Origin of the sequence: Pseudomonas fluorescens (assembly GCF_000730425.1) — a bacterium.
In the GTDB taxonomy this organism is placed as follows: domain Bacteria; phylum Pseudomonadota; class Gammaproteobacteria; order Pseudomonadales; family Pseudomonadaceae; genus Aquipseudomonas; species Aquipseudomonas fluorescens_X.
On record NZ_CP008896.1, the window covers coordinates 3,035,685 to 3,266,370 of the forward strand.

Annotated in this window: 210 protein-coding genes, 7 tRNA genes, 3 rRNA genes and 9 pseudogenes (1 of these 229 running past the window's edge); 89 read left to right on the forward strand and 140 right to left on the reverse strand. The window is 56.8% G+C overall.

What is annotated here, in order from left to right; translation table 11 throughout:
- Positions 1–123 precede the first annotated feature (123 nt).
- Together HZ99_RS27790 and HZ99_RS13420 are read right to left on the reverse strand one after the other, a co-directional pair.
- Complete coding sequence (locus tag HZ99_RS27790; RefSeq protein WP_327154186.1) at positions 124–594, reverse strand: helix-turn-helix domain-containing protein; 471 nt, start codon at positions 592–594, stop codon at positions 124–126.
- A 22-nt stretch (positions 595–616) separates the two neighbouring features.
- Positions 617–1,309, reverse strand: coding sequence for a YagK/YfjJ domain-containing protein (locus HZ99_RS13420; protein WP_038443614.1), 693 nt, complete (start codon positions 1,307–1,309; stop codon positions 617–619).
- Positions 1,310–2,012: 703 nt separating this feature from the next.
- Between HZ99_RS13420 and HZ99_RS13425 the strand changes: the two genes are divergently transcribed.
- Together HZ99_RS13425 and HZ99_RS13430 are read left to right on the forward strand one after the other, a co-directional pair.
- Entirely contained in the window at positions 2,013–2,342 is a 330-nt protein-coding gene (locus HZ99_RS13425) for a hypothetical protein (RefSeq protein WP_038443616.1), read from the forward strand.
- A 71-nt stretch (positions 2,343–2,413) separates the two neighbouring features.
- Positions 2,414–3,381 (forward strand): annotated as a pseudogene (locus HZ99_RS13430) (DUF932 domain-containing protein).
- A 29-nt stretch (positions 3,382–3,410) separates the two neighbouring features.
- Here HZ99_RS13430 and HZ99_RS13435 read toward each other — a convergent pair.
- Positions 3,411–3,677 (reverse strand): helix-turn-helix domain-containing protein, encoded by a 267-nt coding sequence (locus tag HZ99_RS13435; protein ID WP_032902013.1) that lies wholly within the window; start codon positions 3,675–3,677, stop codon positions 3,411–3,413.
- Positions 3,678–3,980: 303 nt separating this feature from the next.
- Here HZ99_RS13435 and HZ99_RS28565 point away from each other — a divergent pair, with 303 nt between their 5' ends.
- Positions 3,981–4,640, forward strand: coding sequence for a hypothetical protein (locus HZ99_RS28565; protein ID WP_127882195.1), 660 nt, complete (start codon positions 3,981–3,983; stop codon positions 4,638–4,640).
- Between the two features lie 187 nt (positions 4,641–4,827).
- Here the strand turns inward: HZ99_RS28565 and HZ99_RS27795 are convergent.
- Positions 4,828–5,010, reverse strand: a pseudogene (locus HZ99_RS27795) (transposase); the annotation flags it as partial.
- Between the two features lie 94 nt (positions 5,011–5,104).
- On the opposite strand from HZ99_RS27795, the gene HZ99_RS13440 reads away from it, so the two are divergent.
- From HZ99_RS13440 to HZ99_RS13495, 12 genes are all read left to right on the forward strand, one after another.
- Positions 5,105–5,401, forward strand: coding sequence for an ArsR/SmtB family transcription factor (locus HZ99_RS13440; protein WP_038443618.1), 297 nt, complete (start codon positions 5,105–5,107; stop codon positions 5,399–5,401).
- Between the two features lie 55 nt (positions 5,402–5,456).
- Complete coding sequence (locus tag HZ99_RS13445) at positions 5,457–6,467, forward strand: zinc-dependent alcohol dehydrogenase family protein (protein ID WP_038443620.1); 1,011 nt, start codon at positions 5,457–5,459, stop codon at positions 6,465–6,467.
- Positions 6,468–7,262: 795 nt separating this feature from the next.
- Complete coding sequence (locus HZ99_RS13450) at positions 7,263–7,868, forward strand: TetR/AcrR family transcriptional regulator (RefSeq protein WP_032902016.1); 606 nt, start codon at positions 7,263–7,265, stop codon at positions 7,866–7,868.
- Between the two features lie 65 nt (positions 7,869–7,933).
- Entirely contained in the window at positions 7,934–9,091 is a 1,158-nt protein-coding gene (locus HZ99_RS13455; protein WP_038443623.1) for an iron-containing alcohol dehydrogenase, read from the forward strand.
- 81 nt (positions 9,092–9,172) lie between these two features.
- Entirely contained in the window at positions 9,173–9,850 is a 678-nt protein-coding gene (locus HZ99_RS13460; RefSeq protein ID WP_038443625.1) for a type 1 glutamine amidotransferase domain-containing protein, read from the forward strand.
- A gap of 10 nt (positions 9,851–9,860) precedes the next feature.
- On the forward strand, positions 9,861–10,154 hold the full coding sequence (locus HZ99_RS13465) for a DUF1330 domain-containing protein (RefSeq protein ID WP_010562395.1): 294 nt from the start codon (positions 9,861–9,863) through the stop codon (positions 10,152–10,154).
- A 93-nt stretch (positions 10,155–10,247) separates the two neighbouring features.
- Positions 10,248–11,639 (forward strand): NAD-dependent succinate-semialdehyde dehydrogenase, encoded by a 1,392-nt coding sequence (locus HZ99_RS13470; protein WP_038443626.1) that lies wholly within the window; start codon positions 10,248–10,250, stop codon positions 11,637–11,639.
- Between the two features lie 263 nt (positions 11,640–11,902).
- Complete coding sequence (locus tag HZ99_RS13475; RefSeq protein ID WP_010562393.1) at positions 11,903–13,402, forward strand: aldehyde dehydrogenase family protein; 1,500 nt, start codon at positions 11,903–11,905, stop codon at positions 13,400–13,402.
- Positions 13,403–13,465: 63 nt separating this feature from the next.
- Positions 13,466–14,590, forward strand: coding sequence for an alkene reductase (locus tag HZ99_RS13480; protein ID WP_038448068.1), 1,125 nt, complete (start codon positions 13,466–13,468; stop codon positions 14,588–14,590).
- Positions 14,591–14,656: 66 nt separating this feature from the next.
- Positions 14,657–15,640, forward strand: a complete 984-nt coding sequence (locus HZ99_RS13485; protein ID WP_038443629.1) for an LLM class oxidoreductase — start codon at positions 14,657–14,659, stop codon at positions 15,638–15,640.
- A gap of 138 nt (positions 15,641–15,778) precedes the next feature.
- On the forward strand, positions 15,779–16,084 hold the full coding sequence (locus HZ99_RS13490; RefSeq protein ID WP_010562390.1) for an ArsR/SmtB family transcription factor: 306 nt from the start codon (positions 15,779–15,781) through the stop codon (positions 16,082–16,084).
- Between the two features lie 412 nt (positions 16,085–16,496).
- Complete coding sequence (locus HZ99_RS13495; protein ID WP_038443632.1) at positions 16,497–17,096, forward strand: nucleotidyltransferase family protein; 600 nt, start codon at positions 16,497–16,499, stop codon at positions 17,094–17,096.
- On the opposite strand, the pseudogene HZ99_RS27800 reads toward HZ99_RS13495, so the two are convergent.
- Positions 17,074–17,319 (reverse strand): annotated as a pseudogene (locus tag HZ99_RS27800) (radical SAM protein); the annotation flags it as partial. The gene HZ99_RS13495 and the pseudogene HZ99_RS27800 sit on opposite strands and share 23 nt — an antisense overlap.
- A 57-nt stretch (positions 17,320–17,376) precedes the next feature.
- On the opposite strand from HZ99_RS27800, the gene HZ99_RS13500 reads away from it, so the two are divergent.
- The gene (locus tag HZ99_RS13500; protein WP_033902000.1) at positions 17,377–18,354 is read left to right on the forward strand and encodes an IS5 family transposase; all 978 of its coding nucleotides are present in this window, start codon (positions 17,377–17,379) and stop codon (positions 18,352–18,354) included.
- Positions 18,355–18,488: 134 nt separating this feature from the next.
- Here the strand turns inward: HZ99_RS13500 and HZ99_RS13505 are convergent.
- The 8 genes and pseudogenes from HZ99_RS13505 to HZ99_RS13540 all read right to left on the reverse strand — a co-directional run.
- A pseudogene (locus HZ99_RS13505) lies at positions 18,489–19,238 on the reverse strand (radical SAM protein); the annotation flags it as partial.
- Positions 19,235–19,573, reverse strand: a complete 339-nt coding sequence (locus tag HZ99_RS13510; protein ID WP_038443633.1) for a putative quinol monooxygenase — start codon at positions 19,571–19,573, stop codon at positions 19,235–19,237. The gene HZ99_RS13510 and the pseudogene HZ99_RS13505, both read right to left, overlap by 4 nt.
- Before the next feature lie 28 nt (positions 19,574–19,601).
- On the reverse strand, positions 19,602–20,807 hold the full coding sequence (locus HZ99_RS13515; protein ID WP_038443635.1) for an XdhC family protein: 1,206 nt from the start codon (positions 20,805–20,807) through the stop codon (positions 19,602–19,604).
- Between the two features lie 13 nt (positions 20,808–20,820).
- Positions 20,821–22,041, reverse strand: coding sequence for a cytochrome c (locus HZ99_RS13520; RefSeq protein ID WP_038443637.1), 1,221 nt, complete (start codon positions 22,039–22,041; stop codon positions 20,821–20,823).
- A 10-nt stretch (positions 22,042–22,051) separates the two neighbouring features.
- Positions 22,052–24,244, reverse strand: coding sequence for a xanthine dehydrogenase family protein molybdopterin-binding subunit (locus HZ99_RS13525; protein WP_010562383.1), 2,193 nt, complete (start codon positions 24,242–24,244; stop codon positions 22,052–22,054).
- Between the two features lies 1 nt (position 24,245).
- Positions 24,246–24,707: a (2Fe-2S)-binding protein gene (locus HZ99_RS13530; protein ID WP_010562382.1), complete on the reverse strand. Its 462-nt coding sequence runs from the start codon at positions 24,705–24,707 to the stop codon at positions 24,246–24,248.
- Between the two features lie 462 nt (positions 24,708–25,169).
- A complete protein-coding gene (locus HZ99_RS13535; RefSeq protein ID WP_010562380.1) occupies positions 25,170–26,204 on the reverse strand; it encodes an NADP-dependent oxidoreductase in 1,035 nt (344 codons plus the stop codon).
- A 119-nt stretch (positions 26,205–26,323) separates the two neighbouring features.
- Entirely contained in the window at positions 26,324–26,917 is a 594-nt protein-coding gene (locus HZ99_RS13540) for a TetR/AcrR family transcriptional regulator (protein ID WP_038443639.1), read from the reverse strand.
- A gap of 403 nt (positions 26,918–27,320) precedes the next feature.
- Here HZ99_RS13540 and HZ99_RS13545 point away from each other — a divergent pair, with 403 nt between their 5' ends.
- The 3 genes and pseudogenes from HZ99_RS13545 to HZ99_RS29230 form a co-directional block, all read left to right on the forward strand.
- A complete protein-coding gene (locus HZ99_RS13545; RefSeq protein WP_235205524.1) occupies positions 27,321–27,902 on the forward strand; it encodes a glutathione S-transferase family protein in 582 nt (193 codons plus the stop codon).
- A gap of 48 nt (positions 27,903–27,950) precedes the next feature.
- Positions 27,951–29,101 (forward strand): IS3 family transposase gene (locus tag HZ99_RS13555; protein WP_088500423.1). Its coding sequence is split into 2 segments (ribosomal slippage): positions 27,951–28,185 and positions 28,185–29,101, totalling 1,152 coding nucleotides; the frame shifts between segments, so codons are not numbered across the junction.
- Positions 29,102–29,617: 516 nt separating this feature from the next.
- Positions 29,618–29,773, forward strand: a pseudogene (locus tag HZ99_RS29230) (IS5/IS1182 family transposase); the annotation flags it as partial.
- A gap of 222 nt (positions 29,774–29,995) precedes the next feature.
- On the opposite strand, the gene HZ99_RS13560 reads toward HZ99_RS29230, so the two are convergent.
- Complete coding sequence (locus HZ99_RS13560) at positions 29,996–30,403, reverse strand: carboxymuconolactone decarboxylase family protein (protein ID WP_010562376.1); 408 nt, start codon at positions 30,401–30,403, stop codon at positions 29,996–29,998.
- A gap of 50 nt (positions 30,404–30,453) precedes the next feature.
- Here HZ99_RS13560 and HZ99_RS13565 point away from each other — a divergent pair, with 50 nt between their 5' ends.
- Positions 30,454–31,317, forward strand: coding sequence for a TetR/AcrR family transcriptional regulator (locus HZ99_RS13565; RefSeq protein WP_233098363.1), 864 nt, complete (start codon positions 30,454–30,456; stop codon positions 31,315–31,317).
- 415 nt (positions 31,318–31,732) lie between these two features.
- Here the strand turns inward: HZ99_RS13565 and HZ99_RS13575 are convergent, their stop codons facing one another.
- Complete coding sequence (locus HZ99_RS13575) at positions 31,733–33,373, reverse strand: MFS transporter (protein ID WP_144243178.1); 1,641 nt, start codon at positions 33,371–33,373, stop codon at positions 31,733–31,735.
- Positions 33,370–34,422 carry an HlyD family secretion protein gene (locus tag HZ99_RS13580; RefSeq protein WP_051903157.1) on the reverse strand — a complete coding sequence of 351 codons (1,053 nt, stop codon included), beginning with the start codon at positions 34,420–34,422 and terminating at the stop codon, positions 33,370–33,372. The genes HZ99_RS13575 and HZ99_RS13580 overlap by 4 nt, the downstream gene beginning before the upstream one ends.
- Positions 34,423–34,777: 355 nt before the next feature.
- Between HZ99_RS13580 and HZ99_RS13585 the strand changes: the two genes are divergently transcribed.
- The 5 genes from HZ99_RS13585 to radC all read left to right on the forward strand — a co-directional run bounded on the left by HZ99_RS13585 (position 34,778) and on the right by radC (position 38,780).
- Positions 34,778–35,107 carry a hypothetical protein gene (locus tag HZ99_RS13585; RefSeq protein WP_038443644.1) on the forward strand — a complete coding sequence of 110 codons (330 nt, stop codon included), beginning with the start codon at positions 34,778–34,780 and terminating at the stop codon, positions 35,105–35,107.
- A gap of 71 nt (positions 35,108–35,178) precedes the next feature.
- Positions 35,179–36,147 carry a DUF932 domain-containing protein gene (locus HZ99_RS13590; protein ID WP_032902033.1) on the forward strand — a complete coding sequence of 323 codons (969 nt, stop codon included), beginning with the start codon at positions 35,179–35,181 and terminating at the stop codon, positions 36,145–36,147.
- A gap of 81 nt (positions 36,148–36,228) precedes the next feature.
- Positions 36,229–37,233: a YqaJ viral recombinase family protein gene (locus tag HZ99_RS13595; RefSeq protein ID WP_032902034.1), complete on the forward strand. Its 1,005-nt coding sequence runs from the start codon at positions 36,229–36,231 to the stop codon at positions 37,231–37,233.
- Positions 37,234–37,310: 77 nt separating this feature from the next.
- Positions 37,311–38,231 (forward strand): hydrolase or metal-binding protein, encoded by a 921-nt coding sequence (locus HZ99_RS13600; RefSeq protein ID WP_038443645.1) that lies wholly within the window; start codon positions 37,311–37,313, stop codon positions 38,229–38,231.
- Positions 38,232–38,282: 51 nt separating this feature from the next.
- Positions 38,283–38,780: a RadC family protein gene (gene radC, locus HZ99_RS13605; protein ID WP_038443646.1), complete on the forward strand. Its 498-nt coding sequence runs from the start codon at positions 38,283–38,285 to the stop codon at positions 38,778–38,780.
- A gap of 103 nt (positions 38,781–38,883) precedes the next feature.
- Here the strand turns inward: radC and HZ99_RS29615 are convergent, their stop codons facing one another.
- From HZ99_RS29615 to HZ99_RS28570, 5 genes and pseudogenes are all read right to left on the reverse strand, one after another.
- Entirely contained in the window at positions 38,884–39,003 is a 120-nt protein-coding gene (locus HZ99_RS29615; RefSeq protein WP_328803765.1) for a YagK/YfjJ domain-containing protein, read from the reverse strand.
- An 18-nt stretch (positions 39,004–39,021) separates the two neighbouring features.
- Positions 39,022–39,257 (reverse strand): annotated as a pseudogene (locus HZ99_RS29620) (type I restriction enzyme subunit R domain-containing protein); the annotation flags it as partial.
- Positions 39,258–39,408: 151 nt separating this feature from the next.
- A complete protein-coding gene (locus HZ99_RS13615) occupies positions 39,409–40,071 on the reverse strand; it encodes a hypothetical protein (RefSeq protein WP_038443648.1) in 663 nt (220 codons plus the stop codon).
- A 33-nt stretch (positions 40,072–40,104) separates the two neighbouring features.
- Positions 40,105–41,613 (reverse strand): Hsp70 family protein, encoded by a 1,509-nt coding sequence (locus HZ99_RS13620; protein ID WP_038443649.1) that lies wholly within the window; start codon positions 41,611–41,613, stop codon positions 40,105–40,107.
- Positions 41,614–42,148: 535 nt separating this feature from the next.
- Entirely contained in the window at positions 42,149–42,583 is a 435-nt protein-coding gene (locus HZ99_RS28570; RefSeq protein WP_144243179.1) for a hypothetical protein, read from the reverse strand.
- Positions 42,584–42,988: 405 nt separating this feature from the next.
- Between HZ99_RS28570 and HZ99_RS13625 the strand changes: the two genes are divergently transcribed.
- Entirely contained in the window at positions 42,989–43,615 is a 627-nt protein-coding gene (locus HZ99_RS13625; RefSeq protein ID WP_038443654.1) for an EcsC family protein, read from the forward strand.
- Positions 43,616–43,717: 102 nt separating this feature from the next.
- Positions 43,718–43,900, forward strand: coding sequence for a hypothetical protein (locus tag HZ99_RS13630; protein ID WP_038443656.1), 183 nt, complete (start codon positions 43,718–43,720; stop codon positions 43,898–43,900).
- A gap of 475 nt (positions 43,901–44,375) precedes the next feature.
- On the opposite strand, the gene HZ99_RS13640 is transcribed toward HZ99_RS13630, so the two are convergent.
- Positions 44,376–45,428 carry an ADP-ribosylglycohydrolase family protein gene (locus tag HZ99_RS13640; protein WP_038443659.1) on the reverse strand — a complete coding sequence of 351 codons (1,053 nt, stop codon included), beginning with the start codon at positions 45,426–45,428 and terminating at the stop codon, positions 44,376–44,378.
- Entirely contained in the window at positions 45,425–45,694 is a 270-nt protein-coding gene (locus HZ99_RS13645; protein WP_038443661.1) for a hypothetical protein, read from the reverse strand. The genes HZ99_RS13640 and HZ99_RS13645 overlap by 4 nt, the downstream gene beginning before the upstream one ends.
- Positions 45,695–45,812: 118 nt before the next feature.
- On the opposite strand from HZ99_RS13645, the gene HZ99_RS13650 reads away from it, so the two are divergent.
- Positions 45,813–46,688, forward strand: a complete 876-nt coding sequence (locus tag HZ99_RS13650) for a WYL domain-containing protein (RefSeq protein ID WP_038443663.1) — start codon at positions 45,813–45,815, stop codon at positions 46,686–46,688.
- A 323-nt stretch (positions 46,689–47,011) separates the two neighbouring features.
- On the opposite strand, the gene HZ99_RS29240 is transcribed toward HZ99_RS13650, so the two are convergent.
- Together HZ99_RS29240 and HZ99_RS13660 are read right to left on the reverse strand one after the other, a co-directional pair.
- Positions 47,012–47,467 (reverse strand): hypothetical protein, encoded by a 456-nt coding sequence (locus HZ99_RS29240; protein ID WP_235205525.1) that lies wholly within the window; start codon positions 47,465–47,467, stop codon positions 47,012–47,014.
- A 425-nt stretch (positions 47,468–47,892) separates the two neighbouring features.
- Positions 47,893–48,084: pseudogene (locus tag HZ99_RS13660) on the reverse strand (hypothetical protein); the annotation flags it as partial.
- A gap of 546 nt (positions 48,085–48,630) precedes the next feature.
- Between HZ99_RS13660 and HZ99_RS13665 the strand changes: the two are divergent.
- Genes HZ99_RS13665 through HZ99_RS13680 form a run of 4 tightly spaced genes read left to right on the forward strand, consistent with a single transcriptional unit; the run spans position 48,631 to position 53,371 of the window.
- Positions 48,631–49,527, forward strand: coding sequence for a hypothetical protein (locus HZ99_RS13665; RefSeq protein WP_038443667.1), 897 nt, complete (start codon positions 48,631–48,633; stop codon positions 49,525–49,527).
- The gene (locus HZ99_RS13670) at positions 49,514–51,385 is read left to right on the forward strand and encodes a hypothetical protein (protein ID WP_038443670.1); all 1,872 of its coding nucleotides are present in this window, start codon (positions 49,514–49,516) and stop codon (positions 51,383–51,385) included. Before HZ99_RS13665 ends, HZ99_RS13670 begins: the two co-directional genes overlap by 14 nt.
- Entirely contained in the window at positions 51,382–52,320 is a 939-nt protein-coding gene (locus HZ99_RS13675; RefSeq protein WP_051903158.1) for a hypothetical protein, read from the forward strand. Before HZ99_RS13670 ends, HZ99_RS13675 begins: the two co-directional genes overlap by 4 nt.
- On the forward strand, positions 52,310–53,371 hold the full coding sequence (locus HZ99_RS13680) for a methyltransferase (RefSeq protein WP_038443673.1): 1,062 nt from the start codon (positions 52,310–52,312) through the stop codon (positions 53,369–53,371). Before HZ99_RS13675 ends, HZ99_RS13680 begins: the two co-directional genes overlap by 11 nt.
- A 565-nt stretch (positions 53,372–53,936) precedes the next feature.
- On the opposite strand, the gene HZ99_RS13685 is transcribed toward HZ99_RS13680, so the two are convergent.
- The 11 genes from HZ99_RS13685 to HZ99_RS13740 all read right to left on the reverse strand — a co-directional run bounded on the left by HZ99_RS13685 (position 53,937) and on the right by HZ99_RS13740 (position 74,831).
- Positions 53,937–56,990 (reverse strand): type III restriction-modification system endonuclease, encoded by a 3,054-nt coding sequence (locus HZ99_RS13685; protein WP_038443675.1) that lies wholly within the window; start codon positions 56,988–56,990, stop codon positions 53,937–53,939.
- Between the two features lie 126 nt (positions 56,991–57,116).
- Entirely contained in the window at positions 57,117–58,775 is a 1,659-nt protein-coding gene (locus HZ99_RS13690; RefSeq protein ID WP_038443677.1) for an RNA-binding domain-containing protein, read from the reverse strand.
- Between the two features lie 9 nt (positions 58,776–58,784).
- Positions 58,785–60,680 carry a site-specific DNA-methyltransferase gene (locus tag HZ99_RS13695; RefSeq protein ID WP_038443679.1) on the reverse strand — a complete coding sequence of 632 codons (1,896 nt, stop codon included), beginning with the start codon at positions 60,678–60,680 and terminating at the stop codon, positions 58,785–58,787.
- 43 nt (positions 60,681–60,723) lie between these two features.
- Entirely contained in the window at positions 60,724–61,404 is a 681-nt protein-coding gene (locus HZ99_RS13700) for a DUF4391 domain-containing protein (RefSeq protein ID WP_038443681.1), read from the reverse strand.
- Positions 61,401–64,706: a helicase-related protein gene (locus HZ99_RS13705; protein ID WP_038443682.1), complete on the reverse strand. Its 3,306-nt coding sequence runs from the start codon at positions 64,704–64,706 to the stop codon at positions 61,401–61,403. Before HZ99_RS13705 ends, HZ99_RS13700 begins: the two co-directional genes overlap by 4 nt.
- 411 nt (positions 64,707–65,117) lie before the next feature.
- Complete coding sequence (locus HZ99_RS13715; protein ID WP_038443685.1) at positions 65,118–66,488, reverse strand: DUF1329 domain-containing protein; 1,371 nt, start codon at positions 66,486–66,488, stop codon at positions 65,118–65,120.
- 60 nt (positions 66,489–66,548) lie between these two features.
- Positions 66,549–68,453 carry a DUF1302 domain-containing protein gene (locus HZ99_RS13720; RefSeq protein WP_051903159.1) on the reverse strand — a complete coding sequence of 635 codons (1,905 nt, stop codon included), beginning with the start codon at positions 68,451–68,453 and terminating at the stop codon, positions 66,549–66,551.
- 138 nt (positions 68,454–68,591) lie between these two features.
- Positions 68,592–69,902, reverse strand: a complete 1,311-nt coding sequence (locus HZ99_RS13725) for a phospholipase (protein ID WP_038443687.1) — start codon at positions 69,900–69,902, stop codon at positions 68,592–68,594.
- Positions 69,903–70,041: 139 nt separating this feature from the next.
- A complete protein-coding gene (locus HZ99_RS13730) occupies positions 70,042–71,631 on the reverse strand; it encodes an FGGY-family carbohydrate kinase (RefSeq protein WP_051903160.1) in 1,590 nt (529 codons plus the stop codon).
- Between the two features lie 10 nt (positions 71,632–71,641).
- A complete protein-coding gene (locus HZ99_RS13735; RefSeq protein ID WP_038443689.1) occupies positions 71,642–73,231 on the reverse strand; it encodes a glycerol-3-phosphate dehydrogenase/oxidase in 1,590 nt (529 codons plus the stop codon).
- 4 nt (positions 73,232–73,235) lie between these two features.
- Positions 73,236–74,831 carry an FAD-binding oxidoreductase gene (locus tag HZ99_RS13740; RefSeq protein ID WP_038443691.1) on the reverse strand — a complete coding sequence of 532 codons (1,596 nt, stop codon included), beginning with the start codon at positions 74,829–74,831 and terminating at the stop codon, positions 73,236–73,238.
- A 228-nt stretch (positions 74,832–75,059) separates the two neighbouring features.
- Between HZ99_RS13740 and HZ99_RS13745 the strand changes: the two genes are divergently transcribed.
- The 5 genes from HZ99_RS13745 to HZ99_RS13765 all read left to right on the forward strand — a co-directional run bounded on the left by HZ99_RS13745 (position 75,060) and on the right by HZ99_RS13765 (position 81,656).
- Complete coding sequence (locus HZ99_RS13745; protein WP_038443694.1) at positions 75,060–76,085, forward strand: AraC family transcriptional regulator; 1,026 nt, start codon at positions 75,060–75,062, stop codon at positions 76,083–76,085.
- Positions 76,086–76,470: 385 nt separating this feature from the next.
- On the forward strand, positions 76,471–76,713 hold the full coding sequence (locus tag HZ99_RS13750; RefSeq protein ID WP_029299452.1) for an exodeoxyribonuclease VII small subunit: 243 nt from the start codon (positions 76,471–76,473) through the stop codon (positions 76,711–76,713).
- On the forward strand, positions 76,710–77,597 hold the full coding sequence (gene ispA / locus HZ99_RS13755; RefSeq protein ID WP_038443695.1) for a (2E,6E)-farnesyl diphosphate synthase: 888 nt from the start codon (positions 76,710–76,712) through the stop codon (positions 77,595–77,597). Before HZ99_RS13750 ends, ispA begins: the two co-directional genes overlap by 4 nt.
- 110 nt (positions 77,598–77,707) lie before the next feature.
- Positions 77,708–79,606 carry a 1-deoxy-D-xylulose-5-phosphate synthase gene (dxs, locus tag HZ99_RS13760; RefSeq protein WP_038443696.1) on the forward strand — a complete coding sequence of 633 codons (1,899 nt, stop codon included), beginning with the start codon at positions 77,708–77,710 and terminating at the stop codon, positions 79,604–79,606.
- 154 nt (positions 79,607–79,760) lie between these two features.
- Complete coding sequence (locus tag HZ99_RS13765) at positions 79,761–81,656, forward strand: TonB-dependent receptor domain-containing protein (protein WP_038443698.1); 1,896 nt, start codon at positions 79,761–79,763, stop codon at positions 81,654–81,656.
- A gap of 85 nt (positions 81,657–81,741) precedes the next feature.
- Here HZ99_RS13765 and HZ99_RS13770 read toward each other — a convergent pair whose 3' ends face one another.
- From HZ99_RS13770 to nrdR, 11 genes are all read right to left on the reverse strand, one after another.
- Positions 81,742–82,539 (reverse strand): cobalamin-binding protein, encoded by a 798-nt coding sequence (locus HZ99_RS13770; protein WP_038443699.1) that lies wholly within the window; start codon positions 82,537–82,539, stop codon positions 81,742–81,744.
- On the reverse strand, positions 82,539–82,958 hold the full coding sequence (locus HZ99_RS13775; RefSeq protein ID WP_038443700.1) for a nuclear FMR1 interacting 1 family protein: 420 nt from the start codon (positions 82,956–82,958) through the stop codon (positions 82,539–82,541). Before HZ99_RS13775 ends, HZ99_RS13770 begins: the two co-directional genes overlap by 1 nt.
- Positions 82,955–83,572, reverse strand: coding sequence for a GTP cyclohydrolase II (ribA, locus tag HZ99_RS13780; protein WP_038443702.1), 618 nt, complete (start codon positions 83,570–83,572; stop codon positions 82,955–82,957). The genes HZ99_RS13775 and ribA overlap by 4 nt, the downstream gene beginning before the upstream one ends.
- Before the next feature lie 152 nt (positions 83,573–83,724).
- Entirely contained in the window at positions 83,725–84,453 is a 729-nt protein-coding gene (locus tag HZ99_RS13785) for a substrate-binding periplasmic protein (RefSeq protein WP_038443704.1), read from the reverse strand.
- Between the two features lie 66 nt (positions 84,454–84,519).
- Positions 84,520–85,485: a thiamine-phosphate kinase gene (thiL, locus tag HZ99_RS13790; protein WP_038443706.1), complete on the reverse strand. Its 966-nt coding sequence runs from the start codon at positions 85,483–85,485 to the stop codon at positions 84,520–84,522.
- 18 nt (positions 85,486–85,503) lie between these two features.
- Positions 85,504–86,004 carry a transcription antitermination factor NusB gene (gene nusB / locus HZ99_RS13795; protein ID WP_038443707.1) on the reverse strand — a complete coding sequence of 167 codons (501 nt, stop codon included), beginning with the start codon at positions 86,002–86,004 and terminating at the stop codon, positions 85,504–85,506.
- Positions 86,001–86,477, reverse strand: coding sequence for a 6,7-dimethyl-8-ribityllumazine synthase (ribE, locus tag HZ99_RS13800; RefSeq protein ID WP_003176356.1), 477 nt, complete (start codon positions 86,475–86,477; stop codon positions 86,001–86,003). Before ribE ends, nusB begins: the two co-directional genes overlap by 4 nt.
- Before the next feature lie 90 nt (positions 86,478–86,567).
- Positions 86,568–87,659 (reverse strand): bifunctional 3,4-dihydroxy-2-butanone-4-phosphate synthase/GTP cyclohydrolase II, encoded by a 1,092-nt coding sequence (ribBA, locus tag HZ99_RS13805; protein WP_038443709.1) that lies wholly within the window; start codon positions 87,657–87,659, stop codon positions 86,568–86,570.
- 15 nt (positions 87,660–87,674) lie between these two features.
- Positions 87,675–88,337 (reverse strand): riboflavin synthase, encoded by a 663-nt coding sequence (locus HZ99_RS13810; RefSeq protein WP_038443711.1) that lies wholly within the window; start codon positions 88,335–88,337, stop codon positions 87,675–87,677.
- Positions 88,338–88,384: 47 nt separating this feature from the next.
- On the reverse strand, positions 88,385–89,521 hold the full coding sequence (ribD, locus tag HZ99_RS13815; RefSeq protein WP_038443713.1) for a bifunctional diaminohydroxyphosphoribosylaminopyrimidine deaminase/5-amino-6-(5-phosphoribosylamino)uracil reductase RibD: 1,137 nt from the start codon (positions 89,519–89,521) through the stop codon (positions 88,385–88,387).
- Positions 89,518–89,982 (reverse strand): transcriptional regulator NrdR, encoded by a 465-nt coding sequence (nrdR, locus tag HZ99_RS13820; protein ID WP_029299433.1) that lies wholly within the window; start codon positions 89,980–89,982, stop codon positions 89,518–89,520. The genes ribD and nrdR overlap by 4 nt, the downstream gene beginning before the upstream one ends.
- A gap of 139 nt (positions 89,983–90,121) precedes the next feature.
- Here nrdR and HZ99_RS13825 point away from each other — a divergent pair, with 139 nt between their 5' ends.
- The 3 genes from HZ99_RS13825 to trxA all read left to right on the forward strand — a co-directional run bounded on the left by HZ99_RS13825 (position 90,122) and on the right by trxA (position 92,214).
- On the forward strand, positions 90,122–90,577 hold the full coding sequence (locus HZ99_RS13825) for a YbaY family lipoprotein (RefSeq protein WP_038443715.1): 456 nt from the start codon (positions 90,122–90,124) through the stop codon (positions 90,575–90,577).
- Positions 90,574–91,230, forward strand: a complete 657-nt coding sequence (locus HZ99_RS13830; protein ID WP_038443717.1) for a class I SAM-dependent methyltransferase — start codon at positions 90,574–90,576, stop codon at positions 91,228–91,230. Before HZ99_RS13825 ends, HZ99_RS13830 begins: the two co-directional genes overlap by 4 nt.
- A gap of 111 nt (positions 91,231–91,341) precedes the next feature.
- The gene (gene trxA, locus HZ99_RS13835) at positions 91,342–92,214 is read left to right on the forward strand and encodes a thioredoxin (protein ID WP_038443718.1); all 873 of its coding nucleotides are present in this window, start codon (positions 91,342–91,344) and stop codon (positions 92,212–92,214) included.
- Here the strand turns inward: trxA and HZ99_RS13840 are convergent.
- The gene (locus HZ99_RS13840; RefSeq protein ID WP_038443720.1) at positions 92,211–92,561 is read right to left on the reverse strand and encodes a hypothetical protein; all 351 of its coding nucleotides are present in this window, start codon (positions 92,559–92,561) and stop codon (positions 92,211–92,213) included. The two genes, trxA and HZ99_RS13840, sit on opposite strands and share 4 nt — an antisense overlap.
- A gap of 136 nt (positions 92,562–92,697) precedes the next feature.
- On the opposite strand from HZ99_RS13840, the gene HZ99_RS13845 reads away from it, so the two are divergent.
- The 4 genes from HZ99_RS13845 (at position 92,698) to HZ99_RS13860 (ending at position 95,876) form a co-directional block, all read left to right on the forward strand.
- Entirely contained in the window at positions 92,698–93,291 is a 594-nt protein-coding gene (locus HZ99_RS13845) for a DUF2796 domain-containing protein (RefSeq protein WP_038443721.1), read from the forward strand.
- A gap of 77 nt (positions 93,292–93,368) precedes the next feature.
- The gene (locus tag HZ99_RS13850; RefSeq protein ID WP_038443722.1) at positions 93,369–94,079 is read left to right on the forward strand and encodes an ABC transporter ATP-binding protein; all 711 of its coding nucleotides are present in this window, start codon (positions 93,369–93,371) and stop codon (positions 94,077–94,079) included.
- 1 nt (position 94,080) lies between these two features.
- Positions 94,081–95,346 carry an ABC transporter permease gene (locus HZ99_RS13855; protein WP_038443724.1) on the forward strand — a complete coding sequence of 422 codons (1,266 nt, stop codon included), beginning with the start codon at positions 94,081–94,083 and terminating at the stop codon, positions 95,344–95,346.
- An 11-nt stretch (positions 95,347–95,357) separates the two neighbouring features.
- Positions 95,358–95,876: a DUF3299 domain-containing protein gene (locus HZ99_RS13860; RefSeq protein ID WP_038443725.1), complete on the forward strand. Its 519-nt coding sequence runs from the start codon at positions 95,358–95,360 to the stop codon at positions 95,874–95,876.
- A 67-nt stretch (positions 95,877–95,943) separates the two neighbouring features.
- Here HZ99_RS13860 and HZ99_RS13865 read toward each other — a convergent pair whose 3' ends face one another.
- Together HZ99_RS13865 and HZ99_RS13870 are read right to left on the reverse strand one after the other, a co-directional pair.
- Positions 95,944–96,333, reverse strand: coding sequence for a hypothetical protein (locus HZ99_RS13865; RefSeq protein WP_038443726.1), 390 nt, complete (start codon positions 96,331–96,333; stop codon positions 95,944–95,946).
- Complete coding sequence (locus HZ99_RS13870) at positions 96,330–97,730, reverse strand: PAAR domain-containing protein (RefSeq protein ID WP_038443727.1); 1,401 nt, start codon at positions 97,728–97,730, stop codon at positions 96,330–96,332. The genes HZ99_RS13865 and HZ99_RS13870 overlap by 4 nt, the downstream gene beginning before the upstream one ends.
- 324 nt (positions 97,731–98,054) lie before the next feature.
- Between HZ99_RS13870 and HZ99_RS13875 the strand changes: the two genes are divergently transcribed.
- A complete protein-coding gene (locus tag HZ99_RS13875; protein ID WP_038443728.1) occupies positions 98,055–98,753 on the forward strand; it encodes an OmpW/AlkL family protein in 699 nt (232 codons plus the stop codon).
- A gap of 139 nt (positions 98,754–98,892) precedes the next feature.
- Here the strand turns inward: HZ99_RS13875 and HZ99_RS13880 are convergent, their stop codons facing one another.
- From HZ99_RS13880 to HZ99_RS13890, 3 genes and pseudogenes are all read right to left on the reverse strand, one after another.
- Positions 98,893–99,777: a sugar nucleotide-binding protein gene (locus HZ99_RS13880; RefSeq protein WP_051903161.1), complete on the reverse strand. Its 885-nt coding sequence runs from the start codon at positions 99,775–99,777 to the stop codon at positions 98,893–98,895.
- A 165-nt stretch (positions 99,778–99,942) separates the two neighbouring features.
- Positions 99,943–100,233, reverse strand: a pseudogene (locus HZ99_RS13885) (alpha/beta hydrolase); the annotation flags it as partial.
- 162 nt (positions 100,234–100,395) lie between these two features.
- Positions 100,396–101,379: a GlxA family transcriptional regulator gene (locus HZ99_RS13890; protein WP_038443731.1), complete on the reverse strand. Its 984-nt coding sequence runs from the start codon at positions 101,377–101,379 to the stop codon at positions 100,396–100,398.
- A gap of 96 nt (positions 101,380–101,475) precedes the next feature.
- Between HZ99_RS13890 and HZ99_RS13895 the strand changes: the two genes are divergently transcribed.
- Positions 101,476–102,024 (forward strand): cysteine hydrolase family protein, encoded by a 549-nt coding sequence (locus HZ99_RS13895; RefSeq protein ID WP_038443732.1) that lies wholly within the window; start codon positions 101,476–101,478, stop codon positions 102,022–102,024.
- A 10-nt stretch (positions 102,025–102,034) separates the two neighbouring features.
- Here HZ99_RS13895 and tam read toward each other — a convergent pair whose 3' ends face one another.
- Positions 102,035–102,796, reverse strand: a complete 762-nt coding sequence (tam, locus tag HZ99_RS13900) for a trans-aconitate 2-methyltransferase (RefSeq protein ID WP_038443733.1) — start codon at positions 102,794–102,796, stop codon at positions 102,035–102,037.
- Between the two features lie 364 nt (positions 102,797–103,160).
- Between tam and HZ99_RS13905 the strand changes: the two are divergent.
- The 3 genes and pseudogenes from HZ99_RS13905 to HZ99_RS13920 all read left to right on the forward strand — a co-directional run bounded on the left by HZ99_RS13905 (position 103,161) and on the right by HZ99_RS13920 (position 106,442).
- A pseudogene (locus HZ99_RS13905) lies at positions 103,161–103,970 on the forward strand (alpha/beta fold hydrolase).
- A gap of 654 nt (positions 103,971–104,624) precedes the next feature.
- Positions 104,625–105,251 (forward strand): hypothetical protein, encoded by a 627-nt coding sequence (locus tag HZ99_RS13910; RefSeq protein ID WP_144243180.1) that lies wholly within the window; start codon positions 104,625–104,627, stop codon positions 105,249–105,251.
- 40 nt (positions 105,252–105,291) lie between these two features.
- Positions 105,292–106,442, forward strand: a protein-coding gene (locus HZ99_RS13920) for an IS3 family transposase (RefSeq protein WP_088500423.1) whose coding sequence is annotated in 2 segments (ribosomal slippage) — positions 105,292–105,526 and positions 105,526–106,442 — 1,152 coding nt in all. Because the reading frame shifts where the segments join, the coding sequence is not laid out codon by codon here.
- A gap of 15 nt (positions 106,443–106,457) precedes the next feature.
- Here HZ99_RS13920 and HZ99_RS13925 read toward each other — a convergent pair.
- From HZ99_RS13925 to HZ99_RS13940, 4 genes are all read right to left on the reverse strand, one after another.
- On the reverse strand, positions 106,458–107,216 hold the full coding sequence (locus tag HZ99_RS13925) for a hypothetical protein (RefSeq protein ID WP_038448078.1): 759 nt from the start codon (positions 107,214–107,216) through the stop codon (positions 106,458–106,460).
- 1 nt (position 107,217) lies between these two features.
- Positions 107,218–108,288 carry a site-specific integrase gene (locus tag HZ99_RS13930; RefSeq protein WP_235205526.1) on the reverse strand — a complete coding sequence of 357 codons (1,071 nt, stop codon included), beginning with the start codon at positions 108,286–108,288 and terminating at the stop codon, positions 107,218–107,220.
- 368 nt (positions 108,289–108,656) lie between these two features.
- On the reverse strand, positions 108,657–109,172 hold the full coding sequence (locus HZ99_RS13935) for a single-stranded DNA-binding protein (protein ID WP_017849542.1): 516 nt from the start codon (positions 109,170–109,172) through the stop codon (positions 108,657–108,659).
- Positions 109,173–109,181: 9 nt separating this feature from the next.
- Complete coding sequence (locus tag HZ99_RS13940) at positions 109,182–110,576, reverse strand: MFS transporter (RefSeq protein ID WP_038443736.1); 1,395 nt, start codon at positions 110,574–110,576, stop codon at positions 109,182–109,184.
- Between the two features lie 180 nt (positions 110,577–110,756).
- Here HZ99_RS13940 and uvrA point away from each other — a divergent pair, with 180 nt between their 5' ends.
- The gene (uvrA, locus tag HZ99_RS13945) at positions 110,757–113,591 is read left to right on the forward strand and encodes an excinuclease ABC subunit UvrA (RefSeq protein ID WP_038443737.1); all 2,835 of its coding nucleotides are present in this window, start codon (positions 110,757–110,759) and stop codon (positions 113,589–113,591) included.
- A 67-nt stretch (positions 113,592–113,658) separates the two neighbouring features.
- Here uvrA and bfr read toward each other — a convergent pair whose 3' ends face one another.
- The 55 genes from bfr to tyrS all read right to left on the reverse strand — a co-directional run bounded on the left by bfr (position 113,659) and on the right by tyrS (position 156,230).
- Positions 113,659–114,123 carry a bacterioferritin gene (gene bfr, locus HZ99_RS13950; protein ID WP_029299402.1) on the reverse strand — a complete coding sequence of 155 codons (465 nt, stop codon included), beginning with the start codon at positions 114,121–114,123 and terminating at the stop codon, positions 113,659–113,661.
- A 155-nt stretch (positions 114,124–114,278) separates the two neighbouring features.
- Complete coding sequence (locus tag HZ99_RS13955) at positions 114,279–115,727, reverse strand: catalase (protein WP_038443738.1); 1,449 nt, start codon at positions 115,725–115,727, stop codon at positions 114,279–114,281.
- Positions 115,728–115,957: 230 nt separating this feature from the next.
- The gene (rplQ, locus tag HZ99_RS13960; protein ID WP_007918448.1) at positions 115,958–116,344 is read right to left on the reverse strand and encodes a 50S ribosomal protein L17; all 387 of its coding nucleotides are present in this window, start codon (positions 116,342–116,344) and stop codon (positions 115,958–115,960) included.
- Positions 116,345–116,385: 41 nt separating this feature from the next.
- Complete coding sequence (locus HZ99_RS13965) at positions 116,386–117,387, reverse strand: DNA-directed RNA polymerase subunit alpha (protein ID WP_003176403.1); 1,002 nt, start codon at positions 117,385–117,387, stop codon at positions 116,386–116,388.
- Positions 117,388–117,409: 22 nt separating this feature from the next.
- The gene (gene rpsD / locus HZ99_RS13970; protein WP_003210056.1) at positions 117,410–118,030 is read right to left on the reverse strand and encodes a 30S ribosomal protein S4; all 621 of its coding nucleotides are present in this window, start codon (positions 118,028–118,030) and stop codon (positions 117,410–117,412) included.
- Positions 118,031–118,048: 18 nt separating this feature from the next.
- On the reverse strand, positions 118,049–118,438 hold the full coding sequence (gene rpsK / locus HZ99_RS13975; protein WP_002555466.1) for a 30S ribosomal protein S11: 390 nt from the start codon (positions 118,436–118,438) through the stop codon (positions 118,049–118,051).
- 30 nt (positions 118,439–118,468) lie between these two features.
- Entirely contained in the window at positions 118,469–118,825 is a 357-nt protein-coding gene (rpsM, locus tag HZ99_RS13980) for a 30S ribosomal protein S13 (protein ID WP_024077676.1), read from the reverse strand.
- A gap of 129 nt (positions 118,826–118,954) precedes the next feature.
- Positions 118,955–119,071: a 50S ribosomal protein L36 gene (gene rpmJ, locus HZ99_RS27815; RefSeq protein WP_002555468.1), complete on the reverse strand. Its 117-nt coding sequence runs from the start codon at positions 119,069–119,071 to the stop codon at positions 118,955–118,957.
- A 28-nt stretch (positions 119,072–119,099) separates the two neighbouring features.
- Positions 119,100–120,428 (reverse strand): preprotein translocase subunit SecY, encoded by a 1,329-nt coding sequence (gene secY / locus HZ99_RS13985; RefSeq protein ID WP_038443739.1) that lies wholly within the window; start codon positions 120,426–120,428, stop codon positions 119,100–119,102.
- Positions 120,429–120,866, reverse strand: a complete 438-nt coding sequence (gene rplO / locus HZ99_RS13990) for a 50S ribosomal protein L15 (RefSeq protein WP_003176407.1) — start codon at positions 120,864–120,866, stop codon at positions 120,429–120,431.
- A 3-nt stretch (positions 120,867–120,869) separates the two neighbouring features.
- Positions 120,870–121,046 carry a 50S ribosomal protein L30 gene (gene rpmD / locus HZ99_RS13995; protein ID WP_038443740.1) on the reverse strand — a complete coding sequence of 59 codons (177 nt, stop codon included), beginning with the start codon at positions 121,044–121,046 and terminating at the stop codon, positions 120,870–120,872.
- A gap of 2 nt (positions 121,047–121,048) precedes the next feature.
- Entirely contained in the window at positions 121,049–121,549 is a 501-nt protein-coding gene (gene rpsE / locus HZ99_RS14000) for a 30S ribosomal protein S5 (protein ID WP_003186035.1), read from the reverse strand.
- Positions 121,550–121,552: 3 nt separating this feature from the next.
- Complete coding sequence (rplR, locus tag HZ99_RS14005; protein WP_003186037.1) at positions 121,553–121,903, reverse strand: 50S ribosomal protein L18; 351 nt, start codon at positions 121,901–121,903, stop codon at positions 121,553–121,555.
- 10 nt (positions 121,904–121,913) lie between these two features.
- Positions 121,914–122,447 (reverse strand): 50S ribosomal protein L6, encoded by a 534-nt coding sequence (rplF, locus tag HZ99_RS14010; protein WP_003176412.1) that lies wholly within the window; start codon positions 122,445–122,447, stop codon positions 121,914–121,916.
- A gap of 12 nt (positions 122,448–122,459) precedes the next feature.
- Positions 122,460–122,852 (reverse strand): 30S ribosomal protein S8, encoded by a 393-nt coding sequence (gene rpsH, locus HZ99_RS14015; RefSeq protein WP_017848802.1) that lies wholly within the window; start codon positions 122,850–122,852, stop codon positions 122,460–122,462.
- A 208-nt stretch (positions 122,853–123,060) separates the two neighbouring features.
- Entirely contained in the window at positions 123,061–123,366 is a 306-nt protein-coding gene (rpsN, locus tag HZ99_RS14020; protein WP_003176414.1) for a 30S ribosomal protein S14, read from the reverse strand.
- A 13-nt stretch (positions 123,367–123,379) separates the two neighbouring features.
- Positions 123,380–123,919 carry a 50S ribosomal protein L5 gene (gene rplE / locus HZ99_RS14025; protein WP_003210069.1) on the reverse strand — a complete coding sequence of 180 codons (540 nt, stop codon included), beginning with the start codon at positions 123,917–123,919 and terminating at the stop codon, positions 123,380–123,382.
- 22 nt (positions 123,920–123,941) lie between these two features.
- Positions 123,942–124,256 carry a 50S ribosomal protein L24 gene (gene rplX, locus HZ99_RS14030; protein ID WP_029299388.1) on the reverse strand — a complete coding sequence of 105 codons (315 nt, stop codon included), beginning with the start codon at positions 124,254–124,256 and terminating at the stop codon, positions 123,942–123,944.
- An 11-nt stretch (positions 124,257–124,267) separates the two neighbouring features.
- A complete protein-coding gene (rplN, locus tag HZ99_RS14035) occupies positions 124,268–124,636 on the reverse strand; it encodes a 50S ribosomal protein L14 (RefSeq protein ID WP_002555479.1) in 369 nt (122 codons plus the stop codon).
- Positions 124,637–124,659: 23 nt separating this feature from the next.
- Complete coding sequence (rpsQ, locus tag HZ99_RS14040; protein WP_003176419.1) at positions 124,660–124,926, reverse strand: 30S ribosomal protein S17; 267 nt, start codon at positions 124,924–124,926, stop codon at positions 124,660–124,662.
- Between the two features lie 2 nt (positions 124,927–124,928).
- Positions 124,929–125,120, reverse strand: a complete 192-nt coding sequence (gene rpmC, locus HZ99_RS14045) for a 50S ribosomal protein L29 (RefSeq protein WP_002555481.1) — start codon at positions 125,118–125,120, stop codon at positions 124,929–124,931.
- Complete coding sequence (gene rplP, locus HZ99_RS14050; RefSeq protein WP_003232424.1) at positions 125,120–125,533, reverse strand: 50S ribosomal protein L16; 414 nt, start codon at positions 125,531–125,533, stop codon at positions 125,120–125,122. The genes rpmC and rplP overlap by 1 nt, the downstream gene beginning before the upstream one ends.
- A gap of 12 nt (positions 125,534–125,545) precedes the next feature.
- The gene (gene rpsC, locus HZ99_RS14055) at positions 125,546–126,232 is read right to left on the reverse strand and encodes a 30S ribosomal protein S3 (RefSeq protein ID WP_003176422.1); all 687 of its coding nucleotides are present in this window, start codon (positions 126,230–126,232) and stop codon (positions 125,546–125,548) included.
- 13 nt (positions 126,233–126,245) lie between these two features.
- A complete protein-coding gene (gene rplV / locus HZ99_RS14060) occupies positions 126,246–126,578 on the reverse strand; it encodes a 50S ribosomal protein L22 (RefSeq protein ID WP_003103908.1) in 333 nt (110 codons plus the stop codon).
- An 11-nt stretch (positions 126,579–126,589) separates the two neighbouring features.
- Positions 126,590–126,865 carry a 30S ribosomal protein S19 gene (gene rpsS / locus HZ99_RS14065; protein ID WP_002555486.1) on the reverse strand — a complete coding sequence of 92 codons (276 nt, stop codon included), beginning with the start codon at positions 126,863–126,865 and terminating at the stop codon, positions 126,590–126,592.
- Positions 126,866–126,881: 16 nt separating this feature from the next.
- Positions 126,882–127,706 carry a 50S ribosomal protein L2 gene (gene rplB, locus HZ99_RS14070; protein ID WP_003176423.1) on the reverse strand — a complete coding sequence of 275 codons (825 nt, stop codon included), beginning with the start codon at positions 127,704–127,706 and terminating at the stop codon, positions 126,882–126,884.
- Positions 127,707–127,720: 14 nt separating this feature from the next.
- Positions 127,721–128,020: a 50S ribosomal protein L23 gene (rplW, locus tag HZ99_RS14075; protein WP_002555488.1), complete on the reverse strand. Its 300-nt coding sequence runs from the start codon at positions 128,018–128,020 to the stop codon at positions 127,721–127,723.
- Positions 128,017–128,619, reverse strand: a complete 603-nt coding sequence (rplD, locus tag HZ99_RS14080; RefSeq protein ID WP_003176424.1) for a 50S ribosomal protein L4 — start codon at positions 128,617–128,619, stop codon at positions 128,017–128,019. The genes rplW and rplD overlap by 4 nt, the downstream gene beginning before the upstream one ends.
- Before the next feature lie 12 nt (positions 128,620–128,631).
- Positions 128,632–129,267, reverse strand: coding sequence for a 50S ribosomal protein L3 (gene rplC, locus HZ99_RS14085; protein WP_003194649.1), 636 nt, complete (start codon positions 129,265–129,267; stop codon positions 128,632–128,634).
- An 81-nt stretch (positions 129,268–129,348) separates the two neighbouring features.
- On the reverse strand, positions 129,349–129,660 hold the full coding sequence (gene rpsJ / locus HZ99_RS14090; RefSeq protein WP_003186070.1) for a 30S ribosomal protein S10: 312 nt from the start codon (positions 129,658–129,660) through the stop codon (positions 129,349–129,351).
- A 158-nt stretch (positions 129,661–129,818) separates the two neighbouring features.
- Positions 129,819–131,012 (reverse strand): elongation factor Tu, encoded by a 1,194-nt coding sequence (tuf, locus tag HZ99_RS14095; protein WP_003176426.1) that lies wholly within the window; start codon positions 131,010–131,012, stop codon positions 129,819–129,821.
- A gap of 30 nt (positions 131,013–131,042) precedes the next feature.
- The gene (gene fusA / locus HZ99_RS14100; RefSeq protein ID WP_038443741.1) at positions 131,043–133,148 is read right to left on the reverse strand and encodes an elongation factor G; all 2,106 of its coding nucleotides are present in this window, start codon (positions 133,146–133,148) and stop codon (positions 131,043–131,045) included.
- 30 nt (positions 133,149–133,178) lie between these two features.
- Complete coding sequence (gene rpsG, locus HZ99_RS14105) at positions 133,179–133,649, reverse strand: 30S ribosomal protein S7 (RefSeq protein WP_002555493.1); 471 nt, start codon at positions 133,647–133,649, stop codon at positions 133,179–133,181.
- Between the two features lie 118 nt (positions 133,650–133,767).
- The gene (gene rpsL / locus HZ99_RS14110; protein ID WP_002555494.1) at positions 133,768–134,139 is read right to left on the reverse strand and encodes a 30S ribosomal protein S12; all 372 of its coding nucleotides are present in this window, start codon (positions 134,137–134,139) and stop codon (positions 133,768–133,770) included.
- Positions 134,140–134,355: 216 nt separating this feature from the next.
- Positions 134,356–138,555, reverse strand: coding sequence for a DNA-directed RNA polymerase subunit beta' (rpoC, locus tag HZ99_RS14115; protein ID WP_038443742.1), 4,200 nt, complete (start codon positions 138,553–138,555; stop codon positions 134,356–134,358).
- 64 nt (positions 138,556–138,619) lie between these two features.
- On the reverse strand, positions 138,620–142,693 hold the full coding sequence (gene rpoB, locus HZ99_RS14120) for a DNA-directed RNA polymerase subunit beta (protein WP_038443744.1): 4,074 nt from the start codon (positions 142,691–142,693) through the stop codon (positions 138,620–138,622).
- Between the two features lie 219 nt (positions 142,694–142,912).
- Positions 142,913–143,278: a 50S ribosomal protein L7/L12 gene (rplL, locus tag HZ99_RS14125; RefSeq protein ID WP_003210093.1), complete on the reverse strand. Its 366-nt coding sequence runs from the start codon at positions 143,276–143,278 to the stop codon at positions 142,913–142,915.
- A gap of 78 nt (positions 143,279–143,356) precedes the next feature.
- Positions 143,357–143,857, reverse strand: coding sequence for a 50S ribosomal protein L10 (gene rplJ / locus HZ99_RS14130; protein WP_003176433.1), 501 nt, complete (start codon positions 143,855–143,857; stop codon positions 143,357–143,359).
- 199 nt (positions 143,858–144,056) lie between these two features.
- On the reverse strand, positions 144,057–144,752 hold the full coding sequence (rplA, locus tag HZ99_RS14135) for a 50S ribosomal protein L1 (RefSeq protein ID WP_028618134.1): 696 nt from the start codon (positions 144,750–144,752) through the stop codon (positions 144,057–144,059).
- Complete coding sequence (rplK, locus tag HZ99_RS14140; protein ID WP_003210097.1) at positions 144,752–145,183, reverse strand: 50S ribosomal protein L11; 432 nt, start codon at positions 145,181–145,183, stop codon at positions 144,752–144,754. Before rplK ends, rplA begins: the two co-directional genes overlap by 1 nt.
- Before the next feature lie 117 nt (positions 145,184–145,300).
- Positions 145,301–145,834: a transcription termination/antitermination protein NusG gene (nusG, locus tag HZ99_RS14145; RefSeq protein ID WP_003176436.1), complete on the reverse strand. Its 534-nt coding sequence runs from the start codon at positions 145,832–145,834 to the stop codon at positions 145,301–145,303.
- Positions 145,835–145,843: 9 nt separating this feature from the next.
- Entirely contained in the window at positions 145,844–146,212 is a 369-nt protein-coding gene (gene secE, locus HZ99_RS14150) for a preprotein translocase subunit SecE (RefSeq protein ID WP_038443745.1), read from the reverse strand.
- 45 nt (positions 146,213–146,257) lie between these two features.
- Positions 146,258–146,333, reverse strand: a tRNA-Trp gene (locus HZ99_RS14155).
- A 158-nt stretch (positions 146,334–146,491) separates the two neighbouring features.
- Positions 146,492–146,567, reverse strand: a tRNA-Thr gene (locus HZ99_RS14160).
- 26 nt (positions 146,568–146,593) lie between these two features.
- A tRNA-Gly gene (locus HZ99_RS14165) sits at positions 146,594–146,667 on the reverse strand.
- Between the two features lie 24 nt (positions 146,668–146,691).
- Positions 146,692–146,776 (reverse strand) — tRNA-Tyr (locus HZ99_RS14170).
- 142 nt (positions 146,777–146,918) lie between these two features.
- Positions 146,919–147,365 (reverse strand): hypothetical protein, encoded by a 447-nt coding sequence (locus tag HZ99_RS14175; protein WP_038443746.1) that lies wholly within the window; start codon positions 147,363–147,365, stop codon positions 146,919–146,921.
- A gap of 7 nt (positions 147,366–147,372) precedes the next feature.
- Positions 147,373–148,122 carry a pantothenate kinase gene (locus HZ99_RS14180; RefSeq protein WP_038443748.1) on the reverse strand — a complete coding sequence of 250 codons (750 nt, stop codon included), beginning with the start codon at positions 148,120–148,122 and terminating at the stop codon, positions 147,373–147,375.
- Positions 148,112–149,071 carry a bifunctional biotin--[acetyl-CoA-carboxylase] ligase/biotin operon repressor BirA gene (gene birA / locus HZ99_RS14185; RefSeq protein ID WP_038443749.1) on the reverse strand — a complete coding sequence of 320 codons (960 nt, stop codon included), beginning with the start codon at positions 149,069–149,071 and terminating at the stop codon, positions 148,112–148,114. Before birA ends, HZ99_RS14180 begins: the two co-directional genes overlap by 11 nt.
- Positions 149,072–149,250: 179 nt before the next feature.
- Positions 149,251–149,366, reverse strand: a 5S ribosomal RNA gene (gene rrf, locus HZ99_RS14190).
- 168 nt (positions 149,367–149,534) lie between these two features.
- Positions 149,535–152,428: ribosomal RNA gene (locus HZ99_RS14195) — 23S ribosomal RNA — on the reverse strand.
- Positions 152,429–152,675: 247 nt separating this feature from the next.
- Positions 152,676–152,751, reverse strand: a tRNA-Ala gene (locus tag HZ99_RS14200).
- A 30-nt stretch (positions 152,752–152,781) separates the two neighbouring features.
- Positions 152,782–152,858, reverse strand: a tRNA-Ile gene (locus HZ99_RS14205).
- An 82-nt stretch (positions 152,859–152,940) separates the two neighbouring features.
- Positions 152,941–154,477: ribosomal RNA gene (locus HZ99_RS14210) — 16S ribosomal RNA — on the reverse strand.
- Together the 16S, 23S and 5S rRNA genes with 2 tRNA genes alongside form the textbook arrangement of a ribosomal RNA operon.
- Before the next feature lie 553 nt (positions 154,478–155,030).
- The gene (gene tyrS / locus HZ99_RS14215) at positions 155,031–156,230 is read right to left on the reverse strand and encodes a tyrosine--tRNA ligase (RefSeq protein WP_038443750.1); all 1,200 of its coding nucleotides are present in this window, start codon (positions 156,228–156,230) and stop codon (positions 155,031–155,033) included.
- Between the two features lie 210 nt (positions 156,231–156,440).
- Here tyrS and HZ99_RS14220 point away from each other — a divergent pair, with 210 nt between their 5' ends.
- Together HZ99_RS14220 and HZ99_RS14225 are read left to right on the forward strand one after the other, a co-directional pair.
- Positions 156,441–157,853 carry a peptidoglycan DD-metalloendopeptidase family protein gene (locus HZ99_RS14220; RefSeq protein WP_038443751.1) on the forward strand — a complete coding sequence of 471 codons (1,413 nt, stop codon included), beginning with the start codon at positions 156,441–156,443 and terminating at the stop codon, positions 157,851–157,853.
- Between the two features lie 3 nt (positions 157,854–157,856).
- Positions 157,857–158,948 carry an anhydro-N-acetylmuramic acid kinase gene (locus HZ99_RS14225; protein WP_038443753.1) on the forward strand — a complete coding sequence of 364 codons (1,092 nt, stop codon included), beginning with the start codon at positions 157,857–157,859 and terminating at the stop codon, positions 158,946–158,948.
- Positions 158,949–159,016: 68 nt separating this feature from the next.
- Here HZ99_RS14225 and erpA read toward each other — a convergent pair whose 3' ends face one another.
- Positions 159,017–159,367, reverse strand: coding sequence for an iron-sulfur cluster insertion protein ErpA (erpA, locus tag HZ99_RS14230; protein WP_003176443.1), 351 nt, complete (start codon positions 159,365–159,367; stop codon positions 159,017–159,019).
- 163 nt (positions 159,368–159,530) lie between these two features.
- The gene (argC, locus tag HZ99_RS14235) at positions 159,531–160,565 is read right to left on the reverse strand and encodes an N-acetyl-gamma-glutamyl-phosphate reductase (protein ID WP_038443754.1); all 1,035 of its coding nucleotides are present in this window, start codon (positions 160,563–160,565) and stop codon (positions 159,531–159,533) included.
- Between the two features lie 136 nt (positions 160,566–160,701).
- Between argC and hemJ the strand changes: the two genes are divergently transcribed.
- The 6 genes from hemJ (at position 160,702) to coq7 (ending at position 165,192) form a co-directional block, all read left to right on the forward strand.
- Complete coding sequence (gene hemJ, locus HZ99_RS14240) at positions 160,702–161,130, forward strand: protoporphyrinogen oxidase HemJ (RefSeq protein WP_029296744.1); 429 nt, start codon at positions 160,702–160,704, stop codon at positions 161,128–161,130.
- A gap of 35 nt (positions 161,131–161,165) precedes the next feature.
- Positions 161,166–162,128, forward strand: a complete 963-nt coding sequence (locus HZ99_RS14245) for an NAD(P)H-dependent flavin oxidoreductase (RefSeq protein WP_038443757.1) — start codon at positions 161,166–161,168, stop codon at positions 162,126–162,128.
- 70 nt (positions 162,129–162,198) lie between these two features.
- Positions 162,199–163,161 carry a DUF805 domain-containing protein gene (locus tag HZ99_RS14250; RefSeq protein WP_038443759.1) on the forward strand — a complete coding sequence of 321 codons (963 nt, stop codon included), beginning with the start codon at positions 162,199–162,201 and terminating at the stop codon, positions 163,159–163,161.
- A 63-nt stretch (positions 163,162–163,224) separates the two neighbouring features.
- Positions 163,225–164,010 carry an SDR family NAD(P)-dependent oxidoreductase gene (locus HZ99_RS14255; RefSeq protein WP_038443760.1) on the forward strand — a complete coding sequence of 262 codons (786 nt, stop codon included), beginning with the start codon at positions 163,225–163,227 and terminating at the stop codon, positions 164,008–164,010.
- A gap of 46 nt (positions 164,011–164,056) precedes the next feature.
- On the forward strand, positions 164,057–164,395 hold the full coding sequence (locus HZ99_RS14260; protein WP_038443761.1) for a histidine triad nucleotide-binding protein: 339 nt from the start codon (positions 164,057–164,059) through the stop codon (positions 164,393–164,395).
- 149 nt (positions 164,396–164,544) lie between these two features.
- A complete protein-coding gene (gene coq7 / locus HZ99_RS14265; protein ID WP_038443763.1) occupies positions 164,545–165,192 on the forward strand; it encodes a 2-polyprenyl-3-methyl-6-methoxy-1,4-benzoquinone monooxygenase in 648 nt (215 codons plus the stop codon).
- A 57-nt stretch (positions 165,193–165,249) separates the two neighbouring features.
- Here the strand turns inward: coq7 and HZ99_RS14270 are convergent, their stop codons facing one another.
- Complete coding sequence (locus HZ99_RS14270) at positions 165,250–165,672, reverse strand: OsmC family protein (protein WP_038443765.1); 423 nt, start codon at positions 165,670–165,672, stop codon at positions 165,250–165,252.
- A gap of 234 nt (positions 165,673–165,906) precedes the next feature.
- On the opposite strand from HZ99_RS14270, the gene crp reads away from it, so the two are divergent.
- A complete protein-coding gene (gene crp / locus HZ99_RS14275) occupies positions 165,907–166,551 on the forward strand; it encodes a cAMP-activated global transcriptional regulator CRP (RefSeq protein ID WP_038443767.1) in 645 nt (214 codons plus the stop codon).
- Here the strand turns inward: crp and HZ99_RS14280 are convergent.
- The 4 genes from HZ99_RS14280 to HZ99_RS14295 all read right to left on the reverse strand — a co-directional run bounded on the left by HZ99_RS14280 (position 166,548) and on the right by HZ99_RS14295 (position 169,867).
- Positions 166,548–167,243 carry a lipoate--protein ligase family protein gene (locus tag HZ99_RS14280; RefSeq protein ID WP_038443768.1) on the reverse strand — a complete coding sequence of 232 codons (696 nt, stop codon included), beginning with the start codon at positions 167,241–167,243 and terminating at the stop codon, positions 166,548–166,550. The two genes, crp and HZ99_RS14280, sit on opposite strands and share 4 nt — an antisense overlap.
- 138 nt (positions 167,244–167,381) lie before the next feature.
- Positions 167,382–168,218, reverse strand: a complete 837-nt coding sequence (trpC, locus tag HZ99_RS14285; protein WP_038443770.1) for an indole-3-glycerol phosphate synthase TrpC — start codon at positions 168,216–168,218, stop codon at positions 167,382–167,384.
- Complete coding sequence (gene trpD, locus HZ99_RS14290; RefSeq protein WP_029296763.1) at positions 168,215–169,264, reverse strand: anthranilate phosphoribosyltransferase; 1,050 nt, start codon at positions 169,262–169,264, stop codon at positions 168,215–168,217. Before trpD ends, trpC begins: the two co-directional genes overlap by 4 nt.
- Before the next feature lie 9 nt (positions 169,265–169,273).
- Positions 169,274–169,867 (reverse strand): aminodeoxychorismate/anthranilate synthase component II, encoded by a 594-nt coding sequence (locus HZ99_RS14295; protein WP_038443772.1) that lies wholly within the window; start codon positions 169,865–169,867, stop codon positions 169,274–169,276.
- 419 nt (positions 169,868–170,286) lie between these two features.
- Between HZ99_RS14295 and estP the strand changes: the two genes are divergently transcribed.
- Complete coding sequence (gene estP, locus HZ99_RS14305; RefSeq protein ID WP_038443776.1) at positions 170,287–172,209, forward strand: esterase EstP; 1,923 nt, start codon at positions 170,287–170,289, stop codon at positions 172,207–172,209.
- Between the two features lie 151 nt (positions 172,210–172,360).
- Here the strand turns inward: estP and trpE are convergent, their stop codons facing one another.
- The 10 genes from trpE to HZ99_RS14355 form a co-directional block, all read right to left on the reverse strand.
- Positions 172,361–173,842 carry an anthranilate synthase component I gene (gene trpE / locus HZ99_RS14310; RefSeq protein ID WP_038443785.1) on the reverse strand — a complete coding sequence of 494 codons (1,482 nt, stop codon included), beginning with the start codon at positions 173,840–173,842 and terminating at the stop codon, positions 172,361–172,363.
- 68 nt (positions 173,843–173,910) lie between these two features.
- Positions 173,911–174,729, reverse strand: coding sequence for a phosphoglycolate phosphatase (locus HZ99_RS14315; RefSeq protein ID WP_038443787.1), 819 nt, complete (start codon positions 174,727–174,729; stop codon positions 173,911–173,913).
- Positions 174,726–175,400, reverse strand: a complete 675-nt coding sequence (gene rpe / locus HZ99_RS14320) for a ribulose-phosphate 3-epimerase (protein ID WP_038443789.1) — start codon at positions 175,398–175,400, stop codon at positions 174,726–174,728. The genes HZ99_RS14315 and rpe overlap by 4 nt, the downstream gene beginning before the upstream one ends.
- Before the next feature lie 84 nt (positions 175,401–175,484).
- Positions 175,485–176,633, reverse strand: a complete 1,149-nt coding sequence (locus HZ99_RS14325; protein WP_038443791.1) for an iron-containing alcohol dehydrogenase — start codon at positions 176,631–176,633, stop codon at positions 175,485–175,487.
- A gap of 214 nt (positions 176,634–176,847) precedes the next feature.
- A complete protein-coding gene (locus HZ99_RS14330; RefSeq protein WP_038443793.1) occupies positions 176,848–177,675 on the reverse strand; it encodes an ABC transporter permease in 828 nt (275 codons plus the stop codon).
- A gap of 12 nt (positions 177,676–177,687) precedes the next feature.
- A complete protein-coding gene (locus tag HZ99_RS14335) occupies positions 177,688–178,935 on the reverse strand; it encodes an ABC transporter permease (RefSeq protein ID WP_029296786.1) in 1,248 nt (415 codons plus the stop codon).
- Between the two features lie 141 nt (positions 178,936–179,076).
- Positions 179,077–180,117, reverse strand: a complete 1,041-nt coding sequence (locus tag HZ99_RS14340; protein ID WP_038443794.1) for an ABC transporter substrate-binding protein — start codon at positions 180,115–180,117, stop codon at positions 179,077–179,079.
- 46 nt (positions 180,118–180,163) lie between these two features.
- On the reverse strand, positions 180,164–181,276 hold the full coding sequence (locus HZ99_RS14345; RefSeq protein WP_038443796.1) for an ABC transporter ATP-binding protein: 1,113 nt from the start codon (positions 181,274–181,276) through the stop codon (positions 180,164–180,166).
- Positions 181,277–181,564: 288 nt separating this feature from the next.
- Entirely contained in the window at positions 181,565–182,194 is a 630-nt protein-coding gene (locus HZ99_RS14350) for a response regulator transcription factor (RefSeq protein ID WP_038443797.1), read from the reverse strand.
- A gap of 21 nt (positions 182,195–182,215) precedes the next feature.
- Positions 182,216–184,609, reverse strand: a complete 2,394-nt coding sequence (locus HZ99_RS14355; protein ID WP_038443799.1) for a PAS domain-containing sensor histidine kinase — start codon at positions 184,607–184,609, stop codon at positions 182,216–182,218.
- Positions 184,610–184,667: 58 nt separating this feature from the next.
- On the opposite strand from HZ99_RS14355, the gene HZ99_RS14360 reads away from it, so the two are divergent.
- A complete protein-coding gene (locus tag HZ99_RS14360; protein ID WP_038443801.1) occupies positions 184,668–185,645 on the forward strand; it encodes an alpha/beta hydrolase family protein in 978 nt (325 codons plus the stop codon).
- A 99-nt stretch (positions 185,646–185,744) separates the two neighbouring features.
- Here HZ99_RS14360 and HZ99_RS14365 read toward each other — a convergent pair whose 3' ends face one another.
- The 3 genes from HZ99_RS14365 to HZ99_RS14375 are packed head-to-tail and all read right to left on the reverse strand — an operon-like array spanning position 185,745 to position 188,210.
- On the reverse strand, positions 185,745–186,512 hold the full coding sequence (locus tag HZ99_RS14365) for a DnaJ domain-containing protein (RefSeq protein ID WP_038443804.1): 768 nt from the start codon (positions 186,510–186,512) through the stop codon (positions 185,745–185,747).
- 1 nt (position 186,513) lies between these two features.
- Positions 186,514–187,188: an N-acetylmuramate alpha-1-phosphate uridylyltransferase MurU gene (gene murU, locus HZ99_RS14370; RefSeq protein WP_038443805.1), complete on the reverse strand. Its 675-nt coding sequence runs from the start codon at positions 187,186–187,188 to the stop codon at positions 186,514–186,516.
- Positions 187,185–188,210 (reverse strand): aminoglycoside phosphotransferase family protein, encoded by a 1,026-nt coding sequence (locus HZ99_RS14375; RefSeq protein ID WP_038443806.1) that lies wholly within the window; start codon positions 188,208–188,210, stop codon positions 187,185–187,187. Before HZ99_RS14375 ends, murU begins: the two co-directional genes overlap by 4 nt.
- 130 nt (positions 188,211–188,340) lie before the next feature.
- Here HZ99_RS14375 and HZ99_RS14380 point away from each other — a divergent pair, with 130 nt between their 5' ends.
- From HZ99_RS14380 to HZ99_RS14430, 11 genes are all read left to right on the forward strand, one after another.
- Positions 188,341–191,139: an LPS-assembly protein LptD gene (locus HZ99_RS14380; protein WP_038443807.1), complete on the forward strand. Its 2,799-nt coding sequence runs from the start codon at positions 188,341–188,343 to the stop codon at positions 191,137–191,139.
- A complete protein-coding gene (locus tag HZ99_RS14385) occupies positions 191,114–192,454 on the forward strand; it encodes a peptidylprolyl isomerase (protein WP_038443808.1) in 1,341 nt (446 codons plus the stop codon). The genes HZ99_RS14380 and HZ99_RS14385 overlap by 26 nt, the downstream gene beginning before the upstream one ends.
- Positions 192,451–193,440, forward strand: coding sequence for a 4-hydroxythreonine-4-phosphate dehydrogenase PdxA (gene pdxA, locus HZ99_RS14390; protein ID WP_038443809.1), 990 nt, complete (start codon positions 192,451–192,453; stop codon positions 193,438–193,440). The genes HZ99_RS14385 and pdxA overlap by 4 nt, the downstream gene beginning before the upstream one ends.
- A complete protein-coding gene (gene rsmA / locus HZ99_RS14395; RefSeq protein ID WP_038443811.1) occupies positions 193,437–194,249 on the forward strand; it encodes a 16S rRNA (adenine(1518)-N(6)/adenine(1519)-N(6))-dimethyltransferase RsmA in 813 nt (270 codons plus the stop codon). Before pdxA ends, rsmA begins: the two co-directional genes overlap by 4 nt.
- 186 nt (positions 194,250–194,435) lie before the next feature.
- Positions 194,436–194,816 carry a Co2+/Mg2+ efflux protein ApaG gene (gene apaG / locus HZ99_RS14400; RefSeq protein WP_038443812.1) on the forward strand — a complete coding sequence of 127 codons (381 nt, stop codon included), beginning with the start codon at positions 194,436–194,438 and terminating at the stop codon, positions 194,814–194,816.
- Positions 194,816–195,667 carry a symmetrical bis(5'-nucleosyl)-tetraphosphatase gene (locus HZ99_RS14405; protein WP_038443814.1) on the forward strand — a complete coding sequence of 284 codons (852 nt, stop codon included), beginning with the start codon at positions 194,816–194,818 and terminating at the stop codon, positions 195,665–195,667. The genes apaG and HZ99_RS14405 overlap by 1 nt, the downstream gene beginning before the upstream one ends.
- A gap of 32 nt (positions 195,668–195,699) precedes the next feature.
- Positions 195,700–196,029, forward strand: coding sequence for a thiosulfate sulfurtransferase GlpE (gene glpE, locus HZ99_RS14410; RefSeq protein WP_038443815.1), 330 nt, complete (start codon positions 195,700–195,702; stop codon positions 196,027–196,029).
- 283 nt (positions 196,030–196,312) lie between these two features.
- Positions 196,313–198,235 (forward strand): PrkA family serine protein kinase, encoded by a 1,923-nt coding sequence (locus tag HZ99_RS14415; protein WP_017739508.1) that lies wholly within the window; start codon positions 196,313–196,315, stop codon positions 198,233–198,235.
- 112 nt (positions 198,236–198,347) lie between these two features.
- Positions 198,348–199,619, forward strand: a complete 1,272-nt coding sequence (locus HZ99_RS14420; protein WP_038443817.1) for a YeaH/YhbH family protein — start codon at positions 198,348–198,350, stop codon at positions 199,617–199,619.
- A complete protein-coding gene (locus HZ99_RS14425) occupies positions 199,616–201,178 on the forward strand; it encodes a SpoVR family protein (protein ID WP_038443818.1) in 1,563 nt (520 codons plus the stop codon). Before HZ99_RS14420 ends, HZ99_RS14425 begins: the two co-directional genes overlap by 4 nt.
- 63 nt (positions 201,179–201,241) lie before the next feature.
- Complete coding sequence (locus HZ99_RS14430; RefSeq protein WP_038443820.1) at positions 201,242–202,471, forward strand: multifunctional CCA addition/repair protein; 1,230 nt, start codon at positions 201,242–201,244, stop codon at positions 202,469–202,471.
- A 73-nt stretch (positions 202,472–202,544) separates the two neighbouring features.
- Here the strand turns inward: HZ99_RS14430 and folK are convergent, their stop codons facing one another.
- On the reverse strand, positions 202,545–203,057 hold the full coding sequence (gene folK / locus HZ99_RS14435; protein ID WP_038443821.1) for a 2-amino-4-hydroxy-6-hydroxymethyldihydropteridine diphosphokinase: 513 nt from the start codon (positions 203,055–203,057) through the stop codon (positions 202,545–202,547).
- The gene (gene folB / locus HZ99_RS14440) at positions 203,048–203,401 is read right to left on the reverse strand and encodes a dihydroneopterin aldolase (protein WP_038443822.1); all 354 of its coding nucleotides are present in this window, start codon (positions 203,399–203,401) and stop codon (positions 203,048–203,050) included. Before folB ends, folK begins: the two co-directional genes overlap by 10 nt.
- A gap of 74 nt (positions 203,402–203,475) precedes the next feature.
- Here folB and plsY point away from each other — a divergent pair, with 74 nt between their 5' ends.
- The gene (plsY, locus tag HZ99_RS14445; protein WP_038443824.1) at positions 203,476–204,045 is read left to right on the forward strand and encodes a glycerol-3-phosphate 1-O-acyltransferase PlsY; all 570 of its coding nucleotides are present in this window, start codon (positions 203,476–203,478) and stop codon (positions 204,043–204,045) included.
- 33 nt (positions 204,046–204,078) lie between these two features.
- Here the strand turns inward: plsY and tsaD are convergent, their stop codons facing one another.
- Positions 204,079–205,104 carry a tRNA (adenosine(37)-N6)-threonylcarbamoyltransferase complex transferase subunit TsaD gene (gene tsaD / locus HZ99_RS14450; protein ID WP_038443825.1) on the reverse strand — a complete coding sequence of 342 codons (1,026 nt, stop codon included), beginning with the start codon at positions 205,102–205,104 and terminating at the stop codon, positions 204,079–204,081.
- Between the two features lie 203 nt (positions 205,105–205,307).
- On the opposite strand from tsaD, the gene rpsU reads away from it, so the two are divergent.
- From rpsU to HZ99_RS14505, 11 genes are all read left to right on the forward strand, one after another.
- Positions 205,308–205,523 (forward strand): 30S ribosomal protein S21, encoded by a 216-nt coding sequence (gene rpsU / locus HZ99_RS27825; protein ID WP_002551877.1) that lies wholly within the window; start codon positions 205,308–205,310, stop codon positions 205,521–205,523.
- Positions 205,524–205,970: 447 nt separating this feature from the next.
- A complete protein-coding gene (gene dnaG / locus HZ99_RS14460; protein WP_038443827.1) occupies positions 205,971–207,938 on the forward strand; it encodes a DNA primase in 1,968 nt (655 codons plus the stop codon).
- A gap of 67 nt (positions 207,939–208,005) precedes the next feature.
- On the forward strand, positions 208,006–209,856 hold the full coding sequence (rpoD, locus tag HZ99_RS14465) for an RNA polymerase sigma factor RpoD (protein ID WP_038443828.1): 1,851 nt from the start codon (positions 208,006–208,008) through the stop codon (positions 209,854–209,856).
- 125 nt (positions 209,857–209,981) lie between these two features.
- Positions 209,982–213,725, forward strand: coding sequence for a bifunctional diguanylate cyclase/phosphodiesterase (locus HZ99_RS14470; protein ID WP_038443829.1), 3,744 nt, complete (start codon positions 209,982–209,984; stop codon positions 213,723–213,725).
- Between the two features lie 137 nt (positions 213,726–213,862).
- A tRNA-Ile gene (locus HZ99_RS14475) sits at positions 213,863–213,939 on the forward strand.
- 163 nt (positions 213,940–214,102) lie between these two features.
- The gene (locus HZ99_RS14480; protein ID WP_034139553.1) at positions 214,103–215,518 is read left to right on the forward strand and encodes a tyrosine-type recombinase/integrase; all 1,416 of its coding nucleotides are present in this window, start codon (positions 214,103–214,105) and stop codon (positions 215,516–215,518) included.
- Complete coding sequence (locus tag HZ99_RS14485) at positions 215,511–218,747, forward strand: hypothetical protein (RefSeq protein ID WP_038443832.1); 3,237 nt, start codon at positions 215,511–215,513, stop codon at positions 218,745–218,747. Before HZ99_RS14480 ends, HZ99_RS14485 begins: the two co-directional genes overlap by 8 nt.
- Positions 218,744–219,412 carry a hypothetical protein gene (locus HZ99_RS14490; RefSeq protein ID WP_034139555.1) on the forward strand — a complete coding sequence of 223 codons (669 nt, stop codon included), beginning with the start codon at positions 218,744–218,746 and terminating at the stop codon, positions 219,410–219,412. Before HZ99_RS14485 ends, HZ99_RS14490 begins: the two co-directional genes overlap by 4 nt.
- Positions 219,399–219,872 carry a hypothetical protein gene (locus tag HZ99_RS14495; RefSeq protein WP_034139556.1) on the forward strand — a complete coding sequence of 158 codons (474 nt, stop codon included), beginning with the start codon at positions 219,399–219,401 and terminating at the stop codon, positions 219,870–219,872. The genes HZ99_RS14490 and HZ99_RS14495 overlap by 14 nt, the downstream gene beginning before the upstream one ends.
- Positions 219,869–222,034 (forward strand): AAA family ATPase, encoded by a 2,166-nt coding sequence (locus tag HZ99_RS14500; RefSeq protein WP_038443833.1) that lies wholly within the window; start codon positions 219,869–219,871, stop codon positions 222,032–222,034. Before HZ99_RS14495 ends, HZ99_RS14500 begins: the two co-directional genes overlap by 4 nt.
- Positions 222,035–222,149: 115 nt before the next feature.
- Positions 222,150–222,701, forward strand: coding sequence for a hypothetical protein (locus tag HZ99_RS14505; RefSeq protein WP_044269470.1), 552 nt, complete (start codon positions 222,150–222,152; stop codon positions 222,699–222,701).
- Between the two features lie 336 nt (positions 222,702–223,037).
- Here the strand turns inward: HZ99_RS14505 and HZ99_RS14510 are convergent, their stop codons facing one another.
- From HZ99_RS14510 to HZ99_RS14525, 4 genes are all read right to left on the reverse strand, one after another.
- Complete coding sequence (locus tag HZ99_RS14510; protein WP_010203400.1) at positions 223,038–225,251, reverse strand: hypothetical protein; 2,214 nt, start codon at positions 225,249–225,251, stop codon at positions 223,038–223,040.
- Positions 225,252–225,345: 94 nt separating this feature from the next.
- Positions 225,346–225,513 (reverse strand): hypothetical protein, encoded by a 168-nt coding sequence (locus tag HZ99_RS29015; RefSeq protein ID WP_010203399.1) that lies wholly within the window; start codon positions 225,511–225,513, stop codon positions 225,346–225,348.
- 518 nt (positions 225,514–226,031) lie between these two features.
- A complete protein-coding gene (locus tag HZ99_RS29245) occupies positions 226,032–226,247 on the reverse strand; it encodes a hypothetical protein (protein WP_007246723.1) in 216 nt (71 codons plus the stop codon).
- Positions 226,248–226,265: 18 nt separating this feature from the next.
- Positions 226,266–226,673, reverse strand: coding sequence for a hypothetical protein (locus HZ99_RS14525; RefSeq protein WP_038448081.1), 408 nt, complete (start codon positions 226,671–226,673; stop codon positions 226,266–226,268).
- A 547-nt stretch (positions 226,674–227,220) separates the two neighbouring features.
- Here HZ99_RS14525 and HZ99_RS14530 point away from each other — a divergent pair.
- The 5 genes from HZ99_RS14530 to chrA form a co-directional block, all read left to right on the forward strand.
- Positions 227,221–227,901, forward strand: a complete 681-nt coding sequence (locus tag HZ99_RS14530; RefSeq protein WP_033898335.1) for a competence protein CoiA — start codon at positions 227,221–227,223, stop codon at positions 227,899–227,901.
- A 191-nt stretch (positions 227,902–228,092) separates the two neighbouring features.
- Positions 228,093–228,302: a hypothetical protein gene (locus tag HZ99_RS14535; RefSeq protein ID WP_033898334.1), complete on the forward strand. Its 210-nt coding sequence runs from the start codon at positions 228,093–228,095 to the stop codon at positions 228,300–228,302.
- Positions 228,299–228,775: a hypothetical protein gene (locus tag HZ99_RS14540; protein WP_032894812.1), complete on the forward strand. Its 477-nt coding sequence runs from the start codon at positions 228,299–228,301 to the stop codon at positions 228,773–228,775. The genes HZ99_RS14535 and HZ99_RS14540 overlap by 4 nt, the downstream gene beginning before the upstream one ends.
- A 132-nt stretch (positions 228,776–228,907) precedes the next feature.
- Positions 228,908–229,852 (forward strand): chromate resistance protein ChrB domain-containing protein, encoded by a 945-nt coding sequence (locus tag HZ99_RS14545; RefSeq protein ID WP_033898333.1) that lies wholly within the window; start codon positions 228,908–228,910, stop codon positions 229,850–229,852.
- Positions 229,845–230,686 carry the 5' portion of a chromate efflux transporter gene (chrA, locus tag HZ99_RS14550; protein ID WP_033898332.1) on the forward strand. Its footprint extends 517 nt past the window's final position, so the window shows 842 of its 1,359 coding nt (coding positions 1–842); it begins with the start codon at positions 229,845–229,847; its stop codon lies off the right edge, out of view. The genes HZ99_RS14545 and chrA overlap by 8 nt, the downstream gene beginning before the upstream one ends.

The window sequence follows — 230,686 nt, forward strand, 5'->3', positions numbered from 1 at the left end:
CCGTCGAATCTGCCAGGGTCTACTGCAGCTGCTATTTTTGCTATTAGTAGCAAAAATAGCAGCCACACTCCCCCCTACCTCCGCTCAAGACTCCCTTTCGGCTGCACCCTTCGCGTGAATCATTCAGCAGCCATGAGCCGCCTGCTGGTCAATCCATTGCAGTAGTAAGGCCCTACCAGGTCCGCTTGGCTGTCGTCGACCCTGCTCCCAGTCCTGCAGCGTGCGAGAGCTGATCCCCAACTGTTTGGCGAGCGCCTGCTGGGTTAGCTTCAGTCGTTGACGTAAACAACATACTTGCCTGAGGACGTCTGAAGATATCGAGCGGTCCTGTGTGGGATTATGTTGTCTCCTTGGCCCTTGCTGAGGAAGTTGCTTCAAGAATTCAGAGTTAGCCGTTGTAAAAGTAGATAAGGGAAATACGGAGCTTACAGGCGCAGGCGGCTGCACTGCCTCTTGCGAACGTACCTGTGACTGACTTTCATACTCAGGGTGCCGAGTGAGAAACTCACGACGCCAATGCTCGCTGTAGCTCATGCGAAAGACTCCTTTTCTAGTGATAAACAGTGCGGCAATGCCGCACCATAGAATAGGCATATTGAACACTCTCAGCCCGGACTCAGACCCGACTGGTGGTGAACACTGCAAAGCCCTGCCTCAGCTCCTGTGACTTGCTGTACTCCTTACATAAGTAGCTCATGGCGTAGACCACTTGTTTGAGTGAATCAGGAAAACGCTGCTCCAGACGTTGGTAAACCTGGCCACTGAGTTTGTCCTGGCAGGCATGCACCAACCCGGACATGTCGTGTGCAGCACAACCAATTGCCCAGGCCCAAGCACGCACGATGCGATGAAACAAGTTCTCTCTGCTGTAGGTGCCGTCTGTACTAGGCCCGTAGTTACCTAAGCCCCCAATGGCGTCGTAGTTGAGCAATAGCATGAGGTGATAATGGGGTGCCTCGCTGCTGTTACGCTCCCGGCACCAGATGTAGCGAATTTCGGTCGAGTATTTGGTATTTGCCCAGACCAACTCTTTACTTAGTTGGTAGAAGAAACGAGTCATTACTTCATTGCTGATGAGCGCATCCGACGGCATACGGCCGACGGGGTAACGCAAGTCGACCCGACAGACTAAGGTTCGAGCCTGTGCCGAGAGACAGTGCTGTAGAGTCTCAATCCCACGCTCCAGGTAGTTTTCGATCAACGGGCCATGTGCCAGTTGCTGCTGCACGGCGAAGCCACGGTATTCGTTACTGTAGTGCAGCTTGAGCTTAGTATTGAAGGGATGACGTTTAGGTTGATGATGGAACATGATCAGTTTCCTGTCGGCTGTATATGGAGTGTTCACCGGCAGGCACACCGAGTCAGGTGCATTCAGGCACCTTGCTTCGACTTATACGCTTCTTTCAAACTCTCAACGCGTTGACTTGCAGTCAAGACTTTACGTTACGACCGTTGTTTATGGCAGATCTGTTTCGTAGATTTCTATAAGTACGACACCCCTCTATTGGAGAGGGCTATCGATTACTCAGCAATCAATAATAACTATGGTCTCTATCAGTTACTATTAGAGCCTCTTTTAGATGCATACTACTTTAACCGTAACAACAACAATGCCGCACCTGCAAAAAACCACGAGAAATAGGCTCAGTGAAAAATTTAACCCCCAGAACTACAATAAGAAAATTCACTTATTCAACTCTAAAAAGATTCCATTTTTCATTCAGAATAAAACGTATGAGTCGACTGATGTGTGCCGCCAGCGCTTTTAGTCATATAGACATCCCATACCGCTGACCTGTAAAAACTTACTGCACTGCCGTATTCATGTCGTTGAGGGCTCCAAAAGGCTGGTTTTTCACGGCTTTGCCGTAGCGTAGTGAGCCGATACGAGTTCAATCAAAAAAATCTCAGACCTATATCACCTCTGTGAACGCCCACCGTATTAACTGCGGTAGGGATTTGGCGTGCCAGCTATATGGCTCATCACGCTCATCACTTGAGAGGATCTGTGTATGTATACCCCTTGCCCAAGCTGTAACTCTGGACGCGTCGTCACGAAAAATATTGGCAAACAAGCAGGTGGATTGGTTGGCGCTGCGGGCGGTGCGGCCAGTGGTGCTGCCGGAGCCCTGTCGGGAGCAGAAGCCGGCGCAGTGCTGGGTGTAATCGGCGGTCCGGTCGGGATCGCCATTGGCAGTATTGCTGGTGCACTTCTCGGGGGACTGTTTGGCGGCGTGGCTGGCGGGATAGCCGGGTCCACGCTGGGCGCACAAATGGATGACAAGGTGCTGAACAACTACCATTGCCTGCAGTGTGGTTACAGCTTCAGCGTCCACCGTTAAGCCGTTGTGAAGAGGTGTCGCTTGCTGATGAAACGACGCTCTTTTCCACTCATTCGCAAGGAATCATTCCCATGGCTCATCTCGTTGAACAAATGGCTTACGTTGGTGCCACGCCCAGGCATGGTCTGGGCAGTCGCCTTTCCCCGAAACAACCGCTTGAAATCTGGCAGCGCGAAGCAGGCATGGACTGGCGGATTCAGGACAGCCCGGTGCACTTCAAGTCCGACAGCATTGGTGCTCTGGGCTCAATTCACACCTTCTCCGAACAGAAGGTGCTATACCGATCCGATACCAAGGCCCCTCTGTCGGTGGTTTCTCAGCGCTACCAGGTGGTGCAGCCACGTGAAGTGCTGGAGTTCTACCGGGATCTGACTGAAGTCTCGGGCTACGAACTGGAAACCGCTGGAGTGCTCAAAGGCGGTCGCAAGTTCTGGGCGCTGGCCCGTACTGGGCAAGGCACGACGCTCCGTGGTAACGACCAGGTAAACGGCTACCTGCTGCTTGCCACCTACTGTGACGGCACCCTGGCCACCACAGCGACCCCGACCATGGTACAGGTGGTCTGCAATAACACGCTGACCATCGCCCTGGACGGCACCACCCGCGCGATCAAGGTGCCGCACAACACCCGCTTCGATCCGCAAGCAGTGAAAAAGCAGTTGGGTATTGCTGTCTCTCAATGGGACGAGTTCATGTACCAAATGAAAAATTTATCCGAGCGAAAGGTTCAGTAGCGTGAAGCAATGGGCTTCTTCACGAACGTACTGCGTGACACCAGCACTGATAGTCCGCTACCGCCAGTCCTTCCCAATGAACGGGCGCTACGCAAGGTGCAGAGCCTACATGAAGGTCAGGACGAGGATCGACATTAGAATCAGCTCAAGGTACCGCCTGGGGATTACTCAATGCTGTAACCAAGTATACGGATCACGAGCGACGGTCCAAGAGCAGTGAGTATCGGGTCGACTCCGCTTGGTTCGGCCAAGGAGCAGCGCTCAAGCAGAAAGCCCTCAAATCCGCACTTCTATTGGTGGGCTAAAGCGGCGGGCAACCGGCTGCACGCTTATCCTAACCTTCCAATTCCTGGGATATTTGTGACAGGAGCATTTCCTTGGACATTTCCGGATCCTGGAGCAACTGGCTTTTGATAAGCACAGTTGCGGGATGAACTCCAAGATGGGCAGAAAGCTCAATTAATTTTTCTACGGAAGGGCTTTTCAAGCCTCGTTCAACATCGCTGACGTAGCTCTGGCTCGGAGCAAGCTGCTCTTGGGCAATACCATGTCTGCTCCTCAGGATTTTCACTGCCATCCCGAAGGCTTGCTTTGAGTTCATTTCTGTTGCTCGCAAAAGCAACGATGAAGCCTTCGGAAGCGCAAAAGCACTATACTCGATTGAGCATATACAGCTAAAATTCGAAAAAACCCTTACACAATTTTTTGATTGGATCGAATGCAAGCAACTAACCACGTGATTGCCATCTCGCAGAGCTAGCTCGTCCCTCTCGTCACCAAGTGGCTCAACGAGTACACACCCTACGGATCGTCAACGGTGGTTACGGCTTTCCAGAAAAAGCAGGGATACATGCATCTTGCTTTTGTTTTTTCTATGCGCTTTTAAATCTGAAAAGGGAATCACATGAAAATCGTGTACAAAATATTTGCGCTTACTTTGATGACGTCCTCTGCATACGCTGTTGATCTATATAGCCAATATTCAACTCCCGACTCTATAAGTTGCACTGGCCCGAACAACAACGTATGCACCGACACTACCCGACCTGACGACATTGTCGTCCAATATAAAGATGCCTATGGCAAAGTCACCATGCAACAAGAGCCCTCTTTTGAAATCATTACTTGTATACGCATTTTAGACAAGTGCATTGATAACGATCGAAACTATCGAGGAAAATCGATAACGGGTCGCGATGTCAAATATGTGGCGTTCAAAGATTTTTATATTTATCCGGGCGGTGACGGCAAAGATTGGGCATACAAAAATGGTACGGGACCTCTATTCGGAGGCGCTCCAGCAGGCAACGTCGTAGGAGCACCTGCGACCTCCACAGTTAAAGCAACGGCTACAGCTACCGGCACCTATGACATATGGTGCGATCCGCAAGGCAATAGCTGCGATCTAACCATAGACGGTGGTAGTGACATGGTCAACCGTGATCGACTACCGGTTTACGTACCGATGGCTTCTGATACCAGTAACTGCTCCATGGAGTTTTGCTATAACTCAAAGCAGGACGTAATTGGTTTGAACCCAGGGTACGCACTCTGGAAAAAGTAACGCCTATTCCCGCTGGCTCGCCAAGAGCCTGAGTATCAAATGTACTCACTCTGGTTGGGCCATGGCGCTGTCATCAAACAACGCGCCCTGCAGCGCTGTGCTGGAACTCGCGGCCTAGCAACACTCATTTACTCAACTATTAAAGCGCCTGGCCAGCTTCTGTTGGCCGGGCTTTTTTTTTGGTTCTTTACGGATTACCGGGAAAGACGCTCTTGATCTTCATGAAAAAGAACTCGCTGTACCGGTAGCCATACGCCATGCGCTTGATGACTTTAATTCGATTGTTTATCCCTTCCAGTTGCCCTGTATGCATCGGCCACCTAACTCGGCTCACAATCCTTCGCCAATAGCGTTTCAGTCGTTTTGCAAACTGAACTGGATGCGTTTTTTTTGACTTCAAACCCTTGCGCCGGGCAATAGATTACTTATTGAACATTTTGTAAAAATCCGTAACATTGCCCGCCATGATACTCGAACAGCTCAAAGCCCTGGGGAATGACACTCGCATGCAAATGATGGAGTGGCTCAAAGACCCACTCAGTAATTTCCCACCTCAGGATCATGGCGATCCTGCCATAGGGGTGTGCGTAACCCATTTGCAGCACAAGGCAGGGCTTTCACCTTCTACCGCGTCTGCACACTTAGCTATCTTGCAACGTGCAGGCTTCGTGCTAACCACCCGCATCGGAAAATGGACTTACTATCGACGCAACGAGGTGGCGATTGATGACTTTGCGGCTAGGCTGACCATCGATTTGTAATTTTTAACCTTTCATTTCGTTATTTCGCGTAATTAGAAAACACAAGGAAACCCCGATGAGCAACAAAACAATCTTCGTCCAACCCGGTGGCGGCTATGAAAAGGTTGTGGTTGGCAGCAGCGAAGCCCGAGCCGCAGCCCACGGCGAAATCACCGTGCGCCTGCACGCCAACTCGCTTAACTACCACGACTTCGCGGTGGTCAGCGGTATGTGGGGCCCTAGCGAAAAACGCATCCCCATGGCCGATGGTGCAGGTGAAGTCATTGCTGTCGGCCCAGATGTCACTGAATTCAAGGTGGGTGACTCGGTCGTCAGTACCTTCTTCCCGGAGTGGATCAGCGGCGCGCCACTAGTTGAAGGCTTTGTTAGCGTGCCAGGTGATGGAATTGACGGCTACGCTCGTGAGCAAATGACTGCCCAAGCCACATCGTTCACCCTCGCGCCGACCGGATACAGCCACGCTGAAGCGTCGACGCTCACCACTGCCGGCCTTACTGCATGGCGCGCTCTGATGGCCGATGACTCACTCAAGCCGGGCGATACCGTGCTCGTTCAAGGCACTGGTGGCGTTTCAATTTTTGCCCTGCAGTTCGCTAAAATGGCCGGCGCTACCGTCATTGCTACCTCTTCAAGCGACGAAAAACTTGAACGTCTGAAAGCACTAGGCGCTGATCATGTGATCAATTATCGCAAAGATCTTAACTGGGGCGAAACTGCACGCGCTCTAACGGGGGGCCGCGGTGTTGATCACATCATAGAAGTCGGCGGCCCTGCGACGCTTGAGCAATCGATGATTGCAATTCGGGTTGCTGGTCACATCTCCGTCATCGGGATACTGAGTGGCGTAAGCGGTGCAATGAATTTTGTACCGGCATTGATCAAGCAAGTGCGCCTGCAGGGTGTGTTGGTAGGCAGCCGCAGCCAGCAGCAAGATATGGTCCGAGCCATCAACGTTAACGGTATGCGCCCGATTATTGATCGTCATTTCCCTATGAGCGAGATTGTCGAAGCGTTCAAGTATCAGGAAACCAACCAGCATTTCGGCAAAATTTGCCTGGATATCTAAGCGCGCATGAATGGCCATGATCCGTATGCCCACCTCAAAGTCGTGCCGAGGTGGCTGCCGACGCAGCGCGAGACGGATTTGCCCATTGCTGTCTGTCGCAACCGGCAGCAGTGGGTCGACTCACCCATGCTGTGCTCCGAGGCAATCAGCTAAGAAGCAGTCATTCTAAGTGCCATGAAAACGATTCGATTTAGCCCCTCTAGTCAAAGCAGAATCATTAGGGCTACAACGATTTTGTCATGCAGTTATTGGGTTGAAGAATAGACAATCGTAGGCATTCTCACAGAGCCATGGTCGCTCTCTGCTGGTCATGGTCACGCAACGTGATGGTGAAATCCGATGCAAATGCTTGGTCAGGTCGAATGCAAATGGCTGGGCAAGCCCGTGCAATTACCCACCGTTCTAGCCCACAGATCCGGATAATCCGCCCAGCAGCCGCTCCGGCTCAAGCCATAGTACGGGCAGCGCGATGTTTTTCGTCAAATTTGACGCGTACAGCTCGTTGTCCAAAACTCTGGCGGGCCGCTTGGTTTACGATGGATGTCAAAACTCGTTCCCAGCCTAAGCAATGCTGTAGCAAAATCAGCTCGACTCGAGAAGAGCTGCAATTTGCTCCCCTCCGGCGAGTATCGTAGATCTTTCTTCCTAACGCGGCGGCGATCATCGGACCGACATAATGCTGCGCATCAAATGAAGTGATGGCTGGCTCACGAACTGCGATTATCAAGATTTCGTCGGAGGGCTTGCTCAAAACCCAAAGTAGACGACTGGTCTAATTGTTGGTATGGTGCGTCCATGAATACGATGACCACCACCGATGTACGGCAACACATCCTCGACACGGCTCAAAACATCATTGCCGGGCGAGGATTCACAGCTGTTGGTTTGAGCGAAATCCTTAAATCTGCGAATGTGCCAAAAGGTTCGTTCTATCATTACTTCAATTCCAAGGAAGCATTTGGCGAGGCGCTCTTGGAGAGCTATTTCAGTGACTACATGGTGCAATTGGAAACGCTATTGAACCGTCCAAGTGTATCAGCAGCACAACGCTTGCTGGCCTACTGGGCTACCTGGATTGAAACCCAATCAGCCTGTTATCCCGCCGAGGGGAAATGCTTGGCAGTGAAGCTTGCAGCGGAAGTCAGTGATCTATCGGAGCCAATGCGTATGGTGCTCCAGGATGGCATGGAAGGAGTAATTACTCGTCTCGCCAATGTGGTGAGTGACGCTGTAAACGATGGTTCTCTGCCGGGCGATACTGACACCCGCGGCTTGGCGACCATGCTGTACCAACTTTGGCTCGGAGCCAGTCTAAGGACCAAGGTCACGCGTGATCAGATGCCTTTGCAGGCGGCCTTCGAGACTACTTCTCTGTTACTCAGTCAGGTATCCGACCGATGAAATTTTCAATGTAAAAAATTTACTCAAAAAATATACGACTGGTCTATTTAATCGGAGTTAAAGCAATGTTTAATTTTGACTTCTACAACCCTACGCGAATCGTCTTCGGCAACGAAACCATCAGCCGCCTGGATGAACTGGTTCCGGCTGCGGCCCGCATCCTGCTGCTCTATGGTGGCCAGAGCGCTCGTGCAAACGGTACGCTCCGCGAAGTCCGTGACGCATTAGGCTCTCGGGAAGTGCAAGAATTCGGGGGTATAGAACCAAACCCCAGCTATGAAACGCTAATCAAGGCTGTTGATCAGGTTCGCACCCATCGCTTGGATTTTCTCCTGGCTGTCGGTGGAGGTTCGGTCATCGATGGCACCAAGTTCGTTGCCGCTGCTGTTGGCTACGAGGGTGATGCTTGGGACATTCTGGAAACGCGGGGTGCAAGTATTCGACGAGCGCTGCCATTTGGCACCGTTCTGACCCTACCGGCAACTGGCTCGGAAATGAACAATGGAGGCGTGGTTACTCGCCGGGCGACACAAGACAAGCTGCCGTTTCGAAGCGCTTACATGTTTCCACAATTCTCGATTCTCGATCCCACCAAAACCCAAACCCTCCCCACCCGTCAACTCGCAAACGGCGTTGTCGATGCGTTCGTGCATGTCATTGAGCAGTACCTGACCTACCCAATCGATGCGCGCGTCCAAGATCGTTTTGCCGAAGGTCTTTTACAAACGCTGATCGAAATTGGCCCCCTTGTACTGAAAGAGTCCGCGGACTACAGCACGCGTGCCAACCTCATGTGGACGGCCACTTTGGCGCTCAATGGCCTGATCGGAGCGGGCGTACCACAGGACTGGTCCACCCACATGATCGGCCATGAGCTCACCGCGCTGTACGGCATCGATCACGCACGGACCCTGGCCATCGTACTTCCTGCGAACCTAGAGATTCGTCGTGAAGCCAAGCGCGCGAAGCTGCTGCAGTACGCCGAGCGGGTTTGGCAGATCAGCCAAGGGGACAAAGAACAACGGATTGACATGGCCATACAACAGACCCGGATGTTCTTCGAGAGCCTGGGCTTACCGACGCACTTATCCGCCTACAAGCTCGGCACTGACGCTATACATGCGCTAATAAACCAGCTCGACACACACCACCTCACCGCACTCGGCGAACACAACAACGTCAGTTTAGACGTCAGCCGCCGTGTGCTTGAAGCGAGCCTATAAGCCAACCTCCAGCACTGCTTATCCACACAGGCAGCGCATTACAAAACATCCACAAGCATGCACAAATGCAAGGTATACGACATGAAGATTCTCCTCGTTCTGACTTCCCACGACCAGCTTGGTGACACTGGCGAGAAGACCGGTTTCTGGCTCGAAGAGCTGGCCGCGCCTTACTACGCCTTCATCGACGCTGGCGTGCAAGTGACCCTAGCATCGCCGAAAGGCGGTCAACCACCCATCGACCCAAAGAGCAATGAGCCCGACTTCCAGACAGACGCCACCCGTCGCTTTCAGACCGATTCAGTCGCCACTCACGCGCTGGCCAACACCGAGAAACTGAGCGACGTGATCAGTTCCGAGTTTGATGCGGTGTTCTACCCTGGCGGCCATGGCCCACTGTGGGATCTTGCGGAGAACACCTTTTCTATCTCTCTGATCGAGCAATCAATCCAATCCGGCAAACCTGTCGGAGCGGTTTGTCACGCACCAGCGGTTTTGCGCCATGTCAAGTGTGTAGATGGCAAACCTCTGGTTGCAGGCAAGACAGTAACCGGTTTCAGCAATAGCGAGGAGGCTGCGGTGGGTCTAACTCAAATCGTGCCTTTCCTGGTAGAGGATATGCTCAAGGCAAATGGTGGGCGCTATACCAAGGGTGCTGACTGGAGCGTTCATGTCGAAGTCGATGGGTTGCTCGTAACTGGCCAGAACCCAGCTTCCTCTGAAGCTACGGCTCACTCGCTGCTCAAACTGTTGGCCTGAGACTACGTCAATGTCCGCCTACGTAGTCTTCACACGTGAACACACCACAGACGAGGCTGAGTTGAAACTCTATGCCCGTAAAGCACCGGCGGCACGCCAGGGTCGGAACCTCACACCATTGGCCTTCTACGGCCAACTGGAGGTGCTCGAAGGCGGACCGATTGAGGGCGCAGTCATTCTTCAATTTCCGGACATAGCAGCAGCTCGAGAGTGGTACTCCAGCCCCGCCTACCAAGAGGCACTGCAACATCGTCTTAAAGGTGCGGTTTACAGAGTATTCCTGATTGATGGCATCAATCATTAGTAAATGCACCAAAATATTCCCGCAGTTTAGGTCCTGTCTACTTACCAGCCTCATTAACAAATCAAATTTACTTAAAATTACTGGAGAAACAGCATGGCATACGCATCCGTTAATCCCTATACAGGTGAAGTTCTAAAAAGTTTTCCAGATGCAACAGATATTCAGATTGAACAGGCTCTTGAGGCGTCTCACAACGCATTTCTTGTCTGGAAGAATTGCTCAATCGCAGAGCGTGGGGCCGTCCTTCAGCGAGCTGCCGACCTGCTGCGCGCGCGAGCAAACGACTATGCCCGGTTGCTAACACTGGAAATGGGCAAGATCACTGCCGAAGCATTAGGTGAAGTAGAAATCTCAGCAAGTATCTTTGAGTATTACGTTAAACATGCAGAAGCTTTGTTAACTCCGCAGAAGCTGCCGGTAGCCGACCCAGCCGAGGGTGAAGCAATCTTGGTCCATGAGCCGTTGGGCACTATCCTGGCCATTGAACCATGGAACTTTCCTTACTATCAAATTGCTCGCATTCTCGCACCACAGTTGGCAGCGGGTAATACCGTGCTGCTCAAACATGCTTCAAACGTACCGCAATGTGCCGAAGCTTTCGAACAACTACTGCTTGATGCTGGTCTACCTGCTGGCGCATTCAGCAACATGTACGCAACTCGCCAGCAAATCGAGACAATCCTCAACGACTCTCGAGTACACGGGGTGGCACTGACCGGTTCCGAAGGCGCAGGTGCCATCATCGCCTCCCAGGCTGGCAAGGCACTGAAGAAATCTACATTGGAACTGGGGGGGGCAGATGCCTTCATAGTTCTGCGCGACGCTGAACTGAAAAAGACCGTGAAGTGGGCTGTTGTAGGCCGTCACTGGAATGCTGGACAGGTGTGCATATCATCCAAACGCATGATTGTAGTGGAAGAAGTCTACGATGAGTTCCTGCGCCTTTATGCCGAAGGTGTAGCACAACTGAAGGCCGGCGACCCGTTCGATCCGGAAACAAATCTAGCCCCCCTGTCATCTCAAACTGCCGCCGACGAAATCCGCGCGAAGATTCGTGAAGCAGTCAACTACGGTGCTACGGCCACCGAGGTTGGGCCCAAGGTACCAAGCAAGGGTGCATTTGTTCAACCGACCATTCTGACCAACCTGACGCCTGATAACCCTGCCTACTACTGGGAGTTCTTCGGTCCAGTCTCGATGATCTTACGAGCTAAAGACGAAGAAGACGCGATAGTTATCGCCAACGACTCTCCGTTCGGGCTCGGTGGTTCGGTATTCACCGCAGACACCCAGCATGGTGTTGAGGTTGCTAAGCGCATCGAGACAGGCATGGTGTTCGTCAATCACCCAACGTCATCGAAAGCCGACCTACCTTTCGGCGGAATCAAAAGATCTGGTTACGGTCGCGAGCTGATTGGTTTGGGAATCAAGGAATTCGTCAACCACAAGCTGATTAACGTCATGGATATCGACGCGCCGTTCTGACTTACATCTTCACCTCAATGCAAACAGGCCTCAGTGCTTTTATGCAGCAGCCCCCCCCTCTTTGATGAAGAGATCGGGGGGGGGGGCTGGACTACGTAGCCAAGCCTGGCGCGCAGCACAGCGCGCTCCCCGCCGATCCAGAAGCAGGCTGAAAAAGTGCGGCGATAGGAATGCCTGCGCGAATACACAACTACATATTGACATATATCAATATCTCAAATAATCTCAACCAAACCCATCGCACTTACCTCAGGAGGTAACCCATGCAAAATTCCAGTGATACCCATCCGAGCTACCTTCCCGACAACAGCTACGGCCTGTTTATCGACAACCAGTGGGTGGCGGCCGAAAACGGTGAAACCCTCGACATTATCAACCCCGCCAACGGAAAAATTCTCACCAACATCCCAAACGCCACAGCTGCCGACGTCGACCGCGCGGTGCAGGCCGCAAAACGCGCCTTCGTGACCTGGCGTACCACCTCGCCAGCGGAACGCGCCAATGCGTTGTTGAAGATCGCCGACCTGCTGGAAGCCGATGCCGATCGGTTCGCCGTTCTGGAAACCCTTGATGTAGGCAAACCCATTCGTGAAAGTCGCTCCGTCGACATCCCACTGGCGATTGATCATTTCCGCTACTTCGCCGGCGCAATCCGCAGCCAATCGGATGAGGCGGTCATGCTGGATGAGCAAACACTCAGCATCGCTCTCAGTGAACCCCTCGGCGTCGTGGGCCAAGTGATTCCGTGGAACTTCCCGCTTCTTATGGCCGCCTGGAAGATCGCTCCAGCCATCGCGGCGGGTAACACCGTAGTCATCAAACCTTCTGAGCTAACCCCGGTAACCATCCTTGAACTGGCGAAGATCTTCGCCAAGGTACTTCCGGCCGGCGTGGTCAACATCGTCACAGGCTTAGGCACCTCAGTTGGCCAGGCCCTACTGGATCATCCAGACCTGCGCAAGCTTGCCTTCACTGGCTCGACGCGTGTCGGCGAACTCGTCGCCAATGCGGCAGCGAAGAAAATCATTCCTGCCACCCTTGAACTGGGCGGCAAGTCAGCCAACATCGTTTTCCCCGATGCGAACTGGGACAAGGCCGTGGAAGGCGCAGTCCTCGCCATCCTGTGGAACCAAGGCCAAGTCTGCGAATCCGGCGCACGGCTGTTCGTTCACGAGTCCATCTACGAGCAATTCCTGGCTGAGCTCAAGCATAAGTTCGAAGCTGTGCGTGTGGGTGACCCATTGAACCCAGACACCATGATGGGCGCACAGGTCAGCAAGACCCAGATGGAACGGATCCTCGGCTACGTTGATATCGCCAAACAGGAAGGTGCCGAGGTACTGATCGGCGGCGGTCGCCTTACAGGTGCCGATTACGATGCCGGCTTCTTCATCCAGCCAACGATTCTGGTCGGTGTTCGCAACGATATGCGCGTCGCCTACGAGGAAATTTTCGGCCCTGTTCTGTGCGTCATTCCTTTCAAGGATGAAGCGGAGGTCATCGCCATGGCCAACGACTCCGAGTACGGCCTAGCGGGCGCAGTCTGGACCCAAGACATCAACCGGGCGTTACGTGTGGCACGCGCGGTGGAAACCGGACGTATGTGGGTAAATACCTACCATGAGATCCCTGCCCACGCCCCCTTTGGTGGCTATAAGAAATCTGGCCTAGGACGGGAAACTCACAAGTCAATGCTGGAAGCCTACAGCCAGAAGAAGAACATCTACGTCAGCCTCAACGAAGCACCGCTCGGGCTCTTCTGACCTCGCTGATCCATGTTTTTTTGACCTATAACATCGAATATTTTAGATATGCAGGTAAACGAAATGACACAATCAGAACTTTTTAAAACCACTCAGCTGGGCCCATACACCCTCAAGAACCGTATCGTTCTGCCGCCACTGACGCGTTCGCGCAGCTCCCAACCCGGCAATATTGCGAACGACCTAATGGCCACATATTACCGTCAGCGCAGCGGTGCTGGCTTCATGGTGACCGAGGGCACACAGATCGAACCCCGAGGACAGGGTTATGCCTGGACACCCGGCATTCATAGCCCAGAACAGATACAAGGCTGGCGTAAGGTCACCGACGCTGTTCACGCCGAAGGGGGGGTGATCTTTGCTCAACTTTGGCATGTAGGCCGCGTGTCGCACACATCGCTGCAACCCGGTGGTGAAGCGCCCGTCGCGCCATCAGCCATCCGCGCGGACAACGTCAAGGTGTTCATCGAAACTGGCCCCGGCACGGGTGCACTGGCCGACCCATCGCCCCCCCGAGCCCTGTCCACCAAGGAGGTAAAGGAACTGGTTGAGCTCTACGCCCAAGCAGCCCGAAATGCTTTGGACGCAGGTTTTGACGGGGTGGAGCTTCACTGCGCGAACGGGTACCTGGTAAACCAGTTCATTTCGGCCCATACCAACCAGCGTGATGATGAATATGGCGGTTCGCTGCAGAACCGTCTTCGCTTCCTGCGCGAAATCACCCTGGCCGTTGCTGGTGTCGTCGGCAAGGAGCGCATGGGAGTTCGCTTCGCCCCGCTGTTCGCGACCACAGACGAAGACCGCGTATACCTTGGCCTGGTCGAAGAAGATCCTCACCAAACCTACATCGAGGCAGTGAAGATCCTCGAGGAAGTGGGCATTGCCTACCTGTCGCTCGCCGAAGCCGATTGGGAAAACGCACCCGAGCTGCCTGAGACGTTCCGGGAAGATGTTCGTAAGACCTTCAGCGGCAAGATTCTCTATGCCGGCAAGTACACCGCTGAACGAGGAAATCGCGTGATAAAAGCTGGCTGGGGCGACCTGATCGCTTTTGGTCGCCCCTTCATTGCGAACCCCGACCTGCCCGCTCGTATCGCCAACAACTGGCCGCTTCACCCAGTTGATCCAAGCAGCATGTACGGCGGTACCGATAAGGGCTACACCGACTACCCGACTTACAAATCCTAAACGCTCAATGCCACGCCCCATAACTCAGGGGCGTGGCTCAGCGTTTGCTGACCGAGGAAGTTAAGCATGTACCAACCGAGCACGATCCCCTACCAAGAGCATAGGGGATTCAAACGAACCTTCAGGCAGGGTCATCTAAGCCTTGGGCTGTTCTTTCCCCTAGAGGCTTTCGAAGGTGATACACCGAGCATGCTAGATCAGGTCGCGCTGGCCAAACGTGCAGAGGCACTTGGTTTTTCGGCGCTCTGGTTTCGCGACGTCCCACTCAGGGACCCAAGCTTCGGCGATGTCGGCCAGGTTTTCGACCCTTGGGTGTATCTGGGCTACATGGCAGCCCATACAACAGAAATCGCACTAGGTACCGCCTCCATCGCCCTTACTTTGCGTAATCCCTTGCACACGGCAAAGGCCGCAGCGAGCATTGATCAGTTGAGCGGAGGCCGCTTGCTCCTGGGAGTAGCCTCTGGCGATCGTCCCGTGGAGTTTCCCGCATTCAGCATTGATCCAGAAAAGCGTGGCGAGACCTTTCAAGAAAACTTCAATGTGATACGCCAAGCCCATCGAACACACTTCGAGCCCATTCGCTGGAGTGGCGGCGAGTTAGTGGGGGCCGACCTCGTTCCCAAACCTACGACTCGGGAAATACCGCTATTCGTAACCGGACACAGCCGCCAGCCGCTCGATTGGATCGCACGTGAAAGCCATGGATGGATCAACTATCCACGTCCGCCAAAAATACAGCGACTGATCGTGGAGGATTGGCGACAGGAAATAGTTAAACAGTGTGACACTATCTACAAACCGTTCTTGCAATCGCTTTATATCGACCTGGACGAACACCCGTCCACGCCGCCCTCGCATATCCATCTAGGATTTCGACTAGGACGTAACCACCTTCGGGCCTTGCTGGATACACTTCAGGAAATCGGTGTAGATCACGTCATCCTGAACCTCAAGTATGGTAAACGCCCCGCAGCAGAGGTTATCGAGGAACTTGGCAAGCATATCGTCCCGCAATTCGGCGTCCAGGCTTCTGATAGTGCTGCCTGACAGAGCAACAATACTTCAGCCAGGAGCGGCCAGTCCTTGCAACAGACGGCGGGCGCAGAGGTCACGTCAATACCTTCCATTTTTCTGCGCAAACCCGGAAGATATCTAAATATCGCAAAAAACAGGTATCAACATTCCATGACCATTGACGTCAACGAAGCACTGAAAGCATTGGCAAACCCGATGCGCCTTGCCATCCTCAATTGGCTCAAGGATCCCAGGACAATCTTTCCAGAGCAGGAGGTCGACCCAGAAACGGTAGGCGTGTGCGTCAGTATCATCCAAGAGCGCACGGGCCTCTCGCAGTCCACCACATCGCTTTATCTCGCAGCTCTGCAGCGCGCGCAATTGGTGACATCGCAGCGGATCGGCCCCTGGACCTACTACAAACGCCACGACGAAAATATCGATGCCTTTTTCAAAGCGCTGCAAGAAAAAATCTAAGGCTGAAGAAACCTTGTATTTCTGGCTGATTTCAGTGCTTGCCGATTTCAAAAACAGCAATCTGACCAAGTAACGATCAACTAACCCGTTCATTTATGAGTTTTTAGCCGCAGCGAGCATTTGGTAGCGGGCATACTCTGCATTACGCCCCCATCTCGCCTGGGGTGATCAGCAAATACCGGCCAGCCAGGACATGTGCAGGTTCGACAGATCGAACAACTTGACCTGTGGCGCGGCGTTCTTCACTACCCAGTGGAAACGCACTTTGGTTTCGCCAAACTGTCACTTAATCACTCTGAAACCGGAGCGGTATACGCAAAATACTGCACATTCCAGAGAGAAGCGCGAAGCCTCCTAGTGGTCTTTTACGGCCGACCTTCTTCTTCAGGGGGCAGCATAGGATTTTTTCAACATGACAGAACCGCACCGCAAGCCTGAGTATGTCGGCCTAGTTCTCGCCGCCGGCTCCGGGCAACGCTTCGGCAGCGACAAACGCCTTGCCCAGCTGGCAGACGGCAACAGCCTTTTGCGCGCGACGTTGTTGCGCGCGAAAGAAGCCTTCAGCGATGTTCGAGTCGTATTAAAGGCTGAGGATGATGCAGAGGCCTTGGCTATTCCGCATGGCATTCATCTGGTACGTGCGGCCCACGCCAAACAGGGCATGGGCTCAAGCCTGGCCGCCGGCATCCAGAGCCTGGCAAATACGCAGGCCACTGCGGTGGCGGTGCTGCTCGGGGATATGCCGTGGATTACTCTCGCAACGCTGTTGCAGTTGCGCGCGCATGCGCACGCTGAACATATTGTTGTCGCTTACTGCGATGGCCAGCGCGGACACCCCGTGTTGTTCGGCCGGCGCTTTTGGCCGGAGCTGATGCAACTGCAAGGGGAGAATGGGGCCAAGGCTTTAATCGCCACCCATGCGCAACAGGTGATAGAAGTGACGCTTGCTGATAGGGGCATCCTGCTGGACGTCGACAAGCCGGCCGACCTTAGCCACCCACCGATTTCATAATCAGGGCACTGCCGGTAAAAGTGGCGTCTTGTTTGTCCTGCAGCGCACGACTGAGCAACCCTTTCAGTTGCGGCTGCGCCTGCTCAGTCGGCAGATCCAACAGCGCGCCCATAAAATGTCCGCGATTGGATGATAGGCATCCGTATAACCAGCCCGTAGACGACAACCGCAGACGACTGCAGCTCCGGCAAAAGGGCGCGCTTTCGTTGGGGAAACTCTGAAAAAGACTTCCAAATCTGGTGAGATACGGCTGTCCCACGAACTGAACGGTTGAGCCCCGATGAAGCAAATGTCTTTCGCTGATGCCGAGTACGCAGGCAAACGTAAGCAGACCCGCCGTGAGCGTTTCCTGATTGAGATGGATCAGGTCGTGCCCTGGAAAGGCCTGATTGCGTTGATCGAGCCGCATTATCCGAAGGGTGAAGGCGGTCGTCCGGCGTATCCGTTGATGGCCATGCTGCGGGTTCATCTGATGCAAAACTGGTTCGGCTACAGCGATCCGGCGATGGAAGAGTCCCTCTACGAAACCACGATTCTGCGCCAGTTTGCCGGGCTGCATTTGGATCGGATTCCGGATGAAACCACGATCCTCAACTTCCGCCGGCTGTTGGAAAAACATGAGCTGGCCGGTGGGATTTTGCAGGTCATCAACGGCTATTTGGGCGACCGAGGTTTGCTGCTGCGTCAGGGAACTGTGGTCGATGCGACGATCATTCATGCGCCCAGTTCGACCAAGAACAAGGACGGTAAACGCGACCCCGAAATGCACCAGACAAAGAAAGGAAATCAGTACTATTTCGGGATGAAATCGCACATCGGTGTCGATGTTGAATCCGGTCTGGTACATAGCGTGGTGGGCACGGCGGCGAATGTGGCGGACGTGACTCAGGTCGATCAGTTGCTGCATGGCGAGGAAACTTACGTCTCTGGCGATGCCGGTTACACCGGCGTGGAGAAGCGTGCGGAGCATCAACATCGCCAGATGATCTGGTCGATCGCAGCGCGCCCCAGCAGCTATAAGAAGCATGCAAAAAAGAGCCTGATCGGTCGCATGCGCCGCAAAATCGAATACGCGAAAGCTCAAGTCCGGGCCAAGGTTGAGCATCCATTCAGGGTGATCAAGCGCCAGTTTGGTTATACGAAAGTCCGCTTCCGAGGCTTGGTGAAAAACACCGCGCAGCAGACCACACTGTTTGCCTTATCGAACCTGTGGATGATGCGAAAACGACTGTTGAATGCAGGCGAGGTGCGCCTGTGATGTGGACAATGAGCCCTGAAAAGGTGCTATTCCGCAAAAAACAGTGAACTGACAGGAGGAAAGGTCTGATTTTCGATTAAGTCGGTGTTTTTTGAACCTCAGACAGCGAGGCCGTTAAAAACGGCTGCTTACTTCAGACCTTCCTTGGCAATAATACCGAACGCCCCGCGCTCGCCCACGCTATAACGCAGCGCAGTGGCATCTAGCGCTGCCTCGGTTTGTGTGAAGACATAACACTCGCCGATAAGCTCCAGCAGCTCGCGCTGGCCGACGAACTGGGTACGAAAAGCCTCTGCATGCTGGGCCAGATGGCCCATGCGCATCAGCTCGATAAAGCGCAATTCGTAGCCCTGCTCCAGGCAGAACGCCAACATGGGCATGACCTGGTCGAGGTTGCTGCCACGCATCGGCACCATATTGATTTTGATGCTCATACCAGATCGACGCGCCAGCTCAATGCCGTTAAGCACAGTCTGCAGATCGCCGCCCTTTGCGATCTTGCGGAAGGCGCGCGGGTCAAGTGTGTCGAGGGACACATTGACCCGCTGGATGCCCGCGCTGCGCAATACCGGCAACTTGCCGGCCAGCAATTGTCCATTAGTGGTCAGGCTGATGTCCTGCAACGCTAGCGCACCGATGCCCTGCAGAAAAGGCTCCAGCCGATCACTCAGCAGCGGCTCACCGCCGGTAATGCGCAGCGCGTCGATACCGGCGACATCCCTGAGCAGTTCGACGGCGCGCAGCATCGACGCGGCCGCCAGCTCATCACGCGCGGCCACCAAGCGGCGGCCATCGGCCACACAGTAGGTGCAGGCGTAATTGCAGGCAGCCGTGAGGCTCAGGCGAAGTTTGCGGAAACGCCGACCCTGTCGATCGACGATCACCCTGCCATGTCCGTGTCGAAGCCAGTGGCTGACTCGCCATCCTCAGCCAACGCCTCCAGCACATAAACCTGACGATCGCTCAGCAGCTCGCCAAGGGCATTAGCCATGGTCGTGTAATGGGGCATCTGCCGATGAAGCGCTATCGCCTCATGGCTTGCCCAGCGCTCGACGAAGACAAACCGTCCGACCTGTTCAATGCACCGACTCAGGACGTAAGACAGGCAACCGTCTTCGGCCCGCGAGGGCTGCACGCAAGCTCGCAGAATCTGCTCGACCTGCTGCTCTTTGCCGCCTTTGGCGGTCAGTATCGCTACAACGCGTATGGTTTGATTCACGCTGATAGGTTCCTCGGTTGATCAGTCGTCAAGGCTGCACGGCGAACCGCCGATAAGCCTCTGCAGCAAAAGCGATTTCGGTTTCGGTCTCGCTAGCGATCAGCACTGGGTCGCTATCATGGATACTCGCGGACCTGAAACGCAGGCTGCCACCATTGCGACCATTGAGCACCGCCTGAATTTCCGCCAGCATCGCCATAGCCACGCTTTCCGGAGTGTCGCCGCCCAGGTCCAGGCCAATCGGATAATGCAAACACGCCAGCCCTGGCAACTCGCCCTGCTGCTCGTGGATACCGGCCAGCAGGCGCTCGGTGCGCTCACGCGGGCCCAACTGCCCTACATAACAGGGCTCACTGTGCAACACTCCCTGCAGCCAGTGCGCGTCTTGCACCAAGCTGTGAGTCATCACCGCCACCGCTGCGCCGCGTACAAGTTCACGGTAGGCGAAAGGTTGCTCAACATCGCCAACCAGCACCTGGTCAGCGTCGGGAAAACGCTCTGCTCGGGCAAAGTGTGACCGCCCATCGATGATTGTCACATGCCAGCCCAAGAGCTTGGCCATGCGCACCAGCGGCTGGGCATCATGGCCCGCACCAAACACTACCAAACGCCGCACGGGCGGCAGGTACTCCATAAGCACTTCAATCTTGCCGGTGCCATTCGGGTAAAGATATCGGGATGACTTTCCACGCACCAAGGTCTGTTGGAGATCAATCCTGATCTGCTCAGCCAGCGCCGACTGCAGCAACTCGCCCTCGGCGCTTTGTCCTGACACTAATAACAGGCGATCACCTAACCGGTGTGAACCATCAGCCGAGCTGGCGATCACCGTGGCGATGGCCGCCGGTTGCTGGGTGTCGCGAACGCCAAGCAACGCAGTAATCAACGCGCAAGGACCACTGGCAGGCAGCCGCTCGAACAATACGTGAACCTTACCGTTGCAGCCCAGCCCGAAACTAAGCGCTTCCTCACTGCCCTCATCCGCCTCGGAGGTGCTGTAGCTACGCAGTGCAGGCCCAGCTTCAGTTAACCACCAGGCTTTTCTGGCGACTTCCGCCTCCAGGCAGCCACCACTGATGGTCCCCTCGGGCCTGCCGAAGCGCGAGACTAGCATCCGCGCTCCTGGTCGCCGATACGCAGAGCCGTCGACTTTTACCACGGTCGCAAGCACCGCTTCTCGGCCAGCATTGCGCTCCGCCAGGAGTACATCCAGCAGTGGAATCAGACAAGACATGAGGCACCTCGGCTCAATGAAGGGACTCGGTACGGCGCTTAGCCACAGCTTGCTCCGATACCTGCGCACCAGTCTCGCCAAAGCGCTTCAGTACGAAGCTGCTCAGCGCAGCCAATTCCTGGTCGGAGTAAATGGTCCCGAACGACGGCATGCGTCGATCTACCCGGGTGTCGGTCGAACCATGCCCATTTAGCAGGATGCCCAGCAAATTACTGGCGGCAGGATCGTTGACCGTCTTTAGACCCCGTAGCATGGCAGTCTGACTCTGGTTTCCGGTCCCGTCCCAGCGGTGACAACTAGAACAGGCTTCGGCGAACAGTTTATTGCCAAGGGCATTGTCGCCCCCCTGCGGTGCAAGCTTAGCCTGCTGCGGACGAGCCACACCTTCGCTGCGCGCCGGTGAGTCCTTGAGATAAACGGCGATCGCGTGACGATCGGCGTCGGTCAGATGGCTCAGACTGTGCTCCACCACCTCCGCCATCGGCCCGGTGGACAACCCGAATCCTGGCGCCGCGCCGTCCTTCAAGTAACGCGCCAGCACGTCCGTGGGCCAGGCACCGACGCCATGTATCGGGTCAGAGCTGATGTTGTAAGCGTTCCAACCCTGTATCAGGTTACCGGCAAGCGAACGGTCTTTGCTGACAGCTTGGAACAGGTTCCGAGGCGAATGGCACTCACCACAGTGGCCAGGACCTTCCACTAGGTATTTGCCTCGATTCCACTCGGTAGAGTGCTGGGCCTCGGTTTCAAATTGCTTGTCGTCCAGGAACAGCATATTCCAGAAAAACATCCCCCAACGCTGATTGAACGGGAAGTTCAGCTGGTTCTCTTGAGCCACCTGCTCGATTGGCTCCAGGCTATCGAGATAGCTTTTGATGGCCAGGATGTCGTCACGCGACATCTTGCTGTAGGACGTATAAGGGAATGCTGGATAGTAGTGTTTGCCATCGCGCCCCACGCCGGTTCGCAGCGCGCTAACGAACTCATCATCAGTCCAGGCTCCGATGCCAGTTTGCTTATCTGGAGTGATATTGGGCGAAAAAAGCGAGCCGAATGGCAGCTTAAATTCGACACCACCGGTGAAGGGTTTACCACCGGGCACGGTATGGCAAGCCACGCAATTTGCAGCGCGCGCAAGATACTCGCCCCTGGCAAGTAAGTCCTCCTGCGCATACGCAAACTGCGCCACCAGGAATCCGCTAGCGAGCAATAGCCAACTTGTTATCAAATTCATGAGTAACTCCTCAAACCGGATAGTAGCCAGCACGGCTAAGTGGTAACCGACGAATGCGCGTACCGGAAGCAGCGTAGAGAGCGTTAACCAAAGCTGGACCGATCAGCGCAGTACCGGCTTCCCCGACTCCGCCCGGTGCTTCCAGGCTAGGCAGCAGGTGCACCTCAACTGCTGGCGCCTCACTTATGCGCAGCTGCCGATAGTTGTGGAAGTTGGTCTGCTGAACCTGACCGTTCTCGATAAGAATTTCGTTGAACAACGAAGCAGACAGACCGAATAATGTCCCACCTTCAACCTGCGCCAAGACCGACGTCGGGTTAGTCGCGAAGCCGCAGTCCACAACACTGATCAAGCGTTTAATGCGCAAGCCAAATTCACCCTGCATCTCAAGCTCAACGAGAGTTGCTACATAGCTGCCAAACACCGAACTTACTGCCACACCCCGACCCTGCCCAGCAGGTAAAGACTGGTACCAGTCACTCTTCTCAGCAAGTAAGCGCAGCACCGCCTGGGCACGTGGCTGGTCCGCCAACAGCTCCAAACGGTAGACCACCGGGTCGGCCTTGGCATTGTGCGCCAGCTCATCAATAAAACACTCAAGGGCATAGGTCCCCCGCAGAGGGCCCACGCCTCGCCACCAGGACACGGGCACGACACTCGGCTCCTGGCGGATATAGCGAACCTGCAAATGCGGCAGGCGGTAGATGGGTTCCACCGCGACTTCAACGGCATCGGCATCCACGCCGCTGGGAGGCAAGCTGCCGGCATAGCGGGCGAGAATCGAGGCACCAGCGATACGGTGTTCCCAGCCCAGCGGACGCCCCTGCTTATCGAGGGCGGCTTGCATACGATCGGCATAGAGCGGCCGATAGAGGTCGTGGGTCATGTCCTCCTCACGGCTCCAGACCAGCTTGATCGGGTAATCGACCTGACGCGCGATGGCCACTGCTTGGGTGATGAAGTCGAACTCCAGACGCCGGCCAAATGCCCCACCGATCAATTGATTGTGCACCTGGATTTTTTCCAAGGGCAGCCCGGTGACTTGGGCGGCCGTCTGTTGGGCGAAGACCGGCACTTGGGTGCCCACCCATAGCTCGCACGCATCTTTACGCACATGGGCCACGCAGCTCATGGGCTCAAGCGGCGAATGCGACAACAGCGCTTGCTCGTAAACGGCCTCGAACTGGCTGGAAGATCCCTGTTTGGCTTGCTCAATATCGCCTGTGCGCTTAGCGACCACGCCATCACGGCTACTTGCGGCTAGCAGCTCCTGGTCCAGTTGCTTTGATCCGATAGTAGCGTTCGACCCAAGTTCCCACTCGATCTTTAACGCTTTGATGGCCTGCTGGCAGGCCCAAAAGTTACTTGCGGTAACGGCCACGGCATTGTCCAAACGCACGATGTCGCGCACCCCTAACACCCGTCGCGCCTCAGTTTCATCAACCGAACGCAGCCGTCCGCCATACACCGGACAGGTGATGCTGGAGGCCACCAGCATCCCAGGGATTTGCAGGTCAATGGTAAAGCGCGCCTTGCCGTTGACCTTCGCGGGCGTGTCCAGGCGTTGCGCGGGAGTGCCCAACAGCTTGAACTGCTCGGGGGTTTTCAGCGGCACCGCGTCGGGCAACGGCAGCGTCGCAGCGGCCTCGACCAAATCGCCGTAGTCAGCCTGCAGGCCTTTGGGGCCAAACACCTGGCCATTCTGCGCATGACACAGGCTCGGCGCGACGCGCCATTGCAGCGCTGCCGCCTGAATCAACAGAATGCGCGCTGTAGCGCCCGCCCGACGCAGCGGCTCCCAGGTGTAACGGGTAGAGGTCGAGCCACCAGTGGCCTGAAACTGAAGCAGGGTATCGGTATACAGTGCGGAGTTCGGTGGGGCCTCCTGGATTACTACCTTATCCAAATCGACCTCAAGCTCCTCCGCCACCATCATTGCAATACCAGTTTGCGCGCCCTGACCCATTTCAATCTTCGGCGAGATCACCGTGACCACGCCATCTGGGCCCACCCGCACAAAGGCCCCGAACCCCTCAGCGGAGCGATCACCCAGCCGGCCTAAGGCAGCAGCCTCGGAGGCAGCGCTTTTGGACACCAACGGCGGTAGCCAGGTACTCAACACCAAGCCGCCGACCGCGATACCGCTGCCTTGCAAGAGACGGCGACGGGACATATCAACATTCATTTCGATTGTCTTCTTCATCTCACGCCTCCTCTACACGGCCAACACTGTGGATGGCTGTGCGAATACGGGTGTAGGTGGCGCAGCGACAAAGATTGCCTGCCATTGCAGCATCAATCGCCTGATCGTCTGGCGCGGGCTGGCTCTGCAGCAGAGCAGTGGCCGCCATGATCTGCCCTGACTGACAGTAACCGCATTGCACCACCTCATGCGCCAGCCAAGCCTGTTGAACGGCTTGACCGACAGCAGTCTCACCGATGGCTTCAATGGTGGTGATTGAGCGGCCCGTCAAAGCAGCAACAGGGGTCACGCACGAACGTATCGGCTGACCATCAAGATGCACGGTGCAAACGCCACACTGAGCAATACCACAGCCGTATTTTGTCCCGGTGAGGCCAAGCACATCGCGTAAGACCCAAAGCAGAGGCATATCCTGCGGCACGTCGACTTGGTGCGACTGTCCATTGATGATTAGCGTTTGCATCTTCATTCCTCAGACTAGTATTTTTAATGCTGACAACCTTAGTTATCGCTTTAATCATGTGGGTGCGGTATGGGAAGCAGGCCAAAACAGCCTCATACGTTCACGAATTAATCCGCCTTAAACGGGCAACCAACCACCCGGCCAGCGGAAAGGAGACAAGCTGGGTGATTGGTACCAATACCAGCACCTCCACCAATACCATTACTGGGAAACTCAAATCACGGGTCAGCGGGGCTAATATACTCAGCACCAACAAAAGCGTTGGGTAAAGCCCCAAGCAGCCAACCAGTACACGCCAGAACGCGGCGTTTATTTGATGCGAGCGCTTACTGCGTGCGTGCATAATCCCCCCACAGGCATTACTTGTACTTAGTGGCCTGGATCTTTTTAAATAAAAAAGCCCTACCAGCAAGGAGCTTGAGCTGGCAGAGCAAAAAACACTGTCATTCCAACAACAGGCAATCAGTCTTCACTTACCCGAACCACTAGCTTGCCAAAATTACGCCCCTCTAGCAGGCCGATAAAGGCCTTAGGCGCCTCCTCTAGACCACTCACCAATTCTTCACGATACTTAATCCGGCCCTGCGCAAACCAGCTTGACATATCGTTAAAGAATTCGTCGTAGCGGTGCGCGTAATCATCAAAAATAATGAAGCCTTGGACTTTAATACGCTTACGCAGAATAGCCCCCATCAAGGCAGGCGAGCGATCTGGCCCGTCGGGTAAAGCGGTATCGTTGTAGTGCGCAATAATTCCGCAGACCGGCACTCGGGCCTTGGCATTGAGCAGCGGCAGCACAGCATCGAAGACTTTTCCACCGACATTCTCGAAGTAAATGTCGATACCCGACGGGCAGGCCTTGGCCAGTTGCTCGGCGAAGTCCGGCGCTCGATGATCGAGGCAGGCGTCGAAACCTAGCACCTCGACAGCATGCCGGCACTTTTCCGCCCCTCCGGCCACACCGACCACGTGACAGCCCTTGATCTTGCCGATTTGCCCGACAGTCGCACCGACCGGCCCGGTAGCAGCCGCCACCACCAGCGTTTCACCCGCCTGCGGCCGACCAATATCCAGTAAGCCCATGTATGCGGTGAAGCCTGGCATTCCAAATATGCCCAATGCATAAGACGGCTGCGCTGGCGAATCGCCCAAAGGGGTCAGGTCGCTGCCATCAGACAGCGCATAGTCCTGCCAACCACTAAAAGACAGCACCCAGTCATTCACTTTATAGGCATGATGCTTTGAGGCAACCACACGACATACAGTGCCCCCCACCATTACTCCGCCCACTTCGACAGGAGGGGCATAGGACGGCGCATCACTCATGCGACCACGCATGTAAGGGTCTAGCGATAGATAGATAGTACGCAGAAGTACCTGCCCCTCTGCGGGTTCAGGAATTGGACCTTGTTCAATAAGAAAATTCGCTTCGACAGGCGCACCATGTGGACGCGATGCCAGAACAACGCTTCGATTGATTTGCTTTGATTGAGACATCTTCACACTCCTTGGATGGCGGGGAAAAACAACCGCATCAACGGAAAAATTAGACCAGTCTGCTATTTTTCACATAAAAAAGCCACCCTACCGAGGCGGGAGGGTGGGCGATCTCGTAATCACGCCTCCTCAGGGACCAGCATCATCAGAGTAGTAGCCATGGCATTTTCTAGCGACCGACTGTTACGGTGCAGCTTGCTCAGCAGGCTTGCACCAAGCCAAAGCTGGTATAGCGCCAAGGCCGTTCGGTAAGCATCACCTTGCGGCAAAGAACCGTCTAGTTGACCCTGCTCAAGACAGCCAGAAATACGTTCAATTATCTGATCTGTTCCGTCACGGAGAGTGAGGCGCATAACCTCCGAAAGATCTGCAACCTCAGCGCTCAGTTTAACTACAAGACACTTTTGCTCATCGCAGGGCTTACAATAGCTTTCAAGCCATTTCTGCCAATATTCCATAAGCCGCTCACGGGCTGTATTGCCGGTAGCGGCAAATCGTTCATCCATGTTCGCCAGATAATTGCGAAAGTAATCCTCGAGCAAGCACTGCCCGTACTGCTCCTTGGATTTGAAGTAATGATAGAACGAACCTTTTGGCACACTTGCGGCTTGCAGAATCTCGTTAAGCCCAACACCCGTGAACCCCTTAACCACCATCATTCGGTGACCCGTATCGAGCAAATGTTGGCGCGTATCATCGTAACGTGGTTTCATCAGTGCAAGCTACCATAAAATAGACCAGTCGTCTATGTGAGATTTTTGCTTCAGAGATTGTAGCAATTGTTGATGGCCGCCGCAGGTCTAAACACCAACCCACGCTCGGCATCCTAATAGCGCCGCAGTACACGCAAAGAACCAATCCTAAGCCTCCCAAAGCTCCTTGGATTTCTGTGGGCGCACTCCTCTCTCGCTAGAAGACAAGCATCGAGATGCAGATCTCAAAGGACTCGGAGCGGACCGTAAGTGCTATCGGAGCATTCAGCCCACCAGAATAGTAGACTGGTCGCATATTGACAGATACAATTTCTTGCCTACTCGTTGCGAGTCCGCAAATTACCTATCGATAGCCTCAGACAATGCACATTTCCCTTACCGAGATCACTCAGAAGGCGTAAAAATGATGATAAAACTTCACCACCTCAATGACTCCAGGTCGTTTCGTATTCTGTGGCTGCTGGAAGAAATAGGCCAACCATATGAAATTATTCGGTATCAGCGTGATAAAAAAACACATCTAGCCCCCGAGACACTGAGGGGCATTCACCCCCTAGGCAAATCTCCAGTTATCGAGCTTGATGGAAAAATAATTGCGGAGTCAGGCGCGATCGCAGAAATCCTGATAAAAAAATTTGCACCTCATTTAGCACCAACAGAAAGCTCTGCAGAATACCTTGACTACTTACAATGGATCCATTTCTCAGAAAGCTCGGCAATGCTTCCGTTCTTACTGAAAATATTTAATGAGTTTGAAACACAATCTGGAACCGAACTAAAATTCCTTAACAACTACGCCGAAGCTGAATTCAATAAAGTTTTTTCCTATCTAAACAACCACTTGAATAACAAAAAGTTTTTAATCGAGGAGAGACTCACAGGAGCAGACTTCATGCTGGGATTTGTGGTGAAAGGCGCGCTCAACCTGCTCAAATCCAAGAGCGAATTTCCACATATTGAAACCTACATTATGAATCGCCCCTAGTTTCGTAGACACCTCCAAGCCTTAAAATGAGGCCCATTAGGAGGTGCCATGAGCAACCAGCGATATCCCGAAGAATTCAAAATCCAGGCGGTCAAACAAGTGACCGAAAAGAAGCTTCCTGTCTCGGAGGTGGCTGCACGATTGGGTGTGTCCGTGCACAGCCTCTATGCCTGGGTTAAGCGCTACACCAAGCCCCAGGAACAGCGCGTTGAGGAGGATGATCAGAGCGCTGAGGTTCGTCGTCTACGGGCCGAGCTGAAACGGGTGACGGAGGAGCGAGACATCTTAAAAAAGGCCGCCGCGTACTTTGCCAAGGAGTGCGGCTGAAGTACGCCTTTATTAAGCAGCAAGCGGGTCATTACGCGATTCGACGGCTTTGCCTGACGCTCAAGGTTCATCCCAGCGGCTACTACGCGTGGCTATCAGAACCAAAATCTGCGCGAGCCAAGGACGATCAGCGACTGCTTGGACTGATCAAACACTCCTGGTTGGAAAGCGGTGGTGTTTATGGCTATCGCAAGATCCATGATGACCTGCGAGAGGTTGGTGAGAGCTGTGGCCGTCACCGGGTAGCTAGGTTGATGCGCCTTGAAGGTTTACGTTCTCAGACTGGGTATCGACGGAGGCCGGGAAAATATGGCGGTAAACCAGCCGTTGCCTCACCGAACTTACTGAAGCGCCAATTCGATGTCAGAGAACCCAACAAAGTCTGGGTCACAGACATTACCTACATCCGAACATATGAAGGCTGGCTGTATTTGGCCGTGGTGCTCGATCTGTTTTCACGCCAGATCATTGGTTGGTCAATGAAGTCGCAGATGACCAGCGACGTAGCCATTGATGCACTGCTGATGGCGGTTTGGAGACGTAAGCCGAAGCAAGAGGTGATGATCCACTCGGATCAAGGCAGTCAGTACAGCAGCTCAGACTGGCGAAGCTTCTTGAAAGCTAACAACCTGGTAGCCAGCATGAGTCGTCGAGGTAACTGCCACGACAACGCTGTAGCGGAGAGCTTTTTCCAGCTGCTAAAGCGGGAGCGGATCAAGCGTAAAATCTACACTACACGCCAGGATGCTCGGGATGATGTGTTCGATTACATCGAGATGTTTTACAACCCAAAACGACGCCACAGTTTCAACAATCAGCTGTCACCGGTAGAGTTTGAAAAGCGTTACGCAGCGAGCCTGGAGAGTGTCTAGGAAACCCGGGGCGATTCATTAAAAACCTTGAAAACCAGAAAAGTTACAAGCTAGCGCTGGATATAGACGCGAAGTGAGTTTAGCTTTTTAACAAATAGCTGTGGCAGACTCTCAAACTGCCATGGCTCTCACCATCATGAAGCTAAGACCACCAAAGCTGACATCCTTCAAGTGACGGAACACTGGAGTGATGATCAACCTGCTTAAAAGCTTGTCAGTAACCAGGCTTAAAAATTTACTCAGCTAACGATGAATACGGCTGTTACGTCAGAGCCAGACCGGGCGTCGCTTCGCAGCTACACAATAGCAAGCACAGGCTTACATGTTGGAGCTTATTGAAAAATGACCCAAGAAAGATTTATGTTTTTGTGTCCCAGTGGCAGTGGATAAGCTTGGCAGTAGTATCCCGATTGAAGTCGCATCGACACCCACTGCAGGTAGGCATGCGATTCAGAGCGACGTATATAACGAGCCTACAGAAGCGAGCGGTAAAGTAATTTTGAATAAGTTCTAACACCCTTTCCAATGATCAATAGCCAGTTCAGTTTTGTGAAAACACGCTTCCCTAGCCTGGCAAAGGACACGGCACATCTGGCGACGCGATTTGCAATGTCGAATCTGTGGATGGCATTCCGACATTTAGCGAGCGATACAGGAGAGGTGTGCCTGTAATATAGGGAATAGCCACCGCGAGGTTCTCACGGCGGCTAATAAAGATAGGAATGAGTGAGTGATCTGAGCGTTTTGGATCAAATCGGCACTTTCAAAATTGAAGGCAGCCGAATTTTACAAAAAAATATGACTACCTCAGACCACCCCTAGCCGGGCCTTCCAAACATCGCAGAGCCTTGTTTTATTCTCGAGCTCCCTATTAAAAAAGCAACAGATAACACTTTAAGCATCGAGCACTGCAAATACTTCTCCAGCAGACTGAATCGCCGCTAGTGCAGCAGGAACTCCGGCAGCTATACCTATTTGGATAATTGTGTCAATAATTTCCTGACGCGAAACACCGGCACGCAAGGCTGAGCCAATTCGCAGTTTCAGAATGGGAGCAGCAGTTGCTCCTAGCGCAACACATCCAGCTACCATAATGAGTTCTCTGGTACGCAGATCTAACGAACTCTGCCCATAGACATCGGCAAATTCCCACTCCATAACAAATCGGCCTATAGCAGGAGCAAGGTCCTTTAGCCCGTCCAAGAATTCACTAGAACGCAGCCCAGTGATCTCCTCAAACGCCGCCTGGCCAGCAAGGAAACGCTGATCGTTGACTGATACAGTTTCGGGGGCTTTAGCCATTACAGAAATCCTCCTAATTGATTTGAAATGCGCTTCAGTTTGTCCGCAACGTGAATAATTACCGGATGGTAATTATAGGGCAAAAAATCAACCGATCAATAGTTATTTACCAATCAGTAATTAGCGAGCGTGGTGCGACATTTCACTGCAAAGCGTCCCACCTTGTTTACCAAGCGATTGTCTATCGTTATGCTGAAAGCATGATCAGATCACCACAATCGAAACGCAAATGTGCCCCCGCCGAGACGATCGACGACTCCTCGAGGCCAACGCCAAACAAACGCAAACGCATGCCCCCCCAAGAGCGTGAGAGGGAGATTATTGAAGAGGCGGTACGCTTTTTCGCCGAGGTCGGATTCGAAGGTACCCTACGCGAGTTAGCCGAACGCCTTGGAATCACACACCAGAACCTGTTTCGTTATTTCGCAACGAAAGAGGCGTTGATAGATAGAGTGTACCAAGAGGTCTACCTTAGCCGCTGGCAACCTGAATGGGAGGCAATGCTAAAGCAGCCTGGAAAGACCTTGGAAGCGCGATTAATCGACTTTTACAAGGCATATTTGCCTGCGATCTTTCGATATGACTGGGTTAGGATTTTTATTTTTGCAGGACTCAAGGGCGTCGGCATCAGTCAACGTTATCTTTCCCTAATCCAGACCAAAGTGATCGAACCAGTGGCGATGGAATTACGTGAGCTTTCCTGCGAAAAGCCACCCGGTGAGACCTTATCGTCGGCTGAGCTTGAAGTTGCATGGGGATTACACGGTGAATTATTTTATCTTGCCCAACGTCGCTGGGTATATGACATGACAGTTCCGGAAGATCTGGATCGTTTTATCGAAATATCTATCATTCGCTTCCTGCATGGAGCACCTGCTGCCATGCAGGCATTGACGCGCGACGGAGCTAACTAAAAGTTGCGACGCCAGCTCACACGATTAAATCGTCCCGCTCACGCGCACCGCCAATCACTCCGACGGCTCCTATAACAGTACCGTCGCGAAGCAACTGTATTCGCCAAGAATATATCGCAACTGCCCCCCCCTCCCCGTTCGAACTATTTATAGCGAAGAGTGGTCCGCCTGACTGAATATATCGAGCCAGATCTAAAGGGCTAATACCGAACTCACCAATCCGGATATGCGCGATTAAATCCTCTCCAGCGTCCTCCACCGCAATCCTCATCGGCTGATTGATTCGCTCAGTCTTAAATTGCGCCGCCGCAATAGACTAAAGGGCATTATTCAGACTCAACATCAATGAAGTCCTTTGAGTATCGATACCATTAAATATCATACACTCTGGCGAGAGTGCTAATAAGCACGGTACTCAAGCGTGGCGGACATTAGAACTGGGATGTCCCGATCCGTAGGGCATCATAAATGCCGCCAACACTGCACCTATTAATGTAACCACAGCGATCGCTGCCAAGGTATCGGCATGCGCCAAAATCTGAGATTGAAGCCGCACATTACTAGCTAGTAGATGCAATGCCTGTTCCGTCGCCTGATCACTGCCGCTGGACCGCATACTGACTGCCGAGATAAGGGCATCCAGCCTCGCTGAAACAGCGGCCGAGGATGTGCTCACATGATCCATAAGTACATTAGATCGGGTTTGCTCACGTACTCGATCCAAAGTGCTAACCCAAGCCAAACCCGCCGTACCGCAGATACTGCGCATAACATTGAATGCCATAGCAGCATGCAATCCCTCGCGCGGCAAAAGATCACCAACATACAAATACAGCAGTGGCAACAAGATCAGGGGCAGCCCTAAGCCCTGCAATATCTGCCCAATGCGCAACTCATCGCCCTCCCATGAGCCGTCGATGTTCAAGCTGTCATGCAGAGCACCCGTGGCGACCAATACGCCCCCCAATACAAGTAAACGACGGGGACCTCCCAACCATTTCCTATCCAAGCACACTACCGCGCCCGCAAAACTAATCAATTGCGGCCAGCCTGCATCCCACAGCACCGCTCCCAATTCGCGCGGATGATAGCTGTGTATCTGTATAAGGAATTGGGGAATCACATAGCTGCAACCTGTCACAGCGACACTGAAAGGCAAAATTCCCAAAATGCCCAGTACTATATTGCGTCTCGACAGCAGTTCTACATTAAGCAGGCGATCATGCCTCACTCTGACCACGTGATATATAAATCCGCATATGGCAACCGTACCGGCGAATAGCAACACTCTAATTGGGGTTGCCTGTAACCAATCAAGCCGATTACCCTGATCGAAAGCACAGGCGAGCATGCCAAGCCCGCCAACGAACAGGAGCATTCCAAACCGATCCATATGAAGCAAAGGCCGCAAACGCAGTCTTTCGCGCGGCAGACCATAGAAACCCGCGATCAATGCGAATATGCCAGGCAGAAGGTTTGCGAGAAACAGTGCGCGCCATCCCCAGTGGTCGAGCAGCCAGCCTGTGATTGCAGCGGCCAACTGCGGGGCCAGAGTCGAGGCGGAGGTATATAGTGCCAAAGCAAGAGCACGATGCCTAGCCGGTAGAGTTCGCAATAGCGCAACTATCGCCATCGGTAATAGGACCCCGCCGGCCATACCCTGTGCAAAGCGAACGATGACCTGAGCAGCATAAGGAGGGCTGAACGCCATTAATACCGAGGTAGCCATAAAGAGCAACGTTGCCCCTAACAACACCCGTCGAAGTGATAACGCAGTTGCCAACCAGCAGCCAATCACCACGCCGACTACATCTCCAGCGGCATAAGCTGAAGAAAGCAAAGTACCTTCGTCAACCCCCAGGCCTAAACCACCCCGTACATCGGCAAATCCCAGCACAACGTATCGGGCACCGAGCACGGTCATCCAGGCTGCAGCAATAGCGGCCACGCAGGCCGAAAAACGCCGACGATCCCATCGAATCAAAGATCCGGGAAAAAGTCGCGACTTCAGCCGACTATTCACTTCTGATACGGCAGGGCCTAAAGAGTCACTCACACCCGCCCTCGCAGCCAGCCGGTTAACCAATCAATAAAATTTCCTGAACTCAGTCCGGTTGATGTGTGAATGGTCGTAGTAACAGACATACCCGGGAGCAGAGAGGACTGCGAATCCTGACTCGGGTCAAGTGTGATCTTCACCGGAAAACGCTGAACTACCTTAGTGAAATTACCTGTCGCATTGTCGGCTGGAAGCAAAGCAAACTGCGCCCCGCTGGCAGGCTGAAGACTGTCAACCTTACCGTCGAATGCTTGACCAGGCAGACTGTCAACCAAAATAGTAACGCGCTGTCCTGGGCGTATATGCGTTATCTCGCTTTCCCTAAAATTTGCGACCACCCAAACATGTGGCAGCGGAACTACATCGGCGATCAGCGTTCCGGTGCGCACATACATACCAGGACGCACATGACGCTCGCCAATGACGCCATCAACCGGAGACGTGATACGTGTCCAGCCAAGATCTATATTGCGCAGATTCAGACTCGACTGTGCAGCCTGAAGATTGGCTCTCGCCTTGTTTATACTCGCATTGCTCATTTTCTCCCGCTGTTGCGCCGCCATCCACTCGGCGCGCCTCTGGGCAAGATTAGCGCTCAAACGCTTAACGTCTGCATCAATACCATCAACCTGCTGGCGAGACACCGATCCACTTGGCAGTAAAGCATGATAGCGACTGTGATCAGCAACTGCGCGATCCAACTCAGCGTGTAAAGCCCGTAAGGATGCCGCAGCCGCTTCTACTTGAATCTGTTGATATTGCTTTTGGCTGAGAGATTCGACCAGCGCGGCAGCGGCTAAATCAGACTTAGCCTGAGCTTCGGCGACCTTTTCTCGATAATCAGCATCCTGCACTAATGCCAACAAATCGCCAGAACGCACTCTCTGATTGTCGCGGATCGGCACATCCACGAGATATCCTTCAACGTGTGATACTAGCGGGGTCAGATCGGCCCGGACGTAGGCATCATCAGTAGTCACACTATCCCTGTACGGAATCGGGTACCAGACTGCCACCGCAGAAGCGAACAGCACGGACGATGCCATAGCGAAGCGCCTTGACATTCGCACTCTGGTTGTAACAAGCGGCCAACCCACTATTAACGCCCATCTACTTTTTATTCTGCGACGAGATCTGCACGTCGCATCCCCACTTTTTGCCGCAGATTGTCGGAGCATCTACAACCACCATTAATTACCATTTGGTAATTATAGGTCTTGAGATCGGCAAGTCAACCCGAGTTCAGTTACCGCAAGCACCAGCTGTTACCGATCGAAATCACATCCGAAAATATTTCAGATCTATATCACCTACGTGAACGCCCCACGGTATCGACTGCTGTCGGGGATTTGGCGTGCTCACTTTTGGCTCAGCACGCTCATCACTGGAGAGGATCTGCGTATGTATAACCCGTGCCCAAGCTGTAACTCTGGACGCGTCGTCACGAAAAATATCGGTAAACAAACGGGTGGATTAATTGGTGCGGCAGGCGGTGTGGCCAGCGGTGCCGCCGGCGCCCTTTCAGGCGCAGAAGCCGGCGCGGTGCTGGGAGTAGTCGGCGGGCCGGTGGGAATCGCTATCGGCAGCATCGCCGGGGCGATTTTGGGTGGTCTGTTCGGTGGGGTCGCAGGTGGCATTGCCGGGGCCACGCTGGGCGAGCAGATCGATGAAAAAATCCTTCACAACTATCAGTGCCTGGCGTGCGGTTACAGCTTCAGCGTCAACCGTTAAGTCGTTGTGAACAGGCGTCGTTGGTTAATGAAACGACGCGCTTTTCCCTTCATTCGCAAGGAATCATTCCCATGGCTCATCTCGTTGAACAAATGGCTTACGTTGGTGCCACGCCCTGGCATGGTCTGGGCAGTCGCCTCTCCCCCAAACAACCGCTCGAAGTCTGGCAGCGTGAAGCGGGTATGGACTGGCAGATTCAGGAAAGCCCGGTCCATTTTAAGTCTGACGCCATCGGGCACCTGGGCTCAATTCATACCTTCCCTGAGCAGAAGGTGCTGTATCGCTCCGACACCAAGGCCCCTCTGTCGGTGGTTTCTCAGCGCTACCAGGTCGTGCAGCCGCGTGAGGTCTTGGAGTTTTATCGCGATCTCACCGAAGTCTCGGGCTACGAGCTGGAAACCGCTGGAGTGCTCAAAGGCGGTCGCAAGTTCTGGGCGCTGGCCCGTACTGGGCAAGGCACGACGCTCCGTGGTAACGACCAGGTGAATGGCTACCTACTGCTGGCCACCTCCTGTGATGGCACTCTGGCCACCACAGCGACCCCGACCACCGTGCGCGTGGTCTGCAACAACACCCTGACCATCGCTCTGGATGGCACCACCCGCGCGATCAAGGTACCGCACAACACCCGCTTCGATCCGCAGGCGGTGAAAAAGCAGTTAGGCATCGCCGTTTCACAGTGGGACACCTTCATGCATCGAATGCGCACTCTGTCTGAACGCAAGGTGCAGTGGCATGAAGCGATGGGCTTTTTCATGAGCGTTGTGTGTGACGTCCCCCCCAATAGCAAACTGCCCGAAGTCCTGCCGAACGAGCGCGCATTGCGCAAGGTTCAAAGCCTATACGAAGGCGGAGGTCGCGGCGCCACGCTGGAATCGGCCCAAGGAACTGCGTGGGGCTTGCTCAATGCGGTGACCGAGTACGTTGATCACGAGCGACGTGCCCGAAGTACTGAATACCGCATGGACTCGGCTTGGTTTGGCCAAGGGGCTCTCATCAAACAACGCGCCCTGCAAGCCGCATTGCAACTCGCCGCCTAGCTCCACTCACTTAATCAACTATTAAAGCGCCTGGTCAGCTTCTGCTGGCTGGGCGTTTTTTATGCCGCACAGGAAAACATCATGCACACACAAACTCTGCAACACCCCAGTAACAAACCCCGTCCCGCCTTACGCCTGGTGGGGACCAAACAACTGCCGCGTGAGGACTGGTTGGCAGTTCGCAAACAAGGTATCGGCAGTTCGGATGCCGCAGCAGCCGTCGGACTTAACCCATATAAATCCCAGTTGGAGCTGTGGCTGGAGAAAACTGGGCGTGACACCTCACTGCCCAAACTCGATCCACAGGATGAAGACAGCCCAGCTTACTGGGGCAACATTTTGGAGCCTATCGTGGCGACGCATTACAGCCGGCGCAGCGGTCATCGGGTCCGCCGCATCAATGCGGTGCTGCAGCATCCTGATCCAAAACTGGCCTGGATGCTGGCCAACATCGACCGAGAGGTGATCGGCGCGCCAGAGGTGCAGATCCTCGAATGTAAAACGGCCGGTATCAACGGGGCTCGCCTCTGGAAAGAAGGTGTACCGGAGTATGTGCAGTTGCAGGTCATGCATCAGCTCGCCGTCACCGGCAAGCAGGCGGCGGATGTGGCGGTACTGCTCGGTGGCCAGCACCTGGAGGTCCATCGCATCGAACGGGACGAATCGATGATTGCTCGGCTGATCGACCTGGAGCGGTTGTTCTGGGATTACGTGGTCAGTGACACCCCACCACAGGCCGATGGCACGGCCTCAGCAGACGCGGCATTGCGCTGCCTCTACCCCGAGGATAACGGGCAGACCCTGGACTTCAGCCAACAAACGGAGTTGGCCAGCACCTACCTAGAGCTCAAGGCTGTTCGCCAGCGCATTGCTCAGCAAGAGACGCGTGAGGCGCAGCTCAAGCAGGTCCTGCAGCAGGCCATGGGTGAAGCCACCCGTGCAGAGTTTGCGGAAGGCTACATCAGCTGGAAGAAGTCCAAAGACAGCCTTGGTCTGGATGTCGAACAGATGCTCAAGGACAAACCCTACCTGCAGGCCCGCTACCCCAAGATCAAAACAGGCAGTCGCCGCTTCCTGATCGGCTGAATCATCCCACTCACCCACGCCACCCGGACCGTTTAGGTCCCGGTGGCTTTTTTATTTCCGGATTAAGGAGAACCGCCATGCTCAAAGGTTTAGCCATTACCCCTCCGGTACTCGGGCGCATTTCCATCGGCAAGGTCGTCGAGAAAAACGGCAAGCGTCTACCGGAAAAGGACGATCAATTCACCCTTACCTCCCAAGTACAGAGCCGCGACGGCTGGCTGCTGCATCCACTCAATGAGGAGCTGCGCAATGGCCAGGACGGCAAGCTACGCAGTATTCCGATCCGGCTGCTGTTCAACGAGCCTGACCTGAACTTTCGGGCGGACTACAGCCTATTTGACCGTAACAGCGGCCGGCCGCTGTGTGTAGGCAACGGCGAGACTTGCAAGCGTTTGACCAAGGACGGCATCCAGTCGTTGCCCTGTCCTTCACCGGATGGCTGTTCACTGGCTCAAGGCAATGCCTGCAAGCCTTACGGCCGGCTGAACGTGGTAATTGGCGATGACGATCCGCTGGGCAGTTTCGTCTTCCGTACCACTGGGTTCAACAGCATACGTACCCTGGCGGCACGCCTGCAGTACTTCAGCGCAATCTCCGGCAATCGCCTGGCCTGTCTGCCGCTGGAGCTGCGTCTGCGGGGTAAGTCCACTCGGCAGAGCCACGGCACACCGATCTTCTACGTCGATATCACGGTGCGCAGCGGCCTGAGCTTAGAAGACGCCTTACTGGAAGCCCAGCAGCTGGAGGAAACCCGACAAGCCGCGGGTTTTGACCAGAGCGCCTTGGATCACGCGGCCCGGCAGGGCTTTAACAATGGGGCCTTTGAAGACAGTGAGGAGGACACCGGGGCCATCGTCGAGGAGTTCTTCCCCAGCATTGAAGATCAGCCCAGCCCTTTAGAGCCAAAAGCCCAACCGGCAGCGCCTGCCAAACCCTCACTCGCCCAAAAATTGGAGTCGCAAGCCACGCGACACAACGGCAAGCCCACCGTCCAGTAACAGGGTTTCTCAGAACCCTTCGTTCTCACGCACTCGTATAGGAAGACCCAAATGAAATATCACAAACTCCAAGCCGGTGAAACGACCGGCACCTATGTCATGGACTCCCCTGTCACCGAAGCTGACATCCTACGTATGGCGCAACAACTGGCAATGAGTCGCCTGTCTAAAGGCCGGGCACTGACAGAGCCGAAGCAGGTCTTCAGCCACCTGCAAACACTGCTGCAGTACCACGAGCACGAAGTCTTTGCACTACTGCTGCTCGACAGCAAGCACCGGGTAATAGGCTTCAGAGAGCTGTTTAGAGGCACGCTGGATGGTGCGAGCGTGTACCCACGGGAAGTGGTCAAGATCGCGCTGGAGCACAACGCCGCGGCCGTAATTATGGTTCACAATCATCCCTCTGGCGACCCGGAGCCCAGCCAAGCCGATCGTACCCTGACCACAACGCTCAAGAACGCCCTGAACATGGTCGGCACCCGAATATTGGATCATGTCGTCGTGGGCCATGAAGGCTGCGTATCGTTGGCTGAACGAGGTTGCCTGTAACTCTTAGGCTCACACCGGCCGATGACCGCCCTTGGCTGATGCCGGGGTGGTCATCGGCACGGTACCCAATCACTTATTTTTTGTCGTGATCCTGCGGTTGTACTTAGCTTCGGCTGCAGCCAAAGCTATGGCTACCATTGCCAAAGATCTTGGTAGCCGACTTGCAGAGGTACCTGGCTCTATAAAAGAAATCAGCCTGTCGAGCCAGGTCGTCACGATGCAGGTGATAGTACGGATTGCTCTTGCTCGCGGTGTACTCCTTGAGCGCCGACTTCAGTTCATTGGATATACCGATGTAGCCCACCACCAGGCCGCCCTGCTTGTCCTTGAATACGCGGTTGACCCGGGGCAATGGCCTGTATCAGGTTGTGGCCTTCACCGGTTTGTCCACGTACAGGGTGTGCACGCAGGGCGCATCGAATCCTTTCTATCACGGACGATCACCCGCTTGAGCGGATCCAGCGTGCACGAGAAACGATGGCATCATTGCCTAAAGGGAACGTTTTTTTGAGACTGGACACTAGCGCAATCAGTACGTCAGCCCATGCACCTTCAAGCCCCCGCCCAGGCTTTGCCCCCTAAACTTCGACGCTGCCAACCTGTCGATCCCAACGCGTCCCATACCGCGTCACTCAGCCAACAAATTCAAACTCGGACACACCAGACGTACCATCTTGTCCGCCTTGCGCCGATAGTTATCGTTGTCGTCCGAGGTCCAGACATAGGCCTTCAGCCAGATCGTCATGTTCAGGTACTGAAATCTGATGCAACTTTCGCCGTCCAGTTTCTTCAGTGATCGCTTCACTTTCCGCTCACGCTCGAACACGGTGGCCACAAGGCCAACCCGGTAGTCCAGTGCCTTATCCTGCAAAGATTTAACCGAGCGGAAATCCCCTTCGGAGAATCGGTAAAGGTGACCTCGCTCAAGCTCGAGTTCGGTTTTGATTTCGTCATCTTCGTGGCTATATGGGTGACTGTGATAGTCACCCAGGTAGCAGACCTCAGGAAAAAAAGTGTCGATAAAGCCTTGTTTCAGCTCTTGCGCTTCATCGGTATAGGAGACTGAGCCCTGGTCTCTTTCAACGGCTGTGGATGTGTCTGCCCATACCACCCTGTGCATCATGTTTCTGCCAATGAGTGGCTGGCAGTACCCCCACAGGTGCCCGAACGTTTCTACGCCCGCCGCAGAGTCGCCGCAGGTTAAAACATGCTCCAGTTTGTAGGCCTCCAGTGCTGAAGTGACGATACTGAAAAACGCTTGTTCGGATATTGAAACAACTGAGTCAATCATGACGGTCCTTGGTCATTTAGAGTTAAGGGATGTTCAGGTGGGCTCGGGAACCCGAACATCCTGGGTCAATGATGCGTGCACCGACAGTCCATCGACGACTCCCAGTGAGGCTCCACTGGGTGCTATATCGCATTGCGGGAAGGCCTGCTTTACCGCTTCAATCACGTAGGGCGCTCGGGACATGCCGCCGGTCAAGAACAGCACCGGGGTATAGTCCTGGATCTCGCTGGCGACTTGCGCAAGAAGCGCTTGAAAGGTGCGCATGAAACTCTCGGCGGCCAATGCCAAGTGGCTATCGGTCGCTTGCGCCACTAGGCTCTGCTCAATGTAATCCAGCGAACGTTCGCTCTGTGCGGTTTCGCTGAGTTCGATCTTCAGCTTCTCCACGTCACGGTTCAGGCGCACGGGGATGCCCGGCTTCTGCAACTCCGCCAATCGGGACGCGTATGGAAGTGGGGTATGAGCAAAACGGCGATCCCGGAAGGACTTCTGACGATTAAGGTCACTCACAGACGCAGCATCCATAAATACGGGCGCCAACAACTCGGGGCACTCCCCCTTGCCGAACAACGGCATCACTGAGCGGAGCGAAAGACCGAGGTCAACATCAGTGCCGCCCTTGGGCTCACCCCAAGTGTTCAGAATATGAGGCTGCGTGTCCCCTGTGCCGACTTTAGCCAATGCGATGTCGGTGGTCCCACCACCGATATCGACGATCAACGCATGGTGAACAGTCGTTGAACTCCTGTGATAACCCACGGCAGCCGCGGAAGGCTCATGCAGAAAATCGACTTTATCGAAGCCAGCAGCAGCGGCAGCTTCGGTCAGTATGGCGATGGCCTGCAAACCTCCGTCCGGACCTATCGAACTGCGAAACTGCACCGGCCTACCCAAAGTCGCTTGCGTCACCTCTTGCTCAAGTTGCGAGCTGGCTTGTTCCCGGATGTGCTTTAGGATGCGTGTCACGATCCCGGTGATATAGCCACGCTGGGGCCCCTCCAGGCGAAAGCCTAGCATCGACTTTGGCGACTGGACCAGCCGACCGGACTCGTAGATGAACAGGGCATCTATGGCTTCCTCGCCAAAGATCGCGGTATCTAAGTGAATGTCAGCCTCTTTGGCCTTCGCGATCTCATCGCTCAGCCAGCGACGTTTGATTGCATTGATGGCCGACTCGCGAAGGTCCTGATCGCTGCTCAGAAAAGGCTTCGCTATCATGGCGCGGCGTTCTGCTTTTTCCTCCTCGGACATCGGTGCTTTGTTACGAGCTGCGGCTCGAGCGCGCATCTCTATCGCGGCGATATCCTTGTTGTACTCGGAACGTCGCTTGGCGAAAGACGCTTTGGCAGAGCGAATTCCCTCGCTGATTTCGTGCTCGTTAAGCGACGTGAGTTCAAACCCGGAAATATCGACGGCACGGTCTGGAAAGAATACCGACGTCCTGAATTGCGGCTGCCCATCGAACATGATGTGTTCGATGCGGCCGTTGCGGAAAGCTGCAGCGCTGGAGTAACTGGTGCCGAAATCAATACCGATTTTCATGCGCGGTTTCTGCCTTGGAGGTGCAATACGACAGGAATCTATAGAAGAATGAAGAAGTTGTCAGTGGAGTAGTGGCAAAATGTAGCCATTTTTCTGGCGTTCAATGGTAAGCAATGTGATGGACGCCCCAGCTCGCCATCTCGCACGACACGCCTACATAGACCTTGAGATCAAGATCGCTGCGTGCATAGGCCCAGAAGGCACAGCGTAAGGGAACAGTAAACCTGTCTGTTCACCCCCACCAATCCCCGCCCCTGGCGCTGATGCCAAGTACGCCGATAATCCTAGCCTTCCCAAGCGCCGCCCTGTCTGCGGGGATGGCTTTTGTGAATCAATCAAGGTCGACACGATGGCCGCAATACTTATCACTTAAGCCATAGGTACGCAGTTTTCAGCAACCAGCCATGGTGTGAGAGCCAGAAAAAACGCCGCTTTCCCGGTGAGGGATAAGCAGCGTTTTTCCTTAACTGAACAGCATTGCGACACGATAGCCGGGCTTTCTTATCACGCGCTTAACGAGTAAGGGGGAGGAATATTAGAAACTGTTCTTCGGACGCGTCTTCTCTTTTTTGCAGCGCACGCACCACAGAACAATAGTGTCCTCCGTCCTAGAGGCCTCATGCCAGCTGTGGTTTTCTTTCTCTACTTTTGTATGGCGGCAACGAGTGCACTCTTCTTTGACTCGGCAGTTATCATCCATGCCTGCATCGCGATAACCCTCGTGCTCGATTTTTTTCTTCACGTGATCGCAATACTCGCAAGCCCATGATTTCTCGCAAGAGCTGAACTCTGTATATACCCCGTTTCCATAGCGGTGTTCTTTCTTTGTTACGTGTTCATAGCAATCTGGGCACGTTTTTTCAAAGTGACAAGCTGGACCATTTGCAACCTTTACGAAATTGCCAGCATGAAATCCTGTAGCGCACTTGGCTTTCAAAGCCAACTCTTTAATCTTGTCAAAGAACCCCATACACATCCCTATTTGATGATCAATAACTCTCAAGCATATCGGCCGAAAACCAGGAAGCTTTAATAATTTTTAAGACCAACTCGATCAAAACACAAAAAAACGCTAGCCGGATTCGTTTATTGAGCAAGTTGCCATAGGCAAATCATCGCCCCCGATAGGATTCAGTGGCATGCGGTCGATGCGCCGGTTGATTTCCCTCTGTGTCGCGAGCTACCCTCTGAGCTTAGTGAACCACACGCAAAGCGACTTGCCGCCATGGATTATAATCGACCTACACCCGCCCCCCTTGGCACTCATGTCATTTAGGCCTGAGGCACTGACTCACCCAAAATACCATCTACCCAAGTTAATATTAACTTGGAATACCTATATCTAGTTAAGCTGAATCATGAATGGAGTCTACATATGGCAAATGAGTTGACGCACAATAAGATTATGCAAGCCCTTGACTGGGCCTACGACAAAGCAATTAACGGCGTGCCAGGTTTAGATTCGGCGGCTGAAATGGCAAGCAGTTACACGTCAGACAGTGGCACTCTAATCGACAATGCAAACTCTCTTATTCGCTGGCAAAATACAAAAGCAGGAACATCCGGCTTTTTAACCGGCCTAGGCGGAATAATTGCAATGCCTGTAACAATCCCCGCAAATATCGCATCCGTAATGTATGTTCAAATCAGGATGATTGCTGCAATAGCAAAGATGGGTGGTTACGACTTAAAGGATGACAAGGTAAAGACTCTTGTTTATGCCTGTCTCGCTGGCGACGCGGCGAAAGACATACTTAAAGATGTAGGAATTGTGGTTGGTACAAAAATAGCAACTAACGCAATTAAAAGCATCTCAGGAAAAACAATAACCGCCATCAACAAAAGCGTCGGATTCAAGCTTTTAACCAAGTTTGGTGAAAAGGGTGTTGTTAACCTTGGCAAAGCCGTTCCAATACTTGGAGGAATCATCGGTGGAACCGTAGATGCTGTAGCCACCAATGTGATTGGAAACATCGCACGCGACACTTTTATACCAGCCTGACAAACTATTTACGTCGTTCGCTTCGCTTGCAAGAGCGCTAGCGAATGGCTACTTTTTGGCGGCTTCTGCTCTTCAATACTTGGCCAACGAACTTTCCTATGAGTGATATCTGCCGACACCTATCAACTGCAAACAGTGGTCAGTAGGAATGAAAACCCGCAGGGCGGTAGTCATTTCTCCTACGAGATTGTTGACCTACTAGACGGCCGCGTTGAAGAGCGCATGTCAGCCATGGAGTCGCTGACCAAGACCATCATGGCTGCCTTCGACAAGGCCGGCCGCTAGCCCCTCAGTTTAGTTTACGATTTTTTCCGAATTCCGCGAGCCCCCCCCCTAGTACATCGATCGGCCTTACCTCCATACAGAAAGATGTAATACATCAACAAGCCCATGCACAACACAAAACCGATCTTGAGCGGCCGCGATATGCCTGAGAAGCCAATCAGAGCCACCAATATTGCGATAAAAATCAACGTTCGCATTTCTCCTTTGTAACCGACCCAGTGCGGGTCAGAATCTGCGTCTTCTGGCCATTAATTCCGCCAGCAGCCCGTCGAGAAATCCCGCCGCGAAAACTTTGATTGCGTTACTGGTGCAACGTGGACACTGGGTGAAATACTCACCCACCCCCAATGCATCGCTACGCGGCGCTACTGTTTTTTTCCATTGGCAATCGCGGCACACAAACGTAAGTGGTCTGGGCTTTATTGGCATTGCAGCTCTCCTGAAAACTTACCCATAGTCGACCCCATCAGCTCCCTCACCTGCCGGGATACATCTGCTCAATCTGCTGATCAAACTCTCCGCCATCCCCACAGTACTCACGCGGAATGCGTTCAATATCCTCGGCAATCTGCTCGATCACTTCGCGCAGCTCCAATTGCCCGTACCATCGAGCAGGAATCGCCGTAGCACCATACTGAACACCCAACAGGTGCCCGGCGATCAACCCGGTGCTGTCACTGTCGCCACCGTGATTCACCGCCGTGATCACGCCCTCCTCGAACGAGCGCGCGGCCAGGGCGCACCACAACCCAATAGCCAACGCCTCTTCGGCGACCCAACCGCCACCGAATTCGCCTATGCGTTGCGGGGTGGGTTGGTAGCCCTCGTAAAAGAAGAACAGCACGCGCTCGATGAGACTCCGTGTTTCTTCCATACCGGGCATTTGTCCGTAATTGGCCAAGCTTTGAGTGACTGCGTGCTCCAGGCTGTCTTGCCGATCGACAATGCGCTGGAGAATATCGGCGAACAGCCCAGCCGCCAGGTAGCCCGTAGGGTGCCCGTGGGTCAGGCGCCCTGACTGGGCAGCGTAGTCAAAGGCATTAGCAAAGAATGCACAGGGCGCAACGCGCATCAAGGCGCCACAACCTTTGCTGTTGTTCTCGGCAACAGCGCCCAGCCGCGAACTGGCCTTGAGTGCAGCTAGGCAGGTAGTACCAGGGGCGCGGCGAGACCAGAGTTCCGGTTGTTTGATCAGCCACCCGTCCCTGCTGACAGGCATCGCCATAGGGTAATCCTGGGTCATCAGCCAGCGCAGCAACGCATGATGGATAATGCTGGGAACGTGGCAAATCCCTCGCGAACTGCCGCGCACATAAGCCCGCAGCAAGCCTTCGGCCGTGAAGAGCATCATCTGCGTGTCGTCGGTGATGGCACCAGTGATACCGTAAGCCGGGGCAAAATAGATGATTCCCTGTGGACCGAACTTAGCTTCGATTGCAGGCCACTCGAGAAACTCCACCGGGGCGCCCAACGCATCGCCAACAGCACCGCCCAGCAGACAGCCTTTGATCCGTTCAAGTCTGTTCATGCCTGCTCCCCCGAGACTGCCGGAATCAGCAGCTGAAGCAGCTCCAACTTGCGCCGTAGCTGATCGACATGCGCTTTTTCCGCCCGCAGAGCCGAACGCAGTTCTTTATTTTCCAGATTGCCAATGTCCGTCCTGCGTGCCGCCCTATGGCCATCCAGCATCATTTGCCATATTTCACGCAACCTCAGGGTCTGTAGCACCAGCGTCAACAGGATGATGCCCAGCAACATCAATGCACCTGTAGAAACCATGTCCAACGCGTTCATGTCTGCTTCCTTGGTGAGTTCGGGAAATCCCGAAGACAGCGACACGATATGTAGTGTTAAACGACAGGTCTAGAATGTAGACTTATACAGGTAAAGTATTCACGCACATGGAGGGGACATGAAACGTACGCAATCCATTGAACAGGTTCGCTGGGACCTGGCACTTCGCTATCGTTTGATTGAAACCGTTGCCTGGTGGGAAGGCCGCCTGACCACGGGGCACTTGATCCAGAGCTTCGGCATCAGTCGTCAGCAGGCGTCCAAGGACATCAACACCTACATCAACGAACATGCGCCTAAAAACCTTACATATGACAAAAAAATAAAGGGCTACGTGCCCAGCAAGACGTTCAAGCCGCTATTCATTGACGACAGTGCCAGCGCGTACCTGCACCTGCTTTATCAGAATAATTCTCGGGCGCCGTATATCGAGGGTCTGGCCCTAGCCTATGCACACACCAGGGTATTGGAGGTGCCGGATCGCTCGATCAAAGCGGAGATACTTCGACCCTTGCTTAAGGCCTGCCGTGAACATCTGAGTCTGGACGTTGACTATGTGTCGCTAAACAGTCCGGCCCCGGAGGGCCGCATGATTGCGCCGCACACGCTGATCTATAGTGGTATGCGCTGGCACGTTCGGGCGTATTGCGAGAAGAACCGTAAGTACCGTGACTTTGTACTAAGCCGGTTACGGGGGATTCCGGATATTCAGGATGGTGAAACAGAAAACGGCATAGATGCCGATGAAGCCTGGAACACCCCGGTTACCGTAATCATCAAGCCAGATGAAGGCCTGACTCCGGCGCAGAAGTTGATCATCCAGATCGACTTCGGGATGATCGACGGGCAGCTGGAGATCCCGAGCTGCGGGGCGTTGGTGAAATATGTGTTGCAGCGATACCAGATCGATCCTAAACACTTGGATCCTAAGCCGGAGGCGCAGCAGATCGTGGTGGCGAACCTGAAAGAGCTGAAGCCTTGGTTATATGACTGAGGGAAGTATTCCATGCGGGATACTTTTGATCAGACCTGCTGGATCTTTGACCCCAGCAGAGGCTAAAACTTCAAGGGCGAGGGATACTCCCCCCAATCAGTCACCCTTCTACTTCAGAGTATGAGAGCACCTCGGAAATGAGGTGCTTGCTACTTCCGTACCCGCAGGTTCCTAGACACCTTGAAGCTTTTGCACGAAGGACAGAACAAGGCAAAGCGGCGATCCCAGATGTATTATCACTTCAGACGAAAAAGTAAAAGGCCGGTCTGAGTCCTGACGCTCTCATCGTTGCGCCTTGTTCATTTCGGGCTTCTCGGTATTCACTACTCATCCCACCGCTTACGCAACGTCTTGATCAATGCATTGCCTCGAAGTGGACTTCCGTCAGGCCCACACAGCGCAACCGAACCCGATGGCAGGCCGAACACCTCCTCGATAGTCGACCGAATGCTGCTGACTTTAGCGTCCGATCGTGCAGCACGAAACCGAGCAGCCTTCCTCCCCGTAGCGACGATATCTTCATCCGCGTCGTCATCCTCAAGCGCCTCATCGTCCGAGGCTATCAACGAAGGCCCGCCTTCCTCCTCGAACGGTTCAAGATCTCCGTCGTCGACATCAGCGCCATCGTCTTCTGCCAAACCATGGGTATACCAGGTAGCACCGTCCTCCTGTTCCCACACCAGGCCATCTTCGACATGAAAAGTACGCTTGCCTGACGAAGGCATTAAATAATCGCTGTTACGCGATCTCACGCCTGGCAATCGAAAGCCGTCGCTCATGGCCGTGAGAGCTCTTTTCGGCCCCGCCACAATTAGAAATTCTGACCAGCAAGGTTCATGAAAATTAACGCTTACCGAACCGTATAGGTAAACGGTTGTTCTAAGCGAGTGGTCTTCCCTGGCCAACCTGGACAGCACACCCATAACCGTAGAATGGAGACCGCGCCCTGACGCCTCGAGACTGTCCACGTTTACCTCAACGGTAGGCAGAGGCGTCTTACTGCTTACAAAAGCGAGGTCCGTTACCGATTTCTTGATCATGACTCTCATCCATTGAATAATTACAAAGCCCACCGCCGCGCATCGCTCATGTCAGCTACATCGGTGTCGAAAATCACCAACCAGCATGAAGCAGGCCCGCAGGCATATCAATGAGCCATTAGCCACGACCAGCAATCAGGGAAGCGTTGGGATCAATAAGGCGGGTAGGCGTTGTACTCCTCCTCAAAGATCTGAGCGTACTCGCCGGGCAATTCGCCGGTTGCGTCGTACTGGCGGTATTTAGCTACCTCATCGATGAAGAACAGCGACAGCACCTTGATGCCCTTGCTGAACAGCATCATCTCTTTCTGAAAATGTGCCTTCACCGCCTCGCGGATTTGGATGCGGCGCATGGCGGCTGTTGGCGCTGATTGAAAACTGACCCACCGGGTCAGTTTTCGGTCAGCGCCAACACCGCGACCCCATCGGTTGTTCAACCTTGGCCCGTACCTGCGCTTTGGCGTACTCATTTATGAAGTTGAAATTTACGATTCTCCGTAAAATTTCTTCGTCAAAGCTGAGCTTTTGGGGTCAAAACTTTACAAAAATGTTTTCCTGACCGTAACAAGAAACGGCTATGACCGTTCGTCGGTATTCGCCAGCTAATGGGTTGGGGCTGCACCTGGCTAACGCGCCCATGATTTGCTGTTGTTTAGCTTCGGATTCCCGAGCATGCGTTGATTGCAGCCTACCAGCCATAGGCGCCTGTAGACGGCTAGATAGCATTTTGCTAGCCTAAAATGTCCAGCGGCATTGGAAATGCGAGCGTTGTTCCAGCTAAGAATTTCCATACGCGCGCTGAATCCGCCAAGTGTTATTTCGTCGTTTCTGGACATGGATGCAGTCGTCAGAATTGGTAGCGGCGCACCTCGAACTGCAGCGAGGATAAATGGAGATCACCCTTGCGTGCAGATACCCAAGTCCAAGAGATTTTAGCTAAGTGCGATATCCTCAAGCGTGCAGGGCTATGGCCGTCGGAGCCTACGCTGCGCCCGCGCGCCTGGCTGATGAATTTCGATGAGCAAGATGCGCACGTGGCCGCATTTCTCTTGGATAAATTCACTTTCTATAACAGAACATTGACAGATGCTTTGTTAGTCGCCTCTTACAACTCGATTGGAGACGGCATGCCTAAGGGCCCTTCAGCACCAAGGGGAAACGATCTCGTAGCGGCCCTGGGCTCGGCAATCCTTACGCCCGTGAAGGGAGAGCATCCAAACCCTACCGATTCAGGCTATTTGCTTTGCCGTAAGGCACGTCAGCTGCTTCACTTGAATGACAGCTTCATCTTGGATACAGATGACGCACTTCAGCACGCCTACGATGGAAAGACTGTTGTTTTCATCGATGATTTCGTTGGCTCAGGCGATCAGTTTTTATCCACATGGAAGACTGTTGACAAATCAAGTAAGTCATTTGAAAAAGCAAACGCTATCAGTGGTTTCACGGCAATTTATGTGACATTGGTAACAACTGACTTCGGCTTGAAAAATATAAACAATCAAGCTCCAACAGTTGCAGTATATGCCACTCATGTGCTTGAGCAAAAATCAACCCTTCAGGGTGTTTTTGACTCTAACACGAGCATGAGATCGCCAATTCTAAGGTTTTTGTCTAAATACTGCACACGCTTAACGCCCGCTGAACATTATATAGCTACGAACCAGAACTATTTGATGTTCGGGTATAAACAGCGGGGACTGATGTTTGGTTTTGAACATTCGATACCCGACGCTACACTACCGATATTCTGGTCGCCGGGGTCGAACAACTGGGAGCCACTAATTGAGCGAGCTTAATCCAAATGCTGTCTTACGGCAGCTATTCGGCGACAACCGAGCTGAGTGGCCTTCTGCTAATTTCAAGGATTTGTTTGTAACACCGACCTATCTTGGCAAACTTGAAGTCATGCGTCCATGTTTTCTCGTTGGTGGTCGCGGAACAGGAAAAACCACTGCACTCCAGTCGCTGCGGTACGACTCAATGCTGGAAAGAATTGAAGGAGAAGGTCAGACCTTCGCTGATCAAGAATATCTTGGCGTTCTTGTTCGTATGAATAAGAATCGTGTCCGAGCGTTCACAGGAAGTGGTATCAACGAGGAGCGATGGTCAAAGCTTTTTGCCCACTATTTTAATCTCATCGTTTGCAGCGAACTCGTTACTCTCACCTCCTGGCTAGAAGTTAGACTGGGCTCAAAATTATCTGAAGAACATCTCAGCACAATATCTAATGAACTTGGCTTGGAGGACTGTGAAACACTGGTCCGACTCAAGAGCACAATAAAAAAATCCATATCGTCTCTCCAGTTGCAAGTGAACAACCCGCTCAAAGACATGGGGATAACGCTATCCATGGCAGAGGCCCCACTGCGAACCTTTGCGGAGGTATTAAGAGCAGAAGGTTTGCTAGGTGATAGAGTAATTTTTTGCTGTATCGACGAGTATGAAAATCTACTTGATTATCAACAGGCTATACTTAATACATATATAAAACATGCGGAGCCGCCCCTTTCCTACAAAATGGGCGTCCGGAAAAATGGACTACGAAATAGACAGACGCTTGATGGCCAAGATTTACTCAGAGTACCCGACGACTGTCTCGAGATTGAGATTGCGGATGAGGGCTTCGAGTTTTTCGCGAAGGCCGTTGCGGAATTAAGATTAAGGTACGCTCAAAGCGTCGGAGCTGTAGTCCCTAGCAACCTCCGCGAGTTCTTGCAAGAACTATCTCTATCTGAAGAGGCCGTAGTTCTAGGCGCTGACCGCGTGGCCGCAGCCATTCTGTCCGAGTTAGACGGTAGTAAAAACATAGAGTTCTTTCAACAAAAGTCGAAGGGCGAACTTTACTTTTTGAAATATTGGCAGGAAAGCGAGGGGGGGTCGTTAAAAGATCTCGCTCAAGACTGGTACAACAACGAGACTGAATGGAAGACCAGGCTTGGCAACCATGGTTATGCTAGCCTTTTCTGGTTGTCGAAAGGTCGTAAAGGAGCAAGAATCAGAAAGTACTACTGCGGAGAACGAACCCTTCTTTCGCTAGCAGCCGGAAATATTAGATATTTTCTGGAGCTGATCGATACAGCCATCAGTTATCAACTGGACGAAGAATCGTCGAAACAGTCGCCTTTAACAATATCCCCGAAATCTCAGACGCTCGCGGCAAGAGAGGTCGGAAAGAGACGACTCAATCAACTGGAGGGACTTGCAGACCACGGCGTCCAGCTGAAACGACTTGTTCTCGCAATTGGTAAAGTCTTTTTTGAACTAGCTCGAGCACCAAGTGGAAAGACCCCAGAAGTTACATCATTTGTGCTTTCTGGAAGCCCAGCGGAAGCTAGCAGAGTTCATGAGTTACTCCAAGAAGGCGTTGGCCACTTAGCTTTCGAGTCCGACCCTAGGACTAAGTCCACCAGCAGCTCAGAGCTTCGAGATGATGAATATCGTCTGCACCGGATCTTCAGCGCGTTTTTCGAGATATCCCATCGTAAGAAAAGGCGAATGACAATTGAGGCATCTACTCTCATAAGCGTGTTAGAAAATCGACCTTCTCGGGCCATCTCTACACTCCTAGATGATAGGCCGCAAACATCTGAGGAGGAGCTTCCCGAGCAGCTCGCACTATTCTCCGCGTTCTATGACGACGAGGAATTGAAATGATTACGATGCCTACGCCGTCGCTAAATACCAAGCGCTTCCAGAACATAACCATAGCAGATATAAATGCTGACGAAGTAATAATATCGGCTGCTGACTCAGCTGAGTACAGAGACAGACTTCCTTTGTGGGAACATATCCACACCTCCGATCCAAAGCGCATTATTTTTATCAAAAACATCGACAAAGAAAGCATCCTAGTTACTCATGACGGAACGGAAAAAACCGTATCCCTCAGGGACGAAGATGCGATCAATGATATCTTTATCGCGAAGCAGATATTGATAGACGTTACCGGGCTGTCGCACAACATCTGGGCTCCGCTTCTGAAGAGTGCATACTCGCAGAAGATTCGGACACGCATTTTATACGCCGAGCCCGAATCCTACACGCCTCACCCGAGCCCAGCCTCATCCGCCATTTTCGATTTAAGCGTTACATTTGAAGGGTTGTCGCCTTTGCCCGGTTTCGTGCAGTTAGCGGGGCCGGAAGACGAAGAAAAATGCTTGTTCATCGCGATGCTAGGCTTTGAGGGCAATCGACCCGAACATCTTGCATCCCAGTTGGATCCGACCCCAAAAGTGATCCCAATTGTGGGGGTCCCCGGCTTTCAGCTCGAATATCCGGCGTTCACGGTCGGCTGCAATCGAATGTTTCTGGACGAGTATCGAGCTCATTCGGAGGTCAGATACGCTCGTGCAAGCTGCCCTTTTGAGGCATTTAATGCATTGAACAAGATCCGTAGAGATTACCCTGACCACTATATATACTTGGCCCTCGTCGGCACCAAACCACACGCAATCGGCTCCATACTTTTCGCTATAAAATACGCTGAGACGACGGAAATCATGTTCGACTACCCGGTTAAGAAAAGCGGACGAACCTCCGGCGTGGGGATCGTCCATATTTATGATTTTGAGGACTTCCATGCCTATTGATATGGATAGGTACTACACCCCAGAGAACGTCGCGATGAGCGCTTTGGAGCGGGCGAATTTTCCCTTTTTACCCAAAACATGCGCGGACTCGACCTGTGGGTCAGGTCGGCTACTCGATGCCGCGAATGCCGTTTTCGGACCAGTCCAATCCTTCGGAATAGACCGAGACGTCGATGCTATATCCCAGCTGCGCTTAAGAAGGCCTGAATGGCATTTGTCGGTAGGCGACTTGCTCCATAATGACCCCGTTGATGTCCTATCGAAGCGAAATGCCGTCGACCTGCTAGTACTCAACCCTCCATTCAGCCACGGAAAAAAGAAGTCTGTCGACATCTGCTTCGCCGGCAAAGAGATGAAGGGAAGCATCGCCATGGCTCATTTGCTAAGAAGCTTTGAGCTGTTTCAGCCGAGTCTGGGCGCAATTGTGATAGCGCCGGAGTCTCTGCTCTATTCCGAAACAGACCATTTTGCTCGCCAGACATTGGAGGAGAATTATCAGTTTCAAAAAATTGCTGAGCTGAAGCGATGTACATTTCACGGCGCAAGGGTACAGGCTTCAGTCGTTCAAATTTCTCCAGGCCGTCATCGTTCTTCACTGCAAGAGATGAAGCCTAGCAGCGTCGTCGTCCCCGCGACGCTCTTACGCGGAAGTCTTCCAGTTCATTTGAACGTTAGTGATCCGGCTGGAGTACCCTTTCTACATTCCACAGATATACGAAAGGTAGTAATTGCTGGCTCAACGGTAGATATTTCTAAGACCTCGACTGTCGCTAAAGGCAGAACGAAAGGTTGGGTGATTTTGATTCCTAGAGTCGGGCTTCCCGACATGCAGTTCGTAAAAGCAATCAACCTCGAAACAACTGTCCAGCTTTCTGATTGTGTTATTGCTCTGGAGTTTCAAACTAAGGCGAATGCTATGAAAGCAGAGCGTCGAATCCACTCGCGGTGGATGGATTTCAGAAATATTTACCGAGGAACAGGCGCACGCTATGTGACCATCTCAAGATTAAGTATGTGGTTGCCCTCACTTGCTATAGCTGCAGCTACATAGACTAGCTCCGCTTACATGCAGTGCATTTCGTATCGATGCCCAGCCCAGGCGTGCCCTGTCTAGCGGGGTATGCCGAGATAAGGGGAAAATTCACTCATTTGGTCTGCCGCTGCATCTACTTATCGGAATTGAAAATTCCAGAGACCACGCGACAGGCGTGCAAGGAAAGGTCGAGGTTTGCGCCCATCCATCAGTGAAACCTAGAGTGGTTTACTATAAAACTTTTATAGATCATCCGCTTGCGACGCAAATGTCCTAATTCTACCTTATCTCGGCATCACCTCTAATTGTCCATTCCGCCTGAACCCGCAATACCAGCAGGCCGGGGCTTCCTCGGCCTGCTCTTTCGTCCAATCGCCGCATATTATCAATCGACTTTTCGCACACCCGATAGCCCCAGAGGTCACACACAGTGTGAGCCTTATGCCCCAACTTTTGGGGCATATAGGTAGTCGCCTTGGCGCTCTCGCGTTAGGGCACTAACGTCAAAATACTGCAGGATGTTGCCGGGCAGGCTGTGGCGATTTACGAAGGAACTTAAGCAGATTGGCTTCAGTTGCTTTCATTATTTCACCAACTCCATCAACTTCCCATACCCATCCACCACGTCGTACCTCACCTGCTCTGAGGTGATCTTGGCGAAAAACTTGCGTGCACAGGCGATTTTTGAAGCTTCGATAGCACGTAGGTCCAGCGTGGACATGGAGCCCTTGGTCTCGGCGATGAAGTAGATGTGCTTCACGTTGCCTTCCTGAAAGGCGATGGCCCAGTCGGGGTTGTAATTGCCGACCGGGGTCGGGATGAAGAAGCTCTTCGGCAGTTTGGCGTAGACCACCACCTCTGTGCTTGCGTCCAGCTCTTCGACGAATTTACGCTCGATGCTGGAGTCGGTGAACACATAGTCGTAGACGTGGTGCTTGGCTTCGAAAGCCTTGCTGAAATCATCCTTGGGCTTCTCGGCAGTAAAGATGTCCGAACTATGGGTTTCACCCACCGGATCGTAGGCAATGTGCTCGACGATGGCCGTGGCCTTCTGCTCGTTGATCAGCATAGCGGCCTTGGCGATGAAGTCTTCCGGGTTGGTTTTGTACTGGCTGAACACCGCCACGTTGATGTCTTTGAGAATGCTGGCAATGGTGCTGCGTGTTAGCTGGGTGTCCTCGGCCAGATTGCCGATCAGATCGTATTTCACCGCCGAATGAACGGAGTGGTTGTACTTTTCGGTCGAGCTTTCGGCGATCTTAAAGGCTGTGCCGCTCTTCATATCGTCGAAGCTGGCATTCTCCAGCTGGCTGCCGCGCTCGATGATGTACTGCATCGGTTTAACCCGCAGCTCAGTATCCAGGGCCGCCACGCACTTGCCCACCAGCTCATCGGTTTCAAAGTGAACCGTGTAAGCAGCCTTGCGATTGATCTTGTTCCACAGTGCCTGAAATTCCTTCTTCTCGAAGTTCGAGTTCAGGGGGTTGATCTTGGCCTTGCGGTCATCGCCAATCTCAGGCATTTGCGCCGCACTGAAGACGCTATCGATCAGCTGGAACACCTGGGCTGCATAGGGCTGCAGTTCGGCCGGTAGCTCTGCCAACTGCTCTTGTTTTTTGGCCTCGTGGTAGGTCAAGGTGATCTGATCGTTGTCGTCGGTGTAGTCGTTTTTCAGCAGGTATTTGTAAATCTGCTTGGCCAGTTGCGCAGAGACCTCAACGTCGCCAGTTAGAGTTTGTAAAACTTTACCTTTGAAATAATTCTCGTTGGCCTCACGTGGCCGGGCCGACAACGATTCGCTGATATCCCTCTGCAGTGCGCCAACGAAGTCCTTGTAGCTTTCGCTGGCCACCACCGTCAGCTCATTGATTTGGTGCACGGTGGCCGGGTCATCCATACGGTCACCCAGCTGGTTGACGGCCAGGCGCATGCCACGACCCACCTCTTGGCGCCGGGAAATGCTGTTATCGCTGTGCTTTAAGGTGCAAATAACGAAGACGTTGGGGTTATCCCAGCCTTCGCGCAAAGCCGAGTGGGAGAAGATAAATCGCACCGGCTCGTCGAGCGACAGCAGGCGTTCTTTGTCCTTGAGGATCAGGTCGTAGGCATCCACGTCGTCGGTCTCAGTAGCTTTTTTCCCCACTGAGGGATCGACTAGTCGCTTGCTTTTCTTGTCGATAGAGAAGTAGCCATTATGGGTCTGGCGAGCCTGAATACCCTTGAGGTAGCGGTTGTAGGGTGTGTCTTCCAGCGTCATCACGTCGGTGAGGTAGGCGTTGTACTCCTCCTCAAAGATCTGAGCGTACTCGCCGGGCAATTCGCCGGTTGCGTCGTACTGGCGGTATTTAGCTACCTCATCGATGAAGAACAGCGACAGCACCTTGATGCCCTTGCTGAACAGCATCATCTCTTTCTGAAAATGTGCCTTCACCGCCTCGCGGATTTGGATGCGGCGCATGGCGGCCTCATCCACGTTGCCCACGACCTCCCCGGCAACTAGCTCCACACCGTTGGTAAAGCTCAGCGTGTCGATACGGGCGTCGATATCGGCAACCACGTAATCTTTGTACTGATCCAGCCCACCGGACAGGTCGTACAGATTGTCGTTGCGGCCGAGTTTGCGCATCACGCGCTTGATACCACTGCTCTGCTTGATCTCGATCTCCACCCGCGCCACAGGCGATTTGGTCGAGACTTCGATGTCCTGCAGGAACAAATAAGCATTGGTCCCGGTCAGGCCTTTGACCGTAATACCGCGCACGCTGATCTTTTTAACCAGTTTCTGGTTGTAAGCATCCAGCGCGTCAAGGCGGTGGATTTTGTTGTACTCGGTTTTGTGCGTAGCCGAGTAGCGCACAATCATCAGCGGATTGAACTCGCTAAAGGACGCCAGCGTTTTGGCCCCTTCCATCTTCTGCGGCTCATCGAGAAGGAGAATTGGTCGGTTAGCCTTGATCACATCGATAGGACGGCGCGACTGAAAGTCATCCAGCTCCTCATAGATACGGCGCTGATCGGCACCACGGGCGGCGAACGCCTGCACGTTGATGACCATTACGTTGATGCCGGCATCCGAAGAAAAGCTCTCCAAGTTGTGCAATTGCTTGGAGTTGTAAATGAAGAAACGCGCCTTCTTACCGTAGCTCTCCAGAAAGTGCTCAGCAGTGATTTGCAGCGACTTGTACACACCCTCGCGGATGGCAATACTCGGCACCACGACGATAAACTTGCTCCAGCCAAAGCGTTTGTTCAGCTCGAACATGCTCTTGATGTAGCAATAGGTCTTACCAGTGCCCGTCTCCATCTCAACATCGAGGTTGATGGTGCAACCCGTATGTTTGTCGCTAGCCAGCGACGCCGATAACGGTAGGTTCTGCCGGCGTTGTACGCCTTGAATGTTTCCCAGCAACTGCGCCACGTTCAACGCTAGCTCTGCATTCTTGAAGCCAGCCTCAGTAGGCTCAATCGTCTTCGCACCGAGCAGGTCGATCTGTTGCGGTGCCGCCGGTGCGAAAGGCTTAGCTCCAGGGTCGACGCGATAACTCACGCCCGAGGATTTTGGCTGGCCGGCAAAGCAGTCGGCAAAGGCGTCTACCGCATGGGTCTGGTAGGGCTGGACTTTAAACTTCAGTTTCATGCGTAATTCCTGACTGACCCAAGGGTATTGCAAGTAAGAATCAAGGCGTCTAGCCCTTTAGGATCAGCTACTTACCGTTAATTTATTCTGCATTTATCCTGCAACTCAGGATGATTTATTCTGCATTTATTCTGCAAGCACCCAGACTGGCGCCTTGCGCGAGCCGTAATTTTTAATGCGCTCGGCACGTCGCAAGCTGGTGAGTAAACCACCGATCTTGGTTTCCTTCTGCGCATCATCTAGAGCATCGCTGAGCTTGTTGCTGAGCAACTGGTCGATATCCTTGCGGGTAGCAGAACCAAATTTGGTCAACAAATCGAGAATCATCTGCTTGTAGAAAGCGTCATCCTGTCCACGGGTACGGATGTAGTCGGCTTTACTGGCTGTTGCTTTGGCGACCGTAGCAGAAACGTACAGATTGGGCCGTTTGCCCTCGATAAGCCCAGCCTTGCGCAAGTGTTTCACCATCGCGGCATCCAGCGGCAGTCTTTTCTGCACACGGTCTAACGCCAGGATGTCGACAAGGGCAAGGTCGGTCTTCTGGATCAGCAGCCGACTGTAAGCGGGATCTACAACGCGGCCATGGATAGTCATCCTCACCGCCTGTGGCTCGGATAAGTCATAGTCCGGCATGGGGAAGAAACGCCGGGCCTGACCAAGGTGCATCTCATAAATGCCATAACCCATGGTGTCGATCATGTTCAGTTCGGCCATGGCTTGAGCTAAGAACGGGTTACGGTAACGTCTTGGGGTTTTGGTTCCGGCAATGTAGTCCGCTGGCTGTCCCTCAAAGAACGATCCGTCGTTTTCCAGCACCAGCCGATCAGGAAACTCCGTCACAATGATTCGGCCATTACGACTGTAGTCCTGGTGCGCAATGCAGTTGTGCAGCGCTTCCAGCACAATTTTCTGATCGTACTTGGCCAGTTCAATAGCCAGCAACTGGTCTTCCGGCAGGATGCGAATCTGGATGTTACGAATTTTCTGATACAGGCCGCTGCTATTGAGCAGAAACGGTAACCCGAAGTGCTCATAAGCACGCTCTGAGCCTTCCAGCTTCCAGGTCATCTGGGCGGGATGCGGCGACAACAAGTGCGCCGACTCCAATTTGCCAAGCAATAGAAGCGTTGTACGGGTGATCTGGCCGTCGCGGGTCAGTTTGGCGCGGTCGAGAAAAGTGGCAACTGACCAGTTCATGACGTCATCCGCCGCAAAGCGGTTGGCATACTTTTTCGCGAAAGACTCTCGCGCCCTAGACAGCGCGGCAACGTCTAGATGCGCCAAGGTAGCACCAGCGACTACTTGCGCCGACCAGTCGGCCGCGCCTACCTGGCGGCGAATCTCATCAAGCTTGTCTAAACCCAGATGGGTCAGGCTTTCACCAGCACGTGCGTAGTAATGCCCCTTCCACGCAATCGGCATCCCCAACGGAGCAGCCGGAATCTCGAACAGCAATACGCGCCCTTCGGTAAGTAGCAGTTCGTGAATATTACGCAGGGTGATGCTCGGCTCGGTGGCAGCAGAAATCTGCATTTTCAGGCTGTGCAGATTCTCCGCCTTAGGCCGGTAATCGCTGCCCACAGCCTTACGACTGTGGTTATCCACACCGAATACCAGCCAGGCACGTTCTTGATTACGCAAATTGGCTTCGTTGGCCAGGGCAGAGAAGTACTTGCCTATGGCGTCGGTCGAGTAATCGTTCCCGGCGCGCTTGAACTCCACTACCTCGTTTTCCCAACACTCAATCAAGGAGTCCAGTAGTGCCTGCATGGCTTGAGCATCCATATCAGCCCCTTAAAGCGTCTTAATTTCGGTAGCTGGCGAAAGCAGCTTGAACACCTGCTCGACGTTGATTTTCACGCTATCACTGGCGAAGCCGGCGTCGCGAAACACCACACGTAGCGGCTTATGTCCTGCGAGCTGTTTGACGAACTCTTCGTCGATACCTATATCGAAGCAGGCGGCCAGTGCATTACCGTCAACGAAGAACACGGTCTTGCCGGCGATAACTTGCTGGTTGATCGGCAGGGCCAGATCCACGCCCCAGTCTAGCAGCACCTGAAACAGCAAATCTTCGGAGGTGCGGTCTTCGCGGACATTGTCGATTTGATCGGAGAGCAGATCCTGGCTCACTGCATCCGGCGTGTAGTACACCTCTTTCATATTGGAGGTGTCGATTTTCAGCACCCGAAAGCCAATGTCGAGCTGCTCAATACCTTCCATGCCAGAGCACTCAACCTTGATCTTTTTGCCTGCTCGCCGAATTCTTTCCTTACTTATTTGAGCAATAGTTCCATAACCGGCTTTAAAGGCCTCGCTACCCGCATCGCACGCCTCAGGAATTTGAACTGAAATATGCCGTCTAGTGCCTTGATCCTCCGCATTTAACTCCATTACCGCGTGCGCTGTCGTAGAGGATCCAGAAAAGAAATCAAGGTAAACTTCATCTTTATTGGCCGATGAAATAGATATCATTCGCTTCAAAATAGATATTGGTTTTGGGCTATCAAAAAACGCTTTACCATCAAACAGCTTTTTCAAACTCTGCCTTGCTTCTTGGTTATGACTAACCTCTTCATGAAACCAAATTGTATTTGGGCGCAAACCCGCTTGAACCTCGGACAAAAAAGTCTTAAGCCGAGGCACCCCCTCCCCCCCTTTACCAAACCATATCCGATTATCCAGTACTAAATCATTGAATTTTTCTTTATTAACACTCCAATACCTACCATCTGGCGGACTACACTCACGACCGCTCGGCGTTTTAATTACATAATTGAGTTTGTCACTTCCCGACTTGGCCGACAACACAACGGAAGTCCATGGGCCACGCGGATCACTATCTGGATTCGTATAACCGTCATTATCGGCATCTGTTCTTGGCAGCAGGTTTAACCTCCAACCAGATAAGTCATTTGAAATTGAGTTCTTCGCATAACAGAGAATATTATCATGCATCGTAGAAAAGTAAGCCGCATCATTAGAGCGAGAAAATTTCTTCTGCCACACAATATGCGCTACGAAATTAGCCTCACCAAAAATCTCATCGCAAACCTTTCTAAGGTTAGCAATTTCACCATCATCTAAAGATATAAATATAACCCCATCATGTCGCAATAAATTTCTCGCTAGCTTTAGCCGAGAGTAAATCATACTCACCCAGGCAGAGTGAAATCGTCCATTGGACTCAGAGTTCGCAACTAACGGACTCCGTCTTTCGTCTTTCTGATTTGACTTCCTGAGATATGATTCCGCGTCCTCAGAAAAATCATCGTCATAAATGAAGTCATTTCCAGTATTGTAAGGAGGATCTATATAAATCATCTTGACTTTATTGAGATAAACCTCTTGGAGTAATTTTAGCGCATCGAGATTATCCCCCTCGACAAAGAGATTTTGCGTGGTATCAAAGTCAACGCTCTCTTCTCTACACGGGCGCAATGTCTTGGCAATCGGTGCATTCGCTGCCAGCAGCGCCTCACGCTTCCCCGGCCAATTCAGCTGATAGCGCTCCTGCGGTCCCTCAACAATGGAAGAAGACAGCTCCTGACGCAGCAGGTCGAAGTCGACGGCCTTCTTCAAATCGCCCTGGGCATCCAACGCTTCGGTGATGCAATTGGGGAACAGCTCAGCCAGCTTGTCGATATTGGCTTCGGTCAGGTTTTTAGAGTGCATCTTCAGCGTGTCCATGGGACGTCCTGTAATTCTTGAATTCTTGGGTACGAACTGGCGCTTACGCGCTCAACTGATCAATTTGGGCATTCAGCTCCCGCAATTGAGCGTTGAGCTCTACTTTGCGGTTGAACTGTATTTCTTTGTGCAAGCGGGCCTCCAGCTTGCGCTGCTCGCCATGCAGTCTGCGCAGCTGGGTCAATCGCTGCAGCTGTTCTGGCAGGCTTTCTCTGGGCCTCGCTGGATGCGGCAGCACGCTGCGCAGCAGTTGTTCGTAAAGGCCATACAGATCTAGCGCCACCGGCAAGGGCTGACGCTCGGCATCAGCCGCCAACCAAGCTCCGGCGAAGTAGCCATCGATGACCCGCTTGCTGGCATCGGCTTCGCTGGGACGTTTAAAGGTCGCCACCATGCGGGTGCGCTGCTTATGGTGCAACTGAAAGATGATCGGCAGTGGGATAGCGCGGTCGATGGCGCGCAGTACTTCTTCATCGAATTCGGCGGTTTTCAGTGCGATGTCGAAGATCTGAATTTCTACCACACCGCCCCGCGCCGGCAGATTGATGGTTTCCGGGGCCAGCTTGTACTGCCAGGTGATTTGCTCGACCTGGGCAACGAATTTATCGCGCAGTGTCGAGCTGACAAAACCACGCTCGTAGATTTTGCTCTTCGCCACCACGCGGCCAACCTTGGCCTGCGGCGGAAAACTAAACAGTGCAGGCGTAACTGAAGCCTGGCTCATACCGTGCCCTGAATAACGATGAAGGTAATCAGCTCGAAATCATCCAGCCCAGCGATGGTGTCGACCAGCGCGGTGGTCTTACCGCCGCTGAACAGACTGTCGATATCCTTCTCTTCCTTCACGTCGATCATCGAGCGAATCGCTTGGTCGAGCAGGTTGGAGTAGGCGTGCATATTACGACCGTCTTCAGTTGCCTGATTGAACAGTTGGTAGGCGTCACGAATCGGCTGATCGTGGCCCTTGCAGGCACTACGTGCCAGATCCAGCAAACGCTTGGCCTCGGTGTAGTCGTGAATAATGCGGCCATCGTTACCGATGTAGACCAAGTAATACGGATATAGACGGTTTTGCCGGTCGAGGCTAACGCCATGCGACTTGCCGTCCAAGGCGCGGTTACGCAGGGTGAATATGGCGCCGGGTAGTAAGCCCGCTGCAGGCTGCGCCGGGACCACCGCATGCATACCGCTAGGGACGCTGCTCAGCTCACCATTGGCCTTGATGTAATTGAGCAAATCCATGCGGAAATCGTTGAGACCAAGGTCGGTGATAGAAACGCCGGTCTTGATATCTTCCATCTCGATCACTTCATCCTGCAAACGTCGCAGTTGCTCTTTACGGTAGGCCACGTCGTTGGCCTGGGCGTTGAGCACGTTGTCGTCGCCGGTGGCCGTAACGTCAGCGATCATCATGCGGTTTTCAACTCGCTCTTTGAGGTTGATGTACTCGTCGAGGCTAATGTCTGGCCAGTAGTTGACCAATTGGATACTGGCATTCTGCGAGCCAATACGATCCACACGGCCGAAGCGCTGGATGATACGCACCGGGTTCCAGTGAATGTCGTAGTTGATCAGGTAGTCGCAGTCCTGCAGGTTCTGACCTTCGGAGATGCAGTCAGTGCCGATGAGAATGTCGATTTCACGCAGCTCGTCCGGGTAAATCAGCGCTTTTTCTTTCGAACGCGGCGAGAACAGTGTCAGCAAACCTTGGAAGTCATAAGTCTGGCGGCTGCCTGGCATAGTTCCAAGGGTGGACTTGGGCGCATCACTGCCGGTGACTTTGCCGGAATGCACCTGTTGAGTGCTCAGCAGGTACTCAGCCAGGTTGTCGTAGAGGTAATTGGCGGTATCGGCGAAGGCGGTGAAAATCAGCACCTTCCGATTGCCAGGATTGATCGGCGAGGCCAATTTGCTGGTGATCTGGGTTTTCAGGTGCTGCAGCTTGGCGTCGTCGGCCGGTGTAACCTTGGCCATTTCAGCCAGCAGCTCTTCAATGAAGATCAGGTCTCCCTGCAGGTCTTGCTCCCAGGACGGCACATCCATGTCTTCCAGGCTGATCTGAATCTTCTTACCAATTGTGATGTCGCCAGGCAACGGCAAGTTGTCGTCGTCAAAATCGGCATCTTCAAAGGCCGCTGTGACGTCGGCGAAATCGCTGACAAGGCCGGTTTTCTTGAAAGTGGCGATTTTATCCAGCGCGTTCCGATGCGTGTTTTGCAGATTTTTCAGGGTCAGGCGAAAAGACTCTACCGAGCTTTCAAGGCGTTTGAGCAGGTTAGTGGTCATCAGCGCTTGCAGGCTTCTCTCGCGGTCGACCTGCTTCAGCTTGCCCTTTCCACCATCCACTTCGGTGTCGTACTTCTCTTCGTATTTTTTCAGCCGGCTGGGTAGGATATAACTAACTGGCGCGTACACGGCGAGCTTAAGCAGAGACAGCTGGTTGAAGATCTCGTTGAAGCCGATGACGTCATTACGCGAAGTCAACGGGCAATGAAACGACAGCGGCTTGCGGCGCTCAGGGAAACTGCCAATATCGGCAGTGTTGTAGAAAGTCTCGATATGTCGGCGTGAGCGGGCAATGGTGACGCTGTCGAGTAGCTCGAAGAAGTCGAAATCAAGGGTGCTGAGAATCGCCGCCGCAGTGCGCTTTTCCGGTGGCAGACCGGTCCAAACATTGAAGGCTGCCTGGGCGCGACGGAAGATGCTGTCGATGTCCTTTTCAGTGCGCAGCTTCTTGCTGAGGTTGTCGCTGTCGCCCTCGTAGGCTAAGGCTAACTGGTTGCGCAAATCGCTGAAACGGTTGTTGACTGGGGTAGCCGAGAGCATCAGCACCTTGGTCTTCACGCCTTGGCGAATGACCTTATTCATCAGCTGCTGGTAACGGGTCTCTTTGTCTTTATAGATGTCGTTGTTACGGAAGTTGTGCGACTCATCGATCACCACCAGATCGTAGTTACCCCAGTTGACGCGATCCAGCGGAATGCCCAACGACTCGCCACGGGTGCGGGTCAGGTCTGTGTGGCAGAGCACGTCGTAGTTGAAACGATCCTTGGCGAAGATGTTGGTTTTAAGATTGCGGTTGTAGTTCAGCCAGTTGTCGGCCAGCTTCTTCGGGCAGAGCACTAGCACCGACTTGTTACGCAACTCGTAATACTTAATCACCGCCAGCGCAGTGAAGGTTTTACCCAGGCCAACGCTGTCGGCAAGAATGCAGCCGCTGTAGGTTTCGAGTTTGTTGATAAGACCGGTGGCGGCGTCACGTTGGAAGTTGAACAGCTTCTGCCAGATCAGGCTGTCTTGGTAGCCGGTACGGTCATTGGGCATCACGTCTTCATTAATGTCTTCCAGAAACTCACGGAAGATGTTGTAGAGCATCAAGAAGTAGATGCGCTCAGGGGCATTCTCCTGATAAACCGAGGCAATGTGGTCGCACAGTCGTGAGGTCACATCTTCCAGTTTGCTTGTGTCGCTCCAGATCTGATCAAACAGATTGAGAAAAGTCGCGGTAACACTTGGCTCATCTATTTTGGTGACAAAGTTCGATACGGCGTTGCCCTGCTGGTAACCCAGGTCCACGGCAGTGAAGCCCTGCAAAGGCATGTAGACGCTGTCGCCGGTTTTGCCTTGCACGCCCGCAAAGGGCTGCATGGGCGCTTGGCCTCGATTGGAGCGAAACTTGGCCTTGCGTTTAATCCAGTCAGCACATTCCCTGGCTATCGCCTTCTGGGTGAGCTGGTTCTTCAGCTGGATTTCAAACTCACTTCCAGTGGTGCTGCGCTCGCGCTCGGCCTTGGGAATATGGAACTCGCGCTGTTCCCTCTTGATCGTGTCGCTCACCTCGTTGAGCACAAAAGTCGGCGAGGTAAATATGAACTCCAGGGAGTCGATGCTCTCCAGCTCGTTCTTCAACGCGACGTAGGCGTAGATCGAAAAGCACGAGGCGGCAATCTTCAGCTTCGAGCCCGGCTTGAGCGTACCCTTTAGGCTTTCACCAAACAGGGTGTTGATGTTGTCGATCAGTTCCATTTGGAGGAATCCCATTATGCGAGCTGAGGGGATTATCATGGAGCCAGGGAGTAATATCACGTATTACTCGCCGGCAAATTGCAACGTATTCAAAATCACAACCCAATGGGAGCTCGACTGCATAAGTGCAGACAGCGACGACGCCAGCCACGAGCTTGAACGGATAAGCGCACGCATTGGTGCAGTGGGGGGATAAATGGGGGGACAGAAATAGTAATCCCCACACACCCCAGCAAAATAAGGCCACACTCAAACAATAACGCCGCCCACAAGCCGGCTTTTTAATTACCCAAAGTAATCCAACCCCATCTAAAAGCGCCCTGCCAGCCTAACTAACCCAGAGAGCCAGGCACTGGCAAACCAAGAGCCACGCCCTCCCACGCAGCTCTCCCAAACACCCCAGTCTCTTGACTACCGAGTGCCCCGCAACCGCAACGCCGACGGCATGAAGTAAGCGTCCTCAGGAATCGCCTGTCCAAAGTCCACCGTCTGCGGTTCTTCGTTATCCAGATTCTGCACGTAGTACCGCCGCGCCTGCAGGTCATGGAACACATCCAATGCACTCCAGGTCGTCGGCAAATCGTAGAAGTTCTTCAGGTAAGCCATCGACACACGCCACAGTTCGCCACGGCCGTCGTACTGGTCAACCACGGCTGCGCCCCAGCTGTCTTCGTCGAGGTACAGCACGCGTTTGGAGTACAGGTGCCGCGCCGTCGGTTTGAGGGTGCCTTCGACTACCCACACACGATGCAGTTCGTAGCGGGTGTATTGCGGGTTGAGGTGTCCGACCTTGAGCAGGTCGGCGTATTTCACGTCGGCGCTGGCGACCTTGTAGTTGTTGTAGGGGATATAGATTTCCTTTTTGCCCAGCAGCTTCCAGTCGTAGCGGTCCGGTGAGCCGTTGAACATGTCGGTGTCGTCCGCCGTGCGCAGGCCATCGGAGGATGAGATCGGCGTGTCGTAGGCCAGGTTCGGCGCGCGACGTACGCGACGTTGGCCGGCGTCGTAGATCCAGGCCTGGCGGGCGTCTTTGATCTGGTCGAGGGTCTCGTGCACCAAGGTCGCGCCACCAGCCAGGCGGGCCGGGCTTTTTACGAAGGTCAGGTAGTAGAACAGGATGTTTTTCAGATCAGCGTATTGCCCGCCCTGGCGGTAGTAGTTGAACAACCCTTCCTGTTGCGCCGTGACCAGGGCGAAGCTGCCATTGCGCTGCACGGGCGCCTCCGAGGCGCGACGGACCACGTAGGTCCCACGATAGCGAGTGATGTGGTTCCACAATGCCTCCACTCCGTTTTGCGGAATGGGGAACGGCACGCCACCAAAGGCATCGGCAAAGCCGGTGCCACCGTCCAGCAGCTTGGCGCTGGTGGCGTTCTTGAAGGTGTTGTCATACACCCACTGTGGCGCCGAGCCGGAACGTCGGCTTGGGTAGATGGGCATCTGGAAGCTGTCGGGGTAGCTGTTGAACAAAGCGATCTCGCCCGCCGTCAGGTTGGCCCTGTACTGTTCCAGATTAGCCTTGGTGATGGTGAACAGTGGCTTGTCGCCGGCAAACGGGTCGACATGGTGCTTGCCCTTTTCATAACCCTTGGGGGCCTGGGTGATGCCGCCCTCCCAGGTCGGGATGGTGCCGGCGGCATTGCCCGCACGCTCGGCGCCGAGAGGGGTGAGCTGGGCCTTGAGCTGTTGCGCGTCCTGGGGTGAGAGCGCAAGCGCATTGCCAGCGGCCAGGCCGAGGGCTAGGGCCAGGCTGGCGGTGAACATTCGAGGTGCGTGGAACATGGCGAATCTCCAAATAAACGAGGGCGGGCGAACGCCTTCGCGCCGCAGCACGGCAGCGGCTTACAGGAAGTACTTGAGGTTGAAACCAATGTTGTCGCGGTCACGGATGACGTTGTTCTGGCCGCCACCGAAGAACTCGGTGTACTGCAACTCGGCTTCCAGCTTGTTCTGGTAGTTGGCCTTGAGCCCCAGGGTGTATGCCTTGCGGCCCTCGATATAGTTGCCGGCCTGGTAGGAGTTGCCTTTGAAGTCATCCTTGTAGACCACGTAGGGCGACAGGTTGACCCCGGCGAACACGTCGTTCCAGGTACCGTTGAACATCACCGTATAGCTATATGAGTCACGGCTGACCTGGTCATCACGATCACCGCCGGACACATAGGAGGTATTGCCACTGCCCGCGTAGTAGCGGGTGCTGCCGTCGTAGGCCTGGTACTTCAGGCTGCTGCCGCGCAGGTGCTCGGAGGCCAGTTCAAACACGCCGAACAGCGAGTCGAAGCTCAGGCCCGGGCCGAAGTTATAGATGCTGCCCACCGACGTATTGAACGCCTCGACGCGCTCGGAGTTGTCGATCTGGCTGGCGAGGTTGACCATCTGCCCGCCGACATTGATGAACTGCCCGCCCGCCGCCGCGCCGGCACCATTGGCCAGGTCGCCGATCAAGTCGTTGGTGGCGGCAACGCCAATGGGCAGGTTCGGCCGGTAGGCCAGCTCGCCGAACACCGAGGCCTTGCCCAGGGTGGTGTTGAAGCTGAAGCCGTACATGCGGATATCTTCGGCATAGCGCCGGTGCGCCTGGATATTGCCCATCACGTCCACCGTTGCCAGGCCGTTGGCCAAGGCCGCCGCCTGACTGCCGGCCACCGACGACAGCATGCTGGTCAGCGCCGCCATGTCGATACCCTTGTAACCCGCCAGGTCCGCGGCGATGGTCGGCTCCTTGGCGTGGTAGTTGACCAGGTACAGGCCGAACTCGGTGCTGTTGAGTTCCTCGGCGATGTAACGGAAGGCGAAGCCGAACTGGCCATCGTTGCGCGCGTTGTAGTCCTTGCCGATGGACGCCACCTTGAGGGTGTTGCCGTAGGCCGGGGTCATGCCGTTGGCATAGAGCCCGGTGCTGCGCAGCATGCCCCCAAGCATGGGGTTGTTGCCCAGGGCGTCGTACAGGCCGATGACGTTGCCGCCGATAGGTGTCGGGGTATCGAGGGCGCTGCCGCTGAAGTTGTTGTAGCCCGTGCGGCCGCCATCCGCGAACAGGTCGCTCTGGGAATAGAAGGTGCCGACCGGATCGATGCGGGTCTCTTTCCAGTTCCACTGGTAGAAGCTCTCCATCGACAGGTTGTCGCTCAAGCCGATATTGAAGCTGATGGCCTCCACCGGCATCAGCACTTCCTTGACCTCGGCCCCCGGCAGGCGGTATTTGGCGGCGTCCACCGGGTTGGTGGTATTGACCCCGCCGCGATAGAAAATGCCCTCGCCCCAGTTGAACACCTGGCGCCCCAGGCGCGCGGTCAGGGGCATCTGGCCCACGTCCCAGTTGCCATAAATATAGGAGTCGAGGATCTCCACGCGGCTACCGGCGATGTCGCGGGTCTGGTCGGTGAAGCGGTCATCCCGCGGATGGCTCTGGCTGGGTTGCGACGGGTTGTTGTTGCGATAGTAATCGTTGCGCTTGTCCATGATCTGGGTGTCATAGAACCCCGTGCCACGCACGAACAGCCCGTAGTTCTGGTAGTTGGCCTCCAGCTCCGAGGTGATCTTGTACACCTCGGAAACCAGCCCGGTATCGAAGTTGCGATTACCGTCGTTGGTGTTGACGTCATCGTTGCCCTTGTCACGCCCCTGGACCCGCCACAGGCGCCCATAAGACAGGGTGCTGTCGAACGAGCCGGTGACCTGGTTGTCCAGCAGGCTGAATTCCATGGCCTGCACGCCCCCGCCGCTGCACAGTTGCAGCAGCCCCATCAGGCCAACGCCAGCCCCAGTGGATTTGATGGACCATTTACCCTCGGATCCCGAGCCTTGCGCGCGCACTGTCGTGCTCATTGCCGTCTCTCCCCTGCAACCTTTTTTGTTGTTATTGCACTGCGATGTTTTGTTGTTTCACTGCGCCGGCGCCGGGCGATCGAGGCCGGCCCTGACGTAGTTGCGGCTGTGGGCGCCAAAGTGGCGCAGCAGTTGCACCAGTTGTTCGTTGAGCCGGGCATGATCGTAGCGCTCGGCGGACAACTGGTTGCCCGCACTGAAGCTCTGGATCGCCCCGGGCGTGGCCAGCCACTGGCCGATGGCCTCGTCGAACGCCACCGCCTGGGCATCCGCCTCGGCGCTGACGACCTGGCGCAGATAGTCAGCCGAATAGGCGGGGTAATCGGCGTCCCGGGAGGTGTCGGCATAGGCCACCAGCATCGGGTTGCTCGCCCCCGTCAGCAGCAGATGGCGCAGCCAGGCGAACTGATAGCGCTCCACCTCATTGTGGCGCGTGGCGACACGCTCAATCGCCGCTCGCTTGTCGCTGTCGTAGCCGGCCAGGGCCTTGCCTTCCATCAGCAGCATGCTGGTCAGGTCATCGCCCGGCAGCGTGGTGGCGTGATAAGGCTGGGTCAGGTCCTGCAGGTAGTGCATGCCCCAGCCCAGGAAGCGATAGCCCCAATAGGGATGGCCATTGGCGAAGGCGAAACGCGCCAGGCCGAAGTACTGGTAGGCCCGCCAGTCCGGCCAGTTGCGCAGTAAAAAAGGCGCTGCAACATAAACCACTGCGCGCTCGTGGAAGAAGCCCATATGGAACGGCGCCTGGGAGCTGTACTGGAAACGCGCATCGCCAAACGACTGCTCACCGAAGCCATACAAGGCGCCAACCTCGCCCGGGTTATCGCTGAACAGATTGATATCGTGACCGTAGTCCGGCTCGTCCGCGGCGGTTGCCAGCACCGCAAGCGGCGCAACGCTCTGCCCTGGCTGCAGTTGGATAAAGCGCTGGCGATTCCACGGCGAGAGCGTTTGCTCGACCATCACAGCAACGGCCTTGACCTGCGGGCGCCCCGCCAGGCTCTCCCCAGGCATGGGCTGGATCACCTGGGCCAGGTGGATCTGCGGGTTGATCCGCAGCGCCATGAGAAAGTCCCGGCGCAGATCGGCCCCGGGTTGTGGCACCAGGCGCAGGTTGTCGGGGCGCGGCGGGTAGTCGGGAAAGTGGCTGCGGGCGAAGTTTTCCTGCTCGTCCAGCAAGGCCACCAGGCCTGAATATTGCTGGGACACAAACTCTTCGAGGGACTCGACCGGCACCTCGGGCGCCTCGCGCAACGCGGGCAACTGCTGCAAGGCCAGGTAGCTGCCCACGCTGTGATTGGACCATGCGCCGGCCCCGGGTGACAGACTCCACAGCCCCAGGCACAGCAGCAACGACGGCAACTTCATGGCTTTACGCTCTTGTTGTAGATGCGTTCAGCCTAACAATCCGGGTATGCCCCGACACTGTCCGATCTTGCCAAAAAAACTCTCCAATAGCGCCAAGCCGCGGACCTGGGCTGAGCCCGCACCTGCATGGGCGCGGGGTCTACGCCGGGTAGCCGGTGATCTCGCGGATGCTCTGGTACAGCGGCTTGAGCTGGCGATACATGTGCAGGTAGACCTCGCGGTACAAGCGTTCGTACAGCTGTTGCGCCTCGGGCCGGGGCATGAAGACCTCGGCGGTGCGGGTCATGGCCGCGATGGCCGTCTCGAAGTCCGGATACAGCCCAAGCCCCACGGCACAGGCAATCCCGGCCCCCAGCCCGGACGCCTCATAGACATGTGGACGCTCGGCGGGCAAGCCAAAGATATCGGCAGTCAGCTGCATCGCCGCGTCGCTCTGGGATCCGCCACCGGCTACGCGCAAACGCTTGATCGACAGTTTCGAACGGCGCTCGATACGCTCCTTGCCCTGACGCAATGCATAGGCCAGGCCCTCAAGGATTGCCCGGTAGATATGGGCCCGGGTGTGCACATCGCCAAAGCCGATCATCGCGCCCTTGGCCTCCACCCCCGGCTCGCGGATGCCCGGCGACCAGTAGGGTTGCAGGGTCAGGCCCATGGAGCCGGGCGGCACTGCATTGACCAGCGCATCGAACAACTGCTCCGGCTCCAGGCCCTGCTCGCGGGCCTGCTGCATTTCTCGCAGGCCGAACTCGTTCTTGAACCAGCTGACCATCCAGTAACCGCGATAGATCATCACTTCACAGTTGTAGTGATCGGGGATCGCCGCCGGATAAGGCGGGATCAGCGGGACAATCTCCAGATAACGCGAGCGCGTGGTGGTGATGGTCGCCGTGGTGCCGTAGGACAGGCAGGCGGTCGTCGACTCCACCACGCCGGAACCGAGCACCTCGCAAGCCTTGTCGGAGCCCGCGGCAATCAGTGGCAGGCCCTCGGGGATCCCGGTATGGCGGCTGGCCTCGGCGGTGATGCGGCCCAGTTCTTCCCCTGGTTTGTGCAGGCTTGGCAGTTGCTCCGCGCGCACCGCCAGGGCCTGCCATTTCCAGTCCCGGGGTGCGGCCCAGCGCAGGTGCTTGAAGTCGAAGGGCAAGTAGCCCACGCAGCACCCCACCGAGTCGACAAAACGCCCGGTCAGGCGATGGCTGAGGAATCCCGAGAGCAGCAGGAACTTGTCAGTGGCAGCCCAGATATCCGGTTGATGCTGGGCAATCCAGTTGGCCTCGGCCTGGGCGCGAAAGTAGTCCACCGTGGCCTCGGCGCCGATCAATTTGAACAGCCAACCCCAAGGGCCCTTGATCCCGCCCTCAGGCTCGCACTGGCGCTGGTCGAGCCAGAGGATTGCCGGGCGCAACGCCTGGCCCTGGGCGTCGACATTGATCAGCGTGCCGCGCTGGGTCGTCAGGGATACGCCCCGGATCAAACTGCGGTCGACGCCGGTCTGCGCCCACAACTGCTGGCACGCTTCCCCCAGCTTGCGCCAGTAATAATCCGGGTCCTGCTCGGCCCAGCCGGGCTGGCTGGAATAGTAGGCCTGCAACTCGACCTTGCCTTTGCCCAACAGGTTGCCCTGCAGGTCGAACAACAGCGCGCGGACACTCTGGGTGCCGTTGTCGATCGCCAGCACATAGTGTTTGCCGGGGGTATTGTTATCCACGAAGCTCTCTGTATTCATGAAGCGCTCTTCAGATCGAGGCGGAGGGAACGCTGTGATGGCGTTGCCAGAGTTGCAGGTAGCGCTGCTGTTCCTGTTCCCAGCGGGCGTCGTCCCAACCCAGGCGCGGCTGGCATAGCCGGCGGATGTCCGCCAGGTAGTGAACAGCGCCTTCGGCCAGGAGCAGGCCAAGGCGCGTGCGCCGCAGCAACAGGTCGTCCAAGTGCAGGACCATCTCGGTTTCGGCTGCGAAGGCCAGCTCCGCCCACAGGGTATCGCTGGCCCCGACACAGTCGCTGCCCAAGAGGCGTATCAGGCTGGCCAGGCGTGGCAGATCGCGGCCATGGCGCCCGGCCAGGCGGCGCAGGCCGGCGGCGCTCAGCTCGGGAATATCCAGCAGTGGCACGGCCTGGAACACCGCCGCGCCGTCATCCTCCAGGGGCTTGCCAAGCATCCCGGCACAAGCCCGCAACACCTCGATGGCCTGGGGCCGGAAGGTGGTCAGCTTGCCGCCCGCCAGGGTCACGCAACCCGGCTCCTGCCACAACACATGTTCGCGGGTTTCATTGGAGGGGTTGGTCTGGGAGTCGGCGGCGCCCACCACCGGGCGCACCCCGGACCAGGTGCACAGCACGTCCGCCGCAGTCACCTGGGCCTGGGGAAATGGCTGGGCGCAGGCCTCCAGCAGGTAGTCGAGTTCTTCACGGGTGATGCTCGCACCGAGGTCCAGATCCTCGCGATGATCCAGATCGGTGGTGCCCACCACGGTGGCCCCTTCCCAGGGAAAAACGAACACCGGACGACCGTCGCGCCGGTGCATGAAACTGAAGGCATGGGCCACCGGCAGGCGCCAGCCGGGCAGCAGCAAATGACTGCCACGCAAAGGCCGCAACTGGCGCTGTCCGCCGCCCGATTGCAGGCGCTCAGCCCAGGCGCCCGTAGCCACCGCCAGCACCGCGCAACGCACTTGCCTGACGGTGCCGTCTTCGGCGTCCTCGACCTCGACGCCACACACGCGCCCGTCCTCACGCAGCACCTGACGCACCCGCAGGCCGTTCAGCGCCCAGGCGCCATCGGCACGGGCCTCGGCCAACACGCGCATCACCAGGCGGGCATCGTCGGTCAGCGCATCGCGAAACTGCGAGGCTCCCAGCAGCCCCGGCTCCATGAGCCCCGGCGCCAGGTAGCGCAGTTGTGCAGGCTGATGGAACTGCCGGCTGCGGCAACCTGCCAGGGCGTCATACAGCCGCAGCAAGCCGCCGAACACCCGCGGCCCGGGGAACCTGCCGCGATAGTGCGGCATCAGGAAACTCATGGGCTCCACCAGCCCCGGGGCTTCGCCCATCAGGCGCTGGCGCTCGCGCACCGAATCACGGGCCAGGCGCCATTGGCCCTTGGCGATGTAGCGCAGGCCGCCATGGACCATTTTCGACGAACGGCTGGAGGTGCCCCAGGCAAAATCCCGTTGCTCCAGCAGCAGGCAGCGCCAGCCGCGACGGGCCGCCTCGCGCAGGATCCCGGCACCGCTGATGCCGCCGCCAATCACGATCAAGTCCCAGGTTTCATTCGCCAGTTGTGGGAGCGCAGCCTCGCGCCATGGGGCATTCCAGTCATCGCTCATGGGCCTAGTCTTCCAGCAGGGTGCCGGGGTTGAGGCGCCCGGACGGATCAAAATGCCGGCTCAGGCTGTGCAGCGCGGCCATCGCCAATTCGCCCTTCTCCCTCGGCAGGTAGGGCGCGTGGTCCTTGCCCACACCATGCTGGTGACTGATGGTGCCGTGGTTTTCGACGATGGTGCGGCTGGCTGCCTGCTTCAGCGCTTTCCAACGCTGCAGCGTGGCCGGGTAGTCCGCCGCCGGACGGAACACGTAGCTGGTGTAGATGCTCGAACCTTCGCCATAGACATGGGACAGATGGGTGAACACATGGACCCGCTCACCCTCGGCGGCCAGGCAGTCGCGCAGGCTGGCCTCGATAGCGTGCAGCAAGGTGTCGACATGGCACCAGTCGGTCGCGGTCTCCAGGGTGTCGACCACGTAGCCGGCGCGCCAGAGGTTCTCCCGCAGGTAGGGAAAGCGGAAACGGTTCTGTTGCCATTTCTTGCCCAGCAGGGTGCCGGTGAACACCCCGCCAAAGGCCTTGAGGTGCTGGCGCGCCTGACGCAACGACAGCGCATTCTGCCGACGATTGCCAGTGACTCCAAAGGTCAGCAGGCATTTGCCCTCGCCCGCGCCGCGTAGCGCCAGGTAGCGCTCCAGCCAGGCGATCTGCCGGGGGTGGCCGGCCAGCGCCAGCTGGGTCTGGGTTTCCATGGCATTGGACAGGCGCAGCATCGACAGTGGCACCCGTGCCTGCACCAGTTGCCGGATCGCCTGCAGGGCCCGGGGCCAGTCCGGCAGGAACACCCCATAGAAGCGCTCGTCCTCGGGCAGGGCACTGACCCGCACCTTGACCGTGGAAATGATGCCGAAGCGCCCTTCACTGCCCAACACCACCTCCCGCAGGTCTGGCCCCGCGGCCGAGGCCGGGAAACTCGGGATCTCCAGGGGTCCGGCGAACGTCTCCAGAGTGCCGCCGGCGAACAGTTGCTCGATCCGCCCGTAGCGCAACGATTGCTGGCCGCTGGAACGGCTGGCCACCCAGCCGCCCAGGGTCGACAGCTCCCAGGACTGCGGAAAGTGCCCCAGGGTGTAGCCTTTGGCGCGCAATTGGCTCTCGACCTGGGGGCCACTGGCACCGGGGCCGAAGGTGGCGATCAGGCTTTGCTCATCGAGGTCGAGCAGGCGATTCATGTGCGCCAGGGACACCGTCAGCACCGGGCGCGTGGACGCCGGCGGGTTGATATGCCCCGCCACGGAAGTGCCACCCCCATAGGGGATCAGACACAAGTCGGCACTTTCAGCCAGGGCCAGCAACTGGCGGATCTGCTCGACACTTTCCGGCAGGGCCACGGCATCGGGGTACCGGCCCAGCGCGCCTTCGCGCAGGGCCAGCCAGTCGGGCAGGCTCTGTCCGCGGGCATGCATCAGGCGGTCCCGTGGCTCGATACTGTAAAGCGGATGGGCCGCCAGGCGCGACGCGGGAACCCCCGCGAGGGCGCTGTCCAGGCTGGCGTCGGGCAGGGTCTGCCCGTCGCCCAATCGCTCACACAGAAACTGCGCCCCATGGGCAGGCATCTCCATCTGCGTGGTTTCTTCACCCCAGCCGTTCCAGCGTCGCATGCCTGTTTCTCCCCGCAGATCGTGTGATTTTCAGTCCTCCCATACTAATCAGCCCGCGCACGCTGTCACGGTCGCATCAGGACAGATGGAGTAGCCAATTGGGTCAATCGCGCCATTACCCGACGCCGCTACGGGAGCATTTACTTTAGTCACGATTTCAAATTACCTTGCGTGCCATCGACGCGCGCAAGGCACTGCCGCCGGCAACACCCCGCCAGGAACCCGATCATGCAGACACTCGGCTCTACCTCCGTCCCTCCTCTGCTGAAGTACCTGCGCCATGCCGAACAGCTCGGCGTGGCGACCGCCCCCGCGTTGGAAGCGGCCGGGATCGCTGCAGGCCAGTTGGACGACAACAGCCTGCGCCTGCCCGTGGAAGCCCACGAACGCCTGCTGGAGTATTTCTGCGAGCATTCCGGGGACTTGCTGTTCGGGCTCAACTCGGCCCGTTTCGTGTTGCCCAACTCGTGGAGCGTGCTGGGCTACATCACCATGAACTGCGCAACCCTGGGCGAGGCGATGAACCGCATCATGCCGTTCGAAAAACTGGTGGGCGACATGGGGACCAGCCGCGCAGAAATGGTCCATGACCAGGTACGGCTGATCTGGAACTGCCGCCACCAGCAGCCACACATCCGTCGGCACATGGTGGAGAACGTGCTGGCGTCCTGGCTGGTGTATGCCCGCTGGATCGCCGACACCGAACTGTCGCCCAGCCAAGTGTTGCTCGAACACCCTCTGCCGGACGGCGTACAACTGAGCCAATACGAGGATGTCTTCGGTTGCCCGGTGCTGTTCGAACAGCCCTGCTCGGCCCTGGTGGCGCCCTTGAGCTACCTGCAGACACCCCTGCGCCAGGCCGATGCGCAATTGCTGCGCACCCTGGAGGAACACGCCCTGGCCCTGATGGCCTCGCTGGACGATTCAACCCTGGCGCTGCGGGTGAAAAACGTCCTGCGCCAATTGCTCAAGGAAGGTCTGCCGCGCAAGGAACAGGTGGCCGAGCAGTTCGCCATGTCGGTGCGTACCTTGCAACGCCAGTTGCAGCAGGCGGGCACCTCCTACCAGCAGATCCTCGACGACCTGCGCCAGGAACTGGCCGAGCACTACTTGCTGCACAGCGACCTGCCGATCCAGGACATCGCCCAATACCTGGGTTTCACCGAACCACGCTCGTTCCACCGCACCTTCAAGAGCCGCACCGGCATGCCGCCGGGAGAGTATCGGCAGACCCATCGTGGCAGTTACCTGTAGGAGCCGGCTTGTCAGCGATAACGGTCGCTCAGGCGCCATCAACATCAGCAGTGCCGCCGGCCGCCCATGGATGCTCGACTCTCCCCCCAGGACTACCTGCCCATGACCCGCCGCCTCCTGCTTATCCTTGGCCACCCCGCGAGGGGCGGTATCGGGTTTACTCGGCACAGAGCGTTGAGCTGCTGACGTTTATCAAAAGAAGCGCGAGTTGATAACGCAGATCGAAGCCCTGCTGCAGGTGCATACAGCGGCGGTGGAGTTTGAGGGCCGCCTGGAGCAGCCCCATGCACAACCACGCAACCAGTACGTGCCCTGCCCCCAATTTGCCCCTCCCCCCCCTATCTGCTAGTGTCGCGCCCGTTTACCGTCAACCGGAATAGCCGCCATGGCCCGCAAAAAAGTTGCACTCGATTTCGAACAATCCCTCGCCGATCTGCAAACCCTGGTCGAGCGTCTGGAGAACGGCGAGTTGTCGCTGGAAGACTCGTTGACGGCGTTCGAGCAAGGCATTGGCCTGACCCGTGATTGCCAGAGCGCCCTGGCGCAGGCGGAGCAGAAGGTCCAGGTGTTGCTGGAGCGGGATGGGGAGTTGGCCGAAGAACCTTTCGACGCGGAACAAGCGCAATGATCGACGTTTATCAGGCCAGCAGTCAGGCCCGGGTCAATGCTGCGCTGCAACCGCTGTTCGTGGCGCCAAGCCCGGAATTGGCGCGGCTGTATGAAGCCATGCGCTACAGCGTGATGAACGGTGGCAAGCGCGTACGGCCATTGCTCGCCTATGCGGCCTGTGAGGCGCTGGGTGTGGACGCCGCGCAAGCCAATGGCGCGGCATGTGCGGTGGAATTGATTCATGCCTACTCGCTGGTGCATGACGACTTGCCGGCGATGGATGATGACGATCTGCGCCGCGGCCAGCCCACCACCCACAAAGCCTTCGACGAAGCCTGTGCGATCCTCGCCGGCGACGGCCTGCAAAGCCTGGCGTTCAGCGCCTTGCTTGATCCGCGCCTGAGCGATGTCAATGCCCAGACCCGCCTGCGCATGGTCACCGCGCTGGCCACGGCAGCGGGCCCGGCCGGCATGGTCGGGGGCCAGGCAATTGATTTGGGGTCGGTCGGCGTCAAGCTGGATCAGCAAGCCCTGGAGTATATGCACCGGCACAAGACCGGTGCACTGATCGAGGCTGCCGTGCACCTCGGCGCCCTGGCCAGTGGCCGCGCCGAAGCTGCACAGTTGGCCGCCTTGCAGACCTACGCCCGGGCCATCGGCCTGGCATTCCAGGTGCAGGACGATATTCTCGACGTGGAAAGCGATACCGCGACCCTGGGCAAGCGCCAGGGCGCCGATATTGCCCGGGACAAGCCGACCTATCCGTCGCTGCTGGGGCTGGAAGCCGCCAAGGCCTATGCCCTGGAACTGCGGGACCAGGCCCTGGCCGCCCTGCGACCATTCGACGCGGCAGCCGAGCCGCTGCGTGACCTGGCGCGGTATATCGTCGAGCGCCGCCACTGATTACAGCGGCCATTACCGCCGCATATCGGCCAAGTTCGGTGCTCCGCGTGGGCAGTTTGCGATGCTTGAGGTAAACTGCCGCCTCTTCTATACCTATAACGATTCGCCTGATGCCCACGACGTTTCAAGAGATTCCCCGCAAGCGCCCGACCACGCCTCTGCTGGACCGTGCCAACACGCCGGCCGGCTTGCGCCGCCTGGGTGAAGCCGAGCTGGAAACCCTGGCCGATGAGTTGCGCCTGGAATTGCTCTACACGGTCGGCCAGACCGGTGGGCATTTTGGTGCCGGCCTGGGCGTCATCGAGCTGACCATCGCGCTGCATTACGTATTCGACACCCCGGACGACCGGCTGGTGTGGGACGTGGGCCACCAGGCGTATCCGCATAAAATCCTCACCGGACGCCGCGAGCGCATGGCCACCTTGCGCCAGAAGGATGGCATTGCCGCCTTCCCGCGTCGCTCCGAGAGCGAGTACGACACCTTTGGCGTCGGCCATTCCAGCACCTCGATCAGCGCAGCGCTGGGCATGGCGATTGCTGCCCGCCTGCAAAACAGTGATCGCAAGGCAATTGCCGTGATCGGTGATGGCGCGCTGACTGCCGGCATGGCGTTCGAAGCGTTGAACCATGCGCCGGAAGTGGACGCCAACATGCTGGTGATCCTCAACGACAACGACATGTCGATCTCGCGCAACGTCGGCGGCCTGTCCAATTACCTGGCGAAGATTCTCTCCAGCCGCACCTACGCCAGTATGCGCGAGGGCAGCAAGAAGGTGCTGTCGCGTCTGCCTGGCGCGTGGGAAATTGCCCGCCGCACCGAAGAATACGCCAAGGGCATGCTGGTCCCCGGCACCCTGTTCGAGGAGCTGGGCTGGAACTACATCGGCCCGATCGATGGCCACGACCTGCCGACCCTGATTGCGACCCTGCGCAACATGCGCGACCTCAAGGGCCCGCAGTTCCTGCACGTCGTCACCAAGAAGGGCAAGGGCTTCGCCCCGGCGGAAGTCGACCCGATTGGTTACCACGCCATTACCAAGCTCGAACCGCTGGACGCCCCCGTGGCGGCGCCGAAAAAGACCGGCGGGCCGAAGTACTCCGGTGTGTTTGGCGAGTGGCTGTGCGACATGGCCGCCGCTGACCCGCGCCTGGTGGGCATTACCCCGGCGATGAAGGAAGGCTCTGACCTGGTGGCGTTCAGCGAGCGTTTCCCGCTGCGCTACTTCGACGTGGCCATCGCCGAGCAACACGCGGTGACCTTTGCCGCCGGCATGGCCTGCGAAGGCGCCAAGCCGGTGGTGGCGATCTACTCCACCTTCCTGCAACGCGGCTATGACCAGCTTGTTCATGATGTGGCCGTGCAGAACCTCGACGTGCTGTTCGCCATCGACCGCGCCGGCCTGGTGGGCGAAGACGGCCCGACCCATGCTGGCAGCTACGACCTGTCGTACTTGCGCTGCATCCCCGGCATGCTGGTGATGACCCCGAGCGACGAGAACGAGCTGCGCAAGATGCTCAGCACCGGCCACCTGTACAACGGCCCCGCGGCGGTACGCTACCCCCGTGGCAATGGCCCGAATGCAGTGATCGAGAAAGACCTGGAACCGATCGAGATCGGCAAGGGTATCGTGCGTCGCCAGGGCAGCAAGACCGCGTTCCTGGTGTTCGGCGTGCAACTGGCCGAAGCCCTGAAAGTGGCAGAGAAAATCGACGCCACGGTGATCGACATGCGCTTCGTCAAACCCCTGGACGAAGCCCTGGTGCGCGAGATTGCCGGCAGCCATGAGTTGCTGGTGACGGTTGAAGAAAACGCCATCATGGGCGGCGCCGGTGCAGCGGTCAGCGAGTTCCTGGCGCGGGAGAACATGCTCAAGTCGGTGCTGCACCTGGGCTTGCCGGACATTTATGTAGAACACGCCAAGCCGGCGCAGATGCTGGCTGAGTGTGGGTTGGATGAAGCGGGGATCGAGGCTGCTGTTCGCCAGCGCATGGCCTTGCTCGGCCTGTAACCCAATCCCCCGGTAAAAACCGGATCAAATTGTGGGAGCTGACTTGCCTGCGATAGCATCACCTCCGTCTATCTGAAAGACCGAGGTGTCTGCATCGCAGGCAAGCCAGGCTCCCACATTTGTTTTGTATTACCTTGGAACCCATGGACGGCCCATGAAACGCCTTCGATTTGCCCTGCCCCTGCTGTTATTGCCCACCCCGGACCTGCTCGCCGACACCCGCGACGCCGCCCTGAAACTCCCCGACGTGGTGATCAGCGCCAACCGCCAGGTGCAGGCGCGCAATGACAGCAGCGCCGCCAACACGGTCTTCACTCGCGACGATATCGACCGCCTGCAACCCTCCAGCCTCACTGACCTGCTCAGCCGCGTGCCCGGCGTGCAAGTGGCGCGCACGGGTGGCCGGGGCAGCTTGCCCGGAATTTTCATACGCGGCACCAAGTCGGCGCAAAGCCTGGTGCTGGTGGACGGCCAGCGGATCGCCAATGCCACCTCCGGCGACAGCGGCCTGCAATACCTGAATATCGATCAGATTGAACGGGTGGAAGTGCTGCGCGGGTCGCGCTCGGTGATTTACGGCAGCGACGCGATTGGCGGGGTGATCCAGGTGTTTACCCGGCGCAATGCCGGCCAGGGCCTGCAACCGCGCCTGAAACTGGGCTTTGGCAGTAACAACACCTGGGAGCGCAGCCTGGGCCTGTCGGGCGGTGATGAACGCACGCGCTTCAACCTGGGCGCGAGCCTGGATGACACCGCCGGTATCGACTGGAGCCACGCCTCCTTCCCCAGCGACCGCGACCATGATGCCTACCGCAACAAATCGGTGAGCCTGAACCTTAGCCATCAGTTCAGCGATGAGCTGGAGGTGGGTTTCAACCTGCTGGACAGCCGGGGCAGGTCAGAATATGACAACAGCTTTGGCCGCTATGACGTTGCCACTGGGCAAAGTGTCGGCCAGAAGCCCTATACCGATTACACCGTCAGCAGCGCCAGCGGCTACATCGATGCTCAGCTCAACGCGGTATGGCAGACCCGGATCGAGCTGGGCCACAGCGAAAACCGCGACACCAAGCACGACAAACTCAGCACTGACGCCAGCGTGTTCAACACCTACCGCGACTCGATCAACTGGCAGAACGACCTGGCGCTCGATCAGCAGAACAGCCTGATCCTGGGTGGCGATTGGTATGAAGACCGCTTTCACGGCAGCACCTCGTACAGCGAAAACAGCCGCTGGAACCGCGCCGCGTTTATCCAGCATCGCTTCAAGGGCGAGTGGTTTTCCACCGAACTGGGGCTGCGCCGCGACCAGAACCAGCAATTTGGTGGGCAGAACAGTTGGAGCGGTACGCTGACCTTGCCGGTCAATCGCGATAACGACCTGCTGCTCAGTTACAGCGAAGGCTTTCGCGCGCCGACGTTCAATGACCTGTACTACCCCGACACCCAATACAGCAACCCGGACCTGCAGCCTGAAACCTCGAAAAGCTACGAACTGCAATGGCGCAGCCAGCTCAACGACAGCACGCGCCTGGAAGCCTCGCTGTACCGCACCGACCTGAAAGACGCGATCATCCTGGACGCCAGCGGCAAGCCGCAAAACGTCGCCACCGCTCGCATCAACGGCTTCGAAGGTGCCCTCAAGCAGGAGTTGTTCGGCTGGCAAGGTAACCTGGGCGTGTCGATCATCGACCCACGCGACCGCAACAGCGGCCACACCCTCGCGCGCCGTGCCCGGCGCACGATGAATCTGGACCTGGACCGGCAGTTCGATCAGTTGAGCCTGGGCGCCAGCTGGCAGGCGATCAGCAGCAGCTACGACGCCGAAGACAACCGCAACCGCCTCTCGGGCTACTACCTTGTGGGATTGCGCAGCGGCTGGGCGCTGAATCGGGAAGTCGCGTTGTCGCTGAAGGTCGATAACCTGCTGGATCGCCGCTATTCAAGGGCGTGGTACAGCTATGACGAGCCGAACTTCCAGAACAACCAGCCGTATCGGGAAGAAGGCCGGACGTGGATGGTTGGGGTGACGTGGACGCCGCAGCTCTGATCCAAGGACCTCATCGCTAGCAAGCCAGCTCCTACATTGACCAACGCAATCTACTGTAGGAGCCAGCTTGCCGGCGATAACGATCTCAACGGTTCGGCGCAATCACCTGACACAACCTCGCCACCGCTTCCACCATCTGCCCACTGGGCCGCTCCAGCCCTTTGTCCGGCACGATCAGCAAGCGCCCTCGGGCCACTGCCGTCACCTGGGGCCAGGCCTTCCACTCGTTCAATTGCGCTTGATCCGCCGCCAGGATCACCTCGGGATCACGCTGCAACACCGACTCGATACTGACCTGCGGGGCGGGCAACTTGAGGTCGTCAAACACATTGCGCGCGCCACACACACTGAGCGCATCGCTGATGATCTGCCCACCACCCACGGTGTACAGCGGCTGGTTCCACACTTGGTAGAACGCCCGCAACGGCTCGCTGCGGTGATAGCGCAGGCCCAGCTCGGCCAAGCGTTGGCGCAAGCGGGCAGCCAGCTGGCGGCCATCCTCAGCGCGCCCCAATTGCCTGGCAATGGCTTCGATCTGGCTGCCCAGTTGCTCAAGGCTATGGGGTTCGGCGACGTAGATCGGGATGTTCAAGCCCTTGAGTTGCTCGCGCTGGGCGGGGCCGACGCTGCCGGGCCAGAGCAGTAGCAAGTCAGGTTGCAGGCTGAGCAGGCGCTCCATATCCAACTGCCCGTAACGCCCCACCGAGGGCACGTCGCGCAGCGCGTCAGGCCGTTCGCCGCCGTCGAGTACACCCACCAACAGGTTGGTAGCGCCCAGTTCAACGACGATTTCAGATAAGGACGGCGCGAGGCTGATCACCCGCTCGACCGCCGTCGCCGAGGCGTTGGCGGCCAGCAGCAGAACCGCCAGCCAGAGGCGCATCAACCGAGCTGACGCGGGATGCGATAGAGGTAGAACAGCACCAGGGTCGACAGGGCCAGGAGAAACAGCGGCACCGCTTCCAGGCCGACGAACACCGCCAGCGCGCCGATCCAGGCCGGGAATGCCGCGACCAGCAACGCCGTGCGCCGGCGGGCCGCCAGAGTGATCCACGCAGCCGGTTCTTCAGGCGTATCGAGGGCCCTGGAGGTGGCGATCAGTGCATGTTTGTAACCATGGAAGTAGCGCAGGCTGGCAAACATCGATGCAACACCGGCGATAAAGAACGGCATCGCCAGTACCGGCAACAAGGGCTCGCCTTTGCCAAATACCAGGTTGATCACGAACAACGGCAGCACCGCCAGCGCCAGGTACTGCCACCAACTGAAGGACAGCCGCCGCTTGACCTGGCCACGCGTCACGCCCGGTCGACCTCGCCCTGGTGCTCGTTGCCCATCATATGGTCGAGCTTGCTGGCCTTGGTCGCCAGGTAGAGTCTGTTGTGCGGGTTATGCCCGGTGTGCAGCGGCACACGTTCGGCAACGGTGATGCCCATCTCGGTCAAGGCCTTGACCTTGCGCGGGTTGTTGGTCATCAGGCGCAGGGACTGGATACCCAGGTGCTCGAGCATCGGCAGGCAGATGCCGTAGTCACGCTGGTCGGCGGCAAAGCCCAGGCGCTCATTGGCTTCCACGGTATCGGCGCCACCGTCTTGCAGTTCGTAGGCGCGGATCTTGTTCAACAAGCCAATGCCACGACCTTCCTGGCGCAGATACAGCAGCACGCCACGGCCTTCCCGGGCAATGGCTTGCAAGGCGGCTTCCAGTTGCGAGCCACAGTCGCAGCGCTGGCTGAACAGTGCGTCACCGGTCAGGCATTCGGAATGCACGCGGCCCAGGACCGGGGCGCCATCGGCCACATCGCCCAGGCTGAGCACGACATGTTCGCGCCCGGTGGCTTTTTCAAGAAAGCCATGCATGGTGAACGTGGCAAATGGGGTAGGCAGCTTGGAAGCTGCGACGAAAACGACGGGCACCGTGTGCTCCTGATTTCAAACTTCACAGAAGCGGGCATTGTAACAGCACGCTTCTATAGACGCTTAAGCTGAATTATCGCTGATAAAGATCAATCGGTTTGATTGGCCTTCGCCTTGGTTCTATGCACGACCACGGTGTTATGTAGCCGCGATCAGAACGGATAGGGTTGATTCCAGCGCTGGAAAATCGGTTTCAACTCGCCGCTTTTCACCAGCGACTCCATGCGCCGGTCAAACAACGCCATCAGCGCCCGCCCCCGCTCATTGTCGGCAAACCCCAGGAACAACGGGAGGTCGGCAATGTGCGTGAGCTTGAACGCTGACGGATCATCGGCTTGGCCAAGGATGTATTTCAATTCGGCCAAGGCATCAATGTAGAAGTCGGCCCGCCCGTGCTGGAGCATCGGCAGAATCCCGCCACGCCGCTCGATCTGGTTGAAACGGTGAATATTGGGCAGGTACTCCTCGTACTTGTAGCCGCGCACCCAGGCCAGGCGGTAAGTGCCCAGGCTCACCAGGGTCGGTACCGGGCTGCTGGCCAGGCCCAGGGCGTAGATGTGGTCGGAGTCATAGTTCCAGCGAGCGTACAGCACGCCCTCTGCTTCATCGTGATAGGAGCCGACCCAGGCATCCACTTTGCCACGCCGGGCCAGGCCGACCGAGCGGGTGTAAGGCACACTGCGAATCTTGACCTTGACCCCGGCCGGTTCGAAGATTTCCCGCAATACATCCCAGGCCAGGCCGCTGCCGTCGGCGTTGGTGTAGTCATTCCAGGTTTCACTGGCCAGGCGGATCTGGCCGGGCACTTCGGGGAAGTCATCGGCCCACCCGGGCGATGCGGCAACACACAACAGGATCAGCAACCAGCGACGTAGCCCCATGATGACGTCCTCCTGGGAAAAGCGATCTTTTCTACAACGCTGTAAAGGGTAGCGCAGCGCGCCGTATCACGGCGTCTCGCGAAAATGCTGATAACCGCGCACGGTCGGGGTGATGTCGCTGCCACTGGCATCCAGCAGCCTCACGCCCGCTCCCGCCTCCACCCGCCCGACGACATGCACCGGCCAACCGTCGGCCAGCAATGGCGCCAGTTCAGCAGGCGGCAAGGTGAACGCGAGGACGTAATCGTCGCCACCGCTCAAGGCCGCAGACCGCGCCCCGTCATCGCCGAGAAAGGCCAGCAGTGCCGCCGACAGCGGCAGCCGTTGCCGCTCGATCACCAGGCTTACGGCGCAAGCCTTGGCGATATGCCCACAATCGGCCAGCAGGCCATCGGAGATATCCAGCGCAGACGTAGCCTTGCCACGCAACGCCATGCCCAACGCCAGCTGCGGTTGCGGCGACCAATAGTGGTCCAGCAGCGGTTCGGCGATTTGAGCGGCGGCGCTTCGCTGACCCAATACCAACGGCAAGGCTCCAGCCCCATTGCCCAGCTCACCACCGACACACAACAGGTCGCCCGGCTGCGCACCACTGCGGGTCAGCGCCTGCCCTGCCGGGACACGGCCAAACACGGTGACGGTCAGGCTCAGCGGCCCACGGGTAGTATCGCCGCCCACCAACCCCACACCACAGCGCTGGGCCATGACGTTCAAACCCTGGGCATAGCGTTGCAGCCAATCGGCGGCGACCGTAGGCGTGGTGAGCGCGAGGGTAAATGCCAGGGGATAGGCGCCCATGGCCGCCAGGTCGCTGACTGCCACCGCCAGCGAGCGCTGGCCGAGCAGGAACGGGTCGCAGGGGTCGGCAAAATGCACGCCGGCCACCAGGGTATCAGTAGAAATCGCCAGCTGTTCCCCGGAGGGAACCGCCAGCAAGGCGCAGTCGTCGCCAATCCCCAGGGCAATGCCTTCGCCGCCTTGCGCGCAGGGCGCGGCGGCGAAGTAGGTGCGGATCAGCTCGAACTCGCCCATCAGGGAGTCAAGCGCAGGCTAGCGCTTGTACGCCTTCACTTCGGCGTCACGCAGGCGCGGGGCCAGCTTGTCGAGCACGCCATTGACGAACTTGTGACCGTCGGTCGAGCCGTAGACTTTCGCCAGCTCGATACCTTCGTTGATCACTACGCGGTAAGGCACGTCGACGCGATACAGCAGTTCCCAGGCGGACAGGCGCATCACGCACAGCTCGACTGGGTCCAGTTCTTCGATGGTCAAGTCCAGGCAAGGCGCCAGGGCCGTATCGATCTCGGTCAGGTGCGCATGCACACCGTGCAGGATGTCGTGGAAGTACGGCAGGTCGGCGAAGGTGAAATCGTTGTCGACGCGAAACTGTGCTTCGATCTCGTTCAACGAAGCCCCGGCCAGGTGACGCTGATACAGCGCCTGGGTCGCCAACTGACGAGCAGCGCGACGCTTCTCGTTCTTGGAAGGCTTGCCGGCATCCGCAGGACGTGGCTCGCGAGGGTTGAAACGATCGCTCTCGTCGGAAATCACTTGGCCTCCAACTGCGACAGCAGGCTGACCATTTCCAGCGCGGACAGGGCAGCTTCAGCGCCTTTGTTACCGGCCTTGGTGCCGGAACGCTCGATGGCTTGTTCGATGGAGTCAACGGTCAGTACGCCGAAGGCCACTGGCACGCCAAACTCCATGGACACCTGGGCCAGGCCCTTGGTGCACTCGCCAGCCACGTATTCGAAGTGCGGGGTGCCGCCACGAATGACCGCGCCCAGGGCGATGATCGCTGCGTATTCGCCTTGCTGGGCAACTTTCTGCGCAACCAGTGGAATTTCGAAGGCGCCAGGGGCACGGATAATCGTGATATCGCTTTCGCTCACACCGTGGCGAACCAGGGCGTCCACGGCACCGCTTACCAGGCTTTCAACCACGAAGCTGTTGAAACGGCCAACCACCAGGGCGTAGCGGCCTTTGGGGGCGATGAAGGTACCTTCGATGGTCTTCAGGGTCATTCGACAAATCTCTTAAAGAGCCGGGACGCGTCTCTGACGCGCCCCTTAGTGATATTTGAACCGCGAACAAGGCGCGACAATCGCCGGCCTTTATTCGGAGGGCACGTATTCTACTACTTCCAGGTCGAAACCGGATATCGCATTAAATTTCATGGGCGCACTCATCAGGCGCATTTTGCGCACGCCCAGGTCACGCAGGATCTGCGAACCCGCACCGACGATGCTGTAGGTGGTCGGTTTTTTCACCGGCACCTGCTCAGCACTTTCGCGGATATGCGCCAGCAGCACATCGCCATCCACCGGGTTGCCCAACAGCAGCACGACACCGCTGCCTGCCTCGGAAACCGCGGCCATGGCGGCTCGCAGGCTCCAACGGCCCGGCTGCTTGACCATCAACAGGTCACGCAGCGGGTCCATGTTGTGTACCCGCACCAGGGTCGGTTCTTCGGCGCAGATGTTGCCCAGGGTCAGGGCCATGTGCACGTCGCCTTCCACCGAATCACGGTAGGTCACCAGGTTGAAATGCCCCAGTTCGCTGTCCAGCGGCTGCTCGGCAATCCGCTGAACGGTACGTTCGTGGATCATCCGGTAGTGAATCAGGTCGGCGATGGTGCCGATCTTGATGTTGTGCTCGGAGGCAAAGGCTTCCAGCTCCGGGCGACGGGCCATGGTGCCGTCGTCGTTCATCACTTCGCAGATCACCCCGCTCGGCTCGAAACCGGCCATGCGCGCCAGGTCGCAAGCGGCCTCGGTGTGGCCGGCACGGGCCAGGGTGCCACCCGGCTGGGCCATCAGCGGGAAGATATGGCCAGGGCTGACAATGTCTTCGGCCTTGGCGTCTTTGGCCGCCGCCGCCTGTACGGTGCGGGCGCGGTCAGCGGCGGAGATGCCGGTGGTCACGCCGGTGGTCGCTTCAATGGATACGGTGAACTTGGTACCAAACCCTGAACCATTGCGCGGCGCCATCAGCGGCAGCTTGAGCAGTTCGCAGCGCTCGCGGCTCATGGGCATGCAGATCAGCCCACGGGCGTGCTTGGCCATGAAGTTGATGTGTTCCGGCTGGCACAACTCGGCAGCCATGATCAGGTCGCCTTCGTTCTCGCGGTCTTCGTCATCCATCAGGATGACCATCTTGCCTTGGCGGATATCTTCAACCAGTTCTTCGATGCTATTGAGCGCCACGCGGCACCCCCTTGGTCAGGATTTCAGGTAGCCGTTAGCGGCCAGAAAACTTTCGGTGATGTTACTGCTGGTTGGCTCTGCGGCCTTTTCGCCCAACAGAAGGCGCTCCAGGTAACGGGCAAGCAAGTCCACTTCCAGGTTCACCCGGCGACCCGGCTGGTACGAGGCCATGATGGTTTCGCTGAGGGTATGGGGAATGATGGTCAGTTCGAATTCGGCGCCATTCACGGCGTTCACGGTCAGGCTGGTGCCATCGACAGTGATCGAGCCTTTGTGGGCGATGTACTTGGCCAGCTCTTTCGGCGCACGGATGCGAAATTCCACGGCCCGCGCGTTTTCGCTGCGCGCCACCACTTCGCCGACGCCGTCGACATGGCCGCTGACCAGGTGGCCGCCCAGGCGGGTGGTCGGGGTCAGGGCTTTTTCCAGGTTCACCGGGCTACCGGCCTTGAGGTCGTTCATCGCCGTGCAGTCCAGGGTTTCCCGGCTGACGTCGGCGGCAAAGCCGTTGCCCGGCAGTTCGATGACAGTCAGGCACACGCCGCTGACGGCGATGCTGTCGCCCAGCTTGACGTCGCCAAGGTCCAGCTTGCCGGTTTCAACCAGCAGGCGTACGTCGCCGCCTTTGGGGGTCATGGCGCGGATGCTGCCGATGGATTCGATAATGCCGGTGAACATGGCCTTCTCCTGGAAAACGGTACGGGCGCCTGGGCGCCCGGTCGGAATTATACGCTCGCTGCTGGCACAGGGATGGCAGTGACTCGCCAGTCGTCGCCTACAGCGCGCATTTGCGTGATCTTGAGTTGGGGGGCGTCGGCCAGTTTCTCAAGCGGCCAGTCCAACAAAGGCCGGGCGGCGGAGCCCAGGAACTTGCCAGCGATGAAAATCACGTACTCGTCAACCAATCCCTGCTGGGCAAACGCGCCCGCCAGGCTTGGACCGGCCTCCACCAGCACCTCGTTGACGCCACGGGCCGCCAGGGCCACCAGCGCCGAGCGCAGGTCGACCTGGCCGTCGACACCCGGCACCACCAGGCATTCGGGGCCACGGGGGAATTGGTTTTCCGGGGTCACGCAGGTGATGACCAGGGCCGGGCCGGCCTTGAAGAAAGGTGCGTTGAGCGGCACCCGCAGGCGGCCGTCGATCAGCACCCGCAGCGGTGGACGCGACATGGCCAGGGCGGTGGTTTGCGCATCCAGGCCCAGTTCGGCGGCACGCACGGTCAGGCGTGCGCCATCGGCCAGCACGGTATCGGCCCCGGTCAGCACCACACTGGCCTCGGCACGCAGGCGCTGCACAGCGGCGCGGGCGGCGGGGCCGGTGATCCATTGGCTCTCGCCACTGGCCATGGCGGTGCGACCGTCCAGGCTCATCGCCAGCTTGACCCGCACGAAGGGCAGGCCATGTTCCATGCGCTTGAGGAAGCCTGGGTTGAGCGCGCGCGCTTGGGCTTGCAGCACACCGCTGCGAACTTCGATACCGGCTTGCGCCAAACGCTGCATGCCGCGCCCGGCCACTTCAGGATTCGGGTCCTGCATGCCAGCCACCACACGCGCAACACCCGCGGTTACCAAGGCATCAGCGCACGGTGGCGTGCGCCCATGGTGGCTGCAAGGTTCGAGGGTCACATACACCGTGGCGCCACGCGCCTTGTCACCGGCAGCGCGTAGGGCATTGGGCTCGGCATGGGGCTCGCCGGTGCGCTCGTGCCAGCCTTCGCCGACAATCTGCCCATCGCGCACAATCACACAGCCGACACGGGGGTTGGGGTGGGTGGTGTACAGGCCCTTGCGCGCCAATTCGAGCGCACGGGCCATGTAATGGGCGTCGAGCACCGCCTGTTCTGCAGAAGGAGGGTTCATTCTTTGACCGGCTCACGGGCCAGGCGGTCGATCTCTTCGCGGAACTCGTTGAGGTCCTGGAAGCGTCGATACACCGAGGCGAAACGAATGTAGGCAACTTCGTCGAGCTTTTGCAGCTCGCCCATCACCAGTTCTCCAACCACCAGGCTCTTGACCTCGCGTTCACCGGTCGCCCGCAGCTTGTGCTTGATATGCACCAGCGCCGCTTCCAGCCGCTCGACACTCACCGGGCGTTTTTCCAGGGCGCGCTGCATACCGGCGCGCAGTTTGTCTTCGTCGAAGGGCTGGCGGCTGCCGTCGGACTTGATCAGCCGCGGCAATACCAATTCGGCGGTTTCAAAGGTGGTGAAACGTTCACCGCAGGCCAGGCATTCGCGCCGGCGACGCACTTGATCGCCCTCGGCGACCAGACGCGAGTCAATGACCTTGGTGTCGTTGGCACCGCAGAAGGGACAGTGCATGGTGGCAGGCAACAAAAAAAGGGAGGGCCATGGTAGCGCATCCCCGTGGCAAGACAAGCCATAGCCTTTACGGTATATAGGCTGACTATTATGTTTCTTGTGTTCAGTTCACGGATTTTTGCCCTTTTTGGAGCCGTACATGCCGTTACGACCGCTGGTTTTACTCACGATGTTCAGTTTTCTGGTCGCCTGCAGCAGCGAAGCGCCAAAACCAGCGGCCCCGCAACCTGCGCCGCAACAAGAGAAAAAAATCCCTGGCCAGGAGCCGCTCGGGCCATTGCCGTCCTACCAGCGCGAAGTCAGTGGCACCCTCAATGGTGTGCCGGCCGGCGCCGAAGTGGAGTTGGCGCTACTGGTGATCGACGAACGCAGCCGCCCGCAACAACTGCTGGCCAGCAGCGTGCTGATCGGCAACAACAAACCACTGGCCTTCCGCCTGCGCTTCAACCCACAAGCGTTCCCCGCCGGTGCCCGCGTTGAGCTGCGTGGTCGCGCCAGCCAGTCCGGGCAGTTGATCCTGCATCTGCCGGCGGTGCGTATCCAGCAGCCGATCACCCAGACCACCGGGCCCCTGCAACTCGTTCGCGCCCCATGACGCCACCGCTGCACCTGCAACGGGCCTTGAGCGAACTGATCGGTGACGCGCAACTGGTGCCCTGCCCGTTGCCGGGCACCGACCTGTCGTTATGGCTGCTGGACGCCGACAACATGGACCGCGCCTTCAGTCCCGAGGAAACCCGACGCATCCTGCACGAGCCGCCCTACTGGAGCTTCTGCTGGGCCAGCGGCCTGGCACTGGCCCGCTACCTGGCGGCCAACCCGCAATGGGTGGCGGGCAAGCGCGTCCTGGATTTTGGCGCCGGCTCAGGCGTTGCGGGGATTGCCGCAGTGAAAGCCGGCGCCCTGGAAGTCGTGGCCTGTGACCTGGACCCGCTGGCACTCGGCGCCTGCCGTGCGAATGCCGAACTCAATGGCGTAACGCTGGGCTATTCGGCGGATTTCTTTGCCGAGGCCGACCGTTTCGACCTGATTCTGGTGGCGGACGTGCTGTACGACCGGGCGAACCTGCCGCTGCTGGATCAATTCCTCAGCCGCGGGCGAGAAGCGTTGGTCGCCGATTCGCGGGTGCGGGATTTCCAACATCCGGACTATCAACGGCTGGGGATCCTGGAGGCATTGACGTTGCCGGACCTGGCGGAGCCTTGGGAGTTTCGCAGGGTGAGTCTGTATCATTCGCGCAGGCCTTGAGGCCATCGCCGGCAAGCCAGCGCCTACAGTGCCGGTTTGCCCCGCCCGCGCTTTCAGCCAACCCCACCAGGCCTTATAGTTGCCCCATTCCCGCTTTCTTCGAGATCCCCCATGAGTGAGCCCACGCCCTACATTTTCGATGTCACCACTGCCACCTTCGATCAGGCCGTCATCGAAAACTCGTTCCACAAACCCGTGCTGGTGGATTTCTGGGCCGAATGGTGTGCGCCATGCAAGGCGCTGATGCCGTTGCTGGCGCAGATTGCCGAGAGTTATCAGGGTGAGCTGCTGTTGGCCAAGGTCGATTGCGAGGCCGAGCAGGACATTGTTGCGCGCTTTGGTATTCGCAGCCTGCCGACCGTGGTGCTGTTCAAGGACGGCCAACCGGTGGATGGGTTTGCCGGGGCGAAGCCGGAGTCTGAGATTCGCGCGCTGCTGGAGCCCCATGTGCAGATGCCGCCCCCTGCGCAGGCGGACCCGCTGGAGCAGGCCCAGGCGCTGTTTGCCGAGGGGCGTATCAGTGAGGCCGAGGCTGTGCTGGTGGCCTTGCTCGGTGAGGACAACACCAATGCCGGCGCATTGATTCTCTACGCGCGCTGCCTGGCCGAGCGTGGCGAACTGGGCGAAGCGCAGGCCGTGCTCGATGCAGTCAAGAGCGACGCGCACAAGGCGGCGCTCGCCGGCGCCAAGGCGCAGATCACGTTCCTGCGCCAGGCCGCCGAGTTGCCAGACGCCGCCGACCTCAAGGCCCGCCTGGCGCAAAACCCGCAGGATGATGAAGCGGCGTATCAGTTGGCCGTGCAGCAATTGGCCCGCCAGCAATACGACGCGGCACTGGAAGGCTTGCTCAAGTTGTTTATCCGTAACCGCAGCTACAGCGAAGGCCTGGCGCACAAGACGCTGCTGCAAGTGTTCGAGTTGCTGGGCAACGACCACCCGCTGGTCACCGTGTATCGCCGCAAGTTGTTCGCCGCGCTGTACTAATCAGCGATCCAACTGTACTGCGGCGTATCCCCGCCGCTGGACACCTTCACCTTGGCGCTATGGCGCAAGCGCACTAACAGGCGCTTGCCCGCCTGGGCGCTGCCGGCCAGCCCTTCGAGGCGATCCGACAACTCCAGCCCACTGAGTTGCCCAGCCTCACGCAGCAGGGCCTGGGCGGCCTGCCACAGGTTCGAGTCCTGATTGACCGCTGCCGGCATGGCAGGCTCTGCGCCCGTCGCTGGCGTGGCCGCCTGCAGGTGCACGCCCAGTCGCGCCCAATCGCTATCGTCCAACTCCAGGGTCAAGTCCACGGGCAGCTCGCCGATGGTTCCACGAATTCGCATCATTGCTCGTCCTCCAGCATTTTTCTGACGAGCATGCTCCCACGCGTCTTGCGCAACGCCAAGCGGACGGTCAAACTCTCGGCACATTTTGTTATAAGATCACATAACAAAACATTCATTCACGCCCTGGAGTCTCTCTATGCGCCGCCTGCTGCTCGCTTTGCCGTTTGCCCTGTTGCCACTGGCTGCCCAGGCCGCTGACGAACACCATCACGACCACGATCATGAACACGGCAGCCTTGGCGCCCATGAGCATGGCGTTGCCCGCCTGAACGCGGTGCTCGATGGCAAGGCGCTGGAACTGGAGCTGGAAAGCCCGGCGATGAACCTGGTGGGCTTTGAGCACCTGGCCACCACCGACGCCGACAAAGCCAAGGTCGCCGCCGCCCGCAAGCAGTTGGAGCAACCCATGGCACTGTTCAATCTGCCCAAGGCCGCCGGTTGTGCAGTCAGCAGCCAGGAACTGGAAAGCCCCCTGTTTGGCGATAAACCAGAAGATGATCATGACCACGCCACCGATGGCAAAGGCGCCGCCGCCCATGACCATGATCACAGTGAAATCCACGCCCGCTACCAGATCACTTGCGCCAGCCCCGACGCGCTGAAGAACCTCGACCTGGCGAACCTCTTCAAGACCTTCCCCGCCACCCAGAAAATTCAGGTACAACTGATCGGCCCGAGCGGCCAGCAGGGTGTTGAAACGACGGCCAAGACTGCCACTCTGAAATTCTGACTCCACACGCTCAACTGTAGGCGCTGGCTTGCCTGCGCCTACAGTTGAGCGCGCTCAGCAGGTGATATTGAGTTCCCATGACCCAAGCACTGATCGAACTGTCCGGCCTGGGCTTTAACTGGCCAGGTCACCCCCAGTTGCTGGATATCCCCGCGTTTCGCCTGGAGCCTGGGGAAACCCTGTTTCTCAAGGGCCCCAGCGGTAGCGGCAAGACCACCCTGTTAGGCTTGTTGGGCGGTGTGCAGAAACCCACGCGTGGCAGCATTCGCTTGCTCGGCCAGGAGCTGACCGAACTGTCGGCCGGTGCCCGCGATCGGTTTCGGGTCGACCACACCGGCTACATCTTCCAGCAGTTCAACCTGCTGCCGTTTCTGTCGGTGCGCGAGAACGTCGAACTGCCTTGCCACTTCTCCAAACTGCGGGCGCAACGGGCGATCCAGCGTCATGGCAGTGTCGACCAGGCCGCCGCGACCCTGCTCGCGCACCTTGGCCTCAAGGATCCGGGCTTGTTGGAGCGCCGCGCCGATGCGCTGTCCATCGGCCAGCAACAACGGGTCGCCGCCGCCCGAGCGCTGATCGGCCAGCCGGAACTGGTGATCGCCGACGAGCCGACCTCGGCCCTGGACCACGACGCCAGGGAAGCCTTCCTTCAACTGCTGTTTACCGAATGCCGCGAGGCGGGTGCCAGCCTGTTGTTCGTCAGCCATGACCAGAGCCTGGCTTCGCTGTTCGACCGCCACCTGTCGCTGGCCGAGCTCAATCGCGCCGCCACGCCGCCCGAGGTTTGAGATGTATTTGTTCCGTCTAGCCATGGCCAGCCTGGCAAACCGCCGCTTTACCGCGCTCCTCACCGCATTCGCCATCGCCCTGTCGGTGTGCCTGTTGCTGGCAGTAGAACGTGTGCGTACCGAGGCCCGCGCCAGCTTTGCCAGCACCATCAGCGGCACCGACCTGATCGTCGGCGCCCGTTCCGGCTCGGTCAACCTGCTGCTGTACTCGGTCTTTCGCATCGGCAACGCCACCAACAACATCCGCTGGGACAGCTTCGAGCACTTTGCCGCCAGCCCACAGGTGAAATGGGCAATCCCCATATCCCTCGGCGACTCCCATCGCGGTTACCGGGTGATGGGCACCACCCAAGCCTACTTCGAGCACTACCAGTACGGTCGCAAGCAGAACCTGCAGTTGGCCAGTGGCCGGGCGTTTGCCACTGACCCGTTCGAGGTGGTGCTCGGCGCCGAAGTGGCCGACGCCCTGCATTACAAGCTCGGCGATCCATTGGTGCTGGCCCACGGCGTGGCGGTGGTCAGCCTGGTCAAGCACGATGACAAGCCGTTTACCGTGGTCGGTATTCTGCAGCGCACCGGCACCCCGGTAGACCGTACCCTGCATATCAGTCTCGGCGGCATGGAGGCGATTCATATCGACTGGCACAACGGCGTGCCGGCCCAGGGCAAGGGCCGGATCAGTGCTGACCAGGCGCGCAATATGGACCTCACGCCGCAAGCCATCACCGCGTTTATGCTGGGGTTGAACAACAAGATTTCGACCTTTGCCCTGCAACGGCAGATCAACGAATTCCGTGGCGAGCCGATGCTGGCGATCCTGCCAGGCGTGGCCTTGCAAGAGCTGTGGAGCATGATGGGCACTGCGGAAAAGGCGCTGTTCGTGATCTCGCTGTTTGTGGTGCTGACCGGGTTGATCGGCATGCTCACGGCGATCCTCACCAGCCTCAATGAGCGCCGCCGGGAAATGGCGATCCTGCGCTCCGTGGGCGCGCGGCCCTGGCATATTGCGAGCCTGCTGATTTTCGAGGCCTTCGCCCTGGCCCTGGCCGGGGTGGTGGCGGGGCTTGGCCTGCTGTATGTGTGTATCGCTGCGTCCCGTGGCTATTTACAGGCCAATTACGGCCTGGACCTGCCGTTGGCGCTGCCCAGCCCGTATGAATGGACGCTGCTCGCCGGTATCCTGGTCGCCGCCCTGCTGATGGGCAGCGTGCCGGCCTGGCGCGCCTATCGCCAATCCTTGGCCGATGGCCTGTCGATCCGATTATGAGGAAAGCCTCGATGCGCCGTGCCCTGCTTGCGCTGTTATGGATGGTGGCCCTGCCCGCGTGGGCCGAGGCGCCCCGGGACTTGTCGTGGCAAGAAATGATTCCGCCGGACGCACCGGTGGAGGTGCCCAACATGACGCCGTTGCACGACCTGTCGAACATGGCCGACGCCCTGTCGGCGGAAGCCGCGCCAGCCGCCAAGCAGGATTTGCCCAACGCGCCGGTGGTGACCAAACTGAACGGCCAGCAGATCCGCCTGCCGGGCTATATCGTGCCGCTGGAGGTCAGCGAGGAAGGCCGCACCACCGAGTTCCTGCTGGTGCCTTACTTCGGCGCCTGCATCCATGTGCCGCCCCCACCGTCGAACCAAATCGTGCATGTCAGGAGCGAGATCGGCGTGAAGCTCGAAGAGCTGTACCAGCCGTATTGGATCGAAGGACAGATGCAGGTCAAGCCTTCCACCAGCGAACTGGCGGATGCGGGCTACCAGATGGATGCCGAGAAGATCTACGTCTACGAGATGGCGGAATAAAGCTGTATTCAAGAGCACCGAAAAGCCAATGTGGGGCTGGCTTGCCTGCTCCCACACAAGCTCTGCGCTACCTGAATTTCACCAGCAGGGCGACAACCGCCATCCCAATGCAAGAAGCGATCACCAGTGTCACATCGATAATCAAAAGCCGCTTCAGGTATGGTGGGAAATTTTCAAGATCTGCAGGGTTTACATCGCCCATACGGATATACGCCTTAGGCCACACTACCATTCCGCAAATTTTCGCCATTTCCAAGAGAGACCAGATCACCCCACGCTTGCCTAGGCTCGGCCCCCAGGCATAAATGTAACGGCTATTCCTCAAGGCCTCTTTCAGTGCGTCTAGGTGACAATGAGTCAGGTAAAGACTGAAAACCATACTCACAAGTGCGAGCAGACCTGGGCTGCCGGAAACAACGATCGCAACCCATAAAGGCCAAGTGTCGATACTGCTCATGGTTGTGTAACTTCGTAAAGTTTCTCACCCAGGTATTCGCCCCCCACACCACCAAGGGTCGTACCTATCCATGAACCAGTTCCTACCAAGGCTGCAACACAGACAACTCCCCCTATACCTGTAGACACACCAAGCGCTGCGCAGAATGGTCCGCCGGCCATTTGGCCCAGCCGTCCACCCGCAATGCCACCGGAGGTGGATAAGCTAAATTGTCCACCTTCAGTAAACTTGACCCTCTCACAAGCCACCCCCGAACCGGCGTTACACACCTCCTGTATAGCCAACAACGACGACACACCACCAATTCCAATCCCGATATACCCTCCCGCCTTCATATACTGGGCCGCCCGGCTGGTCGCTTCGACATGACTGGCATAACCCGGAATCTGCCCCGGCGCGCCGGCCTTGCTCCAGTGGTGCACCAGGCTTCGACTGGAAATGCCCAATGCCGTTTTCAACTTGGGATGATCGCCCAGACTTGTCTGGCCCCGCAGCCGGGTGGAGTTCAGCAGATGAGCATCCAACTGGGCCATCAGGTATCGGCGATCGGCAAAGAATTGCGGTGATTTGAGGTGGCCATGCCGACGATAACTTTCCTGATGCAACCGTTCCATGTCCTGCAGGGTTTCGCGCAGTCTGGCCAGATGCGTTTCCATCACCACGGCACTGACGCCCAGCCAGGTTGAGGTCTGCCCGGTAAAACTGGCGATTTCAGCCGCGTGGCGCAGTCGGAACTCAGCCTCGTCCGGCGTCAGCGGAGCCAGGGACTCGTTGACCTGTTGGGCAGCCTGCATCAATCGCGCTTCCTGATAGGTGCAGGCAGCGTTGCTGGGATCGCTCAGTACGATCATCGAGCCGGCCTTGACCTCGCCCACATCTGGGTTGAGCGCCCTGAACCTGCGCATCACGATAGGGTCGGGCCGGGGAAAAAGTGTGGCCTCCAGAGCTTCGCGAACCATGTGTTTGGGCGCAATGTAGAAGCCAGGCTCCTGGCCCGATATCGCTGACGTTGGATTGCCCGGCGGTGTGAGCGCGGCTTGAAGCGGTACTGTCGGGCGCTGGGCGAGCGTTGAGTGAGCCGGTTCAGCAGCTCGACTGATCGCTCGCGATGCAGCGCCGTTATTGCCGTAGATAGCCGTCGTCACTGTGGGGATCAACTGTGCTTTGCACGGGCAACCGCTGTGGCTATCCAACGTGCCCGCCATCAGCCGGCCATGGCTGTTCATGTGCGAGATGCCACCAACAATCCGATAGGTTTTCCCGTCCTTGCCACAGGTGACTCGATCACCTTCACAAGCATGCAGGAGGCCGTACCAGTTGACTCTTGGATCACCCTCCAGAACTTCGCCACCGCAGGTGGTTTTGTCGCCCAGGCCGATGAAATAACCCTTTTCCATGTGCATTCCTTTTCTTACGCCCCAGCGAACGCAAACACCGTGAGGTGTGTTGACTCATGAGCAATAGGATGGCGCCTGTCTGGCGTGAGAAAAGGATGTTGGTGAACAACCCAAGACCAAACAACTGCCTGTTCGGCTAGGTTTTTTAAAAAGCGAATCTTCCGACAGCCATTCAGGGCTACCAGTAGGAAAGTCGATCTTCAGGAGCCCGCTCACTCATTGCAATTGCAGTGATCACCGTTTCATTGAGCTGAGTCAAAGGCCCGGCCACAACGATCTTTACCATTGGACACAGCCAACTAAAAACGTCCTTTGGAGCCACCCATGCACAAATCACTGCTCAGCGCTTCCCTCTTCGCGCTTGCACTCGCCGCCCCTATTGCCCATGCCCACGAGGCTGGCGACATCCTCGTTCGTGCCGGTGCAATCACCGTCAACCCAAAGGCCGACAGCGGCAGCGTCAAGGTTGACCAAGGCCCGCTGGCCGGCACCAACCTGGGTGGCAAGGCGACCATGAGCAGCGACACGCAGCTGGGTCTCAACTTCGCCTACATGCTGACCAACCACATCGGTATCGAACTGCTGGCCGCCACGCCGTTCGAGCATGATGTGAAGATCAAGAACACTGCCCTCGGCGCCGCAAACGGCAAGCTCGGTACCCTCAAGCACCTGCCGCCCACCCTGAGCGTCGTGTACTACCCGCTGGACAGCAAGTCGGCGTTCCAGCCTTACGTCGGCGCCGGGATCAACTACACCTGGATCTATGACGAACACGTCGGCAGTCGCGCCCAGGGCGAAGGTTTCAGCAACTTCAAGGCCGAGAATTCCTGGGGTTGGGCCGCGCAGATCGGCGCGGACTACATGATCAACGATAAGTGGATGATCAACGGCCAGGTGCGCTACATCGACATCAGCACCAAAGCCACCGTCGACAACAACGCCCTGGCGGCGGGCACACGCGCCAAGGTCAATGTGGACGTGGATCCGATGGTCTACATGGTGGGTATCGGCTACAAGTTCTAAGCCCCAGCCCAACCCCCAATATGGGAGCCTGGCTTTTGTAGAAACTGGCTTGCCGGCGATAGCGTCACCTCGGTGTTCTGATAGACCGCGGTGCCTGCATCGCCGGCAAGCCGGCTCCTACAGGAGAAGGGCTCCCGGATCAGTTATGCCGGTAGAAGCGATCCAGCAACGCCGGCAGCCCCGCACGCCACGCCCGTGGCTTGATACCGAATGTGTGCAGGATCTTCTTGCAGGCCAGCACCGCATGTTGCGGCTCGTCGGCGGCGTCTGGCCGCGCGGCGTGGGCCTGGGCGGTCGGCGCTTCGACCGCCAATGAATGGAAGTTGCGCGCTTCGGTAAGGATCGCCTGGCCCAGGGCCACGGGAGTGGTCGCCTCTTGCCCCGCGTAATGGTAGGTGCCCCACAACGGCGCCGCACAATCGAGTTGCTTGAGCACTGAGATAATCACCCGTGCAGCATCGTCCACCGGCGTCGGGTTGCCCCGTCGATCGTCGGCCAGCAACAACTCCTCGGGTTTCTCGGCCCGTGCCAGGAAACGTCCGAGCGCGCCATCGACGCTGTCATCGAGCAACCAGCCAAAACGTAGCAGCACATGTTGCGGGCAGGTGGCACGCACGCTCTGCTCAATGCGCCATAGCGCCTGGCCGCGCAGGCCCAGGGGCACCGGCTCGTCTTTTTCGCTGTAGGCCGTCGCGCGCGAGCCATCGAACACCCGGTAGCTGGAGGGTTGCAGCAGCGTGATGTTGTGGTGTTGGCACAGTTCTGCCAAACGCTCGACGGCAGATTCCTGCCCGGCCAGGCGGGCCTCGTTCACGCTTTCGGCCTGGAACCAGTCGAAATAGTAGGCGAGGTTGATCAAGGCATCGGGACGGGTGTCGTCGAGCAATTGGGTAAGGCTGGCGGCATCCCAGCCGTCTTGGGGCGGGCGCGGAGCGAGGAAACCGATATCTTCCTCTGCACCGAGACGAATCAGCGCCTGCCCGAGGGCATTCCCGCCGCCCAGTAACATAAGGCGCATTCGCATAGATTGAGCAGGCCCGGTCTGTTTGGAACGATGGCTATTATCGACAGGCGGTGATGCCGTGCCGTTGGTATTTGCCAGAATCGTTGCATTTTGCGGGTTTGTAGCGCAACCGTCACTTACTAAGTGCCGTTTGCAGGAGCGGCGAGCCGAACAGGCGCCGCCCAATCACCGGGCCTGAATGATGGTCAACCGCTCGCCCACCACCATCTCGGTGATCCAGTCCACCAGGATCGAGGTGTACGTCTGGTGGGACACCGGGTCGCTCAATGAATGGTCGCCATCATCGATGATCCGGTGCGTCAGCGAATGCGTCTGCCGGCATGCAGCGCGGTAGCTCATGATGGTGGCGTGGGGCACGTGGTCGTCGGTTTCCGACTCGACAATCAGCACATCCCCGGTAAAGGCAGCACAGGCGTGCAGTGCGCGATTGGCTTCGGCGTGCACCAGGGGACTGCGCCAACAGTCAGAATCGGGCTTTGTCCTGCTTCCTCCCTTCAAGTCCTAGCAGACAAGCGAGCTTGCTCGCGATAGCGGTGGATCAGTCGACATATTTGTTAACTGACATACCGCTTCCGCGAGCAAGCCCGCTCCCACATGGGTTGGGAGTGTTTCCGGTCATCAAGCGGGGGCCTTCACCCCGAACCGGTTGCGGTAATCACTGGGCGCAAGGCCGGTGATTTTTTTGAAGATCCCACGAAAGGCGCTGGGGTCTTGATAACCCACAGCCCAGGCAATCTGATCAATGGTGGTATTGGTAAATTCAAGCATCTGCCGTGCCTTGCCGACCCGCAGGTGCTGGCAGTATTCGGTGGGTTTCAGGCCGGTGGCATTGCGAAAACGGCGTAGGAAGGTGCGCTCTTCCAGGCCAGCTGCCTGTGCCATCGCCGCGAGCGAGACATCCACCGCCCCGCTGGCCTGCAAGGCATGCTGAACCTTGAGGATCGCCCCATCACCATGGCTCAGGATCGGCGCAAAATTGCTGCCGCACTGGCTGGCGCTGTCGCTGTGCTCAATCACCAGAAAACGCGCAGTGCCAGCCGCGATGCTCGGGCCCATGAGACGGTCGACCAGGCGCAGGCCCAGTTCGGACCAGGCCATCAGCCCGGCGGTGGTAATCAGGTCGCCATCATCGACGATAGGTTTGTCGGCCTCCAAGCACACGGAGGGAAAGCGACTGGCGAAGGTGCTGGCCGAAGACCAGTGGGTCGTGGCGCTGCGCCCATCGAGCAAACCGCTACGCGCCAGCATGATCGAACCGATGCACACGCCTCCCAGCACCGTACCGGCCGCATGTTGCTGGCGCAGCCATTGCAGCAGCCTGGGCGGCGCCTGCTCTTCGCAAAACTCGCCAATCGACGGCGGCACCAGTACCGCCCTCAAGGGTTGTTCGGGTCCTGGCAGGCTGTCGAAAGCCCGAACAGGAGTACCATCGCCATCAACCTGCCAATGGCTGATGCGCAACACTGGCAACTGCACGGCCTGATGGTCGGCGGCGATGCGATTGGCGACTCCAAACAGGTCGGTCAAGCCGTGTACAGCGGCCATCTGCGCGCCGCTGTAAATCAGTACGCCAAGCTCGACGATCGAGCGTTCCAGAGCCATTGTCAGTTTTCCCTCTGTTATTGTCGGTGCAGCCAATCCCTGAGCCTCGCGCCAGCCACGATACTGGACGCATCAACCCATCACGAGAAGATACTCATGGCCAAGCAAGCACTTATCCTAATTGATATCCAGAATGACTACTTCCCCCTGGGCAAATGGCCACTGGCGGGTGTCGAGGCTGCCGCAGACAAGGCACAACAACTGCTCAAGGCGTTTCGCCAGGCAGGTGATGCGGTGGTCCACGTGCGCCATGAGTTCACCTCCGACGATGCCCCCTTCTTCACTCCAGGCTCCGAAGGCGCGCACTTGCATCCTAAGGTGCTGAACGAAGACGACGAACCGGTGGTGCTCAAACATTTTGTCAATGCGTTTCGCCAAACCAACCTGCGCGAGGTGCTGGAACAACGCAGCATCACCGACCTGGTAGTGGTGGGCAGCATGAGCCATATGTGCATCGACGCAGTGGTTCGGGCAGCGGCGGACTATGGCTACACGGTTACAGTGATCCACGATGCGTGTGCCACTCGCGACCTGGAGTTCAATGGTAAGACCATTGCCGCCGCCCAGGTCCACGATGCCTATATGGCGTCACTGGCATTTGCCTATGCCAGCGTGGTGTCCGCGGATGAGTTCCTGAAGGCCTGAAGGCAGACCTTCAACGCGTAGCGATAATGAACAGCCGTGGGAACGGCAGCAACACCGTGCCATCGGCCAGGGCCGGGTAAGCGCCGCGGATGCGCGCCAGATAAACGTCGAGGAAGGCGCCTTTCTCGGCCTCATCCAGCGGCGCCAAGAATGGCCGCAGGCCCGTGCCCTTGAACCACTCCACCACCGCCTCATGACCGGTAAGCGGGTGGTAATAGGTGGTGTGCCATACATCCACGGTACTGCAGTGCTTGCTCAGCATCTCGTAGTAGTCACGCGCCCCGTGGCGTTCGTTGTGCTTGACCGCACCGATCTTGTCCGCCCACGGCCCTTGCGCCGCAATTTCACGGGCCAGACGATGGGCGGGCTCGTTGAGGTTGTCCGGGGTTTGTACCGCCAGCGTACCGCCCGGTGCCAGTTGCGCCACCAGGTGCGGATAGAGGGTGGCGTGGTCCGGCACCCATTGCAGCGAGGCGTTGGCCAGGATCACGTCGAACGGTTGCGCAGGTTCCCAGGCGCCGATATCAGCCTGCTCAAAGCACAGCGCCGGCAAGCGTTTTCGTGCGTCGGCCAGCATGTCGTCGGAGCTGTCCATCCCACAGACTTGCGCTCGCGGGAATCTCTCGGCCAACACTTGCGTGGAGTTGCCAGGCCCACACCCCAGGTCGACGGCGGTATGCACGTCGGCATTGGGTATAGCCGCCACTAGGTCGCGGACGGGGCGGGTACGCTGCTGTTCAAACAGCGTGTATTGCTTGGCTGACCAGGTCATCACGGCTCTCCTACTGTTTAGTGGTTGGACACAGCCTAAATCTTGTGAGCCACGAGAACAAACGCCAGGATTGGCGGCACTGGCGAGCGCCACCTTCGTACTCTGGTGGCGCCATTGCACCTCGTAACGCACGGTAGCGGCATGTCTTCGGTGTTAAAGCGGTTTCGAGCACTGGTGATTAGCGCGCCACCAAAAGATGCTTATCTTCCCAGCGCGCCCTCGCGAAATCGGACTAATCTAATTTTCGACCAGCCCAGATGCGATCGTTGTAATGGCCACAGATGAAAGAGGCCAACGTAGTGTCCACGGACGATTTTTCTGGCAATCGCAGCCACATCAATCCTTACGTCATTGGAACTACGCCATGGCTTATCTGAAAACGCGTGACGGCAACGATATTTATTAGAAAGATTGGGGTAGCGGCTAGCCCGTAATGCTTTGCCATGGATGGCCGCTGAACAGCGACAGCTGGGAATCGCAGATGCTGCATTTTGCCAACAACGGTTTTCGCGCCATTGCGCATGACCGTTCAAGCCAGCCCTGGGATGGCAATGACATGGACCATTACGCAGACGGCCTGGCGGAACTGATCGAGCACCTGGATCTGACAGATGTGATCCTTTTTGGGTTTTCTACTGGAGGCGGCGAAGTCGCACGGTATATCGCTCGTCATGGCACAGCGCGCGTGGCAAAGGCGGGTTTGATTTGCGCCGTCACGCCATTGATGCTCAAAAGCCCCAGTAACCCCCAAGGAACGCCGATCGAGGTTTTCGACGGAATGCGTGCCGACTCCATCGCCAACCGCTCGCAGCTCTATCTCGACCTGGCAAGCGGCCCCTTCTTTGGATTCAACCGGGCGGGGGTCGAACCGTCACAGGGCTTGATCAATTCATTCTGGATGCAAGGTGTAATGGGAGGACATAAGAATACGTTTGACAGCATCAAGGCTTTTTCGGAAACCGACTTTCGGGATGACCTGACGCATTTCGATATACCCACGCTCATCATCCACGGTAGCGACGACCAAATCGTGCCGGTCCAGGCCTCGGTGCTGCCAAGCAGCTACCTGATCCCGCAATCCGAACTGCTGATATATCCGAGTGCGCCCCACGGGTTGACGGACACGCACAAGCAGCGGGTCAATACAGACATGCTTGCCTTCGCACAAAGTTAAGCGTCGCCCACACAAAAAAACCGCGCGGCCTTGTCGGCGGCGCGGTTTTTTGTGTGCAGCTTCTTACTTCGACATACCCTAGAATGGTAGTTCACATAAGACTAGAGGCCATGCCAGCCAAACCTCTTCATATGTCTGATTTTACTGGCTATTCTCCATTTCTCCTAACTATCACGTCAAAATTTGTAAAGAACTGATTTCTAACGCGTCCACTTTTCTTCACTTAAACTATTAACCCTCAACGGGTGTAAAGGAGAGCTTTACATCGCATCAAATGTCGAGACGTTGTCACTCAGGTGGCACTGAGCTTAAACACGCAAACATCGAGATTCGACCGGCTCCGCTCACACATCTCGTATTGCTTCGTCCTCAGCATCTCAAAACATCATGGTGAGGAGTGACAAAGGGTTCAAATGAAGGTCGCCAACAAGGGTGCCGCTGGCGACAGAGGCTTTATCTTTTTCGAGCAAACGCTCCGATGACCCATACCGGCGCCCACAGGGTGATTTTACGCAGCGACGAAAGTGTCGCTGTAGGAATGTTGCACCAGGTGTTGCACAGGATACGTAGCCGCGGAGCCCTAATAGCGAGCGACTTGCTTCCGCCTTCTAACATGTATCCAATATCGGCTCGAACTATCTTCAAGGAAATGAAATGGCTTGTTCCCGAGGTGCGGCATCTCCAGATGCAAACACGCAGCGCCGGCTTTTTGCTGCATCCGCTGGCTACTGCCAAAACCCAGGGTGCGCAAACCCGATCTTCATGGATGCTGCTGGAGAGCCAGTACTGATCGCTGAAATGGCGCACGTATTTGCTGCCAATGACTCTGGCCCTCGGGCAGCACCTGAACTCAGAAAAGAGGAGCGAGGCGCCTTCGAGAACTTGATCATGCTGTGTGCAAATTGCCACACGATGGTGGACAAGGCTCCAGATGCATATCCAGTTGAGGCCATGCTTCGGTGGAAGCGTGAACACGCCGACAAGCTGCTGAGCCTATTCGGTGCAGTAAAGTTCGCGCGGAGGGAGGAGGCCCGGGAGGTCGTCGAACCACTATTGTTAGAGAACCACACGATCTTCAAGCGCTACGGGCCACACATAGCTGACGCCATTAATCCAGAGAGCGGCGCAGCTGAGAAATGGAAGAGGAAAATGTTGACCCGTATCCTTCCGAATAGCAAAAGAATGCTCGCTATCCTCGGCGCTAATCGCCATCTCCTCAATTTTGATGAAAAATCCTGCTTAGAGGAGTTTCGGCAGCATGAATCGCCCCTAGTTTCGTAGACACCTCCAAGCCTTAAAATGAGGCCCATTAGGAGGTGCCATGAGCAACCAGCGATATCCCGAAGAATTCAAAATCCAGGCGGTCAAACAAGTGACCGAAAAGAAGCTTCCTGTCTCGGAGGTGGCTGCACGATTGGGTGTGTCCGTGCACAGCCTCTATGCCTGGGTTAAGCGCTACACCAAGCCCCAGGAACAGCGCGTTGAGGAGGATGATCAGAGCGCTGAGGTTCGTCGTCTACGGGCCGAGCTGAAACGGGTGACGGAGGAGCGAGACATCTTAAAAAAGGCCGCCGCGTACTTTGCCAAGGAGTGCGGCTGAAGTACGCCTTTATTAAGCAGCAAGCGGGTCATTACGCGATTCGACGGCTTTGCCTGACGCTCAAGGTTCATCCCAGCGGCTACTACGCGTGGCTATCAGAACCAAAATCTGCGCGAGCCAAGGACGATCAGCGACTGCTTGGACTGATCAAACACTCCTGGTTGGAAAGCGGTGGTGTTTATGGCTATCGCAAGATCCATGATGACCTGCGAGAGGTTGGTGAGAGCTGTGGCCGTCACCGGGTAGCTAGGTTGATGCGCCTTGAAGGTTTACGTTCTCAGACTGGGTATCGACGGAGGCCGGGAAAATATGGCGGTAAACCAGCCGTTGCCTCACCGAACTTACTGAAGCGCCAATTCGATGTCAGAGAACCCAACAAAGTCTGGGTCACAGACATTACCTACATCCGAACATATGAAGGCTGGCTGTATTTGGCCGTGGTGCTCGATCTGTTTTCACGCCAGATCATTGGTTGGTCAATGAAGTCGCAGATGACCAGCGACGTAGCCATTGATGCACTGCTGATGGCGGTTTGGAGACGTAAGCCGAAGCAAGAGGTGATGATCCACTCGGATCAAGGCAGTCAGTACAGCAGCTCAGACTGGCGAAGCTTCTTGAAAGCTAACAACCTGGTAGCCAGCATGAGTCGTCGAGGTAACTGCCACGACAACGCTGTAGCGGAGAGCTTTTTCCAGCTGCTAAAGCGGGAGCGGATCAAGCGTAAAATCTACACTACACGCCAGGATGCTCGGGATGATGTGTTCGATTACATCGAGATGTTTTACAACCCAAAACGACGCCACAGTTTCAACAATCAGCTGTCACCGGTAGAGTTTGAAAAGCGTTACGCAGCGAGCCTGGAGAGTGTCTAGGAAACCCGGGGCGATTCATTTCTTGATCCGAGGATAATTTATAACCCACGTTGGAATCTCGGATTCAGGTGTGAGATTCACTAGGTCCTCCTCCAACAAAAGAGAAAGATTGCCTGGATTTCGCCCATGAGCGATGAAAAGTGCAAGCGCTGCCCGCTCTTGCAACTGCTTCAGAGAGCGATCAGTGGGTCGTTCCATCGCATTGATCAACTGTTGCAACTCCAAGCCCCTATTCAGAGGGCCTCTATCAACATGCTCGTTTCTTACAGCCTCGCCTTTGGGGTTCCCCGGTAGGATTATGCTATCAAGCTCTAGAGCATACGCCTCACAGAAGCCTAGCTCGGCGTAGTTTTCGGAGCACCAGATGTACCAACGGATAGGACGGTACATGCGCCAAAGCTGCTGCTCAGCGCGGGCAGTCTTAAGGGCGTTTTGAAATACACTTATTAGCGAATTTTTAAAATCATCGTTGGAAATGCTAACTGCTTCAGGACGGCTCAAAACTACCTGCCAAACGTCTTGAAACATAACCATTCCCGCATGTGTAGAAACGGTTCTCACTCGATCTACACAGTATAACTGCAACGCCAATTTCGCTTGAAAGCTTACGATCTTGGAGAAATGTCCTGTACTACCGGAAGATAATGTATACGGAAAATACCAATCGGGGCCGACTGTGGAAAGGACGTAACCTTCAGCTGTAGTTACTTCAGCGGGAATTGACTCCCACTGATGGACCTCGAAAAGCTCTTGAACAGCAAGGGCGGCACTCATATCAAAATTCCGGTATCAGATCAGCGTGGTATTGTTTTAACACTTCATTGGCAGATTCGACTATTCCCGCACGGATATAAGTATCCTGCGACTCAAGCCGGCTATCACCGCGTATACCGGCCAACGTTTGACGACGGTGCTCTTCATCAAAGCCCGCCTCCCTGAGCCGCCTTTCAAGAGACATCGAGAAAGTGTGACGTAGCATTTTTGACGTTAGGTTTGGCGGGAGATCGCCGCAGAAAGCAATACGAAGCTGTCGAAAATATTGCCCCAGAGTATTCAAATGTAACGGCTCACCCTCATCGCTCACAATCAAATATTCATGATCGTCAACGTCACCGTTATCCATCATCGCTTCACGGTGTATTTCAATATATTCAGATAGCTCACGCGCAAAAACGTCATTGTCTAAGGGCAACTGTCTAGCGAGACGCTTAACTCTGGGTGGAGGCTGCCTAGGATCGTCTGGATCGACAGGGCGACGTACAACTCGCAATTCAGATATGCTACCGAAGACAATATCCTGAACTCTCAAACTGAGAAGCTCGCCCATTCTCAGACCATACATGAGCATAATCATCGCGCAGATATAGTTTCTGAATTTTACTGACTCATTAACTCCGATAGCTGCGGGATACTTGTAATGTATCGCCTTATTGAAAAATTCGAGTCCTTTACGTGTAAAAGACTTTCTTAATGATGAAACTGGTGAAGCGTGTGCGATAAAAGCCTTATCGATGATACGTTCAACATGCTGTTGATGCATTGTCATACGAGTGTACATTGGATCTCGACTACTCAAGCGCCCCAACTCGACCCCAAACGCCCAAACCAAAAAATTTTTCACCGTAACCAAGCGCTGGTTGAACGTTTCTTCACCCACTGGAGTCTTTTCGGTTCCAGACCCTATGCGTGTCAGATTTTGTGCTACAGGAGCTTTACCCGGAACTGCCTTCTTGACTGAGTGACGCAGCCTTTCTATCAGGCCGCCGTTCAGTTCGGCCTCGGTAAACATCCGGTCTGACCGAAGGCGAGACTCCAAATCGATTCCGGAGTCATCCAGCCATTCCATCAATAGGAGCAACTCTCTCCCATTACGAGTAAGGGTGTTTCCACTTAGGTCCCTTCGCGAAAGAATCCACTCATTCGGAGCCGGGACTGGGAACCCCTGACCGTCCAGAATAATTGGAATTCGCTCCCCCGTAGGGTGTTGGATTACCTCAAGCCTCATGCTCCACCTTTACATCTCACCTTATGAGAATCTTTTTACTTTACATTTCCATCTTATGTCTACTTTTTTAATGACTTTTTTGATGTAAAGAAAAAGCCCCGCGCTCTTTACAGAGGCGGGGCCTTCTTATTCATAATAAAGTCTTTAATTTACGGGGCGTTATAGCATTTAGCCCAACTAAAGATCTTTACATTCCTACCTTATGAGGTTCAGAACGGGATATCGTCATCAAAGCTGTCGAAGTCGGCGGCCGGTTGCGGTGCCGCCTGCTGTGGCGCTGGACGCGACTCACGCTGTGGCTGCTGGCTTGGCTGTGGACGGGACTGCTGTGGACGCGGTGCCGAGTTGGACATGCCGCCCTGGCCCTGTTGATCGCCTTGTGGACGGCCGCCCAGCAGTTGCATGGTGCCTTGCATGTCGACCACGATTTCCGTGGTGTAACGCTTGATGCCGTCTTTTTCCCACTCGCGGGTCTGCAGTTTGCCTTCGATGTAGACCTGCGAACCCTTGCGCAGGTATTCACCGGCAATCTCTGCGACCTTGCCGAACATCGACACACGGTGCCACTCGGTTTTCTCGACCTTCTGGCCGGTCTGCTTGTCGGTCCACTGTTCGCTGGTCGCCAGACTCAGGTTGGTCACGGCGTTACCGTTAGGCAAGTAGCGAACTTCGGGATCCTGGCCGCATGTACCGACCAATATGACTTTGTTAACCCCACGGGCCATAACGTTCTCCTAGGCTGGGCGCGCTGTCGGCACTGGGTTGACCAGTTGCTCGAGCGTCGCGCGATCCAATAGTTCGGTGTCCAATTTGATGTAAATGGCCGCCTCTTCAGCGACCACGACTGCATCTGTTACCCCTACGACGGCCTTCAGGCGCTCTACCAGGCCGCTCTCACGGATCGCCTCGGGCGATAGTGGCAAACGCAGGCTTGTGACGTAGGGAGGTTCGCGCATGGTAACAGCAAAGACCAGCCAAAGTGCAGCCAGCCCGGCGCATCCGAGGAACACAACCGACAAACCGCCATGCTGGAACATCCAGCCACCCATGATGCCGCCCAACGCCGAGCCGAGGAACTGGCTGGTGGAATACACCCCCATTGCCGTGCCCTTGCCGCCTGCCGGTGAAACTTTACTGATCAGCGAAGGCAGCGACGCCTCCAGCAGGTTGAACGCGGTGAAAAACACCACCGTACCGATTACCAGCGCCCGTAGGCTGTCGCCGAACTGCCAGAAGAATAGTTCAGTGAGCATCAATGTCGCGACGGCGCCGAGCAAAACTCGTTTCATTTTGCGTTTCTTCTCGCCATAGATAATGAACGGGATCATGGCGAAGAACGAAATCAGCAACGCGGTGAGGTAGACCCACCAGTGCTGCTCCTTGGGCAACCCGGCTTTTTCCACCAAGGCCAGGGGCAAGGCGACAAAGCTGCACATCAGCATCGCGTGTAATACGAAGATACCTAAATCCAGGCGCAGCAGGTCCGGGTGCTTGAGGGTTGGCAGCAATGCTTGTTTTGCCACGCCTGACTCTCGGTGCTGCAGCGGTCCGGTGGAGCGCGGCACCATAAAGGCCACGATCACGATACCGAACAACGCCATGCCGCCGGTGGCCAGGAACAGGCCATGCAATCCGAACGCACGAGTCAACAACGGGCCAACCACCATCGCAACGGCAAACGAAAGACCGATGGTCATGCCGATCATGGCCATGGCCTTGGTGCGGTGTTGTTCACGGGTCAGGTCTGACAGCAACGCCATCACTGCCGCAGAAATCGCCCCGGCGCCTTGCAGGATGCGTCCGGCAATCACGCCCCAGATCGAATCGGCATTGGCGGCCAGAACGCTGCCCAGGGCGAAGACGATCAGCCCCAGGTAGATCACCGGCCGGCGGCCGATGCGGTCGGAAATGATCCCGAATGGAATCTGGAAAATCGCCTGGGTCAGGCCATAGGCACCGATCGCCAGGCCGATCAGGGCCGGGGTTGCGCCTGCGAGGTCCATGCCATAGGTCGCCAGCACCGGCAACACCATGAACATGCCCAACATACGGAAGGCGAACACCAGGGCCAGACCGCTTGCCGCTCGGGTCTCGCCGCTACTCATGCGTTCGCTGTGGGGATCGTGCATGGAAAAACCTCGTGTGAACCGGCGGCGATTCTACCAGTCCCATCGATTGAGAGGGTATATGCGGCGCTTTGCCGCGCAGCTTTCATCCAAGGCTGAAATGGGCAAATCGACAGTGTATATTCATCCAGTCTTTAGCCGTATACTCCTGCATTATTTATACGCCCGCCGTGCGAGGCCATCTTGGACAAGATCCTGATTCGTGGGGCTAGAACCCACAACCTGAAGAACATCGACCTGACCCTGCCCCGGGACAAACTGATTGTCATCACCGGCTTGTCCGGCTCTGGCAAGTCGTCGCTGGCGTTCGATACGCTGTATGCCGAAGGCCAGCGGCGCTATGTGGAGTCGCTGTCGGCCTATGCCCGGCAGTTCCTGTCGATGATGGAAAAGCCTGATGTCGACACCATTGAAGGCCTGTCGCCAGCCATTTCCATCGAACAGAAGTCGACCTCCCACAACCCGCGCTCCACCGTGGGCACCATCACCGAAATCTACGATTACCTGCGCTTGCTGTACGCACGCGTCGGTATTCCACGCTGCCCGGATCACGACATCCCACTGGAAGCCCAGACCGTCAGCCAGATGGTCGACCTGGTGCTGGCCCAGCCGGAAGGCGCCAAGCTGATGCTGCTGGCCCCCGTGATTCGCGAGCGCAAGGGCGAGCACCTGTCGGTGTTCGAAGAGCTGCGCGCCCAGGGCTTTGTCCGCGCCCGGATCAACGGCAAGCTCTATGAGCTGGATGAAGCACCGAAGCTGGATAAGCAGAAGAAGCACACCATCGATGTGGTGGTCGACCGGTTCAAGGTACGTGCCGATCTGCAGCAACGCCTGGCGGAGTCGTTCGAAACCGCGCTGAAGCTGGCGGACGGCATCGCATTGGTCGCGCCGATGGACGACGAGCCCGGTGAAGAAATCATCTTCTCCGCACGTTTCGCCTGCCCGATCTGCGGTCACGCCATCAGCGAGCTGGAACCCAAGCTATTCTCCTTCAACAACCCGGCTGGTGCCTGCCCGACCTGTGATGGGCTGGGGGTCAAGCAGTTCTTCGATATCAAGCGCCTGGTCAATGGCGACCTGACGCTGGCGGAGGGTGCGATACGCGGCTGGGACCGGCGCAATGTCTACTATTTCCAGATGCTCGGGTCCTTGGCTGCCCACTATAAGTTCAGCCTGGAAGTACCGTTCAACGAACTGCCGGCCGAACAACAGAAAGTCATCCTGCATGGCAGCGGCTCGCAGAACGTCGACTTCAAGTACCTGAACGACCGTGGCGATATCGTCAAGCGCTCCCACCCGTTCGAAGGCATCGTGCCCAACCTGGAGCGCCGTTACCGGGAAACCGAATCGGCTAGCGTACGCGAGGAGCTGGCCAAGTTCCTCAGCACCCAGCCTTGCCCGGATTGCCGTGGCACGCGCTTGCGTCGCGAAGCACGCCACGTGTGGGTCGGCGAGAAGACCCTGCCGGCGGTGACCAACCTGCCCATCGGTGACGCATGCGATTATTTCGGCGTACTGAAGCTGACCGGGCGACGCGGCGAAATTGCCGACAAGATCCTCAAGGAAATCCGCGAGCGCCTGCAGTTCCTGGTCAATGTAGGCCTGGACTACCTGTCCCTGGATCGCAGTGCCGACACCCTGTCCGGCGGCGAGGCCCAGCGCATTCGCCTGGCCAGCCAGATCGGCGCCGGCCTGGTGGGCGTGCTGTACATCCTCGACGAGCCGTCTATCGGCCTGCATCAGCGCGACAACGATCGCTTGCTTGGCACGCTCAAGCACCTGCGGGATATCGGTAATACGGTAATCGTGGTCGAACACGACGAGGACGCCATTCGCCTGGCGGACTATGTGGTCGATATCGGTCCCGGCGCAGGTGTCCACGGTGGGCACATCGTCGCCCAGGGAACGCCGGCCGAAGTCATGGACCACCCGGACTCCCTGACCGGTAAATACCTGTCTGGCCGGGTCAAAATCGAAGTGCCGGCCAAACGTACACCACGTAACAAAAAACAGGCGCTTCACCTCAAAGGCGCGCGCGGCAACAACCTGCGCAATGTCGACCTGGAAATTCCCTTGGGCCTGCTGACCTGCGTGACTGGCGTATCCGGCTCAGGCAAGTCGACGCTGATCAACAACACGCTGTTCCCCCTCAGCGCCACGGCGTTGAACGGTGCCACCACCCTGGAAGCTGCCGCCCATGACAGCATCAAGGGTCTGGAGTTGCTGGACAAAGTGGTGGATATCGACCAGAGCCCGATTGGTCGTACCCCCCGCTCCAATCCTGCGACCTACACCGGACTGTTCACGCCGATTCGTGAACTGTTCGCTGGTGTGCCGGAGTCCCGCTCCCGTGGTTATGGGCCTGGGCGTTTCTCTTTCAACGTCAAGGGTGGGCGCTGCGAAGCATGCCAGGGTGACGGCTTGATCAAGGTCGAAATGCACTTCCTCCCGGACATCTACGTGCCCTGCGATGTGTGCAAAAGCAAGCGCTACAACCGCGAAACCCTGGAGATCAAGTACAAGGGCAAGAACATTCATGAAACCCTTGAGATGACCATCGAGGAAGCGCGGGTGTTCTTTGATGCGGTGCCGGCCTTGGCGCGCAAACTCCAGACCCTGATGGACGTTGGTTTGTCGTATATCAAGCTGGGGCAGTCGGCGACCACCTTGTCCGGCGGTGAGGCGCAGCGGGTGAAACTGTCTCGCGAACTGTCCAAACGCGATACCGGCAAGACCTTGTATATCCTCGATGAGCCCACCACCGGGTTGCACTTCGCGGACATCCAGCAATTGCTCGACGTGCTGCACCGTCTGCGCGATCACGGCAACACTGTGGTGGTGATCGAGCACAACCTGGACGTGATCAAGACGGCCGACTGGCTGGTGGATCTGGGGCCGGAAGGCGGTTCCAAGGGCGGGCAGATTATTGCGGTGGGTACGCCAGAGCAGGTTTCGCAGATGCCGCAATCCCACACCGGCTACTACCTGAAGCCGTTGTTGGCACGCGACCGGGCCTGATTTTTCAGGCCCAGTAAAAAGCCCCTGTCACCGTAACGGTCACAGGGGCTTTTTATTTGCGGCGGAATCAGAACTGCGATTGCAGATAGTTTTCCAGGCCGATCAACTTGATCAGACCCAACTGCTTTTCCAACCAGTAGGTGTGATCTTCTTCAGTATCGTTCAACTGGACACGCAGGATTTCCCGGGTCACGTAGTCATTGTGCTTCTCGCAAAGCTCAATGCCTTTGCACAGCGCAGCGCGAACCTTGTATTCCAGGCGCAAATCGCTGGCGAGCATCTCGGGCACGGTGGTGCCAGTATCCAAGTCGTCAGGACGCATACGTGGCGTACCTTCGAGCATCAGGATACGGCGCATCAGCGCATCTGCGTGCTGTGCCTCTTCTTCCATTTCGTGGTTGATACGTTCGTAGAGCTCGGTGAAGCCCCAGTCTTCGTACATACGCGAGTGAATGAAATATTGGTCACGAGCTGCCAGTTCGCCCGTCAGCAACGTGTTGAGGTAATCGATTACGTCGGGGTGACCTTGCATCGCCCTACATCTCCCTGCTTGAAAGGCTCTAGTTTGAACCATGCTGACCTGCAGGTCACGGGACGAACGGCAGAAAAGTGAAGATTTTCGGAGAAAAATAGCTGAAATAACGCAAAAACCGCCCAAATGAGGGCGGTTCTGCTTATCACTTAGAGTTAGTTAAGCGATACACCCAGCGCCGTTGCGATTCCTTCTCCATACGCCGGATCGGCCTTGAAAAAGTGTCGCAGCTGACGCTGAACCACATCACTGGAAACCCCTGCCATCGCGCCGGCGATGTTGTTAATCAATAGCGCTTTTTGCTCGCTACTCATCAGGCGGAACAGAGCGCCGGCGTGGCTGTAGTAATCAGTGTCTTCGCGGTGATCGTAACGATCCGCCGCACCACTGAGCGCCAGGGCTGGCTCTGCATACTTCGGAGCCTGTTTGGGTGCATCGGCGTAGCTGTTTGGCTCATAGTTGGGAGCCGCACCACCGTTGCTGCCAAATGCCATGGAGCCATCACGCTGGTAGTTGTTGACCGGACTGCGCGAAGCATTCACCGGCAGGTGCTGATGGTTGGTACCGATACGGTAGCGATGAGCATCAGCGTAGGCGAACACACGCCCCTGCAGCATGCGATCCGGCGACAGACCGACACCCGGCACCATATTGCTGGGACCGAACGCCGCCTGCTCAACTTCAGCGAAGTAGTTCAGCGGGTTGCGGTTCAGCTCCAGCTCGCCGATCTCAATCAGCGGAAACTCTTTCTGCGACCAGGTCTTGGTCACGTCGAAAGGATTCTCATAATGAGCATTGGCTTGGGCCTCAGTCATGATCTGGATGCACACGCGCCATTTTGGGAAGTCACCGCGCTCAATGGCCTCGAACAGGTCACGTTGGGCGTAATCCGGATCAGTGCCGGCAAGGCGAGCAGCATCGGCAGGTGCCAGGTTCTTGATGCCTTGCTTGGTCTTGTAGTGCCACTTGACCCAGTGACGCTCACCATTGGCATTGATCAGGCTATAGGTGTGGCTGCCGAAGCCGTGCATGTGACGGTAGCCGTCCGGGATACCACGATCCGAGAACAAGATGGTGACCTGGTGCAGTGCCTCAGGCGAATGCGACCAGAAGTCCCATTTCATCTGTGCACTTTTCAGGTTGCTTTGTGGCAGACGTTTTTGGGTATGAATAAAGTCCGGGAATTTCAACGGATCACGAATGAAGAATATCGGGGTGTTGTTGCCCACGATGTCCCAGTTACCCTCTTCGGTGTAGAACTTAAGTGCAAAACCACGCGGGTCGCGCTCAGTGTCTGCCGAACCACGTTCGCCACCGACTGTCGAAAAGCGCAGGAAGGTAGGGGTCTGCTTACCAACAGTTTCAAACAGCTTGGCGCTGGAGTACTGGGTGATGTCCTTGGTGACCGTGAAGGTGCCATACGCTCCCGAGCCCTTGGCGTGCACACGGCGCTCTGGAATGTTCTCACGGTTGAAGTGGGCAAGCTTCTCGATCAGATGAAAATCGTCGATCAGCAGCGGCCCTCGCGGGCCTGCGGAACGGGAGTTCTGGTTATCGGCAACAGGCGCGCCGCTGGCGGTTGTAAGGGTTTTATTCTGGCTCATGCTCAATCTCCTCAGGTCAGTCTTGGAACTGCCGGCTAATCGGCTTGAACGAAGTATTGACCAGGAAGATGACACCATCAAATTTATTAAATCATACACTTCGATAGCTTTTTACTAACAAACCACCGACTCGTATAGCCAAAGGGCAATGAGTGAGAGCATTAAGCTACTTTTCTACCACCCACAAAAAACCGGGCACTAGGCCCGGTTTTTCGTAGCAGACTGTCGTCTTACTCGGCGGATACAGCTTCGCCAGCAGTAGCACGATCAACCAACTCGACGTACGCCATAGGCGCGTTGTCGCCAGTGCGGAAACCGCACTTGAGGATGCGCAGGTAGCCACCCTCACGGGTAGCATAACGCTTGCCCAGGTCGTTGAAGAGCTTACCAACGATAGCTTTCGAACGAGTACGGTCGAAAGCCAGACGGCGGTTAGCCAGGCTGTCTGTCTTGGCCAAAGTGATCAGCGGCTCAGCAACGCGACGCAGTTCTTTGGCTTTCGGCAGTGTAGTTTTGATCAGCTCGTGCTCGAACAGCGACACCGCCATGTTTTGAAACATGGCCTTGCGGTGCGAGCTGGTACGGCTCAGGTGACGACCACTTTTACGATGACGCATGGTTCATTCCTTACCAAACTCACGTTCGGTGATTACGACGATCAGGCAGTCGCCTTGTCGTCCTTCTTAAGACTTGCAGGCGGCCAGTTGTCGAGGCGCATGCCGAGGGACAGACCGCGGGAGGCCAGAACGTCCTTGATTTCAGTCAAGGATTTCTTGCCCAGGTTCGGAGTCTTCAACAGTTCTACTTCAGTGCGCTGAATCAGGTCACCGATGTAGTAAATGTTTTCCGCCTTAAGGCAGTTAGCCGAACGTACAGTCAGTTCCAGATCGTCAACCGGGCGAAGCAGGATCGGATCGATCTCGTCTTCCTGCTCGATTACCACTGGTTCGCTGTCACCTTTGAGGTCGACGAACGCAGCCAACTGCTGTTGCAGGATGGTTGCAGCGCGACGAATAGCCTCTTCAGGATCCAGAGTACCGTTGGTTTCCAGATCAATAACCAGCTTGTCCAGGTTAGTACGCTGCTCGACACGGGCGTTTTCCACCACGTATGCGATACGGCGAACCGGGCTGAACGAAGAGTCAAGCTGCAAGCGACCAATGCTGCGGCTTTCGTCTTCATCGCTCTGACGCGAGTCGGCCGGTTCATAACCACGACCACGAGCTACAGTGAGCTTCATGTTCAGGGCGCCGTTAGACGCCAGGTTAGCGATTACGTGATCGGGGTTAACGATCTCGACATCATGATCCAGCTGAATATCGGCAGCGGTAACCACCCCCGAACCCTTCTTCGACAAGGTCAGCGTAACTTCGTCACGGCCGTGCAGCTTGATAGCCAGACCTTTAAGGTTCAACAGGATTTCAATTACGTCTTCCTGTACACCTTCGATGGCGCTGTACTCGTGGAGCACACCGTCAATCTCGGCCTCGACTACTGCACAGCCGGGCATTGAGGACAACAGGATGCGGCGCAGCGCGTTGCCCAGGGTGTGGCCAAAACCACGCTCGAGAGGCTCGAGAGTGATCTTGGCGCGGGTTGGACTGACAACCTGCACATCAATGTGGCGGGGTGTCAGGAACTCATTTACCGAAATCTGCATGGATGCACCTATTTTCTAGCCCTTACTTGGAGTAGAGCTCGACAATCAGGCTTTCGTTGATGTCGGCGGACAGATCACTGCGAGCAGGAACGTTCTTGAAAACGCCCGACTTCTTCTCAGTGTCTACTTCTACCCATTCTACGCGGCCACGTTGGGCACACAGATCGAGAGCTTGGACAATGCGAAGTTGGTTTTTTGCTTTCTCGCGAATCGCGACCACGTCACCAGCACGAACCTGGTAGGACGGGACGTTAACGGTTTGGCCGTTTACGCTAACGGATTTGTGCGATACCAGCTGACGGGATTCGGCACGAGTCGAACCAAAGCCCATACGGTATACAACGTTGTCCAGACGGCATTCGAGCAGTTGCAGCAGGTTTTCACCGGTTGCACCTTTCTTGCCAGCAGCTTCTTTGTAGTAGCCGCTGAACTGACGCTCGAGAACGCCGTAGATACGACGGACCTTCTGCTTTTCACGCAGTTGGGTGCCGTAGTCGGACTGGCGACCGCGGCGTTGGCCGTGGATACCAGGTGCTGCTTCAATGTTGCACTTCGATTCGATCGCGCGCACGCCGCTCTTCAGAAAGAGATCGGTGCCTTCGCGACGAGCGAGTTTGCATTTTGGACCAATGTAACGAGCCATTCTTTACAATCTCCTGGATTACACGCGGCGCTTCTTCGGCGGACGGCACCCGTTGTGCGGGATTGGCGTCACGTCGGTGATGCTGGCGATCTTATAGCCACAGCCGTTCAAAGCACGGACAGCAGACTCACGACCTGGACCTGGACCCTTGACGTTAACGTCGAGGTTTTTCAGGCCATATTCCAGCGCAGCTTGACCAGCACGTTCAGCAGCTACTTGAGCAGCGAACGGGGTGGACTTGCGGGAACCGCGGAAACCCGAACCACCAGAGGTAGCCCAAGAAAGCGCGTTACCTTGACGGTCGGTGATGGTCACGATGGTGTTGTTAAAAGATGCATGGATGTGGGCGATGCCATCAACCACTGTCTTTTTAACTTTTTTACGAGGACGAGCAGCAGGTTTTGCCATGATAATTTTCCTGTCGATTCGCTGGGGCGATTACTTGCGGATCGGCTTACGCGGACCTTTACGGGTACGCGCGTTAGTCTTGGTACGCTGACCGCGTACTGGAAGACCACGACGATGACGCAGACCGCGATAGCAACCGAGGTCCATCAAACGCTTGATTTTCATGTTGATTTCGCGACGCAGGTCACCTTCAGTGGTGAACTTCGCCACTTCGCCACGCAGCAATTCAATCTGCTCGTCGCTCAGATCCTTGATCTTAGCGGCTGGGTTTACCCCAGCAACTGCGCAAATTTTCTGCGCAGTAGTGCGACCAACACCATAGATGTAGGTCAGCGAGATAACAGTGTGCTTGTTATCTGGAATGTTAACGCCTGCAATACGGGCCATTCAGTGGGACTCCAATTGACAGCTACCTACGCCCCGGAAGCCAAGAAATAGGGCGCGAGATAATATCGCTGTAATAACAAATAATCAACCCGGCAGCGCACTAGCTGCCGGGCTTCAAGCGGATCACACTCAGCCTTGGCGCTGTTTGTGACGCGGTTCCGCGCTGCAAATTACTCGAACAACACCTTCGCGGCGAATAATCTTGCAGTTACGGCACAGCTTTTTCACCGATGCACGAACTTTCATCACCAACTCCTCGAACCTTATGGGGTACTCAGCGCAACATGCCGCTGCCGTAGCCCTTCAGGTTGGCTTTCTTCATCAGGGATTCGTACTGGTGCGAAACGAGGTGCGATTGTACTTGGGACATGAAGTCCATCACAACCACGACCACGATCAGCAACGAGGTCCCGCCAAGGTAGAACGGAACGTTTGCTGCAACCACCAGGAACTGGGGCAACAAGCACACGGCCGTCATATATAGAGCACCGAACAGGGTCAAACGGGTCAGAACGCCATCAATATAGCGCGCCGACTGCTCGCCTGGACGAATGCCCGGAATAAAGGCACCGGACTTCTTCAGGTTTTCCGCTACGTCTTTCGGATTGAACATCAACGCCGTATAGAAGAAGCAGAAGAAAATAATCCCTGCACTAAACAGCAGAATATTCAACGGCTGACCAGGAGCGATCGACTGCGAGATGTCCTGCAACCAGCCCATACCTTCAGACTGACCGAACCAGGCACCCAACGAAGCCGGAAACAGCAAAATGCTGCTCGCGAAGATAGCAGGAATAACACCGGCCATATTCACTTTCAGCGGCAAGTGGCTGGTCTGCGCAGCGAAGACCTTGCGGCCCTGCTGACGCTTGGCGTAGTGAACAGCAATACGACGCTGGCCACGCTCAATGAACACCACAAAACCGATAATCGCTACTGCCAGCAAACCGATGGCAACCAAGGCGAAGATATTGATATCACCCTGACGTGCAGACTCGAAAGACTGCCCGATTGCCCTCGGAAGACCGGCGACGATACCTGCGAAAATCAACATCGAGATACCGTTGCCAACACCACGCTCAGTAATCTGCTCACCCAGCCACATCATGAACATCGCACCAGCCACAAACGTGGTTACTGCGACGAAATGGAAGCCAAAGTCACCAGTGAACGCTACACCCTGCCCCGCCAGACCAATGGACATGCCAATAGCCTGGACAAGAGCAAGAGCGACAGTGAGGTAGCGGGTGTACTGGCTAATCTTGCGACGACCAGCTTCACCTTCCTTCTTCAACTGCTCCAGCTGCGGGCTGACGGCGCTCATCAACTGCATGATGATCGATGCCGAAATATACGGCATGATCCCCAGTGCAAAGATGCTCATCCGCTCCAGCGCGCCGCCGGAAAACATGTTGAACAAGCTAAGAATGGTCCCCTCATTCTGTCGAAACAGGTCTGCGAGTCGGTCCGGGTTGATACCTGGAACCGGGATGTGTGCGCCTATTCGGTAGACGATAATCGCCAGGAACAGAAAACGCAGACGAGCCCAAAGTTCAGACATACCGCCTTTGCCGAGCGCTGAGAGAGCACCTTGCTTAGCCATTTATTCCTCGAACTTGCCGCCAGCTGCTTCGATAGCCGAACGCGCACCTTTGGTGGCGCCGATTCCCTTGCCGATAGTGACAGCGCGAGTCACTTCACCGGACAGCATGATTTTCACACGCTGTACGTTGACGTTGATCACGTTGGCATCTTTCAGGGTCTGCACGGTAACGATGTCGCCTTCCACTTTAGCCAGCTCGGACAGACGCACTTCTGCGCGGTCCATGGCCTTCAGGGAAACGAAACCGAACTTCGGCAGGCGACGATGCAGCGGCTGTTGACCGCCTTCAAAGCCTGGAGCAATAGTGCCACCGGAGCGGGAGGTTTGACCTTTGTGGCCGCGGCCACCAGTCTTACCCAAACCGCTACCGATACCACGGCCCGGACGATGCTTTTCGCGACGGGAACCCGGCGCTGGACTCAGATCATTGAGTTTCATCGATTAACCCTCGACACGCAGCATGTAGTAAGCCTTGTTGATCATCCCGCGATTCTCGGGAGTATCCTGGATTTCTACAGTGTGACCGATGCGACGCAGACCCAAACCCTTAACGCACAATTTGTGGTTAGGGATGCGACCGGTCATGCTTTTGATCAGCGTTACTTTAACGGTAGCCATGATCAGAAGATCTCCTTGACGCTTTTGCCACGCTTGGCGGCAATGGATTCAGGAGATTGCATAGCCTTCAAACCCTTGAAAGTGGCGTGAACCACGTTTACCGGGTTAGTCGAGCCGTAGCACTTGGCCAGAACGTTCTGAACGCCAGCAACCTCGAGGACAGCACGCATAGCGCCGCCAGCGATGATACCGGTACCTTCAGAGGCAGGCTGCATGTACACCTTCGAAGCACCGTGAGCGGACTTCATTGCGTACTGCAGGGTGGTGCCGTTCAGGTCAACTTGGATCATGTTGCGACGAGCAGCTTCCATTGCCTTCTGGATCGCAGCAGGCACTTCACGCGACTTGCCACGGCCGAAGCCAACACGGCCCTTACCATCACCAACCACGGTCAACGCGGTGAAGGTGAAGATACGGCCGCCTTTAACGGTTTTGGCTACGCGGTTAACTTGAACCAGCTTCTCAATGTAGCCTTCGTCGCGCTTTTGGTCGTTATTTGACATAACTTAGAACTCCAGCCCAGCTTCACGAGCAGCATCAGCCAGCGCTTTAACGCGGCCGTGGTACTTGAAGCCAGAGCGGTCGAAAGCCACTTGCGAGACGCCAGCGGCCTTAGCACGCGTAGCGACCAGCTGGCCAACCTTAGTGGCCGCGTCGATGTTGCCAGTGGCACCATCACGCAGTTCTTTATCCAAAGTCGAGGCGCTTGCCAGGACTTTGTTGCCGTCGGCCGAGATGACCTGGGCGTAGATGTGCTGCGACGAGCGGAACACGCAGAGACGCACGACTTCGAGTTCGTGCATTTTCAGGCGTGCTTTGCGAGCGCGACGCAGTCGAGTAACTTTTTTGTCGGTCATTTGCTATGCCCTACTTCTTCTTGGCTTCTTTACGACGGACGACTTCGTCCGCGTAGCGCACACCTTTGCCTTTGTACGGCTCTGGTGGACGGAAGTCGCGGATCTCGGCAGCCACTTGACCTACCAGCTGCTTGTCGATGCCCTTGATCAGGATATCGGTCTGGCTAGGAGTTTCAGCGGTGATGCCTTCCGGCAGTTCGTAATCCACTGGGTGCGAGAAGCCAAGGGCCAGGTTCAAAACCGTGCCTTTTGCTTGCGCTTTGTAACCAACACCGACCAGCTGGAGCTTACGCTCGAAGCCTTGGCTTACGCCTTGGACCATGTTGTTTACCAACGCACGCGTGGTACCGGCCATTGCGCGAGTTTGTTGATCGCCATTGCGAGCAGCGAAACGCAGCTCACCAGCCTCTTCAACGATCTCAACGGACGAATGGATGTTCAGTTCAAGAGTACCCTTGGCACCCTTCACCGAAAGCTGTTGGCCTGCGAATTTTACTTCGACACCGGCTGGCAGCTTAACGGGGTTCTTAGCGACGCGAGACATGCTTATCCCCCCTTAGAACACAGTGCAAAGAACTTCGCCGCCGACACCGGCAGCGCGCGCAGCACGATCCGTCATCACACCTTTGTTGGTGGAGACGATAGACACACCGAGACCGCCACGAACTTTCGGCAGATCTTCAACGGACTTGTACTGACGCAGGCCTGGACGGCTAACGCGCTTCACTTCCTCGATGACCGGACGGCCTTCGAAGTACTTCAGCTCGATGGACAGCAGTGGCTTGATTTCGCTGCTGATCTGATAACCCGCAATGTAGCCTTCGTCTTTCAGGACTTTGGCAACAGCTACCTTCAACGTGGAAGATGGCATGCTTACGACGGACTTTTCAGCCATCTGGGCATTACGGATACGAGTTAGCATGTCCGCTAACGGGTCCTGCATACTCATGGGCTAGACGCTCCTAATACAAAAAAATTAGCCTTGCGGCTACATATGTCACCGAGAATCTCCGGGCATAAAACACACGGGCTCAGGCGAGCCGCGTATTTTAGACACACTCCGGAAATGAAACAAGCCCCAAAAGGGGCTTGTTCCAGATTCTAGGCCACCGGCGGTCAGTATCTTGCGATCCTGCCCACCGAGACTTCGAAAGTACTTACCAGCTGGCTTTAACCAGACCTGGTACGTCACCACGCATTGCCGCTTCACGCAGTTTGTTACGGCCGAGGCCGAACTTGCGGTAAACGCCGTGTGGACGACCGGTCAGGCGGCAGCGGTTACGCATGCGCGAAGCGCTTGCGTCACGTGGCTGCTTCTGCAGAGCTACTGTAGCTTCCCAACGCGCTTCTGGACTTGCGTTCAGATCAACGATGATAGCTTTCAGTGCTGCACGCTTCTTGGCGTACTTGGCAACCGTGAGCTGACGCTTCAGCTCGCGGTTTTTCATGCTCATCTTGGCCATGGTCCTACTCCAATCAGTTGCGGAACGGGAATTTGAACGCACGCAGCAGAGCGCGGCCTTCATCATCGTTCTTGGCAGTGGTGGTCAGGGTGATGTCCAGACCGCGGAGAGCATCGATCTTGTCGTAGTCGATTTCCGGGAAGATGATCTGCTCTTTCACGCCCATGCTGTAGTTACCACGACCATCGAAGGACTTGGCATTCAGGCCGCGGAAGTCGCGAACCCGAGGCAGGGAGATCGACAGCAGACGATCCAGGAACTCGTACATACGCTCACGGCGCAGAGTCACTTTGACACCGATCGGCCAACCTTCACGGACTTTAAAGCCAGCGATGGATTTCCGAGCGTAAGTCACAACAACTTTTTGACCGGTGATCTTTTCCAGGTCAGCAACAGCGTGTTCGATGACTTTCTTGTCACCGATCGCTTCGCCCAGACCCATGTTCAGGGTGATTTTGGTAACGCGCGGAACTTCCATCACGTTCGAAAGCTTAAGTTCTTCCTTAAGCTTCGGAGCGATTTCCTTCCGGTAAATCTCTTTTAGTCGTGCCATGGTCTTATCTACCTAGCAGTGTTCAAGCATCAACCGCTTTTTGGGTCGACTTGAAGACACGAATTTTCTTACCATCTTCTACTTTGAAACCAACGCGATCAGCCTTGTTGGTTTCGCCGTTGAAAATGGCGACGTTAGAAGCGTGCAATGGCGCTTCTTTCTCGACGATACCGCCCTGTACGCCCGACGCGGGGTTAGGCTTGGTATGACGCTTGACCAGGTTCAAACCACCAATGACCAGACGGTCATCAGCAAGAACCTTCAGCACCTTACCGCGCTTACCTTTGTCTTTGCCGGCGATCACGATGATCTCGTCGTCACGACGAATCTTTTGCATGTCGGATCTCCTTACAGCACTTCTGGGGCGAGCGAGACGATCTTCATGAACTTCTCAGTACGAAGTTCACGGGTCACTGGCCCAAAGATACGGGTGCCGATCGGCTCTTGCTTGTTGTTCAGAAGAACAGCAGCGTTGCCATCAAAGCGGATAATGGAGCCATCAGCACGACGTACGCCGTGACGAGTGCGGACTACAACAGCAGTCATCACTTGGCCTTTTTTCACCTTACCGCGTGGAATTGCTTCCTTGACGGTAACTTTGATGATGTCACCGATACCAGCGTAACGACGATGGGAGCCACCCAGCACCTTGATGCACATAACACGGCGAGCGCCGCTGTTATCGGCCACATCGAGCATGGATTGAGTCTGAATCATATAATTTCTCCGACCCCTAGTCCTTAGACTTCCACAGCGCGTTCGAGAACATCAACCAGTGCCCAAGACTTGGTCTTGGCCAGCGGACGAGTTTCACGAATAGTGACTTTGTCGCCGATGTGGCACTGATTGGTTTCGTCGTGCGCGTGCAGCTTAGTCGAACGCTTAACATATTTACCGTAGATCGGGTGCTTAACGCGACGCTCGATCAAAACGGTGATGGTTTTGTCCATCTTGTCGCTGACAACACGGCCAGTCAGCGTACGGACAGTCTTTTCGGCTTCAGCCATGATCACTTACCTGCCTGCTGGTTGAGCACAGTCTTCACGCGAGCGATGTCACGCTTAACTTGCGAGAGCAGATGAGACTGCCCCAACTGGCCAGTTGCTTTCTGCATACGCAGATTGAACTGGTCGCGCAGCAGGCCGAGCAGTTGCTCGTTCAGCTGCTGTGCGGATTTTTCACGAAGTTCATTCGCTTTCATCACATCACCGTCCGTTTAACAAAGGCGGTGGCGAGCGGCAGCTTTGCAGCAGCCAGGGCAAAAGCCTCACGCGCCAGCTCTTCAGTTACACCCTCGATTTCATACAGGACTTTGCCTGGCTGAATCTGGGCTACCCAGTATTCCACGTTACCCTTACCTTTACCCATCCGAACCTCGAGAGGCTTTTTGGAGATCGGCTTGTCCGGGAATACACGGATCCAGATCTTGCCACCACGTTTTACGTGACGGGTCAGTGCACGACGCGCTGACTCGATCTGACGAGCGGTGAGACGACCACGAGCTACAGACTTCAGCGCGAACTCGCCGAAGCTGACTTTGCTACCGCGCTGAGCCAGACCACGGTTGTGGCCTGTCATCTGCTTGCGGAACTTCGTACGCTTAGGTTGCAACATTTGGCGTACCCCTTACTTAGCAGCTTTTTTACGAGGCGCTGGTGCTTGTGGTTTCAGTTCTTCTTGGCGACCACCAATTACTTCGCCCTTGAAGATCCAAACCTTTACACCGATCACACCGTAAGTGGTGTGAGCTTCGTAGTTGGCATAGTCGATGTCGGCACGCAGGGTGTGCAGTGGCACACGACCTTCGCGATACCATTCAGTACGTGCGATTTCAGCACCGCCGAGACGACCGCTCACTTGGATTTTGATGCCCTTGGCACCAATGCGCATAGCGTTCTGTACAGCGCGCTTCATAGCACGACGGAACATTACGCGGCGCTCCAGCTGCTGAGCTACGCTCTGCGCAACCAGCATACCGTCGAGCTCCGGCTTGCGGATCTCTTCGATATTGATGTGCACAGGCACACCCATTTGCTTGGTCAGGTCCTGACGCAGTTTCTCAACATCCTCACCCTTCTTCCCGATAACGATACCTGGACGAGCGGTGTGGATGGTGATACGTGCAGTTTGGGCCGGACGATGGATATCGATACGGCTTACGGACGCGCTTTTTAGTTTGTCTTGGAGATACTCACGCACCTTCAGATCAGCGAACAAATAGTCCGCATAAGTCCGACCGTCTGCGTACCAGACGGAGGTGTGCTCCTTGACGATTCCCAGGCGAATGCCAATGGGATGTACTTTCTGACCCATCTCTTCGACTCCGTTACTTGTCAGCAACCTTGACAGTGATATGGCAAGACCGCTTGACGATGCGATCAGCACGGCCTTTGGCACGTGGCATGATGCGCTTCAGCGAACGCCCTTCGTTGACGAAAACGGTGCTGACCTTCAGGTCATCAACGTCTGCGCCTTCGTTATGCTCGGCGTTGGCTACGGCCGACTCCAGCACTTTCTTCATGATCTCGGCGGCTTTCTTACTGCTGAAAGCCAACAAGTTGAGCGCTTCGCCCACCTTCTTCCCGCGGATCTGGTCGGCGACCAAGCGGGCTTTCTGGGCGGAGATTCGAGCGCCCGACAACTTAGCGGCTACTTCCATTTCCTAACCCCTTAACGCTTGGCTTTCTTGTCTGCCACGTGCCCACGATAAGTGCGGGTACCGGCAAACTCGCCCAGTTTGTGGCCGACCATGTCTTCGTTAACGAGAACTGGGACGTGCTGACGACCGTTGTGTACTGCGATGGTCAAACCGACCATTTGTGGCAGGATCATCGAACGACGCGACCAGGTCTTAACTGGTTTGCGATCGTTCTTTTCCGCCGCCACTTCGATCTTCTTCAGTAGGTGAAGATCAATAAAAGGACCTTTTTTCAGAGAACGTGGCACTGTCGTATCCCTCTATTTACTTGCGACGACGGACGATCATTTTGTCGGTACGCTTATTACCACGAGTCTTCGCGCCCTTAGTCGGGAAGCCCCATGGCGATACCGGATGACGACCACCAGAGGTACGACCTTCACCACCACCGTGTGGGTGGTCAACCGGGTTCATGGCAACACCACGAACGGTTGGGCGAACGCCACGCCAGCGTTTGGCACCAGCTTTACCCAACGAACGCAGGCTGTGCTCGGAGTTCGAGACTTCACCCAGGGTCGCACGGCATTCAGCCAGTACTTTACGCATCTCACCAGAACGCAGACGCAGGGTCACGTAGACACCTTCACGAGCGATCAGCTGAGCCGAAGCACCAGCGGAACGAGCGATCTGTGCGCCTTTACCTGGCTTCAATTCGATGCCGTGTACGGTGCTACCAACTGGAATGTTACGCAGTTGCAGAGCGTTGCCCGGCTTGATCGGCGCCAGGGCACCTGCGATCAGCTGGTCGCCAGCACTCACGCCTTTAGGCGCGATGATGTAGCGACGCTCGCCATCTGCGTACAGCAGCAGAGCGATGTGAGCAGTACGGTTTGGATCGTATTCGATACGCTCGACAGTGGCAGAGATGCCATCTTTGTCGTTGCGACGGAAATCGACCAGACGATAATGCTGCTTATGGCCACCACCGATGTGACGAGTGGTAATGCGACCATTGTTGTTACGACCACCAGTCTTCGATTTCTTCTCGAGCAGCGGTGCGTGAGGAGCGCCTTTATGCAGCTCCTGATTGACCACCTTGACCACAAAACGGCGGCCAGGGGAAGTCGGTTTGCATTTAACGATTGCCATGATGCACCCCTTCCTTACTCAGCACTGCTGCTGAAATCGAGATCTTGGCCTGGCTGAAGGGAGATAACTGCCTTCTTCCAGTCATTACGCTTGCCCAGACCGCGAGCAGTGCGCTTGCTCTTACCCAGAACATTCAGGGTAGTAACACGCTCCACTTTCACGCTGAACAGGCTTTCGACGGCCTTCTTGATTTCCAGCTTGGTTGCGTCAGTTGCAACCTTGAAAACGAACTGGCCTTTCTTGTCAGCCAGAACCGTAGCCTTTTCGGAAACGTGCGGGCCAAGCAGAACTTTAAATACGCGTTCCTGGTTCATCCCAGCAGCTCCTCGAATTTCTTCACGGCCGACACGGTGATCAACACCTTGTCGTATGCGATCAGACTAACTGGATCGGAACCTTGCACGTCACGTACATCAACGTGTGGCAGGTTGCGAGCAGCCAGGTACAGGTTCTGATCAACAGCTTCAGACACGATCAAAACATCGGTCAGGCTCATGTTGTTCAGTTTGCCCAGCAGATCTTTGGTTTTCGGGCTTTCAACAGCGAAGTCCTGAACCACGACCAGACGGTCAGTACGCACCAGTTCAGCAAGGATGGAGCGCAGAGCTGCGCGATACATCTTCTTGTTGAGCTTTTGCGAGTGATCCTGCGGACGAGCTGCGAAAGTGGTACCACCGCCACGCCAGATTGGGCTACGGATAGTACCGGCACGAGCACGGCCAGTACCTTTCTGACGCCAAGGGCGCTTACCGCCACCACGTACGTCGGAACGGGTCTTTTGCTGCTTGCTACCTTGACGGCCGCCGGCCATGTAGGCCACGACTGCTTGGTGAACGAGCGTCTCGTTGAATTCGCCGCCAAATGTCAGTTCGGAAACTTCGATCGCTTGAGCGTCATTTACATTTAATTGCATGTCAGCTTCCCCTTAACCGCGAGCCTTGGCCGCTGGACGTACAACCAGGTTGCCGCCAGTAGCGCCAGGAACAGCACCCTTGACCAACAACAGATTGCGTTCAGCGTCGACGCGCACTACTTCGAGGGACTGCACGGTCACGCGCTCAGCGCCCATATGACCGGACATTTTTTTGCCCTTGAATACACGACCAGGAGTCTGGCACTGGCCAATAGAGCCCGGGACGCGGTGGGAAACGGAGTTACCGTGAGTGTTGTCTTGGCCACGGAAATTCCAACGCTTGATCGTACCCTGGAAGCCTTTACCCTTGGACTGACCGGTTACATCAACCAGTTGACCAGCGGCGAAGATTTCAGCGTTGATCAGATCGCCAGCCTGGTAGTCGCCGTCTTCGAGACGGAACTCCATAACAGTACGACCAGCTGCAACGTTTGCTTTAGCGAAGTGACCTGCTTGAGCAGCAGTCACACGCGAAGCACGACGCTCGCCGACAGTGACTTGCACTGCACGATAGCCATCGGTTTCTTCAGTTTTGAACTGGGTGACGCGATTCGGCTCGATCTCAATGACCGTGACCGGAATGGAGACACCTTCTTCGGTGAAAATACGGGTCATACCGCATTTACGACCGACTACACCAATAGTCATGTTGTAAACCTCATGAGTGTACGGGGCTTTCACCCGCTATGGCCGCCCATTTCAGAGCGTTACACGACTAAGACCCAAGTCTTAGCCGAGGCTGATCTGTACTTCCACACCGGCCGCCAGATCGAGCTTCATAAGTGCATCAACGGTTTTATCCGTTGGCTGGACGATGTCCAGTACGCGCTTATGAGTACGGATCTCGTACTGGTCACGCGCGTCTTTGTTGACGTGCGGGGAGACCAGAACGGTGAACCGCTCTTTACGGGTAGGCAGTGGAATTGGACCACGCACTTGAGCACCAGTACGTTTCGCGGTTTCCACGATTTCCTGGGTGGATTGGTCGATCAGGCGATGGTCAAAAGCCTTCAACCTGATACGGATTTGCTGATTTTGCATTGGATTTCAGACTCCGGCTGCTATTCCCAGCGAGCGCAATACGCCCGTTAAAAGGAGGCGCAATTCTATAGACGCCCCAGATAGGTGTCAACCCAATAAAAAAGGCCCCCGCTAAGCGGAGGCCTTCTCAAAAAACCGAGCTATCTCAGAGGAGATAATTACTCGATGATTTTAGCTACAACACCAGCACCAACGGTACGGCCACCTTCACGAATAGCGAAGCGCAGACCGTCTTCCATCGCGATGGTTTTGATCAGGGTAACAACCATTTTGATGTTGTCGCCCGGCATTACCATCTCAACGCCTTCCGGCAGTTCGCAGTTGCCAGTCACGTCAGTAGTACGGAAGTAGAACTGTGGACGGTAGCCTTTGAAGAACGGAGTGTGACGACCGCCTTCTTCTTTGCTCAGCACGTACACTTCAGCTTCGAACTTGGTGTGCGGCTTAACCGAACCCGGCTTAACCAGAACCTGGCCACGCTCAACGTCGTCACGCTTGGTACCACGCAGCAGAACGCCGCAGTTCTCGCCAGCACGACCTTCGTCGAGCAGTTTACGGAACATTTCAACACCGGTGCAGGTGGTGACGGTAGTGTCACGCAGACCAACGATTTCCAGTGGATCCTGAACCTTAACGATACCGCGCTCGATACGACCAGTCACAACAGTACCGCGACCAGAGATCGAGAATACGTCTTCGATTGGCATCAGGAACGGCTTGTCGATAACACGGACTGGATCTGGAATGTAGCTGTCCAGAGTCTCAACCAGTTTACGAACGGACGTGGTGCCCATTTCGTTGTCGTCTTTGCCTTCCAGAGCCATACGAGCAGAACCGATGATGATCGGAGTGTCGTCGCCTGGGAAGTCGTAAGTGCTCAGCAGATCACGCACTTCCATCTCAACCAGTTCCAGCAGCTCAGCGTCGTCTACCAGGTCAGCCTTGTTCAGGTAAACCACGATGTACGGAACGCCTACCTGACGGGACAGCAGGATGTGCTCACGGGTTTGTGGCATCGGACCATCAGCGGCCGAGCAAACCAGGATTGCGCCATCCATCTGGGCAGCACCGGTGATCATGTTCTTCACATAGTCGGCGTGACCTGGGCAGTCAACGTGAGCGTAGTGACGGATCAGCGAGTTGTATTCAACGTGCGCAGTGTTGATGGTGATACCACGAGCTTTTTCTTCTGGCGCGCTGTCGATTTTATCGAAATCAACGATTGCGGAACCGAAAACTTCGGAGCAAACGCGAGTCAGAGCAGCAGTCAGAGTGGTTTTACCATGGTCAACGTGACCGATAGTGCCAACGTTGACGTGCGGTAGGGAACGATCAAATTTTTCTTTAGCCACGACAATTAACTCCTTGCCTAAAGGACTGAATCAGCCTTGTTTTTTGGATACAGTTTCAGCGATGTGCGCCGGAGCTGTGTTGTATTTTTTGAATTCCATAGAGTAGCTTGCGCGACCCTGGGACATGGAGCGAACGTCGGTCGCATAACCGAACATCTCACCCAACGGAACCTCGGCGCGAATCACTTTGCCGGAAACCGTGTCTTCCATACCCAAGATCATGCCGCGACGACGGTTAAGGTCGCCCATGACATCACCCATATAGTCTTCAGGTGTAACAACTTCTACCGCCATGATTGGCTCAAGCAACTCACCACCGCCCTTCTGGGCCAGTTGCTTGGTTGCCATGGAAGCAGCCACCTTAAACGCCATCTCGTTGGAGTCGACGTCATGGTAAGAACCGTCAAAAACGGTTGCTTTAAGGCCGATCAGCGGATAGCCGGCAACAACACCGTTCTTCATCTGCTCTTCGATGCCCTTCTGGATAGCAGGGATGTATTCCTTAGGAACAACACCACCCACTACTTCGTTCACGAATTGCAGACCTTCCTGACCTTCGTCAGCAGGAGCAAAACGGATCCAGCAGTGACCGAACTGACCACGACCGCCGGACTGACGAACGAACTTGCCTTCGATTTCACAGTTCTTCGTGATGCGCTCACGATAGGAAACCTGAGGCTTACCGATGTTGGCTTCGACGTTGAACTCACGGCGCATCCGGTCAACCAGGATGTCCAGGTGCAACTCGCCCATGCCGGAGATGATCGTTTGACCAGTCTCCTCATCAGTCTTGACGCGGAAAGATGGATCTTCCTGAGCAAGCTTGCCCAGTGCGATACCCATTTTTTCCTGGTCATCCTTGGTCTTAGGCTCTACGGCAACCGAAATAACCGGCTCCGGGAAGTCCATGCGAACCAGGATGATTGGCTTATCAGCATTGCACAAAGTTTCACCGGTGGTGACGTCCTTCATGCCGATCAGGGCCGCGATGTCACCAGCGCGCACCTCCTTGATCTCTTCACGGGCGTTTGCGTGCATTTGCACCATACGACCCACGCGCTCTTTCTTGCCCTTGACCGAGTTGATCACGCCGTCGCCGGAGGCCAACACGCCCGAGTAAACACGGACGAAAGTCAGGGTACCCACGAATGGGTCGGTAGCGATCTTGAACGCCAGAGCCGAGAACGGCTCGTTGTCGTCAGCATGACGCTCCATCTCTTCTTCCTCGTTATCAGGGTTAGTACCCTTGATAGCAGGAATATCAGTTGGAGCAGGCAGGTAGTCGATAACGGCGTCGAGAACCAGGGGAACGCCCTTGTTCTTGAAGGAAGAACCACAAACAGCCAGGACGATCTCACCAGCAATAGTACGCTGGCGCAGAGCAGCCTTGATTTCCACGTTGGTGAGTTCTTCACCTTCGAGGTACTTGTTCATCAGCTCTTCGCTGGCTTCAGCCGCAGCCTCAACCAGGTTGTTGCGCCACTCGTCAGCCAGCTCCTGCAGCTCAGCAGGAATAGCTTCGCGACGAGGAGTCATACCTTTGTCGGCGTCATTCCAGTAGACCGCTTCCATGGTGATCAGGTCGATCTGACCCTGGAAGTTGTCTTCGGAACCGATTGCCAATTGAATTGGCACCGGAGTGTGACCCAGACGCTGCTTGATCTGACCGATCACGCGCAGGAAGTTGGCACCAGCACGGTCCATCTTGTTTACGTAAACAAGACGCGGAACACCGTATTTGTTGGCTTGACGCCATACGGTTTCCGACTGAGGCTCAACACCCGAAGTACCACAGAAGACAACGACCGCGCCATCGAGTACACGCAGGGAACGCTCAACTTCAATAGTGAAGTCCACGTGGCCCGGGGTATCGATTACGTTGAAGCGATGCTCATCTTTGTACTGCTTGGCAGAACCCTTCCAGAAGGCAGTGATAGCAGCAGAAGTAATGGTAATACCACGCTCCTGCTCCTGAACCATCCAGTCTGTGGTCGCGGCGCCATCATGCACCTCGCCCATTTTGTGACTTTTGCCGGTGTAAAACAGTACGCGCTCGGTGGTGGTGGTTTTACCAGCATCCACGTGAGCGACGATACCGATGTTACGGTAGCGGCTAATCGGAGTAGTACGAGCCATAAAGCCCTCGCAAAATTAGTGAAGCTAAGATTAGAAGCGGTAGTGCGAGAAAGCTTTGTTAGCTTCGGCCATACGGTGCACGTCTTCACGCTTCTTAACAGCAGCACCTTTACCTTCGGCAGCGTCCAACAGCTCGCCGGCCAAACGCAGGGCCATAGACTTCTCGCCGCGCTTACGGGCGAAGTCTACCAACCAGCGCATTGCCAGGGCGTTACGACGGGACGGACGAACTTCGACCGGAACCTGGTAAGTAGCACCGCCTACACGGCGCGACTTCACTTCGACCAGCGGAGCGATGGCGTCGAGAGCTTTCTCGAAGATTTCCAGGGGGTCGCTGTTCTTGCGTTCTTTAACCTTTTCCAGCGCGCCATAAACGATACGCTCGGCAACGGCTTTTTTGCCGCTTTCCATCACGTGGTTCATGAACTTGGCCAGGATTTGGCTTCCGTATTTTGGATCGTCAAGCACTTCGCGCTTGGCTGCTACGCGTCTTCTTGGCATGGATAAGCCCTCAAACGGTCTTCAGGTTCGTTCGGAATCGGTGCCCTCGCGGGACGCCTCCGACCTTACTCTTATCGACTCAGAAAATAAGATGATTCAGTTTTACAAAAAGCCGCTACTACTTAGGCTTCTTGGTACCGTACTTCGAACGACCCTGGTTACGACCTTTAACGCCGGAAGTATCCAAGGAGCCGCGTACGGTGTGATAACGAACACCTGGCAAGTCTTTTACACGACCGCCGCGGATCAGCACCACGCTGTGCTCTTGCAGGTTGTGGCCTTCACCGCCGATGTACGAGGAAACCTCGAAACCGTTGGTCAGGCGCACACGGCATACTTTACGCAGTGCCGAGTTAGGTTTTTTCGGCGTAGTGGTATACACGCGAGTGCATACGCCACGACGTTGCGGGCAGTTCTGCAGCGCAGGTACGTCGGATTTCTCGACGATACGCTTACGCGGCTGACGTACCAGCTGGTTGATAGTTGCCATCTACTAGCTCCACTGTTGTCTTGCGACGCTATTGTCTTGCAAGAAAAGCAAAATGGCAGGAACGAATTCCCGCCAAATTTAGGGGTACAAGAGTCTAAAGAGGATCTTGCCCCCAGTCAAGGCAAGGCCCCGACCTCCCCCTCCGTCGAAACCCGACAAAACTGTCTTGTTCCGACGAACGGGGCTGCCAGGGCCCGGTCTTATTTATCGCAGAACTCAGTTACCGCTAGAGTTCAGCGCTTCGGTCAGTGCCGCTTCCACTTCACTGGCGCTTACGCGCAACGGTTTGTCGAGTTCACGGCGACGCTTACGCTCGCTGTGGTAGGCCAAACCGGTACCGGCCGGGATCAGACGACCCACAACCACGTTCTCTTTCAGGCCGCGCAGGTAATCGCGCTTGCCGGTTACCGCTGCTTCGGTCAGCACTCGAGTGGTCTCCTGGAAGGAGGCCGCCGAGATGAACGATTCAGTGGACAACGACGCCTTGGTAATACCCAGCAACACGCGAGTGAACTTGGAAACAAATTTCTCTTCGGTTGCCAGACGCTCGTTTTCTACCAGCACGTGAGTCAGTTCCATCTGGTCGCCCTTGATGAAACTCGAATCGCCGGATTCAGCGATTTCAACTTTACGCAGCATCTGACGCAGGATGGTCTCGATGTGCTTATCGTTGATCTTCACGCCCTGCAGACGGTAAACGTCCTGGATCTCATTGACGATGTACTTGGCCAGCGCACTCACACCCAGCAGACGCAGGATGTCGTGTGGATCGCTCGGGCCGTCGGAGATAACTTCGCCGCGGTTTACCTGTTCGCCTTCGAAGACGTTCAGGTGGCGCCACTTTGGAATCAGCTCTTCATATGGATCGCTACCGTCGTTCGGAGTAATGACCAGGCGGCGCTTGCCCTTGGTCTCTTTGCCGAACGCGATGGTGCCGCTGACTTCAGCCAGGATCGACGCTTCCTTCGGACGACGAGCTTCGAACAAGTCAGCAACACGCGGCAGACCACCGGTGATGTCACGGGTCTTCGAAGTTTCTTGCGGGATACGCGCGATAACATCACCGATCGCGATCTTCGCACCATCCGCCACACCGACCAGGGCGTTGGCTGGCAGGAAGTACTGAGCGATAACGTCAGTGCCTGGCAGCAACAGATCCTTGCCGTTGTCATCGACCATCTTCACAGCAGGACGGATGTCTTTACCGGCAGCTGGACGATCTTTGGCATCGAGCACTTCAATGTTGGTCATACCGGTCAATTCGTCAGTCTGACGCTTGATCGTGATGCCTTCTTCCATGCCCACGTAGGTCACGGTACCTTTCATTTCGGTAACGATTGGGTGAGTGTGCGGATCCCACTTGGCCACGATTGCGCCAGCGTCGACCTTGTCACCTTCTTTAACCGAAATCACAGCACCGTACGGCAGCTTGTAACGCTCACGCTCACGACCGAAGTCATCAGCAATCGCCAGCTCACCGGAACGGGACACGGCAACCAGGTGGCCATCCACTCGCTCAACATGCTTCAGGTTGTGCAGACGGACAGTACCGCCATTCTTCACCTGAACGCTGTCAGCTGCGGAGGTCCGGCTTGCCGCACCACCGATGTGGAACGTACGCATGGTCAGCTGGGTACCCGGCTCACCGATGGACTGGGCAGCAATAACGCCAACCGCTTCACCGATGTTCACCTGGTGACCACGGGCCAAGTCACGACCGTAGCACTTGGCGCAGATGCCGTAGCGGGTTTCGCAGCTGATCGGCGAGCGAACAATCACTTCGTCGATGCTGTTGAGTTCGATGAACTCGACCCACTTCTCATCCACCAGGGTGCCAGCAGGAACGATAACGTCCTCGGTGCCGGGCTTGAATACGTCACGGGCAATAACACGACCCAATACGCGCTCACCCAGAGGCTCTACAACGTCACCGCCTTCAATGTGCGGCGTCATCAGCAGGCCGTGCTCGGTGCCACAATCGATCTCGGTCACAACCAGATCTTGCGCAACGTCTACCAGACGACGAGTCAGGTAACCGGAGTTAGCGGTTTTCAACGCGGTATCCGCCAGACCTTTACGAGCACCGTGTGTGGAGATGAAGTACTGAAGTACGCTCAAACCCTCACGGAAGTTCGCAGTAATCGGCGTTTCAATGATGGAACCGTCCGGCTTGGCCATCAGGCCACGCATACCGGCGAGCTGACGGATCTGCGCAGCAGAACCCCGTGCGCCCGAGTCGGCCATCATGTACATCGAGTTGAAAGACTCTTGATCGACTTCGACGCCGTGACGGTCGATGACTTTCTCTTTCGAGAGGTTGGCCATCATCGCCTTGGAAACTTCGTCGTTGGCCTTGGACCAAAGGTCGATCACCTTGTTGTACTTCTCGCCCTGGGTTACCAGGCCGGAGGCGTACTGGCTCTCGATCTCTTTCACTTCGTCAGTGGCAGCACTGATGATGCGAGCTTTTTCATCCGGGATAACGAAGTCGTTAACACCGATGGAAACGCCGGAAATGGTCGAATAAGCAAAACCGGTGTACATCAGCTGGTCAGCGAAGATCACGGTCTCTTTCAGACCAACCACGCGGTAGCACTGGTTGATCAGCTTGGAGATTGCCTTTTTCTTCATCGGCAGGTTGACGACGTCGTAAGACAGACCTTTTGGCACAACCTGATACAACAGCGCACGGCCGACAGTCGTGTCGACGATACGGGTGCTGCTCACGCTGCCACCGTCACGGTCGTTGACGGTTTCATGGATCCGCACCTTGACCTTGGCGTGCAGTGCGGCTTCGCCGGCACGGAACACCCGGTCAACTTCTTGCAGGTCAGCGAATACACGACCTTCGCCCTTGGCGTTGATCGCTTCACGGGTCATGTAGTACAGACCCAATACAACGTCCTGCGACGGAACGATGATTGGCTCACCGTTGGCTGGCGACAGGATGTTGTTGGTCGACATCATCAACGCACGCGCTTCCAACTGGGCTTCCAGTGTCAGCGGTACGTGCACGGCCATTTGGTCGCCGTCGAAGTCGGCGTTGTACGCAGCACAGACCAGAGGGTGCAGCTGGATAGCCTTACCTTCGATCAGTACCGGTTCAAACGCCTGGATACCCAGACGGTGAAGGGTCGGTGCACGGTTGAGGAGAACCGGGTGTTCGCGAATCACTTCAGCAAGAACGTCCCAAACCTCTGGCAGTTCGCGCTCGACCATTTTCTTGGCCGCTTTGATGGTGGTCGCGAGACCGCGCATTTCCAGCTTGCCGAAGATGAACGGCTTGAACAACTCCAGAGCCATCTTCTTAGGCAGACCGCACTGGTGCAGACGCAGGGTCGGGCCTACGGTAATTACCGAACGACCGGAGTAGTCAACACGCTTACCGAGCAAGTTCTGACGGAAACGACCTTGTTTACCCTTGATCATGTCAGCCAGGGATTTCAAAGGACGCTTGTTGGAACCGGTGATAGCGCGACCGCGACGGCCGTTGTCGAGCAAGGCATCGACCGCTTCTTGCAACATACGCTTTTCGTTGCGCACGATGATGTCCGGAGCGGACAGATCAAGCAGGCGCTTCAAACGGTTGTTACGGTTGATCACGCGGCGGTACAGGTCGTTCAAGTCGGACGTCGCGAAACGACCACCGTCCAACGGTACCAGCGGACGCAGGTCTGGCGGCAGAACCGGCAGAACGGTCAGCACCATCCACTCTGGCAGGTTGCCGGAACCCTGGAAGGCTTCCATCAACTTCAGACGCTTGGACAGTTTCTTGATCTTGGTTTCGGAGTTGGTTTGCGGAATCTCTTCACGCAGACGGCCAATCTCGTGTTCCAGGTCGATAGCGTGCAGCAGCTCGCGGACAGCTTCGGCACCCATGCGGGCATCGAAATCATCGCCGAACTCTTCCAGCGCTTCGAAGTACTGCTCGTCGTTGAGCAACTGACCTTTTTCAAGGGTGGTCATGCCTGGATCGATAACGACATAGCTCTCGAAGTAGAGAACGCGCTCGATATCACGCAGGGTCATGTCCATCAGCAGGCCGATACGGGACGGCAGCGACTTCAGGAACCAGATGTGGGCAACCGGCGAAGCCAGTTCGATGTGCGCCATGCGCTCACGACGAACCTTGGCCAGTGCAACTTCAACGCCGCACTTCTCGCAGATCACACCACGGTGCTTCAAGCGCTTGTACTTACCGCACAGGCACTCGTAATCCTTTACCGGGCCAAAGATCTTGGCGCAGAACAGACCGTCACGCTCAGGCTTGAACGTACGGTAGTTGATGGTTTCCGGCTTTTTAACTTCACCGAACGACCACGAGCGGATCATCTCAGGCGATGCCAACCCAATACGGATGGCGTCGAACTCTTCGACTTGACCCTGGTTTTTCAGCAAATTCAGTAGGTCTTTCAAGGCCTTTCCTCCTGGCGGAGCAGAGAGCGGGCTAAACAGCCCCGCTCTCGATTCGCGTCACGTGTTATTCGGTTTCCAGATCGATATCGATGCCGAGGGAACGAATTTCTTTGATCAACACGTTGAAGGACTCGGGCATGCCCGGCTCCATACGGTGATCGCCGTCCACGATGTTTTTGTACATCTTGGTACGACCGTTCACATCGTCCGACTTCACTGTGAGCATTTCTTGCAGAGTGTATGCCGCACCGTATGCTTCCAGTGCCCAGACCTCCATCTCCCCGAAACGCTGACCACCGAACTGAGCCTTACCACCCAGCGGCTGCTGGGTAACGAGGCTGTACGAACCGGTAGAACGAGCGTGCATCTTGTCGTCTACCAAGTGGTTCAGCTTCAGCATGTACATGTAGCCAACAGTAACCGGGCGCTCGAACTTGTTGCCGGTACGGCCGTCGAACAGCTGCATCTGGCCGCTTTCTGGCAGGTCTGCCAGTTTCAGCATGGCCTTGATTTCGCTTTCCTTGGCACCGTCGAACACCGGGGTAGCCATTGGAACGCCGCCGCGCAGGTTCTTCGCCAGATCCAGGACTTCCTGGTCGGAGAAGGTGTCCAGCTCTTCGTTGCGACCGCCGATCTCGTTGTAGATCTCGTGCAGGAACTTACGCAGGTCTGCGACCTTGCGCTGCTCTTCGATCATACGGTTGATCTTCTCGCCCAGACCTTTGGCCGCGAGGCCCAGGTGGGTTTCAAGGATCTGACCAACGTTCATACGCGAAGGTACGCCCAACGGGTTGAGGACGACATCGACCGGGGTGCCATTGGCATCGTGCGGCATGTCTTCAACCGGCATGATCACGGAGACCACACCCTTGTTACCGTGACGACCGGCCATCTTGTCGCCCGGCTGGATGCGACGACGGATTGCCAGGTAAACCTTGACGATCTTCAGCACACCCGGAGCCAGGTCATCGCCCTGCTGCAGTTTGCGCTTCTTGTCTTCAAACTTGTCGTCCAGCAGACGGCGGCGATCAACGATGTAGGCCTGGGCCTTCTCGAGCTGCTCGTTCAGAGCGTCTTCAGCCATGCGCAGTTTGAACCACTGGCCGTGCTCAAGACCGTCGAGGATTTCGTCGGTGATGTCCTGACCTTTCTTCAGACCTGCACCGCCTTCAGCCTTGCGGCCTACCAGGGCGGAACGCAGACGCTCGAAGGTCGCGCCTTCAACGATACGGAACTCTTCGTTCAGATCCTTGCGGATCTCGTCGAGCTGGGTCTTCTCGATGGACAGCGCACGAGCATCACGCTCAACACCGTCGCGGGTGAAGACCTGCACGTCGATGACAGTACCCTTGGTACCGGTAGGTACGCGCAGGGAAGTGTCTTTAACGTCGCTGGCTTTTTCACCGAAGATGGCACGCAGCAGTTTTTCTTCCGGAGTCAGTTGGGTCTCGCCTTTCGGAGTGACCTTACCAACCAGAATGTCGCCAGCGCCGACTTCAGCACCTACGTAAACGATACCGGCTTCGTCCAGCTTGTTCAGAGCAGCTTCACCCACGTTCGGGATGTCTGCGGTGATTTCCTCAGGCCCAAGCTTGGTGTCACGCGCCACACAGGTCAGTTCCTGAATGTGGATCGTGGTGAAGCGGTCTTCCTGAACCACACGCTCGGACAGGCAGATGGAGTCTTCGAAGTTGAAGCCGTTCCATGCCATGAACGCGATACGCATGTTCTGCCCCAGAGCCAGTTCACCCATATCGGTGGACGGGCCGTCGGCCATGATGTCGCTACGCTGAACGCGATCACCCTTGCTCACCAGCGGACGCTGGTTGATGCAGGTGTTCTGGTTCGAACGGGTGTATTTGGTCAGGTTGTAGATGTCGACACCGGCTTCGCCAGTTTCAACTTCATCATCGGCAACACGAACCACGATACGGCTGGCATCAACGGAGTCGATCACGCCGCCACGACGAGCCACGACGCAAACGCCGGAGTCACGGGCCACGTTGCGCTCCATACCGGTACCTACCAGCGGCTTGTCAGCGCGCAGGGTCGGTACAGCTTGGCGCTGCATGTTGGAACCCATCAACGCACGGTTGGCGTCATCGTGCTCCAGGAACGGGATCAGCGACGCTGCAACCGAAACTACCTGCTTGGGCGAGACGTCCATCAAGGTGACGTCTTCTGGCGCCTTGACAGTGAACTCGTTCAAGTGACGAACAGCTACCAGCTCGTCGATCAGGACTTTCTTATCGTTCATCGTGGCCGAAGCCTGGGCGATCACGTGATCAGCCTCTTCGATGGCGGACAGGAACACGATCTCGTCGGTGACCAAGGCGTCTTTCACCACACGGTACGGGCTTTCGAGGAAGCCGTACTGGTTGGTGCGCGCATAGGCAGCCAGGGAGTTGATCAGACCGATGTTCGGACCTTCCGGTGTTTCGATCGGGCAAACACGACCGTAGTGCGTCGGGTGCACGTCACGAACTTCAAAGCCAGCACGCTCACGAGTCAGACCGCCCGGGCCCAGTGCAGAAACACGGCGCTTGTGGGTGATCTCGGAGAGCGGGTTGTTCTGGTCCATGAACTGGGAAAGCTGGCTGGAACCGAAGAACTCTTTCACCGCCGCAGCCACTGGCTTGGCGTTGATCAGGTCTTGCGGCATCAGGCCTTCGCTTTCAGCCATCGACAGACGCTCTTTGACCGCACGCTCAACACGTACCAGGCCAACGCGGAACTGGTTCTCGGCCATTTCGCCTACGCAGCGAACACGACGGTTACCCAGGTGGTCGATGTCATCGACGATGCCTTTGCCATTACGGATGTCGACCAGAGTCTTCAGGACCGCAACGATGTCTTCCTTGCACAACACGCCCGAACCTTCGATCTCGGTACGACCGATACGACGGTTGAACTTCATCCGGCCGACCGCAGACAAGTCATAGCGCTCAGGGCTGAAGAACAGGTTGTTGAACAGGGTCTCGGCAGCGTCTTTGGTTGGCGGCTCGCCAGGACGCATCATGCGATAGATCTCGACCAGCGCTTCCAATTGGTTGCTGGTGGAGTCGATCTTCAGGGTGTCGGAGACGAACGGACCGCAGTCGATATCGTTGGTGTACAAGGTCTCGATGCGAACAACCTGGGCCTTGGCGATTTTCGCCAGGATCTCGGTGTTCAGCTCGGTGTTGCACTCAGCCAGGATCTCGCCTGTTGCTGGGTGTACGATGACCTTGGCGGTAGTGCGACCCAGGACGTAGTCCAGGGGCACGTCCAGCGACTTGATACCGGCTTTTTCGATCTGGTTGATGTGGCGCGCAGTAATACGACGGCCAGCCTCAACAATGACCTTGCCCTTTTCATCCTGAATGTCCAGGACGGCAATTTCACCACGCAGACGCGAAGCAATCAGCTCCAGGCTGAGGGTTTCATCCTTCAGGCTAAATACGTTGGTGGTGTAGAACGCGTCCAGCACTTGCTCAGTGGTATAGCCGAGCGCGCGCAACAGTACCGAGGCTGGCAGCTTGCGACGACGGTCGATACGCACGAACACGCAGTCCTTCGGGTCGAACTCGAAGTCCAACCATGAACCGCGGTACGGAATGATCCGCGCGGAATACAGGAGCTTGCCGGAGCTGTGCGTCTTACCGCGGTCGTGGTCAAAGAACACGCCCGGGGAACGGTGCAGCTGGGAAACGATTACACGCTCGGTACCGTTGATAACGAAGGTACCGTTCTCAGTCATCAACGGGATTTCGCCCATGTAGACTTCTTGCTCTTTGATGTCCTTGATCGCTTTGTTCGACGACTCTTTGTCGAAAATGATCAGACGGACTTTTACCCGCAAAGGTACGGCGTACGTAACACCGCGCAACACGCATTCTTTGACATCAAATGCCGGTTCGCCCAGGCGATAACCGACGTACTCCAGCGCAGCATTGCCGGAGTAGCTGATGATCGGGAAAACGGATTTGAAGGCCGCATGCAGGCCCACGTCGCGGAACTGATCTTTGGTCGCTCCCGCCTGCAAGAATTCACGATACGAATCCAGCTGGATAGCCAGAAGGTACGGGACATCCATGACGTCCGGCAACTTGCTAAAGTCCTTGCGGATACGTTTTTTCTCAGTATATGAGTAAGCCATCAGCGTTCCCCAGCTTGGTCACCTGCTTGTTTGGCCCCTCCGACGGGAGCAGCCAGAAAATCTTGCAAACCCCTTGGTTTGCACCACCGCATTGGGTGGCTACAGCGCGTTAATGGCGGCGACCGAGTCGACAGCCAAGAACGGAAAAAGGCCGGTGGCAAGAGCCACCAGCCATCAGCCTTCAGCTTAACGCTTGGGCTGGAGACGCAAAGTCGATGCTTACTTCAGCTCGACTTTAGCGCCTGCTTCTTCCAGAACAGCTTTGGCTTTGTCGGCAGCGTCTTTCGACACAGCTTCCAGAACCTGGGCTGGAGCACCGTCAACGACTGCCTTGGCTTCTTTCAGGCCCAGACCGGTCAGTTCACGTACTGCCTTGATCACGTTTACTTTCTTCTCGCCAGCTTCCAGCAGCATGACGTTGAATTCGGTTTGCTCTTCAGCAGCGACGGCAGCAACAGCTGGACCAGCGGAAGCAGCGGCAGCGGAAACGCCGAATTTTTCTTCGAAAGCTTTGATCAGCTCAACAACCTGCAGAACCGACATTTCAGCTACGGCGTTGAGGATATCGTCTTGGGAGATAGACATTGCTGTATTTCCTGAATTGGGGGACGGCCTACGCGGCCATCGAAATAAACAAAAATACGCGAGAGAAAGTGCTCAGCCTTAGGCTGCAGCAGCTTCTTTTTGCTCGCGAACTGCAGCCAGAGTACGAGCCAGCTTGCTGGTAGCGCCTTGAATCACGCTCATCAGCTGCGAAATAGCTTCGTTACGGGTCGGCAGTGTTGCCAGTACGTCGATTTGGTTAGCTGCGAGGAACTTGCCCTCGAACGCAGCTGCCTTGATCTCGAACTTATCCTGACTCTTGGCGAATTCCTTGAACAAACGGGCAGCAGCGCCTGGATGATCTTTGGAGAACGCGATCAGAGTCGGGCCAGTGAACACGTCGTTGAGAACACTGTATTCAGTGTCCGCAACAGCGCGCTTGAGCAGGGTGTTACGTACAACACGTACGTATACGCCAGCTTCACGAGCCTCTTTACGGAGTCCGGTCATAGCGCCTACTGTCACACCACGGGCATCAGCCACGACAGCGGACAGAGCAGCTTTGGCAGCCTCGTTGACTTCAGCGACGATGGCCTTCTTGTCTTCGAGATTAATTGCCACGGGTTTAACTCCTGCTTGTTACCGTTTCATCTGGCCTAGGCCGGATGTCGTTTTGGTGTCTGATTCGGTAAGGAACCGGGAGCACCATCTGCGTAGGCTTGATGGTTTAAGACTTGCGTCGCCTACGGTCTTGGATAGCCCCCGCCAGGCAGGGACCCCAATCTTTCAATTGGCGCGATCTCTCGCGCCAATTTGTGTCTTATACGTCCAGCGAGCCTTGGTCGATGACCAGACCTGGGCCCATAGTGGTGCTCAGGGTAACGCGCTTGACGTAGATACCTTTCGAGGAAGCCGGCTTGATACGCTTCAGATCAGCGATCAGGGCTTCAACGTTTTCCTTCAGCTTGACGGCGTCGAAGCCGACCTTGCCAACGGAGGTGTGAATGATGCCGTTTTTGTCGGTGCGATAACGAACCTGACCAGCCTTGGCGTTTTTAACCGCGGTAGCCACGTCTGGAGTTACAGTACCAACTTTCGGGTTAGGCATCAGGCCACGTGGGCCCAGGATCTGACCCAACTGACCTACAACGCGCATTGCATCCGGGGAGGCAATAACTACGTCATAGTTCAGGTCGCCGCCTTTCATTTCGGCAGCCAGGTCGTCCATGCCAACGCGATCGGCGCCAGCGGCCAGAGCAGCTTCAGCTGCCGGGCCTTGGGTGAAGACAGCAACACGTACAGTCTTGCCAGTACCGTGTGGCAGCACAGTAGCGCTACGAACGACCTGGTCGGATTTACGCGGGTCAACACCCAGGTTTACAGCAACGTCAACGGACTCGCTGAACTTGACAGTCGACAGCTCGGTCAGCAGAGCAGCAGCGTCTACAAAGCTGTAGGACTTGCCCGCTTCGATTTTGCCGGCGATAGCCTTTTGGCGCTTGGTCAGCTTAGCCATTACACACCCTCCACGTTAAGGCCCATGCTACGAGCAGAACCGGCGATGGTACGCACGGCTGCATCCATATCAGCTGCAGTCAGATCCGCGTTTTTGGTTTTCGCGATTTCTTCCAGCTGAGCACGAGTCACGGTGCCAACCTTAACGGTGTTCGGACGAGCGGAACCGCTAGTCAGACCTGCAGCTTTCTTCAACAGAACCGAAGCCGGAGTCGACTTGGTTTCGAAAGTGAAGCTACGGTCGCTATATACAGTGATGATCACTGGAGTCGGCAGACCTGGCTCAATACCCTGGGTACGGGCGTTGAAGGCCTTGCAGAATTCCATGATGTTCACGCCGTGCTGACCCAGAGCTGGACCGACGGGTGGGCTAGGGTTGGCCTGAGCGGCCTTCACTTGCAGCTTGATGTAAGCGGTAATCTTCTTGGCCATGAGGCACTCCAATTACGGGTTCAAGCGCCTCGAAAGGCTCCCCGGTTACTTGCGCGTTTATCCCAGTGACGACAAAACCCCACAGCCTAAGGCTGCGGGGTTGGGATGCTTTGTCAGCTAGACCTTTTCGACCTGGCTGAACTCCAACTCTACCGGAGTAGAGCGACCGAAAATGAGCACTGCCACTTGGATCCGGCTCTTTTCGTAGTTAACTTCTTCGACAGTGCCGTTGAAATCAGCAAACGGACCATCAGTGACACGAACAACCTCGCCCGGCTCGAACAACGTCTTCGGCTTCGGCTTGTCGCTACCGTCAGCAACACGACGCAGAATCGCTTCCGCCTCCTTGTCGGTGATCGGCGCGGGCTTATCGGCGGTACCGCCGATGAAACCCATGACGCGAGGAGTGTCCTTGACCAAGTGCCAAGTACCCTCATTCATGTCCATTTGTACCAGCACGTAGCCAGGGAAGAACTTGCGTTCGCTTTTGCGCTTCTGACCATTCCGCATTTCAACCACTTCTTCAGTGGGAACCAGAATTTCGCCGAAGCCATCTTCCATGCCTGCCAGCTTTACGCGCTCTAGCAAAGAGCGCATAACATGCTTCTCGTAACCCGAGTAAGCATGCACAACGTACCAACGCTTAGCCACGGGACACCCTTAGCCAACAATCAAGGAAACAAGCCAGCCGAGCAGGGAATCAAGCCCCCACAACAGCAACGCCATAACCAGAACAACAGCCACGACAATCAGCGTGGTCTGCGTGGTTTCTTGGCGAGTTGGCCAAACGATTTTACGTATTTCGGTGCGAGCCTCCTTAACCAGTACAGCGAAGGACTTACCCTTTACCGTCTGCAGACCTATAAAAACGGCCACAGCAGCAAGAGCGAGCAACACGAGTACGCGGTACAGGATCGGCGAAGCAGAATAGTACTGATTGCCAACAACGCCTACGACCACCAAAGCGACGACAGCGAGCCACTTAACCAGATCGAAACGAGAGCTTTGAGCTTCAGCCTTAGGAGTCATCTATGAAGATCCTGTGAAAAGAAAGCCAGATACACCACGTGAATCTGGCAGGTCAGGAGGGAATCGAACCCCCAACCTACGGTTTTGGAGACCGTCGCTCTGCCAATTGAGCTACTGACCTAAAACAAAATCAGGCCGACCATTATGCAGGCCTGAAAAAGACTTTACAACAACCAACCCCAAGAGACTTAAACCAACCCAAAAACACCAGGCAAAACAGATTCAAGCCGAGACAGCTGTTAAAACAAAGGCAGATATTTTCATATCTGCCTTGTTATATGGAGCTCTTGAGCGGATTTGAACCGCTGACCTCACCCTTACCAAGGGTGTGCTCTACCAACTGAGCTACAAGAGCAAAACACCTTGCACAACCTGCAAACTTGGAGCGGGTAGCGGGAATCGAACCCGCATCATCAGCTTGGAAGGCTGAGGTTCTACCACTAAACTATACCCGCGGAGCTTGCAGCTCACGCTAAAAATGGTGGAGGGGGAAGGATTCGAACCTTCGAAGTCGTAGACGTCAGATTTACAGTCTGATCCCTTTGGCCGCTCGGGAACCCCTCCTAAGCGAGCCGGCATTTTACATTACGCCGACCTTCTGTCAAGCATTTTCTCATTAAAAATATGAGGTTAGCTGCATGACGAACGCTCCACACCAATTACCCAAGAGGGTCATCACTGTGGAGCGGGCGCCATTCTATGCAAACTATTCGACACTTGCAATGCCTTCGCACGGCATTATTTTATGTTTTAACTCATTGAATTCATTAGCAAGGCTTTCAAACGGCAGATCATCAGCCAAGCGACGACTTTCAGGCGCCACACGCAACCAAAAAGAGGCAGCACCTGCGGCAACCAATGACTGAATCCTTACCTTGATATCCAGGCTAGTCAGGCGCTGCTCGAGGTACTGCGCCTGCTCCTGACTGGCAAAACCACCAATATACAAACAACCGGCCGGCACCTCTGGGACTCTGGACCGGTCGCGACGCGTCATTGCCTCGCCTGACTCACTCAACAACTGAATATCCTGCTGGGAACCCCGGTATAGCGCCAGGGGCGTTACATCCTTTGCACGCAACGGAGCCTCCTGCTGGTGCCAGACGTAATAGAAGACATTGAGAACCAGCAACAGCAGAAACAACCAACGCATAAAAACCTCAAGACAAAGGGCACGCCATCGCCAAGCCAACAAATACCAAGTCCGGAACGAAGCGAGCGCCCGGCAAAGCATCCACGACCAGCCCCGCATCACCACCCGTAAGGAAAACCGAGAAGTCCTCCCCCCAGTAACTACGGGCCAGCTCCAGCTGCGACTGCGCAAACCCACGAAGCATGAGCGTACAACCTCGCTCAACAGCTTGCGCTGTCGTGCGCCCAGGCACCAGGCTTTCCAGCGCACGCTCAGCAGCAACGTCGTCATACCGTATTTTACGGGTATGGGTTCGCAACTGGTTACGCATCAGCGGCATGCCAGGGCAGATAAACCCCCCAAGATGCTCGCCATTTGCCGCAATGAAATCAGCAGTGGCTGCGGTACCAAAATCAAGCACCAGACATGCCCCAGAGGCTAGCTGGAAGCCCCCAAGCATCGCCAGCCAGCGATCCAGCCCCAGGCGCGCATAATCCTCATACCCATTGCGCACACCCGCCACCTCACGCGATGGCGCTGCACAACTTATAGAGACACCAAAGGCTGCAACCAATACACCTACCAGACGATTCGTCTCTTCCTGTGCGCGCACGCTGACTAATCTGCAGTGCTGCAGCGAAAGACCGACCAGTGAATGAAGGCCACCCAACAACGCCACATCGGAATCAACAACGCCCTCAGCGAAAACGCCTGCCTGACTTGCCTTGAGGACTCGCCATTTAATGAAGCTATTCCCACAGTCGAGCTCAAGAATCATCACGCAACCTCAGGCTTAACTCACCACCGCTGTATTTTTTCTCAATACCATCTACGTCGAGACGTAGCGCGCCTTGGCCGTCGACACCCAACACCACCCCATCGACCTGGTTAACACCTGCGATCAACGACACAGCCTTACCCTGCCATAAATGATTCCGCTCCCACTCCTCACGAATTACCGAGAAGCCGGAACCCCTATGACGCTCCAGATAAACCTGCAACGCTTGACTCAGATGAGCGACCAGATGATTTCGATCTACCGCACGACCTGTTTCGAGCTGTATCGATGTCCACTGCTGATCAACTTGCGCAGCACTCTGCATGTTTGCATTAATACCAATGCCGAGCACTACATGACATACATCAGCAGGATCCCCGACCAACTCAAGAAGGATGCCCGCAACCTTCTTCGCTCCAACAAGAACATCATTCGGCCATTTCAAACCAGAGCCATTGACACCAAGATCGCGCAAGGTTTGCATGACCGCCAAGCCCACGACAAGACTCAACCCCTCAAGCTGTCGGAGCCCTCCATCGATACGAAGTACAAGGCTGTAGTAAACGTTCTGTGCAAATGGACTGACCCACTTACGCCCTCGGCGCCCCCTACCTGCTGTCTGCTGCTCCGAGAGAACCAGGAACGGTGCCGCTTGCCCGGCATCGATTAGGCGCAACGCCTCGGCATTAGTAGAATCGATGGTATCCGATATGAAAACCGAACCCGCACAGACCTGCGACCTCAACGCGATCTCGTCAGCACTCAATAGAACCAGTGGAGACGGCAATTGATAGCCTCTACCCCTGACCTTGTGAATTGTCAGGCCCAGTTCGGCCTCCAGATGCTGGAGCTGCTTCCACACAGCACTACGACTGACACCCAGGGCCGCGCCTAACGCTTCCCCCGAGTGGAATCGACCATCTTTCAGAAGTTTTAACAACGTCAGCATGCAAGTCTCGCCTCACAATGAGGCACGCATGATAGCCATGCATAAAGCCATTGCATAGAAAGCAAGCTGGCAGGTGATAGAGGGACTTCAATCGAACACTCTGCCAAGCCTTTGCGAGACTTTTCGAGCGCCCAAAACAAAACCCCAACTGCTCTCGCAATTGGGGTTTCGGAATTTAATCTTGACGATGACCTACTCTCACATGGGGAAACCCCACACTACCATCGGCGATGCATCGTTTCACTGCTGAGTTCGGGATGGGATCAGGTGGTTCCAATGCTCTATGGTCGTCAAGAAATTCGGGTACTGAGTCGTGACCAAACGGCCTCGCTTCAGCAAATTGGGTATGTAATAGAGTCGGTGTCTTGTGCATTCGAACTTTCGGTTCGTTTCGTCTTCACACACCGCAATCTGGTGCTCTTGGGCTTTTCAGCTTCAGGCAAGCAAATTGCTTGGGTGTTATATGGTCAAGCCTCACGGGCAATTAGTATTGGTTAGCTCAACGCCTCACAGCGCTTACACACCCAACCTATCAACGTCGTAGTCTTCGACGGCCCTTCAGGGAACTCAAGGTTCCAGTGAGATCTCATCTTGAGGCTAGTTTCCCGCTTAGATGCTTTCAGCGGTTATCTATTCCGAACATAGCTACCCGGCAATGCCACTGGCGTGACAACCGGAACACCAGAGGTTCGTCCACTCCGGTCCTCTCGTACTAGGAGCAGCCCCTCTCAAATCTCAAACGTCCACGGCAGATAGGGACCGAACTGTCTCACGACGTTCTAAACCCAGCTCGCGTACCACTTTAAATGGCGAACAGCCATACCCTTGGGACCGGCTTCAGCCCCAGGATGTGATGAGCCGACATCGAGGTGCCAAACACCGCCGTCGATATGAACTCTTGGGCGGTATCAGCCTGTTATCCCCGGAGTACCTTTTATCCGTTGAGCGATGGCCCTTCCATACAGAACCACCGGATCACTAAGACCTACTTTCGTACCTGCTCGACGTGTCTGTCTCGCAGTCAAGCGCGCTTTTGCCTTTATACTCTACGACCGATTTCCGACCGGTCTGAGCGCACCTTCGTACTCCTCCGTTACTCTTTAGGAGGAGACCGCCCCAGTCAAACTACCCACCATACACTGTCCTCGATCCGGATAACGGACCTGAGTTAGAACCTCAAAGTTGCCAGGGTGGTATTTCAAGGATGGCTCCACGCGAACTGGCGTCCACGCTTCAAAGCCTCCCACCTATCCTACACAAGCAAATTCAAAGTCCAGTGCAAAGCTATAGTAAAGGTTCACGGGGTCTTTCCGTCTAGCCGCGGATACACTGCATCTTCACAGCGATTTCAATTTCACTGAGTCTCGGGTGGAGACAGCGCCGCCATCGTTACGCCATTCGTGCAGGTCGGAACTTACCCGACAAGGAATTTCGCTACCTTAGGACCGTTATAGTTACGGCCGCCGTTTACCGGGGCTTCGATCAAGAGCTTCGCGTTAGCTAACCCCATCAATTAACCTTCCGGCACCGGGCAGGCGTCACACCCTATACGTCCACTTTCGTGTTTGCAGAGTGCTGTGTTTTTAATAAACAGTCGCAGCGGCCTGGTATCTTCGACCGGCATGAGCTTACGGAGCAAGTCCTTCACCCTCACCGGCGCACCTTCTCCCGAAGTTACGGTGCCATTTTGCCTAGTTCCTTCACCCGAGTTCTCTCAAGCGCCTTGGTATTCTCTACCCAACCACCTGTGTCGGTTTGGGGTACGGTTCCTGGTTACCTGAAGCTTAGAAGCTTTTCTTGGAAGCATGGCATCAACCACTTCGTCACCCAAAGGGTAACTCGTCATCAGCTCTCGGCCTTAGAATCCCGGATTTACCTAAGATTCCAGCCTACCACCTTAAACTTGGACAACCAACGCCAAGCTGGCCTAGCCTTCTCCGTCCCTCCATCGCAATAACCAGAAGTACAGGAATATTAACCTGTTTTCCATCGACTACGCTTTTCAGCCTCGCCTTAGGGACCGACTAACCCTGCGTCGATTAACGTTGCGCAGGAAACCTTGGTCTTTCGGCGTGGGTGTTTTTCACACCCATTGTCGTTACTCATGTCAGCATTCGCACTTCTGATACCTCCAGCAAGCTTCTCAACTCACCTTCACAGGCTTACAGAACGCTCCTCTACCGCATCACCCGAGGGTGATACCCGTAGCTTCGGTGTATGGTTTGAGCCCCGTTACATCTTCCGCGCAGGCCGACTCGACTAGTGAGCTATTACGCTTTCTTTAAAGGGTGGCTGCTTCTAAGCCAACCTCCTAGCTGTCTAAGCCTTCCCACATCGTTTCCCACTTAACCATAACTTTGGGACCTTAGCTGACGGTCTGGGTTGTTTCCCTTTTCACGACGGACGTTAGCACCCGCCGTGTGTCTCCCATGCTCGGCACTTGTAGGTATTCGGAGTTTGCATCGGTTTGGTAAGTCGGGATGACCCCCTAGCCGAAACAGTGCTCTACCCCCTACAGTGATACATGAGGCGCTACCTAAATAGCTTTCGAGGAGAACCAGCTATCTCCGAGCTTGATTAGCCTTTCACTCCGATCCACAGGTCATCCGCTAACTTTTCAACGGTAGTCGGTTCGGTCCTCCAGTTAGTGTTACCCAACCTTCAACCTGCCCATGGATAGATCGCCCGGTTTCGGGTCTATTCCCAGCGACTAGACGCCCTATTAAGACTCGCTTTCGCTACGCCTCCCCTATTCGGTTAAGCTCGCCACTGAAAATAAGTCGCTGACCCATTATACAAAAGGTACGCAGTCACCCAACAAAGTGGGCTCCCACTGCTTGTACGCATACGGTTTCAGGATCTATTTCACTCCCCTCTCCGGGGTTCTTTTCGCCTTTCCCTCACGGTACTAGTTCACTATCGGTCAGTCAGTAGTATTTAGCCTTGGAGGATGGTCCCCCCATATTCAGACAAAGTTTCTCGTGCTCCGTCCTACTCGATTTCATGACTAAGAGATTTTCGCGTACAGGGCTATCACCCACTATGGCCGCACTTTCCAGAGCGTTCCGCTAATCTCAAAGCCACTTAAGGGCTAGTCCCCGTTCGCTCGCCACTACTAAGGGAATCTCGGTTGATTTCTTTTCCTCAGGGTACTTAGATGTTTCAGTTCCCCTGGTTCGCCTCTTGCACCTATGTATTCAGTACAAGATAACCATCTTATGATGGCTGGGTTCCCCCATTCAGACATCTCCGGATCAAAGTCTGTTTGCCGACTCCCCGAAGCTTTTCGCAGGCTACCACGTCTTTCATCGCCTCTGACTGCCAAGGCATCCACCGTATGCGCTTCTTCACTTGACCATATAACCCCAAGCAATCTGGTTATACTGTGAAGACGACATTCGCCGAAAATTCGAATTTCTCAATTAAGAGAACTCACAAATTTTACCTTAGCCTGATCCGTTACCAGTGAAAGTAACGTTCAGTCTATCTTTCTATCACATACCCAAATTTTTAAAGAACGAACTAGTCAAAGACTAGAAATCAACATTCACCATCACAATGATGGAATGCTCATTTCTAAGCTTTCTACAAACAGAAGCAGTAGTGGTGGAGCCAAACGGGATCGAACCGTTGACCTCCTGCGTGCAAGGCAGGCGCTCTCCCAGCTGAGCTATGGCCCCGTATTTCTACAGGCGTTTCCCACACAAAATTGGTGGGTCTGGGCAGATTCGAACTGCCGACCTCACCCTTATCAGGGGTGCGCTCTAACCAACTGAGCTACAGACCCAATTTCGGGCTGCTTCTTTTCGTCTTCTTCAATGAATCAAGCAATTCGTGTGGGAACTTATGGAGCAGCTGATGTCGTCGATTAAGGAGGTGATCCAGCCGCAGGTTCCCCTACGGCTACCTTGTTACGACTTCACCCCAGTCATGAATCACACCGTGGTAACCGTCCTCCCGAAGGTTAGACTAGCTACTTCTGGTGCAACCCACTCCCATGGTGTGACGGGCGGTGTGTACAAGGCCCGGGAACGTATTCACCGCGACATTCTGATTCGCGATTACTAGCGATTCCGACTTCACGCAGTCGAGTTGCAGACTGCGATCCGGACTACGATCGGTTTTATGGGATTAGCTCCACCTCGCGGCTTGGCAACCCTCTGTACCGACCATTGTAGCACGTGTGTAGCCCAGGCCGTAAGGGCCATGATGACTTGACGTCATCCCCACCTTCCTCCGGTTTGTCACCGGCAGTCTCCTTAGAGTGCCCACCATTACGTGCTGGTAACTAAGGACAAGGGTTGCGCTCGTTACGGGACTTAACCCAACATCTCACGACACGAGCTGACGACAGCCATGCAGCACCTGTCTCAATGTTCCCGAAGGCACCAATCTATCTCTAGAAAGTTCATTGGATGTCAAGGCCTGGTAAGGTTCTTCGCGTTGCTTCGAATTAAACCACATGCTCCACCGCTTGTGCGGGCCCCCGTCAATTCATTTGAGTTTTAACCTTGCGGCCGTACTCCCCAGGCGGTCAACTTAATGCGTTAGCTGCGCCACTAAGAGCTCAAGGCTCCCAACGGCTAGTTGACATCGTTTACGGCGTGGACTACCAGGGTATCTAATCCTGTTTGCTCCCCACGCTTTCGCACCTCAGTGTCAGTATCAGTCCAGGTGGTCGCCTTCGCCACTGGTGTTCCTTCCTATATCTACGCATTTCACCGCTACACAGGAAATTCCACCACCCTCTACCATACTCTAGTCAGTCAGTTTTGAATGCAGTTCCCAGGTTGAGCCCGGGGATTTCACATCCAACTTAACTAACCACCTACGCGCGCTTTACGCCCAGTAATTCCGATTAACGCTTGCACCCTCTGTATTACCGCGGCTGCTGGCACAGAGTTAGCCGGTGCTTATTCTGTCGGTAACGTCAAAATTGCAGAGTATTAATCTACAACCCTTCCTCCCAACTTAAAGTGCTTTACAATCCGAAGACCTTCTTCACACACGCGGCATGGCTGGATCAGGCTTTCGCCCATTGTCCAATATTCCCCACTGCTGCCTCCCGTAGGAGTCTGGACCGTGTCTCAGTTCCAGTGTGACTGATCATCCTCTCAGACCAGTTACGGATCGTCGCCTTGGTGAGCCATTACCCCACCAACTAGCTAATCCGACCTAGGCTCATCTGATAGCGCAAGGCCCGAAGGTCCCCTGCTTTCTCCCGTAGGACGTATGCGGTATTAGCGTCCGTTTCCGAACGTTATCCCCCACTACCAGGCAGATTCCTAGGCATTACTCACCCGTCCGCCGCTCTCAAGAGAAGCAAGCTTCTCTCTACCGCTCGACTTGCATGTGTTAGGCCTGCCGCCAGCGTTCAATCTGAGCCATGATCAAACTCTTCAGTTCAAACATCTTTGGGTTTTTAAGAAACCCTAAACTTGGCTCAGCAATCGTTGGTTACATCTTTGATTTCTCGCGGAGTAACTTGTGATGCTGATAATCTTGTTGACTATCAGTCTGACTCCACAAGCACCCACACGAATTGCTTGATTCAGTTGTTAAAGAGCGGTTGGTTAAGATCTTTCGTCTCAACCGAGGCGCACATTCTACAGCAGCCTCACTTGCTGTCAAGTGGTTATTTTCAGAAGTTTTCGAGGATTTCCTCAACAACTTCAACCACTTGCGCTTTCGATCTCTCGTCAGCGGGAGGCGAATTCTACAGCGTTACACGCTGCTGTCAACACCTCTTTTTCTCCGCTTTCGACCGAGAAGATCGAAACGTCGATAGAGCCAAACAACCCTGCCCTACCCACTCCTTCCGGGCTTCGATGAACTGAAGCGCCTCGCTGTCGAATCCTGCATAACTCTTTGTTTATCAAGGAGTTTTCCGTTTCGACTGCGCCGGAAGTGGGGCGAATTATAGACAGATATAAATCGCCGTCAACCGCTAATCCAAAATTTATTCGGATTTAAGCGTAATACGCGCAAATGCCTTCTTGCCCGCCTGGCAAACGTGGGTCGCACCCAGCTCATATATAAAGGTGCGATCTACCACCTCACCATCTATACGCACACCACCAGAACCTAGGAGGTCACGCGCAACCGCCGAGTTCTTCACCAACCCCGCCTTATTAAGGACAGCAGCGATCGGCATTGCCTCGACAGCAGTCAACTCAATCTCAGGCAGGTCATCCGGGAGCTCGCCATCCTTCATGCGATTACCCGCAGCACGATGAGCGCTGGCCGCAGCCTCATTACCATGGAAGCGTGCAACTATCTCTTCCGCCAGCTTGATTTTGACGTCCCGCGGATTCGCACCAGCGTCGACCTCGGCACGCAACGCATTGATTTCATCCATCGAGCGAAAACTCAACAGCTCGAAGTAACGCCACATCAGCGCATCCGGAATCGAAACCAGCTTGCCGTACATTACGCCCGGCGCCTCCTGGATACCTACATAGTTACCCAAGGACTTGGACATCTTCTTGACGCCATCCAACCCTTCCAGCAATGGCATGGTCAGAATGCATTGAGCTTCCTGGCCATACGCACGCTGCAGCTCACGCCCCATCAACAGATTGAACTTCTGATCAGTACCACCCAGCTCAACATCCGCACGCAGTGCCACCGAGTCATACCCCTGAACCAATGGGTACAGAAACTCATGTATCGCAATAGGCTGATTGGTGGAGTAGCGCTTGTCGAAATCATCGCGCTCAAGCATCCGCGCAACGGTGTACTGGGACGTCAGGCGAATGAAATCTGCCGGCCCCATTTGATCCATCCAGGTGGAGTTGAAAGCCACCTCAGTCTTGGCCGGGTCAAGAATCTTGAAGACCTGGGTCTTGTAGGTCTCGGCATTATCGAGAACTTGCTCGCGGGTCAGCGGCGGACGCGTAGCACTCTTGCCACTCGGATCACCGATCATCCCGGTGAAGTCACCTATAAGGAAGATCACTTGATGCCCCAGCTCCTGGAACTGGCGCAACTTATTAATAAGCACCGTATGACCCAGATGCAGATCCGGTGCCGTCGGATCAAAGCCAGCCTTAATACGAAGGGGTTGGCCACGCTTGAGCTTTTCGATCAGCTCGGCCTCGACCAATAGTTCTTCCGCACCACGTTTGATCAGCGCTAGCTGCTCTTCAACCGACTTCATAACAGACCCGCAAGGCTCAGATTCAAAGGGAACCAACCATACAAGATCAGGGACTAATTACAAGTTTTGCCCTGTAAACGGACACCATTGTGCAAGCCCAGCGTTCGCGAGCTTGCACCACAGATGATTTGGTTATATTTTATACAGTTATTTCATCTTCATCATGTCATTCATCTTTTCCATTTCATCTTTTCAAAGTCAAAATTACCTATGACCACTGAACCGTCTAAAGCGCCGCCGCTTTACCCGAAGACCCACCTGCTCGCCGCAAGTGGTATCGCCGCCCTTCTCAGCCTGGCACTCCTGGTATTCCCTTCCAGTGACGTAGAAGCCAAACGCACGACTCTAAGCCTCGACTTGGAGAGCCCGATTGAACAACTGACACAAGATCAAGACGCTTCTGACGCGCAACAAGCCACAACCGTCAGCGTCGAATCTCCATTTGCCCAGATTGAAGACAGTACGGACGACACCAAGAAAACCGCTCAGGCAGCACCCGCCCCCCAGGTAGCGAAAGGCCCGGAGCACCGCGAGGTAATCGTGGCCAAGGGTGACACGCTGTCGACACTGTTCGAGAAGGTCGGCCTTCCAGCCGCAACCGTTAACGATGTACTGGCCAGCGATAAGCAAGCCAAGCAATTCACCCAACTAAAGCGTGGCCAGAAGCTTGAGTTCGAGTTGGCCGCGGACGGTCAATTGACCACCCTGCACACCAATCTCAACGACCTTGAAAGCATCACCCTGACCAAGGGCGCCAAGGGCTTTGCCTTTAATCGCGTGACCACCAAGCCGGTGATGCGCTCAGCCTACATTCATGGCGTGATCAACAGTTCGCTGTCCCAGTCGGCTGCGCGCGCAGGCCTGTCACATAGCATGACCATGGACATGGCCAGTGTATTTGGCTACGACATCGACTTCGCCCAGGATATTCGCCAAGGCGACGAATTCGACGTGATCTACGAGCAAAAGGTGGCCAACGGCAAGGTCGTCGGCACCGGCAACATTTTGTCAGCACGCTTTACCAACCGCGGCAAGACTTACACCGCCGTGCGCTACACCAACAAACAAGGCAACAGCAGCTACTACACCGCCGATGGCAATAGCATGCGCAAGGCCTTCATCCGCACTCCGGTTGACTTCGCCCGTATTAGCTCGCGTTTTTCCATGGGCCGCAAGCATCCAATTCTGAACAAAATCCGCGCCCACAAAGGTGTGGACTATGCAGCACCGCGCGGCACGCCGATCAAGGCTGCCGGCGATGGCAAGGTGCTGTTGGCCGGGCGCCGCGGCGGCTACGGCAACACCGTCATCATCCAGCACGGCAACAGCTACCGTACGCTTTACGGCCACATGCAAGGCTTTGCCAAAGGCGTGAAGACTGGCGGCAACGTCAAGCAAGGCCAGGTGATTGGCTATATCGGCACCACTGGCCTATCCACCGGCCCGCACCTGCACTATGAATTCCAGGTCAACGGCGTGCACGTCGACCCCCTGGGCCAGAAGCTGCCGATGGCCGACCCAATCGCCAAGGCCGAGCGCACACGCTTCCTCCAGCAAAGCCAACCGCTGATGGCACGCATGGACCAGGAACGCGCCACCATGCTGGCTTCGGCGAGGCGCTAAAAGATGGCGCTCTATATAGGTGTCATGTCCGGGACCAGCCTTGATGGCCTGGACATTGCGCTGATCGAGCAGAACACGGCGGCCAGGCTGATCGCCACCCATTACATCCCCATGCCTGAGTCCCTGCGGGTCGAGCTGCTGGGCCTTTGCGCCAGCGGCCCGGACGAGATTGCCCGCTCGGCGATTGCCCAGCAAAACTGGGTAACACTCGCCGCCCAGGGCATTCACGCGCTGCTTGAGCAACAGCAACTCACTCACCACGACATACGTGCGATTGGCAGCCATGGGCAAACCATTCGCCACGAGCCCACCCGTGGTTTTACCGTACAGATTGGCAACCCCGCCTTACTGACCGAACTGACCGGAATAACCGTCGTCAGTGACTTTCGCAGCCGCGATGTGGCCGCCGGTGGCCAGGGAGCGCCACTGGTGCCCGCCTTTCACGAAGCGCTGTTCGGCGAGGCCAGCGGCAACCGGGCCGTGTTGAATATCGGTGGCTTCAGCAATCTGAGCCTGATCGAGACAGGCAAACCGGTAGCTGGTTTTGACTGCGGCCCAGGCAATGTCCTACTGGATGCCTGGATTCACCAGCAACGGGGCGAAACCTTTGACCGCGATGGCCAATGGGCTGGCACAGGCAAGGTCGCGCCACAATTGCTCACTGCGCTGCTCAGCGACCCCTTCTTCATGACCAGAGGCCCGAAAAGCACTGGCCGCGAAGTCTTCAACCTGCCTTGGCTGGAACGTCACCTCGGCCGACTGCCGTCATTCGATGCGCAGGATATCCAGGCCACGCTGCTGGAGCTGACGGCACAGACCATCGTCGAGTCGCTGCAAACCGCACAGCCGCAAACCGAAACCCTGCTGGTGTGTGGCGGCGGCGCCCATAACACGAGGCTGATGAACCGTATCGCAGCCTTGCTGCCGGCCACCCGCGTCAGCAGCACCGCCACCCATGGCGTAGACCCCGACTGGGTGGAAGCCATGGCCTTCGCCTGGCTGGCCCATTGCTGCCTTGAAGGCATCGCCGCCAACCGTCCAAGTGTCACTGGCGCCCGCGGCCTTCGTGTACTTGGCGCGATCTATCCCGCCTGAAACGCAGATAGCAAAACGCCGCTTGAGCCCGTAAGAGCCAAGCGGCGTTTTGCATTATCCGCCACTGATCAGATCGAGAAAGACGAACCGCAACCACAAGTAGTGGTGGCATTCGGGTTCTTGATCACAAAGCGCGAGCCTTCCAAACCTTCCTGGTAATCCACCTCGGCACCTGCCAAGTACTGGAAGCTCATCGGATCCACGACCAGGCTCACGCCCTCGCGCTCGACAATGGTGTCGTCGTCTGCCACATCTTCATCGAAGGTGAAGCCGTACTGAAACCCTGAACAACCGCCGCCCGTAACGAATACGCGCAGCTTCAAGCGATCATTACCCTCTTCATCGACCAGGCTCTTCACCTTGTGCGCAGCACCGTGGGTGAATTGCAAAGCCGTGGGGGTGAAGGATTCAACGCTCATGCTGATAATCTCCCGGCGTAACGCCGCCATATGCGTGATGGCGGCCATTATCCGCTTCTCCTAGAAAAGCGGTCAACTATTGTTACGGTATATCAATCTGCCCGGCAGCCCTTAAAAACACAAAAGGCCCGATCAACGGGCCTTTTGCACAGGCACCAACGCCCTAAGGCAACATACCGGCGTGGGACAAGCCGAGCTTTTCATCCAGCCCGAACAAGATGTTCAGGTTCTGCACAGCCTGGCCCGACGCGCCCTTGACCAGGTTATCGATAACCGACAGCACCACTACCAGGTCACCATCCTGCGGGCGATGCACGGCAATCCGGCACACGTTGGCACCGCGCACACTACGGGTTTCCGGATGGCTGCCGGCCGGCATCACATCGACGAACGGCTCATTGGCATAACGTTTTTCAAACAAGGCCTGCAGGTCCACCGAGCGATCCTTGACGGTTGCATACAGTGTCGAGTGAATGCCACGGATCATCGGGGTCAGGTGCGGCACGAACGTCAGGCCGACGTCACTGCCGGCCGCACGACGCAGGCCCTGGCGAATTTCCGGCAGGTGGCGATGCCCCTTAACGGCATACGCCTTCATGCTTTCCGAGGTCTCGGAGTACAGAGAGCCTACGGCCGCACCACGACCAGCGCCGCTGACGCCCGACTTGCAGTCGGCAATCAAACGCGAAGCATCAGCCAGGCCGGCTTCCAGCAGCGGTAGGAAACCCAACTGAGTCGCCGTCGGGTAGCAACCCGGCACGGCAATCAGGCGCGCCTGCTTGATCTGCTCGCGATTGACCTCTGGCAAGCCATATACCGCCTCTTCAAGCAACTCTGGAGCACCATGGGGCTGGCCGTACCACTTGGCCCACTCATCGGCATCCTGCAGGCGGAAATCCGCCGAGAGGTCGATAACCTTAGTCCCCGCGGCCAGCAACTCGCCCGCCAAGGCATGGGCAACACCGTGGGGCGTGGCGAAGAAAACCACGTCACAGGCGCCCAGGGTCTTGATATCCGGAACGCTGAACGCCAGACCGTCGTAATGACCGCGCAGGTTGGGGTACATATCGGCAACGGCCAGGCCGGCCTCGGATCGGGAGGTGATGACCACCACCTCAGCTTGCGGATGCTGAGCCAACAGACGCAGCAATTCGACACCGGTGTAACCCGTGCCGCCGACGATACCGACCTTGACCATAAACCTGCCCTCAACGAACCCACTGGAAAGCCGTCGATAATAGGGGCCGTATCGTTCTGCGACAACCGTCAAGGTGACGTGTGCGCCCTCTAGCCTCTACTATCTCCAGTTACCGTGAACCTGGGAATAACTAAAAATGCTTTATCTATGGCTCAAAGCCTTTCATATCGTCAGCATCGTCTGCTGGTTTGCCGGGCTGTTTTACCTACCGCGCCTGTTCGTCTACCACGCACAAAGCCAGGATGCCGTCAGCCAGGAACGCTTCAGCCTCATGGAGCGCAAGCTGTACAAGGGCATCATGCTGCCGGCAATGATTGCGACGCTGGTGTTCGGTATCTGGCTGATCAGCCTGAACCCGAGTGTCTTCAGCCAGGGTGGCTGGATGCACGCCAAACTGACCCTCGTGGTGATCCTGATCGGCTACCACCATATGTGCGGCGCCCAGGTAAAACGTTTTGCCCGTGGCGAAAACACCCGCAGCCATGTCTTTTATCGCTGGTTCAATGAAGTGCCAGTTCTGATATTGCTGGCTATTGTAATTTTGGTCGTCGTAAAGCCGTTCTAACTCTAATCAGCCGCACTTAACCCGGGGTACTTCCAATGTCGCTGCCCGCTTTGCTTGAACAACGTCTGCGCCTGCCCGTGGTGGCGGCACCGATGTTCCTGATTTCCAATCCACAACTGGTCCTGGCGTGCTGCCGTAATGGCGTGGTCGGGAGTTTCCCGGCGCTCAACCAGCGCGAAAGCAGCGGGTTCAAGGCCTGGCTGGAAGAAATCGAGGCGGGCCTGGCGCTGCTGGACAACCCCGCACCCTACGCAGTCAACCTGATCGTACACAACAGCAACCCACGCCTTGAGGCTGACCTGGCGATATGCGTCGAGCACAAGGTGCCGATCGTCATCACCAGCCTGGGGGCGGTCAAGGAGTTGGTAGACGCCGTACACAGCTACGGCGGCCTGGTGTTCCACGACGTCACCACCCGGCGCCATGCCGAAAAAGCGGCGCAGGCCGGGGTCGACGGACTGATTGCCGTAGCGGCGGGAGCCGGTGGCCACGCAGGCACCTGGAGCCCGTTCTCGCTGATCGCGGAAATTCGCCAGTTCTTCGACAAGACCCTGCTGCTGGCTGGTTGCCTTAACCATGGGCACGAGATCCTCGCCGCGCAATTGCTCGGTGCCGATCTCGCCTATTTCGGCACACGCTTTATCGGCACCACCGAAAGCCACGCCCCAGATGCCTATAAAGAGATGCTGCTCACATCCCGCGCAGCCGATATCGTGCACACTCCAGCGGTGTCCGGCGTGCCGGCGAGTTTTATGCGCCAGAGCCTGGAAAACGCCGGCTTCGACCTCGCGGCCCTGCAAGGCAAAGGTGAAGTCAACTTTGGCTCCAAGCTCAAGCCCCTCAGCGACGAGGCAAAAGCCTGGAAAACTGTATGGTCCGCCGGCCAGGGCGTCGGAGAGATTGACGATTTACCCAGCGTCGATGAACTGGTTGCCCGTCTCGATGCCGAATACCGCAAGGCACGTGAGCAAGCGGCACAACTGCGCTGGCCGCGCTGACCCGCCCGCAGGGCCTGCCGATTGAAGCAGGCCTGCATTTCCCCCCCTGGAAAGTGACAAGGATGCCCGCATGAGCGACAACCGTTTCAAGATTGTGTTTGATGGAGCCCTGCTCCCGGGTGTCGAAAGCACCACCGCCAAGCTGAACCTGGCCGAATTGTTCAAAAGCGACGTCGAGGCGATCGAAAAACTCTTCACTGGACGCCCGGTTGCCCTCAAACGCGACCTGTCTCGCCCCGATGCCGAAACCTATCTGGCAGCCCTGAAAAACGCCGGGGTTGATGCACGCATCGAAACCGAACAGCCTGTGGCCTTCAGCCTGGCTGAAACTCACGAGACCGATTCCACGCACTCCGACTTCTCAAGCCCGGCTGCTTCGCCATACGCACCGCCGCGCGCAGCCGTGGGGGATAACCTTCCAGAGTTTTCCACCCTCAACGTCTTTACCGTCAACGGGCGTATCGGACGCCTGCGCTTCCTCGCCTGGACCCTGGTGCTGAGCCTGGCCATGTTCGCCATCGTCGGTGCCCTGTTTACCGTAGGCCTGGGTATTGCCGCAGTATCTCCCACCGCCGCAATCATCATTGGCTCACTGCTCGGTCTCGCCCTGTTCGTGGCATCTGTATGGATCAGTGTCCAGATCACCGTGCAGCGCCTGCACGACCTGGGCTGGTCCGGCTGGTTATGGTTCCTGAATCTCGTACCGATTGTGGGCAGCATTTTCCCAATCCTGCTCATCGTGTTGCCAGGCAATGCGGGGGCCAACCAATATGGTGCGCCACCGCCACGCAACTCGACCGCAGTGAAGGTCCTGGCCACCCTGTGGCTGGCGTTGATCCCATTGATCTTCGCCGCTGTGATGCTGCTGGCCATGGGCGGTTACCTGGACCAGCTCGAAAACAGCGTGGACGGCAGCTACGAAAGCAGTTCCATGACCACCGATGAAGGCGCTGACCAGAACGTCATCGTCGATGAAGAAGATGTGCAAAGTGCTGACGATGCGGCCGAACCTGTAGACTCTCCGGAAGAATGAAGAAACGCCCCGCACCTGTGACGCCTCTGTCACAAGCGCGGCGGCGTTGTGATGGAGAAACGCATGACCCGTTACGCTCTGATCACCGGTGCCTCCAGCGGCATCGGCCTGGCTTTGGCCGAAGCACTGGCCCGTCGCGGCCGCAGCTTGATTCTGGTGGCCCGCCAGCGTGATCAGTTGGAAAGTATTGCCATAGAACTGACCCAACGCTTTGGCGTCGAGGTGCTGTTCCGTGCCTGCGACCTGGGCGAGCCCTTGCGCCTGTCCGGGTTCCTGCTGGAGCTGGAAGAAGGCGAGCGGCAGATCGACTTGCTGGTCAACTGCGCAGGTATTGGCACCAGCGGCCCATTCCTGGCTCAGGACTGGATGACCGAGCAAGATCTGATCGAAGTCAACATCCTGGCCCTGACCCGTCTGTGCCATGCGCTGGGTAACTCCATGGCCCTGCACGGCGGCGGGCAGATTCTCAACGTCGCCTCAGTCGCGGCCTTCCAGCCGGGGCCCTGGATGAGCACCTATTACGCCAGCAAGGCGTATGTACTGCACTTCTCCGAAGGCCTGCGCGAAGAGCTGAAGAGCTGCGGCATCAAGGTGTCGGTGCTCTGCCCCGGCCCCACACGCACCGCGTTCTTCGGCACCGCGCAGATGGACACCGCCAAGCTGGACCGCCAGCAACTGATGAGCCCCGAAGAAGTAGCGCTGCACACCGTCAGAGCCCTGGCAAAGAACAAGGCCATCATTGTTCCCGGTCGCCGCAACCGCTGGCTGACGTTCAGCCCACGCTTGAGCCCACGCTGGCTGACCCGCAAGATAGCCGGAGTCATCAACAAAGCCTATTGCCCGCGCTGACCCGCCGAGTACACTCACCCTGCACTTTCATAATGGAGAAACAGCTGTGGATACTCTGTTCACCAAGATCATCAACAGAGAAATACCCGCGAAGATAATCTACGAGGATGATCAGGTCCTGGCCTTCCACGATATTGCGCCAATGGCCCCTGTACATTTCCTGGTGATTCCGAAAAAGCCGATACGTACTCTCAACGACCTGACGGAAGAAGACAAAGGCCTGGCAGGACACATCTTGTTCACCGCCCAGCGCCTGGCCGTGGAACAAGGCTGTGAAAAAGGTTTTCGCGTGGTAATGAACTGCAATGAGGATGGCGGCCAGACCGTCTATCACATTCATATGCACGTACTGGGTCAACGCCAGATGAACTGGCCACCGGGCTGAGGCCCGATGGTAGGAGCCGGCTTGTCGGCGATGGCGACCTCAAGAGGCTCATCGCTGGCAAGCCGCACCTACAAGAAGCATGATCCAGCGCAAACGCACGCCCCTCTCTTGCGGTAAACTGGCCGCCGAGATTTTTCCCGGAGGTCAGCATGACTACCCAACGTCACTACTCGCCCATTGACCGACTGTTGCTGCAAGCCGACACAGCCATGCGTACGCTGCTGCCCTTCAGCGGCCAACCGTATCGCCCATCACCGGCCATCGTGCAACCCGAAGCGCAAATGAGCGAGAGCGATACCCGTCATGTCGCCGGCCTGATGCGTATCAACCATACCGGTGAAGTCTGTGCCCAGGCGCTGTACCAGGGCCAGGCCCTGACCGCCAAGCTGCCGCAAGTACGCGCAGCCATGGAGCACGCGGCCGAGGAAGAAATCGACCACTTGGCCTGGTGTGAACAACGTATCCGCCAATTGGGCAGCCACCCCAGCGTGCTGAACCCACTGTTTTATGGGTTGTCGTTTGGCATCGGCGCCGCTGCCGGCCTGATCAGCGACAAGGTCAGCCTTGGTTTTGTCGCAGCGACCGAACATCAGGTGTGTAAACACCTGGATGAGCATCTGGAACAATTGCCGGTCGAGGACGAAAAGTCCCGGGCAATTCTTGAGCAAATGCGCATCGACGAAGAACACCACGCAGAAAGCGCACTGGATGCCGGTGGTTTCCGCTTCCCGGCCCCAGTGAGGTTTGGCATGAGCCTGATGGCCAAGGTCATGACTAAAAGCACCTACCGAATCTGAGTTGCAAAAAAGGGCGCTTTCAAAGCGCCCTTTCTTGATTACCGGCTGATCCAGCGATCAAGCCAACTCAATGATCTCGTAATCATGAGTAATAGCCACACCCGCTGCGCCAAGCATGATCGAGGCCGAGCAGTACTTCTGTGCCGACAGTTCGATGGCCCGCTTGACCTGCGCTTCTTTCAGCCCGCGCCCCTTGACCACAAAATGCATATGGATCTTGGTGAATACCTTCGGGTCTTCAGTAGCGCGCTCGGCCTCCAGAAAGGCTTCGCAGCTTTCCACCGCCTGGCGCGACTTCTTCAGGATGCTGACCACATCGAAGTTGCTGCAGCCACCCACGCCGAGCAAGAGCATTTCCATGGGCCGCACACCCAGGTTGCGACCACCGGCTTCCGGCGGGCCGTCCATGACCACCACATGGCCACTGCCTGATTCACCTAGGAACATGGCTTCGCCCGCCCATTGGATGCGTGCCTTCATCGCCCAGACTCCACTGCTAAAAAAGGAGCGCCAGCTTATCACAGGCCCCCGCGAGCGCAGTGCTCTGCCGGAATCCCATCAACAGTAGGCCTTGATAGGTAAATTCCCTGATCGAGCCAGAATGTGTCTGTTAAGCTGACGCCAAATCAATGGCGCATTGCCATCCACTGGATGGACCTCGCTCGATAAAAATACAAGTCCAACCACACCGTGCAGTCTTTTCGGGATACAACCATGGTTGCTATTACCCCCACACCCAAGATCAAGAACCTCGATAAGTTACTGACCCATTGCCAACGCCGGCGCTATCCAGCCAAGCAGAACATTATCTGCGCCGGGGAACGCTCGGAGACCCTGTTCTTCATTATCAAAGGTTCGGTCACGATCCTGATCGAGGATGAAGACGGCCGCGAAATGATCATCGCCTACCTCAATACCGGTGATTTTTTCGGGGAACTGGGGCTGTTTGAGCAAGCCGGCAAAGAACAGGAGCGCAGCGCCTGGGTGAGGGCCAAGGTCGAGTGTGAGGTCGCAGAAATCAGCTATACAAAATTTCGTGAGCTGGCCCAACAAGATCCGGAAATCCTCTACGCCCTGAGCGGCCAGATTGCCCAGCGCCTGCGCAATACCACGCGCAAGGTCGGCGACCTGGCGTTCTTCGACGTCACCGGGCGTGTCGCCCGCTGCCTGCTGGAACTGTGCAAGCAGCCGGATGCCATGACCCATCCCGACGGCATGCAAATCAAGGTCACTCGCCAGGAAATCGGGCGGATCGTCGGTTGTTCGAGGGAGATGGTCGGTCGAGTGCTCAAGGATCTGGAAGAGCGCAACCTGGTTCACGTCAAAGGCAAGACAATGGTGGTGTTCGGCACCCGCTAGTGCGTAAAGACCTGCGCCAGCATCTGCCGGTATAAGCCGTCGAGGCGGCTGATTGCATCCGGCGCAGCGAAAGCTTCATGCAGGGCGATATGGCTGTCGGCACGAACCCGCTGCTCCAGATCGCACGCCTGATTGAAACGATTGACCGCCGCAATCAGTTCCTCACGATGGTTATCCAACAGCAGTGCGCCATGCACCAGGCCCACCGGGCGTCCACCACTCTGACGCCAGCGCTGGGCAGTACCCACCATCTTGCGCCCGTCGAGATTGACGTTATAACGGCCATCACAAAAGGCTCCGTCGATTTCGCCGACAGAGGCATTGCCGCCCAACTCAGTCAGCAAATCGCAGATGGGTTGGCACAGACGCAGGTATCCAGTTTCGATCCGGCCCTGGTCACCCTCGCTACGCGGCGGTGCATAGACCAGGGCAATATTTACCGTTGCCGCCGACTGTGGCACTGGCTCACCGCCGGTTTCCCGGAGCAGCACCGGCCAGCCATGGGCTGCCGATACCTGGCTGGCCGTTTCAAACGCAGGCAACCGGCTCAGGCGGCGAGGCATTACCAGTGCCTGGTCGGTGGGCTGCCAGAACAGCAGGCCGAAGGATTGTTCACCCGCGCAGACAGCGGCCAGCAAGTCCTGCTCGGCGGCAAGGCCTGCTTCAATGCTCATCGGTGCGGGCTGGATCATCGGACACCTACCTCTCTGAATAAACACAAAAGCAAATGTGGGAGCTGGCTTGCCTGCGATGCAGCCGCCTCGGTGTATCTATTGCACCGAGGTGATGCTATCGCAGGCAAGCCAGCTCCCACGTTACCGCGCTTCAAATCAATCCAGCGTCGAGCCGCTGACCGGTAGGCCACGCTCCGGAAAAAACAGGCGCTGCAACTCAGCCCCAGGATTCTCCGCACGCATAAAGGTCTCGCCGACCAGGAACGAGTAGACACCGCTGATTTCCATCAATTCCACATCCGCACGATTGACGATCCCGCTCTCGGTGATCACCAGGCGGTCGCGCGGAATACGCGGCAGCAGGTCCAGAGTGGTTTCAAGGTTGACCTCAAAGGTGTGCAGGTTGCGGTTATTGACCCCGACCAACCGCGTGTCGAGGGTTTTCAGCGCACGCTCCAGTTCGTCACCGTCGTGGACTTCGACCAGCACATCCAGGCCCACGCTTTTGGCAACTGCCGCCAGCTCGGCCATCTGCACATCGTCCAATGCCGAAACGATCAGCAGCACACAATCAGCCCCCAACGCTCGGGCCTCGACGATCTGGTACGGGTCGATCATGAAATCCTTGCGGATCACCGGCAATTTGCACGCGGCGCGGGCCTGCTGCAGGTACGCATCCGCACCTTGGAAGTAGTCGATGTCGGTCAACACCGAAAGGCAAGTCGCACCGCCCTTCTCGTAGCTGGCAGCAATCTCTGCCGGTACAAAGTGCTCGCGGATCACGCCTTTGCTCGGCGAGGCCTTTTTGATTTCCGCAATCACCGCTGGCTGCTTGAGTTTGGCCTGGGCAATCAGGGCATTGGCAAAACCGCGCGGGGCGTCAGCGCTTTTTGCCAGCCCTTCGAGTTCGGCCAGGCTTACGCGGGCGCGGCGCTCGGCCACCTCCTCAACCTTGCGCGCGAGGATGTTTTCCAGGACTGTTGGCACGCTCATCCTTCATTCTCCATCTTGAATACGGCCGTAAATGCTCCCAGCTCTTCGAGCTTTTCGCGAGCCAGACCCGTATGCAGCGCATCGTGAGCCAAGGCGACGCCTTCCTTAAGACTATAGGCGTGATCGGCAGCGTAAAGTGCTGCGCCAGCATTCAGAACAATCATCTCTGCCGCTTTCTGACCGTTTTCGGTCTTGCGGCGTCCCAAGGCATCGCGAATCAACTCCAGGGACGCCGCCGGGCTTTCCACCGCCAGGCCATGCAGGCTCTGGCTCTTCATGCCCAGATCTTCTGGCTCGACCCAATACTCGGTGACCTGGTCGTTTTTCAGCTCCGCCACAAAGGTCGGTGCCGCCAGGCTGAATTCGTCCAGGCCATCCTTGGAATGCACCACCAGCACATGCTTGCTGCCCAGGCGTTGCAGGACTTCAGCCAATGGCCGGCACAGCGCCTGGCTGAACACGCCCACCACCTGATGTTTCACACCGGCCGGATTCGTAAGCGGGCCAAGCATGTTGAACAGGGTACGCAGGCCCAGGTCCTTGCGTGGGCCTGCGGCGTGCTTCATCGCCCCGTGGTGGGACTGGGCAAACATAAAGCCGATGCCGACGTTATCGATGCAGCGCGCCACCTGCACCGGCGTCAGGTTCAGGTAGATACCTGCCGCTTCCAGCAGGTCGGCACTGCCGCTCTTGCCCGATACCGCGCGGTTACCGTGCTTGGCCACGGTGCAGCCGGCCGCCGCCACCACAAAGGAAGACGCCGTCGAGACGTTGAAGATATTCGCACCGTCGCCGCCGGTGCCGACCACATCGACCACACCGTCGAGGGTCTTGAGTTCGACCTTGTCTGCCAACTCACGCATCACCGAGACGGCGCCGACGATTTCGTCGATGCTCTCGCTCTTCATGCGCATGGCCATCATAAAGGCGCCAATCTGCGCATCGGTGCATTGCCCGGTCATGATTTCGCGCATGACATCGCTCATTTCAGCGGTGCTCAGGTCCAGATGGCCGACGATACGGCTCAGGGCAGTCTTGATATCCATGGAAAGTCCTTAGCGCGTGCCGCCGCTCTGCTTGAGAAAGTTGGCGAACAGCTCGTAGCCCTGCTCGGTCAGAATCGATTCAGGGTGAAACTGCACCCCTTCGACATTCAGTGTCTTGTGCCGCAGGCCCATGATCTCGTCGACCGAGCCGTCTTCCAACTGGGTCCAGGCCGTCAGCTCCAGGCACTCAGGCAAGGTCTCGCGCTTGACCACCAGTGAGTGGTAGCGGGTCACCGTCACCGGCAGGTTCAGGCCCTGGAAAACACCCTGGTCATTGTGGAACACCGGGCTGGTCTTGCCGTGCATCACCTGGCGGGCGCGCACCACGTCACCGCCAAAGGCCTGGCCGATGGACTGGTGACCCAGGCAAACCCCCAGAATCGGCAGCTTGCCGGCGAAGAACTGGATGGCCTCCAAAGAGATGCCCGCCTCGGTCGGCGTGCAAGGGCCCGGGGAAACCACGATGCGCTCCGGGTTCAGGGCAGCAATCTGCGCCACGGTCATTTCATCGTTGCGCACCACCTTGACCTCGGCACCCAGCTCGCCCAGGTATTGCACAACGTTGTAGGTAAAGGAGTCGTAGTTATCAATCATCAGCAACATGTGGGTTCAAACCTCTTGAATTCACTGATTTCGAATGACCGCCTTCCAAGAGAGTGACCCGCTGCCAGACGCACTTTCCGGTTGCCAGGGTCAGCCGGCAAGGGGTGTCGAACAGAGGGTGAAGAAGGCAAATCGGTACAGGTCCGGCCTGGCCGGCAGAGAAAATTCAGGCGCGCCAACGCCAACGGGCGTGTGCCTTGACTACTCGCATCAAGAGTTTGCTGATGATCAACACGGGGAGGGTCTCATTCATACGTTCCCGCACAGTAACGTAGCCTCGCCGGCCGTGCAATATGGAGCAGCAAATACGGGGGCGATGACCAAGGGTTTGTAGGAAAAAACGTTTTTCCTCGCAGGCAACTCCCACTACATTGCTAGTGTTTCACTTCCGATACAAAAACAATCACATGGAATTTCGTATGCTCAGACCATATTTTGTTGCGCCCCTTGCCGGCTGCCTCTTGGCACTGGCCTGCGCGCAGGCGTTTGCAGCACCTTCACCTTATTCAACCATGGTCGTTTTCGGCGATAGCCTGGCGGACGCAGGCCAGTTCCCCGATGGGTTGTCTGGCGCCAGCCTGCGCTTCACCAACCGTACCGGTCCGACATTCCAAGGCGACTATGGCCTGGTGTCATCAACCCTGCTGGGCTCGAAACTGGGCGTAGCGCCAAACGACCTGAATGCCTCCACCTCCCCGGTTCGTGCCGCGCAAGGCTTGCCTGACGGCAACAACTGGGCGGTCGGTGGCTACCGGACCGACAACATCCTGGATTCCATCACCTCGGTATCCAACACCGCGATCCCACCCGGCAATGCGGGCGCGGGCACGGTGTTGCGCAGTCGCCAGGGCTATCTGCCGGCAAACGGCGGGCGCGCCGATCCCAATGCCCTGTATTTTCTGTCCGGTGGCGGCAATGACTTCCTGCAACAGCGCGTCGGTAGCCCGAGCGACGCCATTGCCGCAGGCGGGCGCCTGGCCGACAGCGCCCAGGTCCTGCAACAGGCCGGTGCGCGCTACATCATGGTGTGGATGCTGCCCGACCTGGGCCTGGCACCTGCCATCAACGGCACGCCGCAGCAGGCAGCGACCTCCGCCCTGAGTAATATTTTCAACCAGGCCTTGGTACAACGCCTGTCGCAGATCGATGCCCAGATCATCCCGTTGAACATTCCGCTGCTGCTGCAGGAGTCCTTCGCCGACCCGGGCCGGTTTGGCCTGGCAACCGGGCAGAACCTGACCGGCACCTGTTTCAGCGGCAACAGCTGCACCGCCAACCCGACCTATGGCATTGGCGGCACCAACCCGGACCCGACCAAACTGATCTACAACGACTCGGTCCACCCCACCGTCGCCGGGCAGCGCTTGATCGCCGACTATGCCTATTCCCTGCTGGCCGCCCCCTGGGAGCTGACCTTGCTGCCGGAAATGGCCCAAGGCACCCTGCGTGCCCACCAGGATGAGCTGCGCAACCAATGGCAAGCGGACAATGGCAACTGGCAAGCCGTTGGCCAATGGCGCGCAATTGTGGCCGGCGGTGGCCAGCGCCTGGACTTTGATGACCAACGCAGTTCGGCCAGTGGCGACGGCAGTGGCTACAACCTGAATGTCGGCACCAGCTTTCGGCTCGACGAGAGTTGGCGCGTAGGCGTCGCGGCGGGCCTGTATCGCCAGACACTGGAAGCCGGCGCCAGCGACTCGGACTACAAACTCAACAGCTACATGGGCAGCGCATTCGCGCAGTATCAGCACAATCACTGGTGGGCCGATGCCGCATTGACCGGCGGCAGGCTGGATTTCGACAGCCTCAAGCGCAAGTTCGCCCTGGGTGCCAGCGAGGGCTCCGAAAAAGGCGATACCGACGGCTGGCTCTGGGCCTTGAGCGGCCGCGTGGGTTATGACATCGCCGGGGTCGGCAGCGATTGGCACCTGTCACCGTTCATCAGCGCCGACTATGCGCGAGTCGAAGTCGACGGCTACGGGGAAAAAGGCAACCGCTCCACCGCACTGACCTTTGATGATCAGCAACGCGACTCCAGGCGACTGGGGGTTGGCCTGCAGGGCAGCTACCGCGTCACCCCGCAAACCCAAGTGTTTGGCGAAGTGGCTCACGAGCACGAGTTCGAGAATGACACCCAGAAGGTGAACATTTCGCTCAACAGCGTGCAGGGGATCGATTTCAAGCTGGACGGCTACACGCCCCGCAGCAACTCGGAACGCTTGAGCCTCGGGGTCAGCCACAAGTTGACTCAGGAGCTGGCGCTACGCGCGGCGTATAACGTGAGGAAGGATGACAGCCTGACCCAGCAGGGAGTCAGTGTCGGAGTAAGCCTGGACTTCTAACGCGGTCGCAAGCCCAACAAAAAACCAATGTGGGAGCGGGCTTGCTCGCGAATGCGGTGTATCAGTCAACATGTCCATCACTGACCCACCGCATTCGCGAGCAAGCCCGCTCCCACATAAGCTCGCCCCACAGTTGGATCTGGATTGGCCGTCAGTCCTGCGGGCTCTGCTCGGCCAACGCCACCGCACGGAACATCGCCCGGCGCTTGTTCAAGGTTTCTTCCCACTCAAGGGCCGGCACCGAGTCGGCCACGATCCCGCCGCCCGCCTGCACATGCAGTTCGCCGTCCTTGATCACTGCCGTGCGGATCGCAATGGCGGTGTCCATGTTGCCGTTCCAGGCGAAATACCCCACGGCGCCGCCGTAGACTCCACGCTTGACCGGCTCCAGTTCATCGATGATTTCCATCGCGCGGATCTTCGGTGCGCCAGACAAAGTGCCCGCCGGCAGAATCGCCCGCAACGCATCCATCGCCGTCAGCCCGGCCTTCAGCTCGCCGGTGACGTTGGACACAATGTGCATCACGTTGGAGTAACGCTCGATCACCATCTTCTCGGTGAGTTTCACCGAGCCGATTTCCGAAACGCGCCCGGTGTCGTTACGCCCCAGGTCAATCAGCATCAAGTGCTCGGCGATTTCCTTGTCGTCGGACAGCAGGTCCTCTTCCAGGGCCAGGTCGGCCTCTTCGGTCGCGCCACGGGGGCGGGTGCCGGCAATCGGGCGCACGGTGATCAGGTTGTCTTCGACACGCACCAACACCTCCGGCGAACTGCCCACCACGTGGAAGTCACCAAAGTTGAAGAAGTACATGTACGGCGTCGGGTTGAAGCAGCGCAGCGCCCGATACAGGTCGATGGGTGCCGCCTTGAAGTCGATGGACATACGCTGCGACGGCACCACTTGCATGCAGTCGCCGGCGAGGATGTATTCCTTGATGGTATCGACCGCGCGCTCGTAGTCATCCTGGGTAAAGCTGGAGCGAAACACCGGGTCGGCCGCCGGCGGACGGCTGAGGTCCAGGCCACGACGCGGGGTGATCGGTTGGCGCAGTTTTTCCAGCAAGGCTTCGAGGCTGGCCTGGCCTTGCTCGAACGCGTCGGCCTGAGCCGGATCGGCGAGGACAATCGCGTGCATCTTGCCGGCCAGGTTGTCGAATACCACCACCGCGTCGGAAACCATCAGCAGGATATCCGGCACGCCCAACGGGTCGGGGTTCGGGCATTTGCCCAGGCGCTGTTCCACGTAACGCACGCAGTCGTAGCCGAAATACCCCACCAGACCGCCATTGAACCGCGGCAGGCCCGGGATCGTCGGCACGTTGTAACGGGCCTTGAACGCCTCGACGAACGCCAGCGGATCTTCTACATCGTGGCTTTCGATCTCGATGCCATCACAGGTAATGCTGACGTGATGGTCATGCACCCGCAGCACCGTGCGGCACGGCAGGCCGATGATCGAGTAACGCCCCCACTTTTCGCCGCCCTGGACCGATTCCAGCAGATAGGAGTTGGGCTCGTCGGCCAGTTTCAGGTAGATCGACAGCGGCGTATCGAAGTCGGCCAGGGTTTCCCGGGCCATGGGGATACGGTTGTAGCCGGCAGCGGCCAAACGCAGGAATTCTTCGCGGATCATGAGGTGCCTCGTGGTGTGAGGGTCTAACAGTCAGGTAGGCAAACGTGCCGCAGCGCGGCCAGGATCAGTCAGGCGCGCCAACGCCAGCGGGCCAGGGCCTTGATGACTTTCATCCAGAGTTTGCGAGTGACCACCACGATGGGATTTCCAGAAGGGGATGGAACAGCGTCGGGCAACGTTATCTCAGCGCTCGCTGCCAAGCAACCCGGGATTAGCCGTCGCAGATCATCAATGACCAGCGCCGGCGACTCTTCGGCAATCGGCCGGCCATGGTTGTAGCCGTAGCTCAGGGCCACGCACTGCACACCTGCCGCTTTCGCCGCCAGCACATCGCTGCGCGAATCGCCGATAAACAACGACTGGGAGGCCGGGATATTGGCCATTTTCATCACGAAGAACAGCGCCGCCGGGTCAGGTTTTTTCTGCGCCAGGGTATCGCCACCGATGATCCAGCGGAAATACCGGCCGATCTTCATCTGGTCCAGCAGCGGCGCGACGAAGCGTTCCGGCTTATTGGTAATCAGGGCCATTTCCACGCCCTGCTTGTGCAGCCACTTGAGCGTATCGCGCACGCCGGGGTAAACCACGGTCAGTTCGTGGCCGTCTTCATAGGCGGCGTTGAACAGCTCCAGTGCGTGCTCGGCCTCCACCTCATCCACGCCCTGGGCGTCGATGTGATTGGCCAGGGCACGGCGCACCAGCATTTGCACGCCGTTGCCGACCCAGTCGCGCACCGATTCGATACCGACCGGTTTGCGCCCCAGTTTGAGCAGCATGTGGTCCACCGCAGCCGCCAGGTCCGGTACCGAGTCGACCAGGGTGCCGTCCAGATCGAACATCACCAGCCGCGGCAATTTACCGGGGAACAGCTGCTCAAAACCACTCATGGACGCGCCAGCGCCAGTTCTGCACGCATCTTGGCGATCACTGCCTGGTAGTCAGGGGTGTTGAAGATTGCCGATCCGGCGACGAAGGTGTCGGCGCCAGCCGCTGCGATGTCACGGATGTTGCTGACGTTGACCCCGCCGTCGATCTCCAGACGGATATCGCGGCCAGAGGCATCGATCAGCGCACGGGCTTCACGCAGCTTGTCGAGGGTGCCGGGGATGAACTTCTGCCCGCCAAAACCCGGGTTGACGCTCATCAGCAAGACCATATCGACCTTGTCCATCACGTACTTGAGGGTGTCCAGCGGGGTCGCCGGGTTGAACACCAGCCCGGCCTTGCAGCCGCCTTCGCGGATCAATTGCAGGGAACGGTCGATATGCAGCGTGGCTTCCGGGTGGAAGGTGATGTAGGTCGCACCGGCCTCGATGAAGTCGCCGATGATACGGTCCACCGGGCTGACCATCAGGTGTACATCGATGGGCGCGGTCACGCCGTACTTGCGCAGCGCCGCGCACACCATCGGGCCGATGGTCAGGTTCGGCACATAGTGGTTGTCCATGACATCGAAGTGTACGAAGTCGGCACCGGCGGCCAACACGTTGTCCACTTCCTCACCCAGGCGGGCGAAGTCGGCGGAGAGGATCGATGGAGCAATAACGAAGGGCTGCATGACGCACCTTTTCTGAGCTAAATCACGATGGCGCGCATTGTATACCTCATGCTTTGCTGCGCGCACCGTGACCTGACGCAATGGCTAGTAGGCGGCGCGGTAGATTTTCTCGATATCCGCCGCGCTGAGCTTGCGCGGGTTGTTGCGCATCAAGCGCTCGATTCCGGCCGCCTCTGCCGCCATGGCCGGGATCGCATCCTCGGGCACGCCGAAGCTGCGCAGGCCTTGAGGAATCTCCACTGCGGCACATAGCCGCGTCATCGCCTCCACCGCCTGGTCGGCAGCGTCGTTGATACTCAAGCCGCTGACCTTCACGCCCATGGCCTGGGCGATAGCCTGCATGCGCTCGACACAGGCCAGCTTGTTCCAGTGCATCACATAGGGCAGCAATAACGCGTTGCTCACCCCATGGGCAATATTGAAGCGCCCGCCCAACGGGTAGGCCAACGCATGCACCGCGCCCACCCCGGCATTGCCGAACGCCATGCCAGCCATCAGGCTGGCGGTGGCCATATCGTCACGCGCCTGCAGGTTGGCCGGGTTGGCGTAGGCCTTGGGCAAGGCCTTGGCGATCAACTGGATCGCACCGATGGCCAGGGCGTCGGTGATTGGCGAAGCGTTCAGGGAAAGGTAGGACTCGATCGCATGCACCAGGGCATCCACACCACTGGCCGCCGTGACGCTGCGCGGGCAGGTCAGGGTCATTTGCGGGCTGATCAACGCGACATCCGGCAGCAGGTAGTCGCTGACGATGCCTTTTTTCAATTGCGCAGCCTTGTCCGAGAGAATCGCCACATTGGTCACTTCCGAACCGGTGCCGGCCGTGGTGGGGATGGCGATCAGCGGCGGGCCCTTGCGCGGCACCTGGTCCACGCCGAACAAATCGGCCAGGGCACCGTGATAACCGGCATAGGCCGCGACGCTCTTGGCGATATCAATGGCACTGCCACCGCCCACGCCGATCAGGCCGTCATGCCCGCCTTCGCGGTAGACCTGCATGCAGTCTTCGACGATGGCGATTTCCGGGTCGGGCAGCACCCGGTCGAAAATCTCAAAGGGGCGATCCCCCAATTGCGCCAATGCCAGCTGCACCGTGCCGGACTTGACCAGCGCGGCATCGGTGACGATCAGCGGGTTATCGATATCCAGCCGGGTCAGCTCGGCGGCCAATTGCTCGATGGCACCTGGGCCGGTGAGCAGTTTATGGGCGATCTTGAATGAGGAGGTACTCATGTGCGCGGCCTCTTATAAGGTGGGGGGCTGGCACAAGAATAGCTGGGGAATGTGGGTTGTCTGCCATTCAGCGGCTGAATGGTCCCCCAGAGAGCACATATCCAATGTGGGAGCGGGCTTGCTCGCGAATGCGTTGGGTCAGCCAATACATGTACTGACTGGCACACCGCATTCGCGAGCAAGCCCGCTCCCACATTTTGATCTGTGCTTGGCGTCAGACCTGGGCGGTGCGCAGTTTTTCGCTGCGCCCACGCAGCCATTCCAGGGTCAGCAGCAACACCACCGAGAAGGCAATCAGCAAGGTCGCCGCGGCGGCAATGGTCGGGCTGAGGTTTTCGCGGATGCCACTGAACATCTGCCGAGGCAAGGTCGCCTGCTCGGGCCCGGCGAGGAACAGCGTCACCACCACCTCATCGAACGAGGTGGCAAAGGCAAACAGCGCCCCGGAAATAACCCCCGGCGCAATCAGCGGCAGCGTCACCCGGCGAAACGCGGTCAGCGGCGACGCCCCCAGGCTGGCCGCTGCCCGTACCAGGTTATGGTTGAAACCCTGCAAGGTCGCCGACACGGTGATGATCACAAAGGGCACGCCCAGCACCGCATGCACCACAATCAGCGAAAAGAAACTGTTGCCCAGCCCCAGCGGGGCGAAGAACAGGTAGCTCGCCACGCCGACAATCACCACGGGCACCACCATCGGCGAAATCACCAGGGCCATCACCAGCGCCTTGCCGGGAAAATGGCCACGGGTCAGGCCGATGGCTGCCAGCGTGCCGAACACCATCGCCAGCACCGTGGCCGCCGGGGCGACGATGATGCTGTTCTTCAAGGCGCGCATCCATTCTGCCGAGGCGAAGAAGTCCTGGTACCAGTGCAGCGAAAACCCCTGCAGCGGGTACACCAGGAAACTCCCGGCATTGAACGACAGCGGAATGATCACCAGCACCGGCAGGATCAGGAACAACAGGATCAGGCCGCAGAGAATCCGCAAGCTGTAGAACCACACCCGCTCAATCGGTGACCTATAAGGACTGCTGGACATTTCAGGCGCTCCTCAGCTCAGGCGCAGGCGGCTGGCGCCCACCAGCCAGTTGTAGATCAGGTACAGCACCACGGTCGCCAGCAGCAGTAAGCCGCCCAGCGCGGTGGCCATGCCCCAGTTGATGCTGGTGTTGGTGTAGAACGCCACGAAGTAACTGACCATCTGGTCGTTCGGGCTGCCCAGCAGCGCCGGGGTGATGTAGTAACCAATCGCCAGGATAAACACCAACAGGCAACCGGCACCGACGCCCGCGTAGGTCTGTGGGAAGTACACCCGCCAGAAACTGGCAAAGGGGTGACAGCCCAGGGAAATGGCCGCGCGCATATAGGTCGGCGAGATCCCCTTCATCACGCTGTAGATCGGCAGAATCATGAACGGCAACAGGATGTGTACCATGGAGATGTAGACCCCAAGCCGGTTGAATACCAGCTCCAGGGGCTTGTCGATGATGCCCATGCTCATCAGCGCACCGTTGATCAAACCGCCGGACTGCAACAGCACAATCCACGCAGCGACACGCACCAGCACTGACGTCCAGAAGGGCAACAGCACCAGGATCATCAGCAGGTTGCTTTGCCGCGCCGGCAGGTTGGCCAGCAAGTACGCCAACGGATAGGCCAGCAACAGGCAGCACACGGTAATCACCAGGCCCATCCAGAAGGTGCGGGCGAAGATATCGAGGTAGATCGCCTGGTCCGGCGTGGCCGGGGCAACTTCGCCAAGGTCGTCGATCCGATGATCGACCGCCGCCAGCAGGTAATAAGGCGTCAGGCTGCTGGTGTTACGGCGGATGGCCTGCCAGTACGCCGGGTCGCCCCAGCGCTCGTCGAGGTTTTCCAGCGCCTCTTTATAAGAGGCCGGCACTTCACTGAACGGCAGCGCCCGCGCGGTTTTGGTCAACAGGCTGCGATAGCCTGCCAACTCCATGTTCAGGCGCTTGGACAGATCACCCAGGGTCTGGTTTTTACGGGCTTCGCCCAGGTCCTCGCTGATGGCCTGGTACACCGGTTCGCCGGGCAGGCCGCGACCATCCCAGGCGGTAACCGCCACCACGGTACGCGGCAGGCCGGCGACCACTTCCGGGTTACCGACGCTTTTGTAGAGCAGCGCAACGATGGGCACCAGGAACACCAGCAGCAAAAACACCACCAGTGGCGCGATCAAGGCCTGGGCCTTCCAGCGATTAAGTCGCTCGGCACGCGCCAGGCGCTGCTTCAAGCTGGGGGTGGTGACCTCGTTCGAGGGAACGGCGATGGCCATGGCAAACTCCGGAAAATCTACTGTTGATACCCCTGTAGGAACCGGCTTGCCGGCGATGACAGCGCCTCGGTGTATCAGGGGTACCGAGGTGAAGCGATCGCTGGCAAGCCAGCTCCTACAAGGGTTATGCGGCGCGGCTTACTACTTGGCGGCCCAGGAGTTGAAGCGTTGCTCCAACTGCTCACCGTTGTCAGCCCAGAAGCTGACGTCGATCTGCACCTGGTTGGCGATGTTTTCCGGGGTGGTCGGCATATCCTTGAGGATGTCCTTGGCCAACAGCGGTACCGCCCGGGTATTGGCCGGGCCGTAGGCGATGTTTTGCGAATAGGTTTTCTGCTGTTGCGGTGCGACGGAGAAGGCGATGAATTTCTTCGCCGCCTCGGCGCGCTCCTTGCCGAGGCCCTTGGGGATCGCCCAGGCATCGAAATCGTAGATGCCGCCGTTCCACACCACTTTCAGGTTGCTCTCTTTCTGCACGGCGGCGATCCGGCCGTTGTAGGCCGAGCTCATCACCACATCACCCGAGGCCAGGTACTGCGGCGGCTGCGCGCCGGCTTCCCACCACTGGATCGACGGTTTGAGTTCATCCAGTTTCTTGAAGGCGCGGTCCTGGCCATCTTTGCTGGCCAGCACTTTGTAGACATCCTTGGGCGCCACACCATCGGCCATCAGGGCGAATTCCAGGGTGTATTTGGCGCCTTTGCGCAGGCCACGCTTGCCAGGGAATTTCTGAGTGTCCCAAAAATCCACCCAGCCGCCTGGTGGCGCTTTCAGCTTGTCGGCGTTATAGGCCAGCACGGTGGACCACACGAAGAACCCCACGCCACAGGGCTGGATCGCGCCTTTCACGTAGTCTTCGGTTTTGCCAAACAGCGCAGGGTCCAACGGCTCGAACATGTCTTCGTCACAACCACGGGCCAGTTCCGGCGACTCGACTTCCACCAAGTCCCAGGACACGCTCTTGGTATCGACCATGGCTTTGACCTTGGCCATCTCGCCATTGTATTCGCCGGCGATGATCTTGCCGTGGCCCGCGCTTTCCCACGGGGCATAGAAGGCCTTGACCTGGGCTGCCTTGTTCGCGCCGCCGAACGACACCACCGTCAGGTCGGGACCTGCCATGACCTGTGAGGCACCTGCCAGGCCAATGGCCAGGGCGGTCAATTTCAGGGATCTCAACATTTATTGTTCTCTCCACGTGCAGGGTTGGGTGAAGCCAAGGGGGCGATCAATTCGCCTCTAGCAGTGGGTCGAGTGCGCGAACGTGCTCGACTTGCCAGCCAATCGGAACCACATCGCCGACCGTCAGCGCCGGATCCAGCTCGGCGATCGGTTGTTTCACAAAGAAATCGGCCTTGCCGCAGACTTCCAGGCGTATACGCACGTGGTCGCCCAGGTAGATGAATTCGGCGACCCGACCCGAAAAACGATTGCTGCAGCTTTCGCTGGAGCCGTTGAGGCTGACCCGTTCCGGGCGCACCGACAGGGTCACCGGGCCACCGATCTGCCCGACATTCACCGCCAGCGCCTCGACCTTCTCGCCCCGCGCCAGCTCGACCACGCAACGCTCGCCCGTGTGGCTGTGCAGGCGCCCGCCAAGGCGGTTGTTCTCACCGATGAAATTGGCGACGAAGGTGTTTTTCGGCTCTTCATACAAGGTACGCGGCGGTGCGATCTGCTGGATCTCGCCCTGGTGGAATACCGCCACCCGGTCGGACATGGTCAGGGCTTCACCCTGATCGTGAGTCACATAGACCACCGTCACGCCGAGGCGCTGGTGCAGATGCTTGATCTCCATCTGCATGTGCTCACGCAGCTGTTTATCGAGGGCGCCGAGGGGTTCGTCCATCAGCACCAGTTGCGGCTCGAACACCAGTGCGCGGGCCAGGGCCACCCGTTGTTGCTGGCCGCCGGAAAGCTGCGCCGGGTAGCGCTGGGCGAAGGCGTCGAGCTGGACCATGCTCAGCACGCGCTTGACCCGCTCGCTCACATCAGTCTTGCTCAAGCCCCGCACCGTCAGGGGGAACGCCAGGTTCTCGGCCACGGTCATGTGCGGGAACAGCGCATAGTTCTGGAACACCATGCCAATGTCGCGCTTGTGCGGCGGCACATTGTTGATCGAACGCCCAGCCAGCAGGATTTCCCCGGCCGTTGGCGTTTCAAAGCCCGCCAGCATCATCAGGCTGGTGGTCTTGCCCGAACCGGACGGGCCCAGCAGGGTGAGGAATTCGCCTTTGCGAATGTCCAGATTGAGGTCTTTGACGATCAGGTTCTCGCCGTCGTAGCTCTTCTGCACACCACGAAAGCTGACCAGCACATCATTTGAATCCGCCTCGCTCATACCCGCACCTTTGTGTTTTGGACTGCTGTGGAGCTAGCGTAGTCCAGGCCAAATCCCCCGGAAATCGGGGCGCAGGAGAGATTGGCATCAGCACGGTGGAAGGTTCGGGGTAGGGATTGCCCTACACGGATGGCGGGTACGGGACAGTGCGGCGGCCGGCTTGAAGTGACAAGCCGCAAGCATGGGCGCCAGAGCGCTGCGAAGATGTCGCAAATAGATATGTCCCTGTAGGAGCCGGCTTGCCGGCGATGGCGATGTCGAGGACGCCATCGCCGACAAGCCGGGCGCCTACAGGAGTTTGTGTGCCATGGCGTACTTCACCAGTTCTGCCAGGGAAGTGATATTGAGCTTCTGCATCAACCGCGCCTTATGGGTGCTGATGGTCTTGCTGCTCAAGGCCAATTGCTGGGCGATATCGTTGACATTCGCCCCCTGGGCCAAACGCTCGAACACCGAAAACTCACGCTCGGACAACAGCGCGTGCAGGGGCCGTGCATCGGTGAGACCGACTTCAAACACCATGCGGTCCGCCAGGTCCGGGTCGATATAGCGCCCGCCGGCGGCCACTTTGCGAATCGCCGTCAGCAACAGCGCCGGGTCGCTGTCCTTGGTGGCATAGCCCGCCGCGCCGACCTTCAGCGCTCGGGCAGCCATTTGCGCCTCGTCATGCATCGACAGCACCAGGATCGCGGGTGGATTGTTCAGCGCGCGGATCCGCGCAATCGCTTCCAGGCCGTTGACCCCGGGCATCGAGATATCCAGCAACACGACCTCGCATGGTGTATGGCGCAAGGCTTCCAATAGCTGCTCACCATTCCCTGCCTCCCCCACTACCAGCAGGTCCTTGGCCAGGCCGATCAACTGCTTGATGCCCTCACGGACGATGGTGTGGTCTTCGGCTACCAGTACGCGGATCACGGGACTTTCCTCTTATTGTAGTTAGGCATCCAGCGGCACCGTCACGCTCAGGGTGGTGCCCTCCCCCAGTTCGCTGTCCAAGGTCAACTGCCCGCCCATGATCAGCACGCGCTCGCGCATGCCCACCAGCCCAAACGACACCGGGCGCCCCGACGCGAGGGCGAAGCCTGCGCCGTCATCGCTGATGGTTAGCCGCAGATTGTCGCCCTCCACCACCAGGGTCAGCTCCACAGTATGCGCCCGGGCATGGCGCATGACATTGGTCAGCGCCTCTTGCAGGATCCGGAACAGGCCGATGGCCTTGGCGTCGCTCAACACCGGGAGGTTATCCGGCACCTGCACCAGGCAAGGGATCTGCGTGCGCGCCTCAAAGCGCCGCGCCTGCCATTCGATGGCCGAGGCAATCCCGGCGTCGAGGATCGGTGGACGCAGCGCAGTAGCTACATCACGAACCAGCTGAAACAACTGGGCGATCAGGCGCTTCATACTGTTCAAGCGCTCGTGCAGGCCGGGGTCCAACTGCGCGTAGGTCAACTCGCACATGGAGGTCTCCAGCTTCAGCACTGTAAGCATTTGCCCCAGCTCATCGTGGACTTCACGAGCGATCCGCGCCTTCTCTTCCTCACGCACGGTCTCCAGGTGGGCTGACAACTCACGCAGTTGCGCCCGTGAGGCGTCCAGTTCCAATTCGATACGTTTGCTGTCACTGATGTCCCAGACGATGCCGTCCCAGACCACAGCGCCATCATCCAGGCGCCGAGTGACGGCCTTGATCTCGGCCCAGCGCTGCTCGCCCTCGCGCGTGAGGATACGGCCCTGCCATGACCAGTTACTCTCGCGCTCGATGGCCTGGTCCTGGGTCTGGTGATAACTGGCGCGGTCATCGGGATGTACCAGGCTGCGAATCCCCACATCGCGATGGCTGAGCACAGATGGCGAATAGCCCACCAGGCGCTCGCTGCCTTCACTGATATAGGCAAAGTCGATAGCGGCGCTCAACGGCAAGCGCTCCAGGCGAAACACCAGCCCCGGCACATTGGCGGCAATGCCTTGCAGACGCGCTTCACTTTCCTGCAATGCGGCCAGTGCCCGCCGCCGTTCGGTGACGTCATTGAGATACACCACCAGGTATTCGCCACCGGCAAAGCGCAGGAAACTTAAAGACACATCCGTGGGCAACAGGCTGCCATCGGCGCGCAGGCACTGGGTGGCAAAGCTCTGCGCGCCCTCCTCGCTGGCACGGGCGCGCTTCCACAGGCTCAGCCAGCGGTCCATGCTCAGGTTGGGCTCGAACTCGATCAGCGGGCGCTCGATCAGCGCGCCCGGGCCGTAGCCAAGCATGGTTTCGGCGGCGACGTTGGCGTAGCGCACGCGGCTGTCCCAATTGACCCAAAGGATGCCCACCGTACTTTGATCGATGGAAAACTGGGTCAGGCGCAACGCTTCAGCGCCCGCAGCACGAGCCGCGCTTTCCTCGCGCGTGGCCAGCAACTGGTGCTCCAGGGCATGTTTTTGCCGACGCTGCCACAGGGCAACCGCCAGGCATACGAGCAACAGCAGGCCCAGCAGCAGGCTGAGGTTTTGCCAGAACCCCGGTGACTCCGAGAACCGTGGGTATTTGGGTTGCAGCCAACGGGCGTGCAGTTGCTCCAACTCACGGGCGGGAATGGCCCGCAGGCCACTTTCGACAATGTCCGCCAAGGGCGGCCAGTCACGCCGCGTGGCCACCCGCAGCAGCTGCGGCAAGCCAATGTCACCGACCACTGCCAGGCTGGCAAATTCGGGCTCGACCGACAGCCGGCTCAACTGCGCCTCATCGATCACCGCATAGCGCGCCTGCTGGCTAACCAATAATTGCAGGGCCTGGCGCTCCAGAGGCACGCCTTGCAGGTTCAGCTTGGGGTAATTGCTGCGCAGGTAATCGGCCACGACGCTGGGCATGCGCACGGCGACCCGTGAGTGTTCGTCGAGCTTTTCCAGGTCCACCGCGCCGCTGCCATCACGGGTGCCCACGATATGCTGGGGCACACGCATGTACGGGTCGGAAAACAGCCACAGACGCAGGCCGGCCGGGGTTTGCAGCAGGCCCGGTGCCAGGTCGACTGCGCCCTCGCGCAGCGCGTCCTCCAACTGTTCTTGAGTGGGAAAATTGCGCCAGGTCAGTTCGATATTCAGCGCCTTGGCCAGTGCCTGCATCAGCTCGATATTGGCCCCGGACAATCGCTGCACGCGCCGGTCATATTGCGCATAAGGCGCCTGCAACACCACGCCGACCCGCAGTTGCGGGTGCTGCGCCAGCCACTCGCGCTGCTCGGCGCTGAGCACCGCCGCCCCCCCCATGGACGCCGGCACGGCACTTGCCATCAAGGGAAAGCACAGATAGCCGATAAACAGCAGGCAGCGAAAAATCATCATTCACATCTCACATCCAACCCATTAGGCTGCCGGGATCACTTCTGGCCGGGATTCCACTATGCCCCTGCTTCACCGTTCGACACTGCCAGCATTGTGCCTGTCGCTACTGTTTACCAGCACCTTTTGCGTGCAGGCAGCTGACACAGCGCCGGCTGCCACCGAAAAACCACCGCAGCGCCAGCCTTTGCCCGAGCGCAGCCAGGAGGAAGCCAGCGCTCTGGAACGGCAACTGCCGCCCCAGGAACAGCAACAATTGCAGGCAGGCGATGAGTCGTTCCTGGCCCTGTGGAAACCGGCCAACAGCGCCGAGCCGCAAGGTGTGGTGATTATCGTCCCCGGCGCCGGGGAAACCGCTGACTGGCCCCAAGCAATTGGGCCCTTGCGCCAGAAGCTACCGGATGCGGCCTGGGGCAGCCTCAGCCTGTCATTGCCTGACCTGAGCCTGGACACCCTGCCGCCCCGGGTCATCCAGGCCCCCGACGCGGCCGTCGACACCAGCAGCAAGGATGCGAGCACCGCCGCGCCCAAGCCGATCGAACAGGCAGCCAGCGCCGAAGCCGAAGGCACCGACCCGGCCGTGGTCCCCGGTGCGGACGGGCAGGACAAGAGCGACGCCACACGGATCTTCGCCCGTATCGATGCCGCCGTCGCCTATGCCCAGACCCAGAGCGCCCGCAGTGTGGTGCTGTTGGGGCACGGCACCGGGGCCTGGTGGGCAGCGCGCTACCTGAGCGAAAAACAACCCGTCCAGGTGCAGAAATTCATCATGGTCGCTGCGCAAACCCCGGTGGGCCGTCAACCAGACCTGCAACAGTTGGCACCGACCTTGAAGCTGGCGACCGCCGATGTCTTCTATCAGGACAATGGCCTGGCAAGCAAAACGGCGCTGGAACGCAGCCAGGCAAGCAAGCGGCTGAAGAATGACAACTATAAGCAGGTGTCGTTGGAGGCTATCCCCGGTAATACCTCTGCGGCCCAGGAGCAGTTGTACCGGCGCATTCGCGGCTGGTTGAGCCCGCAAGGCAGCGGGACCTGACCCACCCTCCCCTGTAGCAGCCGGCTTGCCGGCGATAGCGGCCTTGAGCCTTGCACTGCTTTACGCGCCTCATCGCCGGCAAGCCGGCGCCTACAAGGGTCAGCGAAAATCTCGCTGCTCGCGAATCACTGTGTAAGCGCTATGCAGCTCTCGCGTGCGCTCCGTAGCCTCGCGTACTTGCGCGGGGCTGGCGCCGCTGCCGGCAATCTTGTCCGGGTGATGGCGACTGAGCAGTCGTCGATAGGCACGCTTGATGGCTGCAGGTTCGGTTGTGGCGCTAACCCCGAGAATCCGCAGCGCGTCCTGGTAGGTGCCGCCGCGATTGGCCAGGGGTTTGCGCTCTGGTTCGTAATCGTAGGCCAGAGCCTGGATCTGTTGCGGCGTCCACCCCAGCCACTTGCCCCAGAGTTCAATCAAGTCGCGCTCGGCGAGGCTGGCCTTGCCGTCAGCCCAGACCATGCGCCAGCAGGCACGCAGCACGCCTTCTGCCGCATGGGGTTGGGACTTGAGCATGCGCAGGTAACTGCGCACGTGATCGGTCCCCGACTTGCCCCGATTGAACGCCGCAATCGCCCGGCGCTGGGCTGGCTCGCTCATATCCAGCGAGCGCATTTCCACCCGCGCCTGCTGGATATGCCCGTCCACTACCCGCCCATTGCTCTTGGCCAGGCGGCCGAGCAAGACAAACAGCAGCTCATCGTTACGCAGCGCCGGACGACCGCCCAGGCGCTCGCGCAGGTGCGCCCAACTGCGCAATTGCAGGCGCCGGTCCAGCGCCTGGCCCAATAGCGCGCCCAGCATGGCCCCCGGAATACTGGCGATGGCAAACCCCGCTCCGGCTCCGATCAGAGTCCCTGGCCACAGCATCTTACTGGCCCTCGGTCAGCAGATTTTCAACCTGCGCCAGGCGCTCCAGAGTCCCGACGTCAATCCAGCGTCCATCCATGTGTTCCCCCGAGACCAAGCCTTGAGCCATCGCTGTGCGCAACAGAGGCGCCAGCTTGAAGGCACCGGCGCTGCAACCCGCGAACAGCTTGGGATGCAGCAGCGAAATGCCACTGAAGGTCAGGTTATCGGCATCGGGCGCTGCATCATGAAGCAAACCGTCCTTGATATAGAAATCGCCACCACTGGGATGATGAGGCGGGTTATCAACCATCACCAGATGCGCCAGGCCGCTCAAGGGCTGCTTGAGGCGGGCAAAGTCGTAGTCGGTCCAGATATCGCCATTGACCACCAGGAACGGCTCTTCCCCCAGCAGGGGCAAGGCCTGGAAAATCCCGCCACCGGTTTCCAGCGGCTCACCTTCGGGCGAATACTGGATACGCACGCCGTACTGCGCGCCGTCCCCCAGGTATCGCTCGATTTGCTCGCCCAGCCAGGCATGGTTGATGACGATCTCGGTGAAGCCGGCTTTCGCCAGCGCCTCCAGGTGATACTCGATCAGCCGCTTGCCACCGGCCTGGACCAGTGGCTTGGGGGTGTGCAGGGTAAGCGGGCGCATCCGCTCACCCTTGCCGGCCGCCAGGATCATCGCCTTCATACAAGCGCCTCGGCCGGCTGGCGCAGGCTGGACAGTAACTCGCTCAGGTCGGCCAGTTCCGGGCGATCGGCCAGTACCGCTTCTATATAAGCAAAGAAGCGCGGCACGTCCGCCAGATAGCGCGGTTTGCCATCACGGTGGCAGATACGCGCGAAGATACCGATGACCTTGAGGTGACGCTGTACCCCCATCAGGTCGCTGGCGCGCAGGAAATCTTGAAAATCTGCCTGCACCGGGATGCCCAATTGGCCAGCACGCTGCCAGTAGCCTCGTTGCCACTCGCGCACCCGCGCCTGGGGCCAACTGAGGAAGGCGTCCTTGAACAGGCAGGTGATGTCGTAGGTGACTGGACCGTAGACCGCATCCTGGAAGTCCAGCACGCCAGGGTTCGGCGTACTGATCATCAGGTTGCGCGGCATATAGTCGCGATGCACCAGGACCTTGGGCTGGGCCAGGGCGCTGTCGATCAGCAATTGGCTGGTCCGTTGCCACAGGGCCACCTGCTGATCATCGAATTCGATGCCCAGGTGCCGACGCACATACCATTCGGGGAACAGCTCCAACTCCCGGCGCAACAACGGCACGTCGTAGCTTGGCAACCCGGCGTCCATCGGCAGTTGCTGGAAGGCCAGCAACGCGTCGATGGCATCGGCAAACAATTGATCGGCATTTTCAGCGTCAATCACATCCAGGTAGGTGTTTTTGCCCAGGTCATTGAGCAAAAGAAAGCCCTGGGACAGGTCTTCGGCATAAATTTGCGGAACATTTATTCCCGATTTCGCCAACATTCGCGCGATATCGACGAAAGGTTTGCAGTTTTCCTGGGGGGGTGGAGCGTCCATCACGACAAATGTGCGACCTTCGCCTTCCCAACGGAAGTACCGTCTGAAACTCGCGTCGCTGCTGGCCGCAGTCAATGTAGCCGGGGGTACGGCACCCCAACCCTGGGCATGGAAAAGCTCGGGCAACTGCTGTTCAAGCCAGACTTTCAGGTGTTGCAAACGTAGATCTTGGTCGGGCATTACAAGGGTCTCCGACGGCGCTAGCCGTCAAGCGGGTCATGCTTTATTATCACGCATCTTTTTCAGACCATCGAGAGGCGTGCGGCCCACACCGCGGGCAGATGGCACGCAGGAAGCCCGGACTAATAAGATGGCATTGAAATCCCCCGCGTTTCGTAGAAAATTTCCGTTGCTGGTAACCGGCAGTCTGCTGGCCATGCAACCCTTCGCCACCTCATTCGTGGTCGCCGCGGAACAGTATGACTGCTCAGTCTCTGCTTCGGGTGCCTGGGATTGCGCGCCGAAAACCAGCGCAGCCCCTTTGCCACCACGCCCGGTGCATGACGGCAGTGCCGTCAGCTCGGCCAACGGCACGCCGCAAGGCGAAGCTGCGGGTGCCGAAGCCGTGCCGCAGACCAAGCTGGTCACCGAATCCAAGGGCCGTGGCCTGCGCTCGCGCAGCGCCGACTACAGCCATCTGGACTGGGTCCCTCGCGAGAAACTCACCGCAGCGCAACTGGCCGAAACCGGTCCTTATTGCGCCGGTGCGTACGTCGAGCCAATCCGTCCTGGCATGAACGACAAGACGGACAAGAGCGACGCACCGACCTTCATCGGTGCCAAGGCCTCTCGTTACGAGCAGGAAACCCAGGTCGCAACCCTGGCCGGTGACGTCGTCATGCGTCAGGGCAGCATGCAGGTCGAGGCCGACGAGGCCAGCCTGTACCAGGCCGAGAACCGTGGCGAGCTGAACGGCAAGGTGCGTCTGCGCGACAATGGCGCACTCATCGTCGGCGACCACGCCCAGGTCCAACTGGACACCGGTGCGGCCCAGATCGATAACGCCGAATACGTGATGCACAAATCGCGCATCCGCGGTAACGCGCTGTACGCCAAGCGTGCCGAAAACGCGATCATCCGCCTCAAGGATGGTACCTACACCACCTGCGAGCCAGACAGCAATGCCTGGCAACTGCGCGGCAACAACATCACGTTGAACCCGGCCACCGGCTTCGGCACGGCGACCAACGCGACGTTGCGGGTCAAGAACATTCCGATCCTGTACACCCCATACATCTACTTCCCGATTGACGATCGTCGTCAGTCCGGCTTCCTGCCACCGAGCTACAGCTCTAGTGGGGAAAGTGGCTTTACCCTGTTGACGCCTTACTATTTCAACCTGGCACCGAACTACGACGCCACGTTGTACCCGCGTTATATGACCAAGCGCGGCATGTTGATGGAAGGCGAGTTCCGCTACCTCACCAAGTCCAGTGAAGGCCAGGTCGGCGGCGCTTACCTGAACGATGACAGCAACGAACGGAAGAGACAGAGCGACTACGACAAAACCCGTTATATGCTCAACTGGCAGCACAAGGGTGGGCTGGACTCGCGCTTACTGACTGAGATCGATTACACCAAGATCAGCGATCCATTCTACTTCCAGGATTTGAAGTCCGATCAGATTGGCGTTGAGTCTCGTGAGTTCGTCAATCAGCAAGGTGTTGCCAGCTATCGCGGCGATACTTATACCGCTCAGTTGAATCTGCAAGCCTACGAACTGGCGACAATTTCGCAGATCACTCCGTACAACCGGTTGCCGCAGTTAACCATCAATGGTGCACTGCCTTACCGTCCTGGCGGGCTGTACTTTGCTTATGATGCCGAGGCCGTCCGGTTTGATCGGGATCTGAGGACTGGCAATATCACCAATAAATATGGTGGACCGTTCAACTCGGACGGTTCGGTAGGTGAACGCCGTCTGGACACCTATGTAACAGGACTGACCCGTGCCAACGGCACACGCTTGAACGTAGCACCAAGCATTTCGCTGCCGATGAGCTCGAGTTACGGCTTTATCACTCCGAAGCTCAAGTATGCCTATACCAAGTACGATCTTGACCTTGACGGTATTGGCAAGGCCGATATGGCTCGTGCTGGACAGGACTTCAAGAGTTCCCAGGATCGCTCCATCCCAATCGCCAGCATCGATAGCGGGCTGTTTTTTGACCGCGGCACCCAGTGGTTCGGCAAAAACTACACCCAGACCCTGGAGCCGCGCCTGTTCTATCTCTATGTTCCAGAGAAAGACCAGTCCGATATCCCGGTGTTCGATAGCAGCGAAACCACGTTCAACTACAACTCGCTGTTCCGCGACAACCGCTTCTCGGGCACTGACCGGATCGGTGACGAAAACAAACTGTCGCTGGGCCTGACCAGCCGCTGGATCGAAGAAAACGGCTTTGAGCGTCAGCGCGTAGCCATCGGCCAGGCGCTGTACTTCAAGGACCGCGAGGTCCAACTGCCTGGCATCGTGGCCGCTGACCGCGCCGACTCGCAGTCGGACGTCTCGCCAATCGCCCTGGACTACGAGTTCCGCTTCAACCGCGACTGGCGCGCGACTGCCGACTACAACTGGGACACCGAGGAGCATGCTGCTCGTTCCGGCAGCGCCATGTTCCACTACCAGCCGGAGGACAACCCGAACAAGGTTATCAACGTCGGTTATCGCTATCGCAACGACCAGGTGGTCTACAACCAGTTGACCGGTAAATGGCAGTTTGGTGGCGATTACGGTACAGAAGGGCAACCTGGCTTCGAGAAGGATTACTACAAAATCCAGCAGCACGACTTCTCGATGATGTGGCCGATCGTTCCGCAGTGGAACCTGATCACTCGCTGGCAGTATGACTATGCACGCAACCGCACCCTGGAAGCCTTCGGTGGTTTCGAGTATGACAACTGCTGCTGGAAACTGCGCGTGATCAACCGTTATTGGGTTTCCAACGACGAATACACCCAGATCGCCCCGCAGAACGAAAAAGGCGACCACGGGCTCTTCCTCCAAATCGTCCTCAAGGGACTCGGCGGCCTGACTGGCGCCAAGGTAGAGAGCTTCCTCGACAAAGGCATCCAAGGTTATCGTGAACGTGAAGATCAAGCTTTCTGATTGTCTGCGCCCGCTGATGCTGGGCGCGCTGTTCCTGGGCACTGCAACGGCGCACGCTGCAGTGCAGCCGCTGGACAAGGTCGTGGCCATCGTCGATAACGACGTGATCATGCAGAGCCAACTCGACCAACGGGTCAAGGAAGTTCAGCAAACCATCGCCAAGCGTGGCGGTGGCGTGCCGCCGACCAGCGTCCTGGACCAGCAGGTGCTGGAACGCCTGATTGTCGAAAACCTGCAACTGCAGATCGGCGATCGTTCCGGCATCCGTATCACCGACGAAGAACTGAACCAGGCCGTCGGCACTATCGCTCAACGCAACAACATGAGCATTGATCAGTTCCGCGCAGCCCTGGCCCGAGACGGTCTGTCCTATGAGGACGCCCGTGACCAGATCCGCCGCGAAATGATCATCAGCCGTGTGCGCCAGCGCCGTGTAGCCGAACGCGTACAGGTATCGGAACAGGAAGTGAAGAACTTCCTGGCCTCGGACCTGGGCAAGATGCAGCTCTCCGAAGAATTGCGCCTGGCCAATATCCTGATCCCGACGCCAGACAGCGCCAGCGCCGAGCAGCTCAACGCCGCAGCGGCCAAGACCCAGGCGATCTATGACCGTCTCAAGGCCGGTGCTGATTTTGCCCAGATGGCCATTGCCCAGTCCGGCAGCGACAACGCCCTTGATGGCGGTGATATGGGCTGGCGTAAAGCCGCTCAACTACCGCCACCGTTTGACCGCGAACTAAGTGCAATGGCCGTCGGCGACATTACCCAGCCAGCCCGCACACCAGGAGGGTTCATCATCCTCAAACTGCTGGAGCGGCGTGGCGGCGAGGCTTCGTTGAAAGACGAAGTGCATGTCCGTCACATCCTGGTCAAGCCAAGCGAAATCCGCACCGAAGCACAAACCAAAGAGCTGGCACAGAAGATCTATGACCGCATCACAAACGGTGAAGACTTCGCGACCCTGGCCAAAAGTTTCTCGGAAGACCCGGGCTCTGCCCTCAACGGCGGTGACCTGAGCTGGATCGACCCGCGAGCCTTGGTCCCCGAGTTCCAGCAAGTCATGAACGATACGCCGCAAGGCGTGCTGTCCAAGCCGTTCAAGACCCAATATGGCTGGCACGTCCTGGAAGTCCTTGGCCGCCGCGCCACCGACAACACCACCCAGGCCCGTGAGCAGCAAGCGCTGACCGTACTGCGTAACCGCAAATACGACGAAGAGCTGCAAACCTGGTTGCGCCAGATACGTGACGAAGCCTTCGTGGAAATCAAGCTCCCTGGCGCCGACTCGACAGGCACCGACCAGGCAGCCCAGTGAAACCCCAGCGTTTCGCGTTGACACCCGGTGAACCGGCCGGCATAGGTCCAGACCTGTGCCTGCTGCTCGCCTCGCAAGCCCAGCCTCACCCCCTGATTGCCATTACCAGCCGCGACCTGCTCCTTGAGCGGGCCGCGCAACTGGGCGTGGCCGTCGACTTGCTGCCCGTTTCGCCGGGCAACTGGCCCGACCAACCGGCACCCGCCAACAGCCTATACGTATGGGATACCCCGCTGCGGGCCAAGGTGGTTGCCGGGCAACTGGACCAGGCCAACGCCGCATTCGTCCTGCAAACCCTGGCCCGCGCCGGACAAGGCTGCATCGACGGCGACTTCGCCGGGATGATCACGGCGCCGGTGCATAAAGGCGTGATCAATGAAGCTGGTATCGCCTTTTCCGGCCATACCGAGTTCCTTGCCGACCTGACCCACACCGAACAAGTGGTGATGATGCTGGCAACCCGCGGCCTGCGCGTGGCATTGGTGACCACTCACCTGCCCTTGCGCCAGATTGCCGATGCCATCACCCCAGAGCGCCTGGAACGCGTAACGCGCATCCTGCACGCTGACCTGCAACAAAAATTCGGCATTGCCCAGCCACGAATCCTGGTGTGTGGTCTCAATCCCCACGCGGGTGAAGGCGGTCACTTGGGCCATGAAGAAATCGACATTATCGAACCAACACTAGAGCGCCTGCGCCAAGATGGCATGGACCTGCGTGGCCCATTGCCTGCGGACACTCTGTTTACCCCCAAGTATCTGGAGCACTGCGATGCAGTGCTGGCGATGTACCATGACCAGGGGCTGCCCGTGCTGAAATACAAAGGCTTCGGCGCCGCAGTCAACGTGACCCTGGGCCTGCCGATCATCCGCACCTCCGTCGACCATGGCACCGCCCTGGACCTGGCAGGCAGCGGCAAAATCGACACCGGCAGCCTGCACGTGGCCCTGGAAACCGCCTATCAGATGGCCGAGACCCGTATATGACCGAGCATTACCAACACCGGGCGCGCAAGCGCTTCGGGCAAAACTTCCTGCACGATGCTGGCGTTATCGACCGCATCCTGCGCTCCATCCATGCCAAGCCCGAAGACCGCCTGCTGGAAATCGGCCCGGGCCAGGGCGCACTGACCCAAGGCCTGCTCAATAGCGGCGGCCAGTTGGATGTCATTGAACTGGATAAAGACCTGGTTCCGATCCTCAACCAGCAGTTTGCCGCCAGGCCCAACTTCAACCTGCACCAGGGCGACGCCTTGAAGTTTGACTTCAACAGCCTCAATGCCGCCCCCCACAGCCTGCGGGTTGTCGGCAACCTGCCATACAACATTTCCACGCCACTGATCTTTCACCTGCTGAACAACGCAGGGATCATCCGCGACATGCACTTCATGTTGCAGAAGGAAGTGGTCGAACGCCTGGCGGCCGGCCCTGGCGGTGGCGATTGGGGCCGCCTGTCGATCATGGTTCAGTACCATTGCCGGGTCGAGCACCTGTTCAACGTTGGCCCGGGCGCGTTCAATCCGCCGCCGAAGGTCGATTCGGCGATTGTGCGCCTGGTGCCACACGCGGTGCTTCCACACCCGGCCAAGGATCATCGCCTGCTGGAGCGGGTAGTGCGTGAAGCGTTCAACCAGCGTCGCAAGACCCTGCGCAATACCCTCAAGGCGCTGTTGAGCAACGCCGAGATCGAGGCCGCCGGTGTCGACGGCAGCCTGCGCCCGGAGCAATTGGACCTGGCCGCGTTCGTACGCCTGGCGGACCAGTTGGCCATCCAGCCAGCGCCCGCCGTCGACTGACCCACCGCCATCGCCGGCAAGCCGGATCCCACAACACACAGCGTCCTACCTGTGGGAGCTGGCTTGCCAGCGATGGCGATCTCAGGATAATCCAAGGCCAGACAGCATGTCTGGCCTAGTGCCTACCTCATGGCCTAGACTGATCCGCATCTGCTGTCCTCCGCTTTTGCTCTTAAGGCCTCTTGCATGTCCGATCCTCGCTATCAGATCGACGTCAGCGTCGTCACCCGCTTCCTGGCGGAACAATCGCAACCCGAACAGAATCGCTTTGCCTTTGCCTACACCGTCACGGTGAAGAACAACGGCCAAGTGCCCGCCAAACTGCTGTCGCGCCACTGGGTGATCACCGACGGCGACGGGCATGTCGAGGAAGTGCGCGGCGCCGGCGTCATCGGCCAACAGCCACTGATCGACAGCGGCGCCAGCCATACCTACAGCAGCGGCACCGTGATGACCTCCAAGGTCGGCACAATGCAAGGCAGCTACCAGATGCTTGCCGACGACGGCAAACACTTCGACGCCATCATTGCCCCCTTCCGCCTGGCGGTGCCCGGAGCCCTGCACTGATGGCAACCTATGCTGTCGGCGACCTGCAGGGCTGCCTGGAACCACTTAAATGCCTGCTTGAGCGCGTAGCCTTCGACCCGGCCAAAGATCGCCTGTGGTTGGTGGGCGATCTGGTCAACCGCGGCCCGCAATCCCTGGAGACCCTGCGCTACCTGTATCGTTTGCGCGACTCTCTGGTCTGCGTACTGGGCAACCATGACCTGCACCTGCTGGCGGCCGGCAATAACATCGAGCGCCTGAAAAAGGGCGACACCCTGCGGGAAATCCTCGAGGCACCGGATCGCGCCGAATTGCTGGACTGGCTGCGCCGACAAAAACTCGTGCATTACGATGAGAGCCGTAATACCGCCCTGGTGCATGCTGGCATCCCGCCGCAGTGGACTCTGAAAAAAGCCCTGAAATGTGCCGCCGAGGTCGAAGCCGCCCTGGCCGATGACACCCTGTTCGCCACCTATCTGGACGGTATGTACGGCAATGAGCCGGTGAAGTGGGATAACGATCTGGCAGGTGTCACCCGCCTGCGGGTCATCACCAACTACTTCACGCGCATGCGCTTTTGCACTGCCGAAGGCAAGCTTGACCTCAAGAGCAAGGAAGGCGCCGAAACCGCCCTGCCCGGCTACAAACCCTGGTTCGCCCACAAGGAACGCAAGACCCGCGAGACGAAGATCATCTTCGGTCACTGGGCCGCCCTTGAAGGTCAGTGCGACGAACCCGGCGTATTCGCCCTCGACACCGGTTGTGTCTGGGGCGGAGCCATGACCCTGATGAACATCGACACCGGCGAGCACCTGAGCTGCCAGTGTGAATCTCCCCTTCCCCTTACACTGCCGGCTGCCGCCAAGCGCTAGACACCGCTTGACGCCCGCCCAAGGAGCCCGCCATGAGCGAATTCAAACGTATCCCTCCCGAACACGCCCAGGCCCTGCGTGAGCAAGGCGCCGTGGTGGTGGATATCCGTGATCCCCAGACCTACGCCCTGAACCATATCAAGGGCGCACGGCACCTGGACAACCACAACATTGCCGATTTCATCCGCGCCGCCGACCTCGACGCGCCCGTGATCGTGGCCTGCTATCACGGTAACTCCAGCCAGAGCGCGGCCGCCTACCTGGTCAGCCAGGGCTTCTCCGATGTCTACAGCCTGGATGGTGGCTTTGAGCTATGGCGTACGACCTATCCTGCAGAAATTGCCGCAGGCGATTCACAATAATTTTTTTCAAACCCCGCTACCCCGCGTGACGCTTGGGCTCGCGCCGTTTCTGACGAACGGTGCGCCCAAACTAATTAGGCATCTCGCCTTGACCTCCCGGATTCCCAACTATCATTAAGCGCAGGCCATCCAAAACAGGGGAGAGCCGGTACACCGGCGTGCGGGTCATCGGTAGCGTTTCAGGGTGTTCTGGGGGGAAATGGCCACGGCAAACGCCACTGGCTGCCAGCATCGACTGATTGATCCGGCGTCGGCTCCACGTATCGAGCGAGGTGACGACGTCATGAGTATCTTTAGCCACTTCCAACAACGCTTCGAGTCCACACAGCAGGAAGAACTCACGCTTCAGGAGTATCTCGAGCTGTGCAAAAAGGACCGCAGCACCTACGCGTCTGCCGCCGAGCGCCTGCTACTGGCGATTGGCGAGCCGGAGCTGGTGGACACCTCCAACAACTCGCGGCTGTCGCGAATATTTTCCAATAAGGTGATCCGCCGCTACCCGGCCTTTGAAGACTTCCATGGCATGGAAGAATGCATCGACCAGATCGTCTCCTACTTCCGCCATGCCGCCCAAGGCCTGGAAGAGAAGAAACAGATCCTTTACCTGCTCGGCCCCGTGGGCGGCGGTAAATCTTCCCTGGCCGAAAAACTCAAGCAACTGATCGAAAAGGTGCCTTTCTACGCGATCAAGGGCTCTCCGGTGTTCGAGTCGCCCCTGGGTCTGTTCAACGCCACGGAAGATGGCGCGATCCTCGAAGAAGACTTCGGTATCCCACGGCGCTATCTCAACACCATCATGTCACCCTGGGCGACCAAGCGCCTGGCCGAGTTTGGCGGCGATATCAGCCAGTTCCGGGTGGTGAAGCTCTACCCCTCGATCCTCAACCAGATCGGCGTCGCCAAGACCGAACCGGGTGACGAGAACAACCAGGATATTTCGGCGCTGGTAGGCAAGGTCGATATCCGCAAGCTGGAAGAATTCCCGCAGAACGACGCTGATGCCTATAGCTACTCGGGGGCGCTGTGCCGGGCGAACCAGGGGCTGATGGAGTTCGTGGAAATGTTCAAGGCGCCGATCAAGGTGCTGCACCCACTGCTCACCGCGACCCAGGAAGGCAACTACAACAGCACCGAAGGCTTGGGGGCGATTCCGTTCACCGGCATCCTGCTGGCCCACTCCAACGAGTCGGAATGGCACACTTTCCGCAACAACAAGAACAACGAAGCCTTCATCGACCGGATCTATATCGTCAAGGTGCCGTACTGCCTGCGGGTTAGCGATGAAATCAAGATCTACGACAAGTTGCTGTTCAACAGCTCCCTGGCCAAGGCCCATTGCGCACCCGACACCCTGAAGATGCTTGCCCAATTCACCGTGCTGTCGCGCCTCAAGGAACCGGAAAACTCGAATATCTACTCGAAAATGCGCGTCTACGACGGGGAGAACCTCAAGGATACCGATCCCAAGGCCAAGTCGATCCAGGAGTACCGCGACACGGCGGGCGTAGATGAAGGCATGAACGGACTGTCGACCCGCTTTGCCTTCAAGATCCTGTCCAAGGTCTTCAACTTCGACCCCCACGAGATCGCTGCCAACCCGGTACACCTGCTCTATGTACTGGAACAGCAGATCGAACAGGAACAATTCCAGGCCGAAACCCGCGAGCGCTACCTGCGCTTCCTCAAGGAGTACCTTGCACCGCGCTATATCGAGTTCATCGGCAAGGAAATCCAGACCGCCTACCTGGAGTCCTACAGCGAATACGGCCAGAACATCTTCGATCGCTATGTGCTTTACGCAGATTTCTGGATTCAGGATCAGGAGTACCGTGACCCGGAAACCGGCGAGATCCTCAACCGCGTAGCCCTCAACGAGGAACTGGAGAAGATCGAGAAACCGGCCGGCATCAGCAATCCGAAGGATTTTCGCAACGAAATCGTCAACTTCGTACTGCGCGCGCGTGCCAACAACAACGGCAAGAACCCTACCTGGCTCAGCTACGAGAAGCTGCGGGTGGTCATCGAGAAGAAAATGTTCTCCAACACCGAGGACCTGCTGCCCGTCATCAGCTTCAACGCCAAGGCCAGCAAGGAGGACCAGCAAAAACACAACGACTTCGTCACACGAATGGTCGAACGCGGCTATACCGACAAACAGGTACGGCTGCTCTCCGAGTGGTACCTGCGGGTTCGCAAATCGCAGTAAGGCAGCGACAGGCGGTCAACTGCCAGGCCCCTGGTCTGGGTTGACCGCCTGTCTCTAAGCTTCCAGCTCGCGGCTTGAAGCTTGTAACGTGAAGCTGCCCGGAGGGCTCCCTATGAGCTATGTGATCGACCGACGCCTCAATGGCAAGAACAAGAGCACGGTAAACCGCCAGCGCTTCCTGCGGCGTTACCGTGACCACATCAAAAAGGCCGTCGAGGAGGCGGTGAGTCGCCGCTCCATTACCGATATGGAACACGGCGAGCAGATCAGTATTCCCGGTCGGGATATTGACGAACCGGTGCTCCATCACGGCCGCGGCGGTAAACAGACCGTGGTTCATCCGGGAAACAAGGAATTCACCACCGGCGAGCATATCCAGCGCCCTCAAGGCGGTGGCGGCGGCAAAGGCCCAGGCAAAGCCGGCAACTCCGGCGAAGGCATGGACGAGTTCGTGTTCCAGATCACCCAGGAAGAATTCCTCGAGTTTATGTTCGAGGACCTGGAGCTGCCCAACCTGGTCAAGCGCAACTTGACCGGCACCGACACGTACAAGACCGTACGCGCCGGTATCAGCAACGAGGGCAACCCCTCGCGGATCAATATCATCCGCACCCTGCGCTCAGCCCATGCGCGACGTATCGCCCTGTCGGGCAGCAGCCGCGCCAAACTCAAGGAGGCCAAAGAAGAACTGGCGCGATTGAAGCGCGAAGAGCCAGACAACTTCGGCGATATCCAGGAAATCGAAGGGGAAATCGAAAAGCTCAGTGCGCGCATTCACCGCGTGCCATTCCTTGATACCTTCGACTTGAAATACAACCTGTTGGTCAAGCAACCCAACCCCAGCTCCAAGGCGGTGATGTTTTGCCTGATGGACGTTTCCGGCTCCATGACCCAGGCTACCAAGGACATCGCCAAGCGCTTCTTTATTCTGCTGTACCTGTTTCTCAAGCGTAACTACGACAAGATCGACGTCGTATTCATTCGCCATCACACCAGCGCCCGTGAAGTCGACGAAGAAGAGTTTTTCTATTCACGGGAGACCGGCGGCACCATTGTGTCCAGCGCACTGAAACTGATGCAGGAAATCATGGCTGAGCGTTATCCGGCCAACGAGTGGAACATCTACGCCGCCCAGGCTTCCGACGGCGACAACTGGAACGACGACTCGCCCATCTGCCGCGACATCCTGATCAACCAGATCATGCCGTTCGTGCAGTACTACACTTATGTGGAAATTACCCCCCGCGAGCACCAGGCCCTGTGGTTTGAATACGAGCGCATCGGAGAAGCCTTCGCCGATACCTTCGCCCAACAACAACTGGTCTCGGCCGGTGATATCTACCCGGTCTTCCGTGAACTCTTCCAGCGCAGGTTAGTGACATGACCGCCAAAGAGCATAAGCGCCAACCCATTTCCACGGGGTCCGAATGGACCTTCGAACTTATCCAGGCTTATGACCGGGAAATCAGCCGCATCGCGGCCGGATATGCCCTGGATACCTACCCCAACCAGATCGAGGTAATCACCGCCGAACAAATGATGGACGCCTACGCCTCGGTGGGCATGCCATTGGGCTATCACCACTGGTCCTACGGCAAGCACTTCCTTAGCACCGAGAAGTCCTACACCCGGGGCCAGATGGGCCTGGCCTACGAGATCGTGATCAACTCCGACCCGTGCATCGCCTACCTGATGGAAGAAAACACCATCTGCATGCAGGCACTCGTGGTGGCCCACGCCTGCTATGGCCACAACAGCTTTTTCAAGGGCAACTATCTGTTTCGTACCTGGACCGACGCCAGTTCGATCATCGATTACCTGGTGTTCGCCAAGCAGTACATCATGCAATGCGAGGAACGCCACGGGATCGATGCGGTGGAAGACCTGCTCGACTCCTGCCATGCCTTGATGAACTACGGTGTGGACCGCTACAAGCGCCCCTACCCCATTTCCGCCGAGGAAGAACGGCTACGGCAGAAGGACCGTGAAGAACACCTGCAAAAGCAGATCAACGACCTGTGGCGCACCATCCCCAAACGCGCCGACAAGAACAGCGACAAGGACAATGCACGCTTCCCCGTCGAACCCCAGGAAAACATCCTGTACTTCCTGGAAAAGCACGCCCCGCTGCTGGAGCCATGGCAACGGGAGATTGTGCGGATCGTGCGCAAGATCGCCCAGTATTTCTATCCACAGCGCCAGACCCAGGTGATGAACGAGGGGTGGGCCACGTTCTGGCACTACACGCTGATGAACGACCTCTACGACGAAGGCTTGGTGACCGACGGTTTCATGATGGAGTTTCTCACCTCCCATACCAGCGTGGTCTTCCAGCCAGGCTTCGACAGCCCCTACTACAGTGGCATAAACCCCTATGCCCTGGGCTTTGCCATGTACCGGGATATCCGGCGCATGTGCGAACACCCAACCGAGGAAGATCGCCGCTGGTTCCCGGAAATCGCCGGCAGCGACTGGCTATCGACCATCAAGTTCGCCATGAGCAGTTTCAAGGACGAGAGTTTTATCCTGCAGTACCTGTCACCCCAGGTGATTCGCGATCTCAAACTGTTCAGCATCATGGATGACGACCTCAAGGACGACCTGCTGGTACCCGCCATTCACGACGAAGCCGGTTACCGCACCATCCGCGAGACCCTGGCGGCCCAATACAACCTGGGCAACCGCGAGCCCAATGTGCAGATCTACAGCATCGACATGCGCGGTGATCGCTCCCTGACCCTGCGCCATCAGCAACATGACCGTAAACCCCTGGGAGAGTCCACGGATGAGGTCCTTAAGCACCTGCACCGGCTGTGGGGGTTCGATATCCATCTGGAGACACTGCAAGGCGACCAGGTGATGAAGACCCACCATGTGCCGCCGCGTAATGAACACAACGACAACGATTACGGCCGCCTCGACCTGGCCGTGGTTCACCTTTGACGCAGCAATGCCTCCATTGGCCTGGCACAGGCGTTATCCTGTAGGGCTAATGGAGGCTTTTTCATGCAAATCTACAAAGTCGGCGGAGCGGTGCGTGATCGCTTGCTGGGCATCCCCGTTACCGATATTGATCGGGTCGTTGTAGGGGCCACCACCGAAGAAATGCTCGCCAAGGGCTATCGGCCCGTGGGTTCTGACTTTCCGGTGTTCCTGGATCCGAAAAACAACGAGGAGTACGCCCTCGCCCGTACAGAGCGCAAAAGCGGCCGGGGATATGGCGGCTTTGTGTTTCATGCCAGCCCCGAAGTCACCCTCGAAGAAGACTTGATCCGTCGCGACCTGACCATCAATGCCATGGCTGAAGACGACGATGGCAACCTGACCGACCCCTATGGAGGTCAGCACGACCTGAAAGCCCGGGTGCTACGCCACGTTTCCCCGGCGTTCGCCGAAGACCCCCTGCGTGTGCTGCGAGTCGCACGGTTCGCCGCACGTTATGCCGGCCTTGGCTTCACTATCGCCCCCCAAACCCTGGAATTGATGCGCCAACTCAGCGATTCCGGTGAACTGGAAGCCTTGACGCCGGAGCGCAGCTGGAAGGAGATTTCCCGAGCCCTGATGGAAGATCAGCCACAGGTGTTTATCCAAGTGCTGCGCGACTGTCATGCCCTGAAAACCCTGCTGCCGGAAGTGGATGCGCTGTTCGGCGTGCCACAACCCGAAGCACACCATCCCGAAATTGATACCGGCATCCATACCCTCAGCGTGCTGGAGCAGGCCGCGCTCCACGCCCACCCCTTGACGGTGCGCTGGGCCTGCCTGCTGCATGACCTTGGCAAGGGCCTGACGCCTGTGGATAAGTTGCCCAGGCATATTGCCCACGAGCAGAGGGGCCTGAAGCTGATCAAGGCGGTCAATGAACGGTTCAAAGTGCCAAAGGACTGCCAGGAATTGGCGCTGCTGGTTGGCGAGTATCACACCCATGGTCATCGGGCACTTGAGCTCAAGGCCTCGACCCTACTGGATTTGCTACAAAGCTTTGACGTGTTCCGCCGGCCACAGCGCTTTGAAGAGTTTGTCGTCGCCTGCGAAATGGACGCGCGGGGGCGCAAGGGTCTTGAGCAGAGAAGTTATCCACAGGCGGACTATTTACGCGGCGCCGCACGGGTGGCGCGAGGTGTTGCAGTAGCGCCGCTTCTGGAAAAAGGCTTCAAGGGCCCGGAACTGGGCAAGGCGCTCAAGCGCGAACGGCTCAACACCCTGAAAGCTTACAAAGAACAGCATTCACTGTAGGAGCGGGCTTGCCCGCGATGGCGTCAATAGAATCACCGCAAGCCAGAGGACGCCATCGCCGGCAAGCCAGCCCCTACAGGCCCTGCGTCAGTTGCCGGCCGCGCCATTCGAAGGCTACCGGCGCCAGTACCTGATCGATCTGTGCATCGCGCCACAACGCGGAAAACGTCTTGCCCACCTCCGGATGCACGCGTTCCGGCGCCATCAACGACAACGGCCACAACACAAAGGCGTTCTTCAGGATTTCTGCCCGCGGCAACACCAATCCATCGAAGTTGCCGCTCAGGTCGCCATACAGCAGCACATCGATATCCAGGGGCAAGCCCTTGCGATCCGGTGCGTAACGGCCATTGTCAGCCTCAATGGATTTCAGCCGACGGTCCAGCTCCATCAACGGCAAATCGGTATAGGCCGACACCACCAGGTTGAAGAACGGCCCGCTCTTGATCCCCACTGGCTGGCTTTCGAATACGGCGGAACAACGCAGGTCCGTCAAAAAGCCTGCGAGTGCGTCAAGGCCCGCATGCAAATGAGGCTCACGCTGGATATTGCTACCAAGACCAAGGTAAACCTGAGTTAGCGACATCCGCGCTCGATCTCCACGCCCACACCCTTGGCGGCCGGGACCGCACCCGGTTTAGTCAGCTTGAGGTGCAGCCAGGGAATCTGGAACTCCGCCATCAGGACTTGGGCCAGACGCTCGGCAAACGTTTCCACCAGTTGGAATTGCGCCTGCGCGGCAAAGGCCTGGATGCGTGTGGAAACGCTGGCATAGTCGAGGGCCAGGGTCAGGTCATCACCGGCTGCAGCGGGGCGATTGTCCCAGGCAAAACTCAGGTCCAGGCGCAGGCACTGACGGATACCTCGCTCCCAGTCGTAGGCCCCGATCACGGTGTCGACTTCCAGGCCTTCGATAAACACTCTGTCCAAGCACTCTTCTCCACAGCACGACAAGGGCGCAATGCCCCGTTAGAATCAAGGCGTCCTCGCCCGGAATAGTTAGCATGTCTTGGTTACTGGCGATCCTCGCCTACCTGCTCGGCTCGCTGTCCTTTGCCATCTTGCTCAGCCGCCTGACGGGAAACCCCGATCCGCGAATGAGTGGCTCAGGCAATGCCGGTGCCACCAATATGCTGCGCCTGGCCGGTAAAAAACTCGCCGTACTGACATTGTGCGGCGACGTCTGCAAAGGCCTGCTGCCAGTACTGATCGCCGATCTCGCGGGTCTCTCCCTGCAACAACAAGCCTGGATTGGCGTATGCGCCGTACTTGGCCACCTGTTCCCTTTGTACTTTCGCTTTCGCGGAGGCAAGGGCGTCGCGACGGCTGCCGGCATGTTGCTGGGGATCTACCCGCCAGCGGCACTGCTGGCCATTGCCGCCTGGCTGCTGACGTTCTACCTGACCCGCACCAGCTCCCTCGCGGCATTGATCGCCACGCCGCTGACCCTGCCGCTGCTGGCCTGGCAGGAGCCGGCGGCCCTGTTGCCGATGAGCGTACTCACCCTGCTGATTGTATGGCGCCATCGCGGCAATTTACGCGACCTGTTTGCCGGGCGCGAACGGCATTTTTAAATACGCCCAGTGAGCCCGGCTCATGTTCGTCGATCACAACGGCGGCAACTGCTCCATCGGCCAGCGCGCCTGCACGCTGATAGCCAGGCTTTCGTGCTGGCCTGCCTGCAAGCGCTGGCACCCGGCAAAAGCAATCATCGCGCCGTTATCGGTGCAAAACTCGGGGCGCGCGTAAAATACATCGCCCTTGAGGTCACCGAGCATTTTTTCCAGTGACAGACGCAAGGCCTTGTTGGCGCTGACGCCGCCAGCAATGACCAGGCGCGTCATACCTGCCTGCTTCAAGGCACGCTTGCACTTGATGGTCAAAGTCTCCACCACCGCCTGCTGGAACGCCAGAGAGATGTCGCAACGGGCTTGCTCACTGTCGTCCCCGGCGCTGACGCTTTGCTGCCAGGTGTTCAACGCAAAGGTTTTCAAGCCGCTGAAGCTGAACATCAGGCCAGGGCGATCACACATGGGACGCGGGAAGGTATAGCGCCCAGCCACACCTTTTTGCGCCAGGCGCGCGATTTCCGGGCCACCGGGATAATTGAGGCCCATCATCTTGGCGGTCTTGTCGAACGCTTCACCGGCAGCATCGTCCAGGGTTTCCCCCAGGAGTGTGTACTGGCCGATTGCATCGACCTGAACCAGTTGCGTATGGCCACCCGAGACCAATAAAGCGACGAACGGGAACCCGGGCGGGTTTTCTTCCAGCATCGGTGCCAATAAATGGCCTTCCATATGGTGTACACCAAGGGCTGGAATGCCCCAGGCAAATGCCAGCGCCTGGGCACAGGAAGCCCCAACCAGCAGGGCCCCGACCAATCCCGGGCCTGCGGTGTAGGCGATGGCATCGATCTCGGTCGCAACACAATCGGCCTCGTCCAGCACCTGGCGGATCAATGGCAGCATGCGTTTGACGTGATCACGGCTGGCGAGCTCCGGCACCACGCCGCCATAGGCCCGATGCAGGTCGATCTGACTGAACAGTGCATCGGCCAAAAGCCCGCGTTCACTGTCGTATAGCGCGACGCCGGTCTCGTCGCAGGAGGTTTCTAAGCCCAGTACTAACATGGGTTTGCGCCTTGTAGAGGCTGAATTCGAAGGCGCGCATAATAGTCGCCACTTCCCCTCCCGACTAGCGGTTTTCGATCAGAGGCTTTGCATTCCGGGCAATGAGGGGTTAACATCCGCAACCCTTAAAAACCGACGACCTCAGCCGCGAATTTTTTGCGACGAGAACGTTGATTCCCGGTAATGAAAGAAGGTAGCTCTGGATGCCAGCCGTCAAAGTAAAAGAGAACGAACCCTTCGACGTAGCTCTGCGTCGTTTCAAGCGCTCCTGCGAAAAAGCCGGTGTTCTGGCTGAAGTTCGTAGCCGCGAATTTTATGAGAAGCCAACTTCTGAGCGTAAGCGCAAAGCAGCAGCCGCTGTTAAGCGTCACGCCAAGAAAGTTCAGCGCGAACAGCGCCGCGCCGTTCGTCTGTACTAATACACAGACGTTCGTAGCAAGCTTCTGCCAAGCCCGGCCCTCAGCCGGGCTGTTGGCATTTGCGGATATCGCTTGATGCTTCACCGTCGACGCCGCACATGCGACCGAGACAAAGCTTCACACGTCAGGACTGGCTCTTTTGCCAGCGGTGCACGTCTCTTCTGACGAGCCTATCAAGGCTACTGACGAGCACACCCATTTTCCAAACAGGCGATCAATAGGTCGGCTGTGCCCCACGATGAGCTTCCGAGGCCGCCATTGGCCGTGACCGGACTCCAGGGCAACACTTTCAAATACGTCGAAGACTGATTGGAACTAACGTCAGTGAGCGCTCGACAGATACACTTCCTGGCAGCCCAAACAGACAATCGATGATTAAGCCGCCAAATATGTGCGCCTTAAGGGCGTCACGGGCCCTCATTTACACGCAGTGATGACGAGAACGCCATGGCCGGGCTGATTCCCCAGAGCTTTATTGACGACCTTCTGAACCGCACCGACATCGTCGATGTTGTCAGCTCGCGCGTGCAAATGAAAAAGGCTGGCAAGAACTACACCGCCTGCTGCCCGTTCCACAAAGAAAAGACCCCCTCGTTCAGCGTCAGCCCCGACAAGCAATTCTATTACTGCTTCGGCTGCGGCGCGGGCGGCAACGCTCTCGGCTTTATCATGGACCACGACAACCTGGACTTCCCCCAGGCCGTCGAGGAACTGGCGAAAGCCGCCGGCATGGAAATCCCCCGCGAAGAAAGTGGCCGGCCGCACAAGCCACGCCAACCCACCGACTCGCCGCTGTACCCACTACTCACTGCCGCCGCAGAGTTCTACCGCCAGGCCCTGAAAACCCATCCACAGCGCAAGGCCGCCGTGGATTACCTCAAGGGTCGTGGCCTGACCGGGGAAATCGCCCGCGACTTCGGCCTGGGCTTCGCCCCTCCGGGCTGGGACAACCTGTACAAGCACCTGAGCAGCGATACCCTGCAGCAAAAAGCCATGATCGATGCCGGCCTGCTGGTGGAAAACGCCGAGACCGGCAAGCGCTATGACCGCTTCCGCGACCGAGTGATGTTCCCGATCCGCGACAGTCGTGGCCGCATCATCGCCTTCGGCGGTCGAGTGCTGGGTGACGACAAGCCCAAATACCTGAACTCCCCGGAAACCCCGGTGTTTCACAAGGGCCAGGAACTCTACGGCCTGTTCGAAGCGCGCAAGAACAACCGCAACCTCGATGAAATCATCGTGGTTGAAGGCTACATGGACGTCATCGCCCTGGCCCAGCAAGGCTTGCGCAATGCCGTAGCAACCCTCGGCACCGCCACCAGCGAAGAACACATGAAACGCCTGTTTCGCGTGGTGCCCAGCGTGCTGTTTTGCTTCGACGGCGACCAGGCAGGTCGCAATGCCGCCTGGCGCGCCCTCGAAGCCACACTGTCGAGCCTGCAGGATGGGCGCCGCGCGCGCTTTCTGTTCCTGCCCGAAGGCGAAGACCCGGACACCCTGGTGCGCTCCGAAGGCACCGACGCGTTTCGCGCGCGCATCCATCAGCACGCACAGCCGCTGGCCGACTATTTCTTCCAGCAATTGACTGAGGAGGCCGATCCGCGATCCCTCGAAGGCAAGGCTCACATGGCCACCCTCGCCGCACCGCTGATCGACAAGGTTCCCGGCGCCAACCTCAAGGCCCTGATGCGCCAGCGCCTGCTGGAAATCACCGGCCTGAGTGGCGAGGCCGTCAGCCAGCTGGTGCACAGCGCCCCCCAGGATGCGCCACCGGCTTACGATCCGGGCTTCGACTACGACGCCATGCCAGACTACGCGGACTTTCACCAACCCCAAGAAGCATTTGCGCCCCAACAGGACTGGACGCCGAAGAAACCCGGCGCTGGCGGCAAGAAATGGGACAAACCCTGGAGTAAAAATGGCAAGCGCGGCGACCGCGACGAGGCCTACACCCCGCGCACGCCGGTGGCAGTGGAAGCCCCGACGCTGATTGCCCTGCGCACCCTGATCCACCACCCGCAACTGGCGGGAAAGGTAGAAAGTGCCGAACATTTTGCCAACGAGAGCAACACCTACGCCCAGGTGCTGATTGCCCTGATCGAGGCCGTGCAGAAAAATCCTAAGCTAAACTCAATCCAGCTGATGGCTCGTTGGCATGGCACAGAGCAAGGACGCCTTTTGAAGGCCCTCGCAGAAAAGGAGTGGTTAATTGACGGCGATAACCTTGAACAACAGTTTTTAGACACCATTACTAGATTATCCGCGGGTCAGCATACGCAGACCCTCGATGAACTTATCAAGAAAGCAAGGCAGCCAGGATTGTCGGCTGACGAGCAAATTCAGATAGCAAAGCAGATGCGCGACCTCTTAAAACAGAATGTTTCCGCATCAAACCCGACCTCAGCTGGCGTGTGAGGTCATAGCTCGGGTATAATCCTCGGCTTGTTTTTTGCCCGCCAAGACCTTCAGTGGATAGGGTGTTATGTCCGGAAAAGCGCAACAGCAGTCTCGTATCAAAGAGTTGATCGTCCTTGGTCGTGAGCAGGGTTACCTGACTTACGCGGAGGTCAACGACCACCTGCCGGAGGATATTTCAGATCCGGAACAGGTGGAAGACATCATCCGCATGATTAACGACATGGGGATCAACGTATTCGAAGCTGCGCCAGATAAGGATTCTCTTATGCTGGCGGACGCCGATACCGACGAGGCCGCCGCTGAAGAAGCTGCTGCCGCGCTGGCTGCTGTGGAGACCGATATCGGTCGTACCACCGACCCAGTGCGCATGTATATGCGTGAAATGGGTACCGTCGAGCTGCTGACACGCGAAGGCGAGATCGAAATCGCCAAGCGTATCGAAGAGGGCATCCGTGAAGTGATGGGCGCAATCGCGCACTTTCCCGGCACGGTTGACCACATTCTCTCCGAGTACACCCGCGTTACCACCGAAGGTGGCCGCCTGTCCGACGTCCTGAGCGGCTATATCGATCCGGACGACGGCATTACGCCGCCTGCCGCCGAAGTACCGCCGCCTGTCGACCCGAAAGCCGTGAAAGCGGACGACGAAACTGACGACGACGAGGCTGAAGCCAGCACCGATGACGAAGAAGAAGTCGAAAGCGGCCCGGATCCGATCATCGCAGCCCAGCGTTTTGGCGCGGTCTCCGATCAGATGGAACTGGCGCGCAAGGCCCTGAAGAAGCACGGTCGTGGTAGCAAGCAGGCAACCGCCGAACTGCTGGCCCTGGCTGAGCTGTTCATGCCGATCAAACTGGTACCGAAGCAATTCGAAGGCCTGGTTGAGCGCGTTCGTAGTGCCCTTGAGCGTCTGCGTGCCCAAGAGCGGGCGATCATGCAGCTCTGTGTGCGTGATGCGCGCATGCCGCGTGCCGACTTCCTGCGCCAGTTCCCGGGCAATGAAGTTGACGAAAGCTGGACCGACGCACTGGCCAAGGGCAAAAGCAAATATGCTGAAGCCATTGGTCGCTTCCAGGCCGACATCGTTCGTTGCCAGCAGAAGCTGACTGCACTGCAGACCGAAACCGGTCTGACGATTGCCGAAATCAAGGACATCAACCGTCGCATGTCGATCGGCGAGGCCAAGGCCCGTCGCGCGAAGAAAGAGATGGTTGAAGCGAACTTGCGTCTGGTGATCTCCATCGCCAAGAAGTACACCAACCGCGGCCTGCAATTCCTTGATCTGATCCAGGAAGGCAACATCGGCTTGATGAAGGCTGTGGACAAGTTCGAATACCGTCGCGGATACAAGTTCTCGACTTATGCCACCTGGTGGATCCGTCAGGCGATCACTCGCTCGATCGCCGACCAGGCCCGCACCATCCGTATTCCGGTGCACATGATCGAGACCATCAACAAGCTCAACCGTATTTCCCGGCAGATGTTGCAGGAAATGGGTCGCGAACCGACCCCGGAAGAGCTGGGTGAACGCATGGAAATGCCTGAGGACAAGATCCGCAAGGTATTGAAGATCGCTAAAGAGCCGATCTCCATGGAAACCCCGATTGGTGATGACGAAGACTCCCACCTGGGTGACTTCATCGAAGACTCGACCATGCAGTCGCCCATCGATGTCGCCACCGTTGAGAGCCTTAAAGAAGCGACTCGCGACGTACTGTCCGGCCTCACTGCCCGTGAAGCCAAGGTACTGCGCATGCGTTTCGGCATCGACATGAATACCGACCACACCCTTGAGGAAGTCGGCAAGCAGTTTGACGTGACCCGCGAGCGGATCCGCCAGATCGAAGCCAAGGCACTGCGCAAGTTGCGCCACCCGACGAGAAGCGAGCATTTGCGCTCCTTCCTCGACGAGTGATCACAGAACCCCCAGGCCTTGGCCTGGGGGTTTTGCTTTGTGCAGATTAAAATCTTCCCCGCTTTACCTCCCCTCGCAATGCCCGTCTACACTCGAAATATTCCCCGTGCCATAACGAGACCGTTATGCCCAGACTGCCGGCCGTGCTACTGCTGTCGCTGCTGACCTGGACCGCAACGGCTGGCGCGTTGACTCTCACCGATGAAGAGCATGGCTGGTTGGCGGACCACCCAGAGTTACGCCTTGGCGTTGATACGTCATGGCCGCCGTTTGAGTACCGCGATGAAGAAGGCCGCTATCAGGGCCTGGCTGCTGACTATGTACGGCTGATCCAGGAACGCCTGGGCATCAAGGTCAGGTTGATCGAACCCGCCAACTGGAGCGCCCTGCTTGAGCAGGCCAGGAACAACCAGCTCGACCTGTTGCCGGGCATCATGTCCACCCCGGAACGCCAGGGTTTCCTGGCGTTTTCCCGGCCTTATCTCGACTTCCCCATTGTCATTCTTGCCCATGAAGGCGGCGCCCAGCCCCGCTCCCTCAAGGACCTCTACGGGCTGAAAATCGCCGTGGTGGAAAACTACGCCCCCCACGAGTTGCTGCGCACCCACCATCCCGACCTGAACCTGGTGGCGATGCCCAACGTCAGCTCAACCTTGCAGGCCCTGGCCACCGATGAGGTGGACGCCGTTGTCGGAGACCTGGCCTCCAGCGTCTGGAGCCTGCGCCAGCTCAAGCTCGACGGGCTGTATGTCAGCGGTGAAACGCCTTATCGCTACCAACTGGCAATGGGCGTGCCCCGCGAGAACAAAATGCTGATTGGCATTCTGGATAAAGTGCTCGCCGACCTGAGCCCCAGGGAGATTGACGAGATCCAGGAACACTGGGTCGGCAATGTCATCGACCACCGGGCCTTCTGGACCGACCTGCTCCTCTATGGCCTGCCAGCAGTGCTGTTATTGAGTAGCGTGCTGGTCATCGTGATTCGCATCAACCGCCGGCTCAGTTCGGAAATTTCCCGCAGGGTAGCCCTGGAACAAGAGCTGCGCAGCAGCGAATACCATTACCGTGGATTGGTGGAAAGCCTGTCAGCCATTGCCTGGGAGGCAGACATCAATGACTTCACCTACAGCTATGTGTCCCCCCACGCCGAAGAACTGCTGGGCTATCCACGGGCGCACTGGCTGATCCCCGGCTTCTGGCGCAACATCATCCACCCCGCCGACCTGACCCGCGCCGACTCCTTCTGTCAGCGGGAAACCCGCGCCAGCCGCGATCACAGCATCGATTACCGGGTGATCACCGCAGACGGCCGCTGCCTGTGGGTCAGGGATATTGTCAGCCTGATCAAGCATGGGCATGAGCCGGTCATGCGCGGCTTGATGATCGATATCAGCGAGGCCAAGCGCACCGAGGAGGCGCTGCAGCTCTCACAGGAGAAGTTCGCCTCGGTGTTCCAGCAATGCCCGGACATATTGGTAATTGCCCGCCTGTCCGATGGCTGCCTGCTAGAGGTCAACAAGGCCTTCGAGGACCAGATTGGCCTGAGCGCCGCAGACGTCATCGGCAAGACCGCCACCGAACTGAATATCTGGGGCATCCAGGGCGTAGGCCCCAACCTGCTCAAGCGTGTGCAGACCACCAGCATCCGCAACCTGGAGATGCCCTTTCTGCGCAGCAACGGCCAGGCGTTTACCGGACTGATTTCCGCCGAACCCTTCCAACTCGACGCAACCGAAGCGCTGGTGGTGGTGGTGCGGGACATCACTCAACTGAAGGAAACCCAGCAACAACTGCAAACCTCCGAAGAAAAGTTCGCCAAGGCCTTCCACGCCTCACCCGATGGCTTATTGCTGACACGCCAGTGCGATGGCCTGCTGCTGGAGGTCAACGAAGGCTTCAGCCGTATCACCGGCTTCAACAGTGCAATGTCCCTGGACCAATCGACCCTGGACCTGGGCATCTGGGTGGATTTGAACGAACGCAAGCACATGCTTGACCTGTTGCAGCGCGATGGTCTGGTGCGTGATTTCGTCTGCCATATCCGACGCAGTGACGGCCAGATTCGCCTGTGCGAATTGTCCAGTCGCCCACTGCCCATCGGTGATGACGACTGCATGCTGACCATCGCCCGCGACATTACCGAACGCCAGTTGATGCAGGAAAAACTGCAACAGGCCGCAACGGTTTTCGAAAGCACCGCTGAAGGTGTCCTGATCACCGACACCCGGCAGAACATCAGCGCCGTCAACCGTGCCTTCAGCGAGATCACCGGCTACAGCGAAGCCGAAGCCCTGGGCCATACCCCACGCCTGCTGGCTTCCGGCCTGCACGACAGCGCGTTCTACGCCGCCATGTGGCATCAACTGACCGCCAACGGCCATTGGCAAGGCGAGATCTCCAACCGACGCAAGAGCGGCGAGTTGTACCCCAGTTGGCTGACCATCAGCGCCGTGCGCAACCTCGAGCAGTCAATCACTCACTTCGTGGCAGTATTTGCTGATATCTCCAGCCTCAAGCATGCCCAGGCGCGGCTTGATTACCAGGCGCACCACGACCCGCTCACCGGCCTGCCCAACCGCACGCTGTTTGAGAATCGCCTGCAGACCGCCCTCAACAATCAACAGGAAGCCGGCAGCCAGGGCGCAGTGCTGTTTCTCGACCTTGACCGTTTCAAGCACATCAATGACAGCCTTGGCCATCCGATTGGCGACCTGCTGCTCAAGGACATCGCCGTACGCCTCAAGGAGCAACTACGCGATATCGACACCGTGGCCCGCTTGGGCGGTGACGAATTCATCATCCTCCTGCCCGGCCTGCAACAAGCCAGCGACGCCCAGCACCTGGCCAATAAACTGTTGACCTGCTTCACCCTGCCTTTCCAGGCGGGCGAACACGAGTTCTTTATCAGTGCCAGCATCGGCACCAGCCTCTACCCACAGGATGGCACCGACGTCGCCACCCTGGTCAAAAACGCCGATGCCGCGATGTACCGTTCCAAAGCCAAGGGCCGCAACCGAGTCGAACGCTACACCCAGGACCTCACCGCCCAGGCCAACGAACGCGTTGCCCTCGAACACGAACTGCGCCGGGCCATAGAGCGCGATGAGCTGTTTTTGTATTACCAGCCGAAACTGAGCCTGGACACCCAACAACTGATCGGTGCCGAAGCTCTGATCCGCTGGCGCCACCCCACCTTTGGCGACGTGCCACCCGAACACTTCATCGCCCTGGCCGAAGAGAACGGCATGATCCTGCAGATCGGCGATTGGGTCCTGGAACAGGCTTGCTGTCAACTGCATCAGTGGCGCAAGTCTTATGACGACTTCGGCCCCCTCTCCGTCAACCTCGCCGGTGCCCAACTGCGCCACCCCAACCTGCTGGGGCGCATCGAGCAACTGCTGCGCGACAACCGCCTGGAACCGGACTGCCTGCAACTGGAGATCACTGAAAACTTCATCATGAGCCAGGCCGAAGAAGCCCTGGAAGTGCTGCATAAACTCAAGCGCCTGGGCGTACAACTGGCCATCGACGACTTCGGCACCGGCTACTCCTCCTTGAGCTACCTCAAGCGCCTGCCCCTGGACTTCCTGAAAATCGACCAGTCCTTCGTCCGCGGCCTGCCAGACGACCCCCACGATGCCGCCATCGTGCGCGCCATCATCGCCCTGGGCCACAGCATGCAATTCACCATCATCGCCGAAGGCGTGGAAACCCCCGCCCAGCAAGCCTTCCTCGCCGACGAAGGCTGCGAGCAAATGCAAGGCTACATCGTCAGCCTACCTCTGCCCCCCGACATATTCGCCGCCACCTTCCTTCACATGACCCATTCGGATTTTTCGGATAGCACAGTGGAGAAACCATCGTTATAATCCGCGGCCTACTGAGGGCCTATAGCTCAGTTGGTTAGAGCAGGGGACTCATAATCCCTTGGTCGTAGGTTCTTATGTGGTACGAATGTTGGTGTGGCATTTGAACCTGATTTTTGATAGCTTTGCACCTTCTCAGCGCCACTGTAGCTCAATTGGTTAGAGCAACCGACTCATAATCGGTGGGTCGCGGGTTCGATTCCCGCCGGTGGCCCCATCTCCCCTTACAATCAAACACTTAGCGCACTCCGCAGACGGCCAACGGCCATGCTGACGGAGCTTTCTGCGTTGGCCTGATTCACCCACTTGAGCCTTTTTCCTTGACAAAGGCAAGTGCGACACCCAAAGCTAATAGGGTGTGGTATTTGGAATAAGAGCTCATGAAAAACTTCATCTTGGTCGAAGCGCCCGTTACGAGCGAGGCTAACTACATCCTGCTTCATCTCGACCCTGGCATGCCCGACGAGGCACGCGAGTTCAAACCGTTCACCGACTACACGACGTGGCTGGCACGTAAGGGCTACGCAGGAAACACCGATAAGCTCTACTCGGAGCACGTTGGCCGCTTCATCGACTACGTATATGAGGCGACGAAAACCCAATTTCCTGCAGATGTCGAGGTCACTATCGAGACCGTCATCTACAGCTACCAGGTTTATCTCCTCTTCGGTACGGACGCCACGAACCCGATAGCGAAGACGCTGGCCCATAGCCTAGGGAAGACACGGCTAACCGGTCAAAACTCAATCGCGGAATCAATAGAGTCGTCTATTCGATGGTTTCTTGAGGTAGCCGAGTCAAAAAACATGACAGCACCTGACCATCTGTTCAGTCGGTTCTGCTCGAGCAAGGCCGAATATCGAAGTCAATATGAGGTTTCGGCCCAAAAAGCTAATTCATGGATGGCAGCAGTCATTCGTGGCTCGCTGAACTCAGTTTTGCCTAAACGCAAGAGAGATAAGCTGTTTGCTAAAGCAGGGCGTAGGAACAGCAAACACGACAAGCAGCCGTTCAAGATCCTTCCATTCCCTATAGAACGATCCATCGACTTTCTCAGACAGGCCAAGCCTGCAAAGTCCACGACATTTTACAGGGATATGACGCTATATGCCCTACTTGCCGCGACAGGTTCGCGTACAAGCGAGGCGCTACAAGTTCGAATGTCCGACATCGACGATGACGATTTTGCAGTGTTCCTACGCGACCCCTTTGCGAGGAAAGCGCCTGGTATTACTGAAGAAGAGCATAAGCTTCTCTCCTGGAAAGGTCGGGAGACCGAGGTCACCTTCATGATTGAACCATTCGCTAAAATATTCTGGGAGAGCCTTGAGAAGTACCTGACCCTAGAATACAACTCTAGCGTTGGACATGATTTCTTGTTTCAGAACTCTGACGGCAGGCCCTTCTTCGCAAGCGACAGGAGCAGCCGTGACAAAACCTTCAAGAAATACTCTTTGAAGGCAGGCTTGCCGGACGTCACAGGCATCAGCACTCACTCTCTGAGGCATATGTACGGAACCTACACGCTTAATTACATGCCAGTTCCTGGTCAAACCCTTCCTGGTCTACCCATTACCTACGTGAAGATCCTGATGGGCCATGCCAGCGTTACATCCACGATGAAGTACGCGAAGCACGACACCGACATCATCGAAGCATACATTCAACATGCTAACCAGTACGTCATGCAAAGAGGCGATGCCTCCTTTACCACAATTCGCGAGGAGTTTTATCTGCGCCAGCTCGAAGTATTGAAGGACGAGGCGAATCGCATTCAAGGGACGCAACATGATTAACCTGACTAAGGATATTCAGATTATCAAAACTGGAGCGCCTCTTGATAGCTCCATTAAAGAGGCGATCACGAAAGCCAAGGCTTGCGTCTGCAAAGAGCTGTTTGGCACGAACTATATCTCTCCAAGTAAGGTAACAAGCGGCGCTCGTAACGAATATTACAACGCGTCCATCGTGCGCCTGTTTGATGACCACCTGAACGTGTCAAATGCACCTATTTATGATGAAGTGTGGGTGCGTAATGCTTTAGCTTGCACGAAAAAGACTGCGCCGATAGAAATTGCGAAGCAGGTCGTTCCGAAGGCCTCTATTGACTGGCTCAACAAGTCTTCCTTGGAGAGGCTGAGTAAAGACTGCGTCTTAATTCTTCACTTTCTCTGGCAGGAGCGAGCTGTCCTGCTCCCGGCTGACCTTAGGAAGCCCACGGTTCACAATCAGGACGAAGGAACCAACTTCTATGAGTTTGCTGCAGCATCCTATACCGAGGTGCTTGCATTTGTGAGCAAACCGTTTGTCTCGCATGTTCCCTACGAAAACATTCCGGACATTACCTCCGTAATGAAGCCTAGTGCCGTCAAAAACTTTGGATGGTACGCATGGCGCATGATTCGTTGCACAGACTGGCATAGAATCGAAGACATCAATCCAGATGACATCGCTGACCTCGCCGACCACTTGGTCTTAATGCGAAGAAATGACGTTGACTGGTTCCAGTACCCCATCGCCCCAGCCGCGTTTTGGAACTATGTTCAGAGGCTGTATTCTGACAGATGTAGCCAGGTCGCCGTCCGCCCTAAAAATGATTTGCACGCCAGTAGAAAAGCTCTGGCCTCTGGCGAATATGACTATCCTGATGAGCACAAGGAAAGTGTCGAGTCGTGGTTGAAATATCAGGACAAATACACCGGCTTACAAAAGTCTCGGGGTATTAAGTCTTTCGACGCTTACAGCAAGAGCTTCTCAGTTCTGAATACCTGGTTGTTTGGCGAATACCCTACTGCCACGGGATTGCTTCCTCCTCACCCAAGTGAGCTTAATCGGACGCACATGGAGGGCGATGGATACATAGGCTTCCTCACTTTTCTTCGCAGAGGCAGGTCAAACTCAACGATCCAGCAGATCATGTACCACATCACCAGCTTTTTCAACTACTTGACGGCTCACTCGAGCGCCGACGAGAAACTTTCTGGTTTTGTTTGCCCCATACTTGAGCTCGATTTCCCCATCGTGCGAAGAAGGAATAGCTCTAATAAGCCTGCATTTCATTCTGAGCATTTCCCATACCTTCTCCAATACTGCTACGCGATAGAGTCTTTCACAACTCACCTAGCCGAAAGGGTATATCACGAACAAATAAACCTATTCGACAAACAATTCAGGGCAGATATTGAAACAAAGGATTGGAACAACACCCAAAAAATCGTTCAAACTGAAAAACTTGGGTACGTTCCAATTGTGTTCTACCGGAACCCATCATTTGACGCTTCGCAGCCTAAATCCGAAGATAATCGCCCCATGAAGTATGAGGCGCTGCGACTTCTTCCAAGGTTTGTCGTGCCAATTATTGAACACTCGGTTGAACGCGAAGGGAAGTGGGTGTTCTATCCTCAGCTCAATTACATCAGACATAATATCATCGCACTGGAGACAGGGGTTCGTAGTATTCACATACGTTGGCTAGAGAGGCGAACCTATGATATGCGAATTGATCGTTCAAGACCCCTGCCTGCGCTTTGCAAGTTACGCATCAACACTGACAAAGTAAACGGCCCCTGGGACGCTACTGTTTCGAAGACGGTAATTGAACTGCTGGATCGTCAAAAAGCCATGATCCCTTGGTTTAACGATCCCGCAATGGATGTCGAAACCTGGTATGACTACCATGAAGAAAATGAGCATGGCAAAATCATCACGCTATTTCCGAAGGGAACAAGTCCTGGCGTGCTGACTCCGGAGGCCTATGCGAAATATTTCAAAAGGCTAATTTATTCTTTTGACTTGTTCTGCAGGTTTCAGCTGGGCATTGAGGCGACGAACGCAATGCCAGAGGCTGTGGGGGATCTGGAATCTATTAATGATCCTCACGACTATCTCACCGTGATCAAACTTGAGGGACAGGCCTGCAAATTAATCGAACATACCCCGCACTCCTGCCGAGTATCAGTTGTATCTGAATACATCCCAATTTTGCCGCCACACATCATCGGCGCATTTATTACCGGCCATGCCAGTGATGAACATGTAATGTATTACGCAAAAGTTGACCCTGCATACCTAAAATCGGTTGCCCAGTATCAAAAATTGAGTATTGAGCATGGATGGCTAGTTGACCGCCCAGCAATGTCTAACATCAAAGCAGAAGACGTTGCATCGAAGCTTCAGCAGGCTTTCCGGCGAGACAAGGAGAAGTCTCTGATTGACTTCGGTGCGATCTCTTTTGACCGTGAGACCAAGGATGATGTGGTTTCGGGTGTCAGGGAGACAAGGCAGCGCCCCATCGACTCGCTGGCCTTTATGCCCACTCATATCTGCCCATTTGGTAATCGCTGCCCAGCGGACGTCGTTAAAGACCTGGGTGCCATTCCTGGGATAAGTATGCCGTGCGGGGGCTGCTATTACTCGGTCAAAACTGTCGACCACCTGCCAAGGATATACGGTCACATTCGTGTGCTAACTGACGAGTGTAGCGAGCTGGAGGCCTATATCGCTGAGTCTAAAAGGAATGGAGCATCGCCTGAAAGCCTTGTGCCAAAAGCCAATCGTCGCAAATTCCTCGCCGCAGAGATCATTTCATGGAGCGTTACTGCTCACTGCCTCGAGCAAATGCATAACGAAATCAAAACGCGTGAAAGCTTCCTGGTAGAAAAACCTGAAATCGTTTCAGAGCACCTGGAGCGCTTAGAGCTCAAGAAAGACTCGCTTTCCAACCTGATTGCTCGCACTGCAGAAGCCAAGTCGCATGCGGAGTATTTCACTCCACAGTTAGACACGCAGGTTAAAGTGGCAAGAAACAAGCTCCTTGCATTCACTGGAGACTTTAACCGCATGCTGCAAGAAGCTCCTACAGGATTCACGTTGATCGATGAATTTAGGGGTCTGATTCGGTCTACGTGTGAAGTTCTGGGTCTTTCACTGCATGATTTGAATGATGCAATGAGTAAGCCCATGGCCTTGGAACGACCTACTGCAATCCTGAAGCTAATTTCGAGCCCAAGAGGTGTTCCTGCATGAGCAAAGGTGCAAAAAAGGGCCAAAACCGCTTTGCAGGCTCTCAAAAGCTGAACCGCGACTATAGAATTTCCCGAATTAAAGACGAAGTAATACCTAAGCTGAAGTCTTTCGTAGGAAAAGCATCATTCGATGGAGTTACGCCTTACTCAAGATTCTGCGCCGAACTTTACAACGATGGGCTTCCTGTAAACGAAAAGAAGATTGGCTACAGAACCTTGGTACAGAGCACTGACTATTGGACTCTGCTCGGGCCAATATTCTTCAAGCACTGGGATGCTGCTGGAAACATGGAGTCCAAGAAGGACAAGCTTGTCGGAAAGCTGGCCGTTCAGCGAGCAGACCAACTTCAAGCTGAGACAGAGAAACTGAGGAAGGAGGTCGAAGCTCTGCGCTCAGCCCTTCGTAGCCATGGTGCTCAGCCAGTAACCCTGCCGGACACAACGCATGTGGATCAAGGATTCATGGCGAAGTTTGACAAAACCTGCCGGGCCCTCAAGTTGGTGCTCGATGCAAGTGATGGGATGTTTACAGTTGACATGCAGGCTAAAAAGATTTGCTGCAGTTTTGACGACCTTGAACCTAGGGAGGGTCTTGTCCCAAAAGAGCTTGTCGAACCTTTCGTCCTTTGGATGAAGGCTAAAGGAAGCGCGCATGGCGACCAGTGATCAAAAGCGCTCTCCGTACGACCGCTACAGGGACTATGTGCTGCAGCTTGAACAGGCTGGAAAAAAGTTTCCTGTGAATCAGTTTGGCGCCGTCAACTTCAGCAAAATCGCTGATGAATGTGGTAATCGTAGGCAGTGGTTTTCTGAAAGCGCCAAGAAGATCTTTTGCTCACAGGGCAAAACCCTTGAGCAGGTCATCGCGAAGGACATTCGCCGCATAGGCAGTGAGTTTGTTGCGGCCAAAGATCCTGAGTCTCTGGCGATTGATATGGCGGATTCGAAAAGTCGCGAAGCGAATCGGTTGCGAGTAATGCTTGAGCAAAAGTCGAAGGAAAACGAACTGCTCCGCGAGCAAGTTGAGCAACTCTCTGCCGAGCTGCGGTTGCTTCGCACATCTGCACAGGAAATCAGTAGCCAGCAGGACTTGATGATCGACTCCGGGCGGTCATTCATCCTATGAGCAATCTGTCGAGCGTGATCCAGGTGAGCTCGGTGAAGCCAGGCAGTTTTGGCGGTGCAGTCTTTTCCGGGCGCATCATTGGCCAAAACAAAATTTACACATGCAGAGCAAGCTATAAAGTCATCACCCGCATTCCTCAACCCGGTGAATGCTGGCAGTTCAAAGGCTCGATCACAGGGCATGATCAGTACAGGGATTTCGTTCTGATCGAAAGCTGTCACATCGTAAACCTGCCCATAGCGGCATATGTGGAAAGATTGCTGATAAAGCATCCTGCATTTCGCGGGCTGTCATTCGGCAAAGCGAAAGTCTCGAAACTGGTCAGGGCATTTGGCGCAGAAAACCTTGCTCAGGCATTGACTGCAGGCAGAGTCAGCCACCTGGCGGAACTGATTAATCCTGATCTCGCCCAAAAGGTCGTGGATGCCTGGAGGACACTGCAGGATGAGATTTCAACAATTGAATTTCTCATGGAGCACGACTTCGATCCTGGGCTCGCCAAAAGCGTTCTCAAGGTTTGCCAGACGGATACGGTAGAGCGCCTGAAGCTTAATCCGTACAGCCTCATTGCGTTTCAAGGCATCCACCCAAACATGTGGAAAATCGTAGACGCCGCAGCAGCCAAGCTAGGCATACCTCGTGATGACCCACGCAGGCTGGCCGGCCTTGTGGAGAATTTGCTCTATGTGCGCTTGGATCAGGGCCATACCGCATACGAAATAGAAGAGCTAAAAGCCGCCCTGATGCAGAAGCTTCCATCCGCCAGACTGGTAGACCAAGCTATCGAATGCGCCCTACAAAGGCGTGCTGTATGCGTTAAGAAGTATCAAGGGACGACGCTTATCCAGCCACTGGGAGCGGCCCTTGTCGAAAGTAAACTCGAGCAGCGAGTCGCGAGTCTACTGTCCGCTCAGGCCTCATTGCTTCACGGTTCTCCGCAGGAACTGGAGCAAGCGATTGAAGATTACTGCGCACACGGTAAGAGCGTGCCTGGACACTCACTCACCCGAGACCAGAAAAGCGCAGTGCTGATGGCGCTTACTAATCGCATCAGCACGCTGACTGGATTTGGCGGTACGGGCAAGACAACGGTGCTGAAAGCCATCGTTGATATAGCCTCTCAGCACCGCCCTGTGCATGTCTTAGCACTGAGCGGAAAAGCCAAGGAGCGGGCCAAGGAGTCTGTTGGCCGAGACACCTACACGATCCACAGTTTCTTGATCAAAATCAGCACTGCAAGCTCAGGGCTCAGCACTGGAGGCGACCCTCTGGTAATTATCGATGAATCCAGCATGGTAGACATCGCCTTGATGCTGAAACTGCTGAATGCCTTTGCGAAGAAAGAACTGTCTCTCTTGCTAGTAGGCGATACCGGTCAGCTATCTCCGGTTGGTTATGGAATCTTCTTCCATGCACTGGCCAAATCGAAGGCGATACCGTCGACCCACCTGATCAAGGTTCACAGGTCTACCGGCAACAGTCATCTTCAGAACATCGCCATGAAGATTAGATCTGGTCACCTGGACACCTTGCCATTCTGGAATGGCGAGAGCGATGGGGTTTATCTGATCCCCTGCACAAACACGCAGGACATGCTGACACACCTCGCGAAGATCAAGCAGATCATCCCTGACGCTCAGATCCTGACGCCACACATGTCTGATCGCATGCCGGATTCCGGGCACAAGATAAACAAACACCTGCAAAGCGCCCTCCAGCATACAGACGAGACGCAGGGTATCTGGATGGGCAAATACTGGCTGCGCGTTAACGACCCCGTCATCGTCACTCAGAATAGCTACGAGCATAATCTGTTCAACGGCAACACCGGGATCATGACTGGCATTACGTCAATCGATGGCCAGACTTCAGGTGTGTTTTTCTTCAATGGGCTCGAAGTGACCCTCTCCAGGATGGACTTGTTCGGGCTGGGAATGAAACTTGCCTACGCCATATCCATTCATAAGGCGCAAGGCAGCGAGTACGAGACGTCGATCCTTTGCACTCTGAGTCAAAGCGAATTTGTGGAACGAAGCATGCTTTACACAGCCGTCTCACGATCTAAGCGGCTGGCCTTGATCCTAAGCACGCATGACATCATGCAGCAGGGGGTAGCTCGCCCGAACCGAAGTGACACCCTCTGTGTGGGCTTCTCGGTTTGAATACCAAACAGGTTGTTAGCCCTACAATATTGTGGGCAGGGCTTTCGCTTCAGGCGCCTTACCTTGCTTGTATGATCGCGGGATCCGCGCCCAATGCCTCAGGTAGGAGAATTCATTGAAGTTGCTCACAACGCTTTGGAGCGTCATCCGCCCCGACCGCCGCCCCGAGCGTGAGAAAGCGCGTGAACGCGAGTTCATCCTAGCGGCGAACTCCTTGAAGACCCTCAAGGTGACACCGGAGGGCGGGATGTCCATCGATCCTGAAGAACTCCGAGATCAGATTATCGCGGCACGTGAGCAGTTGCAGCACCTTGTCCACCAACCGGGAAAATCTAGCAGGCCATTTCAATCTGTGGCAGAGATCGAGGTGGGGCAGAAGGCTGATCACGCTGCTGAGGCCCCTGTAGAGCTGCAGGACTGTATTGAGGTGGTGGCTTGGCGTCGGCTCCATAGTGGCGCTGCTGTGCGCTACGTGTGCCTCCAGTCTACAAGTACGGGGCGATTCGCTGTCGCTACAGCCAGTCTGTTCAGAGAGGCCATGGAGAGTCTCCCGACTTGGGTCGACGGCAATACCAACAGGCAAATCGCGAATGCCCTACAGCTCGATGATCTCCAGTGGTACGCGGCTGTGAGCGAGGCTATGGATGCATGGAATGCGGAGCTCTGATGACCCTGAGTTTTCGGTCACGGCGTGCCCCTGCGGGTAGCGGCTGTCGTGAACCGAGCCTTGGCAAAGCCTGCGTCTCGGCCCTTCGGGCTTTCATCCCGCACGCCTGCGCGCTCCGCTTGCGGTATGCAGAGATCAGTTCCTCCCTGGACAGTGCCTGTAGCTCGCACATTCTGATCCATTGAAAAGTCAAACGTGAGTCTGGCACTGGCTTTCTGAAGGGATAAACGCCCAGATTGGATGCAGGCTGAGAAAAGGGCATTCACCAGTGCGGTGAACAGCTTGATAGGAGTGAACCCGACCGAGGGCGATGCCCTGAAGCCGGGTTTATTCGGATTAAGCGAGCACAGCAGCGGGTTCCGCCGTATCGTCACCGCCTCCCTGTGCCGCTAGATCAGGCGAAACCAGACCTTGGGAGGAAGGGGCATAAGGGTAAAAAGCTTCAAACTTGTCATACGGGAAGAGTGACTGAATTTTGTACACGGCGTTTGTAAGAAACTGAGTCTTCTCTATATCGGCGTAATCACCGCTGTACCTTCCAGAGAAGAAGTTGACCTCCCAATAGCCAGCCTTTGGCCGTATTTCTCCCGCAATCCGAGCGGCCTGCATCCCAGTCATACTTGGGTGACCGAGCTCATCAGGTTTTGGAATGTCCTCAGCGACGAATAACACGCCGTCCTTACCTATGGCCCAGATAAGCTTACTCTCAGAGGATGGGTCGTTAGCCACTGAATCGGCCACTTTCTTGTAGGCCTCGTGAACATCAACCAAACGGATTTGTTGCGGATCCCAGAATTTTTTCGCGGTCTTGTTGGTGCCTTTTCCGTTCCGCGAGACCTCGTTCTCTTTAATGTGGTTGGGCGCACGCAATGTCCCATACATGCTATTGAGATGACTTTCGTAGTCATCTCGGCGCTGCTTCACAGCCCTGGTGAACGCCGGGAAGAAGTGCTGATCATCTAGACCGGCGATCTGGCTCTCCTGCCCCTTGAAGCCGGCCAGCATCGCATCTGCATAAATTGGGTCATGAATGTAAATGCCAGATACAGCGTTGCCCAAGGGAATGTCAGTCGCATCCAAGAACACCTGGAAAGCACACTCGGAATCCCAGTAGACATCAATTTGCCACTGTAAGCGTGCGAGGCTGCCAGTCAAGAAACTGAGTTTTTCCTTACGCCAGCGAATCATTCTCTCTTCATCGAGGGTGTAAGTACCCAACACGTCATTGACCTTGCGGTGGGTGTAATGTTTACGGACATCGTCTCGCGCTTGAGCAATCGATGCCAGTTTGATCTCGTACCTGACCGAAGGAACCGGGATCTCAAGCAGAGGACACATTTCATCTTCCAGGTATCCCAATACCTGATCACGAATACGCTCTGCTGTGCCATGAGCGAACTTGAAGTCGATGCGCGTCTTTCTATCTGCCGGGATGATCGAGATATCTGGAACAATAATCTCATGGGGAGCCACCCAGTTAGTGGCATCCGGTTCTCGAATGGACATCGCCAGCCCCCAACGACCTTTTACGGCCTCAGGAGTGGATTCCCCGAAAAATTCGTCAAGCATGACCATTTCTGCTCGTGCGTACGGCCCGAGTCGGTCGTCATGAACGTATACCCATTTCGAATCACCCCGGAAGTCATAACCAAGGGCGGTAATTGCGTGCCCAGCTTTGACGTACTCACCAGCTTCGTTGGGTTCCACGCCGTATACTTTTCCCGTCAAAATGACGGGCAGGTTGCTATTAATGTGAGCAACGAGGGACTCTCGGAAAGATTCAGGAGTTGATTCCTCAAGGCTATTGTTGTGATATCGCAGCCCCTCAATATCAAGCGTTCGCTGGATCTGCTTATTGGTAAGCTCTTTATTTGGGAATCCATTACTGGAACCGTCCACAAAATTCAGGGCGGCGGTGGTGATCTCACTGCAGGATTTAATGTCCTTAACACTACGACCAGGCGAACTGTGCAACGCTGTCCAAATGGCGGTGGTAGCACACGCGGCAACCACCTTGTCCTGTTCTTGGAATGCAATTGAGTCGATTGTCAGCTTGATGCCAAAGAGATTCACATCATAAGGCTTGTCAATTTTCTTCTTGCCCACACCTCGGTCACCACTGACACGAAGGCAGGTTTTCCCCACGAATGTCCTGGTGAGAGGTTTGATAACCATGAAACCGAGGTAGTGCGACTGGAGTTGCTCTAGAGTTTTTACAGCATTGTCATCCTCAGCATCATCTAACATTTCTCCCACGTCACCCGCCAGTAGAGCGTCGAGCCGCTTGTGAGTCAGATCGCAACTGAAGAAGTGAAGCCGAGCGCACTTGTAGCCATCGTTGCCGAAACGCCCCAGGTAAAAACGCGAGTAGTCCTCGAGGAAGTCTCGGTCGATGTATTCGTGCTCAAGCAGGATGCTTCCTACCGTCTTCTTACCCTTCGGAATCTCGGGCATGAAGGACTTCAAGTAGTTATAGATGTACTTGATCTGAGGTTTTTTGAAGATGTCAGCGTGATCATAGCCGTATGGCTCATGAATCAACGCTGCCATCGTCGCCTCTTCGAAGCTGGTGATGAGGTATGGAGTCATTGTGATCGCGCAAAAAAAAGCAGCCCATTAGGCTGCTTTCGGATGAAGGGATTTATTAGAGGCTGCAGGTCTTGGCAAGCAGCGTCGCAGTGACTTCTTGTTTAGCGAATTCACGTGCCAGACGGTGGTTAGTCGCGGCCATGCGATCACGAGCCGCCTTTAGGCTGGCTTCATGAGAACCGTTACGGTTACGGGCCTCTTCGATCATACGCTCAAGAGTCATAGCTCCATCCTCTAAGAATTTTGTTCCACGGTGCATCAACGAATTCCAATGCGCGACCACTGCTTTCAATGGAAAAAAACGTAATACTGCCTCGCTAGCAAAAGCGGTGCGGATTATCGAGCTCGTTCACCAAGCTTCACAAGCAGTACCTGCCGTCAGCCGACAAGCGGCTTTACGACTATAGTTCAGACTTGGCGAAAGCCCCCAAGGTTCAATAAACAAGCAGCCTCAGAACTCGGCAAACGGCAGCCCCGTCACAGCTCCGCTTCTCAGGAACGCCATTAAGGCTCTTCTCCTGCTAGTCGTTACCATAGCGACTAAAACCTCCATCAGGGAGGTGGCCAAGCTGGGCGAAAAATCGTTGATAACCGAGTATGGCATATGGCAATCACCCACTTAAAGTGTATTTTGCCGTTATTTTCGCCCCGTTATAGGGCGCCGGAGCGACGTTTTTTGAGTCTTCCATGCTCCCAGTCAGCGTTTGCTCGTCTGAATGGAAAGGATAGCCGACTAAAGGCTCAGTTATGCGTCGGCCCCCATGGGCCCCACGATGGCGGATTCTTAACGATGTCGATTGAGGTGCTGAGCTCGTCCTGCATGTGTTCAAAAACTCTGTCGAGACTTGGATGAGCTTTCGACTCTCGCAGGGCATTCACTAACGCCAATAGCTCACGCCCTTGAGCCACCGGCATTTGGATGTCGCAATACACGGTGTCATCGCTGTCTCGTTCCACGTCTATTCTCCGTCTGCATCAATCCAGCTTGGGCTTACTTCTGGCAGTTCTGTGTGCCTCGAGGTGCTGCATCTCTGATTCCCAACAAGCCAGGAATTTATACCAGTCCGCAGCGTAAGGCCCATCTAACAATCTGGTCGACCCGATACTCGCCTGATTGAAGCGCTCCCTCCAGGGCTGGGGGATAGTCTGCTCCAAAATGATGTCGATTCCGGAGTTGTGATGCTGCAGCGTGACACAATCCCGAAGCTGGTTGAGATCAAGTGCCTTGTCAGCATTGGGGGAGTATTTCCGTTCTTGAAGGTCAAGGTCATCAAGGATGGATAAGGCATCGAACGCCTTCGAATCGCCTGGAGATATGTGCGCAAGTATCCACAAAGCCTTTCGTCTCTTGGCCTCCAGTTCGCGCAGTTCATCGTCGGGCATTTGAGTTACCTCTTGTTGGCGTTGATGGCGTGCCGCCTGCGGCGTCAGGCTGCCGTAAATCGAGCCCCGCCAAGGCGTGTCTCGACCCTGCGGGCTCGCATCCCTCACGCCTGCGCGCTCCGCTTGCTTGGTGTTTGCGTCTCTGTGAAACATAGATCGTAACGCACCCTCCCTCGTGACTCGCAGCGGAGCATCGCTATTCAGAGCGTTCTGTTATCGTTCTAAAAGTAATTTAGTCGCTCTTAGCCATCAGCCTTCTGGGGAGCCGAGAATGGACACGACTCGACGCGTACCAGGCAGAGCCTACCAAACGGTTCGCGATCCCGAGCGTCTGCTCATTGAAGAGCGCGCCGAAGCTCTATCTGCTGCAGGCTACCCGCTGCCAGATGATGATCCGGCTATGTACGCTGAGCAATTGTTGAAAGAGGCCAGAGCGACACGACGACTACCGTGTTCAGATATTTGTCTTTCGTCCTGTGGGTCACAAGGTACTGACAACTAGGAAGTTAAGAGCTACCGCCCCTCATTTTTATCATCAAGGAAGAAAATGAAATACTCATTGCTTGAAGGCGCTCGTGTAGAGGCCACTCCAAAAGCACGTGGTGTTTGCAGTTTTTGTGGTTCCCAGACTGTCGCTAAATGCGGGAACCATGTCGTCTGGCATTGGGCTCATAAACGTTTGGACAATTGCGATCCGTGGTGGGAAACGGAAACGGCATGGCATCGCGATTGGAAGAATATGTTCCCAACCGAGTGGCAGGAAGTTGTGTTGCAAGCGTCCTCAGGGGAGAGACATATAGCAGATGTCCGAACGCCTTCAGGGATGGTTATTGAGTTTCAGAGATCGACGATACATCCTGAAGAGGTAATCGCGAGGCAAAACTACTATCAAAATATGATCTGGGTGATCGATGGCACGCGGACTGAGTTCGACAGGTACAACTTCAGAATGGGTTTGTCGAAAGTGTCGGAGAATGGACTGGCTTCATTTAGCTGGCATTCCCGCAGCAAGCTTTTTGCTCGCTGGTGGGTTTCCAAACCCGTGTTCATCGACTTCGGCCCCGATTTCGGTATATGGCGCGTCTTAAGATTCGATCCGACTCAAAAACGTGGAGTGGTGGCTTACACTCACAAGGAAAAGCTGGTCGAATGGATCACCAACGGCACCACCGATTTTAGCTTCAATGGAGGCCCGGCCTCTGATAAATCCGGTACGGCGGGTCAATAAAAACCGACCAAGTGTCTAGCGGGCATCTCTGTCCTTCGGGCTTCTTGCTGTTCTAGCTTGCAAATCAAACACCTTGAGACTACTTAGGGACGGGACGCTCATAAGGTGCTCTCAGGGTATGCCTATACCCGCAAGACACTTGCTGACTCATCATCGAGCTATGCTGGGTCGACATCAAGGAGTCCATGTAGATGCCCAGTGAATACTCGCTATCAGATGTGCTGGAAAGGATGTACCAAAACCAGCTGGCCCTTGAGGCTGCGCTCATGGAGCTGACCCTCCAGGTGGAAGCCCAGGGACATGCGGAAGTCGGCGACAACGTCCGTGGTGCGCTTTACACAATTGGTGAGAACGCTGGTCATATCAAACAGGGGCTGGCCCGGCTCAAAACACTCCCATGAACCAGCCGCTTTTCGATTTTGATCTCAAACGCGTTTCCCGCACGCACTACATCACTGGCAAAGCTGCGATCAATTTTCCAGATCCAGGTAGTACAACGGGAGGATGGCATTTCCTGTCTTACTTCGACCGAAAATCCGGCGTGGCCAAGGTGTCCTTGGCAGGTATTCATTATCCAGATACGACCGATTTCTTTGGAGACGCTGGACTCATCGACGTAACCGACGAGCTTGCGATGAGAGGCTGGTCAGAAGACGGCAAAAGGCTGTTCATGGCGGATCACTACCGTGCCGCAGCAGACATGATTATTAAGTGGGCGGTAGGTGACGCCAAACGCTGCAACGTCGAAATCGCTGATTGGTTCCCTTCAACATGCGAAAGGCAGGGATTGTTGGTGATGTTGGATTTAGGGAAACCGGTGCTTTTACGTAGAGGAAGGTTGCAAAAAATGGAAGCTTGGCTTCGCTCGCAATGACCACCGCAAGTCTGCGTGTCTGTTCCTTCTTCCGAATGCCCTCTGAACAACTGCTTTTGTTGAGCACCGCTTCCCAAGCCTTGCAGCAAGGAGTAGCGTAGCGATTACTACATATCGAGTAGATATTCCTACATGAAAAATTGGCTCGCATTGATCCTTGGCTTACCCACCGCCAACGCCACCGAGCGCATGCGAGCCTGGCGTGCCTTGAAAGCTTCAGGTGCCGCTGTACTCCGTGACGGTGTTTACCTGCTCCCTGATACCAGCGCTTGCCGCGAAGCTCTGACTTCTGTCGAACGAGACATATTGGCCATCAATGGCACCGCCTACCTCCTGCCTGTAGTTGATCCCAACGGTGAGCGCTTTATCGAGTTTTTCGACCGCAAGGATGACTACACCAAACTTGGTGGAGAGATCGAAGGCTGCCGTGAGCAGTTGAATGCTGAAAATGCGCTGGCGACGACCAAACAAATCCGCAAGCTGCGCAAAGCCTACGATCAGATAGCGAGCATCGATTACTTCCCAGGTGAACCAAAGCACCAGATTGATGCGGCTCTACAGGAGTTAGAGACGGCAGTCAGTAGAGCCCTGTCGCCGGATGAGCCGCACAGCAGTAATCAACCGATATCGGTACTCAATCTCAGCGATTATCAGGGCCGTATCTGGGCAACGCGTAAACGTCCCTGGGTCGACCGGCTCGCCTGTGCCTGGTTGATCCGCCGCTTCATCGACCCGCAAGCTCAGATCGTCTGGCTGAACACTCCACAGGACTGCCCAGTCAACGCCTTGGGGTTTGATTTTGATGACGCAACCTTCAGCCATGTTGGTAACCGCGTCACCTTTGAAACCCTACAGGCCAGTTTTCAAATCCAGATACAAGGTCTAGGTCGCATTGCTGCCCTTGTGCATTACCTCGATGTTGGCGATATTCAGCCGGTGGAGGCTGCCGGGATTCAGCGGGTGCTTGCTGGGCTGCGAGAGACCATTTCCGACGACGACCAACTTCTGGCTGCCGCGAGCGCCATCTTCGACGGCCTGCTCGCCGGGTTTGTGAAAGAGGAGCAACCCAATGAGTAAAGTTATGGCACCAGAGGTTGAAGCGAATCCGTTGAGGCCTGAACAGATTAGTCTGCGTGAGGCGTTCTGGTTCTGGTTGAAGCTCGGTTTCATTAGCTTCGGCGGGCCTGCGGGCCAGATCTCGATCATGCATCAGGAGTTGGTGGAGCGGCGACGCTGGATTTCAGAACGCAGATTTCTACATGCCCTCAATTACTGCATGTTGTTGCCAGGGCCCGAGGCTCAGCAACTGGCGACTTACATTGGTTGGCTGATGCATCGAACGTGGGGAGGCGTGGTCGCCGGCGCGCTGTTTGTGCTGCCCTCACTATTCATCCTGATCGCGCTGTCGTGGATGTACATCGCGTTCGGCGAAGTACCCGTGGTAGCCGGACTTTTCTACGGCATCAAGCCCGCCGTGACGGCCATCGTGGTGCAGGCGGCGCATAGAATCGGCTCTCGGGCACTGAAGAATAATTGGCTGTGGGCGATAGCAGCGGCTTCATTTGCCGCCATCTTTGCATTCAATGTTCCGTTCCCGCTGATCGTCTTAGGGGCAGCGTTGATTGGCTATTTCGGGGGGCGAATGGCACCCGAAAAATTCAGAGCCGGTGGCCATAGCGCCGCCAAAAAATCCTTCGGCCCGGCCTTAATCGATGACGACACGCCGTCCCCCGAACATGCTCGGTTCAGCTGGTTGAAATTGGCCTCACTCGCACTGATTAGTGCCGTGCTATGGGCTTTGCCGATGGGTGTTTTGACCGCGCTCTTTGGGTGGGAAGGAACCCTGACCCAGATGAGCTGGTTCTTTACCAAAGCTGCATTGCTGACCTTCGGCGGGGCTTATGCCGTACT

Bases quoted from the DNA above. Each gene is read 5' to 3' on its own strand.
- HZ99_RS27790 (WP_327154186.1), bottom strand. From the start codon at position 594: ATGCCTATTCTATGGTGCGGCATTGCCGCACTGTTTATCACTAGAAAA.
- HZ99_RS13420 (WP_038443614.1), bottom strand. From the start codon at position 1,309: ATGTTCCATCATCAACCTAAACGTCATCCCTTCAATACTAAGCTCAAG.
- HZ99_RS13425 (WP_038443616.1), top strand. From the start codon at position 2,013: ATGTATACCCCTTGCCCAAGCTGTAACTCTGGACGCGTCGTCACGAAA.
- HZ99_RS13435 (WP_032902013.1), bottom strand. From the start codon at position 3,677: ATGAACTCAAAGCAAGCCTTCGGGATGGCAGTGAAAATCCTGAGGAGC.
- HZ99_RS28565 (WP_127882195.1), top strand. From the start codon at position 3,981: ATGAAAATCGTGTACAAAATATTTGCGCTTACTTTGATGACGTCCTCT.
- HZ99_RS13440 (WP_038443618.1), top strand. From the start codon at position 5,105: ATGATACTCGAACAGCTCAAAGCCCTGGGGAATGACACTCGCATGCAA.
- HZ99_RS13445 (WP_038443620.1), top strand. From the start codon at position 5,457: ATGAGCAACAAAACAATCTTCGTCCAACCCGGTGGCGGCTATGAAAAG.
- HZ99_RS13450 (WP_032902016.1), top strand. From the start codon at position 7,263: ATGAATACGATGACCACCACCGATGTACGGCAACACATCCTCGACACG.
- HZ99_RS13455 (WP_038443623.1), top strand. From the start codon at position 7,934: ATGTTTAATTTTGACTTCTACAACCCTACGCGAATCGTCTTCGGCAAC.
- HZ99_RS13460 (WP_038443625.1), top strand. From the start codon at position 9,173: ATGAAGATTCTCCTCGTTCTGACTTCCCACGACCAGCTTGGTGACACT.
- HZ99_RS13465 (WP_010562395.1), top strand. From the start codon at position 9,861: ATGTCCGCCTACGTAGTCTTCACACGTGAACACACCACAGACGAGGCT.
- HZ99_RS13470 (WP_038443626.1), top strand. From the start codon at position 10,248: ATGGCATACGCATCCGTTAATCCCTATACAGGTGAAGTTCTAAAAAGT.
- HZ99_RS13475 (WP_010562393.1), top strand. From the start codon at position 11,903: ATGCAAAATTCCAGTGATACCCATCCGAGCTACCTTCCCGACAACAGC.
- HZ99_RS13480 (WP_038448068.1), top strand. From the start codon at position 13,466: ATGACACAATCAGAACTTTTTAAAACCACTCAGCTGGGCCCATACACC.
- HZ99_RS13485 (WP_038443629.1), top strand. From the start codon at position 14,657: ATGTACCAACCGAGCACGATCCCCTACCAAGAGCATAGGGGATTCAAA.
- HZ99_RS13490 (WP_010562390.1), top strand. From the start codon at position 15,779: ATGACCATTGACGTCAACGAAGCACTGAAAGCATTGGCAAACCCGATG.
- HZ99_RS13495 (WP_038443632.1), top strand. From the start codon at position 16,497: ATGACAGAACCGCACCGCAAGCCTGAGTATGTCGGCCTAGTTCTCGCC.
- HZ99_RS13500 (WP_033902000.1), top strand. From the start codon at position 17,377: ATGAAGCAAATGTCTTTCGCTGATGCCGAGTACGCAGGCAAACGTAAG.
- HZ99_RS13515 (WP_038443635.1), bottom strand. From the start codon at position 20,807: ATGTCTTGTCTGATTCCACTGCTGGATGTACTCCTGGCGGAGCGCAAT.
- HZ99_RS13520 (WP_038443637.1), bottom strand. From the start codon at position 22,041: ATGAATTTGATAACAAGTTGGCTATTGCTCGCTAGCGGATTCCTGGTG.
- HZ99_RS13525 (WP_010562383.1), bottom strand. From the start codon at position 24,244: ATGAAGAAGACAATCGAAATGAATGTTGATATGTCCCGTCGCCGTCTC.
- HZ99_RS13530 (WP_010562382.1), bottom strand. From the start codon at position 24,707: ATGCAAACGCTAATCATCAATGGACAGTCGCACCAAGTCGACGTGCCG.
- HZ99_RS13535 (WP_010562380.1), bottom strand. From the start codon at position 26,204: ATGTCTCAATCAAAGCAAATCAATCGAAGCGTTGTTCTGGCATCGCGT.
- HZ99_RS13540 (WP_038443639.1), bottom strand. From the start codon at position 26,917: ATGAAACCACGTTACGATGATACGCGCCAACATTTGCTCGATACGGGT.
- HZ99_RS13545 (WP_235205524.1), top strand. From the start codon at position 27,321: ATGATGATAAAACTTCACCACCTCAATGACTCCAGGTCGTTTCGTATT.
- HZ99_RS13560 (WP_010562376.1), bottom strand. From the start codon at position 30,403: ATGGCTAAAGCCCCCGAAACTGTATCAGTCAACGATCAGCGTTTCCTT.
- HZ99_RS13580 (WP_051903157.1), bottom strand. From the start codon at position 34,422: ATGGCATCGTCCGTGCTGTTCGCTTCTGCGGTGGCAGTCTGGTACCCG.
- HZ99_RS13585 (WP_038443644.1), top strand. From the start codon at position 34,778: ATGTATAACCCGTGCCCAAGCTGTAACTCTGGACGCGTCGTCACGAAA.
- HZ99_RS13590 (WP_032902033.1), top strand. From the start codon at position 35,179: ATGGCTCATCTCGTTGAACAAATGGCTTACGTTGGTGCCACGCCCTGG.
- HZ99_RS13595 (WP_032902034.1), top strand. From the start codon at position 36,229: ATGCACACACAAACTCTGCAACACCCCAGTAACAAACCCCGTCCCGCC.
- HZ99_RS13600 (WP_038443645.1), top strand. From the start codon at position 37,311: ATGCTCAAAGGTTTAGCCATTACCCCTCCGGTACTCGGGCGCATTTCC.
- radC (WP_038443646.1), top strand. From the start codon at position 38,283: ATGAAATATCACAAACTCCAAGCCGGTGAAACGACCGGCACCTATGTC.
- HZ99_RS13615 (WP_038443648.1), bottom strand. From the start codon at position 40,071: ATGATTGACTCAGTTGTTTCAATATCCGAACAAGCGTTTTTCAGTATC.
- HZ99_RS13620 (WP_038443649.1), bottom strand. From the start codon at position 41,613: ATGAAAATCGGTATTGATTTCGGCACCAGTTACTCCAGCGCTGCAGCT.
- HZ99_RS28570 (WP_144243179.1), bottom strand. From the start codon at position 42,583: ATGGGGTTCTTTGACAAGATTAAAGAGTTGGCTTTGAAAGCCAAGTGC.
- HZ99_RS13625 (WP_038443654.1), top strand. From the start codon at position 42,989: ATGGCAAATGAGTTGACGCACAATAAGATTATGCAAGCCCTTGACTGG.
- HZ99_RS13640 (WP_038443659.1), bottom strand. From the start codon at position 45,428: ATGAACAGACTTGAACGGATCAAAGGCTGTCTGCTGGGCGGTGCTGTT.
- HZ99_RS13645 (WP_038443661.1), bottom strand. From the start codon at position 45,694: ATGAACGCGTTGGACATGGTTTCTACAGGTGCATTGATGTTGCTGGGC.
- HZ99_RS13650 (WP_038443663.1), top strand. From the start codon at position 45,813: ATGAAACGTACGCAATCCATTGAACAGGTTCGCTGGGACCTGGCACTT.
- HZ99_RS29240 (WP_235205525.1), bottom strand. From the start codon at position 47,467: ATGAGCGACGGCTTTCGATTGCCAGGCGTGAGATCGCGTAACAGCGAT.
- HZ99_RS13675 (WP_051903158.1), top strand. From the start codon at position 51,382: ATGATTACGATGCCTACGCCGTCGCTAAATACCAAGCGCTTCCAGAAC.
- HZ99_RS13680 (WP_038443673.1), top strand. From the start codon at position 52,310: ATGCCTATTGATATGGATAGGTACTACACCCCAGAGAACGTCGCGATG.
- HZ99_RS13685 (WP_038443675.1), bottom strand. From the start codon at position 56,990: ATGAAACTGAAGTTTAAAGTCCAGCCCTACCAGACCCATGCGGTAGAC.
- HZ99_RS13690 (WP_038443677.1), bottom strand. From the start codon at position 58,775: ATGGATGCTCAAGCCATGCAGGCACTACTGGACTCCTTGATTGAGTGT.
- HZ99_RS13695 (WP_038443679.1), bottom strand. From the start codon at position 60,680: ATGGACACGCTGAAGATGCACTCTAAAAACCTGACCGAAGCCAATATC.
- HZ99_RS13700 (WP_038443681.1), bottom strand. From the start codon at position 61,404: ATGAGCCAGGCTTCAGTTACGCCTGCACTGTTTAGTTTTCCGCCGCAG.
- HZ99_RS13705 (WP_038443682.1), bottom strand. From the start codon at position 64,706: ATGGAACTGATCGACAACATCAACACCCTGTTTGGTGAAAGCCTAAAG.
- HZ99_RS13715 (WP_038443685.1), bottom strand. From the start codon at position 66,488: ATGTTCCACGCACCTCGAATGTTCACCGCCAGCCTGGCCCTAGCCCTC.
- HZ99_RS13720 (WP_051903159.1), bottom strand. From the start codon at position 68,453: ATGGGGCTGCTGCAACTGTGCAGCGGCGGGGGCGTGCAGGCCATGGAA.
- HZ99_RS13725 (WP_038443687.1), bottom strand. From the start codon at position 69,902: ATGAAGTTGCCGTCGTTGCTGCTGTGCCTGGGGCTGTGGAGTCTGTCA.
- HZ99_RS13730 (WP_051903160.1), bottom strand. From the start codon at position 71,631: ATGAATACAGAGAGCTTCGTGGATAACAATACCCCCGGCAAACACTAT.
- HZ99_RS13735 (WP_038443689.1), bottom strand. From the start codon at position 73,231: ATGAGCGATGACTGGAATGCCCCATGGCGCGAGGCTGCGCTCCCACAA.
- HZ99_RS13740 (WP_038443691.1), bottom strand. From the start codon at position 74,831: ATGCGACGCTGGAACGGCTGGGGTGAAGAAACCACGCAGATGGAGATG.
- HZ99_RS13745 (WP_038443694.1), top strand. From the start codon at position 75,060: ATGCAGACACTCGGCTCTACCTCCGTCCCTCCTCTGCTGAAGTACCTG.
- HZ99_RS13750 (WP_029299452.1), top strand. From the start codon at position 76,471: ATGGCCCGCAAAAAAGTTGCACTCGATTTCGAACAATCCCTCGCCGAT.
- ispA (WP_038443695.1), top strand. From the start codon at position 76,710: ATGATCGACGTTTATCAGGCCAGCAGTCAGGCCCGGGTCAATGCTGCG.
- dxs (WP_038443696.1), top strand. From the start codon at position 77,708: ATGCCCACGACGTTTCAAGAGATTCCCCGCAAGCGCCCGACCACGCCT.
- HZ99_RS13765 (WP_038443698.1), top strand. From the start codon at position 79,761: ATGAAACGCCTTCGATTTGCCCTGCCCCTGCTGTTATTGCCCACCCCG.
- HZ99_RS13770 (WP_038443699.1), bottom strand. From the start codon at position 82,539: ATGCGCCTCTGGCTGGCGGTTCTGCTGCTGGCCGCCAACGCCTCGGCG.
- HZ99_RS13785 (WP_038443704.1), bottom strand. From the start codon at position 84,453: ATGGGGCTACGTCGCTGGTTGCTGATCCTGTTGTGTGTTGCCGCATCG.
- thiL (WP_038443706.1), bottom strand. From the start codon at position 85,485: ATGGGCGAGTTCGAGCTGATCCGCACCTACTTCGCCGCCGCGCCCTGC.
- ribE (WP_003176356.1), bottom strand. From the start codon at position 86,477: ATGACCCTGAAGACCATCGAAGGTACCTTCATCGCCCCCAAAGGCCGC.
- HZ99_RS13810 (WP_038443711.1), bottom strand. From the start codon at position 88,337: ATGTTCACCGGCATTATCGAATCCATCGGCAGCATCCGCGCCATGACC.
- ribD (WP_038443713.1), bottom strand. From the start codon at position 89,521: ATGAACCCTCCTTCTGCAGAACAGGCGGTGCTCGACGCCCATTACATG.
- nrdR (WP_029299433.1), bottom strand. From the start codon at position 89,982: ATGCACTGTCCCTTCTGCGGTGCCAACGACACCAAGGTCATTGACTCG.
- HZ99_RS13825 (WP_038443715.1), top strand. From the start codon at position 90,122: ATGCCGTTACGACCGCTGGTTTTACTCACGATGTTCAGTTTTCTGGTC.
- HZ99_RS13830 (WP_038443717.1), top strand. From the start codon at position 90,574: ATGACGCCACCGCTGCACCTGCAACGGGCCTTGAGCGAACTGATCGGT.
- trxA (WP_038443718.1), top strand. From the start codon at position 91,342: ATGAGTGAGCCCACGCCCTACATTTTCGATGTCACCACTGCCACCTTC.
- HZ99_RS13840 (WP_038443720.1), bottom strand. From the start codon at position 92,561: ATGATGCGAATTCGTGGAACCATCGGCGAGCTGCCCGTGGACTTGACC.
- HZ99_RS13845 (WP_038443721.1), top strand. From the start codon at position 92,698: ATGCGCCGCCTGCTGCTCGCTTTGCCGTTTGCCCTGTTGCCACTGGCT.
- HZ99_RS13850 (WP_038443722.1), top strand. From the start codon at position 93,369: ATGACCCAAGCACTGATCGAACTGTCCGGCCTGGGCTTTAACTGGCCA.
- HZ99_RS13855 (WP_038443724.1), top strand. From the start codon at position 94,081: ATGTATTTGTTCCGTCTAGCCATGGCCAGCCTGGCAAACCGCCGCTTT.
- HZ99_RS13860 (WP_038443725.1), top strand. From the start codon at position 95,358: ATGCGCCGTGCCCTGCTTGCGCTGTTATGGATGGTGGCCCTGCCCGCG.
- HZ99_RS13865 (WP_038443726.1), bottom strand. From the start codon at position 96,333: ATGAGCAGTATCGACACTTGGCCTTTATGGGTTGCGATCGTTGTTTCC.
- HZ99_RS13870 (WP_038443727.1), bottom strand. From the start codon at position 97,730: ATGGAAAAGGGTTATTTCATCGGCCTGGGCGACAAAACCACCTGCGGT.
- HZ99_RS13875 (WP_038443728.1), top strand. From the start codon at position 98,055: ATGCACAAATCACTGCTCAGCGCTTCCCTCTTCGCGCTTGCACTCGCC.
- HZ99_RS13880 (WP_051903161.1), bottom strand. From the start codon at position 99,777: ATGCGAATGCGCCTTATGTTACTGGGCGGCGGGAATGCCCTCGGGCAG.
- HZ99_RS13890 (WP_038443731.1), bottom strand. From the start codon at position 101,379: ATGGCTCTGGAACGCTCGATCGTCGAGCTTGGCGTACTGATTTACAGC.
- HZ99_RS13895 (WP_038443732.1), top strand. From the start codon at position 101,476: ATGGCCAAGCAAGCACTTATCCTAATTGATATCCAGAATGACTACTTC.
- tam (WP_038443733.1), bottom strand. From the start codon at position 102,796: ATGACCTGGTCAGCCAAGCAATACACGCTGTTTGAACAGCAGCGTACC.
- HZ99_RS13910 (WP_144243180.1), top strand. From the start codon at position 104,625: ATGGCTTGTTCCCGAGGTGCGGCATCTCCAGATGCAAACACGCAGCGC.
- HZ99_RS13925 (WP_038448078.1), bottom strand. From the start codon at position 107,216: ATGAGTGCCGCCCTTGCTGTTCAAGAGCTTTTCGAGGTCCATCAGTGG.
- HZ99_RS13930 (WP_235205526.1), bottom strand. From the start codon at position 108,288: ATGGAATGGCTGGATGACTCCGGAATCGATTTGGAGTCTCGCCTTCGG.
- HZ99_RS13935 (WP_017849542.1), bottom strand. From the start codon at position 109,172: ATGGCCCGTGGGGTTAACAAAGTCATATTGGTCGGTACATGCGGCCAG.
- HZ99_RS13940 (WP_038443736.1), bottom strand. From the start codon at position 110,576: ATGCACGATCCCCACAGCGAACGCATGAGTAGCGGCGAGACCCGAGCG.
- bfr (WP_029299402.1), bottom strand. From the start codon at position 114,123: ATGCAAGGTCACCCCGACGTAATCGATTACCTCAACACGTTGCTGACG.
- HZ99_RS13955 (WP_038443738.1), bottom strand. From the start codon at position 115,727: ATGAGCCAGAATAAAACCCTTACAACCGCCAGCGGCGCGCCTGTTGCC.
- rplQ (WP_007918448.1), bottom strand. From the start codon at position 116,344: ATGCGTCATCGTAAAAGTGGTCGTCACCTGAGCCGTACCAGCTCGCAC.
- HZ99_RS13965 (WP_003176403.1), bottom strand. From the start codon at position 117,387: ATGCAGATTTCGGTAAATGAGTTCCTGACACCCCGCCACATTGATGTG.
- rpsD (WP_003210056.1), bottom strand. From the start codon at position 118,030: ATGGCTCGTTACATTGGTCCAAAATGCAAACTCGCTCGTCGCGAAGGC.
- rpsK (WP_002555466.1), bottom strand. From the start codon at position 118,438: ATGGCAAAACCTGCTGCTCGTCCTCGTAAAAAAGTTAAAAAGACAGTG.
- rpsM (WP_024077676.1), bottom strand. From the start codon at position 118,825: ATGGCCCGTATTGCAGGCGTTAACATTCCAGATAACAAGCACACTGTT.
- rpmJ (WP_002555468.1), bottom strand. From the start codon at position 119,071: ATGAAAGTTCGTGCATCGGTGAAAAAGCTGTGCCGTAACTGCAAGATT.
- secY (WP_038443739.1), bottom strand. From the start codon at position 120,428: ATGGCTAAGCAAGGTGCTCTCTCAGCGCTCGGCAAAGGCGGTATGTCT.
- rplO (WP_003176407.1), bottom strand. From the start codon at position 120,866: ATGAAACTCAATGATCTGAGTCCAGCGCCGGGTTCCCGTCGCGAAAAG.
- rpmD (WP_038443740.1), bottom strand. From the start codon at position 121,046: ATGGCTACCGTTAAAGTAACGCTGATCAAAAGCATGACCGGTCGCATC.
- rpsE (WP_003186035.1), bottom strand. From the start codon at position 121,549: ATGTCAAATAACGACCAAAAGCGCGACGAAGGCTACATTGAGAAGCTG.
- rplR (WP_003186037.1), bottom strand. From the start codon at position 121,903: ATGACCGACAAAAAAGTTACTCGACTGCGTCGCGCTCGCAAAGCACGC.
- rplF (WP_003176412.1), bottom strand. From the start codon at position 122,447: ATGTCTCGCGTCGCTAAGAACCCCGTTAAGCTGCCAGCCGGTGTCGAA.
- rpsH (WP_017848802.1), bottom strand. From the start codon at position 122,852: ATGAGTATGCAGGACCCGTTAGCGGACATGCTAACTCGTATCCGTAAT.
- rpsN (WP_003176414.1), bottom strand. From the start codon at position 123,366: ATGGCCAAGATGAGCATGAAAAACCGCGAGCTGAAGCGTCAGCTCACG.
- rplE (WP_003210069.1), bottom strand. From the start codon at position 123,919: ATGGCACGACTAAAAGAGATTTACCGGAAGGAAATCGCTCCGAAGCTT.
- rplX (WP_029299388.1), bottom strand. From the start codon at position 124,256: ATGCAAAAGATTCGTCGTGACGACGAGATCATCGTGATCGCCGGCAAA.
- rplN (WP_002555479.1), bottom strand. From the start codon at position 124,636: ATGATTCAGACTCAATCCATGCTCGATGTGGCCGATAACAGCGGCGCT.
- rpsQ (WP_003176419.1), bottom strand. From the start codon at position 124,926: ATGGCTGAAGCCGAAAAGACTGTCCGTACGCTGACTGGCCGTGTTGTC.
- rpmC (WP_002555481.1), bottom strand. From the start codon at position 125,120: ATGAAAGCGAATGAACTTCGTGAAAAATCCGCACAGCAGCTGAACGAG.
- rplP (WP_003232424.1), bottom strand. From the start codon at position 125,533: ATGTTGCAACCTAAGCGTACGAAGTTCCGCAAGCAGATGACAGGCCAC.
- rpsC (WP_003176422.1), bottom strand. From the start codon at position 126,232: ATGGGTCAGAAAGTACATCCCATTGGCATTCGCCTGGGAATCGTCAAG.
- rplV (WP_003103908.1), bottom strand. From the start codon at position 126,578: ATGGAAGTAGCCGCTAAGTTGTCGGGCGCTCGAATCTCCGCCCAGAAA.
- rplB (WP_003176423.1), bottom strand. From the start codon at position 127,706: ATGGCAATCGTTAAATGCAAACCGACTTCCCCTGGCCGCCGTTTTGTG.
- rplW (WP_002555488.1), bottom strand. From the start codon at position 128,020: ATGAACCAGGAACGCGTATTTAAAGTTCTGCTTGGCCCGCACGTTTCC.
- rplD (WP_003176424.1), bottom strand. From the start codon at position 128,619: ATGCAATTAAATGTAAATGACGCTCAAGCGATCGAAGTTTCCGAACTG.
- rplC (WP_003194649.1), bottom strand. From the start codon at position 129,267: ATGACTATTGGTGTAGTCGGTCGTAAATGCGGTATGACCCGTATTTTC.
- rpsJ (WP_003186070.1), bottom strand. From the start codon at position 129,660: ATGCAAAATCAGCAAATCCGTATCAGGTTGAAGGCTTTTGACCATCGC.
- fusA (WP_038443741.1), bottom strand. From the start codon at position 133,148: ATGGCTCGTACTACTCCGATTAGCCGCTACCGTAACATCGGTATCGTC.
- rpsG (WP_002555493.1), bottom strand. From the start codon at position 133,649: ATGCCAAGAAGACGCGTAGCAGCCAAGCGCGAAGTGCTTGACGATCCA.
- rpsL (WP_002555494.1), bottom strand. From the start codon at position 134,139: ATGGCAACTATCAACCAGCTGGTACGTCAGCCGCGTAAGCGTATCGTC.
- rpoB (WP_038443744.1), bottom strand. From the start codon at position 142,693: ATGGCTTACTCATATACTGAGAAAAAACGTATCCGCAAGGACTTTAGC.
- rplL (WP_003210093.1), bottom strand. From the start codon at position 143,278: ATGTCTATCTCCCAAGACGATATCCTCAACGCCGTAGCTGAAATGTCG.
- rplA (WP_028618134.1), bottom strand. From the start codon at position 144,752: ATGGCTAAGCTGACCAAGCGCCAAAAGGCTATCGCCGGCAAAATCGAA.
- rplK (WP_003210097.1), bottom strand. From the start codon at position 145,183: ATGGCCAAGAAGATTACCGCTTACATCAAGCTGCAAGTGAAGGCCGCT.
- secE (WP_038443745.1), bottom strand. From the start codon at position 146,212: ATGACTCCTAAGGCTGAAGCTCAAAGCTCTCGTTTCGATCTGGTTAAG.
- HZ99_RS14175 (WP_038443746.1), bottom strand. From the start codon at position 147,365: ATGCGTTGGTTGTTTCTGCTGTTGCTGGTTCTCAATGTCTTCTATTAC.
- HZ99_RS14180 (WP_038443748.1), bottom strand. From the start codon at position 148,122: ATGATTCTTGAGCTCGACTGTGGGAATAGCTTCATTAAATGGCGAGTC.
- birA (WP_038443749.1), bottom strand. From the start codon at position 149,071: ATGCTGACGTTGTTAAAACTTCTGAAAGATGGTCGATTCCACTCGGGG.
- tyrS (WP_038443750.1), bottom strand. From the start codon at position 156,230: ATGAAGTCGGTTGAAGAGCAGCTAGCGCTGATCAAACGTGGTGCGGAA.
- HZ99_RS14220 (WP_038443751.1), top strand. From the start codon at position 156,441: ATGACCACTGAACCGTCTAAAGCGCCGCCGCTTTACCCGAAGACCCAC.
- HZ99_RS14225 (WP_038443753.1), top strand. From the start codon at position 157,857: ATGGCGCTCTATATAGGTGTCATGTCCGGGACCAGCCTTGATGGCCTG.
- erpA (WP_003176443.1), bottom strand. From the start codon at position 159,367: ATGAGCGTTGAATCCTTCACCCCCACGGCTTTGCAATTCACCCACGGT.
- argC (WP_038443754.1), bottom strand. From the start codon at position 160,565: ATGGTCAAGGTCGGTATCGTCGGCGGCACGGGTTACACCGGTGTCGAA.
- hemJ (WP_029296744.1), top strand. From the start codon at position 160,702: ATGCTTTATCTATGGCTCAAAGCCTTTCATATCGTCAGCATCGTCTGC.
- HZ99_RS14245 (WP_038443757.1), top strand. From the start codon at position 161,166: ATGTCGCTGCCCGCTTTGCTTGAACAACGTCTGCGCCTGCCCGTGGTG.
- HZ99_RS14250 (WP_038443759.1), top strand. From the start codon at position 162,199: ATGAGCGACAACCGTTTCAAGATTGTGTTTGATGGAGCCCTGCTCCCG.
- HZ99_RS14255 (WP_038443760.1), top strand. From the start codon at position 163,225: ATGACCCGTTACGCTCTGATCACCGGTGCCTCCAGCGGCATCGGCCTG.
- coq7 (WP_038443763.1), top strand. From the start codon at position 164,545: ATGACTACCCAACGTCACTACTCGCCCATTGACCGACTGTTGCTGCAA.
- HZ99_RS14270 (WP_038443765.1), bottom strand. From the start codon at position 165,672: ATGAAGGCACGCATCCAATGGGCGGGCGAAGCCATGTTCCTAGGTGAA.
- crp (WP_038443767.1), top strand. From the start codon at position 165,907: ATGGTTGCTATTACCCCCACACCCAAGATCAAGAACCTCGATAAGTTA.
- HZ99_RS14280 (WP_038443768.1), bottom strand. From the start codon at position 167,243: ATGATCCAGCCCGCACCGATGAGCATTGAAGCAGGCCTTGCCGCCGAG.
- trpC (WP_038443770.1), bottom strand. From the start codon at position 168,218: ATGAGCGTGCCAACAGTCCTGGAAAACATCCTCGCGCGCAAGGTTGAG.
- trpD (WP_029296763.1), bottom strand. From the start codon at position 169,264: ATGGATATCAAGACTGCCCTGAGCCGTATCGTCGGCCATCTGGACCTG.
- HZ99_RS14295 (WP_038443772.1), bottom strand. From the start codon at position 169,867: ATGTTGCTGATGATTGATAACTACGACTCCTTTACCTACAACGTTGTG.
- estP (WP_038443776.1), top strand. From the start codon at position 170,287: ATGCTCAGACCATATTTTGTTGCGCCCCTTGCCGGCTGCCTCTTGGCA.
- trpE (WP_038443785.1), bottom strand. From the start codon at position 173,842: ATGATCCGCGAAGAATTCCTGCGTTTGGCCGCTGCCGGCTACAACCGT.
- HZ99_RS14315 (WP_038443787.1), bottom strand. From the start codon at position 174,729: ATGAGTGGTTTTGAGCAGCTGTTCCCCGGTAAATTGCCGCGGCTGGTG.
- rpe (WP_038443789.1), bottom strand. From the start codon at position 175,400: ATGCAGCCCTTCGTTATTGCTCCATCGATCCTCTCCGCCGACTTCGCC.
- HZ99_RS14325 (WP_038443791.1), bottom strand. From the start codon at position 176,633: ATGAGTACCTCCTCATTCAAGATCGCCCATAAACTGCTCACCGGCCCA.
- HZ99_RS14330 (WP_038443793.1), bottom strand. From the start codon at position 177,675: ATGTCCAGCAGTCCTTATAGGTCACCGATTGAGCGGGTGTGGTTCTAC.
- HZ99_RS14335 (WP_029296786.1), bottom strand. From the start codon at position 178,935: ATGGCCATCGCCGTTCCCTCGAACGAGGTCACCACCCCCAGCTTGAAG.
- HZ99_RS14340 (WP_038443794.1), bottom strand. From the start codon at position 180,117: ATGTTGAGATCCCTGAAATTGACCGCCCTGGCCATTGGCCTGGCAGGT.
- HZ99_RS14345 (WP_038443796.1), bottom strand. From the start codon at position 181,276: ATGAGCGAGGCGGATTCAAATGATGTGCTGGTCAGCTTTCGTGGTGTG.
- HZ99_RS14355 (WP_038443799.1), bottom strand. From the start codon at position 184,609: ATGATGATTTTTCGCTGCCTGCTGTTTATCGGCTATCTGTGCTTTCCC.
- HZ99_RS14360 (WP_038443801.1), top strand. From the start codon at position 184,668: ATGCCCCTGCTTCACCGTTCGACACTGCCAGCATTGTGCCTGTCGCTA.
- HZ99_RS14365 (WP_038443804.1), bottom strand. From the start codon at position 186,512: ATGCTGTGGCCAGGGACTCTGATCGGAGCCGGAGCGGGGTTTGCCATC.
- murU (WP_038443805.1), bottom strand. From the start codon at position 187,188: ATGAAGGCGATGATCCTGGCGGCCGGCAAGGGTGAGCGGATGCGCCCG.
- HZ99_RS14375 (WP_038443806.1), bottom strand. From the start codon at position 188,210: ATGCCCGACCAAGATCTACGTTTGCAACACCTGAAAGTCTGGCTTGAA.
- HZ99_RS14380 (WP_038443807.1), top strand. From the start codon at position 188,341: ATGGCATTGAAATCCCCCGCGTTTCGTAGAAAATTTCCGTTGCTGGTA.
- rsmA (WP_038443811.1), top strand. From the start codon at position 193,437: ATGACCGAGCATTACCAACACCGGGCGCGCAAGCGCTTCGGGCAAAAC.
- apaG (WP_038443812.1), top strand. From the start codon at position 194,436: ATGTCCGATCCTCGCTATCAGATCGACGTCAGCGTCGTCACCCGCTTC.
- HZ99_RS14405 (WP_038443814.1), top strand. From the start codon at position 194,816: ATGGCAACCTATGCTGTCGGCGACCTGCAGGGCTGCCTGGAACCACTT.
- glpE (WP_038443815.1), top strand. From the start codon at position 195,700: ATGAGCGAATTCAAACGTATCCCTCCCGAACACGCCCAGGCCCTGCGT.
- HZ99_RS14415 (WP_017739508.1), top strand. From the start codon at position 196,313: ATGAGTATCTTTAGCCACTTCCAACAACGCTTCGAGTCCACACAGCAG.
- HZ99_RS14420 (WP_038443817.1), top strand. From the start codon at position 198,348: ATGAGCTATGTGATCGACCGACGCCTCAATGGCAAGAACAAGAGCACG.
- HZ99_RS14425 (WP_038443818.1), top strand. From the start codon at position 199,616: ATGACCGCCAAAGAGCATAAGCGCCAACCCATTTCCACGGGGTCCGAA.
- HZ99_RS14430 (WP_038443820.1), top strand. From the start codon at position 201,242: ATGCAAATCTACAAAGTCGGCGGAGCGGTGCGTGATCGCTTGCTGGGC.
- folK (WP_038443821.1), bottom strand. From the start codon at position 203,057: ATGTCGCTAACTCAGGTTTACCTTGGTCTTGGTAGCAATATCCAGCGT.
- plsY (WP_038443824.1), top strand. From the start codon at position 203,476: ATGTCTTGGTTACTGGCGATCCTCGCCTACCTGCTCGGCTCGCTGTCC.
- tsaD (WP_038443825.1), bottom strand. From the start codon at position 205,104: ATGTTAGTACTGGGCTTAGAAACCTCCTGCGACGAGACCGGCGTCGCG.
- rpsU (WP_002551877.1), top strand. From the start codon at position 205,308: ATGCCAGCCGTCAAAGTAAAAGAGAACGAACCCTTCGACGTAGCTCTG.
- dnaG (WP_038443827.1), top strand. From the start codon at position 205,971: ATGGCCGGGCTGATTCCCCAGAGCTTTATTGACGACCTTCTGAACCGC.
- rpoD (WP_038443828.1), top strand. From the start codon at position 208,006: ATGTCCGGAAAAGCGCAACAGCAGTCTCGTATCAAAGAGTTGATCGTC.
- HZ99_RS14470 (WP_038443829.1), top strand. From the start codon at position 209,982: ATGCCCAGACTGCCGGCCGTGCTACTGCTGTCGCTGCTGACCTGGACC.
- HZ99_RS14480 (WP_034139553.1), top strand. From the start codon at position 214,103: ATGAAAAACTTCATCTTGGTCGAAGCGCCCGTTACGAGCGAGGCTAAC.
- HZ99_RS14485 (WP_038443832.1), top strand. From the start codon at position 215,511: ATGATTAACCTGACTAAGGATATTCAGATTATCAAAACTGGAGCGCCT.
- HZ99_RS14490 (WP_034139555.1), top strand. From the start codon at position 218,744: ATGAGCAAAGGTGCAAAAAAGGGCCAAAACCGCTTTGCAGGCTCTCAA.
- HZ99_RS14495 (WP_034139556.1), top strand. From the start codon at position 219,399: ATGGCGACCAGTGATCAAAAGCGCTCTCCGTACGACCGCTACAGGGAC.
- HZ99_RS14500 (WP_038443833.1), top strand. From the start codon at position 219,869: ATGAGCAATCTGTCGAGCGTGATCCAGGTGAGCTCGGTGAAGCCAGGC.
- HZ99_RS14510 (WP_010203400.1), bottom strand. From the start codon at position 225,251: ATGGCAGCGTTGATTCATGAGCCATACGGCTATGATCACGCTGACATC.
- HZ99_RS29015 (WP_010203399.1), bottom strand. From the start codon at position 225,513: ATGACTCTTGAGCGTATGATCGAAGAGGCCCGTAACCGTAACGGTTCT.
- HZ99_RS14525 (WP_038448081.1), bottom strand. From the start codon at position 226,673: ATGCCCGACGATGAACTGCGCGAACTGGAGGCCAAGAGACGAAAGGCT.
- HZ99_RS14530 (WP_033898335.1), top strand. From the start codon at position 227,221: ATGAAATACTCATTGCTTGAAGGCGCTCGTGTAGAGGCCACTCCAAAA.
- HZ99_RS14535 (WP_033898334.1), top strand. From the start codon at position 228,093: ATGCCCAGTGAATACTCGCTATCAGATGTGCTGGAAAGGATGTACCAA.
- HZ99_RS14540 (WP_032894812.1), top strand. From the start codon at position 228,299: ATGAACCAGCCGCTTTTCGATTTTGATCTCAAACGCGTTTCCCGCACG.
- HZ99_RS14545 (WP_033898333.1), top strand. From the start codon at position 228,908: ATGAAAAATTGGCTCGCATTGATCCTTGGCTTACCCACCGCCAACGCC.